The organism is Microbacterium sp. LMX7-1.2 (genome assembly GCF_040675935.1).
Taxonomy (GTDB): domain Bacteria; phylum Actinomycetota; class Actinomycetes; order Actinomycetales; family Microbacteriaceae; genus Microbacterium.
In genome coordinates this window covers 3,405,094-3,629,538 of the sequence record NZ_JBEGIL010000001.1, presented here as the reverse complement: position 1 = coordinate 3,629,538, position 224,445 = coordinate 3,405,094, and the positions used below count along the sequence as shown (strand labels likewise).

The following is a 224,445-nucleotide window of genomic DNA, read 5'->3' as shown; positions in this document are numbered from 1 at the left end:
TGCTCCCCGCGGAGGCCGTGCTCGCCGGCGGTCGCGCCGGGCGCGAGCCGCACTCCGTCGACGTCGCCCCGTGGGTGAGCGCCGAAGACGGCGCGGGCCTGCGCGATCTGCTCGGCGAAGCCGGCATCCTCGACTGACATGTCTCTCACGCGGTCCGAGTGGCGGGAGCGGGAGCAGGCGCATCAGGAACGCGCTGACTCCCTCACCGCTGCGCACCGCGACCGCGCGAGCCGCGGCGAGAAGCATCCGGTGTGGGATTTCCTCTTCACTTACTACTCCTACAAGCCGTCCCAGTTACGGCGCTGGCACCCCGGTGCCGGCGTCGAGCTGGAGGATGCGGTCGAGCGGCGCGGCTGGCGCTGGTACTCCCCCGGAGCGACCGAGGGTGGGGTCGTTCCCGACGCACGGGCCTTCGCCGAGGAGAAGCCGGACCTCGCGGCCCTCGTCGAGCGGATGCTGCGACGCACCGCCTCCCGCCCCGGACAGTTCGGCTGCTTCGGCCTGCACGAGTGGGCCATGGTGTACCGAGCCGACGAGCTCCGGCATCCCGTCCCCCTGCGTCTCGGGCAGGACGGCACGGATCGCGTGGTGGAGAGTCACGAGCTCCGGTGCACGCATTTCGACGCGTTCCGTTTCTTCACACCCGAGGCGGTGCCCCGCAATCGCATGGCGCTGAGCCGCGACGACCAGCCGCTCCTCGAGCAGCCCGGGTGCCTGCACGCCGGCATGGACCTGTACAAGTGGGCGCTCAAACTCGGTCCGCTCGTGCCCGGGGAACTGTTGCTCGATGCGTTCGAGTTCGCGCGCGACATCCGCCTGCTCGACATGCAGGCCGCGCCCTACGATCTTGCTGCCTGGGGCGTCGAGCCCGTCGCGATCGAGTCGGTCGAGGGCAAAGCCGAGTACGTGCGGCGTCAGCGCGCTTTCGCCGATCGAGGTGCGGCACTGCGGGGACGTCTGCTCGACTCCTGGCTCGGGGCCGCGGCACCCGTGAGCTGACCCGGAGTCAGGTTGCGGGTTCGCACTCCGCGCACAGCGCCCACTGCGCGGGGGCCGCGGCCTGCTGCAGCCGCAGGGCCAGGACACGGGTCGCGGCGTCGGCGAGCCGGTCGGCGGGGATCGTGCCCGCGTCGACCGCTGCGGTGATCCCGGCGACCATGTCGCCCGCGGTGTCGGCGGTCGAGCCGGCGACCATCAGCAGCAGGTCGCTGCCGGCCGCGAGTGCATTCACAGCGTTCGCCACGGGATCGGCGTACTCCGGGATGCCGGAGGACTGGAGCATCCCGAGATCGTCGGTCACGATCACGCCGTCGAAGCCCAGCTCGTCGCGCGCGATCGCGTGCCACGCCGGCGAGAGCGAGGCGGGCGCGGTGTCGACCGCGGTGTAGGCGAGGTGCCCGAACATGAGCAGTGAGGCCCCGGCGTCGATACCGGCGGCGAACGGCACCGCATCGCTCACGCGCCACTCGTCGAGCGTCTCGTCGGTCGTGGGGATCGCGTGGTGCGAGTCGCCCGGCGCCGCACCGTGCCCCGGGAAGTGCTTCAGAGTCGACGCGAGGACCGGCTCCTGCGCCGTCGTCGCCGCGGCAATCCTCTCCGCCGCAGCGGAGGGATCGGTGCCGAGCGCTCGGCCGTAGATGAACGATGACGCATCGGCGGTCACGTCGGCCACCGTGCCGAAGTTCACGTCGATCCCGGAGCGCACGACGAGCGCTGCCCGCGCCGAGAACGCCGCGGAGGTCGCCTCGACCGGCAGGGACTTCAGAGTGGTGGATGCCGGATACCCGTCGCTCGGGAGACGCGACACGATCCCGCCTTCCTGGTCTATCGCGATGAGGGGCGGCAGCGCGGGGTCGACCTTCAGTGCGGTCGTGAGCGCCGTGAGGCCCGACTCCTCGTCGGGGATGTTGGCTCCCATGAGCAGGAAGCCCCCGAGGCCCTGCTGCATGTAGGCGCTGAGAGCCGCGGCATCCGTCGTCGGGATGTGTCCCATGACCACGGAGGCGGCCTGCTCATGCGTCGTCATGTCGGCGACGAGATCCGCGGCGTGGGCGCGCACGGCATCGTCACCAGTGGTGTGCGCGCGGGTCATGTTCGCCGTGGTGGCTCCGGAGTCGGCGATCGCCGACCCGGATGCCAGCATGCCCACGCCGAGCACAGCCGCGGCGAGGAGCGCGCCGACACGGTGTACGCGCATCGCCTCAGGCGTCGAGTGCGTCCGCGATCGGCGTGGACGTCTCGACAGTGCCGTTCCCGAAGCGGATGGTGCGCCCGAACGTCGACGGGTTGCCGACGGTCTCGGCGATCACCGCTGCGACATCCGCTCGCGCCACCTCGCCGCGACCCTCGGGGTCGAGGAGGATGCGTCCGGTGGGATCGTCGAACGTGAGAGTGCCCGGGCCGAGGATCGTGCCGTCGAGGTCGACCCCGCGCAGGTGCTCGTCGGCAGCCCACTTCGCGTCGGCGTAGGGGAAGAAAGAGTCGTCCTCAGGGACTCCGTGATCGGCGGTCGACCCGATCCAGGACACTATGACGTAGCGGCGCACGCCGGCATCCACAGCGGCGTCCATGCTGCGGATCGCCGCATCGCGATCGACCGCGTACGTCCGTTCGGGCGAGCCCCCGCCGGCACCGGCGGACCACACGACCGCGTCGTGACCGGAGATGATCTCCGCCAGGCCCGCGGTGTCGAGCTGCTCGATGTCGGCGACCAGCGCACGGGCGCCGGTCTGCTCGACCTCGGTGACGTGATCGGGATTGCGGATCACCGCGGTGACCTCGTCGCCGCGGGCGACGAGAAGCGGGGCGAGCAGCAGGGCGATGCGGCCGTGGCCGCCGAAGACGATGATGCGCGACATGTCCTTCACCCTACGCGCGTTCACCGACACGGGCTCCGGGGTGGTCAGCGCGGGCCCTGCGTGCTATCGATCACGAAAGCCTGCGGGTGCCCGGGCAGGTAGCGCACGACGACCTGCTCCCCCGAGAGGTACGCGTCGCGGTCGGGGTAGACCGCCGGAGTGAAGAAGTTGCTCTCGATCGTGTACTCGACGCCGCTCGAGGTCGTGAACGTGACCCAGTCGCCGTCCTTCGTGCCCGTCGTCGGCACGCCGTTCTCGTAGATGTAGGCGCGGGTGAGCGGCACGCCGGTCAGGCTGAGGATGCCGATCACGAGGTTCGCGAGCATGAGGAACGCCAGCACCCGGAACACGATGCGGAGGATGCTCCCCCCGACCTCTCCGCGCGGCCGTGCCTCCGCGACGGCGAGACCCTCGCGTTCACGGACGCTCCGCAGCGACGCCGTCCTGCGCACCACGCCCCCGGCCGTCGACATCGCGAAGAGGCCGAGGATCGAGAAGCCCGCGATGAACATCATCGCATAGCCGTGTGCCGCCGGGAAGTTGAGCAGCCAGAAGAACGTGTCGAGGGGGTTCATCGGCCCGGCTCCTTCTCGATCGTCACGGCCACGGTCTGCGGATCCTCGCGCCGGTAGAACGCCCAGAGCGGCGATCCGACCTGGAAGCGCGAGATCGCATCGGGATACGCGAACACCGCAGTATCGGCCTCCCAGGTCGCCTCGCCGTCCGGCGCCATGAGCACCTTGAGCGTCAGCTCGCTCTGCCCCTCCCGTCGGCGGCCCGTCGGCCGGACCTCGAGCACCGATGCCGGGACCTGGATGCCGGTCGTGCGTGCGCGCACGAGTCGGGGGTCGATCAGTCCTTTCTCGATGCGCCACTGCAGCATGGCCTCGCGCACCTCGGGCTGTGCGATGTCGGCGAGTTCGACCGTGTCCGGGTCGGCGGGACTGTAACGCACCGGGACCGGGCTGCCGACCTGCACCGTCGCGAGATCGGTCGGCGGGATGAGGCTCCGCAGTTGCCCGACGAAGTCGCCGCCGGCGCGCGGCGTGACGCGGATGAACAGGTCGTACTGCGGGACGTCGTTGATGGAGAGGCCGGTGGGCGCGAGCTCGACGATGCGCCCGACGCCGATCTGCGTCTCGCCCCGCAGCCTCCTCCCGCGCACGCCGAGTCCGGTGAACGTCATGCCGAAAGTGAGGATCACGCCCCAGGCGACGCCGATGAGGATCGGGGCGAGGAGGGTGTCCTCTCCCGAGAACGGGAGGATCGACGTGCGCTGGTCGACTCCGAAGAGCCCCTCGCCCGTCCAGATCACGAGCCAGGCGGTGAGGAGCAGCCAGATCACCCAGAGCACGATGCGGACCATGCGCTCAGCGTAGCGAGGTCGGGCGGCCCCGGCGGAGAACGGACCTCGAGATGACCCTCAGGCGCCGGGGACGTTCGCCGCCGAGAGCGCGCGTCGCACCCCTGTCGCGGCGGAGCGGCCGGCCCGGTTCGCCCCGATCGTGCTGGCCGAGGGACCGTAGCCCACGAGCTGGATGCGGGGATCGGCTACAGCCGTCGTGCCGCGACCGTTCCGGTCCAGCTGGATGCCGCCCGCGGCGCTGCGGAGATGCAGCGGGGCCAGGTGGCTGATGGCGGGTCGGAAGCCCGTGGCCCAGAGGATCGCGTCGACGCGTTCGAAGGAGCCGTCGGCCCAGCGCACGCCGTCGGGTTCGATGCGCGCGAACATCGGGCGCCGGTCGGCGTAGGCGCCGAGGCGTTCGGCCTCCCTCTCCTGCTCGCGGAGCATGAGTCCCGTCACGCTCACGACGCTCTGCGGGGGCAGGCCGCGGGCGACCCGCTGCTCGACGAGCGCGACCGCCGCGGCGCCCGCCTCCGGGGTGAAGTCGTCCGTGCGCCACACGGGCTCCCTGCGCGTGACCCACAGCGTGTCGGCGATCGGGGCGAGAGCACCGAGGAACTGCACCGCCGACGCCCCGCCACCGACCACGAGCACGCGCATGCCCCGGAAGTGCTCCGGCCCGGGGTACTCGACCGTGTGGAACTGCTCGCCGAGGAATGTCTCCATGCCCGGATAGTGCGGCAGGAAGGGGTGCGTCCAGGTGCCCGTCGCGTTGACGAGCGTGCGCGTGCGCCACTCCCGGTCACCGGCGCGCACCACGAGGACGCCGTCCTCGTCGTCGACGCGGTCGACATGTACCGGGCGGACCACCGGCAGATCGTGCGCGGCCTCGTAGGCGGCGAAGGTGCGCGGCACCGCGACGTTCGCGCGCTCGTCGTCGCGCGCGGGTGGTGCGTCGTCGGGCAGTTCGGCGACGCCGTGCACGTCGTGCATCGTCAGCGCATCCCAGCGGTGCTGCCACGCGCCGCCCGGTGCCGCATCCGCATCGAGCACGACGTGTCGGATGCCGAGACGACTCAGATGGTACGAGGCCGAGAGACCGGCCTGCCCCGCGCCGATCACGACACTGTCGAGGATGCTCACGCTGTTCTCAACGCCGCCCGTGCGCGCGTTGTTCCGGCGCGCACGACGCGCCCGGACGGCAGGCCCGGATTGGTGCTGCGTGCGATCCGTGTAGTACGCTGTTCGAGTTGCTCCGAGCGATCGGAAGCAGTTCTGGGCCTGTGGCGCAGCTGGTAGCGCACCTGCATGGCATGCAGGGGGTCAGGGGTTCGAGTCCCCTCAGGTCCACCGATGAAATCCCGCGAGAGATCGCGGGATTTCTTGTTTCCGGGACGGAGTCGCCGCGCCTCAGTGCACCGCGCTCTCCCACGACGGGAACGGATCCGCATACGCCAGCCACGCGGCCGGGCCCGCGAGCAGCTCTTCGTCGGTGAGCGCCGCGGCGTCCAGCGCGCGACTCAGCGCCACCGCATCCATGTCGATGCCCGTGAACGCGATGTCCTGCCCGAGCGCGAGGGGCTCGTCGTGGTGTCCGTCGAGGGCGAGCGGGTCGATCGAGATCATCTGCCCCACGTGCTCCCAGGAGCCGGAGAGCCCTGGTCGGGTGGCGATGCGGCACATCCCCGCCGAGCGCAGCACCGCGCCGAAAGCTCCGGAGCCGATCTGCTCGTCGAGCACGCGGTGGAGGCGATCGGGGTGGAAAGGGCGCAGCTGCTGGTAGCGGAAGGTCTGCACACGGAGGTCGCGCATGAACGGGTCGTGCTCGTCGTTGAGCACGTGCACCCACCCCGGCTGGTGCACGTGATCGTCGAACCGGGACTGCGGCCCGACCCGCTCCGCGCGTGTGAGACCGATCTGCGCGGCGGGCGCGAGGTGACTCAGGAGCGCGAGCAGCACGGCGAGGTCTCGCGTGGGCACGTCCTCCCACCCCGTCACGATCAGCGCGCTCGCGAGTTCGATCTGCTGCACCATACGCAAGGCCCGCGCGACGTAGCGGCACGGCCGGGTGCCGGGCACGGTGTAGTACTCGTCATCGAGGAGGTCGTCGAAGAATCGCGCGGCGTCGACCACGCAGACGACCTCGCGCACCGTGGTGTGGTCGTCATCGAGGAAGGAGCCCAGCGTCTCGACGAGGGACGCTTCTGCCGGGATCTCCGCGATGAGCCGCTCGGGTCTGCCGTGACGCACGACGTGCAGCGCGTCGGACGAGAAGTCGTGCGCGGCGTCCGTCCGGAGCGCGTGCGAGACGACGCAGCCGCGTTCGACGGCCAGCCGTCGTACGATATGCGCTCGGGGTCCTTGGCGGTGTCCGCAGACGATGACGGCCTCTGTGTTCACGGTGCTCCGTTTCGATCGTGGTCATGCTCTACTCTGTAGATGATAACCATTCTCATTAAGGAGTCACGCATGAAGGTCCGCGCTTCGCTCAAGTCGCTCAAGAACCAGCCCGGTGCGCAGGTCGTGCGCCGTCGTGGCCGCGTCTTCGTCATCAACAAGCTCAACCCGCGCTTCAAGGGCCGCCAGGGCTGAAACGCGAGTCGCCGATAGATGGAGATCGCCGCTTACGGATGCTCTCCGGCGGCGTTTTCCGTCTATCGAGTCGGGCGCCTGACGCGCGAGGAGAGGCTCAGGCGTCCACGATGCGGAACGCGACACCTGCGCGTGCGAACGCGCGCAGCGTCCGCCGCGACGGGCGCACCAGCACGGTCTCGACGCTCATGCGCGCGAGCGGCAGGTCGCTCGCGGAGTCGGTATGCAGCACGGCGATCTTCTCGCCGGGGAACGCCGCCCGGAACGCGGCGGCCTTGTTCTCGCCGACGTTGTGAGCCGCGAACCGTGCGCCGTCCGCCAGGAACCGGAGCTGCGAGGCGTGGACCTGCACTTCCGTGACGCCGATCTCGGCGAGATAGCGGTGCGCGAGCCAGCGCTCGGTGGCGGTGCTCACCACGACGACGCCCTCGCTCGCCGACCGCCTCAGCGCCGCGAGAACCTCCTCGGGCGCGTTGCCGTCGCGTGCGGCGAGACGCCGGGCGACAGCATCCGCGAGCTGCAGGTACTCCTCCTCCGTCACTCCCGCGAGCGCGAGGTGCACGATGGCACGGTTGCACCGCGGGCGCAGCCGCCCGCCCGGGCCGGCGAGGGCTGCGGCGAGCGCGAGGAGGGCCACGGATCCCGCGAGCCAGGGTCGGCGCCGCAGACGCGCGAAGACGAGGGCGGCCATGGTGTCGGAGCGGCTGAGGACGCCGTCGAGGTCGTAGACGGAGATCACTCGCCGTCGACCTCTCGTTCGATGATCAGCGACACCCGATCAGCGCGGTACACGTCGACCGCGAACTCGACACACTCGCCCGTCGCGAGGTAGGTCCTCCGCGTCAGCTGCAGACCCCCCGACTCCGGGCGTCCCCCGAGGTGGGTGCCGGCCTCCCCGTCGAGGACCACGACCTCCAGGGCCGCGGTCGTGCGCGCCAGCGTCAGACCGAAGCGTCGCCGCACCTCCTCCCACAGCGATCCCGAGAGATCGCCCTCGAGGAGACCCGGAACAAGGTCGGCGCGGTAGTACGTGGTCTCGAGAGCGAGCGGCTCCTCGTCGGAGCGGCGGAGGCGCTGGAGGGCGTAGACGAGCGTCCCGACCGGCACACCGAGCCCGTCGGCGACCTGGTCGTCCGCAGTGCGCTCCTCGGCCCAGAACAGCTCGGCACCGGGATGCCGGCCAGCCCGCGAGACCTCCTGCGAGAACGACCCCAGGCGGAGTTCCACACGAGGTTCAGAGACGAAGGTCCCGCGGGTCGCCTCGCGGTGGACCGTCCCCTCGCGTTCGAGCACCCCGAGCGCGCGGCGCACGGTCATCCGGCTCACGCCGAACTCCACGCACAGCTCACGCTCGGGTGGGAGCGGATCCCCGGCGGCGAGCGCGCCCTCTCGGATGCGGGTGCGCAGCGCTCCGGCGATGCGGACGTAGGCCGGTTCTCCCCCGGTGACTGAGGGGTTCTCCTCGGGCGCTTCGATGCTCACCCTTGACACGCTACCGGTCACGTCCCTATCGTACGTTGGTATATACCAAAGCTGGTCTATACCAACACCCGACGACGGAAGTCGAGCCATGGACACCACACCTGCCTCCCCGGCATCCTCCGCCCCCGCCGGCGTGCGCATGAAGCGCGAGCTCGGCCTGTACGCCTCCTTCGCCGTCGCCTTCGGCTTCGTGTCGATCGCCACCGGCATCTTCACGACCTACGGGGCCGTGTTGAACAGCAGCGGTCCCCGCGGCATCTGGGCCTGGCCCATCGCTGTCGTCGGCCAGACCATGGTCGCGCTGATCTTCGGAGCGCTCGCCGCCCGCATCCCCATCAGCGGCTACGCCTACCAGTGGGTGTCGCGCCTCGCGAACCCCGTGCTCGGGTGGCTCACGGGGTGGGTGTCGTTCGCCTTCCTCGTGATCGTGGTGGTCGCCGTCGACTACACGATCGCCGCCACGATCCTTCCCGAGCTGTTCGGCTACGCCCCCACCCCCGCGAACTGCTGGGTCATCACCGCCCTCGTCATGCTGCTGCAGGCCATCCTCGTGGCCCTGAGCACCAAGCTCACGAACCGCGTGAACGAGGTCGCCGTCACGGTGCAGATCATCGGCATGATCGGCATCACCCTGCTGCTCTTCGTGGTCGGCGCCGCTCTCGGCCGTCTCGACTTCTCCACGCTCTTCGCGACCGCCCCGGTCACCGAGGCCGGCTACTGGGACTTCGGCGGCCTGACCGACGCCGGCCCGTTCCCTCTCGCCTTCCTGCTGGGCGCGTTCACGATCGTCGGCTTCGAGTCGGCGGCCAACCTCGCCGAGGAGACCAAGAACCCCGAGCGGGTCATCCCCCGGGCGATGGTGCAGGCCGTCATCGCGCTCGGCGCACTCGGGATGCTGTTCCTCATCGCCGTCACCGCTCTCGCCGGTGACCCGCAGCTCTCGCGCAGTCCGCGACCCCCGTCGCCACCGTGATCACCTCGGTCCTCGGTCCCGTGATCGGCAAGATCCTCCTGGTGCTCGTCGTGATCTCGATCTTCTCGTGCGGTCTGGTCATCACCCTCAGCGGGACGCGCCTCATGTGGGCGATGTCGCGCGACGAACGGTTCCCGGCCTGGCAGGTGCTGCGCCGCGTGAGTCGCACGCGGCACACCCCCGTCGCCGCCACCGTGGGCTACCTCGTCATCACGCAGGCGATCCTTGCGATCTTCAGCGGCACCAGCGATGCTCTGTTCATCCTGTTCTCGGCAGCCACGCTGCTGCCGGCCATCATCTACGCGGGGACGGTGCTCCTGTACATCGTGAAGCGGAAGTCGCTCCCGGCGAGCACCGGGTTCTCCCTCGGACGCTGGGAGGTGCCGGTGCTGGTGCTCGCGAGCGTGTGGCTGGTGTACGAACTGCTCATCTTCCGCGACGCCTCGTTCGAGCAGCCGCGTCTGTACGTCGGCATCATGCTCGTGATCGGGATCGCGTACCTCGTGTACCTCCTCGTCACCCGCGGACGCCGGGGCCTCACGATGCCCGACATGGCCGACGTCGACCGCACGTTCGACGACGACGCCGTCCCCGCCTCCTGACTCCCGACCGCCCGTTCCCCTGAAGGAAGATCCACCCGTGAACGTCTCCACCCCTCCCCCCGTCGTCGCCGTCATCGGCGGAGGCGTCGTGGGATCGGCCCTCCTCCACACCCTCGCCCACCGCGGCGTCGACGCCGTGCTCCTGGAAGCCGAGAGCGACCTCGCTCTCGCGGCGAGCGGCACGAACTCCGGAGTCCTGCACACCGGGTTCGACTCGACGCCGGGGCAGCTCGAGACCGCGCTGATCCTCCGGGCGGCGCAGCTCCGCCCCACGATCCTCGCCGCGCTCGGCATCCCCGTGCTCGCTTCCGGGGCAGAGCTGGTGCCCCGCAGCGACGAGGATCACGAGACCGTTCGAGCGCTCGCCGCGAACGCCGCCGCGAACGGGGTCGAGGTGAGCATCCGTCCCACCGACGGCGCTTTGCTCGTCCCCGGCGAGTCCGTGACCGACCCCGTCGCCTTCACGCAGGCTCTCGCGGCCTCCGCGGTCGCTGCGGGCGCGCGGGTGCAGACGGACGCCCGGGTCACGGCGATCACTCCCACCCCCGAGGGTCTCGTGCTCGAGACTGCTGCCGGGGGTCGCCACGTGGTCGCCGCCGCGATCAACGCGGCCGGCCTTCACGCCGACGAGGTCGCCCGCCTGATCGGCGACGACTCGTTCGAGATCTACCCCCGCAAGGGCGAGTTCTTCGTGTTCGAGCTCCCCGACGGCAAGACACTCGACCGGATCATCCTCCCGGTGCCGACGAAGCGCACCAAGGGCGTATTGGTCTTCCCGACCCTCGACGGCCGGGTCGTGGCCGGCCCCACCGCGATCGATCTCGACGATAAGGACGACTGGAGCGTGCGACCGGAAGCCGAGGAGGAGATCCTCGCGAAGGCGGTGGCGCAGTTCCCGCCGCTGGCAGGCCTCACCCCCGTCTTCCGCTATGCGGGCCTGCGTCCGGCGGGACGCGACAGCAACTACGTGATCGGTCGGTCCGCGAGCGACGATCGTCTGATCAACGTCGCGGCGATCCGCTCGACCGGGCTCACCGCCTCGCTGGGCATCGCAGACCACGTCATCGGGATGCTGCCTGCCCTCGGCATCCCGGTCGGCGACCTGCGTCCCCCGACGCCCGCCGCGCCGCGCGCCGCCGACGACCCGTGGTGGCGGCGCACCGCCGCCCACCACGGGATCGAGGCGTCGTGACGACCGTCCTCGCGATCGACCAGGGCACCTCGGGCACCAAGGCCGTCGTCGTGGGCTCCGACGGGGAGATCCTCTCCCTCAGCGAAGTGTCGGTCCGCCCGACCTACCTTCCCGGCGGAGGGGTGGAGCACGACCCCGAGGCGCTGCTCGACTCGGTGCTCCGCGCCGGGCGGGTCGCCGTGAACACGGCGAACGTCGACGTCGACGTCGTGACGCTCGCCAACCAGGGCGAGACCGTGCTCGCCTGGGACCCGGACTCCGGGCGTCCACTCTCGAACATGATCGTGTGGCAGGACCGTCGTTCCGAGTCGATCTGCGCCGAGCTGCGCGAGCACGCCGACGAGATCACCGCCCGCACCGGACTCGTGCTCGATCCGTACTTCTCCGCCCCGAAGCAGGCCTGGCTGCGCCGCGAGGTCACCACGGAGGGTGTCGTGACGACCTCCGACAGCTGGTTGCTGCACCGGCTCACCGGAGAGTTCGTCACGGATGCATCGACAGCGAGCCGCTCGCTCGTGGTCGACCTCGACGACGTCGCCTGGGCCCCCCGACCTCCTCGACCTGTTCGGGCTCGCCGACGAGCGGATGCCCAGCATCCTCGCGTGCGACGACGTGGCCGGATCCACGACAGCATTCGGCGGCTCGGCCGCGGTCGGCGGGCTCGTGGTCGATCAGCAGGCCGCACTCGTCGCACAGGCGTGTCTGCGGCCGGGTGAGGCCAAGTGCACCTTCGGCACCGGAGCCTTCCTGCTCGCCAACACAGGCCACGAGGCCGTGCGCTCCTCCGCCGGGCTCTCCTCCTCGGTGGCCTGGCAGCAGGGCGGCAGCACGACCTACTGCCTGGACGGGCAGGTGTACACGGCCGCCTCCGCCGTACAGTGGCTCGAACGGCTCACGTTCATCGACACCGCCGCCGACCTCGACCGGGTCGCGGCAGTCGACGCCGGCGGAGTGCTCTGCGTCCCCGCGCTCGCGGGTCTCGCAGCTCCCTGGTGGCGCCCCGACGCGACGGCCACCTTCACCGGCATGACCCTGTCGACCGGGAGCGAGCACCTCGTGCGCGCCGTGCTCGAAGGCATCGCCGCTCAGGTGGCCGAGCTCGCCACGGCCATGAACGCGGATCTCGAGCGACCGTTGCAGCGCCTGCGGGTGGACGGCGGTCTCACGCAGAGCCGCGTGCTCATGCAGGCGGTGGCCGACCTCATGCGCATCCCCGTCGACGTGTACCCCTCATCGCACGCCACTCCGCTGGGTGCTGCGGCCCTCGCCCGCTGCGCCGTGACGCCCGGGCTCGCACTCGAGGACGCGATCATCCCCTGGACGCCGGTGCAGACCTATGAACCGCAGTGGTCCGACGAGCGGGCCGAGGAGTTCTCCGCGCGCTGGCGTGCCGTCGCCGAGGCGCAGGCCTGACCCCGCGAACGATTCCCGGCCCCGCGGCGCGCGGCGGATCACCAGGGTCTTGCCGTCCGGTGATGGTCTGATAGACGCAAGGACGCGCCGATCGGCGCCTGGCGGGAGGCACACGTGATGGGATTGTTCCGACGACCCGAGCCGATGAGCGACGAGGCGGCCGCACGCGTGACGGGCGAGACCGGCCGCCTGTGGTCGCGCGGATGGGGGCTCGCCGCCACCCGCAGCCTTCAGACCCTCGCGGTCCTCGCGCTGGTCGCCGTGGGCGTCCTCGTCATCACGCAACTGTCGCTGGTGTTCATCCCCGTCACGATCGCGCTGATCCTCGCGTGTGCCATCCACCCGCTCGTCGCTCTGATGCGCCGCAAGGGAGTGCCCTCGATCCTCGCCACGTGGATCGCCCTCATCGGCATCCTCGCGGTCCTCGGCGGCATCGTGTGGGTCATCGTGCTCACGGTCCGCTCCCAATGGGACGACCTCGTCGACTCGGCGACCGACGGCATCTCCCAGGTCACCGCCTGGCTCGACACTCTGCCGTTCGACTTCGCCTCGATCGACCTCGACGACGTGTGGGCGAGCGCGGGCGACTTCCTCACGAGCGCCTCCTTCGGCCAGGGCGCGCTCGCCGGAGTGTCGGCGACGGCGAGCTTCTTCACGGGCCTCGCGCTCATGATCGTGGTGCTGTTCTTCTTCCTCAAGGACGGCCCGCGCATCTGGGAGTTCCTGCTCCGACCCTTCACCGGCGCGAGCTACGAACGCGCTCGCCGCATCGGCGACAAGACGGTCGACGTCTTCGGCGGCTACATCCGCGGCACGTCGATCGTCGCGGCGGTCGACGCCGTCGGCATCGGCATCGGTCTCGCGATCCTGCAGATCCCGCTGGCCGTGCCGCTCGCCGTGATCGTGTTCCTCACGGCCTTCATCCCTCTCGTCGGCGCCACGGCCGCCGGCATCCTCGCGGCTCTCGTCGCGCTCGTGACGCACGGGCCGATCGCGGCGCTGATCGTCGTGGGCATCGTGGTGCTCGTCAACCAGCTGGAGGGCAACTTCCTGCAGCCGGTCGTGATGGCGCGCTCGCTCAAGCTGCACGCGCTCGTCATCCTGCTCGCCCTGACCGCGGGCACGATCCTCGGCGGCATCGTCGGAGCGGTGCTGTCGGTGCCGCTCGCCGCGGTCGCCTGGGGCATCATCACCGTCTGGGACGGACCGCACACCCCCGCCCGGCCCTTCCGCAAGAAGCGCCAGGAGACGGTCTGAGCCCTACTCCCCGACCGCGAGCGCGTCAACGGACTCCTCGGCGCCCCGCTCATGACCTAGCGTGATCGGACCATCACGAGAGGAGCACGACATGAGCAATCCCCTGATCCCTCCGGTCCCGCCGCTGGACGGAGACGACGAGGACGTCGAGTCGGCGACCCGCGAGGTCGACGGAGAGCGCGAGCTCGACCCTGACGCGAACCCGGAGCGCATCGACAGCGCCGAGGCGGACCGTCTGGCGGCCGAGGGCGATTGATCAGCTCCCGCCCGCGGACGCGACCTGCGCGCGCCACCACGGAGTCTCGATGAAGCCGCGCTTCATGAACACGAGCTCCATGGCGGCGTTCCATCCCTTGACGCCCTTGAGCTGGGCGATCGTCCCGGTGAGGAAGTCGTGCAGGGTCTCGGTGCTCGGCAGGATGATCTCGCAGTAGAGCGAGTTCTCCTCCAGCGCCGCCGCGAGGAACCGCACGGACACGTGCTGCGACAGCGTCTGGGCGACCGACGCGAGCCGTGAAGGCTCGACGCGCAGCATGAGGAGGGTCTCCGCGCTCATTCCGAGAGCGGATGCCGGCACCATCGTCACGGTCGTGAGGCACCCCGCCGACCGCATCCGCTCGTATCGCCGTCGCACGCTGCTCTCGTTCATGTCGAGCTTCGCCGCGATCGACAAGAACGAGGCACGCCCGTTGTCGCTCAGTTCGCGGACGATCGCGCGATCCGCGTCGTCGAAGTGCGAGGGGTCGCAGGTGTTGGGAGCGGGCATGTACGACGTGGGGTCGCTCGCCGCCTCGGCATGCGAGTCGTACAGCTGCCGCCCCCAGTCGAAGCTCACCTTGTAGGTGTGCACCACCAGGTCGCTGCGCCACCGCTCGACGCCCGGGATCGCCTGCAGGTCCGTGAGCACGTGCGCGTAGTTCGCGGAGTCACCGGGGATCACGACCTCGGCGAACACGTCGAACTTGCCCGTCACGAGCGTCACGAACCGCACGTACGGCGAGCCGATCAGCGCTTCCGCCACGGTCAGCTGCGAGCCGGGTGTGCAGTTGATGCGTACGAAGAACGTCTCGACGTGCCCCTCGCTGCCGAGGGTCGGGACGATGCCGACGCGCACGATCCCCTCCGTGAGGAGCTGCTGTCCCCGTCGCGTCACGGTCGACACCGACGCTCCGGCGAACTCGGCGATCGAGGTCCAGCTCGCTCGGCCGTCCTGCTGCAGGGCGACGACGATGCGTCGATCGAGGTCGCTGACGTCCCTCACCAGTGGTACGGAGCTCATGCCGTCGGCGGCTGCACCCGGTGCAGGAACGTGCGCACGGTGTCGGTCCACGCCTCTGCCTCCTCGATCTGCGGGGAGTGCCCCGACTTCTCGAACACCACCATCTCGGAGTCCGGGATGAGATCGGCGATCGTCTGGCTACACGATACTGGCGTGATCCAGTCGGTCCGTCCCACCGTGATGAGTGTCGGCACCACGATCTCGTGCAGCCGCGGCTTGAGGTCGTAGTTCGGGAGGTTCACCGAGAACGCGTAGTTGTGCGCGCGGTAGCGGTAGGGCGTAGCCTCGACCTTGCGCTCGACGGCTTCCGGGTCGTACACGAAGTCATAGAGGGGCAGGATCTCGCGCCAGCAGTCCTTGAGGTCCTCGTCGTCGCGCACCTGACCGATGTCGATGCGGTCGAACTTCTCCATGTCGATCGTGACGCGGTCGGAGGCGAGGGCGTTCTCCCTGGCGAGGTGCGCGTTCGAGTTGTCGGGCGAGGTGTCCCGGAGCACGATCGCGGACACGCGGTCGGGGTACCGCAGCGCATACTCCATCGCCATGAATCCGCCGTAGGAGCCGCCGGCCATGACGATGCGCTCGGCGCCGATCCACTCCCGCAGGCCGTCGATGTCGGCCGCCCACTGCTCGTGGCTGTAGGTGCCCTCGCCCTCGCTCTGCCCGCTGCCGCGCGCATCGAACACGACCACGCGGTACTCGTCGGCCAGGCGGCCGAAGCTCGCGCGCGGCTCGGCTCTCGACCCCAGTCCGGGCGCGCCATGGTGCGTGATGATGACGGGTGCGCCCTCCGGTCCGAGCACCTCGACCGCGAGATGGTTGCCGTTGATCTCGACCCACTGGTGATCGCTGGTCGCCGCGGCGAACTCCGGGGAGACCTCCGGTGTGCTGCTCATCTTCTTCCTCTTCCTGTCCAGATCTCTGTGGTGTGCCCCGCGCTCAGAGCGGGATGATGCAGTCATCGAGCGCCCGAGGGAAGGTCGTGAGCGCCTCCGCGCCGTCCGCCGTCACGAGCATGCTGTCGCTGATGCGGTAGCCGGCGTGGCCGGGCACGTAGATGCCCGGCTCGTTCGACACGACCATGCCGGCGACGAGCACCGTGTCGTCGCCGTCCTCGAGCCACGGCGCCTCGTGCATCCCCAGGCCGATGCCGTGCCCCTGCCGGTGGCGGATGAACTCACCCAGCCCCGCCTCGCGGATCACGTCGAGGCACAGCCGGTTGGCCTCACGGCATTCCAGCCCTTCGCGGATCGTCTCGCGTCCGAGCTGCTGAGCGGCGTGGATCGTGTCGTGGTAGCGACGCTGCTCGGCCGTGGGCTCACCGAGCACGAAGGTCCTCTCCCCCTCGATGAAGCGTCCGCCGACCGCGCATCCCAGCGACAGCATGAACGTGTCGCCGGCGCGCAGCCTGTTCACCGAGGGCAGACCGTGCGGGAAGGCGGAGTTCGCCCCCGAGTACACCAGCCCCCCGGCCAGCAGCGACGCCACCACCACGTTGCGGTGCTCGCCGTACATGATGCCGGCACCCGTGGCCGTGACGTGGCGCTCGAGCTCGGCTTCGGTGGGCAGGTCTCCGCCGGCGACCACGGCGTCGGTCACCAGGCGGACTCCGGCCTCGAGCATCCGATCGGTGATCCTGGCCGCCTCACGGTGCAGCGCGACCTCCTCGGGGAGCTTCACATAGCGGGCGCGGGCGAGGAGATCGGTGCCGACCAGCTCGGCCTCGGGCATCGCGGACCGCGCTGAGGCGAGCCGGGCGTAGGGCATGGTCGAGGCGAAGCCGACTCGGCCGCGCGGTCGCACGGCAGCCGCGAGCACCGAGAACGGTGCGACGATCCCGGGGAACTCGAAGAACGCCACGAGTTCGGCGCGCGCCGACTGCGACTGCGCGTACTCCCGTTCGAGTTCCGGCAGCAGCATCACGACGCGGCCGGACGCCTCGAGCCACACCGCGACCGGACGCTCCGAGGGGTGGTGGAAGAAGCCCGTGAGGTACGCGATGTCCTCGGGGTGCTCGGTGAGGATCGCGTCGAATCCCTCCTCCGCCATCATCGCGCGTACCCGCTCCTGGGCACGGTCGAAGAACTCCGGTGCCAGTCGCTGGTCGAACGGTTCCATTTCGGTGGTTCCCTTCATCGCTTGAGGTGCCGCGGGTTGCGGGCGTCGTTGTAGGCGATCGAGAGCAGTGTGGCCGACAGCACGAGGACGAGGATCGCGATCGACGGGAAGAGCGTGAGCCACCAGGCGCTCACCATCGCCCCCGCCTGCTGGGCCTCGTACAGGATGCGGCCCCACGACCAGGTGGTCGGGTCGCCGAGTCCGAGGAACGCGAGGCCCGCGGCCGACAGCACCGCGCGCGAGGCCGTGACCACGACCGAGACCACGACGACCGGCGTGACCGCGGGCAGTACGTGGCGCGTGATGATCCAGAACGGCGAGGTCGTCATGAGGCGCGAGGCGTCGACGTACGGCAGACCGACCACGGTGAGAGCCTGCGACCGCACGAGCCTGGTGACCTCGGGCCACGAGAACGCCGCGACCACGAAGATGATGGTGCTCGTGCTCGGCCCCACGAGCGCCGCGATGAGGATCATCAGCGGCAGCACGGGCAGCGACAGCGTCATGTCGACGATCACGCTGATGATGCTGTCGAGCCGGCGGAAGTAGGCGCCGATCACCGCGATGATCGTGCCGAACACGATGGCGATGACGGATGCCGCGACGGCGACCAGCACGCTCTGCTGCGTGCCCCAGATCACCTCGGAGAACACGTCGCGGCCGAGTGCGTCGGTGCCGAACCAGTGCTCGCCCCCGGGCGGACGCAGGACGTCAGGGCCGTAGCTCGCGGGGTACGGGGCGATGAGCGGCGCCGCGAGCGCGATCACCACGAGCAGGATGAGCAGACCCAGGGAGATCATGCCGAGCGGGTCGCGGCGGAACGCCCGCCACGTGTGCGCGCTCGCGCGCTCGCTGCCGACGGCGGCGGGTTCTGTGAGGGGTGCTCCCTCGGCGGAGGGCAGGAGAGGTGCGGTCATGACGTCTTCACTCTCGGGTCGAGGTAGCCGTAGACGATGTCGGTGAGGGTGTTCGCGACCACGACCGTGAGGGCGAGCATCAGGAACGCGCCCTGCAGGACGGGGAAGTCGAGCTGAGTCACGGCTTCGTAGATGCCGCGTCCGATTCCGGGATAGGCGAACACGGTCTCGGTGAGCACCGCGCCGCCGACCAGGAAGCCCAGCTGCAGGCCGATCAGGGTCGTGGTGGGGAGGAGGGCGTTGCGCAGCGCATGCTTCCAGAGGATGCGCCGGCCGCGGAGCCCGTTGGCCTTGGCGAGCAGGATGTAGTCCTCGCTGAGCGTCTCGATGAGGGTCGAGCGCATCGTGAGAACGTACGAGCCCACCTGGATGAGCATGAGCGACACGGCCGGCAGCACGAGATGCTGCGCGACGCTGAGGTACCACTCCATGCCGTAGGTGTTGTTCGTGTACGCCCCGCCGATCGGGAACCAGCCCAGGTTGAGGCCGAACACGAACAGCAGCAGGATCGCGACGCTCGGCACGAACAGCGACTGACCGGTGACGCCCAGGATCTGCACGGCGCGGTCGATGAACCGTCCCTTGTGCGAGGCCGCGGCCACACCGAGGGGGATGCCGATCAGGATCGTCAGCACGAGTGCCGTGACCGTGAGCAGCAGCGTCCACGGGAGCCGCTGCAGCAGCACGTCCATCACGGGGATCGACTGCGTGAACGAGATGCCGAGGTTGCCCTGCACGAGCTGCCACATGTACAGCCCGTACTGGACGATCAGGGGCTGATCCAGCCCGTACTGCTCGAGGATGGTCGCCCGGATGGCGTCGGTCATGTTCGGACTCGCCAACGCGAGAGCGGGGTCTCCGGGGAGCAGGCGGAGGAGCAGGAACGTCACGGTCACGGCGAACCAGATCGTGAGCAGGCCTCGCCCTGCGCGACGGAGAATGAACGATGCTCGGGACACCCGGGCGACCTTCCTCGAGATTTCCTACGGCGGGTTTACTCGACCGGGTGCGCGCTCGCGAGCGAGAGCGGGTTCACGATCGAGAGCAGCTCGCTCGGCTTCGAGATGAAGCCGGCCCATTCGTCGCTGGCGGCGAAGAACAGGTTCTGCGTGTACATGATGTTGTCGTAGACCTGCTCGTGCACGATCTTGTTCGCCTCGCGCATGATCGAGATCTTGTCGTCCTCGTCGAACGTGACCATGCCCTCCTCGATCAGGGCGTTCAGCTCGGGGTCGTCGACGTGGGTGTAGTTGATCGCTCCCCCGGGCAGGTACGACAGGGCGAAGTTCGTCACGGGGTCGTCCATGATCGCGAAGTTGCCGGCGTAGATGTCGTAGTCGCCCGCGTTGGTCATCGACAGGTACGTGTTGCGCTCGGTGCCCTGCAGCTCGATCGTGATGCCCGCCTCGGCGGCGCTGTCCTTGACGAGCTGTGCCCATTGGCTGGTCACGCTGTCCTGCAGCGAGTAGATCAGTCGGAAGGAGATCGGGAACATCCCGTCGGCGCCTGCCGTGTACCCGGCTTCCTCCATGAGCTCGCGGGCCTTGTCGGTGTCGAACTCGTACTCCGTGACCGAGTCGTCGTAGTACTTGGCCAGCACCGGCATGAGAGCGCTCGAACCGGTCGAGACGGCCTGTCCCTGCAGCACGACCGTGCGGATCGCCTCATAGTCGACCGCGTGGGCGAGCGCCTGCCGCACCTCGGTCTTCGCGAGGTCGGGCTTCTCCATGTTGTAGACGAGGTGCGCGTAGCCGAGACCGGCGGCCTCGATGACCTGCAGGCCGGAGGCGTTGCTGAGCTGGTCGACCTGCGCGGGCGGCAGGGCGTTCGCGATCACGTCGATCTCGCCGCTCTGCAGCGCGAGGATCTCGGTGTTCACGTCGGGGTACACGCGGTAGACGACCTCGGCGGGACCGGGGACGCCTCCCTCGACGAGCGGGTAGTCCTCCACGCGCTTCAGCGTGTAGTGCTGCCCGACCTGGAAGTCCTCGAGGATGAACGGGCCCATCCCGACCCATCCGCCCGCGCTCCCGTCGTTCGCGAACTCGGCGATGGAGCCCTGCGGCTCGAAGACGTGCTGCGGGACCACGACTCCCCAGAAGCCGATCTCGTCGATGATCGACGAGTCCGGCTGCGTCAGCGTGAGCTCGACGCGGGTGTCCGAAACCGCGGTCGCGGTCTCGAGGTTGCCGAGCTGCCCGTAGAAGGTGCCGGGCGCCTGGTCGCGCTTGACCGCGTTGAGCGTCCAGGCCACGTCCTCGGCGGTGAGCGGCTCGCCGTCGCTCCAGGTCAGGTCGTCGCGGATCTCGTAGAACCCCGTGGTGTCGTCCACGTAGCCCCAGTCGGTGGCGACGTGCTCCTCCTTGGTGCCGTCGTCGCTGATGCTCAGCAGGTGGGGGTACATGAGGTTCGTGATCCAGGAGTCCGTGCGGCTGTTGCCGAGCACCGGGTTGAAGTTCACGACGTCGGTCGTCGTGCCGATGCTGAGAGTCTCGTCGCTCGGACCGGTCGTCCCGGAGGACTCTCCCGGTTCCGGCGCCGTCGGTGCGCACGCGGCGAGACCGACGGCGAGAGCCGCGGCCGCGCCGAGCGCGAGGAACTTGCTGTGCTTCATCAGACCCAAACCTCCTCGAGGACGCGCATGGTGTTGCCGCCGACGACCGCGCGGATCTCGTCGTCGGAGTAGTCGTGCTTCACGAGCCAGCCGATGATGTTGTAGAACGCCTCGGCGGGGTTCTCGATCCCATCGACGTACGGCTGCTTCTCGTACTCCACGTTGGCGTGCGCCTGCCCGAGCGACAGGTTCGACGAGAACGCGTCGTGCAGGCCCACGTGGTCGCCGAACAGGGTGTCCGGGCCGAAGCTGACGTGCTCGAGTCCGACGAGGTCGACGCAGTACTGGAAGTGGTCCATGACCGATTCCAGCGAGTGCTTGGGATGCTGGGGCGAGATGGTCGTGTGCGGTGCAGCCTCGATGCCGATGACGCCGCCGCGCTTCGCGCACTGGATGATCGTCTCGTCCGTCTTCATGCGGTTCGTGGGCCACAGGCCCCGAGCGCCGGCGTGCGTGATGAACACGGGCACCTTCGAGTGCGCGATGACGTCGAGGCACGTCTGGTCGCCGGAGTGCGAGATGTCGATCGCGATACCCAGCTTGTTCATGCGCTCGACCGCGCGCTCGCCGAAGTAGGTGAGGCCGCCGTCGCCGCGCTCCTTGAGCCCGCCGCCGAGCATGTTGGCCTCGGAGTAGGCGATGCCCATCTGGCGGACCCCGAACCCGTAGAGCACGTCGAGCCGGTCGACCTCGTTCTCGATCATGGTCGATGCCTCGAGCGCGAAGATGTGGGCGACGCGGCCCGTCTCGGCGGCGTGCCGGATGTCCTTGATGGACTCCGCCTTGATCACGAAGTCCTGGTGGGCGAGGTCGGCCATGCGGACGCCGAGGTCGAAGAGCACATCCTGATACTTCCAGCCCGCGTCGCTCGAGATGCAGCAGGTGCCGTCCATGCCGTTGTCGAACACCGCGGTGAGGCCCGAGCGCGCGAGGCCCTGGTAGCCGGTGGGTTCGCGGCCCTGGCGGATGTGGTCGCGCAGCTCGCCCATGTCCTCGGGGAAGACCTGGACGTGCTCGTGCAGGGAGATCACGGTCTCCTCACGCAGCAGGCGTTCGGTGCGCTCCTTCTGCGTGTCGCTGAGATCGAGCCCTTCGTAGGCGGGGACGCGGCCGATCTGCGCCGCGTAGCGGAACTCCCGGTAGTCCTTGCCCGCCTCGAGGTAGTCGTAGGCGGTGTAGCCGGTGTAGCGGTCTGCTGGTTCGAGCACGGATGCGCTCCTTCGGTTCGGTGTGCGGGTGCCTCTCCCATCCATCCAGGGGAGATTTCTCGAATCTCGACGATTTCGGCGCCCATGTCAACTCTTTTGCGAAAATTCGGCAGAGATGTTTCCTGTTCGAAACATTTCAGAGCCAAAGTGCTGGCATGATGGCTCCATGGAGAACACGACCGGATCAGAAAGCGGCCCCGTCCTCGACGTCCGTGGCCTCACCGTCACCCTGAACGGCGACGCCGGCTCGACGCGCGTCGTCGACGACATCGACCTCTCGGTGCGCCGCGGCGAGGTCTTCGCGCTGCTCGGCGAGTCGGGCTCGGGCAAGTCCATGACCGCACGGGCGATCATGGGCCTCATCGAGGACGGAGAGGTCGCGGCGACGACACTGCGTCTCGGAGCCGCAGACCTGCTGTCGATCTCCCCCGAACAGCACCGACGGCTGCGAGGGGTCACCGTGAGCCTCGTGATGCAGGATGCGCTCTCGGCACTCAACCCCGTGCTCAGCATCGGCGACCAGATCATCGACCTGCTGCGCGCGCATCGCCGCATCACCCGGCGCGATGCGCGGGCGCGCGCCGTGGAGCTGCTGACGCTCGTGGGCATCCCGTCCCCCGAGAAGCGCGTGCACGATTACCCGCACCAGTTCTCGGGTGGCCAGCGGCAGCGCATCCTCATCGCCATGGCGATCGCGCTCGACCCCGACCTCATCATCGCCGACGAGCCCACCACGGCGCTCGACGTCACCGTGCAGGCGCAGATCCTCGACCTGCTGCTCTCCCTCCGCGACCGGCTGGGCATGGGGATCCTCCTCATCACCCACGACCTCGGCGTCGTGATGGAGGTCGCCGACCGCGTCGCCGTGATGCGCACGGGGCGCATCGTGGAATCCGGCAGCGCCGACGAGGTGCTGACCGCGCCGCAGCATCCGTACACGCAGCAGCTCCTGCATTCCATGCCGAAGGACGTGAGCGCGGCCGTCACCGACGACGGCGCCGCGCCGATCCTGCAGGCCGCGGACGTCGAGCGCACGTTCCGCTCCGGCAGCGGACGTCGTGCGCATCGCGTGGCCGCGGTGGCCGGCGTCGACCTCAGCCTCCGCCCGGGCGAGATCCTCGCGATCGTCGGAGAATCCGGCAGCGGCAAGTCGACTCTCGCGCGGATGCTGGTGGGGCTGGACTCCCCCGATGCCGGAACGCTCACGTATCGCGACCAGGACGTGACACGCGGACGCCTCGCAGACCGCAAGGTCCTGCGTCGCGGAGTGCAGATGGTCTTCCAAGACCCCTACATGTCACTCAACCCGCGCATGACCGTCCAGCAGATCATCTCGGAGCCTCTCGCCGCGACGCGTTCCGGATCGCCCTCGAGCCGACGCGATCGCGTCGCCGAGCTGCTGGAGCTCGTCGGGCTCTCCCCCGACATGGCCTCCCGGTTCCCCCACCAGTTCTCCGGGGGTCAGCGGCAGCGCATCGGGATCGCCCGTGCCCTCGCGCTCGACCCTGACGTCCTGGTGTGCGACGAGCCGGTCTCGGCGCTCGACGTGTCGATCCGCGCACAGATCATCGACCTGCTCTGCGATCTGCGCGAGCGGCTCGGCATGTCCATCGTCTTCATCGCGCACGATCTGTCGCTCGTCCGGCACATCGCGGACCGCGTGGCGGTCATGTACCTCGGCGACATGGTCGAGGTCGGCGACACCGAAGCCGTGTACCGCACGCCCGAGCATCCGTACACGAAGTCGCTGCTGTCGGCGATCCCTCCGCAGACGCGCGCCGACCGGGGCATGCTGGCTCGGCGCACGCGTCTCAGCGCCTGAGCGAGGGCGCGCTCAGGTCGCGAGCAGCGGCGGAAGGTGCGGGATCGCGATCGGACGCGTCGCACGACTCGAGTCCTGCATGCGCGAGACGTCCTCCAGCACCTGGTACGCGTCGGAGTAGCGGATGGCGAGCGGGAGGTCCCGCAGCCACACCACCTCGACCTCGGTCTCCGCGTACTCGTACACGCACGCGACGAGATGCCGTGGGTCGTTCTCGGGGTACCGCTGGTCGTTGATCACCCACTCGGTCGGAGTGATGCGGTTGAGTACGTATCGTGGCTCCGGATCTCCGGGCATGTGACGGTCCTCCAAGACTCTCTCCCCTGGGAGAGATCATCTCGGGATCGTGGGCCTCGGCATAGCCCCTTGACACCCCGGTCGTCCTGTGCGGCCTCGACTCAGCGCGCGGGACGGATCGTGAGATCGGTCAGCGCGGCGTCGTCCGGAAGGTCGAGCGCGGTGAGGATGGTCGTCGCAACGGACTCCGGCGCGATGAAGCGGGACGGGTCGTAGTCGCGTCCCTCCTGTTGGTGCACGCGCTCCTGCATGGGGGTCGCGGTGCGTCCCGGGTACACCGAGGTGACGCGCACGCCATACTCCGCCTCCTCGGCCCGCAGCGAGTCGGCCAGGGCGCGCAGCCCGTGCTTCGACGCCGCATAGGCCGACCAGCCGGCGTGCGCGTGCAGGCCGGCGCCCGAGTTCACGAACACGATGCGGCCGCGAGCGACGCGCAGCAGCGGCAGCAGGAGTCGAGTCAGCTCGGCGGGACCCACGAGGTTGACTGCGAGCTGCTGCTCCCAGAGGGTCGCAGGCAGGTCCGCGACGGCCCCGAGGTCGACGACACCGGCCACGTGCACGATCGAGTCGATGCGCTCAGGAAGAGCCTGCTTCGACAGTGCCCACGACAGGCGACCGGGCTGGGCGAGGTCGCCCACCAGGGTCGTCGCGCCGGGATGCTGGGCCGCGATCTCGCGAGCCCGCCCGGCGTCGCGCGCGAGCAGTACGACGCTGTCGCCGCGCTCCTGGAGACGGCGTGCGACGACGGCGCCGATCCCGGATCCTGCGCCCGTGATCAGGTGCGTGCGCATGTCAGGCGCGGTCGGCGGTGGGCTCGGCGAGCTCGAACGGAACGACCGGGCAGTCCTTCCAGAGGCGCTCCAGGCCGTAGTAGACCCGCTCCTCCTGGTGGAACACGTGCACGATCAGGTCGCCGAAGTCCAGGAGCACCCAGCGCGCCTCCGCGCGGCCCTCGCGACGCACGCGCTTGTGTCCGGCCTCGATCAGCCGGTCCTCGACCTCGTCGGCGATAGCGGCGACGTTGCGCTCGCTGTTCCCGGTGACGAGGAGGAAGATGTCGACGAGCGGCAGCGGCTCGGAGACGTTCAGGGCGACGAGATCCTCGCCGCCCTTCGAGACGGCGGCGTCGGCTGCGAGCTGCAGCATCTGGACGGCGGTTTCAGGTGACTGCATCAGAAGACATTCGTGGTGATGGCGATCACGACGGCGACCCCGACCGCGAGGGCGAGACCACCCGCCACGATCGCGAGGATGATCATGAGCCGGTTGCCCTTCTCAGGGGCAGGAGGACGGATGACCTCGCCGGCGGGCTTGATGGTGCTGATCGCCGAGCTGGCGGCGATCGGCGTGGGAGACGATGCCGGGGGCAGTTCGCCGTCGATGAGCACGGCGTCCACCTCCTTGCCGTCGGTCGTGCCGTCGGCGTGGCCGCGCGAGCCCAGCCCCTTCGGCAGTTCGTACGAGCCGGTGACGAGGATCTCACCGGTCGAGGCCACGGGGCCCGACAGGGATCCCTCGCCGGGACCCGGCGTGAAGATCAGGGTGTTGCCCGCACGGTGCGAGCCCGTCGAGTCGCCGACGGTGAGCAGCTCGTCGAACGACGGGGCGAACGGCTTCTGCGGCTCGGGTGCGGCGTCGGCGAGCACGCCCTGTCCGAAGGCGGAGTTCACGGTCGGGCGCTCACCCTCGCTGAGGTCGACGTCCTCGGCGTCCGCGACGTCGGCGAGCACGTCGTCCGCGTCGTCGGGTTCCGGGTCGGCCGGAGTCTCGACCTCGATGCCCAGAGCGGCGACCGCCGCGACGGGATCCTCGTCGTCGTCCGCCTGGGCCTGGTCCGCCGGAGCCTCGCCGGGTTCCTGAGCTTCGCGGGATTCGTCCACGAACGGTGCGATCGGCACCTCGCCGACCGAGTCGACGCTCGACGCAGCGCTCACCGGGGCGAGCACGATCTCCTGGTCCGCCTCGGAGTCGTCGTCCGCCGCAGGCCGCTGCGCGTCGACGACAGGGGCATCGGGCGTGCTGTCCTCTGCGGGCGCCGGCTGCGAGACCGGGGGCGCGAACGCCGGAATGCCTGTGACGAGCGCCGAGCCCTGGGCGGGAGTCTGCTCCTCGGCGGGAGTCTGCCCGGACGCCTCCTCCTCGGGAGCCTGGTCCTCAGCGGACGCGTCCTCCCCGACGACAGGGACGGATGCCGTGGCGGCACGGTCGCGTTCACGCATCTGTCGACGCGTGAGTCGCCCGTCGTTGGCAGTGATCTCGACGGGAGCGGGAGGGATATCCGCGGGCGCGGCAGGACGCGGTGCGGGCGGGGCGGGTGTGGTCGTCGAAGAGGCTGCGGCCTCGGCGGCCTCGTCGGGTGTGATGACCGGCGTCGATCCGGTCAGCCGGATCTCCCGCAGCTGCTTGCGTGTCAGCGGACCCTGCTCGTTCTGATCCGATGTACTCATGCCTTGCTCCGATACAGATGATGCTTCGCGATGTATTGAACGACTCCGTCGGGGACGAGGTACCACACCGGTTGATCGTCGTGAACCCGCTCACGGCAGGCCGTCGACGAGATCGACAGCGCAGGAACCTCCAGCTGACTGACGTCGTCACTCGGGAGGCCGTCCGTGCTCAGGACGTGTCCTGGACGTGAGACCGCGACGAAGTGGGCCAACTCCCACAACTCATCATGGTCCCTCCAACTGAGAATTTGCGCCACGGCATCGGCACCCGTGATGAAGAAGAGCTCCGCGTCGGGCCGCGCTCGCTTCAGATCGCGGAGCGTGTCGATCGTGTAGGTCGGGCCTTCACGGTCGATGTCGACCCGGCTGACCGTGAACTGCGGGTTGGATGCCGTCGCGATCACCGTCATGAGGTAGCGGTGCTCGCTGGGGGTGACGTCGGACTTCTGCCACGGGTGTCCGGTGGGGACGAAGACGACCTCGTCGAGATCGAAGGAGTGCGCGACCTCGCTCGCGGCGACCAGGTGGCCGTGGTGGATGGGGTCGAACGTGCCGCCCATCACACCGATGCGCGCGGGGCGCGAGGTCGTGTCGTTCATACGGGCCTAGTGGCCGTGTCCCGCCTCGTGTCCGTGCTTGCCGTGCTTCTCGGCCCAGGCCTCGGCCTTGGCCGAGTGACGGTTCGCGACGTTCTTGTACGACAGGGTCACGAGCGCGAGGAAGGCGAACACGATCGCGGCGACGGCACCGAAGATCAGCGTCTCGAGCTGCACGTTGCCGTGGTGCTCGGTCTCTGCGGCGGCCATCGCGATCTGTGCGACGAGATTCATCCTTGCTCCGTTTCGTGGCTGGCGGGCGTGGCGCTCGGGCGCCTCAGCGCCCCCTAGTCTAGCCCTCAGCCGCGGGTCTGCCCCGCTCCACGCGCGAGCCACTTCGTGCTGGTCAGCTCGGAAAGCCCCATCGGGCCCCGGGTGTGGAGCTTCTGGGTCGAGATGCCGACCTCCGCACCGAACCCGAACTCGCCGCCGTCGGTGAACCGCGTCGACGCGTTCGCCATGACGACGGCGGAGTCGACCTCGGCCAGGAACCGCTCGGCGTTGCGAGAGTCGGTCGTCACGATCGACTCGGTGTGTCCCGTGCTGTAGCGACGGATGTGGTCGAGGGCGTCGTCGAGCGTGTCGACGACCTTCATCGCGATGTCGAGGCTCAGGTACTCGGTGGCCCAGTCCTCTTCGGTGGCCGGGATCACGTTCGAGACCAGCCCGGCGGTGATGTCGTCGCCGTGGATTGCCACGCCCTCGCTCTGCAGGGCGCTGGCCACGAGCGGGATGAGGCGCGGTGCCGCCTGGCGCAGCACGAGCACGGTCTCGACCGCGTTGCAGACGCTGGGGCGCTGCACCTTCGCGTTCACGACGATGTCGCGAGCCCAGTCGTCGGGCGCGCTCTCGTCGAGCACGATGTGCACGTTGCCGGCGCCGGTCTCGATGACGGGCACGGTCGATTCCGTCACGACCGTCTCGATCAGTCCGGCGCTGCCGCGCGGCACGAGCACGTCGATCAGACCACGTCCGTGCATGAGCGCCTTGGCGCCGTCGCGTCCGAAGTCGTCCACCGTCTGGATCGCCTCGGGCGTGATGCCGGCTCCGGCGAGGGCGTCGCGCATGACCTCGACGAGCACGGTGTTCGAGTCGCGCGCCGCACTCCCGCCGCGCAGAACGACGGCGTTGCCGGAGCGCAGGGCCAGAGCCGCGATGTCGACCGTGACGTTCGGACGGGCCTCGTAGATCGCACCCACCACCCCGAACGGGACACGCACCTGCTCGAGAGCGACGCCGTTCGGCATCCGATGCCCGCCGACCACGCGACCCACCGGGTCGGCCAGCGCCGCGACCTCCCGCACCGCGGCGGCCAGAGCGGCGACGCGCTTCTCGTCGAGGCGCAGACGGTCGATGAGCGAGTCGCCGATGCCGTCGGCGCGTCCGCGCTCGATGTCGAGGGCGTTCGCCTCGATGATCCGGGCTGCACTCTGCTCGAGGGCCGCGGCGATGGCCTCGAGTGCGCGCTCCTTGTCATCGCTGGTGAGCGCGGCGGTGGCACGCGAGGCCTCCTTGGCGCGCTCCAGGCGCACCTGCGGGGTCTGGTCGGTCATCCGCCCAGTCTAGGAGTGCGCGGGAGCGAACCAGGTCCCTATTTCCTCGCCCGCGAGGGCCCGTCCGACGAGATCGGCGCTCGTGACGAGCACGCCGATGCCGGATGCGGCGGCGAGACGCGCGGCCGAGACCTTGGTGGCCGCTCCCCCGGTGCCGACGCTGTTCACGACGGTCGAGCCGAACTCGAGCCCGGAGAGATCGGCATCGGGCTCGATCACGTCGAGGGGCTCGGCGGCGGGGTCGGACGGAGGCCGCGTGTAGAGCGACTCGATGTCGCTGAGCAGCACCAGGGCGTCCGCGTTCGTGAGCTGTGCGACGAGCGCGCCGAGTCGGTCGTTGTCGCCGAACCGGATCTCCTGCGTGGCGACCGTGTCGTTCTCGTTGACGATGGGCAGCACGCGCAGACCGAGCAGGCGCTCCATGGCACGCCGCGCGTTGCTGCGCGACGTCGGGTTCTCGAGGTCCCCGGTCGTGAGCAGCACCTGACCCGCCACGATCCCGAACGGGCGGAGCGCCTCCTGGTAGCGGAAGACGAGGATGTTCTGGCCGACGGCCGCCGCCGCCTGCTGCGTCGCGAGATCCGTGGGGCGCGCGTCGAGCTGAAGGAACGGGATGCCGGTCGCGATCGCGCCGGAGGACACCAGGATCACCTCGGTGCCGCGGCCGTGAGCCGTCGCGAGGGCGTGCACGATCATGGGGATCCGCCACGAGGACTCTCCGCTGATCGACGACGACCCCACCTTGACGACGATGCGCGAGGCGGTCGCGAGGTCCGCGCGCGTGCGGGCGGTCACTCCCCGTCCTCGCCGCGGGTGGCCAGGCGGCGCTCCTCTGCTGCGGCGCGCGCCTCGGCCTTGGCGTCCATGCGCTCGTAGTACTGCTCGCGACGCTCCGAGGTGGTGCGGCGCGAGTTCGGGGCGAGGCGGGGGTCGGTGCCGCGCGGCGCCGTCATGAGCTCGGCGGCCGACGACATGGTGGGCTCCCAGTCGAAGACGATGCTGTCGCCCTCGCCGATCACGACGGTCGATCCCTGCACCGCACCGAGGCGGAATAGCTCGTCCTCGACGCCGAGCTTCTCGAGGCGGTCGGCGAGGAACCCGACGGCCTCCTCGTTCTGGAAGTCGGTCTGCTGCACCCACCGCACCGGCTTCTCGCCGATGATGCGGTAGACGTTGCCGTAGGTGCCGCCCTCGACGCGGATCGTGAAGTCCTTCTTCGACCCCTTCGGACGGATGACGACGCGCTCGCGCACCGGCTCAGCCGCGGCCTGCTCCGCACGGTGCCTCTCGACGATCTCGCCCAGCGCGAAGGTCAGCGGACGGAGGCCCTCGTGCGACACCGTGGAGATGTCGAAGACGCGGAATCCGCGGGCTTCCAGATCGGGCCGCACGAGATCTGCGAGGTCGCGTGCCTCCGGCACGTCGATCTTGTTGAGCGCGACGAGCTGCGGACGCTCCAGGAGCGGTGTCTGCCCCTCGGGCACCTCGTAGGCGGCGAGCTCCGCGAGGATCACATCGAGGTCGGAGATCGGGTCCCGTCCCGGTTCGAGCGTCGCGCAGTCGAGCACGTGCAGCAGCGCGGAGCAGCGCTCGACGTGGCGAAGGAACTCGAGTCCGAGCCCTCGACCCTCGCTCGCACCCTCGATGAGGCCGGGAACGTCAGCGACGGTGTAGCGGAAGTCACCCTGCTGCACGACCCCGAGGTTGGGGTGGAGCGTCGTGAACGGGTAGTCGGCGATCTTGGGCCGAGCGGCCGAGATCGCACCGATCAGGCTCGACTTCCCGGCGGAGGGGTACCCGACGAGGGCGACGTCGGCGACCGTCTTGAGCTCGAGCACGACGTCGCCCTCGGCGCCGGGCGTGCCGAGAAGGGCGAAGCCGGGGGCCTTGCGCTTCGGCGTCGCGAGCGCGGCGTTGCCGAGACCGCCCTGACCGCCCTGAGCGACGACGAAGCGCTCACCGGGCTCGATCATGTCGATCAGCACCTCGCCCGCGGGGTTCTTCACCACGGTGCCTACCGGGACGGGGAGCACGAGGTCCTCGCCCATGAAGCCGGCGCGGTGGTCGCCCATGCCCGGTCCGCCGTTGCCGGAGTTGCGGTGGGGCGAGTGGTGGTACGACAGGAGCGTGCCGGTCTGGGAGTCGGCGACCAGGACGATGTCGCCGCCGTCGCCGCCGTTGCCGCCGTCAGGACCGCCGAGGGGCTTGAACTTCTCGCGGTGGACCGAGACACAGCCGTTGCCGCCCTTGCCCGCCCGCAGATGCAGCGTCACGGTGTCGACGAAGGTGACCATGTCTCTCTCCTTGCAAAGAGAATCGGGGCGGGCCGAAGCCCGCCCCGATTCGGATGTCTAGCGTCGCGCTGTGATCACTCGGCAGCGGCGACGATGTTGACGACCTTGCGGCCGCCCTTCGCGCCGAACTCGACCGCACCGGCGGCCAGAGCGAACAGCGTGTCGTCGCCACCGCGGCCGACGTTCACGCCGGGGTGGAAGTGCGTGCCGCGCTGACGGACGATGATCTCGCCGGCGAGGACCTGCTGACCGCCGAAGCGCTTGACGCCCAGTCGCTGTGCGTTGGAGTCACGACCGTTGCGGGTGGAGCTTGCGCCCTTTTTGTGTGCCATGTCCTGGTCTCCTCGGTCTTACTTGATGCCGGTGATCTTGACGCGCGTGAGCTCCTGACGGTGGCCCTGGCGCTTCTTGTAGCCGGTCTTGTTCTTGTACTTCTGGATGACGATCTTCGGGCCGCGGAGGTTGCCGAGCACCTCTGCCGTGACCTTGACCTTCGCGAGCTTGTCAGCGTCGGTGGTCACCGTGGCGCCGTCGACGAGCAGCACCGCGGCCAGCTCGATCTTCTCGCCCTGAGCAGCCTGAACACGGTCGAGCTGAACGATCGTGCCGACCTCGACCTTCTCCTGCCGCCCACCGGCGCGCACTACTGCGTAAACCACTTCATACCTGTTTCGTTGGGGAGCGCGGAGCTCCGAGAATCTCACGGGAAGACTGTTGCTTGCATGCGTCGCAGGGCGACGGGTGCGAACGCAAGACTCTCCGCACCGACCGTCGGGGCCGACGCGGCATGCGCACCAAGGGACTACTTTACCGGATGCCGAGCGGTGTCGCAAAACGCGCCAGGGGGTGTGTCCGGTCGTAGGCTGACGGGATGACCGTTCTCGTCGACGACCCCCTCTGGCCCGCGCACGGACGGCTGTGGGCGCACCTGGTCAGCGACGAGAGCCTGGACGAGCTGCACGCCTTCGCCCGCGCACAGGACCTGCCGGCGCGCGCCTTCGACCTCGACCACTACGACGTCCCGGAGGACGCCGTACCGCGGCTCATCGCCGCCGGCGCACGGCACGTCGAGGGCAAGGAGCTGGTGCGGAGGCTGATCGCCTCAGGACTCCGTGTCCGCGGCCGCGACCGGCGCCGCTGACGGACCGTCCGAGTTCACGGACACCGGGGTACCGGTGAGCGCCGCAGTCGTCACGCGACGACGTCCTCGCCCCTGCCCCGGCGCCTTCGGCTCCGGGAGGGCGTCGAGCACCGAGTCGAGCAGCTGCTCGGCCGGAGACTTCGGACCCTTGCGGTCGGATCCGCGCTTCTTGCGCGGCTTCTTCGCGCGCTCCTGGGCTGCCGGAGCCTCGGACTCGTCGACGGCCGTCGCCGCGGCATCCGCAGTTCGCTGCGCCGCCGCTGACGGCCGCGAGGACGCCGCGATCTGCGCGAGAGCCGACTTGGCCCCCTCGGGGATGCTGTGCGTCGTGCCGGTGGCGGGCGCCGCGTTCTGGTTCTGACCGTTTCCGTTGCCGCCGCGCTGACGGCGGTTCGAGGACGAGCCTCCGTTGCCGTTGCCGCCGCCGTTCGAGCGGTGCTTGACCACGGGATCGTGATGCACGATGACGCCGCGACCCGCGCACACCTCGCACGCCTCGCTGAACGTCTCGAGCAGGCCGAGACCGAGCTTCTTGCGGGTCATCTGCACGAGACCGAGCGAGGTGACCTCGGCGACCTGGTGCTTCGTGCGATCGCGACTCAAGCACTCGATGAGGCGCCGCAGCACGAGGTCGCGGTTCGACTCGAGCACCATGTCGATGAAGTCGACGACGATGATGCCGCCGATGTCGCGCAGGCGCAGCTGACGGACGATCTCCTCAGCGGCTTCGAGGTTGTTCTTGGTGACGGTCTCCTCGAGGTTTCCGCCGGATCCGACGAACTTCCCGGTGTTGACGTCGACGACCGTCATGGCCTCGGTCCGGTCGATCACGAGAGAGCCGCCGGAGGGCAGCCACACCTTGCGGTCGAGGGCCTTCTCGATCTGCTCCGTGATGCGGAACGCGTCGAACGGGTCGACCTCGTCCTCGTAGGACTCGACGCGCTCGAGAAGGTCGGGGGCGACGCTCTCGAGGTAGGCGCGGATCGTGCGCTGCGCATCCTCGCCCTGGATGAGCATCTTCGTGAAGTCCTCGTTGAAGACGTCGCGGACGATCTTCACCAGGAGGTCGGGTTCGGCGTGCAGGAGCGCGGGCGCCTGCTGCTTCTCGACCTGCGTGCGGATGTGCTCCCACTGCGTGGTGAGGCGCTGCACGTCGCGGGTGAGCTGCTCCTCCGTGGCTCCCTCGGCCGCGGTGCGGACGATCACACCGGAGGACTCGGGCAGGACCTCCTTGAGGATGCGCTTGAGACGGGCGCGCTCGTTGTCCGGCAGCTTCCGGCTGATGCCGTTCATGGATCCGCCGGGCACGTACACGAGGTAGCGGCCGGGGAGCGAGATCTGACTGGTCAGACGGGCGCCCTTGTGACCGACCGGGTCCTTGGTGACCTGCACGAGCACACGGTCACCGGCCTTGAGCGCCAGTTCGATGCGACGCGGCTGGTTGCCGATCTCGACGCCGTCCCAGTCGACCTCGCCGGAGTACAGTACGGCGTTCCGCCCACGGCCGATGTCGACGAACGCGGCCTCCATGCTCGGAAGCACGTTCTGCACCCGGCCGAGGTAGACGTTGCCGATGAGCGACGCGTCCTGGTTGCGGGCGACGTAGTGCTCGACCAGCACGCCGTCCTCGAGAACGCCGATCTGCGTGCGGCCGTTCTTCGCACGCACGACCATCTTGCGGTCCACGGACTCGCGGCGCGCGAGGAACTCGGCCTCGGTCACGACGGGACGACGACGCCCCGCATCCCGTCCGTCGCGACGACGCTGCTTTTTGGCCTCGAGGCGGGTCGACCCCTTGATCGCCTTGGGCTCGGTGATGTACTCGACGACGCGCTGACGCGGCTGGCGCGGCTCGTCGCGCTGATCGCCGTCGTCGGATCCGCCACGACGACGACGCCCGCGGCGACCGCTGCTCGGCTCGTCGGAGTCGCGGTCGAGGTCGCGCTCGTCGCGACGGTCACGACCGGGGCGGGCCGGGAGCGGCACGATCTCGGGCGCGTAGAACGCGAGACGGGTCGACACCTGCGAGACGAAGACCTCGGGCAGCAGGCCGAGCGACACCGCGGTCACGGGCTCGGGCTTCGCCGGCGCGTCGGGCTTCGTCTCCGCCTCGGGTGCCTCGGCCTGCGTCTCCGCCGACTCCGCCTTCTCGGAGGGGTCTGCCTTCTCGGCGGGCTCCGCCTGCTCGGCAGGTGCCTCAGACTCAGCATCGGAGGGTGCCTCAGACTCAGCTTCAGCCTTCTCGGCAGCAGCCTCAGGCGCGGCCTCGGCCTCGGCCTCGGCCTCGACGGTCGCTTCGGCGTCAGCGGCGGCAGAAGGCTCCTCGCCCGGGCCCGCGTCGATCGCGACCACGGTGTCCTCGGCGGGGGTCTCCTCGGCGGCGGGCTCCTCGGGAGCCTCCGCGATCACGGGCGCCGGGGCGTCCGCGTCCGCGTCGATGTCGAGGGTAGGGGCGTCGTAGTCATTGTTCTCATCGGCCATCTCTGGCGTACTCCTCGCGCGGTGCACCTGGTGCTCCGCGAATTCTCATGCAGCTCCCGAAGGTGCCGCGAACTCATTCGGCGTGCGACCGGCCCACGGCTCTGGTCGCGAGGGGCATACGGCCCCGAAGTCTTCGTCGATGCGCGCTGCGACGGGGTCGAGCTGTGCATCACAGGCCATTATCGCACCAAGTGCACGAGTTCGCGGCATCCGCTGCCTCTCGCGAGCCGCGGAGCCGATATACACGGCTCGCCTCACGCCCGATCCATAGTGATCGCTGTGATAATCCACATATGAGCGAGCAGCGCACCCGCCCCACCGTCTACGCCGTCTGGTTGATCGTCGCGGGGGTCGTCGGCCTGATCGCGGCCTTCGCGCTCACCGTCGAGAAGTTCGTGCTGCTGCAGAACCCGCAGGATGCGCTGTCGTGCGACATCAGCCCGTTCATCCAGTGCAGCAAGAACCTGAACTCGCCCCAGGGCGAGGTCTTCGGATTCCCGAACCCGCTGCTCGGTCTCATGGGCTGGATGGCGCCGCTCATCGTCGGCGTCGCGATCCTCGCCGGTGCGCGCTTCCCGCGGTGGTTCTGGGCTGTCTTCGGCGCCGGCATCACGTTCGCGTTCGGCTTCGTGTGCTGGCTGATCGGCCAGAGCCTCTACGACCTGTTCGTGCTGTGCCCCTGGTGCATGATCACCTGGGCCGTGACGATCCCGACGTTCTTCGCCACCATGCTGCATCTCACGCGCAACGGCACCTTCACGAGAAGCGAGAAGGTCCAGGAGCGTGCGAACAGCCTGATGGCGTGGGTGCCGCTCGCGACGGTCCTCGCCTACGCCGTCATCATCATGATGGCCCAGCTGCAGGGCCTCGACTTCCTCGGCGAGATGGCCCGCATCATCTTCTGAGCCACGCCCCGCCGCCTCGACACGACGAAGCCCGCCGCACAGCACGTGCGGCGGGCTTCGTCGTGAAAAGGATCAGTCGAACCAGATACCGAGCTCCCGGGCGGCGGACTCGGGGCTGTCGGAGCCGTGCACGAGGTTCTGCTGCACCTTGAGGCCCCAGTCGCGGCCGAAGTCGCCGCGGATCGTGCCGGGCGCGGCGGTCGTCGGGTCGGTCGTGCCGGCGAGCGAGCGGAAGCCCTCGATCACGCGGTTGCCCGCGAGGCGGATCGCCACGGACGGGCCGGAGAGCATGAACTCGAGCAGCGGCTCGTAGAACGGCTTGCCCTCGTGCTCGGCGTAGTGGGCGGCGAGGCGGTCGCGATCGGGCTCGACGAGGCGGATGTCGACGAGGGCGTAGCCCTTCGCCTCGATCCGGGCGAGGATCGCGCCGGTGAGGCCGCGCGCGACGCCGTCGGGCTTGACGAGGACGAGGGTTTCTTCGGTGGCCATGTCATTCACTCTCTGTCTGAGTCGTGGTCTCTGTCTGAGCCTCGGTCACGGGCGCATCCGGACGTCGTGCGTCCAGACGAGCCCCCATGATCGTCGCATACGCCCACATGCCCCCGAAAATCACGACCACGAGGAGGATCGCCGGGACGAGGATCGCCGACAGCGCGATGACCACCTGGATCACCCAGCCCGCCGTGATCGCCCAGGGCTTCGTGATCATGCCCGCGACGACGATGCACGCGAGGCCGACGACGCCGCCGGCGACGATGCCCCACCACTGCGGGATGCCGGCGGGCAGCGTCTTCAGGCCGAAGATCGTGAGCCCGGCGAGGAACACCACGATCGATTCGAAGCCCAGCACGATGGGCGCGAGCTTCTGCACGAGGGTCCGCGGCGGCCGGGGGCGGCGTGCGGGCGTGGGGTCGGCGCTCATGCGCGCCACCCCGACTTCCAGTCCTCCTCCTCGGAGAGCGTGATGGCCTCGCCCGCGAGCACGACCGAGCCCGCGATGACGACGGCGCGACGGTCGGACGACGCGGCCCACTCGCGGGCGGCGTCGGCGGCCTCCGCCAGGGTCGGATGCACGGTCGCACGGTGGCCGGTCGCCTCGACGAGGTCAGCGATCGCGTCCGCGTCGCTCGCCCGGTCGGAGTCCGGCGCCGTCGCGAACACATGTGCGGCGGCCGGCGCGAGACGGGCGACGATGCCCGCGGCATCCTTGTCGGCGAGGATGCCGAGCACCACACCCCACTCGTCGAAATCGAAGCTGTCGTCCATGGCCTGCACGAGTGCGGCAGCGCCGTGCGGGTTGTGCGCGGCGTCCACGATCACCGTCGGTGCGACGCCGAGCAGCTGCAGACGCCCCGGAGAGGTCGCGCCCTGCAGTCCCTCCGACACGATGTCGTCGGCGATGCGCTGCTGCGCGCCTCCGATCAGCGACTCCACGGCCGCGATCGCGAGGGCGGCGTTGTGTCCCTGGTGGGCGCCGTACTGCGGCAGGTACTCCTCGACGTACTCCCCCGCGAGCCCGCGGACCGTGAGCAGCTGTCCTCCCACCGCGAGCTTCTGGTCGGCGAGACCGAAGTCCGTGCCCTCGAACGCGATGGTCGCGTTCCGCTCGGCAGCGACGCGACGCAGAACCTCGGCGGCGGCCTCGGGCTGCTGCGCCGAGACGACGGCGGCACCGTCCTTGATGATGCCTGCCTTGACCTGGGAGATCTCCGCGATCGTGTTCCCGAGACGGTCGGCGTGGTCGATGTCGATCGGCGCGAACACCGCGACGTCGCCGTCGGCCGTGTTCGTCGAGTCCCACTCGCCGCCCATGCCGACCTCGAGCACCAGGACGTCGACCGGCGCGTCGGCCACCGCGACGAACGCGAGCACGGTGAGCAGCTCGAAGAACGTCAGCGGCTCCTCGCCCTTCGATTCGAGCTCGGCGTCGACGATGCCGACGAAGGGCTCGATCTCGTCCCAGGCATCCGCCACCGCGTCGTCGTCGATCGGCTCGCCGTCGACCATGATCCGCTCGGTGAAACGCTCGAGATGCGGACTGGTGAACAGTCCGGTCCGCAGGCCGTGTGCCCGTAGCAGGCTCTCGATCATGCGCGCGGTCGAGGTCTTGCCGTTCGTCCCGGTGATGTGCACGACGCGGTACGTGCGCTGCGGGTCGTCGAGCAGCTCGAGGATGCGCGCCGTGCGCTCCTTCCGCGGCTGCACCCAGCGCTCGCCGGCCCGTCCCAGGAGGGTCTCGTAGACGGCATCCGCCCTGTCGCGCGCGCTCATGCGGAAGCTCCGATCCTGCTGACGCCGATCGTGAAGTCGTCAGTGTTGGCGTACGTGCCCTTGTCGATCACGGCCGTGAACTCCGCATCGAGAGCGACGTCGGCGCGGTGCAGACCATGCTCGACAGCCAGGGTCTCCCCCGCGATGTCCGCGACGTGGAACGCCGCTTCGACGGCATCCGCGTCGGCGCCACCCGCGAAGACGAGATCCAGACGGATCCGGTCGCTCACGTCGAAGCCGGCGTTCTTGCGGGTCTCCTGGACGGCGCGGATCACGTCGCGCGCGAGCCCCTCCGCCTCGAGCTCCGGCGTGGTCGCCGTGTCGAGCAGCATGAAGCCGCCGCCGGGCACGAGCGCGAGCGCCTCACCCTCGGGACGGCCGGAGGTCTCCAACGCCAGTTCGTACTCGGAAGGCTCCAGGGCGATGCCGCCCGCCGTCACGACGCCGTCGGTCTCGGACCAGTCCCCCGCCTTCGCGGCCCTGATCACGGTCTGGACGTTCTTGCCCAGGCGCGGTCCTGCCGCCCGGGCGTTGACGCTCAGGCGGTGGCTGATGCCGTAGTCGACCGCGGTCGTCTCCGACTGTGCGACGAGCTCCACGGCCTTGACGTTGAGCTCCTCGCGGAGGATGTCCTCGAACTGGCCGAGCGTGTCGGCGAGCGGCGACACGACGGTGAGACGCGCGAGCGGCAGGCGCACGCGCAGCTTCTCCTTCTTGCGCAACGCGTTCCCGACGCTGGACAGCTCGCGCACGGCATCCATCGCATCGCGGATGTCGTCCGCGGCGGGGAAGGCGTCCGCATCCGGCCAGTCCTGCAGGTGCACGCTCCGGCCGCCGGTGAGCCCCTGCCACACGCGCTCGCTCACGAGCGGAACGAGGGGCGCGGCCACGCGGCACAGGGTCTCGAGCACGGTGTAGAGCGTGTCGAACGCCTCCGTGGACGTGCCCTCCCAGAAGCGGTCGCGGGAGCGGCGGATGTACCAGTTCGTGAGCACCTCGGCGAAGTCGCGCAGACGCGAGGATGCCGTCGTGGAATCGAGACCCTCGAGGTCGGCGCGCACCTCGCGCACGAGGTCGCCGAGCCTCGCGAGGATGTAGCGGTCGAGCACGTCGGTGGAGTCCGTGCCGCGTGTCGTCTCGCTCCGCTCGCTCAACGACCGCTCGACGTCCGGGTTCGCCGCGTTCGCGTACGTCGCGAAGAAGTACCAGGAGTTCCACAGCGGCAGCAGGAACTCGCGCACGCCGGAGCGGATGCCCTCCTCGGTCACCGCGAGGTTGCCGCCGCGCAGCACCGAGCTCGACATGAGGAACCAGCGCATCGCATCGGACCCGTCGCGGTCGAGCACCTCGGAGACGTCGGGGTAGTTGCGCAGCGACTTCGACATCTTGTAGCCGTCGCTGCCCAGCACGATGCCGTGGCAGCTCACGCCCGTGAACGCCGGACGGTCGAACAGCGCGGTCGACAGCACGTGCATGACGTAGAACCAGCCGCGGGTCTGACCGATGTACTCCACGATGAAGTCGGCCGGTGCGTGCGAGTCGAACCACTCCTGGTTCTCGAACGGATAGTGCACCTGCGCGTACGGCATCGAGCCGGAGTCGAACCACACGTCGAAGACGTCCTCGATGCGTCGCATCGTGCTCTTCCCGGTGGGGTCGTCCGGGTTCGGACGCGTGAGGTCGTCGATGTACGGACGGTGCAGGTCGACCTCGCCCTCGGGATTGCGCGGCAACGCGCCGAAGTCGCGCTCCAGCTCCTCCAGCGAGCCGTAGGTGTCGACGCGGGGATATTCGGGGTCGTCGCTCTTCCAGACCGGGATCGGCGAGCCCCAGTAGCGGTTGCGGCTGATCGACCAGTCGCGCGCGCCCTCGAGCCACTTGCCGAACTGGCCGTGCTTCACGTTCTCGGGCACCCAGGTGATCTGCTCGTTGTTCGCGAGCATGTCGTCCTTGATGTCGGTGACGCGGATGAACCAGCTCGACACGGCCTTGTAGATCAGGGGGTTCCGGCAGCGCCAGCAGTGCGGGTAGGAGTGCACGTAGCTCTGCTCGCGCAGCAGCCGGCCCTCGCCGCGCAGCAGGCGGATGAGCGGCGTGTTCGCATCCATCCACAGCATCCCCGCGACGTCGGTGACGTTCGGGAGGAACTTCCCTCCGTCGTCGAGCGACAGGATCGTCGGGATGCCCGCCGCACCCGCGACGCGCTGGTCGTCCTCACCGTAGGCGGGCGCCTGGTGCACGATGCCGGTGCCGTCGCTCACCGTGACGTAGTCGTCGACGAGGATGCGCCAGGCGTTCTCCGTGCCGTAGGTGTCGGCGTCCGCGTAGTAGTCGAACAGCCGGTCGTAGGTGACGTCCTGCAGCTCTGCGCCCCGCACGGTCTGGTCGACGGCGGCGAGCGCGTCCTCCGCGCTCTCGTAGCCGAGGTCCTTGGCGTAGCCGGCGAGAAGCTCGCGGGCGAGGAGGTAGCGGTGCGCCGAGGCCTCGACCACCGCATCCGTGGTGCCGGCGGCGGCGTGCACGTCGGCGGCGCCGTTCGGACCCGCGGGCAGGACGACGTACTCGATGTCGGGGCCGACGGCGAGCGCGAGGTTGGTCGGGAGCGTCCAGGGCGTGGTCGTCCACGCGAGGGCGCGCACGGCAGTGAGCCCCAACGCCTCGGCCTTCGCCCCGGTGAGCGGGAAGGTCACCGTCACCGACGGATCCTGACGGTTCTGGTACACGTCGTCGTCCATGCGCAGCTCGTGCGCGGACAGCGGAGTCTCGTCGCGCCAGCAGTACGGCAGCACGCGGTAGCCCTCGTAGGCGAGACCCTTGTCGTACAGGGTCTTGAACGCCCAGAGCACGCTCTCCATGTAGCCCAGATCGAGCGTCTTGTAGCCGCGCTCGAAGTCGACCCAGCGGGCCTGGCGGGTGACGTAGTCCTGCCACTCGTGCGTGTACTTCAGCACCGAGGAGCGCGCCTTCTCGTTGAAGACGTCGATGCCCATCGACTCGATCTCGCTCTTCTCGGTGATGCCGAGCTGCTTCATGGCCTCGAGCTCGGCGGGGAGACCGTGCGTGTCCCAGCCGAACACACGGTCGACCTTCTTCCCCAGCATTGTCTGGAAGCGTGGGAACACGTCCTTGGCGTAGCCGGTCAGCAGATGCCCGTAGTGCGGGAGTCCGTTGGCGAACGGGGGGCCGTCGTAGAAGACCCACTCGTCCGCGCCGTCGCGCTGCGCGATCGAGGCGCGGAACGTGTCGTCCTGCTTCCAGAACTCGAGCACGTCCTGCTCGATCTCGGGGAAGCGCGGGCTCGGGGCGACGGAAGCAGCCTGGTCGGCGGCGGGGCCGAAGGAGGAACGCGGGTAGGTCATGTCGTCTCGCAGGAGTCGTGGCGGATGCTGCTGCGAGGACGATCCGTCCGGCTTGTCGTTCCGGGGACCGCGGTACCACCTCGCGTGCCGCGCCTCACGGCGGGGCCACTCTCACTGCGGCTGTGACGGGCCTGCCCCGCTCGGTTCTACTTGCCCCCGCCTGCACCGGGCCGGCTGGAGCGTTCTTCCGAGAGCTCCCCGGTGATGGCCGGATCGATGCTCGTGCCTCCATTGTACGCATCGGGCGCCACCGCCGGCGCGCGGGCCCCGACGTCTGCGCGACGGCGGCACGGGTGCGGACCCGCGCCACGGCGTCGGACCCCGCCCCTACGCTCGAGTCATGGCTCGTGCATCCGACTCCCTCGTCGCTCCCCGCGTCTCCCCTCCCGATCTGCCGCCGCGGCTCGAGGACGCACGGCCGTCACGCGGGGCCGACCTGCTGGCGTCGCAGCTCGACCTCCACGGCACGGTCGATCTGGCGCATTCCTCCCTCGAGCAGTGCGCGATCGCGGCGGATGCCGACGCGGTAGACCTCGTAGGGGCGACGCTGATCGACGTCGAGGTCGCGGATGCGCGGATCGCCTCGCTGCGGGTGCGCGACGCGAACCTCCGCCGCGTCCGCGTCACGGGAGGCCGGCTCGGCACTCTCGACCTCAGCGGAGCGCGCATCGACGAACTCGAGCTGCGGGGCGTGCGCATCGACTACCTGAACCTCGGCGGCGCGAAGGCGACGGACGTCGAGATCGTCGACTGCGCCATCCGCACGCTCGACATGCCCCAGGCCGAGCTGACCCGGGTGCGATTCGCGGACACGCGCACCGACGAGGTCGATCCGCGCGGACTGCGAGCCGCGCACGTCGACCTGCGCGGACTCGACGCCGGCGCGTTCCTCGATGCGAACAGCCTGCGCGGCACCACGCTCTCCTCGTTCCAGGTCCAGCTGCTGGCCCCCGTGCTTGCCGCAGGCATCGGCATCCACGTGCTCGACTGAGAACGCGCACTCAGCGTGCGATGGGGCCGTTCGCCTCCAGGAGCTCGCGCGTGAACGGATGCTGCGGTGCGGCGAACACGGCACCCACCGCGCCCTTCTCGACGATCACGCCGTCCTGCATCACGATGACCTCGTCGGCGACCGCGCCGACCACGTCGAGGTCGTGCGACACGAACACCATCGTGAGGCGGCGCTCACGCTGCAGGCGGAGAAGCAGTCGGAGCACCCTCTCACGCACCGAGGGGTCGAGCGCCGACACAGGCTCGTCGAGCACGAGGATCTCGGGTTCGGCGGCGAGCGCGCGGGCGATCGCCGCGCGCTGACGCTGACCGCCGGAGAGCGCGATCGGTCGGCGTGCGGCGAGCGCGGGGTCGAGGTCGACCTCCCGCAGCAGCTCCGCGACGCGTGCGGCGCGATGCGCACGCGGCACCCCTCCCGCGGCGAGGCCCTCGCGCAGAGAGCGGCCGATGGTCCACCGCGGGTCGAAGGCTCCGAGCGGGTTCTGGTGCACGAGCTGCACCCGCCGCCGCCCGCCCGTCCAGCGCAGGGCACCCTCGTCGGGCGCTTCCACGCCGACGATCATGCGCGCGAGGGTGGTCTTCCCCGATCCGGACTCCCCCACCACACCCACGGTCCTGCCCTGTGGCACGGTGAACGACGCGTCCGACAACGCGACCAGATCTCCGTAGCGTCGGGTCGCTCCCGCGACGACGAGCACCGGCTCCGCAGTCGCGGTCTGCGGCGCGCGCGGCTCGTGGATCGTGGCGGCGATGAGCTGTCGCGTGTAGTCGTGCTGGGGCGCCCCGAGCACGACCTCGACCGGGCCGGACTCGACGACGACGCCGTCGCGCATCACGATCACGCGGTCGGCGATGCGACGCACCGCGGCGAAGTCATGGCTGATGAAGACGACAGCCGTGCCGGCGTCCGCGATGTCCCGCAGCAGCGCGAGGATGCGCGCCTGCACCGTGGCGTCGAGCGCGGTCGTCGGCTCATCGGCCACGAGCACCGCGGGTTGGCCGGCGAGCGCCGAGGCGATGAGGGCCCGCTGGCGGAGCCCGCCGGACAGCTCGTGCGGGTACTGCCGCTCGCGACGATCGGGGTCGGGCATCCACACCCGCCGCAGCAGTTCGCGCACCCGTTCCTGCACGGCCGGCCGACCGGTCACGGTGCCGTGCAGGTGCAACGGCTCGGCGACAGCCGCCCCCACGCGCTGCAGCGGGTCGAGGGAGACGAGCGCGTCCTGCGCCACCAGGGCGATCCGACGACCCCGCAGCGCACGCCATTTTCGCTCGCCGAGCCCTCGGGCGTCAGCGCCGTCGACGAGGAGGCGCGCGAGCCGCACGCGCGCATCCGACGGTGTGAGTCCCAGAAGCGCACGAGCGGTGAGGGTCTTGCCTGCGCCCGACTCCCCCACGATCGCGACGCACTCCCCACGGTCGACGTGCAGCGAGACGCCGTCGATGACCGGTTCGCCTCCGAAGTCGATGCGGAGGTCGTCGAGCTCGAGCGCGGCGGTCATGCGTGTCGTCCTTCCGCACGAGCGCGCAGCACGCGCCCGACGATCGTCGCGGCGATGACCGTCACGGTGATCGCGATACCAGGGAAGACGGCGATCCACCACGCCTGACCGAGCACGTTGCGCCCGCCCGCGAGCATCAGCCCCCACTCGGGAGTGGGCTCCGAGGGACCGAGACCGAGGAAGCTCAGACCTGCGGCCGCGAGGATGCTGGAGCCGATGCCGATCGTCGCGAGCACGCTGAGCGATCCCAGCACGCCGGGCACCACGTGCCGGACGAACGCCTGCGAGGGAGGGACGCCGAGGATCCGCGCGGCCTCGACGTGCTCGGCGACGCGCAGGGTGCGCGTCTGCACCCGGGCGAGCCGCACGTACACGGGCGCCGCGGCGAGGGTGACGGCGATCGCGATGTTCACGGGGCCGGGGCCGAGCACGGCGACGACCACGAGCGCGACGAGGAACTCGGGGAACGCCATGAGCACATCGTTCACCCGCATGAGGGCGGTGTCGACCGGACGCGGTGCGAGACCGGCCAGTGCACCGACGATCAGACCGGCGATGAGCGCGATCCCGGTCGCGAGCAGGCCGATGCCGATCGACCTCCCCGCGCCGAACACGACCCGCGAGTACACGTCCCGGCCGCTCTGATCCGTGCCGAACAGGTGCTCCCCGCTGGGCGGCAGCAGCGCCGAGCGCACATCGGTCTGCAGCGGGTCGTGCGTCGCGAGCATCCCGGGGAACACGGCGACCACGGCGAGGACCGCGAGCACCCCCACGGCGATCCACAGCAGCACGCTCTGCCCGCGCCTCACCGGACACCTCCGCGCGTACCGCGCAGGCGTGGATCCAGCAGCGGATGCACGAGCTCGACGACGAGGTTCACGATCACGAACACGACCGCGCTGAGCAGGATGATGCCCGTGATGACCGGGAGGTCACGGTTGCTGATCGCCGCGAGGGTCACGCGGCCGAGGCCGGCCCGCGCGAAGACGGTCTCCACGAGCACGGCACCGCCGAGCACGGACCCCGTGAGGTAGGCGGCGAGGGTGAGCGCGCCGGAGGCGCCGTGACGCAGACCGTGGCGCAGCGTGAACCACGACGGACTCGCGCCCCGGGCGCGGACGGTATCGGCGAACGGCATCCGCTCCGCCTGGGCCAGTCCGTCGCGGAGCACCTGGCTGAGCAGGGCGGCGACCGGCAGCGCGAGTGTGATCGCGGGGAGCACGATCGTCGCCGGGTTGCGGGCCCCCGACACCGGGAACCATCCGAGACCGAACGCGAACACGCTCAGGAGGATCAGCCCGATCCAGAACACCGGCGACGACAGGATCACGAGCTCGATGCCCGCCGCGACCGTGCGCGCGGCCTGACCGCGCACGAGCAGCGCCACCGCGAGGGCGAGCACCACCGCGAGCAGTAGCGCGAGTGCGGCGAGCTGCAGCGTGGGGCCGAGCTGGCGTCCGATGACCTCCGTGACCGGCATCCGCAGCTGGTACGACTCGCCGAGATCGCCGCGCGCGAGCTGCCCGATGAACGTCAGGTACTGCTCGAGCGGCGGCCGGTCGAGCCCGAGCTCGGCGCGGATGCCGTCCTTCACGGCCTCGCTGACCTGGGCCTGCGGGCCGAGCATGACCGACACCGGATCGCCCGGGATCACACGGAACGCGAGGAACGCCAGAGTCGCCGCTCCCCAGAGCACCACCACGACGGATGCCGCGAGACCGGCGATGCGGATGAGCGCAGCCTTCACGTCTCGCTCCGCTCGCTCAACGACCGGGGGTGATCAGTCGATGCTCACATCGTAGAACAGGGGTCGGCCGTACAGGTCGTACTCCAGGCCGCTGACCCGGTCGCCGACCGCGGTGATCGCGGAGGGCACGTAGAGCGGCACGATCGCCTGGTGCGTCGCGTTCCATTCCTGCAGCTGCGTGTACAGCTCGTCGCGCTGGGCCTGGTCGCTCGTCGCGACGGCCTGCTCGAGCAGCGTGTCGACGGCGGGGTCCGACACCTGGGAGGCGTTCTGGAAGCCGTCGGTGTGCAGGTGGTTGCGCAGCAGATCGGGGTCGACGCCCGAGAAGCCCCAGTCGGTCAGGTCGAACGTCTTGGGCCCGTACTGCTCGTTGTAGGCGCCGGGCTCGAGGACCTCGCGCACGACGTCGATGCCGATCGCCTTCAGGTCGGACTGGATCGCGTTGGCGAGGGCTGCGCGGTCGTCGGGGACAGGCGTATAGGCGATCCAGCGCACCGAGAGGGGCTGGCCGTCCTTCATGCGGATGCCGTCGGCGTCGCGCTCGGTCCACCCGGCCTCATCCAGCAGGGCGTTCGCCGCCGCCGGATCGAACGGCCAGCTGTCCTCGAGCGCGGCATCGTAGCCGGGCGTGGTCGGGCCGAGGATCGACCACGCGCGCGGGAACTGGTCGAAGAAGATCTCCTCCACCGCGGCGTCGACGTCGATGCCGCGTGCGAACGCCTGTCGCACCCTCTCATCGGCGAACACGCCGTACTTCTCGTTCAGGTACAGCGAGTACGGGAGCCCCGGGTACTCGACGGAGTCGACCGTCACGTCGTCGCCCAGGTCGCCCGCGAGGTTCGGCGGGATGTTGCTGGCGATGTCGGCCTCGCTGCTCTGGACCACTCCGGCGCGCACGGACGCCTCGGGCTGGATCTCGACGCGGAGAGTCTCGACCTTCGGCGCCGTCTCGCCGTGCGGGCCCCACGCGTAGTCGTCGTTGCGCGTGTAGACGATCTCCTGGTCGGGCGTGTACTCGGTGAGCTCGTACGGCCCGGTGCCGACCGTGATGCCGGGGCCGCCGGCCTTCAGCTGATCCGCCGACTCAGCGAGCACCGCCGGGGAGTAGAAGCCGAGCTGCGGGGTGCTCGCCGCCTGCAGGAACGGGGCGTACGGCTGCGTGAACGACACCTTCACGGTGTGGTCGTCGATGACCTCGGTGCCCTCGTAGAAGTCCGCGCCGAGCATGCTCGCGGCCTGCGCCGACTCGGTCTCGGGGTCGACGATCCGGTCGAAGTTCGCCTTCACGGCGGCGGCGTCGAAGGGCTCCCCGTCCGTGAACGTCACGTCGTCCCGCAGCGTGAACGTGTACTCCGTGCTGTCCGGCGACACCTCCCAGTCCGTCGCGAGCCACGGGGTGAAGGAGCCGTCCTCCTCCTGGAAGACGAGGGAGTCGAGCACCGCGCGCTGCACCATGCCCGACACGTCGAGCTGGCTCACCTGGGGGTCCATGTGCCCGGCTGCGAGGTTCGCGCCCTCGATCGACCACACGAGCTCTCCGCCCTCGGCGTCGGAGGAGGATGCGGTGCAGGCGCTGAGCGCGAGCGCCGAGACGGCGGCGAGCGCCACGAGCGGGAGGACGCGGCGTGCGGAGTGTGCGGGCATGACTATTCCTCGGAAGAACGGGTCGGGATGAGGCCAGTCTAGAGCGGATTCTTGGACCGGGTCGATCTGCGACGGGATCGGTTCCCGGGCGTCCGCCGCGCGGCTCTCGGTACACTGGAGGCACAACCCACACTCAGGCACGCTCACACAGTGCCGCATACATCGCTCGAGGAGACCTCATGGCCGCGTCCGCACACTCTCAGATCCCTGACAAGCCCGCGCTGGAAGGCCTCGAAGCGAAGTGGGGCGAGTCCTGGTCCGAGCGGGGCACGTACCTGTTCGACCGCATCCGCGCCGCGCAGTCCGGCCGCGACGGCGTCTACTCGATCGATACGCCTCCGCCTACGGCATCCGGCAGCCTGCACATCGGCCATGTGTTCTCCTACACCCACACCGATGTCAAGGCGCGCTACGAGCGCATGCGCGGCAAGACCGTGTTCTACCCGATGGGCTGGGACGACAACGGCCTGCCGACCGAGCGTCGCGTGCAGAACTATTACGGTGTGCGCTGCGACCCGTCGCTCCCCTATGAGGCGGACTTCGCTCCCCCGTTCGAGGGCGGTGACAACAAGTCGAGCCGTGCCGCGGACCAGAAGCCCATCAGTCGCCGCAACTTCATCGAGCTGTGCGAGCGACTGACCGTCGAGGACGAGAAGCAGTTCGAGGCGCTGTTCCGCCAGCTGGGCCTCTCGGTCGACTGGACGCAGACCTACCGCACGATCTTCGACGACACGATCCGTCAGAGCCAGCTCGCGTTCCTCCGCAATCTCGAGCGCGGGGAGGCCTACCAGTCGCTCGCACCCACCCTGTGGGACATCGACTTCCGTTCTGCGATCGCCCAGGCGGAGCTCGAGGATCGCGACCAGCAGGCCGCGTACCACACGATCGACTTCCCGTTCGCGGACGGGTCAGGCGCGATCACGATCGAGACCACCCGCCCGGAGCTGCTCCCTGCCTGCATCGCGATCGTGACGCACCCCGAGGGTCCGCACAAGCACCTGATCGGCACCAAGGTGAAGACGCCCTTCTTCGGCGCCGAGATCGAGATCCACGGGCACCACCTCGCCCAGCCCGACAAGGGCACGGGAGCGGCCATGGTCTGCACCTTCGGCGACGTGACCGACATCATCTGGTGGCGCGAGCTGCGCACGGCCGACGGCCGCGACCTTCCCAACATGACGACCATCGGTCTCGACGGACGCTTCCTCCCGACCGCGCCGTCGATCGTGACGGACTCTGCGGCGATCGACTGGTACCAGACCGAGCTCGCCGGCAAGACCGTGTTCTCGGCGCGCAAGGCCATCGTCGAGAAGCTGCAGGAGACCGGCGACATGACGGCCGTCGGCAAGCCGTTCAACCACGCCGTGAAGTTCTTCGAGAAGGGCGACCGCCCGCTCGAGATCGTGTCGACGCGTCAGTGGTACATCCGCAACGGCGCCCGCGACGGCGAGCTGCGCGACCAGCTGCTCGCGCACGGCTCCGAGCTCTCCTGGCACCCCGACTTCATGCGCGTGCGCTACGAGAACTGGGTGGGTGGCCTGACCGGTGACTGGCTGGTGTCCCGCCAGCGCTTCTTCGGCGTGCCGATCCCCCTCTGGTACGGCCTCGACGAGAACGGCGAGCGCGACTACGACCGCGTGCTCGCGCCCGACCACGCCGCCCTGCCGATCGACCCCACGACCGACGTGCCCGCGGGGTACACCGAGGACCAGCGCGGCGTGCCCGGCGGGTTCGACGCCGAGGCCGACATCCTCGACACCTGGGCCACGTCGTCCCTCACCCCGCAGCTCGCGGGCGGATGGCAGCGCGACGAGGAGCTGTGGTCCCTCACCGCCCCGTTCGACCTGCGTCCGCAGGGCCAGGACATCATCCGCACCTGGCTGTTCTCGACCATGCTGCGCTCGACGCTGGAAGACGGTCGGACTCCGTGGCGCAACGCCGCGATCTCCGGCTTCATCGTCGACCCCGACCGCAAGAAGATGTCGAAGTCCAAGGGCAACGTCGTGACTCCGGCCGACATCCTCGACGCCCATGGATCGGATGCCGTTCGCTACTGGGCGGCCTCGAGCCGTCTCGGCATGGATGCGGCCTTCGACCCGCAGAACCCCACGCAGGTGAAGATCGGCCGCCGTCTGGCCATCAAGGTCCTGAACGCGGCGAAGTTCGTGCTGTCGTTCCCCGTGCCCGAGGGCGCGCAGGTCACGCACGCGCTCGACGCGTCGATGCTCACTGCCCTCGACGCCGTCGTGGTGGAGGCGACGAAGGCGTTCGAGAGCTACGACCAGGCAAAGGCGCTCGAGGTCACCGAGGCGTTCTTCTGGACGTTCTGCGACGACTATCTCGAACTCGTCAAGGAGCGCGCCTACGACCAGACGAACGTGGGCCAGGCCTCGGCCGCACTCGCCCTGCGCCTGGCGCTCTCGACGCTGCTGCGTCTGCTCGCCCCGGTGATCTCCTTCGCGACCGAAGAGGTGTGGTCGTGGTTCGAGGAGGGCTCCGTGCACACCGCGTCGTGGCCCGAGCCGCTGTCGATCGCTGGCGACACCGCGGTCCTCGCCGTCGCCAGCGAGGCCCTGATCGGCATCCGTCGCGCCAAGACCGAGGCCAAGGCCTCGCAGAAGACGCCGGTCTCGCACGCCACGATCTCCGCACCCGCCGGAAAGCTCGAGGCACTGCGCGCCGCAGCAGACGACCTGCGTGCCGTGGGAAGGATCGCCGAACTCGAGTTCGTCGAGGCGGAGGACTTCGCCGTGACGGAGATCCTGCTCGCTCCGGTCGAGGGGGCATGATGCAGCTGGGTACGCGCTGGGCGACGGGTTCGGCCGCACCGGCATCCGTCCCGGCGGCGCTGCGACCGGCGATCGCCGAGGTCGAGGGCCAGGGACTGGTCGGCCATTGGACGCTGACCTGGCTCGAAGGCCGGGCGATCGCCGAGCTCGACGCCGGCTGGGAGGTCGTGCAGACCGCGTCCGGCGAGGTCGTCGTGCGGCCCTTCGAGGACTAGCGGCGCGGAACGCCCATCTGCGCGAGCAGGTGCTCGACGGCACGCGGATCCTGCCTGCGCGCCTGCTGCTCGCGGAGCAGATCGTTGGCGACCTCACGCCGCTCGGCGCGAGCCGCGATCCGGCGCTCCACGAAGGCCGTCAGATGCGTCGCGACGTTCAGCAGTCGGCGCTCGACGAGGGTCGGGGCCGTGAGGTGGAGCGCTGCACTGGTCATGATTCCTCCGTACGTACGTCGGTGGGCAGATCGAAGAGCTCGGCGCGCAGGGATACGCGCCGCACATCGGGACCGGACTGTCCCTGGTACCGCTCGACCACGCGGTCCACGACCTCGGTGAGTTCGGCCTTGAGCTCGGCCATCTGCTCGACCGTGAGGTCGAGGTAGGTCGTCATGACGATGCCCGCGTCGCGCCATTCCTCCGGGATCTCCGACTCGGCGCGATTGAGGTAGGCCATCAGGGTCTCGTGCCGCAGACGGAAGAACTCGGCGGTGACGATCTGCGCCGACGCCCTGTTCGAGGGCGTCATGCTGTCGTCGGGTCCTGGCAGATCGATCCGCCCCTTGGGGCGCTCCCACCAGCGCTCGCGCGCCGTCCCCCTCCCCTCGACCTCGTGGATGAGGTCGTGCGCCGCGAGGGCGCGCAGGTGGTAGCTCATCGACCCGGAGGTCTCGCCGACCAGTGCAGCGAGCGTGCTCGCGGTCTGCGGGCCTCGCTCGCTGAGCAGGTCGAAGATGCGCACGCGCAGCGGATGCGCGAGCGCCTTGAGCGCTCCGGCATCCAGGCTGCGGGACTCCCGTGTGTTCGTCATGCATGCAAAGATACTCTTGCAAATCTTTCTTTGCAAGTTTTTCTTTGCAAAGACTTCTCTGTACTCCCGGGGTCTTCAGGAGACAGCAGCGCGCGCGGCCACGAACGCCGCCACGCAGCGCTCCACCTGCTCGGGCGTATGAGCCGCCGAGAGCTGCACCCGGATGCGCGCGAGGCCGCGGGGCACGACGGGAAAGCTGAACGCCGTGACATAGACGCCGTGCTTCTGCATCTCGCTCGCGATCCTGGCCGTCACCGCGGCGTCTCCGAACATCACCGGCACGATCGGGTGCTCTCCCGGAAGCAGCTCGAAGCCCTCGGCCGTCATGCGCTCGCGGAACAGCGCCGCGTTCTCGCGCAGCCGCGCCCGCAGGTCGGCCGAGCCCTCCACGAGATCGAGAGCGGTGAGGGTCCCCGCGACGATCGATGGCGCCAGCGTGTTGGAGAACAGGTACGGGCGCGAACGCTGACGCAGCAGGGCGACGATGGCGGCATGCGAGGCGACGTATCCGCCGGACGCCCCGCCGAGGGCCTTCCCGAACGTCCCCGTGTAGATGTCCACGCGGTCGGCGACCCCGCACAGCTCGGGCGTCCCCCGTCCGTGCTCCCCCACGAAGCCCACGGCGTGCGAGTCGTCGACGAACACCAGGGCGTCGTAGCGCTCCGCCAGATCGCAGATCTCCGCGAGCGGCGCGATGTAGCCATCCATCGAGAAGACACCGTCCGTCACCACCACGCGGAAGCGCGCATCGGATGCCGCCTTCAGCTGCTCCTCCAGGTCGGCCATGTCCCGGTTGCGGTACCGCAGGCGTCGCGCCTTGGAGAGTCGGATGCCGTCGATGATCGACGCGTGGTTCAGCTCGTCCGAGATGATGGCGTCCTCCGCGCCGAACAGCGTCTCGAAGACCCCGCCGTTGGCATCGAAGCACGAGGAGTAGAGGATCGCGTCATCCGTGCCGAGGAAGCCGGCGAGCCGACGCTCCAGCTCGAGGTGCTGCTCCTGGGTGCCGCAGATGAACCGCACGCTCGCGAGACCGTAGCCCCACTCGTCCAGCGCGCTCTTCGCGGCGTCCCTGATGCGCACGTCGTCCGCGAGGCCGAGGTAGTTGTTGGCGCAGAAATTCAGCACCTCGGCGCCGTCGGCGGTGATCTCGGCGCTCTGCGGACCGCGGATGCCGCGCTCACGTTTCGTCAGTCCCGCCTCCTCGATCCCGGCGAGTTCCGCGGCCACATGCGTCTGAAAAGTCCCGTACATCACAGCTCCGTCCAATCGAGGATGATCTTTCCCGTGCCGGCGGACTCCGCCGCCGCGAATCCGCGCTCCCACTCCCTCGCCGGGAGCACCTCCGCGATCACGCGGCCGATCGACGCGCGCAGCGTCGCGCTCGTCTGCAGCATCGCGCCCATCGCATTCCAGGTCTCGAACATCTCGCGCCCGTAGATCCCCTTGATGGTCAGCATGTGCGTCACGAGTTTGCCCCAGTCGATCTCGAATCCCGACGTCGGGAGTCCGAGCATCGCGATGCGTCCGCCGTGGTTCATGTTCTCGATCATGGCGGGGAGCGCCGACGGAGCACCGCTCATCTCGAAGCCGATGTCGAAGCCCTCTCGCATCCCGAGCACCCGCTGCGCTTCGCGCACTTCCCGTTTCGACACGTCGACGACCTGGTCGGCGCCCATGAGCGTCGCCATCTCGAGCCGCGGCGCACTGACGTCGGTCGCCGTGATGAACCGCGCCCCGGCGTGACGGGCCACCGCGATCGCCATGAGGCCGATCGGACCGCATCCCGTCACGAGCACGTCCTCCCCCACGAGCGGGTACGTGAGCGCAGTGTGCACGGCGTTGCCGAGGGGGTCGAAGATCGCACCGAGCTCGGGACTGACGTCGGCGTGGTGCACCCAGACGTTCGTCGCCGGGAGGGCAAGGAACTCGGCGAACGCGCCGTCACGCTGCAGCCCGAGTCCGATCGTGCGGATGCACATCTGCCGCCGGCCGGCGCGGCAGTTTCGACAGGTCCCGCACACGATGTGGCCCTCACCCGAGACCCTGTCACCCACGGAGATGTCGTGCACGAGGGGGCCGACCTCGACGACCTCGCCGTAGAACTCGTGGCCGGGGATCAGGGGCGCGTCGATCGCGGACGCGGCCCACTCGTCCCACCGGCGGATGTGCAGGTCGGTGCCGCAGATGCCGGTGCGGAGCACGCGGATCACGACCTCGTCGGCGGCGGCGACCGGATCCGGCCGCTCGACCATTTCGAGTCCGGCTGCGCGTTCGGCTTTGAACAGTGCCCTCATGCCTCGATCCCACCGCACATGACCATGTAGAACAAGGCCACCCTTCTGCACAGATGATGTAGACAAGGCTAATGTGTGGGAATGGAGATCCATCAGTTGCAGATCCTGCGCGAACTCGGCGCGCTGGGCAGTGTGGCCGCCGTCGCTGACACCCTCGGCGTGACCCCTTCGGCCGTATCGCAGCAACTGTCCGCACTGCAGCGCGGGTTCCGCACCCCGCTCACCCGCAAGGACGGTCGCCGCCTCGCTCTCACCGCCGCCGGCGAAGTGCTCGCCGCCGCCGGCGCCGAGGCGATCGACGCGGTCGCCGCCGCGCGGAGCGCGATCGACGACTTCGAGGGAACCGCATCGGCCGTGGTCACCATCAGCGGCTTCCACAGCGTCGGCCAGGCGCTGTTCGGCGAGCTGATCCGCGAGCTGTCCGTCTCGGAGGAGGCCCCGACCGTCCAGCTCACCGACGAGGATGTCGCCCAGAGCGAGTTCCCCGGCCTCACCGCGCGGTACGACCTCGTGCTGGCGCATCGCATGGAGCACTCGACGCCCTGGCCGACGCAAGGAGTGCGCAGCCTCACGCTCGCGAAGGAACCGCTCGACGTCGCCGTCGCCTGCACGCATCCGCTCGCGTCGAGGTCGCGGGTGACCCCGGCCGACGTCGTCGACGGGCCGTGGGTCACGAGCCGGGCCGGATACTCCCCCGACGACGTGCTCGGCGCGGTCGCGGCGGTCGCCGGGAGACCGGTGGAGATCCGGCACCGCATCAACGACTACGGCGCGGTCGCCGCGATCGTGGCCGGCGGGGACGTCATCGGGATGCTGCCGCGCTACACCTCGCGCACGGTCGACGACGACGAGATCGTGCGGCTGCCGCTGCGCGGCGTGTCGACGCACCGCCTCATCGACGTGCTCGCCCGACCCGAGAACCTGCGCCGCCGCTCCGTGCGCCTCGTCATCGACGCTCTCGGACGCGTCATGGCTAGGCTCAGGGGATGACCGACGACACCAATCCGCTGCTCCAGCCGTCGACGCTCCCCTACGGACTCCCCGACTACTCCCGCATCCGTCCCGAGCACTACCTGCCCGCGTTCCGGACCGCGTTCGAGGAGCACCGCTCGGAGATCTCGCGCATCACGATGGTGCGGTCGATGCCGACGTTCGAGAACACGATCGAGGCGCTCGAGCGCTCCGCCGAGCTGCTGGACCGAGTGTCTCACGCGTTCTACACCGTGAGCTCCGCGGATGCGACGGCCGAGATCCAGGCGATCGACGAGGAGCTGGCGCCGCTCATGGCCGCTCATCAGGATGCGGTGACGCTCGACGGCGCGCTGTACTGGCGGGTGCAGCAGGTGCACGCTCAGCTCGCCGATCTCGACCTCGACGCCGAGCAGCGATACCTCGTCGAACGGCACCATCGCGAGATGACCCACGCGGGGGCGGCCCTCGACGACGAGGCCAAGGCCCACCTCACGCTCCTGAACCAGCAGCTGTCGACGCTGAGCACCACGTTCGAACGGAACCTGCTGAACGACACGAACGACCTCGCGGTGGTGTTCGACTCAGCCGAGGAGCTCGCGGGGCTGGGCAGTGGCGAGCTGTCGGCCGCCGCCCGCGCCGCGCAGGAGCGCGGACTCGACGGGCGCTACCTCGTCACCCTCCCGCTGTTCACGGGACACCCTTACCTCGCGCAGTTGAGCGACCGCGAATCACGGCGACGCATCATGCAGGCATCGCGCAGCCGCGCCTCCCGCGGAAACGCGAACGACAACCGCGCCGTCCTCGCCGACATCGTTCGGCTCCGCGCCGAGCGCGCCGCGCTGCTCGGCTACCCCTCGCACGCCGCGTATGTGACGGCCGACGAGACGGCGGGAACTCCCGAAGCGGTGGAGCGGATGCTGCGCCGACTGGCCGCGCCGGCCGCCCGGAACACGGCGGCGGAGAAAGCCGCCCTGCAGGAGATCGTCGACGAGCTCGAGGCGGAGCCGTTCACGGTCGAGGCCCACGACTGGGCGTTCTACACCGAGAAGGTCCGCGCGGCGCGCTATGACATCGACACCGCGGCCCTGCGCCCCTGGTTCGAGGCGGAGCGGGTGCTGCAGGACGGCGTCTTCTCGGCGGCCACGCGGCTGTACGGCATCACGTTCTCGGAACGCCACGACCTCGTCGCCTATCATCCGGGCGCGCGGGTGTTCGAGGTGAGCAACGCCGACGGCTCGGCGCTCGGACTATACGTGCTCGACCTCTACACGCGCGACTCCAAGCGCGGCGGCGCGTGGATGAACCCGATCGTCAGCCAGTCGAGGCTCCGCGGCACAGCGCCCGTGGTCGTGAACAACCTCAACGTGGCACTGCCCGGCGACGGGGAGCCGACCCTGCTCACCCTCGACGAGGTGACGACGCTGTTCCACGAGTTCGGGCACGCCCTGCACGGCCTGTTCGCCGTCGTGACCTACCCGCACTTCTCGGGCACGAACGTGTTCCGTGACTTCGTGGAGTTCCCGAGCCAGGTCAACGAGATGTGGATCCTGTGGCCCGAGGTGCTCGACGACTACGCGCGGCACCATGTGACGGGCGAGCCGCTCGACCCCGCGATCATCGAGAGACTCCGCGCCACCGAGACCTTCGACCAGGGACACGCGACGAGCGAGTACCTCGCCGCCGCGTGGCTCGACCAGGCCTGGCATCGGGTCGGCGTCGATGCGGAACCCGGCGACGTGGCAGCGTTCGAGGCTGCTGCCCTCGCCGACATCGGCCTCGACGAGCCGGCCGTGCCGACCCGCTATTCCTCGGCGTACTTCGCCCACGTGTTCTCGGGCGGCTACAGCGCGGGCTACTACTCGTACATCTGGAGCGAGGTGCTCGACGCCGACACGGTCGAGTGGTTCCGCGAGAACGGCGGGCTCACCCGCGAGAACGGCGACCGCTTCCGCGAGAGACTGCTGGGCGTGGGCGGTTCGAAGGATCCGCTCGAGGCCTACCGTGACTTCCGCGGCCGGGATGCCGAGATCGAGCCGCTCCTGAAACGGCGGGGACTCACGAGCTGAGCCATTCCCTGGCCTTGTACCAGGTGAGCTGGTGGTAGCTCTGGCGCAGCTGCTCCCCGAGCGACTCGAAGGGCAGGATCTGCACGGCGATCGTCTCGTTCTCGTCCGGTGACGGGTCGCTGACGCGACGGCATCCCCGCGCGAGGAAGTGGTGCACGCGATTGGTGTGCGAGCCGAAGTTCGCCCAGGTCGCGCCGAGGTCGATGAGTTCCTCCGGCGCGTATCCGGTCTCCTCGCGCAGCTCTCGCGCAGCGGCGTCGTGCGGGTCCTCCCCTGCGGCGACACCGCCGCCGATGGTCCCGAGCGCGATGACGCCGGCTCCATGCCGGTACTCGTCGACGAGGATCGCGCGGCCGCCGGTATCGAGAGCAAGCACCGACACCCAGTCGCCGTACTCGAGCACGTAGTACGGGGCGATCGACCGGCCGTCGATCGTGCGGCAGTCGTCGGCACGGAGCCGCAACCAGCGATCGTCCACGAGGATCCGCCGGGAGACGACCTCCCACGGCTCGGGTCGCATGATCAGGCGCTCTTGCGCTTGCGCTCCATCACGATGGTCGGCGGCGCGCCCTCGTCGACGGCCGCACGGGTCACGATGACCTTCGCGACGTCCTCGGCGGAGGGGATCTCGAACATGATCGGTCCGAGCACGTCCTCGAGGATCGCGCGGAGACCGCGGGCGCCGGTCTTGCGCTCGACGGCGAGGTCGGCGATGGATCGGAGCGCCTCGTCTTCGAACTCGAGCTCCACACCGTCGAGCTCGAACATCCGCTGATATTGCTTCACGAGCGCGTTGCGCGGACCGGTGAGGATGTCGATGAGTGCGTCCTGGTCGAGCGGCGAGACGTTCGTCACGACGGGGAGACGGCCGATGAACTCGGGGATCAGGCCGAACTTGTGCAGGTCCTCCGGCAGCACCTCGCTGAAGAGGTCGAGGTCCTTGCCCTTGTCGTGCAAGGGCGCGCCGAAGCCGATGCCGTGCTTGCCGACGCGGGCCGACACGATGTCCTCGAGACCGGCGAAGGCGCCGGCGACGATGAACAGGACGTTCGAGGTGTCGATCTGCAGGAACTCCTGGTGCGGGTGCTTGCGTCCGCCCTGCGGCGGCACGGAGGCGACCGTGCCCTCGATGATCTTCAGCAGGGCCTGCTGCACGCCTTCGCCCGACACGTCGCGCGTGATCGAGGGGTTCTCGGCCTTGCGGGCGATCTTGTCGACCTCGTCGATGTAGATGATGCCCTGCTCGGCGCGCTTGACGTCGTAGTCCGCCGCCTGGATGAGCTTGAGGAGGATGTTCTCGACATCCTCGCCGACATAGCCCGCCTCTGTGAGCGCTGTGGCGTCGGCGACCGCGAACGGGACGTTGAGTCGCTTGGCGAGCGTCTGCGCCAGGTAGGTCTTGCCGCAGCCGGTGGGACCGATCAGCAGGATGTTGCTCTTGGCGATCTCGACGCTCTCGGCCTTCTGCTCTGCGGGCTGCAGGGTGCCATGCGCGCGGATGCGCTTGTAGTGGTTGTAGACCGCGACGGCCAGCGCGCGCTTGGCGGGCTCCTGTCCGACGACGTACTCCTCGAGGAACGTGAAGATCTCGCGGGGCTTCGGCAGCTCGAAGTCCGCGGTGCCCTCAGCGGACGATTCGGCCATGCGCTCTTCGATGATCTCGTTGCACAGCTCGACGCACTCGTCGCAGATGTACACACCGGGGCCAGCGATGAGCTGCTGCACCTGCTTCTGGCTCTTTCCGCAGAACGAGCACTTGAACAGGTCAGCGCTTTCACCGATACGGGCCATGCGCGTCCTCCTCGAGGGATCCAGAGATCGTCTACTGAGCCTAACCGGTGCGTCGGACAGCAGGGCGCATTGGCGCGGAAGCGTCCTGGACTCGCTCCCACCAGCATCCGCTCCGCGACGCCCCTGATGATCGACGAAGCCCCTGCTCAGTCACGTGAATGAGCAGGGGCTCCGCAGCCCGGCAGGGGCGTCAGCGGCGCGAGCCTGCGTCAGACCATGCTCTTGGTGTGCCAGACGGTCTTGACCTCCGTGAAGGCCGCGATGCGCTCGGGCGAGGCCACGACCGCGCCGGGCGCGAGCACGCGCTTCAGCGTCTCGGCCGCGGCGATCTGCATGTCGATCCACTCCAGGTCACCGGCACCTGCGAGGTCGAGTGCGTTGACGTCCTGGTGGGAGGCCAGCCACGGGGCGATCTCCGCGGGCGAGCCGGTCAGCACGTTCACGACTCCCCCGGGCACGTCGCTCGTCGCGAGGACCTCGGCGAGGCTGATGGCGGAGAGCGGATGCCGCTCGCTGGCGACCACCACGACCGTGTTGCCCGCGACGAGCGCCGGCGCGACGACCGACACGAGGCCGAGCAGCGCGGAGTCCTGCGGCGCGACGATCGCGACGACTCCGGTGGGCTCGGGCACCGAGATGTTGAAGTACGGACCCGACACCGGGTTCGCGTTGCCCGCGACCTGCGCGTACTTGTCGCACCATCCGGCGTACCAGACCCACAGATCGATCGCCTCGTCGACCTGAGCGGCGGCGGCAGAGGCCGACACGCCCTCCTGCGCCGAGATCTCGTCGATGAACTGCGCGCGGCGACCCTCGAGCACCTCGGCGACACGGTAGAGCACCTGGCCGCGGTTGTACGCGGTCGCCCCCGACCAGCCCTTGACGGCGGAGCGCGCCGCGACGACGGCATCCCTCGCGTCCTTGCGCGACCCCTGGGCCGCGTTCGCGAGGAACGCTCCCTTCGCCGACAGCACCTCGTAGGTGCGCCCGGACTCGCTGCGCGGGAAGGCGCCGCCGATCGCGAGCTTGTACGTCTTCGGAACGCTGAGTCGCTTGCTCATGCTGCGGCTCCCTTCAGGTACGCGGTGAGACCCTGACGTCCGCCCTCGCGGCCGTATCCGGACTCCTTGTAGCCGCCGAACGGGCTCGACGGGTCGAAACGGTTGAACGTGTTCGCCCACACCACTCCCGCGCGCAGCCGGTCGGCGACCGCGAGGATGCGCGAGCCCTTGTCCGACCAGATGCCGGCCGACAGGCCGTACGGGGTGTTGTTGGCCTTGGCGATCGCCTCGGCCGGTGTGCGGAACGTGAGCACCGACAGCACGGGGCCGAACACCTCGTCGCGGGCGATCCGGTGCGAGGCCTCGACGCCGGTGAAGATCGTCGGAGCGAACCAGAAACCCTTCTCGGGGATCGCGCAGTCCGCCGTCCAGCGCTCCGCGCCCTCGGCCTCGCCGATGTCGCTGAGCTCGCGGATGCGGGCGAGCTGGGCGGCCGAGTTGATCGCGCCGATGTCGGTGTTCTTGTCGAGCGGGTCGCCCAGGCGCAGCGTCGAGAGGCGGTTCTTGAGCCGGTCGATGACCTCGTCGTGGATCGACTCCTGCACGAGCAGGCGGCTGCCGGCGCAGCACACGTGCCCCTGGTTGAAGAAGATGCCGTTCACGATACCCTCGACGGCCTGGTCGATGGGGGCGTCGTCGAACACGATGTTCGCGGCCTTGCCGCCGAGCTCCAGCGTGAGCTTCTTGTTCGTTCCGGCGACCGCGCGGGCGATGTCGCGGCCCACGCCGGTCGAGCCGGTGAACGCGACCTTGTCGACGTCGGGGTGGCGCACGAGCGCCGCGCCCGTCGGGCCGGCGCCGGTGACGATGTTGACGACGCCGGCGGGGAGGTCTGCCTGCTGCAGGATCTCCGCGAAGATCAGCGCCGTGAGAGGCGTGGTCTCGGCGGGCTTGAGCACGACCGTGTTGCCGGCGGCGAGGGCCGGGGCGAGCTTCCACGCGAGCATGAGCAGCGGGAAGTTCCACGGGATGACCTGCCCGGCCACGCCGAGCGCACGCGGGTTCGCGCCGAGTCCGGCGTAGTCGAGCTTGTCGGCCCAGCCCGCGTAGTAGAAGAACCAGGAGGCGACGAGCGGCACGTCGACGTCGCGGCTCTCCTTGATCGGCTTGCCGTTGTCGAGGCTCTCGGCCACGGCGAGCTCGCGGGCGCGCTCCTGCACGAGACGGGCGATGCGGAAGAGGTACTTGGCGCGGTCGCGGCCGCTCATCTTCGACCAGGTCTTGTCGTAGGCGCGGCGTGCGGCGGCGACGGCGCGGTCGACGTCCTCGTCGCTCGCCGAGGCGATCTCGGCGATGCGGCTCTCGTCCGCGGGCGAGATGGTGACGAAGCTCGAGCCCGAGCCGTCGACGAACTCCCCGTCGATGAACAGGCCGTAACTGTCCTTGAGGTTCAGGACCGCTTTGGACTCAGGGGCCGGAGCGTATTCCAGGAATGACATGTGCGGGCTCCTAGTCGATCGTGACGTAGTCGGGGCCGGAGTAGTGGCCGGTGGTGAGCTTCTGGCGCTGCAGGAGCACATCGTTGAGCAGGCTCGACGCGCCGAAGCGGAAGAGGTGCGGCTGCAGCCACTCCTCTCCCACGGTCTCGGCGACCGTGACGAGGTACTTGACGGCGTCCTTGGATGCGCGGATGCCGCCTGCGGGCTTCACACCGATGCGCTGCCCGGTGCCGCGATACCAGTCGCGGACCGTCTCGAGCATGAGCAGCGTGGTCGGCAGCGTGGCCGCCGGCTGCACCTTGCCCGTCGAGGTCTTGATGAAGTCGCCACCGGCCAGGATTCCGAGCCAGGAGGCGCGCTTGATGTTGTCGTAGGTGTTGAGCTCGCCGGTCTCGAGGATCACCTTGAGCGAGGCGTACGTGCCGTCCTCGCGGCGGCAGGCCTCCTTGACCTGAGCGATCTGGTCGAAGACGAGGCCGTAGCGTCCGGAGAGGAACGCCCCGCGATCGATCACCATGTCGATCTCGTCGGCGCCTGCTGCGACCGCCTCGGCCGTGTCGGCGAGCTTGATCGCGAGCGAGGAGCGTCCGCTGGGGAACGCCGTCGCGACCGCGGCGACGGAGATCAGGCCGTCGTCGGGGTCGCCGTGCATCGCACCGAGCGCCTCGGTCGCGAACGGGACCATGTCGCCGTACACGCAGACGGCCGCGACCTTCGGGGTCGTCGGGTCGGCGGCATCCGGGTTCTTGGCCTTGGCGACGAGCGAGCGCACCTTGCCGGGCGTGTCGGCTCCCTCGAGCGTCGTGAGGTCGATCAGACGGATGATCGTGTCGAGGGCCCAGGCCTTCGAGGTGGTCTTGATCGAGCGCGTGCCGAGGCCGGCCGCGCGCTGCTCCAGCCCCACGGCGTCGACGCCGGGCAGGCCGTGCAGGAAGCGGCGCAGTGTGGCGTCGTCCGGCTCACCGCCGAGGACGTCCACCGCCGTCCTGCGACTGAGTTCTTGGGTCGTCATCGTTCCTCCAACAATGCTCGTGCTGTGGTCTCATCGGTCACCAGGACGCTGCACAGGCCGCTCGTCACGACCGTGCGGGCAATGTCGTGCTTGGCGTCGCCCGCGGTCACGAAGATCGCCCGCTCCGCCGAGCGCAGGCGCGCGAGGTCGACGCCGACCGTGCGCGAGTCCAGCTGCGGGTCGACGATGTTGCCGTCGGCGTCGATGTACCGGCCGAGCACGTCGCCGACCGCGCCGCGGCGCGCGAGCTCCTCGACGTCGGATGCCGACAGGTAGCCGTTCTCGACGTGCGCGGAGCTGGCGTCGCACGGACCGGCCGTGAACAGGAAGGCCTGCGCCTGCGCGGCCTCTTCGAGCACGGCCGCGACGGTGCGGTCGGATTCGATGGCCTGCTTGGTCTCGACGCGCTCGAGGATCGCCGGGCTGGGCAACAGCGACACGTGCCCGGAGGCGCGCTGCGCGATCGTGACGGCGAGACCCGCGGCTCCGCCGGAACGGCGGTTCAGGCTCACTCCCCCGTTGAGCTGCACGACCGTGACTCCGGTCGCCCAGCCGTCGGGCAGGGCTTCGGCGACGGCGCGGAGCGTGCGGCCCCAGCTGACGCCGAGCGTACGCGGCACGGGGCGCATGGCGCTCAGGTAGTCGGCGGCCGCCTGGGCGACCCGTTCGAGCGTGCCGTCGTCGCCTTCCGGTGAGGGGACGACCACGGCGGCGGTGAGGCCGTGGCGTTCCACCAGATCACGCTCGAGTCCGAGCCGTCGCGCGCGGGGGTGGATGATCTCGATGCGGACGATGCCGCGCTCGCGGGCCTGGGTCAGCAGGCGGCCGACCTTCCAGCGGGAGAGCTTGAGGAGGGCGCCGATCTCGTCCTGCGTCTTGTCCTCGTCGTAGTAGAGCTCGGCGACGCGGACCATCGTGAGTTCGTCTTCCACGGCATCCTCCTTCCTCATCAAGGGTACGACGGAATCACCGTTCGCGCACGCATCTGCTCATATGAGCAATCAGATGCCGTGGCGTCGCACATCCGACGGAGGGTGCGTCGGGACGCAGAAGAGGACGCCGGCCCGAAGGCCGACGTCCTCTTCTGCAGCGACGAGGTCAGGCGCGCTTGCGCGAGCTCAGCACCTGGTCGACGATCCCGTACTCGTGCGCCTCGGACGCCGAGAGGATCTTGTCGCGGTCGATGTCACGGTTGACCTGCTCCACCGGCTTGCCGGTGTGGCGGGCCATGGTCTCCTCGAGCCAGGTGCGCATGCGGAGGATCTCCGCCGCCTGGATCTCGATGTCCGACGCCTGACCGTGACCGGCCTCACCCATCGCCGGCTGGTGCATGAGCACGCGGGCGTTGGGCAGCGCGAGGCGCTTGCCGGGGTGACCGGCGGCCAGCAGGACGGATGCCGCGGACGCGGCCTGTCCGAGCACGACGGTCTGGATCTGCGGCGCGACGTACTGCATCGTGTCGTAGATCGCCGTCATCGCCGTGAACGAGCCACCGGGCGAGTTGATGTACATCGTGATGTCGCGCTCGGAGTCCTGGCTCTCCAGGACGAGGAGCTGCGCCATCACGTCGTCGGCCGACGCGTCGTCGACCTGCACGCCGAGGAAGATCACGCGGTCTTCGAACAGCTTGTTGTAGGGGTCCTGGCGCTTGAAACCGTAGGCCGTGCGCTCCTCGAACTGCGGGAGCACATAGCGGCTGGAGGGCAGGTCACCGGCGGAGCGGAAGGTGGGTGTGTACATGAAGGGTCCTCTCGCTCTCAGTTGGCGTCCGTGCCGCCGCCGCCGATGACGTCGGTGGCGGACTCGCGGATGTGGTCGACGAAGCCGTACTCGAGGGCCTCTTCGGCGGTGAACCAGCGGTCGCGGTCGCCGTCCTCGTTGATCTGCTCGACGGGCTTGCCGGTCTGCGCCGCGGTGATCTCGGCGAGACGGTTCTTCATCGAGACGATCAGCTGAGCCTGGGTCTGGATGTCGCTGGAGGTGCCGCCGAAGCCGCCGTGCGGCTGGTGCAGCAGCACGCGGGCGTTCGGCGTGATGTAGCGCTTGCCCTTGGTGCCGGCGGTCAGCAGGAGCTGACCCATCGACGCGGCCATGCCGATGCCCACCGTCACGATGTCGTTCGGCACGAACTGCATCGTGTCGTAGATCGCCATGCCGGCCGTGATCGACCCGCCGGGCGAGTTGATGTACAGGTAGATGTCCTTCTCCGAGTCCTCTGCGGCGAGAAGAAGGATCTTCGCGCAGATCTCGTTGGCGTTCTCGTCACGCACCTCTGATCCCAGCCAGATGATGCGGTCCTTCAACAGCCTGTCGAAGACGCTCGTCGCGAGGAGGGGTTCTGCAGCCATGTCAGCTCCTGATTCCGTGTTTCAGTGATTCGAATCTACCGGCGACAACGCAGCCCCCAGGCCGTGTTCGCCGTCGGCATATCAGGTGTCGAGTTCCGCGATCTCGTGCGCGTACGCCGTCATCGACCGGTGGTATCTCGGCAGGTGCGGGACGAGGGCGAGCAGTGCCACCGACAGCCCGGTCGCCGGACGCCCCGCGCTCGCGAGGATCAGGGCGTGCACGGTCGCGACCGCGTCGCGATAGGGGCCGTCGGCGGAGAGCCTCTCCTCCGCTGTGATGACCGCGAGCGCCTCATCGTACGCGCCGAGGTTGCGCAGGGAGCTCGCGAGCTGGATCACGCACTGGGGGCGGTGCTCCTCGTCGAGCCCGAGCGCGAGCGCTCGACGGTAGAGCTCGACCGCCTCGGCCGGGCGTCCGGCGGAATCCCTGGCGCCCGCACGCTCGAATTCCGCACGGCCGTCGTCGTTCCCCCGCTCCGCCGCCAACGCGTCGATCCGTGCGATCGTGTCGTCGCCGACCTCCTCCCCCGAGGCATCGGCCCAGACCTCGTCGATCCGCTCATCCCAGCTCTTCATGTCTTCTCCTCACGAGGTCGACTGCCATGAGAAAGGGGCGGATGCCGCAGCATCCGCCCCTTCGCACGTGATCGGATTCGATCACTCGGCCTTGTCGGCCGCCTTCTTGGCCGGAGCCTTCTTGGCGGCGGGCTTCTTGGCGGCAGGCTTCTCGTCGCCCTCGGCAGCGTCCGCCTTCTTGGCGGCGGCCTTCTTCGCGGGAGCCTTCTTGGCGGGCTTCTCCTCGGCCGGAGCCTCGGCGACCTCGTCGGCGGCCTCGTCATCGGTCACGACGAAGTCCGAGAGATCGACGGCCTTGCCGTTGCTGTCGACGACCTTGACCTTGCCGAGAGCGATCGCGAGCGCCTTGTTGCGGGCGACCTCGCCGACCAGGGCAGGGAGCTGGTTCGAGGACTGCAGCGCCTCGACGAACTCCTGCGGGGCCATGCCGTACTGCGCGGCGGACTGGATGAGGTACTGCGAGAGCTCCTCCTGCGAGACCTGCACGTCGGCCTGCTCGGCGATCGTGTCGAGCAGCACCTGCGTGCGGAACTGCTTCTCGCTCGCCTCGGTGACCTCGGCGCGGTGCACCTCGTCCTCCAGGCGACCCTCGCCTTCGAGGTGGTTGTGGACCTCGTCCTCGATGAGCTGCGGCGGGACGGGGATCTCGATCTTCTCGAGCAGCGTCTCGACGAGCTTGTCGCGTGCGGCGGAACCCTGCGTGAAGACGCCCTGCTGCGCGACGCGCTCGGCGAGGCTCGCGCGGAGCTCGGCGATCGTGTCGAACTCGCTCGCGATCTGCGCGAAGTCGTCGTCGGCCTCGGGGAGCTCGCGCTCCTTGACGGCCTTGACCGTGACGGACACCTCGGCCTCGGAGCCGGCGTGGTCGCCGCCCACGAGGGAGGAGCGGAACGTCGTGTCCTCGCCTGCGGTCAGCGATTCGATCGCGTCGTCGATGCCCTCGAGCAGCTCGCCCGAGCCGACCTCGTAGGACACGCCCTCGGCGCGGTCGATCTCGGCGCCGTCGATCGTGGCGACGAGGTCGAGCTCGACGAAGTCGCCCTTGGCCGCGGGGCGGTCGACGGGGACGAGCGTGCCGAAGCGCGCGCGCATGTTGTCGAGCTCGGCGTCGAGTGCGGCGTCATCGGCCTCGACGGCGTCGACGGTCAGCGTGATGCCGTCGTAGTCGGGCAGCTCGATGTCGGGACGCACGTCAACCTCGACGTCCACGAGCAGGTCGCCCGAGAAGTCCTTCTCGTTCGGCCACTGCGTGATGTCGGCCGAGGGACGGCCGACCACGCGGAGCTTGTGCTCCGTGGTCGCCTCGCGGAAGAACTTGTCGAGGCCCTCGTTGACGGCGTGCTCGATGACGGCGCCGCGGCCGATGCGCTGGTCGATGATCGGCGCCGGGACCTTGCCCTTGCGGAAGCCGGGGATCTGGACGTCCTGCGCGATGTGCTCATACGCGTGCGCGATGCTGGGCTTGAGGTCGTCCGGGGTGACCGTGATGGTGAGCTTGACCCGGGTCGGGGTCAGCTTCTCGACGGTGCTGTTCGCCATGCTGGTGTGTTCTCCTTGTGGTTTCCGCGCTGAATCGCGGCTGTCAGGCTTTGTCGAGCCGTGTCGGGGCGACAGGAGTTGAACCTGCGACCTCCCGCTCCCAAAGCGGGCGCTCTACCAAGCTGAGCTACGCCCCGGGGAATCCGCGCGCAGATTCAGCCCCAGCGAGTCTAACGGACGAGAGCACCCTCGTCTGTCCGCTATGATCGAACGGTCGGTGCGATGCTCCTCGGAGTCGCCGCTCCGGGGGTGTAGCTCAATGGTAGAGTCTCAGTCTTCCAAACTGATTGCGCGGGTTCGATTCCCGTCACCCCCTCCACGTCTCGAAGGCCCCCGCAGCTCCTGCGGGGGCCTTCGAAGTTTTCTACGGTCGATGGACGTTCTTCTGGCAGAGTCGTCTTGAGCAGGTTCTCATCGGAGGTTCCCGTATGTCCGTGCCCGCAGCCATCACCGCTCCGCCGCGCGGCGGCCATGCGCTCCCCGCGCACATCGTCGGCGCGTCCGCCGGGCGCTCCCCCGCTCCGCGCTCGCGCCGACGGCCGCGCCGCGGGTTCGTGCTCGGCGTCGCGGGGGCTGTGGTGATCGCGGGGGCGATCGGCGCCGTCCAGGTCACGGCGAACCTCGGCTACGACGACGCGGCATCCGGGTTCGACGACGCGTACGAGTCGACGCAGAGCTCCTTCTCCGCGCTCGACGGCGCGACCGCGCAGCTGGCGGCGACCACGGAGGTCGCGAACCAGCTCGTCGCGGCAGACGCGGGCACCCTCACCGACCCCACCGCGAAGGAGACGCTGAACGCGGCGGTCGCCGCCGCCGGAGAGACGCAGTCCACGGCGCACGGGCTCCTCGCCGCCGAACTGCCGGATGCCGGGAAGAAGCCGGCCTTCTTCTGGGAGCTCTTCGGCGCGACCGAGCAGCTGCACGCGCAGACCACCCACCTCGAGGGTCTCGCCGAGGACGCGGACACCGAGTCCCCCGCCGTGGGCGATGCCGACGCCGCGATCGACGGCGCCGGAGTGGCCTACCTCGGCACCGCGGCGACCGCGGCATCCGCCTTCGAGGCGGCTCATCTGTCGGCGCGCAACGACGATGTGATCGCCCTGCGCGAGGCAGCCGGCACGCTGTCGCTGTCCACGACTCTCGACACCACCAGCATCGACTCCTTCCTCGCGCTCCAGGACGCCGCGAACCAGGTCGTCGCCTCCGAGCAGGCCGAGCTCGCGGAGAAGGGCGGACCGCTGCTGAACGCCCGTCTGGAGGTGGAGGCGTTCGCGCGCTCGCTCGCCCCTGGCGTGCTGCTGGAGTTCGACTGGAACCCCATCGTCAACAACGCGGGATTCAACGGCAGCATGGGCGGTCTCACCACCTGGTGGTGGGATGAACCCGACCGCGCCGTGATCGAGCTGTCGAACTCCGTGGCGGAGCAGTGGCCCGCCGAGCGCAGCAGGGCACTGGTGGCCCACGAGGTCGGTCATGCAATCAGCGTCAAGTGCGAGGACATGTACGACTCGTCCACGCAGGACAGCATCGAGAAGTGGGCGACCGCCTGGGCGATCAGCATGGGCTTCACGGACGATGCCAACGGGGTCTGGGCCTACGGCTATCCCCCGCAGTCGTACATCGACGCGGCCTACGGCTGCCGCTGATCACCCGCATCCGCAGAGACGGGAGAGGCCGTGGCGATCAGATCGCGACGGCCTCTCCCGTGATGTCAGGTCGAGGTCACTGACCCCGGCGCTCGCGCAGCTGCGTCAGCGCGTCCTCGAGGAGCTGGACGGCCTCCTCGTCGGTGCGACGCTCCTTCACGTAGGCGAGGTGCGTCTTGTACGGCTCGGTCTTCGCGAGCGCCGGCGGATTCGCCTTGTCGCGGCCGGCCGGGAGCCCGCTCTGCGGGTGATCGATCGTCTCCGGGATCTCCTCTTCGGGGAGGCCGGCGGCGAAGTAGCGGATGGTCTCGTTGCCGAGGCCGTCCCAGTACGACACGGCGATGCGGTCGGCGTGATAGCCGTGGTCCTGCTCGCCCATGGGTCCGGAACCGACACGGGTCCCGCGGATCGCGTTTCCACCGGTAGCCATCAGATCACCTCGAACTTCGTGATGAGACCGAGCGCGACGATCGCCACGAACCACGCCAGGGCGAGGATCACCGTGAAGCGGTTGAGGTTGCGCTCTGCGAGGCCGGAGGATCCGACCGCCGTCGACATGCCGCCGCCGAACATGTCGGACAGCCCGCCGCCGCGCCCCTTGTGGAGCAGGATGAGGAGGGTCAGCAGGACGCTGGTGATACCCAGCACCACCTGCAGGACGAACTCGAGAATTTCCACGAGGAAGAGCCTTTCGCTGGGGCACGACTGCCCCCGTAACGGTCAAGTATACGGTGCGGCGGGGCCGGAGCCCCGCCGCACTCGCTCACACCCCGACGTGCTTCTCGAAGCGGATGATCGCCGCGAACTCGTCGACCACGAGGCTCGCACCGCCGACGAGAGCGCCGTCGACGTCGGGTTCGCGCATGAAGCTCGCGATGTTCGCGGCCTTCACCGATCCTCCGTAGAGGATGCGCGTGCGCGCTGCGGCCTCGTCACCGAGCTTCGCCGCGATGACGGCGCGAAGTGCGGAGCACACCTCCTGCGCCTGGTCCGGCGAGGCGACCTGACCGGTTCCGATCGCCCAGACCGGCTCGTACGCCACCACGATGTCATCCGAGGCGGAGACCGCGCCGAGCGCGATCTCGAGCTGAGCGACCGAGACCGCGGTGGGCCCGGACTCCTCGCGCTGAGCCAGCGTCTCGCCGACGCAGATCACCGGAGTCAGACCGTGCGTGAGCGCTGCCTTCGTCTTCGCCGCCACGATCTCATCGCTCTCCGCGTGGTACTCGCGGCGCTCCGAGTGACCGATGATGACGTACTTCGCGTCGAGCTTCGCGAGGAACGCGCCGGACACCTCGCCGGTGTAGGCGCCCGAGTCGTGCGCCGAGACGTCCTGAGCGCCCAGGGCGAACGGGATCTTGTCGGCGTCGATCAGCGTCTGCACGCTGCGGATGTCGGTGAAGGGCGGGAACACCGCGACCTCGACCGACCCGTCCTCGTGCTTGGCGTCCTTCAACGTCCAGTGCAGCTTCTGCACGAAGGCGACCGCCTGCAGGTGGTCGAGGTTCATCTTCCAGTTTCCCGCAATCAGCGGGGTGCGGGTGTTCACTGCCATCCGAGGACCTCCAGGCCGGGTAGTTTCTTGCCCTCGAGGAACTCGAGGCTGGCGCCGCCGCCGGTCGAGATGTGACCGAAGCGCTCGTCCGCGAATCCGAGCTGACGCACGGCCGCAGCGGAGTCGCCGCCGCCGACGACGCTGAGGCCGTCGACCTCGGTGAGCGCCTGGGCGACGGTCTTCGTACCGCTCGCGAAGGCCGGGAACTCGAACACGCCCATGGGGCCGTTCCAGAACACGGTCTTCGAGCTGCGGATGACCTCCGCGAACCGCGCAGCGGTCTCGGGGCCGATGTCGAGTCCGATTCCGGAGGCGCCGAACGCGGTGTCCTCGATCGCATCCGCGGCCGCGACCTCATGCTCGGCGTCGGCCGAGAACGAGGACGCCACGACGACATCGGTCGGGAGCACGAGCTCCACGCCGCGCTCCTTCGCCTCGGCGATGTAGCCGCGGACGGTGTCGAGCTGGTCCTCTTCGAGGAGGCTCGACGCGACCGCATGACCCTGCGCCTTGAGGAACGTGAACAGCATCCCTCCGCCCACGAGGATGCGATCCACGCGCGGCAGGAGGTGCGAGATCACACCGAGCTTGTCGCTGACCTTCGAACCGCCGAGGACGACCGCGTACGGCCGCTCCGGGTTCTCGGTCAGACGGTCGAGCACGTCGAGCTCGGTCGCGATCAGCAGGCCGGCGGCGGAAGGCACCAGCTCTGCGAGGTCGTAGACGCTCGCCTGCTTGCGGTGCACCACACCGAACCCGTCGGAGACGAGCACGTCTCCCAGCTCCGCGAGCTGAGCCGCGAAGGCGCCGCGCTCGGCGTCGTCCTTCGAGGTCTCCCCCGGGTTGAACCGCAGGTTCTCGATGACGACGACGCCGCCGTCCTCGAGCGAGTCCACGGCCTCGTGAGCCGACTCGCCCACCGTGTCGCGCGCGAACGCGACGGGCTTGCCGAGCAGCTCGGACAGCCGCTGAGCGACCGGCGCGAGGCTGTACTGCGGGTCGGGCGCCCCATCGGGGCGACCGAGGTGCGAGCAGACGACGACGCGGGCTCCCGCGTTGATCAGGGCGTTCAGGGTCGGCAACGAGGCGCGGACACGGCCATCGTCCGTGATGATCCCGTCCCGGAGCGGGACGTTGAGATCACAACGGACGATGACGCGCTTGCCCTCGAGCGAACCCAGCGAATCCAGGGTGCGCAGAGTCATGAGGCGTGTCTCAGAGACGCTCTGCCACGTACTCGGTCAGGTCGACGAGACGGTTGGAGTAGCCCCACTCGTTGTCGTACCAGCTGGAGACCTTGACCAGGTTGCCGCTCACGTTGGTGAGGGTCGAGTCGAAGATCGACGAGTGCGGGTTGTGCACGATGTCGCTCGACACGATCTGGTCGGCGTTGTACTGCAGGTAGCCGGCGAGACGACCGTCGGCCGCTGCCTTCTTGTACGCCTCGTTGACCTCCTCGACCGTGAGGTTCTCGCGGTCGGTGACCAGCGTGAGGTCCACGATCGAGCCGGTGGGAACCGGGACGCGGTACGACGAGCCGCTGAGCTTGCCGTTGAGCTCCGGGAGGACCTCGCCGATCGCCTTGGCTGCACCCGTGGAGGCCGGGGTGATGTTGATCGCGGCGGCGCGCGCACGACGCAGGTCGCTGTGCGGACCGTCCTGCAGGTTCTGGTCGGCCGTGTACGCGTGCGCAGTCATCATGAAACCGCGGTCGATGCCGAACTCGTCGTTGAAGACCTTGGCGAGCGGCGCGAGGCAGTTCGTGGTGCACGAGGCGTTGGAGATGATGTTGTGCGCGGCGGGGTCGTAGGTGTCCTCGTTCACGCCCATCACGAAGGTCGCGTCGACGCCCGTGCCGGGAGCCGAGATGAGGACCTTCTTCGCGCCGGCCTCGATGTGCTTCTTGGCAAGCTCCGCCTTCGTGAAGAAGCCGGTGGACTCGATCACGATGTCGACGCCCAGCTCACCCCAGGGGAGGTTCGCGGGGTCGCGCTCGGCGAACGCCTTGATGGCCTTGCCGTTGACCGTGATGCTGTCGTCGTCGTAGCTGATCTCGGCGTCGAGCACGCCGCCGACCGAGTCGTACTTCAGCAGGTGCGCCAGGGTCTTGTTGTCGGTGAGGTCGTTGACCGCGACGATCTCGAGGTCAGCGCCCTGCGCGAGAGCCGCGCGGAAGTAGTTGCGTCCGATGCGGCCGAAGCCGTTGATACCGATCTTGACAGACACTCAGGTCTCCCTGTTTCTCGTGCGCGGTGCGCAGCAATCGTGCAGCGCGATGCGCGGGGGTTTTTGGCTGAGATGGCGTCCCGACGAGACCAGGCCCGTCGGGACGCGACCCGATTACGACAGTACCAGCAGGCCGTTCGTCTTCTCGCGGGCGACCTCGAGGCGCTGGGCGACGTTCTCCCAGTTCGTGATGTTCCAGGCTGCCTTGACGTAGTCGGCCTTCACGTTGAGGTAGTCGAGGTAGAAGGCGTGCTCCCACATGTCGAGCTGGAACAGAGGAATCGTCCCCTGCGCGGTGTTCGCCTGCTGGTCGAACAGCTGCTGGATGATGAGGCGCTGACCGATCGAGTCCCAGCTCAGCACGGCCCAGCCGGAGCCCTGGATGCCGGTGGCGGCGGCGGTGAAGTGGGCCTGGAACTTGTCGAAGGATCCGAAGTACTCGTCGATCGCGGCCTTGAGCTCGCCTTCGGGCTGGCCGCCGCCGTTCGGCGAGAGGTTCGTCCAGAAGATCGAGTGGTTGACGTGGCCGCCGAGGTTGAAGGCGAGGTCCTTCTCGAGCTTGTTGACGTTCGCGAGATTGCCGCTCTCACGGGCCTCGGCGAGCTGCTCGAGTGCGGTGTTCGCGCCGGCGACGTACGTGGCGTGGTGCTTGTCGTGGTGCAGCTCCATGATCTTGCCGCTGATGTGCGGCTCGAGGGCTGCGAAGTCGTAGGGAAGGTCGGGGAGCGTGTAGGTCGCCATGTCGCTTTTCATCCAATCCGCGCCGCGCCGCGGCGCTTGTCGGTCCTCCGCGACGCCGAAGTGCGGTGCGGAGCGGACGTAACACATCCTAGTGACGACAACGCGTCGCCGTCCTCGATCCTTCCGCCGTATGACGAAGAGAGGCGGACCCTTGACAGGGGCCGCCTCTCTTGCGTATCGCGTCGCGTCAGACGTCGAGGCCGGCCGGCACTGCGGCTTCGGTCCCGGGGATGCCCTCCTGCTGGGCGCGCTTGTCGGCCATCGCGAGCAGACGACGGATGCGGCCGGCGACGGCATCCTTGGTCATGGGCGGGTCGGCGTGGTGGCCGAGCTCGTCGAGGCTCGCGTCACGATGTGCGAGCCGCAGTTCTCCTGCGACCTTGAGGTGGTCGGGCACCTCGTCGGCGAGGATCTCGAGAGCGCGCTCGACGCGCGCGCACGCGGCGACAGCGGCCTGCGCCGAGCGGCGCAGGTTCGCGTCGTCGAAGTTCACGAGCCGATTGACGCCCGCGCGCACCTCGCGACGCTGGCGCATCTCCTCCCAGGCGACGGCGGTCTTCTGAGCGCCCATCTCGGCGAGGATCGTGCGGATCGCCTCGCCTTCGCGCACGACGACGCGCGGCATTCCGCGCACTTCCCGCGCCTTGGCGGCCACGCCCAGTCGGTGGGCGGCGCCGACGAGCGCCATGGCGGCCTCCGAGGTCGGGCAGGCCACCTCGAGCATGGCGGAGCGGCCGGGCTCGCTGAGCGTCCCCGCGGCGAGGAAGGCACCGCGCCACAGACCTGCGACCTCGGCGCGAGAGCCGGTCGTCAGGCGGTTCGGGAGTCCCCGGACGGGGCGGCGTCGCTGGTCGAGCAGACCGGTCTGACGCGCCAGGGTCTCCCCCGCGGCGATCACCCGGACGGCCCAGCGGGCGCCGTCGCTGGAGGCGCTCGACTGCACCTGGGCGATCTCCGGGCGGACCCCGTAGATCTCGGCGAGGTCGCGGGCCACGCGTTGCGCGAGCACCTCCGCGTCCACCTCCGCTTCGACGGCGACACGGCCGGCGATGGAGTGCAGCCCGCCGGCGAATCGCAGGATCGAGGTGACCTCCGCGACGCGCACCGTCGGGGGTGCGTTGCGGATGCTGACGAGCTCAGCCTTGACGTCGGTGGTTAGTGCCACGGGACTCCTTCACGATGACGCGTCGGGTCGCGACGCAAACCTCCAGCCTAGTCGGCCGAGGACCCCTGCTATTCCCTGCCGAGGTCGCGGTGCCGCACGTTCACGGCGACGCCGGGGACCGCTGCGAGGCGGCGAGCGAGTTCCTCGACCATCGCGACGGAACGGTGCTTGCCCCCGGTGCAGCCGATGGCGACCGTGGAGTGGCTCTTGTTCTCGCGCTGATACCCCTCGAGCACGGGAGTGAGCGCGGCGGTGTACGCGTCGAGGAACTCGGAAGCCCCCTGCCGCGACAGGACGTACTCCTTGACCTCCTCGTCCTGGCCGGTGAGCCCACGGAGCTCCTCGTTCCAGAACGGGTTGGGGAGGAACCGCATGTCGGCGACGAGGTCGACGTCGGTGGGGAGTCCGTACTTGAAGCCGAAGCTCAGGAGCGTGACGCGGTGACGCGGTGCCCCCTCCTCGGCGAACAGCTCGGACACCTGCGTCGCGAGCTGGTGGATGTTGAGCGCCGAGGTGTCGATCACGATGTCGGCGGCCTCGCGGATCGGCGCGAGGCGAGAGCGCTCGCTGCGGATGCCGTCGAGGAGCGTCCCGTCCTCCTGGAGCGGGTGCGGGCGACGTACCGACTCGAAGCGGCGGACGAGCACATCGTCGGACGCATCGAGGAAGAGCACTCGCACGGAACCGCGTGATCGGAGGGCGCGGGCCACTCCGGGGAAGTCGTCGAAGAGGTTGCGGCCCCGGACGTCGACCACCGCGGCGACCTTGGGGAGCGCTGTGCCGCCCATGTCGGTGAGGTCGAGCAGGGGGCGCAGGATCTGCGGGGGCAGATTGTCGACCACGTACCAGCTGAGGTCCTCCAGCGCATTGGCCACGGTCGTGCGCCCGGCGCCCGACATGCCCGTGACGATGAGGAACTCGCCCTTGTCCCCGTCAGTCATCGTTACTCCTTCTCCCCCCGCCGCGACCAGCCTAGCGAGTAGCGGCCTGCCGGGTGGCGAGATGGGAGTGGATGTTCTGCGCGAGGACGGGCCCGATGCCCTGGACCTCCTCGATCTGCCCGGGCTCGGCCGCCCGCAGTGCCGTGACCGAGCCGAAGTGCTTGAGCAGGACCTTGATGCGCGATGCTCCGAGACCGGGGACCTCCGCGAGCACGCTCGTGATGTCGTTCCGCCGCCTCTTGCGCTGGTGGGTGATCGCGAAGCGATGGGCTTCGTCGCGCAGCCGCTGCAACAGGTAGAGCGCCTCGCTGGTGCGCGGGAGGATCACGGGGAAGTCGTCGCCGGGCAGCCAGATCTCCTCGAGTCGCTTCGCGATGCCGCACACCGCGATCTCGGTGTGTCCCGCGTCGCGGAGCGCGCGGGCGGCGGCCTCGACCTGCGGTCGGCCACCATCGACGAGGAGCAGCTGCGGCGGATAGGCGAACCGCGGCTTGCGCTTGACGGTCGCCTCCCCGACGTCTTCGCCGACGATCTCGTCGGTCGTGGGGTCGATGACCTCGATCTCCTCCGGGCGGTCGAGGTAGGCGAGGCGTCGACGCAGCACCTGGTACATCGAGTCGGTGTCGTCGGTCGTCTCCGCGATGTTGAACGAGCGGTACTGGTCTTTGCGGGGAAGGCCGTCTTCGAAGACGACCATCGAGGCGACGACGTTCGTGCCACCGAGGTGCGAGATGTCGAAGCACTCGATGCGCAGCGGGGCCTCGCTCATGCCGAGCGCCTCCTGCAGGTCGGTGAGCGCCTGGGTGCGCGCGACGTAGTCACTGGTGCGCCTGGTCTTGTGCCGGATGAGCGCCTGCTGGGCGTTGATCGTCGCGGTGCGCATGAGGTCGGCGCGTTGCCCTCGCTGCGCGACGGCGATCTCGACCTTGCGCCCGCGGCGCTCGCGCAGCCACTCCTCGAGCTCCGCCGCGTCGTCGGGAAGCGTGGGCACGAGGATGCGCCGCGGCACGTCCTGTGCGTCGCCGTACGCCCGCTGCAGCACCTGATCGACGAGGTCGGCGGAGGAGATGTCGATCTCCTTCTCGATCGTCATGGCCCGTACACCGCGCACGCGCCCGCCGCGGATCGTGAAGTGCTGCACGGCGGCGGCCAGCTCATCCTCGGCGATGCCGAACAGGTCGGCGTCCTCGTCGGCCGCGAGCACGAGCGCGCTCTTGCCGAGCACCGCTTCGATCGCCGAGAGCTTGTCGCGGTACTTCGCGGCGGCCTCGTAGTCCATGGCGGCCGAGGCGGCCAGCATCCGCTTCCTCAGGTCGCGGGTGAATCGCTCGTCACCGCCGGCCATGAACGCGACGAAGTCGTCGACCATGGCACGGTGCTCCTCGATCGTGACGGTCATGGAGCAGGGTCCGCCGCACTTGCCGATCTGGCCGGGGAAGCACGGCCGGCCGGTCTGCATCGCCCTCTTGTAGCTGGCGTCGCTGCACGTGCGGATCGGGAACGCCTTGACCATGAGGTCGATCGTCTCGTGCACGGCCCACACCTTGGGGTACGGGCCGAAGTAGCGTGCGCCGGGGATCTTCCTGTTCCGGGTGACGATCACCCTCGGTGCCTCATCGCCGAGCGTGACCGCCATGAACGGATAGGACTTGTCGTCCTTATAGCGGACGTTGAACGGCGGATCGAACTCCTTGATCCACATGTACTCCAACTGCAGGGAGTCGACGTCGGTCGGGACGACCGTCCATTCCACCGAGGCCGCGGTCGTGACCATGCGTCGCGTGCGCTCGTGCAGGGTCCGCAGAGGCGCGAAGTAGTTCGACAGGCGCTGACGCAGGTTCTTCGCCTTGCCGACGTAGAGCACTCGTCCTGCCGCGTCACGGAACCTGTACACGCCAGGGTCGGTCGGGATCTCGCCCGCCCTCGGCTTGTACGGCAGCACGTCGGCCATCAGCTGGCCTTCCGCGCGGAGCGCCCCTCACCCAGGATCTCCGCGAGGAACTGACCCGTGTGGCTCTCCTCGACTCGGGCGATCTGCTCGGGGGTCCCGGTCGCGAGGATCTCTCCACCGCCGGAGCCGCCCTCGGGTCCGAGGTCGATCACCCAGTCGGCCGACTTGATGACATCGAGGTTGTGCTCGATCACGATCACGGTGTTGCCCTTGTCGACGAGTCCGTTCAGCACCTCGAGCAGCTTGCGGACGTCTTCGAAGTGCAGACCCGTCGTGGGCTCGTCGAGCACGTAGATGCTGCGTCCGTTGCTGCGACGCTGGAGTTCGGTCGCGAGCTTGACTCGCTGCGCCTCACCACCGGACAGCGTCGTCGCCGACTGCCCGAGACGCACGTAGCCGAGGCCCACGTCGACGAGCGTCTTCATGTAGCGGTGAATCGCCTGGATGGGCTCGAAGAACTCCGCCGCCTCGGCGATCGGCATCTCGAGCACCTCGGCGATGTTCTTGCCCTTGTAGTGCACGGCCAGGGTGTCGCGGTTGTAGCGCTTGCCGTGGCACACCTCGCAGTCGACGTACACGTCGGGCAGGAAGTTCATCTCGATCTTGATCGTGCCGTCGCCCGAGCACGCCTCACAGCGCCCGCCCTTGACGTTGAAGCTGAAGCGCCCGGGCTGGTAGCCGCGCACCTTCGCCTCGGGGGTCTCGCTGAACAGCGTGCGGATGCGGTCGAACACGCCCGTGTAGGTCGCCGGGTTCGATCGCGGGGTGCGTCCGATCGGCGCCTGATCGACGTGCACGACCTTGTCGAGGTTGTCGAGCCCCGACACGCGGGTGTGCTTGCCGGGAACCGTGCGCGCCCCGTTCAGCCGCGAGGCGAGCACCTGATAGAGGATGTCGTTCACGAGCGAGGACTTGCCCGATCCGCTCACGCCGGTGACGGCAGTGAGGATGCCGAGCGGGAAGTCGACGCTCACGTTCTTGAGGTTGTTCTCGCGAGCGCCGACGACGCTCACCTTGCGCTTCTTGTCGATCTTGCGTCGCTTCGTCGGGGTCGGGATCTCCCGCGCGCCCGACAGGTACTCCCCCGTCATCGATCCGGACTCGCTGAGCAGTGCCGAGTACGGCCCGGAGTGCACGACCTCGCCGCCGTTGACGCCGGCACCGGGGCCGATGTCGACGACCCAATCGGCCGCCTCGATCGTCTCCTCGTCGTGCTCGACCACGATCAGGGTGTTCCCGAGGTCGCGAAGTTTGATGAGCGTGTTGATGAGTCGACGGTTGTCGCGCTGGTGCAGACCGATCGACGGCTCGTCGAGCACGTAGAGCACGCCGGTGAGCCCGGAGCCGATCTGCGTGGCGAGACGGATGCGCTGCGCCTCACCGCCCGACAGCGATCCGGCGGAGCGGCTGAGGTTCAGATATGACAGACCGACCTGCAGCAGGAAGTCGAGGCGGAGACGGATCTCGCGGAGCACCTGCGCCGCGATCTTCGCCTCGCGCTCGCTCAGGGTCAGGGTCTCCATGAACTCACGCGCGTCGGCGAGGCTGAGGTGGGAGACCTCCGCGATCGAGTGGCCGTGCACCTGCACCGCGAGCACCTCGGGCTTGAGGCGGTCACCGTCGCACACGGGGCACGGGACCTCGCGGAGGTACTCCCCCCACCGGGCACGCTGCGTATCGGACTCTGCCTGCGCGTACTGGCGCTCGATATACGGCACGACGCCCTCAAAACCCGAGGCGTAGCGCATTTCGCGACCGTAGCGGTTCTTCCACTTGACGGTCACCTTGTAGTTGTCGCCGCGCAGGATCGCGTCCTGCACGTCGACCCGGAGGTCCTGCCAGGGGGTGTCGAGCGAGAAGTTCAGGTCGGCGGCCAGGCCCTCGAGCAGGCGCTCGTAGTACTGGAAGAGCCCCTTGCCCTGCGTGGTCCACGGGATGATGGCGCCCTCGCGGATCGAGAGCTCCTCGTCGCCGAGCATCAGGTCGACGTCGACGGACATGCGCGTACCGAGACCCGAGCAGGCCGGGCATGCGCCGAAGGGAGCGTTGAACGAGAACGTGCGCGGCTCGATCTCGGTGAGGCTCAGGGGATGCCCGTTCGGGCACGCGAGCTTCTCGGAGAACGACTGCCACGCGGCATCCCCCTCCTCGTCGACGTAGTTGACCTGCACCACGCCGCCGGCGAGCCCCAGCGCGGTCTCCACGGAGTCCGTGACGCGGCCGAGGATGTCGTCGGAGGCCACGAGGCGGTCGACGACGACGGCGATGTCGTGCTTGTAGCTCTTCTTGAGCGTGGGCGGCTCGGCGAGCTGGATGAGGTCGCCGTCGACGATCGCGCGCGAGTACCCCTTGGCACCGAGCTCGCGGAACAGGTCGACGAACTCGCCCTTCTTCTGCGAGACGATCGGCGCGACGATCTGATAGCGGGTCCGCTCGGGCAGGCCCATGAGCTGGTCGGCGATCTGCTGCACCGTCTGGCGCTGGATTCGCTCACCGCACTCGGGGCAGTGCGGGATGCCGATGCGCGCCCAGAGGAGTCGCATGTAGTCGTAGATCTCGGTGATCGTGCCCACGGTCGATCGCGGGTTGCGGTTGGTCGACTTCTGGTCGATCGACACCGCCGGGCTCAGACCCTCGATGAAGTCGACGTCGGGTCGGTCGACCTGACCGAGGAACTGACGCGCGTACGCGCTCAGCGACTCGACGTAGCGGCGCTGTCCTTCCGCGAAGATCGTGTCGAACGCGAGGCTCGACTTTCCCGACCCCGACAGGCCGGTGAACACGACGAGCGAGTCACGCGGGATGTCGATGTCGACGTTCTTCAGATTGTGGACGCGGGCACCGCGAACGCTGAGTTTTCCTGGGGTTGCAACCGGGACGATAGGCACCGGACAAGTCTACGAGGGGCCACGGACATTGGCTCCGCTGCGGCTGGGAGCCGCCTCCGAGAACGACGCCACTGCAGCGACATCCGCGCGTCGCAGAGCGCGCAGCGCGAACACGATGCCGAGCACGAGCAGGGCCGCCGCGACCGGTGCGACCCACCCGATCTCCGAGGGGAGCCCGCGCCCCGCCAGGAGCGCGGTGCCGAAGGCGAGGGGCTGGGCGATCAGCTGGATCACCACGAGACGGCGCAGCGAGACACCGAGCACGCGCAGCGACAGTCGCGATCGGACCGGGACCACGAGGGAGAGGCCCGCGCACACGTGGATCGCGTGCACGAGCAGCACCGCCAGGGCGGTGCGGGCGATGCTCGGCTCCCCGAGGAGAACCCCGAACGGCAGACAGGCCGCCGCTCCCCACGCCGCCATCGAGACGGGGAGGACGACCGACACGGCCGCCAGGACGATAGCGATGCCCTGCCAGAGCGGGAACGGCATGAGCACGAGAGCACCGACCGCGACGAAGGCGACCACGAGGAGCCGCGGCACGATGCCGGGGATCGCCGCAGGGACGCGGAACGACTGTGCTCGGGGCTTCATCGGCGCACCGCCCGCGCCCGCTGCTGCCGGAGAGCCGCGAGGCGCATCCCGGTGTCCCGTTCGGTCGCCCATCGCACGACCTCGATACCGGCGTGCCGCAGCTCGGCGAGGACCTCGGTCCGCTCCGCGAGCAGCGTGCGCATCGCGATGGTCTGCTCCGGGGTCAGGCGCGCGGCCTCGAGCTCCGGGAGGATGTCCACCGCGACCACGGCGTGGCCGGATGCCCGCCAGCGGGCCGCGAGCTGCGCCGCGATGCCGTCGAAGAACGTCGACAGCACGAACACGATCGACCCCACGGGGACGACCGGAGATCGACGGTAACGGGTTCCGTCCGCACCGGACCCGGTCGCCGAGATCGCCCCGCTCAGTCGGGCCAGATGCCGGGGACCGCTGCCCGACCGGAGTCCCTGCCCTCCGCTCGCGAGCGCGTGATAGGCGACCCGGTCCCCGGCGGCGATCGCAGTCGCGGCGATCGACAGCGCGGCCTCGCGTCCGAGGTCGAGCGAGGTGACGCCGCTGCGCTCGGGGTCGCCCGACCCCCAGGCTGCGACAGCGGACCCGAGGTCGTCGACGGTGTCGAGCGCCACCACGACCGATGAGTCGCTCAACGAGTCGGTGCGACGCACGAGCAGATCTCCGGGGCGGCGCGCGGCGCGGGCGGTCGCGCGCCAGTCGATGCGACGCAGCTCATCACCGGGCACGAAGGGGCGGATGTCGCGGAAGTCGCCTCCCTCGCCCGGACGAGAGCCGTCATGTGCCCCGTGGAGGCCCAGGAGCCGTGGCGCGAGCGGGAGCCGTCCCAGGTCGTTCCGTGCCGGCGGGACGCGCCAGTCGAGAGCGAGCCGCGCGCCCACGTCCGAGGCCCAGGCCCCGTCGACCGAGATCGCACGCGCCGTCACGGCGAGCAGCTCGACCGGACCCGAGTGCAGCGGACGAGTCGAGGTGCGGAGGACACCGCGGCCCGGCATCACGTCGGCGAGCCCTGCCCGGCGTCCACCCTGATCCACCGCGAGCTGGATCCAGTCGAGGTCGGCGGAGGCGTGCACGTCGACCGCGCCCTTCACCTCCGCGCCGGCGTCGCCGACCGCGGTGCCGGCCCGCAACACTACGCTCACGGAGGCGCTCGTCGGGCGCCGCAGCAGCGCCCACGTCGATGCGAGGGCGAGCGGGAGTCCTATCGCGACCAGGTCGGCGCGGGATAGCGCGAGCCCCACCACCGCGAGCAGCGCAGCGCCGATGACGCCGACGGCCACCACCGGACTCCGGTGCCATCGCACCGGCATCCGCGACTCGGACCGGACCTCCTCCGTCATCGTGCGACGGATGCGGTGGGTGGGACGGGTGTCTGCGCGAGTGCGGCCTCGACGACCGAGGCGGGATCCGTGCCCTGCGCCCAGGCCTGCGGAGTGAGCGTGAGTCGATGTGCGAGCACCGGGACCGCGATGCGCTTGACGTCGTCGGGGCGCACGTAGTCACGGCCGTCGAGAGCCGCCAGCGCCCGACCGAGCAGCACGAGCGCCTGCGAACCGCGGGGCGAAGCCCCCACCGAGACCGTCGCGGCCGTCCGGGTCGCGCGAGCCAGATCGACGCAGTACGCGATCACATCCGCATCGACGTGAATGCGCTCGACGGCATCCTGGATGCCGCGGAGCTGCGCGCTGTCGACGACGGGCTCCACGGGCGCATCGGCACTGCGCCTCCTGATCCGCTCCGAGACGATCCGCGACTCGTCGTCGCTCGTGGGGTAGCCGACCGACAGCCTGACCATGAAGCGGTCGAGTTGCGCCTCGGGCAGCGCGTACGTCCCCTCGTACTCGATCGGGTTCGACGTGGCGATCACATGGAAGGGATCGGGGAGCGCGTGTCGGACGCCGTCGACGGTGACCTGGCGCTCCGCCATCGCCTCGAGCATCGCCGACTGGGTCTTGGGGGTCGTGCGGTTGATCTCGTCCGCGAGCAGCAGTCCCGTGAAGATGGGCCCGGGTCGGAACTCGAACGATCCCGTGGCGGGGACGTACACCGACGAGCCGGTGACGTCGCCCGGCAGCATGTCGGGCGTGCACTGCAGACGCCGGAAGTCGAGCCCGAGCGCTGCAGCGAGGCTTCGGGCGGCGAGCGTCTTGCCGAGTCCGGGGACGTCCTCGAACAGCACATGGCCGCCGGCGAGGATGCTCGCGAGCGCGAGCGTGAGGGGTTCGTCCATGCCCACGACGGCGGTGCGCACCCCTTCCAGGATGCGGCGTCCCGCGGCGGCGATGTCGACGGTCTCAGCGGTCATGCGTTCTCTCCTGGGCGGTGGGGTCGGTCAGTGTGCGGGCCTCGCCGGGTGGCGGGCCCTGTTCGGGGAGGCGGTCGAGCGCGTCGAGGACTCTCTCGACGTCCGCGCGGCGCACCTCTCTCGCGCGGATCAGATCGAGGACGCCGGCGCCGAGGAGCTCATCGATGCGCAGCCGGTCCCCCGGTTCATCGGGGTCGAGGCTGTGGCGGGCGAGCCGACGTCGCAGCACGCGGTCGACCCGACGGATCACCGCGTGGCCAGCGACGCCCGTGCGGCTGTTGATCGACCACGCGAGCCGGGACACGTCCGAGCCCTGCGCGGAGCTCGACGGCGCGGGCGGAGGCCAGGCACCGCTCTCGTCGACGAGCGACGGGCGGGTGAGGAGCACGAGCGCGACCGCCAGCAGCGCCCAAGAAAGGGCGAAGTCGTAGGGCGCGCCGACGGCGGTCAGCAGCAGAGGTACGGCGACGACGAGCACTGCGCCGACCGCGAGCAAAAGGATCCTCCGCGTCATCGCCATCCGTCCTCTATCGCCTGCAGGCACTGCGCCGCCGCCTGTCGATCGTGCTCCGTCGCGACGAGTCCCCCGAAGCGCACGTCCTCGTACAGTCGCAGCAGTCGTGCGACCTCGCGGGTGATCGACGCGCGTCGCGCGAGGATGCGCACCGTGAACTCCGCGGCCGTCTCCGACGCGCCACGGATGACCCCGGCATCCGCGGCGGACTCCTCGAGCCCGATCCAGGCGGCGACGATCGCGTCCGTCGGGATGTCGTCCCGCTCGATCGCTACGCGCGCTCTGGCGATCCCCCGACGGACCTCGACCGCATCCGGAGCATCCGTCGGCGCGGGCTCTGCGGCGACGGCACCCACGGCGACGTCCGCGCCGCCGCGACGACGCAGACGGCGCCCGTGCCACAGGCTCATCAGGGTGCGTACCAGGAGGCGGAGTCCGAAGAACAGGACGAGGAGGATCACCGCGCCGATGACGATGACCACGACGGCCGTGAGGATCGTCAGGACGATCGAATCCTGCGGAGGTTCGAACTCGGGCAGCCCCGATGTCGTCGGAGCAGGCTCGGGCACCGGAGTCGTGGTCGGGAGCGATTCGGCGTCGTCTGCCGTACGGAAGATCGGATGTCCTTGGACCGCGGCAGCGAGCATGAGGACCGCGAAGAAGCCGGCGACGGCGAGAAGCGGAAGCGCGAGGCCCGTTCGTCGCGCGACATCGGTTGTCCGCGAGTTCTCGGGCGGGACGGTGCGCGACATGCCTCCACCCTAGGTGGATGCTCGGCGACAGCTCGGACCCTGTGGACGGTGTCGGCGGAGCGGTCAGGCGTCCTGTCGTCGCCCCGCGAACCTCGACAGCCCGTCGCGCAGCGCGGAGATCTGGTCGATGTCCATCCCCACGGCCGCCATGACCTGATGGGGCACGTCGAGTGCCCGCTCGCGCAACGCCCGTCCGGCGTCCGTGAGCGCGATGTCGAGGCGGCGCTCGTCCTGCGCGCTGCGCTGCCGGCTCACGAGTCCGTCGGATTCGAGACGCTTCACGAGCGGAGAGGCGGTGGCCGGGTCGAGCGCGAGGTCGGCCGCGAGGTCGTTCAACGGACGCGGCGCCTTCTCCCACAGGGCCAGCATGACCAGATACTGCGGATGCGTGAGCCCGAGCGGCTCGAGGATGGGCCGGTAGATCGCGACGACGTTGCGTGCCGCCGTCACCACGGCGAAGCACAGCTGGTTGTCCAGCTTCAGCAGGTCGTCTCGGGTCGACATGCGATCGACTATACATGCCCCCTAATAGTTAGTACACTAAGCATCATGACGAGTCCCGATGAGCGCCCTCCCCTCCGCGACAGGATCCGCGAGGCGGGCGGGCTGTACTCGTGGATCAACACGAACCTCATCCGCTTCGCCGGCCCGGCGTCGGTCGGACCGTACGAGAAGACGCCTCCGCCGAGCGCCGCGGAGCGCGCGGAACGCGGATGCCCGCTGTGCGGCGCTCCTATGACACAGCATGAGATCGACCGCTCGGGACCCAAACCTCTCGTGCACTGCCCCTGAGCCCGGGGCTCAGTAAGGGGTCAGTGCAGACCTGAGGCGTCCTCTCGAGTGACGTCGAGCCAGAAGGCGAGCGCCTCGTCATCGGAGGTCGCGCTCGGCGAGACGTCGAGCCACCCCGTGCCCATGGTCCGCGGTCCCATGACCGCAGTCGCCACACCGGGTCGTGTGACCAGCGCCGCGCCGTTCTCCTCCTGCACCCGCACGAGCAGCACGCCTCCCGAGCGAGCGCCGACGAGGATGTGCCCGTCGACGAGGAAGGCACGGGTGCCGAACATGCGCTTCTCCTCGACGTCACCACCGAGCGTCAGCAGCGCGCGTACCCGATCGGCGAGTTCCTCTCCGGCGGCATCCATCGCGGTCCCTTCGATCAGGCGTGCCCGGCGCGCTCCATGGCGCGCAGCTCCTTCTTGAGATCCTGCACCTCGTCACGCAGCCGTCCAGCGAGCTCGAACTTCAGCTCGGAGGCGGCGGCAAGCATCTGGTCCGACAGATCCTGGATCGTCGCCTCGAGCTGCTGCGCTCCCTCCGCCGCGATGCCCGTGCGACGCAGGTTCGGCGTCGGGGACTTGCCCTTGCCCGTGGCCCGGCCGCGACCCGCCATCATGTCGGCGGTGTCCTGCCCCTCGCGCGCGAGGACCTCGGTGATGTCGGCGATCCGCTTGCGCAGCGGTTGCGGATCGATGCCGTTCTCCTTGTTGTACGCGATCTGCTTGTCGCGGCGACGGTCGGTCTCCTCGATGGCCTTGGCCATCGAGTCGGTCATGTTGTCAGCGTACATGTGCACCTCGCCCGAGACGTTTCGCGCGGCGCGGCCGATCGTCTGGATGAGTGAGGTGCCGGAGCGGAGGAAGCCCTCCTTGTCGGCGTCGAGGATCGCCACGAGCGACACCTCGGGGAGGTCGAGTCCCTCTCGGAGCAGGTTGATGCCCACGAGCACGTCGTAGACGCCGGCACGGAGCTCGCTCAGCAGTTCGACGCGGCGCAGCGTGTCGACGTCGGAGTGAAGATAGCGGACTCGCACGCCGTGCTCGCCGAGGAAGTCCGTGAGCTCCTCGGCCATCTTCTTGGTGAGGGTCGTGACCAGGACGCGCTCGTCGCGCTCGACACGCAGGCGGATCTGCTCGAGCAGGTCGTCGATCTGCCCTTTCGACGGCTTCACGATGATGTGCGGGTCGACGAGTCCGGTCGGACGGATGATCTGCTCGACCACGCCGTCCGCGATGCCCATCTCATACTTGCCCGGCGTCGCCGAGAGGTACACGGTCTGGCCGATGCGGTTCTTGAACTCGTCCCAGCGGAGAGGACGGTTGTCCATCGCGCTCGGCAGCCGGAAGCCGTGGTCGACCAGGGTGCGCTTGCGCGAGGCGTCGCCCTCGTACATCGCGCCGATCTGCGGCACCGTCACGTGCGACTCGTCGATCACGAGCAGGAAGTCGTCGGGGAAGAAGTCCAGCAGCGTGTGCGGCGGCTCCCCCGCCTGTCGGCCGTCCATGTGTCGCGAGTAGTTCTCGATGCCGGAGCAGAAGCCGAGCTGCTGCAGCATCTCGAGGTCGAACGTCGTGCGCATGCGCAGACGCTGGGCCTCGAGCAGCTTGCCCTGACGCTCGAACTCGGCGAGGCGCTCCTCCAGCTCGTGCTCGATCGTCCCGATCGAGCGCTGGATCACGTCGGTGCCGGCCACGTAGTGCGAGGCCGGGAAGATCGGCACGGAGTCGAGCTTCTCGATGACCTCGCCCGTGAGAGGGTGCAGCGAGTAGAGCGCCTCGATCTCGTCGCCGAACAGCTCGATGCGGATCGCGTGCTCCTCATACACCGGGATGATCTCGATCGTGTCGCCGCGTACCCGGAAGTTGCCGCGCGAGAAGTCGACGTCGTTGCGGTTGTACTGCATCGCGATGAACTGCCTGATGAGGGCGTCGCGGTCGTACCGCTCCCCCACCTGCAGCGCGACCATGGCCCGCAGGTACTCCTCGGGCGCGCCGAGGCCGTAGATGCACGACACGGTCGATACCACGACGACGTCGCGGCGGCTGAGCAGCGAGTTCGTCGTGGAGTGCCGCAGCCGCTCGACCTCGGCGTTGATCGAGGAGTCCTTCTCGATGAACGTATCGGTCTGCGGCACGTACGCCTCGGGCTGGTAGTAGTCGTAGTACGACACGAAGTACTCGACCGCGTTGTTCGGCATGAGCTCACGGAACTCGTTCGCGAGCTGAGCCGCCAGGGTCTTGTTGTGGGCGAGCACGAGGGTCGGACGCTGCACCTGCTCGATGAGCCAGGCCGTCGTCGCCGACTTTCCCGTTCCGGTCGCGCCGAGCAGCACGATGTCGGTCTCGCCCGCGTTGATGCGCGCGGCGAGGTCGGCGATCGCCTGAGGCTGGTCGCCTGCGGGGGCGTATTCGCTGACGACCTCGAAGGGACGGACGCTGCGGGTGGTCTGCATACCTCCAGCGTAGGCGGGACCACCGACATCCGGGCCGTGTCCGTCGCTGCGCCTAGAGTGGGGCCGTGATCGAGTTCGTGATCGGCACCAGCCTCGCGGCATCGGCGGGCCTCAACGCCTGGATGCCGCTCTTCCTGCTGGGACTCGCCGACCGGCTCCTCCCACCGGTCGAGCTGCCCTCAGCCTGGGCCTGGCTGTCGAGCGATCTCGCACTGTGGATCGTCGGCGCGCTCCTCGTGCTCGAGATCGTCGCCGACAAGATCCCCGCGCTCGACTCGATCAACGACGTGATCCAGAGCATCCTCCGCCCGGCTTCGGGCGGAATCGCCTTCGGTGCAGGGGCCGGTGCGCAGACGGTCGCCGTCGGCGACCCCGCCTCCTTCTTCGCCGACAGCGCGTGGGTGCCCGTCGCCGTCGGCATCGTGATCGCGCTCGCCGTGCACGTCATCAAGGCGACGGCGCGGCTGGCCGCGAACGCGACGACCGGCGGGTTGGCGGCCCCCGTTCTCAGCACTGCCGAGGACGGCGCCTCGTTCGCCCTCGCTGCCGCGGCCATCCTGGGCCCGATCCTCGCCGCCGTTCTCCTGCTCGCCCTGATCGTGCTCGTGATCGTGCTGCTGCGACGGCGCGCGCGGCGACGTCGCGAGCGCGCATCCGTCCCGGTGCCGTGAACCCACCGCGCTCTGACGTCTCCGCCGAAGCCTGAGAGCTCAGGATCCGCCGTCGTCGAGTGCGTGCGAGCCGGATGCCCGACGCAGCGCACCGCCCGCCAGCGCCGCCGCGACCCCGCACAACACGACGACCGCGACGACGAACCAGGTCCAGTCGACGCCTCCGAACACGATGCCCAGCGCCCAGCCGAAGAGGCTCGACCCCGCGTAGTACCCGAAGTAGTACAGCGACGACGCCTGCGCGCGGGTCGCGGGGTCGGCGGCGACCGGTGTCCACCCCGAGGCGACGGCATGGGCTGCGAAGAACCCCGCAGTGAACAGCACGAGTCCGAGCAGCACCAGCGCCGTGGCGCCCGCGAGCAGCAGCAGGGCGCCCGCGACCATGACGGCGATCGCTCCGAGCAGGACGGGGTATCGACCGAACCGCGACGCGAGCGAGCCCGCCCACGGCGAGGAGAACGTGCCGGAGAGGTAGGCGAGGAACAGCAGCGTGACGAGCCAGCTCGGCAACGCGAACGGTTCGGCGGAGAGATGGAACCCGAGATAGTTGTAGACCGCGACGAACGCGCCCATCAGCAGGAAGCCCTGCGCGTAGAGGGCGAGCTGAGACGCCGACCTCAGGGGCGTGACGAGCCGCGCGAGCGCCCCGACGGCGTCGCCCGGAGGACGCAGGCGTCCCGGCACGAACCCCTCCGCCCGCGGTACGAGCCACAGGAAGAGCACTGCGGCGACCGCGCAGACCGCGGCGACCGTCCACATCCCGACCCGCCACCCGGCTGGCTCCCCGACGATGCCTGACAGGATGCGGCCGAGGAGGCCTCCGACGGTCGTGCCGGCGATGTAGCTCCCGGCTGCCGCCGCAGCGCTGCGCGCCCGGACCTCCTCGCTCAGATACGCGAGCGCCACGGCCGGGACGGCGCCGAGCGCCACGCCCTCCAGCAGACGGAGCAGGAGCAGCATCTCCAGAGTCGTGCTCAACGGCGCCAGGAGCCCGAGCACGGTCGCGGCGAGCACCCCGATGCCCATCGCCGGGATGCGCCCGATACGATCCGCTACGAGCGACCACGGGATCACGGCTGCGGCGAGTCCGAGCGTCGCGGCCGACACCGTGAGCGCCGCCGTCGCCGGCGCGACCCCGAGATCGGCCGACAGCCGAGGCAGGACCGCCTGCGGCGAGTACAACTGCGCGAAGGTCGCGATGCCCGCGAAGAACAGGCCGGCGATCAGACGGCGGTACGCAGTCGATCCCGGCGCGTGCCCGGAGAAGGTCACCGCGCGCGGAGGCGCTGCCAGAGCGCGTCGGTCTGAGCGAGCGTCTGGTCGAGCGTCCCCGAGGTGTCGATCACCTCGTCCGCGATCGCGAGGCGCCGTTCGTCGGACACCTGCGCGTCGATGCGCCCCTGCGCAGACGCTGCGTCCATGCCGCGAAGCTCGACGAGGCGTCGGAGGCGCACCTCGGCCGGTGCGTGCGCGACGACGACGAGATCCCAGGGGTCGTCCACCCGCGCCTCGACGAGCAGGGGCACGTCGTACACCACGACCGCGTCGGGAGCCCCGGCGGCAGCCTCCTCGAATCGACGCTGTGACTCGGCCCGGACGGCGGGGTGCACGATCGCGTTGAGCCGCTGCAGCCGCTCCTGGTCGCCGAACACGATGGCTCCGAGAGCCGCGCGATCGAGCGATCCGTCCGCCGCGATCACCCCCTCGCCGAAGGTCTCGGCGATCGCTGCGAGGACGGGCGTCCCGGGAGCCTGCACGTCGCGGACGATCCGGTCGGCGTCCACGATGATCGCGCCGTGCTCCGCGAGCCGCCGGGCGATGGTCGACTTCCCCGACGCGATGCCGCCGGTGAGAGCGATGAGAGGCATGACGTCAGTCTAGGCTCGCACCGACAGTGACGCTCAGCGGGCGAGGAGCTGACGCCGCGAGCTCAGCACGCCCGTGTCGAAGCCTGCGAGGTGCAGCCCACCGTGGAAGCGGGCGTGCTCGATCTTGATGCATCGGTCCATGACGACCGAGAGCCCCGCGGACTCGGCGAGAGCTGCGGCATCCTCGTTCCACGAGCCGAGCTGCAGCCACAGCGTGCTCGCGCCCGCATCGATCGCCTCCTGCGCGACACCCGGGAGGTCGTCGTGGCGACGGAACACGTCGACCACGTCCGGCACGACCGGGAGGTCGGCGAGCGAGGCGTACACGGGCTGTCCGAGGATCTCGGTCTCGCGCGGGTTCACCAGGTACACGTCGTAGCCGCTGCTCGACAGAAGGTAGGTGGTCACGAAGTACGAGGCCCGCGCCGGGTTGTTCGAGGCGCCGACGATCGCGACGCTCTTCGTGCGTCGCAGGATCTCGAAGCGCCCCTGTGCACCCGGGCCGACCCACGTGCGCCCCTCCACGGTCGGCGCCGCGCCGGGCAGCGCGCAGGCGACGGCATCCGGGGTGGGGATGGTGCAGGCGTCGCCGGCGTTCACGGTGTCGCTCATCGGTTCGCTCCCGTCGCGAGGGTCAGGGCCTGGTCGAGGTCCCAGATGATGTCGGCGGCGTCTTCCAGGCCGACCGAGATGCGGATCAGATCGGGGCGCACACCCGCCGCGACGAGCTGCTCCTCGGTGAGCTGACGGTGCGTCGTGGACGCGGGGTGGATCACGAGCGTGCGCGCGTCGCCGATGTTCGCGAGGTGCGACGCGAGTTGCAGGCTCTCGATGAGCTTCTCCCCCGCCGCACGTCCGTCCTCTGCCTTCACACCGAACGCGAAGACGGAGCCCGGCCCCAGCGGCAGGTACTTCGCAGCGCGCTCATGGTGCGGGTGCCCTTCGAGCCCCGCCCACGTCACGTACTCGACTCGCGGGTCAGCGGCGAGCCAGTCGGCGACCACGCGCGCGTTCGCGACGTGGGCGTCGATCCGCTGCGGCAGGGTCTCGATGCCCTGCAGGAGGTTGAATGCGGACTGCGGGCTGAGTGCGGGACCGATGTCGCGCAGCTGCTCGGTGCGGAGCTTGGTGAGGAACCCGTACTCGCCGAAGTTGTCCCACCACTTGATCCCGCCGTAGGAGGCGACCGGCTCGGTCATCTGCGGGAAGCGTCCGTTGCCCCAATCGAACGTGCCCTTCTCGATCACCACGCCGCCGAGCGTGGTGCCGTGTCCGCCGAGGAACTTGGTGACCGAGTGGATGACGATGTCGGCGCCGTGCTCCAGGGGTCGCGCGAGGTACGGCGTCGCGAGCGTGGCATCCACCACGAGCGGCACGCCGGCCGCGTGCGCGACCTCGGCGAGCCCCTCGATGTCGGCGATCTCGCCCGAGGGGTTGCCGATCATCTCGACGTAGACGACCTTGGTCTCGGGGCGGATCGCGGCGGCGAAGTCAGCCGGGTCGGTGGAGGCGACGAACGTCGTCTCCACACCGAAGCGACGCAGAGTCACGTCGAGCTGCGTCACCGTTCCCCCGTACAGTTGCGCGGCGGCCACGACATGGTCGCCCGCGCCGACGAGGGCGGCGAACGTGATGAACTCCGCGCTCATGCCGGACGCGGTCGCCACGGCGCCGATCCCGCCCTCGAGCGAGGCGAGGCGCTCCTCTAGGGCCGCGACGGTCGGGTTGCCGATGCGCGAGTAGATGTTGCCGTACTTCTGCAGCGCGAAGAGGTTGCCGGCGTCCGCCGCGTCGTCGAACACGAACGACGTCGTCTGGTAGATCGGCACGGCTCGCGCGCCCGTCGCGGCGTCCGGCGTGCCGCCTGCGTGAAGCGCTCGGGTGCGGAATCCGAAGCGGTGTTCTTCCGTCATGGTGTCCTCAGTTCGACGTTCTCGAGCACGGCGGCGATGTCGTCGACGGCCCACGGGTTCTGCAGGGAGGTGGTATCCCCCAACGGTGCGACCGGCCGACCGGCACGACGGTCGTGCTCGGCCTCCCACAGCTGCGCGAGCAGCCGGCGCATGATCTTGCCCGATCGGGTCTTGGGCAGGTCCTCCACCACCACGATATGACGCGGCTTGGCCACGGGGCCGATCGCGCGGGCCACCTCGTCGCGGAGTGCGGCGCTCGAGACCTCGGCGCGACCGGAACCGGTCACGAAGGCCACGACCGCCTGACCGGTCACGGGATCCGCGACACCCGCGGTCCCCGCCTCGCCCACGGTGTCGTGTGCCACCAGCGCCGACTCGATCTCGATGGTCGACAGACGGTGTCCCGACACGTTCACGACGTCGTCGAGCCGGCCGAGGATGCGGATGCTGCCGTCGGCGTCGCGCGTCGCGCCGTCGCCCGCCACGTAGTAGCCGCCCCACTCGCCGTGTCCGGCGTAGGTCGCCCAGTAGGCGTCGCGGTAGCGCTGCGGATCGCCCCACACCGTGCGGGCCATGCCGGGCCAGGGTCGCCGGACCACGAGAGTGCCCGAGCGTCCGGGAACGACCTCCCCGCCGTTCTCGTCGACCACGGCGGCATCGATGCCGGGAAGAGGCACGGAGGCGGAGCCGGGAGTGATCGTGGTGACGCCAGGGAGGGGCGCGATCATCGCCGCGCCCGTCTCGGACTGCCACCACGTGTCGATCACGGGGACCTCGTCGCGCCCGAAGTTCCTGCGGAACCACACCCACGCCTCAGGGTTTATCGCCTCGCCCACGGTGCCGAGAAGACGCAGCGTCGACAGGTCGTGACCTGCGGGGAGGTCGGCTCCGAACCAGGTCATGAAGGTCCGGATGAGCGTGGGTGCGGTGTAGTAGACCGTCACCCCGTAGCGCTCGATGATCTCGAGGTGCCGTTCCCGCGAGGGGGTGTCGGGCGTTCCCTCGTAGATGACCTGCGTCAGACCGTTCGACAGGGGGCCGTAGATCTCGTAGGTGTGCGCGGTGACCCAGGCCAGGTCGGCGGTGCACCAGTGCACGTCATCCGGCTTGGCGTCGAAGTGCGCCCAGTGCGCCCAGCTCGCGTGCGCGAGATAGCCACCGGAGGTGTGCACGAGGCCCTTGGGCTTCCCGGTCGTGCCGGACGTGTAGATGATGAAGAGCGGATGCTCCGCGTCGAAGGCCTGGGCCTCGTGATCGGGCGCGGCCGTGTCGACGACGTCGTGCCACCACACGTCGCGACCGTCGGTCCACGGCACGTCCTGCCCGGTGCGGCGGAGCACGAGCACGTGTTCGAGGTCGGAAAGGCCCGCGGCGGCGGTGTCGGCGGTCGACTTCACCTCGGTGGCGGTGCCGCGACGGAACTGACCGTCGGTGGTGACGAGGAGCTTCGCTCCGGTGTCGGCGAGGCGGAAGCGCAGCGCCTCGGCCGAGAAGCCGCCGAAGACGAGCGAGTGCACGGCGCCGATGCGGGCGCAGGCGAGCGTGATCACCACGGTCTCGACGAGCACGGGGAGGTAGATCACGACGCGATCGCCGGGGCGGATGCCGAGGGCCAGCAGTCCGTTCGCCGCCTGGGACACCCGACGCTGCAGATCGGCGTACGTGACCGTCGTGCGGTCGCCGGGCTCGCCCTCGAAGTGCAGGGCGACCTTGTCTCCGCGACCGGCCTCGACGTGCCGGTCGACGCAGTTGTACGCGACGTTGAGTCGTCCGCCGAGGAACCATCGCGCGGCGGGTACGGCGCCGTCGACAGGCGGCTCCCACTCGTGCGCGGTGTGCCAGGACTCCGCCCAATCCAGACGCCTGCCGGCGTCCTCCCAGAACGCGATCGGGTCGGCGGCGGCCCGTGCGTAGGCCTCGGCCTGCACGTTCGCGCTGGCGGCGAGGTCGGCGGGCGGCGGGTAGCGGCGCGACTCGTGCAGTCGCGCTTCCGATCCGCTCACGTCCACCGACGCAGCAGGTACTTCTCCACGAGCGCCAGGACGCCGTTCGTGATCGTGCCGAGTAGCGCGAGGAGCACGATAGACAGGATGATGCGGTCGACGCGTCCGCTGCTCTGCGAATCGGTCAGCAGGAATCCCAGACCCATGGACGACGCGATGAGCTCGGCGGCGACGAGGAACAGCCAGGCCTGCGCGAGCGCCAGTCGGAGGCCCGCGACGACCGACGGCACCACGGCGGGGAGCTGGACGGTGCGGAACAGCGACCACCCGCGCAGGCTGAACGAACGGCCCGCCTCCACGAGGTGCGGGTCGACGTGGCGCAATGCCGTCGCGACGGTGGTGTACACGGGGAAGAACGCGCCGATCGCGATGAGCGTGACCTTGGAGGACTCGCCGATCTGCATCCACAGGATCAGCAGCGGGACCCACGCGAGCGAGGGGACGGCGCGGATCGCGGCGAGCGTCGGGCTCAGCAGGATGTCTCCGAGCCGCGAGAGGCCGACGATGCCCGCGGCGGCGAGACCGATGACCGAGCCGATCGCGAAGCCGAGCAGCACGCGCTGCACCGAGATCGCGATGTGCGTCCACAGGGCACCGCGCTCGGCGAGCTCGACGCCCGCGGCCCACACGGACGCCGGACTCGGGAGGCGGTATGCCTCCACCATCCCGGTGGTGGTCGTGATCTGCCAGGCGGCGATGATGAGCACGGGAAGGACGAATCCTCCCACGATCCGCACGGCAGGACGGTCCCAGCCGCGGCGCGAACGTGCATCCGCGGGACGATACGTGCCCTTCGCGGCGTCGAGCGCGTCGCGCGCGTCCGCGAGGACGACCACGCGCCGGTCCGTGCCCGTCACTCTCCTCCGACCGCCTTCTTGGCGAACGTGTCGTTCACGATCGAGTCCAGGGCCTTGTCGACCGACTCCTTGCCGCCCTGCACGTCACCCGAGTCGACGAGCACCGGCGCGATCTTCTCGAGCACGGCGATCTGGTCGTCTCCGGGGACGCCGCTCACGTCGAGGTTCGAACGCTCCTCGATCACCGTCGTGGCGACCGCGGGGTCGATGCCGGCGACCTCGGCGAGCAGCGCCGCGGTCTCCTCCGGGTTCTCGAGCGCCCATTCGCGGGCCTGCTCGTACGCGTCGACGACGGCCTGTGCGAGGTCGGCGTGGTTGTCGATGAAGTCCTCGGTGGCGTTGAGGAATCCGTAGGAGTTGAAGTCGACGTTGCGATAGACGAGCTTGTCGCCGGACTCCACCTCGGCGGCGGCCATGATCGGGTCCAGACCCGACCAGGCGTCGACCGAGCCGCCGTCGAGCGCTGCACGGCCATCCGCGTGCTGGAGGTTCTGCACCTCGACGTCGTCGACCGAGAGACCGGCCTCTTCGAGGGCCTGGAGCAGGAAGAAGTAGGGATCGGTGCCCTTGGTCGCGGCAACCGACTTGCCCGCGAGGTCCTCGACAGAGGTGATGTCGCTGTCGGGGCCGACGACGATCGCCGACCACTCGGGCTGCGAGTAGATGTCGATGACCTTGATGGGCGAACCGTTCGCCCGAGCGAGCAGCGCCGCCGATCCTGCGGTCGAGCCGACGTCGATCGATCCCGAGCGCAGCAGCTCGTTGGCCTTGTTCGAGCCGGCGGACTGCACCCACTCGACGGTGACGTCGTCGCCGAGGATGTCCTCGAGCAGACCCTGGTCCTTGACGACGAGGCTCAGCGGGTTGTAGGTCGCGAAGTCGATCGACAGCGTGTCGGCCGACCATTCGCCCGCTGCCGCGGCGTCGTCCTTCGCGGCGTCGGCGGCCGGAGCATCCTCGCCTGCGACACAGCCGGTCGCGAGGAGCATCATCGTGCCGGCGATCGCGATCGCAGGGACGATTCGGCGGGTGATGGTGCTCATCGGGTCTCCTCGGTGGGGATGCGGTGGTGGGTGTCGACGCCGAGGCCTTCGAGGAGCTCGGCGCGGAGGTCGGCGAGGGCGCGGTCCGCCCTGTCGCGGGGTCGGGTGCCCGGGACGGTGATCGTGCGTGCGATGGACGGCTCGGCGGTCTCACCGGCCAGCGTGCGAAGCAGCAGCACGCGGTCGGCCAGGTACAGGGCCTCCTCGACGTCGTGCGTCACGAGAAGGATCGTCGTGGGCTCCGCGGCGTGGATCTCGAGAAGCAGGTCGTGCATGCGGAGGCGCGTGAGCGCGTCGAGCGCCCCGAAGGGCTCGTCGAGCAGCAGCACACCGGGGTTTCGCGCGAGCGCTCGCGCCAGCGACGCGCGCTGCGCCATTCCCCCGGAGACCTCGCGGGGGCGCTGCCCCGCGGCATGCTCGAGGCCGACCAGTCGCAGCAGCTCGGCGACGCGCTCGCGGCCCTCACGGCGGGGAGTCCGCCGAGGCAGGCCGAGTTCGACATTCTGCGCGATGGTGCGCCAGGGCAGCAGACGCGGCTCCTGGAAAGCGACGGCGGTCCGCTCGTCGGCGTCCGCGACGGGGTCGCCTGCGAGCGCGATACGACCTCCGCTCGGCGAATCGAGTCCGCCGACCAGTCGCAGCAGCGTGGACTTGCCGCAGCCCGAGGGCCCGACGACCGCGACGATCTCGCCGGCCGCGATCTCGACGTCGACGCCACGCAGCACCGCGCGTGTTCCCCGTCCGAGGGGGAAGGAGCGCTCCACCGCGTCCAGACGCACCGGGACCGCGGCGCCGGGCGCTCCGAAGGCGTCGGTGCCCGAGGGCGCGCTGAGCAGGGAGGTCATGTCCCCATGGTGTCCGAGTGCGGCCGAATGTGACGAACCGCCTCGTAATGTTCGGTCACGAAGCTCCGAGGCCCGCGCATCCCGTTGCCCGGAGACACGGAACGGGCCGCCACCCCGAGGGGTGACGGCCCGTTCTGTCAGAGAGTCTCAGACGTGCTGAGCTGCTTAGGAGTTGCCGCCCGAGAGCTTCTCGCGCAGAGCCGCGAGAGCCTCGTCGTCTGCGAGCGTGCCCGCACCGGCGGCCTCGCTCGTGAAGGACTGGCCGCCGAAGTCGTCGCCGGCCGCAGCCTCTGCCTCGGCCGCCTTGGTGACCTGGGCCTTGTGCGCCTCCCAGCGAGCCTGGGCCGCAGCGTACTCCTGCTCCCATGCCTCGCGCTGGGCGTCGAAGCCTTCCTTCCACGCACCGGTCTCGGCGTCGAAGCCCTCCGGGTACTTGTACTCGCCGTTCTCGTCGTACTCCGCGACCATGCCGTACAGGGCCGGGTCGAACTCGGTGCCGTTGGGGTCGACCGACTCGTTGGCCTGCTTGAGCGACAGCGAGATGCGGCGACGCTCGAGGTCGATGTCGATGACCTTGACGAAGACCTCTTCGCCGACGGAGACGACCTGCTCGGCCAGCTCGACGTGCTTGCTGGAGAGCTCGGAGATGTGGACGAGGCCCTCGATGCCGTCTGCGACGCGCACGAACGCACCGAAGGGGACGAGCTTCGTGACCTTACCCGGCGTGACCTGACCGATCGCGTGGGTCCGGGCGAAGACCTGCCACGGGTCCTCCTGCGTCGCCTTCAGCGACAGGGAGACGCGCTCGCGGTCGAGGTCGACCTCGAGGATCTCGACGGTGACCTCCTGGCCCACCTCGACGACCTCGGAGGCGTGCTCGATGTGCTTCCAGGACAGCTCGGAGACGTGCACGAGGCCGTCCACGCCGCCGAGGTCGACGAACGCACCGAAGTTGACGATCGACGAGACGACGCCCTTGCGGACCTGGCCCTTGTGCAGGTTGTTGAGGAACGTGGTGCGCGACTCGGACTGCGTCTGCTCGAGCAGGGCGCGGCGCGAGAGGACCACGTTGTTGCGGTTCTTGTCGAGCTCGAGGATCTTGGCCTCGATCTCCTGGCCGAGGTACGGCGTGAGGTCGCGGACGCGGCGCAGCTCGATGAGCGAGGCCGGCAGGAAGCCGCGGAGGCCGATGTCGACGATGAGTCCACCCTTGACGACCTCAATGACCGTACCGGTGACGACGCCGTCGTTCTCCTTGATCTTCTCAACGTCTCCCCAGGCGCGCTCGTACTGCGCACGCTTCTTGGAGAGGATCAGGCGGCCTTCCTTGTCCTCCTTCTGGAGGACAAGGGCCTCGACCTCGTCGCCGACCTTGACGACCTCGTTGGGGTCGACGTCGTGCTTGATGGAGAGCTCGCGCGAGGGGATGACGCCCTCGGTCTTGTAGCCGACGTCGAGCAGAACCTCATCGCGGTCGATCTTGACGATCGTGCCCTCGATGATGTCGCCGTCGTTGAAGAACTTCAGGGTCTTCTCGACCGCGGCCAGGAAGTCCTCAGCAGATCCGATGTCGTTGATGGCGACCTGCTTGGTGGCCGGGGCGGTCGTTGCGGTAGTCATGTAGTGGGTTGTCCTTGTGAATGGATACTCGGGCTGGGACGGCGTCGACCGCGCACGGTCTAGTGGATGCCTCTCAGCGGTGGGATTGTGATGTTCCGTCACGCGGGCATGCATAGGCACGCCACGAGTGACGCTTCAGGCTATCAGATCGGAGGCGTCCATGACGATGCGGATGCTGACGCGGAGCACGCGCGCTGACAGACTGTGCTCATGCCCCGCCCCGAGAAGCTCCTCCTGCTCGACACCGCCAGTCTGTACTTCCGCGCGTTCTACGGCGTGCCCGACAAGGTGACGGCGCCGGACGGCTCCCCCATCAACGCCGCCCGCGGGCTGCTCGACATCGTCGCGAAGCTCGTGACGCTGTACGAGCCCACGCACGTCGTGGCCTGCTGGGACGACGACTGGCGCCCGCAGTGGCGGGTCGACCTGATCCCGAGCTACAAGGCGCACCGCGTCGTCGAGGTCGTACCGGCGGGACCCGACGTCGAGGAGGTCCCCGATCCGCTCGAGGCGCAGATCCCGCTGATCCGGCAGACGCTCGGAGCCCTCGGCATCCCGATCATCGGCGTCGCCGAGCACGAGGCGGACGACGTGATCGGCACGCTCGCGACCGTGGCGACGATGCCGGTCGACATCGTGACGGGCGACCGCGACCTCTTCCAGCTGGTCGACGACGAGCGCGAGGTCCGCGTGGTCTACACGGCGAAGGGCATGAGCAATCTCGAGGTCGTGACGGATGCCGTGGTCGTGGCCAAGTACGGCGTGCTCCCCTCTCAGTACGCGGACTTCGCGACGATGCGCGGCGATGCCTCCGACGGCCTGCCCGGCGTGGCCGGGGTGGGAGACAAGACCGCGGCGACGCTTCTCAAGGAGCACGGCGATCTCGCCGGCATCCGTGCGGCAGCCGCGGCGGGCGAGGGCATGAGCACCGGCGTGCGCACCAAGATCCTGGCGTCGACCGCCTACCTCGACGTCGCGCCCACCGTGGTGGAGGTCGCGAAGAGCCTCGACGTCACCGCCCCCACCGAGCCCCTCCTACCGCTCCGCCCCGAGCAGGTCGACGCCGCCCTGGCGCTGGCCGAGAAGTGGAACCTCGGAGGTTCGATGGCCCGCGCGATCGCGGCGGTGGGCACCACCGCGGACTGAACGGCGGTCGTCAGCCCGCCCAGGCGAGCAGCCGCTCGAGCCCCCAGGTCGTCACGATGCGGGCTGCCGGGACACCGGCCCTCTCCGCACGCTGCGCGCCGTGATCGAGCAGCGACAGCTGTCCGGGGGCGTGCGCATCGGAGTCGATGGAGAACAGGCATCCTGCCTCGAGGGCGATCGCGATGAGCTCGTCAGGGGGATCCTGGCGTTCGGGCCGGGAGTTGATCTCGACCGCGACTCCGTTCTCGGCGCACGCGGCGAACACCGCTCGCGCGTCGAACTGCGACTCCGGTCGCGTGCCGCGCTCCCCCTGTACGAGACGGCCCGTGCAATGACCGAGCACGTTCACCCGGGGATGCGCGATGGCCGCCAGCATACGCGCCGTCATGGGTCGCGCCTCCATGCGGAGCTTCGAGTGCACCGAGGCCACGACGATGTCGAGCTCGCCCAGGAGGTCGTCGTCCTGATCGAGCGCGCCGTCTTCGAGGATGTCGACCTCGATCCCGGCGAGCAGAGTGAAGCCGTCGCCGGACTCGGCTCGCACGAGCGGGATCTGCTCGCGCAGCCTCTCCGCCGACAGCCCGCGTGCCACGCGCAGGCGCGGCGAGTGGTCGGTGACGGCCTGGTACTCGTGGCCCAGCGCGCGTGCGGCGGCCGCCATGACCGCGATCGGCGTCGTCCCGTCCGACCAGTCCGTGTGCGCGTGCAGATCGCCACGGAGCTTCCCGCGGAGCTCGGATGCGATCTCCGGTTCGACCTCGCCGCGGAGCTCGACGAGGTAGTCGGGCACCTCCCCCGCCTGGGCCTGGCGGATCACTCCGAAGGTCGACTCGCCGATGCCCTTTGCAGCGCGCAGCCGCGTGGGGTCGTCCCGCACGTCCTCCGGCAGCTGCTGCAGGGTCGCCGCCGCCTGGCGGAACGCCTTCGCCCGGTAGCGCGACGCCCGCTCGCGCTCCAGCAGCGAGGCGATCTCGAGCAGCGCGGCGACCGGATCCATGGCGTCTCCTAGGCCGAGGCCAGTTCTCGGCTCACGCCGATCCACTGCTCGAGCTTGGCCGCGGCCCGTCCGTCGTCGACCGCCTCGGCCGCGCGGGCGTATCCCTCCCGCAGCCGCTCGACGATCGGCCGCTGCGCCTGCGCGGCATCCTGCGAGAGCTCGAAGGCGACGATGCCTGCCGCCGCGTTGAGCAGCACGATGTCGCGCACCGCGCCCTTCTCGCCCTCGAGCGTGCGACGCAGCACTCCGGCGTTGTGCTCGGGAGAGCCGCCGATGAGGTCGGCGAGGTCGGCGATCGGGATGCCCAGGTCGCGAGGGTCGAGATCGTGCTCGTGGATGTCGCCGCGGGTGACCTCCCAGATGCGGCTGTGCCCCGTGGTCGTGAGCTCGTCGAGGCCGTCGTCGCCCCGGAAGACCAGCGCGGTCGCCCCCCGCGTGCGGAACACGCCGGTGATGAGCGGCACGCGCTCGATCTGGGCGACGCCCACGGCGTTGGCCTCGGCGCGCGCCGGGTTGCACAGAGGTCCGAGCATGTTGAAGACAGTGGGGACTCCGAGTTCGGCGCGCACGGCGCCCGCGTGCTTGAACCCCGGGTGGAAGGCGCCCGCCCACGCGAAGGTGATGCCCGTGCGGTCGAGGATCGACGACACGGCGGCGGGGTCGAGCGTGAGCTCCAGACCCAGTGCGCTCAGGACGTCGGAGGAGCCGGATGCAGAGCTCGCGGCCCGGTTCCCGTGCTTCACGACGGGGATCCCGGAGGCACCGATGATGATGGCGGCGGTGGTGGAGACGTTCACGGTGCCGACGCGATCGCCGCCGGTGCCGACGATGTCGAGCACGTTCGGCGAGACGGGGAGCGGGACCGCGGCCTCGAGGATCGCGTCGCGGAAGCCCACGATCTCGTCGATGGTCTCGCCCTTGGCTCGGAGGGCGATCAGGAAACCGGCGAGCTGAGCCTCGGTGACGTCTCCGCGCATGATCTGGCGCATGGCCCAGGTGGACTCCCAGACGCTGAGGTCGCGACGCTCCAGGAGAGTGGTGAGGACGTCGGACCAGGTCAGCGATTCAGCCATGTGTGCGATCCTATCGGCGCGACACCTCGGGCCAGATTCTTCGTGACGGACGGTCGCCTGGCGAGCATCCCCCGTTTCCCGCGGATTCACCGTGGATTCGCAGTGTTTTCTTAGGGTCCCCTAAGTCGAAAGCGGGCGAATCGGGTGCCCGGAGTGCAAGAATCACCCCCGAGGATCGGCCATAATGGAGGGGTGACGACCTCAGCGACGTATGCCCCGGCGGCGAGAACCATCAAGCGGCCCAACCCGGTAGCTGTCGGCACCATTGTGTGGCTCGGCAGCGAGGTGATGTTCTTCGCGGGACTCTTCGCGATCTACTTCACCCTCCGCAGCACCTCTCCCGAGCTCTGGGCCGACCGCACCGAGCTCCTGAACGTGCCCTTCGCGTTCGTCAACACGGCGATCCTGGTGCTCTCCTCGTTCACCTGCCAGATGGGCGTCTTCGCCGCTGAAGACCTGCAGCCCTACCGCATCGCCAAGGGCCAGAAGAACGGCGCCGGACGTCGTCGCCTGTTCGGCTGGGGCATGGTCGAGTGGTTCTTCCTCACCTTCGCCCTGGGCGCGATCTTCGTCTCCGGTCAGGTGTGGGAGTACGCCACCCTGGTCGCTGAAGGTATGCCGATCAGCGCCGACTCGTACGCCTCGGCGTTCTACCTGACCACCGGCTTCCACGCCCTCCACGTCACCGGAGGCCTCGTCGCGTTCCTCCTGGTGATCGGCCGCGCGTACGCCGTGAAGAACTTCCGGCACAAGGAGGCGACCTCCTCGATCGTGGTGTCCTACTACTGGCACTTCGTCGACGTCGTCTGGATCGTGCTGTTCGTCGTTATCTACTTCCTGAAATAAGAGCGGAGCTGATCCCCGAGATGGCACGAGAGAAGAAGCGCCGTTCGAACGGCCGTCGCAGTCCCCTGGCTGCGGCCGCCCTCATCGGCGCAGGCCTCATGATCACCGGCGCCGTGTACGCCGGCGCATCTGCCGCGTTCGCCGCGACGGACACGCAGACCGCGGCGTCGAGCACGCTCACGGTCGAGGACGGCGAGAAGCTGTTCCAGGCGAACTGCGCGACCTGTCACGGCCTCGACATGCAGGGCACCGCGAACGGCCCGAGCCTCTACGGCGTCGGCGAGCTGGCCGTCGAGTTCCAGATGTCGACCGGACGCATGCCGCTGCAGATGCAGGGGCCCCAGGCCCCGCAGAAGCACCCGCAGTTCACCGAGGACCAGATCCTCGCGGTCTCGTCGTACGTGCAGTCCGTGGCCCCCGGCCCGACCTTCCCGTCGGACGAGACGCTCGACGGCAAGGGAGACGTCGCCCACGGCGCCGAGCTCTTCCGCGTCAACTGCGCGATGTGCCACAACGTGGCCGCCGCCGGTGGTGCGCTCACCGAGGGCAAGTACGCCCCCGCCCTGACCGAGACCAGCGCGCTGCACATCTACGCGGCCATGGTCACCGGCCCCCAGAACATGCCCGTCTTCGGTGACATGAACCTGTCCGACGAGGACAAGCGCGACATCATCTCGGCTCTGCTGTTCCAGCAGCAGTCGGTGCAGATCGGCGGCTTCTCGCTCGGCTCGCTCGGACCCGTGTCCGAGGGCCTGTTCGTCTGGATCTTCGGAATCGGCGCCCTGGTCGCCATCACCGTGTGGATCACGGCGAAGTCCAACTGACGCTTATTCATCGAAGAGGAACGTACGAGGAGCACCATGGCACACGACGACGACTCGCAGGCTCTCGAAAGGGCCTACCAGCCCTCTCCGGGGCTGGGTGTCGCAGTCAGCGACCCCGTGCAGAACCCGGGGCTGCCGCCGCACCGTGAGCGGATGACCGACAAGGACCCGCGCGCCGAGAAGACGGCGGAGCGCACGGTCTACACCCTGTTCTACCTCTCGCTCGCGGGCAGCATCTGGGCGGTCGCCGCCTACATGCTGTTCCCGATCGAGAGCGGCGCGCTCATCGACATCCGCCAGAACAACCTCTTCATCGGTCTCGGCATCGCCCTCGCGCTGCTCGCGATCGGCATCGGCGCGATCCACTGGTCCAAGGCGCTGATGAGCGACAAGGAGCACATCGAGCACCGTCACCCCACCCGGGGCAAGGACTCGACGCGTGAGGCCGCCGTGGCCGCTTTCGCCGCCGCGAACGAGGAGTCCGGCTTCGGCCGTCGCACCATGATCCGCAACTCGCTGTTCGCGGCGATCGTGGCGTCGATCATCCCCGGTGTCACGCTGTTCCGCGGCCTGGCGCCGCACAGCACCCCCGAGGACCCCACGGCGGGCGACCCGGTCGCGCTGCTCAAGCACACCATGTGGGAAGAGGGCGCGCGTCTCGTCCGCGACCCCGACGGCACCCCGATCCGCGCCGCGGACGTGACCCTCGGATCCGCCTTCCACGTGATCCCGGAGGAGCTCGCGACCCTCAGCCACCACGACGGCTACCTCGAGGAGAAGGCCAAGGCCATCGTGCTGATGATGCGCCTGCGTCCCGAGCAGCTGATCGAGTCGGAGGAGCGCAAGGACTGGTCGTACGACGGCATCGTCGCGTACTCCAAGGTCTGCACGCACGTGGGCTGCCCCGTCGCCCTGTACGAGCAGCAGACGCACCACCTCCTCTGCCCCTGCCACCAGTCGCAGTTCGACGTCACGGACCACGCCAAGGTCATCTTCGGCCCGGCCGCCCGTCCGCTGCCTCAGCTGCCCATCACCGTCGACGACGAGGGCTACCTCGTCGCACGCAGTGACTTCACCGAGCCCGTCGGCCCGAGCTTCTGGGAGCGCCATTGAGCACCGCAACGCTGTCCAAAGAGGACAAGGACACCAAGGCGCCTCTCGGCGGCCGCTTCGTCGGCGCCGCGTCGAACTACATCGATGAGCGCACCAGCCTCTCCGGCTTCGTCAAGGAGCTCGGCCGCAAGATCTTCCCCGACCACTGGTCGTTCATGCTGGGCGAGATCGCGCTGTGGAGCTTCGTCGTCGTGTTCCTCTCCGGAACCTTCCTGACGTTCTTCTTCCAGGCCTCCATGGTCGAGACGCACTACACGGGCGCCTACGCCCCGATGCGCGGCATCGAGATGTCGGCGGCCCTCGAGTCGTCACTGCACATCTCGTTCGATCTGCGCGGTGGTCTCCTGGTTCGCCAGATCCACCACTGGGCCGCTCTGGTCTTCGTCGCCGGCATCGGCGTGCACATGCTGCGCGTCTTCTTCACCGGTGCGTTCCGCAAGCCGCGCGAGCTCAACTGGGTGATCGGCTTCGTGCTGTTCATCCTCGCCATGGCAGAGGGCTTCACGGGCTACTCGCTTCCCGACGACCTGCTCTCGGGCAACGGCCTCCGCATCATCGACGGCATGATCAAGGGCTTCCCGCTCGTCGGCACCTGGATCTCGTTCCTGCTGTTCGGCGGCGAGTTCCCCGGCACCGACATCGTCGGTCGCCTGTACACGCTGCACATCCTGCTGCTGCCGATGCTCGTGATCGCGCTGATCGTCGTGCACCTGATGCTGATGATCGTCAACAAGCACACGCAGTTCGCCGGCCCGGGCCGCACGAACGACAACGTCGTGGGCTACCCGATGATGCCGGTCTACATGTCGAAGATGGGCGGCTACCTGTTCATCGTCTTCGGCACGATCGTGCTGATCGCGACGTTCTTCCAGATCAACCCGATCTGGAACTACGGACCGTACGACCCCTCCCCCGTGTCCGCCGGTACTCAGCCCGACTGGTACATCGGCTTCGCGGACGGTGCGCTGCGTCTCGCTCCGTCGAACTGGGACGTCGTGTTCCTGAACCACACGTGGTCGTTCGGCATCCTCGCGCCTGTCGCGGTGCTCGGTGTCTTCATCGTGATCGTCATGTTCTACCCCTTCATCGAGGCGTGGGTCACGGGCGACAAGCGCGAGCACCACATCGCTCAGCGTCCGCGCAACGCGGCGACCCGCACCGCCATCGGCGCGGCCGGCGTCATCTTCTACGCGGTCCTGTGGGCGGCGGCATCGTCCGACCTCATCGCGACCCACTTCATGCTCACGATGGAGGGCGTGATCCACACGCTCCAGGCTCTGCTGTTCCTGGGTCCGATCCTCGGCTACTTCGTCACGAAGCGCATCGCGCTGGCCCTGCAGAAGAAGGACCGCGAGATCGTCCTGCACGGCTTCGAGTCCGGTCGCATCGTCCGCCTTCCCGGCGGCGAGTTCATCGAGGTGCACGAGCCGGTCGACAAGTACGACCGCTGGAAGCTCATCGATGTCGACGGCTACGAGCCCCTCGTGGTGCGCCCGAACGACAAGGGCCGCATCCCGTGGAGCGAGAACCTGCGGTCGTCGATCTCGCGGTGGTTCTTCGAGGACCGTCTCGCCCCGCTCACGCAGGCCGAGATCGACGAGGCAGACGCCCACCAGCACCATGTCACGGCTCACAACGACGAGGCCGAGGTCGCGGAGATCCAGGGCGCTCATGAGCGCGCCGGCTTCCCCGACGCCCCCATCGCCGTGGACGAGACCCACGTCGACGAGACGCCGAACACCCCCAGCACGGTCATCGCGACCGAGCCGGTGAAGAAGCCTCGGAAGAAGAAGTCGGAGGACGGCGAGTAGAACTCCCGCTCCCCCACTCAGGGCCCTGTCCGTTCGCGGACAGGGCCCTTTCATGTCGGCATGAAAGGATCGGAGCATGGCCTCCGTCGTCCGACTCCTCCGATCCGACTCCCTCGCCGCGGCCCCCTACGCGCACGCCGCCACCGCTCCGGCGGGTGCGCGCCTGATCTTCCTCGCCGGTGCCTGTCCTCTCGAAGACGACGGGTCGACCGCCGCGCCGGGTGACTACGCGGCACAGGCCGCACGCTGCGTGCAGACCCTGACGACGGCCCTCGAAGCCAGCGGAGCAGCGCTCGGCGACGTGATCAGCACCCGCGTCCTCGTGGCGTCCAGCCGCCAGCAGGATCTCGTGACGGCCTGGGATGTCATCCACGCCGCGTTCGGCGACCACGACGTCCCCAGTACTCTCCTGGGAGTCACGGTGCTCGGCTACGACGACCAGCTCGTCGAGATCGAAGCGATCGCCGCAGTGGAAGGGGCGGCATCATGAGCACGACCATCCGCGAGGCCGCAGCCGAGGACGCCGAGGTGATCCAGGCGATCGAAGCCTCGGCCGACGCGCTCCTCATCGATGTGCTCGGCGCGCCGGAGTGGCCCCCTCCAGGCGACCCGGTCCAGCGCCTGGGACAACCGGGGTTCGTTCTCGTGCTCGAGGAGTCAGCCGGCGCCTCACCGCTCGGCTTCGTGCACGTGCTCGACATCGACGGCCACGCACATCTCGAACAGCTATCGGTCCTACCGGAATCGGGCCGTCGGGGACACGGACGCCGTCTTGTCGACGCAGCACTCGTGGAGGCGCGTGAGCGGGGCTACTCACGCGTGACACTCCGCACATACGCAGAGGTGCCGTGGAACGCCCCGTTCTATGCCTCCTGCGGGTTCCTGGAGAGTATCCCGGAGTCCGGATTCCAGCTCGCCCTCGTCGAGACCGAGGCCTCCCTCGGCCTCGACCGCTACGGTCGGCGCATCCAGATGACCGTCGAGCTCTGACCCCTCGACCACGAGTTTGGCGGGATCCGGCGCCTTGTCGGCCGGATCAGGGCGGTGCCCCGCCGGCGCCACTCCCTACGCTGAGAGGATGATGGATCGCGCCGACTACTACGCCACCAAACTCGCCGCCGAGACAGACGCGAGCGACGTCTACGCCGCTCAGAAGGCTGGAGAGCCTCTCATGATCGTCGACGTGCGCTCCGACGAGGCCTGGGCCCAGGGACGCGTCGCCGGTGCCGTGCACATGCACTACAGCGAGATCGCCGCCCGCGCCGCGGTGGAGATCCCCCAGGACGCCTCGGTCGTCGTGTACTGCTGGAGTCCCGGGTGCAACGCCGGAGCCAAGGGCGCGCTCGAGTTCGCGAGACTCGGTTACGACGTCAGAGAGATGATCGGCGGCTTCGAGTACTGGGTGCGCGAAGGCTATCCCGTCGAGGATGCCGATGGCGTGCACCGCCGCCCCGTGGATCCGCTCACCGGCGTCGCCCGCATCCGCACGCGCTCTTAGAGGCGCAGAACATGCAGAAGGCCCCTGGGACACGTCCCAGGGGCCTTCTGCATGTCGATCAGCGGGCGAAGTTGCCGCGGTAGTACTCGTAGACCCAGCCGACGATCGCGACCACGAAGATCGCGAGACCGATCGGGAGCAGGAAGTGGCCGACGGCCAGTCCCACCACGAACACGGCAGCGGAGCCCGCCAGCACGAGCGGCCACCAGGACCAAGGGCTGAACTCGCCGAGCTCGGGGTCGCCGTCGTCGATGTCGCTGGTCAGGATGTCCTCGGGAAGTTCACCCTGCTGAGCCTTGTGGGTCCGGTCGAGGTAGAACGCGATCATCGCGCCCATGAACGCGGCGAAGAACAGCGCCACGGTGCCGACCCACTCGATCCGCATCGCGAAGTTGTCGTTCGGGGTGGCCAGGATGTGCCAGCCGGTGTAGACGACGCCGACCAGCGCGAAGAACGCGGTCAGGATCCACCAGAGGATGACGTTGTCGCGCATGGGTCAGTGGCCCTCTCGCTCGCCGGGTGCCGTGGTAGCGAACTCCGCGGCCTCCGGGTGGTTCAGATCGAATGCCGGACGCTCACTGCGGATGCGCGGGATCGAGGTGAAGTTGTGACGCGGCGGCGGGCACGACGTCGCCCACTCGAGCGAGGCGCCATAGCCCCACGGATCGTTGACCGTGACCTTCGGAGCCTTGCGCGCCGTGATCCACACGTTCAGGAAGAACGGCAGCATCGAGGCGCCGAGGATGATCGCACCGATCGTCGAGACCTGGTTCTGCCACGTCCAGCCGTCGGCCGCCGAGTAGTCCGCGTAGCGACGCACCATGCCGTCGACGCCCAGCCAGTGCTGGATGAGGAACGTCATGTGGAAGCCGATGAACAGCATCCAGAAGTGCACGTAGCCGAGGCGCTCGTTCAGCATGCGGCCGGTCCACTTGGGCCACCAGAAGTAGAAGCCGGAGAACATCGCGAACACGACGGTTCCGAACACCACGTAGTGGAAGTGGGCGACGACGAAGTACGAGTCGGACAGGGCGAAGTCCAGCGGCGGGGCCGCCAGGATGACACCGGTCAGACCGCCGAAGACGAAGGACACGAGGAAGCCGAGGGCGAAGACCATCGGGGTCTCGAACGTCACGGAGCCTCGCCATAGGGTTCCGATCCAGTTGAAGATCTTCACGCCTGTCGGCACCGCGATGAGCATCGTCATGAGGGCGAAGAACGGCAGCAGCACAGAACCGGTGACGTACATGTGGTGCGCCCACACCGCGACCGAGAGCGCCGCGATGGCGATGGTCGCGTAGACGAGCGTCTTGTACCCGAAGATCGGCTTGCGACTGAAGACCGGGAAGACCTCCGACACGATGCCGAAGAACGGCAGCGCGATGATGTACACCTCGGGGTGGCCGAAGAACCAGAACAGGTGCTGCCACAGGAGGACGCCGCCGTTGGCCGGGTCGTAGATGTGTGCGCCGAGCACGCGGTCGGCGCCGGCAGCGAAGATCGCGGCAGCGAGCACGGGGAACGCCATCAGGATCAGGAGGCTCGTGATGAGCGTGTTCCAGGAGAAGATCGGCATGCGCCACATCGTCATTCCCGGCGCGCGCATCGTGATGATGGTCGTGATGAAGTTCACGGCACCCAGGATGGTGCCGAAACCGGAGATGCCGAGACCGAGCATCCAGAGGTTTCCGCCCGCTCCAGGAGAGAACGAGGCGCTCGCGAGCGGCTGATAGGCGAACCAGCCGAACGAGGCCGCACCCTGCGGGGTGAGGAAGCCGGCGACCGCGATGGTCGAGCCGAACAGGAAGAGCCAGAACGCGAAGGCGTTCAGACGCGGGAAGGCGACGTCCGGCGCACCGATCTGCAGCGGCAGGATCGCGTTCGCGAAGCCCGCGAAGAGCGGCGTCGCGAACATCAGCAGCATGATCGTGCCGTGCATCGTGAACAGCTGGTTGTACTGCTCCTTCGTCGGGATGATCTGCATTCCCGGCGCGAAGAGCTCGGCGCGGATGACGAGGGCCATCACGCCGCCGAGGAGGAAGAACAGCACCGAGGCGATGAGGTACATGTACCCGATCGTCTTGTGGTCGGTGGAGGTGATCCACTTGACGACGATGTTGCCCTTCTGCTCGACGCGTGAGGAGCTCATGAGAGCGGCCTGGCGTGCCGGAAGGGTCGTGGGGCGCGAACGGGGCGCCTCGTCGGTGCGGGGGGCTTCAGTGGTCGACATGGCTTACTCCTCCCCTTCCTCGGTGCCGGCGGGGGCGGTGGTACCCGGGTAGTTGCCCAGACGGTCGTAAGCGTCCGTGATGTCTCCCGTGTTCCCCTCCTCCTTCAGCGACTCGAGGTAGGCGTCGTATTCGTCCTGCTCAACGACCTTGACGTTGAAGAGCATCATCGAGTGGTACTCGCCGCAGAGCTCGGCGCACTTGCCGGCGTACTCCCCGACGCGGGTGGGGATGAACGACCAGGAGTTGTCCTTCCCGATGTACATGTCCTTCTTGTAGAGGAAGTCGATGATCCAGAAGGAGTGGATGACGTCGCGGGACTGAAGGTCGATCGTGACCTTCTTGTCGACCGGCAGCACCAGCGTGGGGAGCTGCTCCTGGTCGATGTTGCCCTCGGCGTCCGGCTGGGCCTGGATGCCCATGGTCCACACGGCGTCGGAGTTGTCGTCCTCATCGCCGTCGTACTGGAAGTCCCACGCCCACTGCTTGGCGATCGCGGTGATCTCGACGTCGGGGTCGTCCCACTTCGCCTCGATCGCAGCCTGGTCGCGGGCCGTGAAGAAGAACATGCCCAGCACGAGGATGAGCGGCACGATCGTGTAGAAGATCTCGATCGGCATGTTGTAGCGCATCTGCACCGGCAGACCGGTCTGTCCCTTGCGGCGACGGTAGGCGATCGCGGCCCAGGCCATCAGGCCCCAGGTGATCACGCCGACGGCGAGGAGGACGATCCACGAATTGACCCAGAGCGAGGACACCCGCTCGGTCTGGTTCGTGGCTGCTGGTCCGTCGTCCACGAAGCCCGGGAGGTACCCGTTCAGCTCGGTGGTGGTACATCCAGCCAGGGCCACGGCGGTCACTACTCCCAGGGGAAGAGCGACCCAACGAAGGCGGCGTTTCGAGGGCACGATGCACCTTTCAGATTGCGGACAGGGCACACCCAAGTCTAGGGCAACCTCACACCCGATTCATGCCAACCACGCAGGTTGGCGGAGTCGATCCGGATCAGTGGAAGCTGTCGCCGCAGGCGCAGCTGCCCGCAGCATTCGGGTTGTCGATCGTGAAGCCCTGCTCGGAGATCGTGTCCTTGAAGTCGATCGATGCGCCGTCCAGGTACGGGACGCTCATGTTGTCGACGATGACCTCGACGCCGTCGAAGTCGACCGTCTCGTCGCCCTCGAGGAAGCGCTCGTCGAAGTAGAGCTGGTAGATGAGTCCCGAGCATCCGCCGGGCTGCACGGCGACGCGCAGACGCAGGTCGTCGCGGCCCTCCTGCTCGAGCAGGTTCTTGACCTTGGTGGCGGCCGCGTCGGTCAGCTTCACGCCGTGCGCCTGGGTGGTCTCTGCCGGGGTGAGTGTGGTGTCGCTCATGTCGCTCCTTCTGATCGGCCGTGCTCGCACACGGCTGGTAGCTCGATTTTACCCTTCGCCCTGCCGGGCGGGGTCAGATCACGACGTCGTTCATGCGTGCCAGCAGCAGCGCCTCGGTCGCGACGGCATGCCGGAACGTGTCGAGGTGCAGGGATTCGTTCGGGCTGTGCGCACGCGAATGAGGATCCTCCACGCCGGTGACGAGGATCTGCGCCTCGGGGAACTCGCGGACGAGGTCCGCGATGAACGGGATCGATCCGCCGACTCCGAGGTCGATCGGGGCGACGCCGTAGCCGTCGTGCATCGCCGAGCGCGTGAGGGACACGGCCCAGCCGCTCGTGTCCACGAGGAAGCCGTTGCCGAGGTCGACGTCGGAGAACGTCAGCTCGGCGCCGAACGGTGCGTGGGCGCGCAGATGGGCCTCGAGTGCCGCGTACGCCTCCTCCCCCGACTGCCCCGGTGCGACGCGGGCGCTGATCACGACCGAGACCTCCGGCAGGAGGGTGTTGGATGCCGCGGCGACACTCGTGGCGTCGATGCCGATGATCGTCACCGAGGGCTTGTTCCAGATACGGCTGAGGATCGTGCCATCGCCGATCGGCGTGGTCCCGGGCAGCAGACCCGCCTCGTCGCGGAGGGTCTCCTCGGTGTAGTCGGGCGTGGGTGCGTCGCGCTCGGTCATACCCTCGACGGCGACCGAGCCGTCGGCGTTCCACAGCGTGGACAGCATGGTGACCGTCGCCATCATGGCGTCGGGCACCGCTCCCCCGAACATGCCGGAGTGCGAGGCGTGATCGAGCGTGCGCACGCGCACCGTGAAGCGCGCGTTGCCCCGCAGCGAGACCGTGAGGCCCGGGGTCTCCGAGTCCCAGTTGCCGGAGTCGGCGACGACGATCGCATCCGCGCGCAGCGCCTCCTTGTTGTCGGACAGGAACTGCGCGAACGAGCGGGAGCCGTACTCCTCCTCCCCCTCGATGAACATCGCGATGCCGAGTTCGAGGTCATCGCCGAGCACCTCGGCGACGGCGCGGATCGAGGCGATGTGCGCCATGATCCCGGCCTTGTCGTCGGCGGCTCCGCGTCCGTAGAGGCGCCCGTCGCGCACCGTCGGTTCGAAGGGCGGGGTCTCCCACAGCGCGTCGTCACCCGGAGGCTGCACGTCGTGGTGCGCGTAGAGCAGGATGGTCGGCTTGCCGTTCTTCGCCGCGCGCGTCGCGAGCACGGCCGGCTGCCCGACCTCGTCGGTGCCCGGGATCGCCGCACGAAGGATCCGGACGCTGTCGAACACGCCCGTGTCCTCGGCCAGCGCCGCGACGGCCTCGGAGCTGCGCTCGAGTTGCGTCTGGTCGAACGCGGGCCAGGCCATCCCGGGGATGCGCACGAGGCGCCCCAGGTCGCTGAGAGCAGCCGGCATCCCGGTTGCGGCCGACTCCAGGACGGCGGGTTCGCGGTCGCTGGTCGGAATCTGGTCGCCGGGCTGAACAGGAGAAGTCATGCGAGTAATCTTAAGGTGATCCGCTCTCATCGAACCGAGGAACCTCGTGGCCACTTCCCCCGCATCTCCGCCGACGAACGACGACGCCCCCGAGACGAACGCCGTGGGCAAGGGGCGCGCCACGCCGACCCGAGCAGAGCAGGAGGCGGCTCGCCGACGCCCGCTCGTCGCGAACACCAAGGAGGCCAAGGCCGCGGCGCGCGCCGAGCTCAACGAGCGCCGCTCGCGCGCCCAGGCGGGCCTCGCAGCGGGTGAGGAGAAGTACCTGCCTGCCCGTGACAAGGGTCCACAGCGCCGCTGGGTCCGAGACTATGTGGATGCCGGATGGCACCCCGCCGAGTTCGTGATGGGCGTCATGGTGCTCGTGATCCTCATCTCGCTGCTCCCGCCGAACCTCGCGATCGGCGGCTTCGCGGTCGCCGGCTGGGCGTACCTCGTGATGATGGCCTACCTCGTGATCGCGATCGGCGGAATGATCCTGCTCGGCTACCGCGTGAAGAGGAAGATCGCGGCGAAGTTCGGCAAGGAGCGGATGGAGCGCGGCCTGGGCTGGTACGCCGCCATGCGGTCGCTGCAGATGCGGTTCATGCGCCTTCCGAAGGCTCAGGTCAAGCGCGGCCAGTACCCGGGCTGACCCACGTATGTGAAAGGCGCCTCCCGCTCTGTGCGAGCCGGAGGCGCCTTTTCGCTGCCGCTCATGTCAGCGACGGCGGAGCCGGAGGAGACCCCGGTTGATCTCCCGACCCCAGAGCGGACCGCGGTAGAGGAAGGCCGTGTAGCCCTGCACGAGCGTCGCACCGGCATCCAGGCGCTCCTGCACGTCGGCGGGCGTCTCGACGCCGCCGACCGCGATCACGCAGAAGTCCTCGGGGACGGCCCCGCGCACCAGGCGCAGCACCTGCAGGGAACGCTCCTTGAGCGGGGCTCCGGACAGACCTCCGGCCCCTGCGGCCTCCACGGTCGCGTCGTCGGTCAGGAGACCGTCGCGACTGATCGTGGTGTTGTGCGCGATGATTCCCGCAACGCCCTCCGCGACGGCGAGCTGCGCGATCGCGGTGATCTCCTCGTCGGGGAGGTCGGGCGCGATCTTGACGAGAAGCGGCGTGTCGCCGGACGCCGCCTTCACGGCGCGCAGCAGCGGCGCGAGCGTCTCGACGGCCTGCAGCCCGCGCAATCCCGGGGTGTTCGGCGAGGAGACGTTGACCGCGAGGTAGTCCGCGAGCGGGGCGAGGCGCGTCGCGGAGGCGACGTAGTCCGCGGTCGCGTCCTCCACCTCGACCACGCGGCTCTTGCCGATGTTGACGCCGATCACCGTGTCGGGCGCGCCACGGCGGAGCTTCGCGAGGCGCCGAGCCGCGGCATCCGCTCCCTGGTTGTTGAACCCCATGCGGTTGATGACCGCACGGTCGGCGATGAGTCGGAACAGCCGGGGCTTCGGGTTGCCGTCCTGCGGGATCGCCGTGAGCGTGCCGACCTCGACGTGTCCGAACCCGAGCGCGGCGAGCCCCTTCACGCCGACGGCGTTCTTGTCGAAGCCTGCCGCGATCCCGAACGGCGAGGGGAACGTGAGCCCCAGCGCCTCGACGCGGAGCGACGGGTCGGGCTTCGTCAGCGCGCGGGTCACGCCGGCGAACGGCGGCGCGCCGAGCACCCTGATCACCGCCATGCCGGCGTGATGGGCGAACTCGGGGTCGAAGCGCGCCAGGACGGCGCGGAAGAGCAGCGGATACATCCCTGCCAGGTTACCGGTCGGCGGGCTCGCGCTCGGCGTGATCGGCCCGGAGGTCGGTGATCGCGCTCTCGAAGTCCTCGAGGGAGTCGAAGGCCTGGTAGACGCTCGCGAAACGCAGGTAGGCGACCTCGTCGAGATCACGGAGCGGGCCGAGGATGGCCAGGCCGATCTCGTTCGTGTCGAGCTGCGAGACGCCCGTCTGGCGCACGGCCTCCTCCACCCGCTGGGCGAGGATCGCGAGGTCGGCCTCGGTGACGGGACGCCCCTGGCAGGCCTTGCGCACGCCCGAGATCACCTTCTCCCGACTGAACGGCTCCATGACGCCGGAGCGCTTGATCACGTTGAGGCTCGCGGTCTCGGTCGTCGTGAAGCGACCGCCGCACTCGGGACACTGGCGACGTCGGCGGATCGAGAGGCCGTCGTCGCTGGTGCGCGAGTCGATGACGCGGGAGTCCGGATGACGGCAGAACGGGCAGTGCATCTGACCGATCCTACGCGGTGAAGCGCGCCTCGACGGCCTCGCCGTGCGCGGGCAGGATCTCGGTGTTCGCGAGCGCCACGACGCCTGCGCGCACCGCGGAGAGGGCGGCGTGGTCGTACCGGATGACCTGCTGCGGGCGCAGGAACGTGTAGGCACCGAGCCCGGGTGCGTATCGCGCCTGCCCGCCGGTCGGCAGCACGTGGTTGCTTCCGGCCATGTAGTCCCCGAGGCTCACGGGCGTCTGGTCCCCGACGAAGACGGCTCCCGCGCTGGTGAAGGACGCGGCGGCCTCCTCGGCATCCGCGAGGTGCAGCTCGAGGTGCTCGGGGGCGTAGGCGTTGCTGAAAGCGGTGGCCATGCCGCGGCCGTCCACGAGGACGATCGCCGACTGGGGGCCGTCGAGTGCGACCGCGACGCGCGCGGCGTGGCGGGTCCGCTCGGCCTGGCGTGACACCTCCGCTGCGACTTGCTCCGCAAGTTCGACGGAATCCGTCACGAGCACGACGGACGCCTCCTCGTCGTGCTCGGCCTGACTCACGAGGTCGGCGGCGACGAGTCGCGCATCCGCGGCGGAGTCGGCGACCACGAGGATCTCCGTCGCGCCCGCCTCCGAATCTGTGCCCACCACTCCCGCGACGGCACGCTTGGCGGAGGCGACGTAGTTGTTGCCAGGGCCCGACACGACATCGACCGGGTCGAGGCCGACTGACGCGACGCCGTGGGCGAACGCGCCGATCGCGCCGGCTCCCCCCATGGCGTACACCTCCGTGATGCCGAGCAGACCCGCAGCGGCGAGGATCGTCGGGTGGATGCGGCCGCCCTGGTCGGCCTGAGGCGGCGAGGCCAGAGCGATCTGCGTCACGCCTGCGACCTGCGCCGGTACGACGTTCATGATGACGCTCGACGGGTACACGGCCTTGCCGCCGGGGATGTAGACGCCGACGCGCTGCACCGGCTGCCAGCGCTGGGTGATCGTGGCGCCGTCGCCGATCTGCGTGACCTGCGGTGCGGGCACCTGCGCAGTGGAGGCGAGACGCACGCGGCGGATCGCTTCCTCCAGTGCATCGCGCACCGCGGCGTCCAGGGCGTCCAGCGCCTCCTGGATGTGCGCGGCGGGCACGCGTACGTCGTGTCCCGTCACCTGGTCGAACCGCTCGGCCTGCTCGCGCAGAGCGACCTCGCCGCGGTCGCGGACGTCGTCGACGATGCGCGCGGCGGTGTCGAGGGCCTCGGCCCTGGCCTGGGTGGCGCGCGGCACGGCCGCGAGCATGTCGGCGGGCGAGAGCTCGCGCCCTCGCAGATCGATCGTGCGCACAGATCAGCCCTTCGTGATGTCCGCGATGTCGTGCAGATAGCCGATGCGCCCGTCGTCATGACGCACCACGTAGGCGCCGCCGCGATCCTCGATCACGAGCGCCCAGGCGGTCGGCCCGATCCGGAAGATCGCGTCGCCGCGCTCGTCGTGCACGTCGCGCTCGGTGGGCGCGAGGATCCAGAACGGCTGGGGCGCTGGTGCGGATTCACGCGGATTCGTGGCATCGAGGTCGACGTCTCCCACGGTTGCGAACGCCTCGGTCCGGGGTGCGCCGACCTCCTGTGCGGGAGCACCCAGGATCGACTCGATGCTGCCGGTGTCGGAGACGATGTCCGGTTCCTCGTTCCAGGTGCGACGCGAGTAGGCCGGCGTGTACTCCTCATCGGAGGTCGCCTGCTCGGTCCCCGTCCCGCCACCGGAGGCGTGGGAGGACAGCGGCACCTGCGACGCGAGATCGAGGCGGGCGACCTCGTCGGTCGCCTGCTGACCCGAGAGCTCGACGTCGAGGCCGTCGGCGGGGAGCGTCACGTAGCTGTCGGGTGCGAGCGTCGGGTTCGGCTGGCCTTCCGGGAACCCGGCGCCCTCGGCGGCGGGGTCGGCGACAGTCGGCTCAGGGCGCTCGGGGCGCTCCGGGCGCGGACGCGCGATCACGGGGCGCGCCGGGTTGGCGTTGCGGTGCGCGAGCGTGACGAGGCGACCGTGGAAGTCCTCGCGGAGGCCGGGGATGAGAGGCGCGAAGACCGTGACGGCGACGAGGGCGAGGGCGACGGCGAACTGCACCCAGGGCACCCAGACGACCGCGGAGACGCCCGTCGCGATCACGACAGACACGTACTCCCAGAGGAGCTGAGCCCACCAGACGGCCGCGACGGAGAAGGCCACGGACGCGAACTGGTCGATTCCCAGCGATCCGACGCGACGGATGCCCTCGGGTGAGAACCGGCGGAGCACGAGCAGGAACACCGCGACGGTCGGAACGCCGATCGGCAGCACCCAGGAGATCCCCTGGGCCCACAGCGACGGCGACCAGCCGAGGGGCACGAACGACAGGACGAAGAGGACGAGCCATGCGCCCACGATCACGAGTTCGCGCAGGGTGAGACCGAGGATGCCGTACTCCGGCGTCACCTCGTCGTCGTAGAGGACGCCGTCGTCGTCGGAGAAGGTCTCGTCGGCGGCGGAAACGGCGGACACGGAGGCCGTGGTGTCGGCATCCGCGGGATCACTGTTCAGGAAGGGGGATTCCGTGCTCATGGGTGGTCCTTTCGTCACGGTACGGGTTCGGACGCCTCGTACCCAACGGGTCAAGATCCTACCGGCTGCTCCGGAGAGTGCACCCGGTAGGTCGCCCCGCGCAACCTCGGATGACGGTGGAGACGGGGTTCGATGACGTCGGAGGCGGATTCAGCCGAGGCAGGAGGGGCCGAGCAGCGACTTCAGGTCGCCGAACAGGTCCGCCGAGACCTTGACGGGCATCGGCACCTCGAACACCTTGGCTCTGCCGCCGCGATGCACACGCAGCATGACCTCGGTCTCGCCGCTGTGTCGCCGCAGGATGTCCGCAAGGTCCTGCATGACCCGTTCGGTCGCACGCTGCTCCGCGAGCACGAGCGCGAGCGGACCGGCGGCGTCGAACGACCCGACGTCGGGGGCGAACGCCGACTGTGCGTGCAGATTGAGGCCGTCGTCGCGTCGCGAGACCCGTCCGCGCACCGCGAGGATCGAGTCCTGCTGCAGCGTGTGCTGGAACTCCGTGTAGGTCTTTCCCATGAACATGACAGTGACCTCGCCGTTGAAGTCCTCGACCGTGATCATGCCGTACGGGTTTCCACTGGCTTTCGCGACGCGGTGCTGCACGCTCGTGACGAGCCCGGCGACGGTCACCTGGTCGCCGTCCTGGAGGTCTTCCGAGTTGTTGAGGTCGTGGATCGAGATCGACGCGTGCTTCGCGAGGGGGACCTCGAGTCCGGCGAGCGGATGGTCGGACACGTACAGCCCGAGCATCTCCCTCTCGAACGCGAGCTTGTCCTTCTTGATCCATTCCGGGCGGGCGGGGACCTTGGCCGGTGCCGTCTCCTCCATGCCGTCGTAGAGGCTGTCGAAATCGAAGCCGATCGCGCCCTGGGCCTCGTTGCGCTTGCGGTCCACCGCCGCTTCGACCGCATCCTCGTGGATCTCCATGAGCGCGCGGCGGGTGTCGCCCATGGAGTCGAACGCTCCGGCCTTGATCAGCGACTCGACCGTGCGCTTGTTCGAGACGTGCAGCGGCACGGTGTCGAGGAAGTGATGGAACGACGTGAACCGTTCGTCCTTGCGCGAGGTGACGATGCCGTCGACCACGTTGCCGCCGACGTTGCGCACGGCGCCGAGGCCGAAGCGGATGTCGTCGCCGACGGCCGCGAAGTAGTTGATCGACTCGGAGACGTCGGGCGGGAGTACCTTGATCCCCATGCGGCGGCACTCGTTGAGGTAGAGCGCCATCTTGTCCTTGGAGTCGCCGACGCTGGTCAGCAGCGCGGCCATGTACTCGGCCGGGTAGTGCGCCTTGAGGTAGGCGGTCCAGTAGGACACCACGCCGTAGGCGGCGGAGTGGGCTTTGTTGAACGCGTAGTCGGAGAAGGGCAGCAGGATCTCCCACAGCGCGTTGACCGCGGCGTCGGAGTAGCCGTTGGCGTGCATGCCCGCCTGGAAGCCTTCGAACTGCTTGTCGAGTTCGGACTTCTTCTTCTTGCCCATCGCGCGCCGGAGGATGTCGGCCTGTCCGAGGGAGAACCCGGCCACGCGCTGGGCGATGGCCATGACCTGCTCCTGGTAGATGATCAGACCGTAGGACTCCTCGAGGATGTCGGCCAGTGACTCCGTGAACTCCGGATGGATCGGAGTGATCGGCTGCGCGCCGTTCTTGCGCAGCGCGTAGTTGGTGTGCGAGTTGGCTCCCATGGGGCCGGGGCGGTACAGCGCGATGAGGGCCGAGATGTCGCCGAAGTTGTCGGGCTTCATCAGGCGCATGAGCGAGCGCATCGGCCCGCCGTCGAGCTGGAACACGCCGAGCGAGTCACCGCGCGCGAGGAGGTCGTACGCGCCGCGGTCATCGAGCGCGAGGTGCTCGAGGTCGAGCTCCTCTCCCCTGTTCATGCGGATGTTGTCGAGAGCGTCGGAGATGATGGTGAGGTTGCGGAGCCCCAGGAAGTCCATCTTGATGAGTCCGAGGGACTCGCACGACGGGTAGTCGAACTGCGTGACGATCTGGCCGTCCTGCTCACGGCGCATGATCGGGATGATGTCGAGCAGCGGCTCGGACGACATGATCACACCGGCGGCGTGCACGCCCCACTGGCGCTTGAGCCCCTCGAGACCGAGTGCGCGATCGAACACCGTCTTCGCCTCGGGATCGGTCTCGATCAGCGCGCGGAACTCGCTCGCCTCCTTGTACCGCTTGTGAGCGGAGTCGAACATGCCGCCGAGCTCCATGTCCTTGCCCATGACGGGCGGCGGCATGGCTTTCGTGAGGCGCTCGCCCATGCTGAACGGGAAGCCGAGCACGCGGCCGGCATCCTTGAGGGCCTGCTTGGACTTGATGGTTCCGTAGGTCACGATCTGCGCGACGCGCTCGGAGCCGTACTTCTTCGTCACGTACTCGATGACCTCGCCGCGGCGACGGTCGTCGAAATCGACGTCGAAGTCGGGCATGGAGACGCGGTCGGGGTTGAGGAACCGCTCGAAGATCAGTCCGTGCTCGAGTGGGTCGAGGTCGGTGATCTTCATGGCGTAGGCGACCATGGAGCCGGCGCCCGAGCCACGCCCCGGTCCGACGCGGATGCCGTTGTCCTTGGCCCAGTTGATGAAGTCGGCGACGACGAGGAAGTACCCGGGGAAGCCCATCTGCAGGATGATGCCGGTCTCGTACTCCGCCTGCTTGCGGACCTTGTCGGGGATGCCGTTCGGGTACCGGTAGTGGAGGCCGGCCTCCACCTCCTTGATGAGCCAGCTGTCCTCGGTCTCACCGTCCGGAACGGGGAAGCGCGGCATGTAGTTGGCGGCTGTGTTGAACTCCACCTCGCAGCGCTCGGCGATCAGGAGCGTGTTATCGCACGCCTCCGGGTGATCGCGGAAGAGCTGACGCATCTCGGCGGCGGTCTTGATGTAGTAGCCGTCGCCGTCGAACTTGAACCGGTTCGGGTCGTCGAGCGTCGAGCCGGACTGCACGCACAGCAGCGCCTCGTGCGCGTCGGCCTCGTGCTGGTGGGTGTAGTGCGAGTCGTTGGTGCCGACGAGCGGGATGTTCAGGTCCTTCGCGAGCCGGATGAGGTCCGACATCACGCGCCGCTCGATCGAGAGGCCGTGGTCCATGATCTCGGCGAAGTAGTTCTCCTTGCCGAAGAGGTCCTGGAACTCCGCCGCCGCCGCACGCGCCGCGTCGTACTGCCCGAGTCGCAGGCGGGTCTGGATCTCCCCCGAGGGGCAGCCGGTGGTGGCGATCAGGCCCTTCCCGTAGGTCTGCAGGAGTTCCCGGTCCATGCGGGGCTTGAAGTAGTAGCCCTCCATGCTCGACAGCGAGCTGAGCCGGAACAGGTTGTGCATGCCCTGCGTGGTCTCGCTCCACATGGTCATGTGGGTGTACGCACCGGATCCCGAGACGTCGTCGCTCTTCTGGTCGGGCGACCCCCACTGCACGCGGGTCTTGTCGCTGCGGTGGGTGCCGGGCGTCACATACGCTTCGAGGCCCACGATGGGCTTGACGCCCGCGGCGTTGGCCGCCTTGTAGAACTCGAAGGCCGCGAAGGTGTTGCCGTGGTCGGTCACGGCGATCGCCGGCATCCCGTAATCGGCGGCGGCCTGGGTCATCGACGCGATCTTCGCCGCACCGTCGAGCATCGAGTACTCGCTGTGCACGTGCAGGTGGACGAAGGAGTCGGATGCCATGGTCCGAGTCTACTTTCGGCGTCCGACATCGCGGCCGCGGAGCCCGGCATCGTGAACAGATGCCGGGGCGGAGAGGACCGCTGTTTCGGTCCTCTCAAGGGAGCGTGCTGACAACGGTCTCCGAATACGTCGTGCGGAAGTCGGGGACGTCGACTCGAACGACGTCACCCTCCCCGAGCTCCGAGGTGAAGGTGGTGCCGGTCACCATACCCGTCGCCATGTCGACGGTCACCGTGGACCTCCTGATCGACTCGCCCGTCCCCCACTCCGGCGCGGAATCGAAGGTGATCGTCCGCCGACCATCCTGCAGGTCGCTGACCGAGGAACCCGGGAGCGTGCCCAGCGCGCGATAGATCGCTGCCCGGACATGGGACGGCCCGACGTTCTGCGCCAGCAGCTCGATCATCACCCATCCCACCTTGGCGTCCACCCACGCCGGCGTGTCTCCGCCGAGGTAGGACCGCAACCACTCGACCATCGCCCCGGACTCGAGCGGCATGGCGGAGTAGAACTGCGCGAGGTCGGAGGCCCCCTCGACGTCGAGCGGCGGCCTGAGCACAGTCCATGACGACCTCGGCGCACCGAGCCCGGACCGGTCGAGCTGCTGGCGCCCCTGCAGTTCGGCGACGCTCGTGTCGCCGAAGAGGTCTCCGAGCTCCGCTGGTCCGGTCTCGAAATACGCGCTCTGGGTGAGGTCTCCCGGCACGTAGGACGTTCCCGACATCCGCAGCGTCCATGCGCTGGTGGCTGTGGTGCGGAGGACACCCATACCCGGTTCGCTCGTGCCCACGCTGTCGTTGAACAGACTCAGCTCCTCCCGCGTCCATTCCTGACGCAGGTACTGACCGGGGGCGAGATCAGGCGCGCGATAGGACTCGGCGGCGACCGCCGCCCCCTGCAGAACCTGCGCAGCAGTCTCCGGGACCGGCGCGGCCGTGGGAGTAGACGTCGGCGCGGGCGACGGTGTGGTGCCCGACTCCCTGGTCGGGACCGCCTCCACCCGTGGAGCCGGCGCCGTGAGCTGACCGACCACCATGACCGTCGCGGTCGCCGCGGCGACTCCAGCGACGGCGCCGGCGATGAGAAACATCGGCCGGCGGCTCACACGCTTGCGCGCCGATGCCATCCCGCTGTCGATGCCCTCGAGCAGCCGGGCGCGCGCCCCGGCGATCCGCTCGTCGGTAAGGCTCTCCCCCGTGCCCACTTCACGCACGCGCTCGAAACCGTCCATCGACCTCTCCTTCCTTCTTCTTCACCGTTCGGATGGGGCCAGCGCCGCGGTGCGGATCCAGCCGGGTGCGCACGCGATTGATGCGCGAGCGCACCGTGCCCACCGGAACCCCGAGGGCTTCGGCGACCTCCTCGTACGTCAGGTCCCCCCAGGCGTACAGCAGGAGCGTCTCTCGGTCCTTCGCCGACAGCGACGCGATCCGCGGGGCGAGCTCGCGGGTCGAGATCTCAGCATCCAGCCGCGCGATGGTCGTCTCGAGGTCGCCGTGCGAGATGTGCTCCTCGCGGTGGGCGGACTCGATGCTCGACCTGAGGTGCTTGGCCTCCGTCGCCCGATGCTTCCTGATCAGTCGGGAGGCGATCCCGAACAACCACGGCAGGGCACTGTCCCTCGTCGTGTCGAACGCCTTCCGGCGTGCGAACGCGACGAGGAACGTCTCGCTGAGGATGTCCTCTCCGGCATCCGCGCCGAGGCGTCGGGCGGCGTACCGTCCCACCACTCCTGCGTGTCTGTCGAAGATTTCGGCGAACGCTCGGGGCTGCCCGAGCGACCGCCGAATGATCTCGCTGTCTGTGTTCACACTATGTATTGCCTCTGCGATCCCCAACGGTTCGCGATTTTCTCGAATTCTTCGAGAATCCCCGCGTCACCGCAGATCCAGCCGCATCAGCACTCGGGGGAAGCCGTTCAGGACCGACCCGGTGTCGGCGGCCTTGACGAAGCCCGCATCCTCGAAGATCTTGCGCGTGCCGACGTAGGCCATGGTCAGGTCGACCTTCTGACCCTTGTTGTCGACCGGATACGCCTCGACCATGGGCGCCCCGCGCTCCCGCGCGTAGGAGACCGCGCCGTCGACCAGCGCATGGGTGATGCCCTGCTTGCGATGGCCGGGTCGCACTCGCAGGCACCAGAGCGACCATACATCGAGGTCGTCGACGTGCGGGATGAGGCGGTTCGTCGCGAAGCTCGTATCGCTGCGCGGGTGCAGTGCCGCCCACCCCACGGGCTCGTCATCGAGATAGGCGATCACCCCGGGAGGTGGATCCTGATGGCAGAGCTCGCGCACCCTCTCGGCTCGGGCGGGGCCCTTCAACGCCTGGTTCTCTTTGCTGCCGATGCGGTAGCTCAGGCAGAAGCACACGTTCGACGTCGGCTTCTTCGGACCGACGAGGGTCGCGACGTCATCGAACGCGGTGGCCGGCCTCACCTCGATCCGCTCGCTCCCGGTGCCCATGGGCCCAGTCTGGACCACGGCTCCGACATGCGCACCTAGTCGAGCTCGACGATCCGCTGATCCGTGTTCGAGTACGTGATCGAGTCCGCCGTGCTGCCGACGAGACCCATGGTCACGTCCAGCAGACCCGGCTCGAGGTCGGTGAGCGGCGGCGGCGTGTCGAGTCCGATCGTGAGCGGTTCCCCGCCCAGCGCGGAGGCGCTCACCGATCCGAGGTAGACGCTCACATGCCCCTGCAAGGACATCGTGTCGGCGGTGGTGACGAGCCCCGGGCCGTCGGGCGGACGGACCGTGAGCGAGAATCCGTCGATCGTGATCGAGTCGGCGCTGATCTTGAGCACTCGCACTCCGCCACCGTCCACGGTCGGCACGGTGACGATCGAGATCCCGGAGAGTCCCGTGAAGGACAACGACTTCGACCCTAGAGCCGTCGGCGTACCGGTGAAGACGGGCGCGGCATCGTCGACGGGTGCGGGCACGGGGTCGACCGGTGCGGGCTGCACGGGCGGAGCCGGAACCGTCGGCAGAGGAGCCGCGGGCAGCGACGGATCCGCGGGATCGGTCGGGGACGGGCTCTCGGACGGCGTCACGGGATCGGTCTCCGGATCCGGACAGTAGATCAGCGGGATGCAGAAGCCCGCCTGAGGGTGCGGGGCGGCCGCTCCGAGCGTCATCGGTGTCACCGCGGCGGCGACGACGAGCGCAGCGGCGGCGAGGGCGGGGCGACGGATCACGTCGCTGTCGCCCCGACGTCCGGCGCCTCGACGGAGATCGTCTCACGCGGGGCCATCCACGCCACGACGAGGACGCCCCCGATGACGGACAGGAGCATGCCGATGAGGAACCCGCCCAAATTGACGCCGATCAGCGAGTACAGGGCGACCGCGAGCGCGATCACTCCGTAGAACACATGGTGCGCGGGCATGGTGATCGCCAGGATGCCGAGGAGCAGCAGCACGACGGGGATGATCGTGGCCTGGAGTCCTTCGATGCCGAGCTGCACATGCAGGTGTCCGATGTCGAGCTGCCCCGAGAAGAGCATCTCGATGCCGCCGAGCGCGACGAGGATGCCGCCGATGAAGGGACGCTGGCGACACCACGCGCGGAAGCGCCCGGGCACGGCGACGGCGGTCTCCGGCGAGTTGTCGGTCACGGCATCCGTCCCGTTCAGAAGCATCCCTGCGAACCGTCCGTGAGCTCGAGCGACATCCCCTTCAGCGTGAACACGGACGCCTGGGTGCTCCATGCGGTCTGCTGGAGGTTCGTGATCGAGATCGTGTCGGAGTCCTGGGCGAAGTCGCCCGGTGTGCCCTTGGCGTCGGTGTTCACGGTCGAGGCGTCGACGCCGATGCGGATCCCGCCGAACGTCGCGTCGCCCTTGAGACCGGTCATCCCGATCTGCAGGTCGCTCGCGGTCGCCGGTTCCCCGCCCCCGCCGGCCTTGATGAGAACCCCGACGGTGCCGAGCGGCGTCTCGGTGATGACCGACTGGCAGAGGTCGCTGAGCGTCGCGCTCTTGATGTTGGCGATCGCGACGGTGTGCTCTCCGCCCTCGGTGTCGGTCGCTACGCCCGCGTACTGCGAGAACCCCGTGCCCTCGAGCTGGCTCGCGCCGATCTGGAACTGACTGCCCGAGACGGCGAACGATACGGGCACGGAGCCCTGCGCCACTCCTCCGAGCAGGACTGCGGCGACGATCCCCGCCGGGACGGCGGCGAGAGTGATGCGTCCGGCGTGCGACGAGGTCGCGGCGGACAGGACTCTGGACGGCTTCGGGAACTTCATCGATCCTCCTCCTTCGCGCGGACGGCTCCGTCAGCGCGATGGTCCGATCCTATGCCTTATTGATTCAGAGTCAATACCTGTACTCGTTAGGCTTCAGGCATGTCGTCGGAGCGCCGTTCTCGCCTCAGCCCCGACGAGCGCCGCGCCCAGCTGATCGCGATCGGGGTGCACTTCCTGACGGAGCACCCGCTCGACGACCTCACGATCGAGGATCTCGCGCTCCGCGCCGGCGTCTCGAAAGCCCTGGTCTTCCACTACTTCGAAAGTCGCCAGGGGCTCGAGCGGGCGATCGTCACGACCGCCAGGGACAGCCTCCTCCTCGCGACCGAGCCGCGCCTCGACCTCCCCCCGCGCGAACGGATCAGAGACACCCTGCTGCGGATCTCCGGGTTCGTGCGGGACCACAGCGGCACCTTCTCCTCCCTCGTCCGCGGCGTCGCGAGCGGCGACCCGGCCGTGCGCGCGATCGTCGACGAGTCCCGCGAACTCAACGCGCTGCGCCTCCGAGAGGCCTTCGTCGAGCTGGGTGTGCGCGACGACGTGGCGCTGCGCGTGGCGCTGCGCGCCTGGGTGTCGTTCACCGAGGAGGCGCTTCTCGAACTGGTCGTGGATCGGCGAGTCGGCGATGATGCTGTCGTCGACTTCCTCGGGAGGACGCTCGACGGCGTCGTCGACGCCGCGCGGGACGCACGCTTCTGAGTCACTCCCCGCGCAGCACCTCGAGCGCGTGCTGGAAATCGGCAGGATACGGCGACTCGAACTGCACCCACTCCCCCGTCGCCGGGTGCGTGAATGCGAGCTGATGGGCATGCAGCCACTGCCGGGTCAGCCCGAGACGCGCCGACAGCGTCGGGTCCGCCCCGTAGAGGGGATCGCCCACGCACGGATGCCGGTGCGCGGCCATGTGTACGCGGATCTGGTGCGTGCGTCCGGTCTCGAGATGGATCTCGAGCAGGGATGCCCCGGGGAACGCCTCGAGAGTCTCGTAGTGCGTGACAGAGGGCTTGCCGTCGGGGACGACCGCGAACTTCCACGAGTGCCCGGGATGCCGACCGATCGGAGCGTCGATCGTTCCCGCGAGCGGGTCGGGATGCCCCTGGACGACCGCGTGGTAGATCTTCTCGACCGTGCGCTCCTTGAAGGCGTGCTTGAGGGCGGTGTAGGCCGAATCGGTCTTGGCGACGACCATGAGCCCGCTCGTGCCGACGTCGAGGCGATGCACGACGCCTTGCCGCTCGGGAGCACCGCTGGTCGCGATGCGGAACCCCGCCGCAGCCAACGCGCCGACCACCGTCGGGCCGTCCCACCCGAGGGAGGGATGCGCGGCGACGCCCGTGGGCTTGTCGACCACCACGATGTCATCGTCGTCGTACACGATGCCGAGTTCCGGAACCGCGATCGGGATGATCCGCGGCTCCTCCTTCGGCTGCCATTCGACCTCGAGCCAGCCCCCGCCGCGCAGGCGGTCGGACTTGTCGAGGACGGTCCCGTCGACGCGGACACCACCGGCGGCGGCGACGTCTGCCGCGAACGTCCGGGAGAAGCCCAGCATCTTCGCGAGCGCAGCATCGACGCGCACGCCGTCCAACCCGTCCGGGACGGGAAGAGATCGGAACTCCACGATCAGCGACCGTCCGCGGTCGACGCTCCGGCGGAGGCCTCCGGCGTGTCCGGACGGGCCGCGGAATCGTCGTCGTTCGCGGCATCGGCCTCGTGATCCGCGGCCACCGCCGCGGCCTCGGCATCCTCGTCGTTCTCGACGACCGCATGCTCGTGGTCACGCTCGCGCGTTCCGTCGAAGCGCAGGCCGAACACCACCAGGAGGGCGACCGAGATCATGCCCGTGACGATGAACACGTCGGCGACGTTGAAGATCGCCGGGAGCATCCACGGCATCGAGATCATGTCGACGACATGCCCCACACCGAAGCCCGGCTCACGGAACAGACGATCGCCGAGGTTTCCGAGCACGCCTCCGAGCAGACCGCCCAGCACGACGGCCCAGAGCCGCGAGCGCAGCCCTGTGGCCTTCCACACGATCACGACCGCCACGACCGCGAGCGCGATCGTGAAGATCCACGTCACGTCGGAGCCGAGCGAGAACGCCGCGCCGGGATTCCGGACGTAGTACCACTGGAGGAACTCGCCGAGAACCGGCACCGGCTCCTGCAGGGGCAGGTACGTGATCGTGAGGTACTTCACACACTGATCGGCGGCCAGCACGAGCGCTGCGATGATCGCAACGATCGCGCCGGCCGCCGACCGACGAAGGGGAGGGCGTCCTGGCAAAAGGACGACCTACAGACCGATCGCGGAGACCGGGGTCGAGTCCGTCGACGCCGACTTCTCGTCGAGGTCGCGGAGCTGGCCCTCGATGTAACCGCGCAGCTGCGAACGGTAGTCGCGCTCGAAGTTACGGAGCTCGGTGATGCGGGCCTCGAGCGTGTTGCGCTCGCGCTCCAGACGCGCCGACTCCTCGCGCTGCTTGGCCTCGGCCTCGGTGCGGATGCGCGTGACCTCGCCCTCCGCGTCCGCGATGAGCTGGGCGCGCTTGGCCTCACCCTCGGCGACGTGCTCGTCGTGCAGACGCTGCGCGAGCTCGATGATGCCGGCGGTGGCGGTCGCGGAACCCGACGGGGCGGGCTCGGCAGCAGGGGTCTCGACGACGGGGGCGGGCGCCTCGGCGACGGGAGCAGCCGGAGCGGCGGCCTCGGGGGCCTCGCCGGACTCGAAAGCGGCCAGCTTGGCCTTGAGCTCGACATTCTCCTCGAGGGCCTTGCGCCACTCGATGACGATCTCGTCGAGGAAGTCGTCGACCTCGTCCGGGTCGAATCCGTCCTTGAAGCGGACGTGCTGGAACTGCTTGGTGACGACGTCATCCGGGGTAAGTGCCATGGTGGCTCCTTCGATGAGTTCGGTTGCCAGTTTCGAGAATGGCGTGGTCGTGATGTGGCGCGAACCCGGGGCGCGCACCTGGGAGCCAAGCATAGTCCCCGAGCCTGGTCGTCGCGATGCCGCGACACCCGGTCACCCGGAACTCGCGGCGTGTCAGCGGAAGATCCCCACGATGTTCATGAGGATCAGCACGATCAGGATCGTGAGGGAGAACCCGAAGTCGAGCGACAGCGATCCGATCCGCAACGGCGGTATGAGCCGCCGGAAGAACCGGACCGGCGGATCGGTGATGGTGTAGACGACTTCGGCGGCCACGAGACCGGCGCCCTTGGGTCGCCACTCGCGGTTGAACAGCGGGATGTAGTCGAGGATCAACCGCGCGAAGAGGACGAGCAGGTACAGCAGCAGCGCCGTGTGGACGATGCTCGCGAGGACGGAGACGAGCCCCACGGGTTACGACTGGTCGAAGCCCGCGGACTCGGCGTCCGCGTGCGCGATGCCCCCGTGACCGGAGACGTTGATGTTCTCCGGCGAGAGGAGGAACACCTTCGAGGTCACGCGCTCGATGCGGCCGTACAGGCCCAGTGAGAGGCCGGAGGCGAAGTCGATCAGACGGCGCGCGTCCGCGTCGCTCATCTGCGAGAGGTTGATGATGACCGGCACGCCCTCGCGGAAGCTCTCGGCGATGAGCTGGGCATCGCGGTACTGCTTGGGGTGCACGGTGAGGATCTCGTTCACTGCCCCTCCTGCGGGCTGACGCACGGCGACGGGACGACGCAGCGGGGTGATCGGCGCGGGGGCCGGCTCTTCACGGTCACGGTCGCGATCACGCTCGCGGTGGGCGCGGGCCGGAGCCTGCTGCTCCTCCTCGTAGACCTCTTCCTCGTCGGCGAGGCCGAGATACACCATGGTCTTCTTCAGCGGGTTACCCATCGTGTCCTCCGGTTCGAACGTGTCGGGCTGGTCTGGTTAGAGGTTAACCCCGGTCGGGGCGGGGTCCCGTGATTGCGGAGCCGATCCGAAGGTGTGTCGCGCCGGCCGCGATCGCCTCGACGAAGTCGCCGGTCATACCCGCCGAGATCCAGTCGGCGTCGGGCGCGACCTCTCTGAGCTCCTCGGAGAGGTCGCGCAGACGGGCGAACGCCGGAGCCGGGTCCTGATCGAGCGGGGCGACGGCCATCACGCCCCGCAGGCGGAGCGACGGCAGCGTGAGGATGTGCTCCGCGAGCGATCGCACGTCCGCGGGATCGACGCCCCCACGACCCGGGTCGTCGGTCAGATTGACCTGCACGGTCACATCGAGGACGTCGTCTCCCTCGGCGGCGCGGTGCAGCGCGTCGGCCAGCCGGTCACGATCGACCGAGTGCACGGCATCCGCGCTCCGTCGGATCGCGGCGGCCTTGTTGGTCTGCGCCTGGCCGATGAAGTGCCAGCGCACATCCACGTCGCCGAGCTCGGCGGTCTTGCCGGAGAGCTCCTGCTGCCGGTTCTCCCCCACGTCGCGCACTCCCAGCTCCGCGAGCTCGCGCACGAGCGAGGCGGGGTGGAACTTCGTGACGACGATCCGGGAGATCTCCGCGGGATCGCGTCCAGCGAGACGCGCGGCGTCGGCGATGCGATCATCGATCGCCGACAGCCGCGCGGCCAGCTCGGTCACTTGAGGAATTCGGGGATGTCGATGTCGTCGTCGGCGAAGGCCGGCTCGATGCTCGTCGCGGTCACGCGCTGCGGCGTCTGCTCGGGCTTCTCGGCGGGCTCGGATGCCGCGGGAGCGGCGTCCTCGTCGCTGGGGAGCGACACCTCCGGCAGCGTGCTCGCGGCGGCGGGGCGGGTGACGACCATCGGGTCGAGGCGCAGCGACGGTTCGCCGCCGTCGAAGCCCGCGGCGATCACCGTGACGCGCACCTCGTCGCCGAGGGTGTCGTCGATGACCGTTCCGAAGATGATGTTCGCCTCCGGGTGCGCGGCCTCCTTGACGAGATCGGCGGCGTCGTGGATCTCGAAGATGCCGAGGTTCGATCCACCCTGGATCGAGAGGAGCACACCGTGTGCGCCTTCGATCGACGCTTCGAGCAGCGGCGATTCGACCGCGAGCTCGGCGGCCTTGATCGCTCGGTCAGCGCCGCGCGCCGAGCCGATGCCCATGAGCGCGGAGCCTGCCCCCTGCATGACCGACTTCACGTCGGCGAAGTCCAGGTTGATGAGACCCGGCGTCGTGATGAGGTCGGTGATGCCCTGCACACCGGCCAGGAGCACCTGGTCGGCCGTGGCGAACGCCTCGATCATCGAGATGCCGCGGTCGCTGATCTCGAGGAGCCGGTCGTTCGGGACGACGATGAGGGTGTCGACCTCTTCCTTGAGCTTGGAGACGCCTGCCTCGGCCTGGCTCTGTCGACGGCGGCCCTCGAACGAGAACGGCTTCGTGACGACGCCGATGGTCAGCGCGCCGATCGACTTCGCGATGCGCGCGACCACGGGGGCGCCGCCGGTGCCGGTGCCGCCGCCCTCTCCCGCGGTGACGAAGACCATGTCGGCGCCGGTCAGGGCCTGCTCGATCTCCTCCGCGTGATCCTCGGCGGCGCGGCGTCCGACCTCGGGGTCGGCCCCAGCTCCGAGTCCGCGGGTGAGCTCACGCCCCACGTCGAGCTTGACGTCTGCGTCGCTCATGAGGAGCGCCTGCGCGTCGGTGTTGACGGCGATGAACTCGACTCCGCGGAGGCCGAGCTCGATCATGCGGTTGACGGCGTTGACGCCGCCACCGCCGACGCCGACGACCTTGATCACGGCGAGGTAGTTCTGGTTCTGGCTCATGGCCGGCCTCCGAAAGATTCGAGCCTGTCTTGTGGTGTCCGCCGGCCGGGTCAAACCTTAAACCTCAACTAGAGGTGTAAAGTGTTTCCCGGTATCGGTTTCTCTTGTTCGAAGGTAAGCGCCGCGCGCACGCGTGGTCGCAGCGACACGGGCGTGTCGCCCGTTTGCCGTCGGAACCTCGTCCCGACTCGCGCCCGGAGGCCTCAGCCGACCACGACCGCCCGCGGCGAGGTCACGTCGATCGTCGACGCCCCGGGGCTCGAGAGGAGCGTCTTCGTGAGGACCTCGCTCTTCAACGGCGATTCGTCCGCGCTCCCCCACACAATCGTGAGACCGGAGTTCAACGTCAGCGTCACGTCGTCCTGCGTCGACGCGCTCACGTTCGTCAATGCGGCCCGCACGTCCGCGGGCACCGAGCGCACGACGAGTCCCGCGCTCTCGAACGCCGCCGATCCGGTCCCGCCCGCGACGTCGAGCAGCGGCTGTCCGGCGGGCTGGTCGGAGGTGGTCGAGAGCGCGACGCCCGCGGCATCCACGAGGGTGTACCCGGCATCGGAGCGGATCACGCCGACCGGCGTGCGCTCCACGATCCGCACAGTGAGATCGTGCGGGGGCCTGGCCTCCAGCGCATAGGTCTCGATGAGCGGGAACGCGAGCAGCGCGGCCTTGACCTCACTCGCATCGACCAGAGCGAGCGGGGTCCCCAACTGGTCCGACAGCGCCGACTCGACGGTCGACGCATCGAGCGTCGAGGCCCCGACCACCGTGATGCGCTCGACAGCGAACAGCGGGCTGTAGGCCGCGGCGATGCTCCCGCCGATCAGGAGCACCGACGCGCCCACGGCGCTGAGCCAGACGATGCGACGACGACGAGACCGCTGCGTGAAGCGACGGATCTCCGCGCGCAGCGCCTTCCGACGTGCACGCGCCGCCCGCCACACGTCCCGAGCCGACATGGGGCCCGGGTCATCGTGCCCCGCGCGGGGCGCCCCCGCAGACCCGTCGTACGCTGTCGCCGAATCGGCCGCGCGTCCGGCATCCGTCTCGCTCGCGCGCGACCCGCTCCGCGGACGTCGGGTCGTCGCGTCGTCCGTCGCGCCGCCGGGCGACGTCGGGAGCGGGGGCGGGCGGCGCACCGACTACGCCCCGGTCGACCGCAGCGACTCGAGCACCTGCGGGATGATCTGGTACACGTTGCCGCAGCCGAGCGTCACGACGAAGTCGCCGTCGCGGGCGACGGAGGCGGTGTAGTCGGCGGCCTGCTGCCAGTCCGCCACGAAGTGCACGTGGGACTGATCGTCGAAGGCACCGCTCACGAGCTCGCCCGTGACACCGGGCACGGGATCCTCCCGCGCGCCGTACACGTCGAGCATGACCGTGTGATCCGCGTACGTCTCGAGCACCTCGGCGAACTCGCGGTACATATGCTGCGTGCGCGAATAGGTGTGCGGCTGCTGGATCGCGATGATCCGCCCGGAGCCGGCGATCGAGCGCAGGGCCTCGAGCGCCGCGCGCACCTCCGTCGGATGGTGCGAGTAGTCGTCGTAGACGGTCACGCCGCGCTCGACCCCGTGCTGCTCGAGACGGCGCACGGTGCCGGCGAAGCCCTCGACGGCCGTGACCGACTCCCCGAGCCCGAAACCGAGCGACAGCAGCACCGCGACGGCGCCGGTCGCGTTGACCGCGTTGTGCACACCGGGCACCGCGAGCTGAAGGCGGACGCTCTCGCCTGCGAACGTGACGGTCGCCGACACGGGACCCGAGGCGACGATGTCGGTGAGGCGGACGTCCGCGTCCTCGGCCTGACCGAAGGTGATCACCCGGGGATGCGAGAGCCCGGCCCCGACCCGGAGGGCTCCCGGATCGTCGCTGGAGATCACGACGGCCTCGGTCGCGGCGTCGGCGAAGCGCACGAAGGCATCGTGGAACGCCTCCTCGGAGCCGTAGTGGTCGAGATGGTCGGGGTCGACGTTCGTGATCAGCGCGACAGCCGTGTCGTACAGCAGGAACGTGCCGTCGGACTCATCGGCCTCGATCACGAACAGATCGCCCGAGCCGGTGGCGCTCGAGACACCGAGCTGCTCGATCACGCCTCCGTTGACGAAGTGCGGATCGGCGCCGAGCGCCTGCAGCGCCGTGACGATCATGCCCGTCGAGGTGGTCTTGCCGTGCGCGCCGGCCACCGAGACCAACCGTCGCGACCCGATCAGCCAGTGCAGAGCCTGCGAACGGTGGATCACGTGCAGACCGCGCTCCTTGGCCGTCACGAACTCGGGGTTCTCGGGCCAGATCGCCCCGGTGTGCACGACCGTGTCGGCATCGCCGAGGTGCGCGGCGTCATGCCCCACGTGCACGGTCGCGCCGGCGGCCGCGAGGGCGCGCAGGTTGTCGCTGTCGGCACGGTCGCTGCCGGACACCCGGATGCCGGCGTCGAGGAACATGCGGGCGAGGCCGCTCATGCCGGAACCGCCGATGCCGATGAAGTGCGCGGAGGAGATCGATTCGGGGATCGGGAGCGAGAGGTCGGGTCTGATCATGTCGTGTTCAGTCTACTTTTCGGTGGGGCGTACTCGGGTGGGCCGCGGCGGGCGATCGCGGGTCAGGCGACGCCGAGCGCCCGGTCCACGAGGGCGATCACGTTCTCGGTGCCGCTGCGCGTGCCGACGCGACCGGCGGCCTCAGCCATCGCGGTCAGTCGCGCCGGATCGTTCAGCACGGGGATCACGATGCGGCGCACGGCGTCGCCGTCGAATGTGGCGTCGTCGAGGAGTCGGGCTGCCCCTGCGGCGACCGCGGATGCCGCGTTCAGGCGCTGTTCGCCGTTTCCGACCGAGTACGGCACGTAGAGGGCGGGGATGCCGAGGGCGCTGATCTCGCTGACCGTGGCCGCGCCCGAGCGCGACACGATCAGGTCGGCGAGCGCGAACGCGAGGTCCATGCGGTCGACATAGCGCTGCAGCGAGTAGCCGGGCACCTCGGGGTCGGTGAGCTCGCTGCGCTCCCCCGTGACGTGCAGGAGCTGCCATCCGGCGGCGAGCACGTCGCCCCAGGAGTCCGCGAGTGCCTCGTTGAGACGCTGGGCGCCGAGGGATCCGCCGAACACGAGAAGCACCGGGCGGTCGGCGTCGAGGCCGAAGTGCTCGGCGGCCTCGGCGCGTGCCGCGGCGCGATCGAGCTCGATGACCTCGCGACGCAACGGCATCCCCACGACCTCGCCGCCCCGCAGAGGGGTGCCGTCGAAGGCGACGCCGGTGGCCGCGGCACCGCGGGCGCCCAGGACGTTGGCGAGCCCCGGTTTGGCGTTGGCCTCGTGCACCACGAAGGGCACGCCCTCGCGGCGGGCGGCGACGTAGGCGGGTGCGGAGGCGTAGCCGCCGAATCCGACGACGACGTCGACCGCGTGCGCGCGGATGTGGTCGCGAACCTGGGCGACGGCCCGGCGGAAGCGTGAGGGGAAGCGCACGGCCTGCGCGTTCGGGCGCCGCGGGAACGGAACCTTGTCGACGATCAACAGCTCGTAGCCGCGCGCCGGCACGAGGCGCGACTCCAGCCCTTCGGCCGTACCGAGCACGAGGATCTCCGCCGCCGTGTCGCGGGCACGGAGACCGTCGGCGACGGCGAGCAGGGGGTTCACATGGCCGGCGGTGCCTCCGCCGGCGAGAAGGTACGTGGTCACCGTGCGACCCTACCCCGACCCGCCGTGCGTCCCGCGCCGCGCGCGACGGCGGCCGATCGTGCGGCCGCCTTCTCCTCGGCCCCCGGAAGCGTGCGCGCGAAGGAGAGCAGCACGCCGCACGCGATGAGCACGGCGAGCAGGGCGGTGCCACCCTGCGACATGAACGGCAGCGGCACGCCCATCACGGGGAAGACCCCGATCACGACGCCGATGTTGAGCACGGCCTGACCCGTGATCCACACCGTGATGCCGCCCGCCGCCACGCGGATGAAGGGGTCGTCGGTCTTGCGGATCACGTGGAACGCACCGACCGTGAAGATCGTGAAGAGCGCGAGCACGACGATGCAGCCGATGAGTCCGAGCTCCTCGCCCACGATCGCGAAGATGAAGTCGTTGCCCGCGGCGGGCAGCCAGCCGTACTTCTCCTGCGAGTTCCCCAGGCCGACGCCGAAGATGCCGCCGGACGCCATGCCCCAGATGCCATGGATCGACTGGTAGCAGTCGCCGGTGTACGCCGACATGTCGGAGCACGTCGCGGTGATCCGACGCATCCGGTCGGGGCTCGTGATCGCCAGCGCGATGACCGAGATCACACCGAGGATCACCGGGAGGATGAACAGTCGGAGTTTGACGCCGGAGAAGAACAGGCACCCGAGCAGCACGAGCACCATCACCATCGCGGTGCCGAGATCCTTGCCCGCGAGCACCGTGCCGATGGCCAGGGCGCCCACGGGGACGACAGGGATGAAGACCTGGTGCCACGTGCCGAGCATCGTGTGCTTGCGCATCAGCACGTAGCCGATCCAGACAGCGAGCGACAGCTTGAGGAACTCGGACGGCTGCAACGTGAAGCCCGCGATGTTGATCCAGTTCCGGTTTCCGCCGTCCTCGATGCCGAGAGGCGTGAACACGAGCAGCTGCAGGGCGATCGCGGCGAACAGCGCGGGCCAGGCCATCCGCTTGAGGAACTTCATGGGCATGCGCGAGAGCAGGAACATGAGCGGGATCCCGAGCAGGGCGAACACTCCCTGGCGCAGTGCGCCGCCCATGGGGTTCTGGCCGCTCGCCACCGCCGTCGCGCTCGTCGCCGAGAGCACCATGACGATCCCGAAGATCGTGAGGAGCAACGCCGCCGAGGCGATCATGAGGAACTCGGTCGATAGAGGCGTGAACCGGCGTCCGAGCGAGACGTGGGCCGCGAGCCCTGCGCCGCGTCCGGCGTCAGAGCGCGGGGGGCGTTCGACCTGTGTCATCGCTCCCCCGGTCTATCCAGTCCCGCACCGCCTCGGCGAAGCGGTGTCCGCGATCCGCGTAGCTCGTGAACTGATCGAAGGATGCGGCGGCGGGGGCCAGCAGCACCGTTCCCTCGCCGTCGACGATCCCCGCAGCGATCTCCACGACGCGGTTCATGACGTGTCCAGTCTCGCCAGCATCCACCTCGAAGACCGGCACCGCGGGCGCGTGTCGCTCGAATGCCGCGATCACCCCGGCCCGCTCTACCCCGATCACGACCGCGGCACGCGCGGTCGTGCCGGCCGTGGCCACCAGCTCGGCGATGTCGACGCCCTTCAGGTCGCCGCCGACGACCCAGACCGCGCCCGGGTAGGCGCGCAGCGAGGACGCGGCGGCGTGCGGGTTCGTGGCCTTGGAGTCGTCGACCCAGGTGATGCCGGCGTGGCGGGCGACGACCTGGATGCGGTGGGCATCGAGGCGGAAGCCCTGCAGCGCCGCGTGGATCGCCTCGGGCTCGGTGCCGAGCGAGCGGGCGAGTGCGCTCGCGGCGAGGATGTTCTGCACGATATGGGGCGCGGCGAGGCCCGCGTCCTCCAGGTCGGCGAGCGTCGTGAGTTCGAGTGCGCTGCGGGCGCGATCGTCCAGGAACGCCCGGTCTACCAGCAGGCCCTCGACGACTCCGAGATCGCTCGGCCCCGGCACGCCGAGGTCGAAGCCTATGGCGCGCGCGCCCTCGACGACCTCGGCCTCCTCGACCATGATCCGGGTCGCCTCATCGGCCTTGTTGTACACGCACGCGACTCGGGTGTTGCGGTAGACGAGCGCCTTGGCGTCCCGGTACGCCTGAGCCGTGCCGTGCCACACGAGATGATCGTCCGCGAGGTTGAGGCAGACGGCGGAGTGCGGGACCGGCTGGCCCTCCGGTGCCGAGAGTCCGAGATACCAGAGCTGGTGGCTGGACAGCTCGACAACGAGCACGTCGAATCCGGCGGGGTCGCGCACCGCGTCGAGCACGGGCACGCCGATGTTGCCGCACGGCGCCGCACGAAGACCGCCCTCGACGAGCAGCGTCGCGGTGAGCTGCGTCGTCGTGGTCTTGCCGTTCGTGCCGGTGATCAGCACCCAGTCGGCAGGAGTGCCGTCCGGCCTCGTCACCTTGTCGCGCACCCGCCAGGCGAGTTCGATGTCGCCCCAGAGCGCGATCCCCGACTCCTGCACCCAGCGGATCACAGGATGCGACGGAGAGAAGCCGGGCGAGGCGATCACGACTTCGGGGTCGAAGTCGACGAGAGCCTGCGGCACGTCCGACAGCGCCCCGATCTCGAGCCGGGCACCGACCACCGGCACGAGCCTCGCGTATTCCTCGTCGGCGGACTCGCTGAGCACGAGCACATCCGCCCCGAGCTCGGCGAGCGTGTCCGCGACAGAGAACCCGGTCATCGACAGACCGAGCACCGCGACGCGCAGGCCCGACCAGTCGGCGTTCCAGCTCGTGAGGGTCGCGAGCCGCGCCTCAGCCGACACGGGTCAGCCACTCGACGTAGAACAGACCGACCGCCGAGACCGCGAGAAGACCCGCGATGATCCACATGCGCACCACGATCGTGACCTCGGACCAGCCCCGCATCTCGAGGTGATGGTGGAACGGGCTCATGAGGAAGAGCCGTTTGCCGCGCGTGACCTTGAAGTAGGCGCGCTGCAGGATGACCGAGCCGGAGGCCATGACGAACACGCCGGCGATCACGAGCAGCAGCAGCTCGGTGCGGGTCAGGATCGCCATCGCCGTGATGACGCCGCCGATCGCCATGGAACCCACGTCGCCCATGAACACCTTGGCCTTGGGTGCGTTCCACCACAGGAACCCGATGAGGCTCGCGGCGAAGGACGCGGCGATGATGGCCAGGCTGAACGGATCGCGCACTTCGTAGCATCCGCCGATCGCGGCCTTCTCGACGCCTTCGCCGACGCAGGACTGCTTGAACTGCCAGAAGGCGATGAGGCTGTAGGCGCCCACCACGATCACGCCCGCTCCCGCAGCGAGTCCGTCCAGGCCGTCCGTGAGGTTCACGCTGTTGGAGGTCGCGACGCCGATCACCGAGATCCAGAGCAGGTACAGCGCCCACCCGAGGACGACCGTGAACGCGAACAGGTTGAGCCAGGGGATGTCACGGAACAGGGAGATCGACCCGGATGCCGGGGTCTGGTCGAACTTGTTGGGGAAGTTCAGGGCCACGATGCCGAAGGGGATGATCACCAGCAGCTGCCCGATGATCTTGCGCCAACCGGAGAGCCCGAGGCTGCGCTGGCTGCGCACCTTCATGTAGTCGTCGATGAATCCGACGGCGCCGAAGCCGATCATGAGCCAGATCACCAGCAGCGCGGAGAGCGCGGGAGTGCCGCCGCCGACGTACACGCCGGTGAAGTAGCCGACCATGGTGCCGAGGATGAAGATCACCCCGCCCATCGTGGGCGTGCCGCGCTTGGCCTCGTGGCTCGGATTCTCGATCGCTTCGGGGGTGCGGATGACCTGACCCCATCCCCATTTGCGGAACAGCCGGAGGAAGACGGGAGTCAGGAAGAGCGTGAAGGCGAGCGATATGGCCGCCGCCATGATGAGTGACCTCACGAGAACGATTCTCCCAGACGATCGCCGAGATGCCGGAGGCCCACGGAGTTGGATGACTTGACGAGCACGCGGTCGCCGTCGCGCAGCTCGGTGAGGAGGTACTCGAACGCGGAGTCCTGATCCGCGAAGAACACGGCCTCGCTGTCCCAGGAGCCCTCGCCGATCGCGGAGATGTACAGCCGCCTCGCCTCCTGTCCGACCACGACGATGCGCTGGATGTTGAGGCGCACCGCGAGCAGCCCGATGCGGTCGTGCTCCTCCCCCGCGGTCTCGCCCAGCTCGCTCATGGCACCGAGCACCGCGACGGTGCGCTCCCCGGGGCCGGTGATCTGCGCGAGCGTGCGCAGCGCGGCCGCCATCGAGTCGGGGCTCGCGTTGTACGCGTCGTTGATGATCCGCACCCGATCGCTGCCTAGGGGCTGCATCCGCCAGCGCTCGGCGATCTCGACGGTCTCGAGGCGAGCGATCGCGTCCGCGGCCGCGACGCCGAGCACACCGGCCGCTGCGATCGCAGCGAGGGCGTTGTTGACGTGGTGGGCGCCGAGGACGCGGAGGTGCAGCGGGATCCGCTCCCCCGCGGATTCGATCACGCACGTCGTCCCGGAGGCCGTGACCTCGAGATCGTGCGCGCGGACGTCGGCGGCGCTGCTCTGGCCGAACCCGACGACCGTCAGCCCCCGGGAGTCGGCCAGGTCCCGCATCCCGGCGACACGCGGGTCGTCGACGTTGAGCACGGCCGTGCCGCCGACCGCAGCGGCCGCCACGAGCTCGGACTTGGCGCGCGCGGTGGCCTCGATGCCGCCGAACCCGCCCGCATGCGCGAGACCGACCATGAGGACGACCGCGACGTCGGGCTCGACGAGTCCCGCGAGCCTCGCGATGCTGCCGGGTCCGTCGGCGCCGAACTCGCTCACGAGGAACCGTGTGCCATGCGTGACGCGCAGCATCGTGACCGGGGCGCCGACCTCGTTGTTGTAGGAGTTGATCGGGGCGATCGTCTCGCCCTCATCCGACAGGATCCGCGCGAGGAAGTTCTTGGTGGTGGTCTTGCCGTTGGAGCCGGTGATGCCGACGATCTTCAGGCCGCCACCGGCACGGACGCGCGCCACGACCTCGCGGGCGAGATCGGCGAGGGCGAGCACCGCGTCGGGCACGACGATCTGCGTGATCTCCTCGTCCACGGGACGCTCGACGATCGCGAGCACGGCGCCGGCGGCCAGAGCGGCGCCGACGAAACGGTGTCCGTCGGTCTCCGCACCCGGCTTGGCGACGAAGATCGCTCCCGGGCCCATGTTCCGCGAGTCGGTGTCGACCACCCCCTCGACGATCGTCTCGGGCGTGGCGGTACCGGCGAGCCGCAGATCACCTCCCAGGACGGCGGCGATCTCGGCAAGCGACAGGGCGATCATGACATCTCCAGGCGCAGCAGGCGCCGATTCATTCGAACTTGGGAAGCAGTGCGTCCATCGGGGAGGAGGACGGCATCACGCGGTACGTCTTCATGGTCTGGGTCATCGCCTTCTGGAAGGCCGACGCCGTCGCCGCGGATGATGTGATTCTAGTCGGCTGGTCGAGCGTGACCACGACGACGTACTGGGGATCGTCCACCGGAGCGAAGCCCACCATGCTGGTGTAGTAGACGCCCTGCTTGTAGCCGCCGTTGCCGTCTTCGATCTGCGCGGTACCGGTCTTGCTCGTCACGCGGTAGCCCGGTACCTGGATGCGCTCGGCGTTGCCGCCCTGCACCGCGACGTTCTCCAGCATCCGGGTGAGGTCGGCCGCCGTCTGCGGCTGGATGATCTGCTCGGTGGTCGGCGCGTCCGGCGTGATCACGGTGCCGTCGGTCGCGGTGCACGACTCGATGAGCGACAGCCCGATCTTCTCGCCGCCGTTCGCGATCGCCTGGTAGGCGCCGGCGAGCTGGGGAGCGGTGACCGTGAAGTACTGGCCGAAGGTCGTCGTGTAGAGCGACTGGTTGTCCCAGTCGCTGGTCGGGTGCAGCATGCCGCTCGCCTCACTGGGGAAGCCGATCGTCGACTCGCCGACGCCGAAGCGCTGCAGGTAGTCGTAACGGACATCCGGGCTGACCATTGTGCCGAACTTCGACAGGGCGACGTTGGACGAGTCGATCAGGGCCCCGGCGAGCGTGTACTGGTAGGTGGGGTGCACGAACGCGTCGTTGATCACGGCCCCGTTGTCGAACTTCTCCTTCGAGGACGCCGACACGGTCGGGCTCGTCATCGTGACGCCTGCGTTCTCCATCACCGCCGCCGCGGTCACGGCCTTGAACGTGGAGCCGGGCTCGAACGGGTAGGAGAACAGCTTGCTGACGAGGGTGCCGTTCTGCGAGGCGGCGTTCAGGTCGTTGGGGTCCATGGTGGGCCACTCGGCGGCCGCGCGGATCTTGCCGGTCGCGACCTCCACGACCGTGACGGTGCCGCCCTGGGCGCCCTGCGCCTGCGCCTCCTCCGCGATCATCTGCTGCATGTACCACTGCAGATCCGCGTTGATCGTGAGCTGCACGGTGCCGCCGTCGACGGCATCCGTCCGGCTCTCGCTGCCGGGGATGACCACCCCGTCCTTGCCGGTGCGGTAGCTCTCCTCGCCGTTCGTGGGCGCGAGGCAGCGGTCGTCCATCTTCTCGATGCCGGCCTGCGCGGTGCCGGTGCCGTCGAGGAAGCCGACCACGTTGCCCGCGACCGCGCCGTTGGGGTAGACCCGCACCTCGCGCGCCTTCAGGGACAGATAGGACGATACCTTCAAGTCTCGCAGCTCGATGTACTGCTCGGCGGTGACCCCGTTCATCAACGGGAGGTACTGCGAGTCGGGGTTCGCTTCGAGCGCGGCGGCCACATCTGCGCGGAGCTTCTCGGCGTCGAGCCCGAGGATCTCCGCGATCCGCGTGGAGGCCTCCGCCCACGGTGTCTTCGGCGGGTTCTTCTCGTCCTCCTCGAGCAACCGGATGACCTGCGGGCTGAGCTGGGCGTCGTACACCGTGACGCTCTCGGCGAGCACGCTGCCGGTGGAGTCCACGATCGAGCCGCGGTCGCCGTAGATGGGCGTACCCCGGGAGATGTACTCGAGGGACTGCGTGACGTGCTCGTCGGCGCGCACGATCTGGATGTCGACGAGGCGCACGATGAACGCGGCGAGGACCGACAGGATGACGGCCAGCGCGACGACCGTGCGTCGCCGTGGCGTCCGGGTGGCTCGTGTCGTCATGGACTGTCTCCGTCAGATCGTGATGCGGGTCTCGTGTCGGCTATCGCGTCGTGGGACTCGGGAGTCCGTCGGTGATCGCGGGGGGCAGCTCCTGCTGCGTCTGCCCTGCTGTCGTCTCGTCGGCGGCCTCGTCCGTCGCGGCAGGCGGTGCCTGCAGCAGCGAGTTCGCCACGGCTCCGGCGCCGTTCGGGTCGATCGTGGACGTCCCCGCAGCTCCGGTGCCCTGTCCGAACACCGCTCCGTCGCTGAGTCGGATGTAGGCGGGCGAACCGGCGACGACCATGCCGAGCGAGGCCGCGCTGCTCGCGAGCGCCTGCGGTGAGCTGAGCCCGGTGAGATCGTCCTGCAGGGCGTCGGTCCGCAGATCGAGATCGTGCTGCTGGGACGTGAGGCTCGCGAGCAGGAACGAGTCCTGCGTGATCGCGAGCGACAGACCGATCTGCGCGGCCCCGATCGCCATGGCGCCGGCCAGCGCGATGATCGCGTAGGCGAGCTTGGGCTTGCGGCGTGCCGGGGTGCCGGTGACGGGTTCGAGTCGCCGGCGCGGTGCGCGGGTGGGAGCCTCGGTCTCGAGGGAGCGGGGCTTCCGGGCGATCGCGGACATGCTCATGATTCACGCACCTTCTCCGCCGCCCGCAGACGGACCGGGATCGCTCGGGGGTTGCGAACGCGCTCCTCGTCGCTCGCGAGTTCGGCACCGCGCGTGACCACGCGGAAGCGCGGAGCATGCTCGGGCAGCTCGACCGGGAGTCCCCGGGGTGCGGTCGACGCGGCACCTGCCGCGAAGGCCTGCTTGACCAAGCGGTCTTCGAGCGACTGGTAGGACATCACGACGATGCGTCCGCCCACCCGGAGCGAGTCCATCGCGGCGGGGATCGCATCCGCGAGGACGCTGAGCTCGGTGTTGACCTCGATGCGAAGCGCCTGGAACACGCGCTTCGCGGGGTGTCCGGCACGTTGTGCGGCGGCCGGCGTCGCGGCCACGAGGATGTCGACCAGGTCCCCGGAGCGGAGGATCGGCTGCGCCTGCCGCGCCTCGACGATGAAACGCGCATAGCGCCCTGCGAGCTTCTCCTCGCCGTAGCGTTCGAAGATGCGTCGCAGGTTGCCTTCGCTGTACGTCGCGATGACCTCGGCGGCGGTGACGCCCTTGGTCTGGTCCATCCGCATGTCCAGCGGCGCGTCCTTCGAGTAGGCGAAGCCGCGCTCGGCCTCGTCGAGCTGGAGGGAGGAGACTCCGAGGTCGAACAGGATGCCCGAGGCTCCCTGTGCGTGCAGGCCGATCTCGTCGTAGACCGTGTGCACGAGCGTGATGCGGTCGCGGAAGCGTGCGAGCCTCTCCCCCGCGATGCGCAGGGCGTCGGTGTCGCGGTCGAGTCCGACGAGGCGGATGTTCGGGAAGCGCTCGAGCAGGGCCTCGGAGTGACCGCCCATGCCGAGCGTGGCGTCGACGAGGACGGCCCCGTCGGCCTGGAGGGCGGGGGCGAGCAGCTCGATGCAGCGCTCGAGCAGGACGGGGGTGTGGATGTCGCGGAGGTTCATGATCTTTCTCGGGTGACCTCTGTGTGTGAGTGACCAGGGCCCTGATCCCCCTCCGCTTCGCGACCCGGCACCGGGGAAGTGTGTCGGGGCGGGAGCGGCGGGGCATCACAGCCGTGGTCAGAACAGTCCCGGGATCACCTCCTGCTCCAGGTCGGCGTAGGACTCCTCGCCGGCGGCGAGGTAGGCGTTCCAGCTCTCGGCATCCCAGATCTCGGCGTGGGCGCCGACTCCGGTGACGATGAGCTCCTTCTGCAGACCCGCGTACTGACGGAGGTGCGCGGGGATGGTGATGCGGTTCTGGCTGTCGGGCATCTCCGCACTGGCACCGGAGAGGAAGAGGCGCATGAAGTCACGCGCCTGCTTGTTCGCGAGCGGGGCCTGGCGGATCCGCTCGTGCATCGCCTCGAACTCGGCCGTGCTGAAGACGTAGAGGCAGCGCTCCTGTCCACGCGTGACGACGATGCCGCCACCGAGGTCTTCGCGGAACTTCGCGGGCAGGATGACCCGCCCTTTGTCGTCCAGCTTCGGAGAGTGCGTCCCCAGCAGCATCGGCCATCACCCCCTCTGCGTCCGGCCAAACTCGAGGTGCGCCCCACTTTACTCCACTTTCCTCCACAAACATATGAGCAATTGGCAGTATTCCTGTTCCATCGAGAGAGCGCACGAAAAAGACCCGCGTGATTACGCGGGTCTTCAGGCGAAGCGGGGGTGGAGGATGAGTGGAGGATGTGTGGAGGACCGCCCCGGGAGAGGCGCGCGGATCACCTCCTCACACGACGAAGGCCCGGATGCTGAGCGCATCCGGGCCTTCGTGGAGGATCGTGGTGGGTCAGCGACCGTCCTGTCGGCGGTCCCATCGGTCGTTCATGCGGTCCATGAATGAGGCGGAGCCCTGCGGCTGCTTCTTCGGACCGCGTTCGCGGGGTGCGGCGGAGAGCGGTCGGCGCACGGGGGTGACGGCGAGCATGACGCCGCCGAGCATCGCTGCGAATCCGATCACGCCGACGACGACGCCCCAGACGTCCCCGAGGATCACACCGACGATCAGCCCGCCCACTCCTGCGAGGAGCAGGAGCGCCCCGTACACCAGGTTGCGGTAGCTGAGTGCTCGGTCGCCTGACGGCGCACTCACGACATCGGCGTCATTGTGCAGGAGATGGCGCTCCATCTCATCGAGCAGACGCTGCTCCTGTTCGGAGAGTGGCATTTCGTCCCCCTCGGGTATGGTCTGTCCATTCTACGCGCGGTATGAGCCTCCGGGCTAGCCGTTCGGCCCCAGTTCCCTTTACGTATGCTGGGAGTCGTGCCGTCCCCCTCCCTCGTCCCCGACGCCGTCGCCGCCCGCCTGGACCTCTTCCTCGACCGGATGCGCACCGAGTCGCGCGAGTACGGTCCGGATGCCGCTGCACTCCAGGAATCCGCGGCAGACACGCTCGTCGGAGGCAAGCGCCTCCGCGCCCGTTTCTGCCACGCGGGCTGGCGCGCGGTCGCCCGTCAGCGCGATCGCGCCGCAGCGGAGACGGAGAGCCTGTGGGACGTGTGCGCCGCGCTGGAGATCTTCCAATCAGCCGCCCTCGTCCACGACGACCTGATCGACAACTCCGACACCCGTCGAGGACGCCCGGCCGCGCACCGCGCGCTCGAGGCGTCGCATCGTCGCGCCGGCTGGACGGGCGACGCCGAGTCGTTCGGCCGCTCGTCCGCGATCCTCCTCGGCGACCTCCTCGTCGCCTGGAGCGACGACCTGCTCGAGGACGCCGTCAGCTCTCTCCCCCACGCGCGCCGAGTGCGACGCGAGTACGCACGGATGCGTCGCGACGTCACGGTCGGACAGTTCCTCGACATCGCGGAGGAATCCGCCTGGAGCGTGAACGCGACGGACTCGCACGTCGAGCGCGCCCTGCGCGTGGTCTCCCTCAAGTCGGCCAGGTACAGCATCGAGCAGCCGCTCGTGCTCGGCGCCTCCCTGGCCGAGGCCGACGAGGAGCAGTTGCGGGCGCTGCGCCGGTTCGGACATCCGGTGGGGATGGCCTTCCAGCTCCGGGACGACATCCTGGGCGTCTTCGGCGACGCCGCCGTGACGGGCAAGCCTGCGGGCGACGACCTGCGCGAAGGCAAGCGCACCGTGCTCGTGGCGCTCACGAGGCAGTCGCTCGACTCCTCAGCGCGCACGCTGTTCGACGAACTCCTGGGCGACCCCGACCTCACCGCGGAGCAGGTGTCCTTCCTGCAGGCGACCATCGCCGGGTCGGGCGCGCTCGAGTCCGTCGAGGAGATGATCGCGGGCTACGCGAAGGACGCGGACCGTGCGCTCTCCGGCGCGCGACTCGACAACGCGGCCGTCGGGGAGCTGCGCGACCTCGCCCGAGCCGCGACGGTGCGCTCGGCCTGATCCCTGCGCCCGGACACTGACCGGGCAGGACTCTCAGGCGAGGGTCCGTGCGATGCGGCGCACCTCGCTCTTGTGTCCGGCGAGCAGCGCGGCGATCGGCGAGCGACCCAGGGTGTCCTCGTCGGCAAGGAGCCAGTCGACCACCTCGTCATCGCTGAAGCCGGCATCCTGCAGGGCGATCACGGTGCCGCGCAGCGACGGCAGCGGGTGCCCGTCGACGATGAAGACGGAGGGCACCGCGAACACGCCGGTCCGGCGCGATCCGACGAGGTAGTGCTCGTCGATCAGACGGCGGACGCGGCCGAGCGGCTCGCCCAGCGCCTCGACGAGGTCCGGCATGGCCAGCCAGTCGGTGGGGGTGGCCCCGGCGTTCTCGGGATTGCTGTTCTCAGACTGCTCAGACACGTTGCCACTATCTCATCTCCGCGGTCCGGGCGCATTTCCGGGACCGATATGTCACATGCGTCACATGCACCACTCCTGTTGACTTCCGTATACATACGTGTCAGCGTGAGCAGACGCCGAACAAGGGGGAAGCCTTGAGACAGCACGCTGTGCGACAGCCCGACTCGCGATCGCGCGCCGCCGCGCGACGGACGACCTACCTGCAGCTGGGGGTGCCCGCCGCCGTGCTCGGGACCCTCACGGGCCCCCTCGCCGTGGCCCCGGCCCACGCCGACTCCCCGGTCGCTCCGATCGAGCGGGCGCACGCGGCCGCACGGGTCGTGCCGCTCCAGACCACGCCGCCCACGTACGTCGTCCAGCCCGGAGACACGGTCTCGTCGATCGCGACCGGGTTCGGACTCCGCACGGTCGACGTGCTCACCTGGAACGGCCTCAGCTGGCGGTCGGTCATCTACCCGGGCCAGACGCTCGCGCTGACCGGGGCGGCCGCTCCGGCGGCTGCTCCGGCACCGGTCCCCACGGCCTCCCACGTCGTCGTCGCCGGCGACACCGTATTCGGGATAGCGAAGAAGTACGGTCTCACGGTCGACGCGGTCCTCGCCGCGAACGGCCTGACCCGAGCCTCGGTCATCTACCCCGGCCAGACGATCGCGCTGAGCGGGACCACTCCCGCGGCGGCGCCCGCTGCCACTCCCGCCGCGCCGGCACCGGTCGCGTCAGGCGCGCAGACGCACACGGTCGTCGCGGGCGACACGCTCTTCGGGATCGCGCAGAAGTACGGCACCACGACCGCCTCGCTGTTCGCGCTCAACGGCCTCTCCTCCGGCGCGATCATCTACCCGGGTCAGAGCATCGCTGTCACCGGCGCGCCCGCGCCCGCGCCCGCCGCGGTGCCGGTCGCTCCTGCGCAGTCGTTCGCCGCGCTCGATGCCGAACAGGCGGGCAACGCGGCTCTGATCATCGGCGTCGGCCGTCAGCTCGGCGTCTCCGACCGCGCGATCGCGCTCGCGCTCGCGACCGCGATGGTCGAATCGAGCATGCGCAACCTCGCGTGGGGGGACCGTGATTCACTCGGCCTCTTCCAGCAGCGCCCCAGCACCGGCTGGGGCCTGCCCGAGCAGATCCTGGACGCCGACCGCAGCACCCGCGTGTTCTTCGGCGGCTCCGCGGACCCCAACGGTCAGGCCACACGGGGACTGCTCGACATCCCGGGGTGGGAGTCGATGCGGTTCACGGACGCGGCTCAGGCCGTGCAGATCTCCGCCTACCCCGAGCGCTACGGCCTGTGGGAGACACAGGCCTACCAGTGGCTCGCACACTACGGATGACCGTGTTCCGGGCAAACCCGCAGGCTCGAGGGGCGAGCCGCTCCCGAGGCTTTCAGGGAGTCCTCAATAGAATCTTGACGTGACGACCAATCAGCAGGCCGACCCCCTCATCGGGCGGCTTGTCGACGGCCGGTACCGGGTGAGGGCCCGCATCGCCCGAGGCGGAATGGCCACGGTCTACGTCGCGACCGACCTCAGGCTCGAACGACGCATCGCCCTCAAGGTGATGCACGCGCATCTGAGCGACGACTCCGCGTTCCAGAGCCGATTCATTCAGGAGGCCCGTTCGGCCGCCCGTCTGGCCGACCCGCACGTCGTGAACGTGTTCGACCAGGGGCAGGACGGCGAGCTCGCCTACCTGGTCATGGAGTATCTGCCCGGCATCACTCTGCGCGAGCTCCTCCGCGAGCAGAAGCGACTGACGGTGCCGCAGACGATCACGATCATGGATGCCGTGCTCGCGGGTCTCTCCGCAGCGCACCGCGCCGGCATCGTGCACCGCGACGTCAAGCCCGAGAACGTCCTGCTGGCCGAGGACGGGCGCATCAAGATCGGCGACTTCGGACTGGCTCGCGCGACGACCGCGAACACAGCCACGGGACAGCAGCTCCTCGGGACGATCGCGTACCTGGCTCCCGAGCTCGTGACCCGAGGGACCGCCGACGCCCGCAGCGACATCTACGCGCTCGGCATCATGCTGTACGAGATGCTCGTCGGCGAGCAGCCGTACAAGGGCGAGCAGCCCATGCAGATCGCCTTCCAGCACGCCACGGAGTCCGTGCCGCGCCCGAGCGCGCGCAACCCCGGCGTCCCGGAACCGCTCGACGAACTCGTCCTGTGGGCCACCGAGAAGTCGCCCGACGAGCGACCAGACGACGCGCAGCAGATGCTCGACCGTCTTCGGGAGATCGAGCGGGACCTGGGCATCGCCCCTGCCGTCGCGGCCGCCACGACTCCGCAGCGCGCTCAGGCCGATTCGGCCGATCTCACGAAGGTCATGCCGAGCACCATGGTGCTCCCGAACCCGACAGCGCCGACGCCGGCGGCAGTGGACAACGCGACCCTGCTCCGACGACGCTCGTCACGCCGTCGGGCGCGTGGAGCCCTCCTGCTCACCCTCGTGCTCCTGCTGGCGACGGTCGCAGGAGGCGTGGGCTGGTGGTTCGGCTCCGGGCCCGGGTCCCTCGTGGCCGTGCCGAGCGTGGCGGGTCTCTCCTACGAGGATGCGGCCGCGCAGCTGACCGCCGAGGGCTTCGCGCCGGTGCGCGGTGAGGAGAACTCGATAGACGTCGCCCGCGATCTCACCATCCGCACGGATCCGGATGAGGGGCAGCGCCTCGACAAGGGCGCCACGGTGACCGTCTACATCTCGATCGGCCCCGCCGGCCACACCGTCGAGGCGCTCAACGGCAAGGCCGAGCAGGAGGCGCGGGACTACCTCGCCGACATCAAGGTCCGCGTGACCGAGCAGCCGCTCGTGCTGTTCTCGGACGCCGCCGAAGGCCAGGTCATCAACGCCTACGTCACTCCGCGCGACGGCGGCGAGGTCTACGCGTGCGGCGACGGGTGCGAGATCCTCGAGGACGACACGGTCGAGCTCTACGTCTCCGCCGGCGCGTTCCCCGACGTCTCGGGGATGTCCGTCGATCAGGCCACCACGACGCTGACGGACAAGCAGCTGCTGGTCAACCCGGAGATCGCGTATGCCTTCAGCGAGAACCTGGCGAAGGATCTCGTGATCGGCGTCGCCGACCGCGCCGAGGAAGGCAACTGGCGCCCCGGGGACACTGTGCAGCTCATCGTGTCGAAGGGACCGGAGCTGTTCCCCGTGCCGGACGTCACCGACAAGACGCTGGTCGAAGCGAAGAAGATCATCGAGGATGCCGGCTTCACGGCGACGTACGCGGCGTGGGGCGATCTTCCCGGCTTCGCCGAGATGGCGCGTGTGACGTCGCAGGACCCGGGAGCCGACAAGACGCTGCCGCGCGGCGGTACCGTCAAGCTTTCGATCCAGCTCAGCGGCTGAGCCGAGCGTCCGCTCTGCGCCGGGACGACACGGCAGTATGAGGAAGGCCCTCCCCGCTCGGCGGGGAGGGCCTTCATCCGTCGTGTCGACGGGTCAGCGCTTCTCGAGCTCCTCGGCAACGAGGAATGCCAGCTCAAGCGACTGCATGTGGTTCAGACGCGGGTCGCACAGGCTCTCGTAGCGCGTCGCGAGAGCGGCCTCGTCGATCCGCTCGGAACCGCCCAGGCACTCCGTGACGTCGTCGCCCGTGAGCTCCACGTGGATGCCGCCGGGGAACGTGCCCACGGCGCGGTGCGCCTCGAAGAAGCCGCGGACCTCGTCGACCACGTCGTCGAAGCGACGCGTCTTGTACCCGGTCGGCGTGGTGATGCCGTTGCCGTGCATCGGGTCGGTGACCCACAGCGGCTGCGCACCCGAGTCGCGGACGGCCTCGAGGAGCGGCGGCAGAGCGTCGCGGATCTTGCCGGCGCCCATACGCGTGATGAACGTGAGACGTCCGGGCTCGCGGTTCGGGTCGAGCTTGTCGATCAGCGCGAGCGCCGTCTCGGGAGTCGTCGTCGGACCGAGCTTCACACCGATCGGGTTGCGGATCTTCGAGAAGTAGTCGACGTGCGCGCCGTCGAGCTCGCGCGTGCGCTCCCCGATCCACAGGAAGTGCGCCGAGGTGTTGAACGGCGTGTCCGTGCGGGAGTCGATGCGGGTCATCGGGCGCTCGTAGTCCATGAGCAGACCCTCGTGGCCCGTGAAGAACTCGACGCGCTTGAGCTCGTCGAAGTCGGCGCCGGCCGCCTCCATGAACTTGATGGCACGGTCGATCTCCGCAGCCATGCGCTCGTAGCGCTGGTTGGCCGGGTTCTGAGCGAAACCCTTGTTCCAGGAGTGCACCTCGCGGAGGTCCGCGAAACCGCCCTGCGTGAAGGCGCGGATGAGGTTCAGCGTCGACGCCGCCGTGTGGTAGCCCTGGAGCAGACGACCGGGGTCGGCCTGACGGGATCCCTCGGTGAAGTCGTAGCCGTTGACGATGTCGCCGCGGTAGGCGGGCAGCGTGACGTCTCCGCGGGTCTCCGTGTCGCTGGAGCGCGGCTTGGCGAACTGCCCGGCCATGCGCCCCATCTTCACGATGGGCATCGAGGCGCCATAGGTCAGCACCACGGCCATCTGCAGGACGGTCTTGATCCGATTGCGGATCTGATCGGCGGTGGCGCCGGCGAACGTCTCGGCGCAGTCGCCGCCCTGGAGCAGGAAGGCCTGCCCGGACGCGGCGCGCGCGAGTCGGTCACGGAGGTTGTCGACCTCGCCGGCGAACACCAGGGGCGGGAGCGCTGCGATCTGCGCGGAGACCTCGGCGACGCGCTCGGCGTCGCCCCACTGAGGCTGCTGCTTGATCGGGAGCGCGCGCCACGCGTCAAGCGCGTCGATGTGGTGCTGGAGCATGCCCTCCAGCCTAGTGCGCGCGGCGAGTCGCGGACGCCTCAGGAGCGCCGTGTGACGCGCACCGGGAGCCGGTCCTTCACGGTGGACGCGTAGACGTCGTCGTACTCCTGCTCCCCCAGGCGCTGGAGCGCCACCATGATCTCGTCCGTGACGGACCGGAGGATGTAGCGGTCGTTCTCCATGCCCTGGTAGCGGGAGAAATCGAGAGGCTCGCCGATCACGATGCCGACCCGCACGATGCGCGGCACCTTCTGCCCGATCGGCATCGCGGTGTCGGTGTCGACCATGATCACGGGGATGACAGGGACCCGAGCCTCCAGCGCCATGCGCGCGAGTCCCGTGCGGCCACGGTAGAGCTTGCCGTCAGGGCTGCGCGTCCCCTCGGGGTAGATGCCGAGCAGGTCCCCCCGCCCGAGCACCTGGAGACCGGTGTTGAGGGAAGCCTCCGATGCCTTGCCGCCGGAGCGGTCGATCGGGATCTGGCCTGTGGCCTTCATGAAGAACTTGGTGGCCCAGCCCTTGATGCCGCGACCCGTGAAGTAATCGCTCTTCGCGAGGAAGGACATCGGGCGGTCGATCATGAGGGGCAGGAAGATCGAGTCCGCGAAGGACAGATGGTTGCTGGCGAGGATCGCCGCACCGGTGCGGGGCAGGTTCGCGCGCCCCACGATCCAGGGGCGGAAGACCGCCTTGACCACGGGGCCGATAGCGACGTACTTCATCAGCCAGTAGAACATCGATGTGAAGTCTAGCGCCGCCCTCGCTCCGCGCCAGCGTTCGCGCGAACTCCTGCACCCGCACCGCCGGTGAGGCGACCCAGTTCCATCCTTCATGCGACCCGGTCCCATGCCCTAGACTCGGGAGGGACACCGTGCCCGACCGGTACCGAAGGAGCTGCCGTGGTCCAGTTTGAAGTCCCCGCCGTCGTCCCCGCCGACCCCGACGCGAACATCACCGACCTGCTGGTGAAGCGTGTCGAGGCCACTCCGGATCGCCCCCTGTTCGCCGTCCCCGACGGCGAGAACTGGCGCGACATCTCCTCCGCCGACTTCCAGACCGCGGTCATCGCGCTCGCGAAGGGCTTCGTCGCCTCCGGCATCCAGCCCGGCGAGAAGGTCGGATTCCTCGCACGCACGACCTACGAGTGGTCGCTCGTCGACTTCGCGCTCTTCTACGCCGGCGCCGTGATGGTCCCGATCTACGAGACGAGCTCCCCCGCGCAGATCCAGTGGATCCTCGAGGACTCGGGCGCGATCGCGTTGATCGTCGAATCGCCCGAGCACTTCGCGCGCGTCGACGAGGTGCGCGGAGACCTCCCCCTCCTCCGCGAGGTCTGGCAGATGCACCTCGGTGCGATCGACACGCTCACGGCGAAGGGCGCATCGGTGACGGACGCCGAGATCGAGCGACTGCGCAGCATCGCGGTCGGCTCCGACATCGCGACGCTGATCTACACGTCCGGATCCACCGGACGCCCGAAGGGCTGCGTCCTGACGCACAGCAACTTCGTGGAGCTCGCCCGCAACTCGGCCAAGGCGCTCGACGAGGTCGTGCAGACGCCGGGATCCTCCACCCTCCTGTTCATCACGACCGCGCACGTGTTCGCGCGCTTCATCTCGATCCTCAACGTGCACGCGGGCGTCCGCACGGGCCACCAGCCCGACACGCGTCAGCTCCTTCCCGCGCTCGGCTCCTTCAAGCCGACGTTCCTGCTCGCCGTGCCCCGCGTGTTCGAGAAGGTCTACAACTCCGCCGAGCAGAAGGCCGAGGCCGGCGGCAAGGGCAAGATCTTCCGTGCAGCCGCCGACGTCGCGATCGAGCACTCCAAGCTCCTCGAAGAGGGCAAGAGTATCCCGTTCGGCATGCGCCTGAAGTTCGCGCTCTTCAACAAGCTCGTCTACGGCAAGCTGCGCGACGCCATGGGCGGCCGCGTCGTGTACGCCGTCTCCGGATCCGCGCCTCTCGGCTCCCGTCTCGGACACTTCTTCCACAGCCTCGGCGTCGTGATCCTCGAGGGCTACGGGCTCACCGAGACCACGGCGCCTGCGACCGTGAACCTCGCCGACAAGTCGAAGATCGGCACGGTCGGACCGGCGCTCCCGGGCGTCGGCGTCCGCCTCGCGGAGGACGGCGAGATCGAGGTGCGCGGCATCAACGTGTTCCGCGAGTACTGGAACAACCCGGAGGCCACGGCCGAGGCGTTCAGCGAGGGGGGCTGGTTCCGCACGGGCGACATCGGCAGCTTCGACCCCGAGGGCTTCCTCACGATCACCGGCCGCAAGAAGGAGATCATCGTCACGGCCGGCGGCAAGAACGTCGCCCCCGCCGCACTCGAGGACCCGATCCGTGCGAACCCGATCATCGGTCAGGTCGTGGTGGTCGGCGACCAGAAGCCGTTCATCTCGGCGCTCGTGACCCTCGACCCGGAGATGCTCCCCACCTGGCTGGCGAACAACGGCCTCGACAAGGACATGTCGCTCGCCGATGCCTCGAAGAACGAGGCGGTCCGCGCCGAGGTGCAGAAGGCGGTGGATGCTGCGAACACCCGTGTCTCCCGGGCCGAGTCGATCCGCAAGTTCACGATCCTCGACAGCGAGTGGACCGAGGGCTCGGGCCACCTGACGCCGAAGATGTCCATCAAGCGCAACGTCATCATGAGCGACTTCGCCGACGAGATCTCCGCGATCTACGACGAGCCCGTCTCGACGACGAACGTCGCGATCGGCGGCTGATCCCCGCGGATCATGACGAAGGCCCCCCCCCGCCGACCGGCGGGGGGCCTTCCTCGTCGAGGACGTCAGAACCAGGCGCTCTCGCGCACCTCGCGCATCGCCCGCTTGCGGGTCTCGGCGTCGAGGCGCGAGAGGTACAGCTTGCCGTCGAGATGATCGGTCTCATGCTGCAGCGCCTGGGCGAGCAACCCCTCGCCTTCCAGCACGACCGCCTCGCCGTCGAGGTCGATGCCCTCGACCCGCGCCCACGGGTAGCGGAGCGCATCGTGCCACAGACCGGGAACCGACAGGCATCCCTCCCCCGTCGGCACGGGTTCACCGCGCACCTCGGCGAGGACGGGGTTGATGACGTAGCCGATGTCGCCGTCGATGTTGTAGCTGAAGGCGCGCAACGCCACCCCGATCTGCGGCGCGGCGACGCCCGCGCGGCCGGGCAGCTCCACGGTGTCGATCAGGTCGGTCACGAGCGCGCGCACGCCGTCGTCGAGCGCGTCGATCGGCGAGCACATCGTGCGCAGCACCGGGTCGCCGAACACGCGGATCTCACGCACTGCCATCAGGAGCCCTTCGTCCGGAGGCCCTCGACGAGCAGAGCGGCGAGCTGGCGCGCCGCGACCCTGGTCTCGGGCTGGAGGTTGGCGAAGACGATCGCGCCACCTCCCGCGATCTGGGGGTCGTACGGCATCCGGACGACGTGCCGTGCTCGCGTGCGGAAGTGCGTCTCGAGCTCGGTCAGACGCACGAGAGGCGCTCCGGGTGTCGACTGATTGAGCACCACGACGGCATCCCGCGCCTGCTCGGCGTAGCCGTTCGTCTCCAGCCACGTGAGCGTCTCGGAGGCGAGGCGCGCCTCGTCGACGCTGAGGCCCGACACGATCACCAACTGGTCGGCGAGGTCCAGAGTCGCCGACATCACCGAATGCACGATCCCCGTACCGGTGTCGGTGAGCACGAGCGAGTAGTAGTGAGCGGCGACCTCGGCCACGTCGCGGTAGTCGCTGTCGCTGAACGCCTCCGCGATGCGCGGGTCCGAGTCGGAGGCCAGCACGTCGAGACGGGTGGCGTCCCGGCTCACGATCGCGGAGATGTCGTGGTAGCCCTTGACCTCGTCGTGGATGCGCACGAGGTCGCGCACAGAGCGGCTGTGGTTCGGGCGGACCACACGGTCGGCGAGAGTGCCGCGGTCGGGGTTCGCGTCGACCGCGATCACGCGGTCCTCGCGGGCATCCGCCAGGGCCATCCCGAGCAGACTGGTGATCGTCGTCTTGCCCACACCGCCCTTGCGAGACAGCACGGGGATGAAGCGAGCGCCACCCGAGATCGGGGCGGCGATGCGCGCGGTTAGCGCCTTGCGCTCGCGGGCGCGGCGCCCGTCGCCGATGTTGATGCGCCGACCGGAGATCGCGTACAGGAAGTGGCTCCACGCACCCTCCGGTTCGGGCTTGGCCACGCGGTGGGGGTCAAGCAGGCGATCGGCGGTGAGCAGATCGCTGCTCTCCCGGGAGGAGTTGCCGAGCTGGTCGAGGCGCTTGGAGGACAGCTGCGCATCCGCGCGCGATGCGCGTCGTGCCGGTGCGGCCGCCGGAGCGCTCTTCGGGGTGTCCACGGTTGCCCTCTCCTTCTCGACACGTGGCTGTCGTTCGACGTTCGTCCGGGTGCGGGAGCGGGTCTCCAGGTCGGCCTTCGCCTGCGCGATGAATGCGGCGGCGGCGTCCGCCTCGGCAGCGGCGGCGGACGCGGGGGTGACAGCTGCGGCCGGGGTCTCCGCGAGAGCGGCGGTCGTCGGGATCGGCCGGGCAGCAGGCGCCGCCTCGGGTTCGGGCTCCGGCTCCGGCTCCGGCTCCAGCTCCAGCTCAGGCTCCCGCTCCGGCTCAGGCTCCGGCTCAGGCTCCGGCTCCGGCTCCGGCTCCGGCTCCAGCTCAGGCTCCCGCTCCGGTTCAGGCTCAGCCTCAGCCTCAGGCTCCGGCTCCGGCTCCGGCTCCGGCTCCGGCTCCGGCTCCGGCTCCGGCTCCGGCTCCACGATCGCATCCGCCTCGACCGCACGCCGCGGTTCGGGCGGCAGCTCGATCACCATCGGCGCCCCGAGAACCGCATCCGAGATCTCCGCCGCGGCCTTGGCCGCGGCGACGGGCTCGTCGATGATGAGGTCCGCGACGACCTCACCATCGACGACACCGTCGTCTTCGAGCGCGTCATCCTCGTCCTGAGGGATCTCGACATCGACCTGGGCGGTCTTCCCGAGGATGCCGATTCCCGTCGTATCGATCGACGCGGTGTCGTCGAGCACACCGCGGGACTCGTCGTCCGGCGGCTCAGCCACGTTCTTCGGGGTCACGTCGTCACTCCAAGCTCATGCGGGCCTCGGGTGCGCTGCGTCGAGCGCGGCCCTGCCGCACAAGATTAGTGCGCCGGACGGATCACGACCAAAAGGTCGCCCGCGTCGACCTGCTGCGTCGCCCCGATCGCAAGGCGTTCGACGACACCCGCGACCGGCGCCGTGATCGCCGCCTCCATCTTCATGGCCTCGATCGACGCGACCGGCTCTCCGGCGCTCACGGACGCGCCGACCTCGACCTTGAGCGTCACGACACCCGAGAACGGCGCGGCGACCTGACCGGGCACCGAGGTATCGGCCTTCTCGACCTCGTGGGCATCGACCGCGATCGACCGATCACGCACGAACACGGGCCTCAGCTGGCCGTTGAGCGTGGTCATGACGGTGCGCATGCCGCGCTCGTCCGCATCGCCCACCGCTTCCAGGCCGACGTACAGCTGCACCCCGCGATCGATCTCGACCAGGTGCTCCTGACCCTGCACGAGCCCGTACAGGTAGTCGTTCGTGTCGAGCACGGAGAGGTCGCCGAACTGTTCACGGACCTGCGCGAACTCGCGCGTCGGAGCCGGGAACAGCAGCGTGTTGAGGCGCGCGCGACGCTCCGCGCCGCCCGCGGCGAGGGCTGCCTGGTCTTCGGCTGAGATCTCGGTGAGGCCCGTGCGCACCGAGCGGCCCGCGAGGACCTTCGACCGGAACGGCTCGGGCCATCCTCCGGGGAGATCGCCGAGCTCACCGGCCATGAAGCCGACGACCGAATCCGGCACGTCGTACTTCTCGGGTTTCGCCTCGAAATCGGCCGGGTCGGCCTTGACAGCGGCGAGGTGCAGGGCGAGATCGCCGACGACCTTCGACGAGGGCGTCACCTTGGGCACTCGCCCGAGGATGCGGTCCGCGGCCGCGTACATGTCCTCGATGAGTTCGAAGTCCTCGGCGAGGCCGAGCGCCTTCGCTTGCTGGCGCAGGTTCGAGAGCTGTCCGCCCGGGATCTCATGGTGGTACACGCGCCCCGTGGGCCCGGGCAGTCCCGACTCGAACGGCGCGTACATGCGCCGCACGGCCTCCCAGTACGGCTCGAGGTCGGAGACCCCGGCGAGGTCGATTCCGCTGTCGCGCTCGGTGTGCGCGAGCGCCGCCACGAGCGACGACAGCGACGGCTGGCTCGTCGTGCCGGAGAGCGGTGCGGATGCCGCATCCACCGCATCCACGCCTGCGGCGCTGGCCGCGAGCAGCGTCGCGAGCTGACCGCCGGGGGTGTCGTGGGTGTGCAGGTGCACGGGCAGGTCGAAGCGCTCGCGCAGCGCCGTGACGAGCCTCGCCGCGGCCGCGGGACGCAGCAGACCCGCCATGTCCTTGATCGCGATGATGTGGGCGCCCGCCTCGACGATCCGCTCGGCGAGGTCGAGGTAGTAGTCGAGCGTGTAGAGGTCCTCGGCCGGATTCAGCAGATCACCCGTGTAGCACAGCGCCACCTCGGCGACGGCGGTTCCCGTCGCCCGGACCGCCTCGATGGCGGGTCGCATCTGCTCGACGTCGTTCAGGGCGTCGAAGATGCGGAAGATGTCGACCCCGCTCGCCGCGGCCTCCTGGACGAAGGCCTCGGTCACCTCGGTCGGGTACGGCGTGTAGCCGACCGTGTTGCGCCCGCGGAGGAGCATCTGGATCGCGACGTTCGGAAGGGCCGCGCGGAGTTTGTCGAGACGCTCCCACGGGTCCTCGCCGAGGAAGCGGAGGGCGACGTCGTACGTGGCCCCGCCCCAGGCCTCGACCGACAGCAGTCCGGGGGTGAGACGGGCGATGTAGGGCGCCGCCGCCGCGAGGTCGCGCGTGCGCACGCGTGTCGCGAGCAGCGACTGATGCGCATCGCGGAACGTCGTGTCGGTGATAGCCAGGGCGCTCTGCTCGCGCAGGCTCCGCGCGAACCCCTCGGGACCGAGCTCGAGCAGCCGCTGACGCGAACCCGCCACGGGCTCGGTCGTCAGGTCGATCTCCGGGAGCTTGCTGCGCGGATCCACCACACCGGTATGCGCGCCGTGCGGCTTGTTGACCGTCACGTCGACCAGCCAGTTGAGGATCTTCGTGCCGCGGTCCTTGGACGCACGACCGCGCAACAGATCGGGACGCTCGTCGATGAAGGAGGTGCTCACGTCGCCCGCGATGAAGGCGTCGTCCTCGAGCAGCGCCTGCAGGAACGGGATGTTGGTCGAGACTCCGCGGATGCGGAACTCGGCGAGGGCGCGTCGGGCTCGGGCCACGGCGGCGGGGAAGTCACGCCCGCGGCACGTCAGCTTCGCGAGCATGGAGTCGAAGTGGGGGCTGATCTGCGCGCCCTGGTGCACGGTCCCGCCGTCGAGTCGGATGCCGGCGCCGCCGGGCGACCGGTACGTCGTGATCTTGCCGGTGTCGGGCCGGAACCCCTGGGTCGGGTCTTCGGTCGTGATGCGGCACTGCAGCGCCGCTCCGCGTACGTGCAGGTTCTCCTGCTGCAGCCCGAGCTCGGCGAGGGTCTGTCCGGAGGCGATGCGCATCTGGCTCTGCACGAGGTCGACGTCCGTGACCTCCTCGGTCACGGTGTGCTCAACCTGAATGCGCGGGTTCATCTCGATGAACACGACCTCGCCGGTGCGCTCCCCCGCGGTCTCGAGCAGGAACTCCACCGTCCCGGCGTTCTCGTAGCCGATCGACCGCGCGAAGGCGACCGCGTAGCCGTGCAGCGCCGTGCGGATGTCGTCGTCGAGGTTCGGCGCCGGGGCGATCTCCACGACCTTCTGATGGCGGCGCTGCACCGAGCAGTCGCGCTCGAACAGGTGCACGGTCTCGCCCGACTTGTCGGCGAGGATCTGCACTTCGATGTGCCGCGGCCGTACGACCGCCTGCTCGAGGAACATGCGCGGGTCGCCGAAGGCGCTGGCCGCCTCGCGCATGGCCTCGGCGAGGGCGGGAGCGAGCTCGGCGGCGGTCTCGACGCGCCGCATCCCTCGTCCGCCGCCGCCCGCGACGGCCTTCGCGAAGAGCGGGAAGCCGATCTCCTCGGCCTGCGCGACGAGCGCGTCCACGTCGTCGGATGCCTCGGTCGATCGGAGCACCGGGACCCCGGCCTCGATCGCGTGCCGCTTGGCCTCGACCTTGTTCCCCGCCATCTCGAGCACCTTCGCGGGCGGCCCGATGAAGACGATGCCGTTGGCGGCCGCCTTCTCGGCGAGCTCGGGGTTCTCGGAGAGGAAGCCGTAGCCCGGGTAGATCGCATCAGCGCCGGCTTCCTTGGCCACGCGGATGATCTCGTCGACGTCGAGGTACGCACGCACGGGATGCCCGCGCTCCCCGATCTCGTAGGCCTCGTCGGCCTTGAGACGGTGGACCGAGCCCCTGTCCTCGTGGGGGAAGACCGCCACGGTCCTCGCTCCCACCTCGAATGCCGCACGGAAGGCTCGGATCGCGATCTCGCCGCGGTTGGCCACCAGGATCTTCTGGAACATGCACACCTCTGAAAGCTCGATGCGCGACGTTTTCGGCACGCATGGGGCGGGGCTGAGTGTGCACCCAGCCTAGGGGAAGGTAACGTGGTGTCCGTGCACGTACTCAGCGTCAGCTCTCTCAAGGGTGGCGTCGGCAAGACGACCGTGACTCTCGGACTGGCCTCCGCGGCCTTCGCCCGTGGTGTTCGCACGCTCGTCGTCGACCTCGACCCGCAGTCGGATGTGTCCACCGGAATGGACATCCAGGTAGCCGGACGGCTCAACATCGCCGATGTCCTGGCGAACCCGAAGGAGAAGGTCGTCCGTCAGGCGATCACCTCCAGCGGATGGGCCAAGGTCCACCCGGGAACGATCGACGTCCTCATCGGCAGCCCGTCGGCCATCAACTTCGACGGCCCGCACCCGAGCGTCCGCGACGTGTGGAAGCTCGAGGAGGCTCTCGCCTCCGTCGAGGCCGACTACGACCTCGTGCTGATCGACTGCGCACCATCCCTCAACGCGCTCACCCGCACCGCATGGGCCGCGAGCGACCGCGTCATGGTCGTCACCGAACCCGGACTGTTCTCCGTCGCCGCAGCCGACCGCGCGCTGCGCGCGATCGAAGAGATCCGCCGTGGTCTCTCGCCGCGTCTGCAGCCGCTCGGCATCGTCGTGAACCGCGTGCGTCCCCAGTCGATCGAGCACCAGTTCCGCATCAAGGAGCTCCGCGACATGTTCGGCCCGCTGGTGCTCTCGCCGCAGCTGCCGGAGCGCACCTCGCTGCAGCAGGCGCAGGGCGCGGCGAAGCCTCTGCACATCTGGCCTGGCGACTCCGCGCAGGAACTCGCCGCGGACTTCGACCAGCTGCTCGACCGGATCATCCGCACCGGGCGCATCCAGGTCCCGGAGACCGGCCCGCAGGCCTGATCACCCGGACCGTCGACACACAGCAGAACGGCCATCCTCTCGCGAGGGTGGCCGTTTCTCGTTGTCCGCCGAGCGGCGCGGATGCCGTCAGGCGGAGCGCTTGGCGCGTCGGGCGCTGAGCTCGTCGACGGGATCGGGAGCGGTCGGGTCGAACTCGACGAGAGTCGACTCGACCTCGCGCAGCACCTTGCCGACCGCGATGCCGAAGACGCCCTGGCCCCGACTCACGAGGTCGATGACCTCGTCGTTCGACGTGCAGAGGTACACGGAGGCACCGTCGCTCATGAGCGTGGTGCCGGCCAGATCGCGGATGCCGGCGCGACGCAGCTCCTCGACAGCGGTGCGGATCTGCTGCAGCGAGATACCGGTGTCGAGAAGGCTCTTCACGAGCTTGAGCACGAGGATGTCACGGAAGCCGTAGAGGCGCTGCGACCCGGAGCCGCTCGCGCCGCGCACGGTCGGCTCGACGAGTTCGGTGCGCGCCCAGTAGTCGAGCTGACGGTAGGTGATGCCCGCCGCGCGTGCGGCGACCGCACCGCGGTAGCCGACCTCGTCGTCCATGGCCGGTAAGCCGTCGGTGAAGAGGAGTTCGGTCACGAACCGCGGGTCGCCTGCGCGCTCATCCGCATCCATCTGAATCCTCCTCGGGGCTGTTACCTCCACGCTAGAGCAGGCCCTCGGCAGCGGCAATGACATCCGTGCGAGCGTGAAGGTGTGTCGCAATCAGTTCGTTACGAAAGCAGTCTGTTCAGCGCGTCCTTGACGAACAGCGCACGCACTTCGTCGATCTTCGCCGCCAGCGTGGGCGCCATCTCGTTCGCCTTGGCGCGGGAGGCTGCATCCGTGCGGCGCAGCAGCGCGGACATGGCCGACTCGATGAGCGCGACCTCGCGATCGGCGCCCTGACGCAGCGAGCGGAGGTGTCGCGGCTCGATGCCGTGGCGGTCGAGGGCGACCAGGCCGCGCAGCAACGTGACCGTGCCCTCGGCGTACGACTCCTGGGCCGTGATGACCCCGGTGCTGATGGCGTCGTTGAGGAGCTGCGGTCCGGCGCCGGCCGCCGACAGCAACTCGTCGCGGCGGTAGCGGCGAGGGGTCGGCGTGATCGAGGGCGGCGGCACGATGGCGGCGGACTCGCCGCTCGCCTCAGCCTCGTCGAGCTGCTCCCTGATCACGCTGAGCGGCAGGTAGTGGTCCCGCTGCAGGGTGAGTCCGAGGCGGAGTCGCTCGATGTCGGAGCCCGAGAACTTGCGGTACCCGGATTCGGTGCGTGAGGGCGTCACGATGCCCTGGACCTCGAGGAAGCGCAACTTGCTGGAGGTGAGATCGGGGAACTCGGGCGTGAGCCTCGCGAGCACCTGGCCGATGCTCAGAAGGCCCGCGGACGCTGAGCGTTCACGGGCGGGTGCGGCCGCCATCAGCCGTTCGCCGAGACTCGATCGACCGGGGATACGAAGAAGTTCAGACGGAACTTGCCCACGCGGAGCTCGGAGCCGTCGACCAGCACGCTGCGGTCCACGCGCTCGCCGTTCACGTACGTGCCGTTGAGGGAACGCTGGTCGATGATCTCGAACGACGATCCGGTGCGGGTGATCTCGGCGTGACGACGCGACACGGTCACGTCGTCGAAGAAGATGTCGGCCTCGGGGTGGCGCCCCACGGTCGTCACGTCGGTGTCGAGGAGGTACCGGGCCCCCGCCAGTGCGCCGGAGCGCACGAGCAGCAGGGCGGAACCGGCGGGCAGTGCGGCGATCGCGCTCTGCTCGACGTCCGTGAGCTCCACGCCGAACGGCACGAAGGAAAGATCCGAATCGTGCCCGAACGTCTGGGTCACGTCGTGCCTCTGCTCGCCGGAACGGTGGATCGCGGCGTCTTCCGCCGGTCGGCTCTCGCTGTCTGTCACTGTGCCCTCCTGACAACCCAGACTAACGGATGCGGACGCCCGCGCGGGAGGCCGGATCGCACTCAGGTGCTGCATACCGGAACTCCATAGGCTGGGCACGTGAAAACCACAGCCCGTCGCCGTTCCACCACCCCGGTCGCCCTCGCCGCAGCCCTTCTCTCGGCGTTCCTGATCCTGGTCGCACCCCTCTCGGCATCCGCGCACGACTCCCTCCTGGCCTCCTCTCCCGAGGCCGATGGGACGGTCGACACGCTGCCCTCCGCCCTCACTCTCACTTTCAGCGCCAAGCTGATCGACGGCGAGGGCGCGACCGAGGTCGTCGTGACAGATGCCTCCGGCGTCTCCGTGACCGACGGACCCGCCACCGTGGACGGCGCGATCGTGACGCAGCCGCTCGTGGCAGAGGCCGCGGCCGGCGCCTACCGCGTGGTCTGGAAGATCGTCTCGAGCGACGGTCACCCCACCTCGGGCGAATTCTCCTTCACGGTCGCGAACAGCTCCGTCACCGAGCCGCCCGTCGAGACCCCGGCGACGACCCCGAGCGCCGCGCAGACGGTCTCCCCCACCGCGGAGACGCCCACCCCCTCCCCGGTCGCCACGCCGGACGAGGGGTCGTCGGCGTCGAACTGGATCTGGCTGCTCGCGATCCTCGGCATCCTGGTGATCGTGGTCGCCGTGGTCATCGCGTTCGCCCTTCGGGGGCGGCGCACCGGTACGGAGGACGCCGCGGACGAGGGCCCGGACTCTGATTCCGACGCCCCGACGGAGCGCTAGGCTTAAGGCATGCCACACTACGACGTCGTCATCCTTGGTGCAGGTCCTGGCGGATACGTCGCTGCGGTTCGCAGCGCGCAGCTCGGCCTGTCCACCGCGATCATCGAGGAGAAGTACTGGGGCGGTGTGTGCCTCAACGTCGGCTGCATCCCCTCCAAGGCGCTCCTGAAGAACGCGGAGATCGCGCACACGCTGAACCACAAGGCCGACTTCTTCGGCATCTCGGGTGAGTTCACGATCGACTACGGCAAGGCGTTCGACCGCAGCCGCGTCGTCGCCGACGGCCGCGTCAAGGGCATCCACTTCCTGATGAAGAAGAACAAGGTGACCGAGTACGACGGCCGCGGCACCTTCACGGGCCCCAAGGCCATCTCGGTCGCCAAGTCCGACGGCACGACCGAAGAGGTCACCTTCGACAATGCGATCATCGCGACCGGCTCGAAGGTCCGCCTGCTCCCCGGGGTGCAGCTCAGCGACAACGTCGTGACGTACGAAGAGCAGATCATGAGCCGTGAGCTGCCGAAGTCGATCGTCATCGTCGGCGCCGGCGCCATCGGCATGGAGTTCGCCTACGTCATGACGAACTACGGCGTGAAGGTCACGATCATCGAGTTCCTCGACCGCGCCCTCCCCAACGAGGACGCAGACGTGTCGAAGGAGATCACGAAGCAGTACAAGAACTACGGCGTCGACATCCTCACCTCCACCAAGGTCGAGAGCGTCGTCGACAACGGCTCGTCGGTCACCGTCTCCTACACCGGCAAGGACGGCCAGCAGTCGTCGATCGAGGCCGACAAGGTGCTCATGTCGGTCGGCTTCGCCCCGAACGTCGAGGGCTTCGGTCTCGACAAGACCGGCGTGAAGCTCACCGAGCGCGGCGCGATCGACATCGACGACCACATGCGCACGAACGTCGAGGGCATCTACGCGATCGGCGATGTGACGATGAAGCTGCAGCTCGCGCACGTCGCCGAGGCGCAGGCCGTCGTCGCCGCCGAGACCATCGGCAAGGCCGAGACGCAGACGCTCGGCGACTACCGCATGATGCCGCGCGCGACGTTCTGCTCGCCGCAGGTCGCGTCGTTCGGACTCACCGAGCAGCAGGCCAAGGACGAGGGGCGCGAGATCAAGGTCGCGACGTTCCCGTTCATGGCGAACGGCAAGGCGCACGGCCTCGGCGAGCCCGTCGGCTTCGTGAAGCTCATCGCCGACGCCGAGCACCTCGAGCTCATCGGCGCGCACATGATCGGCCCCGACGTATCGGAGCTGCTTCCCGAGCTCACGCTCGCGCAGAAGTGGGACCTCACGGCGCTGGAGCTCGCGCGCAACGTGCACACGCACCCGACGCTGTCGGAGGCCCTGCAGGAGGGCTTCCACGGTCTCGCCGGTCACATGATCAACTTCTGATGCGGTACGAAGGGCTCGGATGCGTCGGCATCCGAGCCCTTCGTCATCCCTGCCGTTCGTCGGCGATCAGCCCGCGGGTTCCTCCCAGCGCAGCTCCAGGCGGGCGGGCAGGGCTCCACGCACCGTCCAACCCGGCGGTGCGACGGCACGGAGCTCGCGCGGCGTGTACGAGCGGCGGATGCTGAGAAGGCCGTCGACCCGGATGAACGAGCCGCGCAGGAACGACCTCGAGAGCAGCGCGGTGCCGAGGTCGAACAGCGCGTACGCGGCGGTGCTCCGCGCGATGTCGCGGTGCACGACGACGCCGCCCGGATTCACGAGACGGCGCGTGTCCTCGAGCACCTCCTGGCGCTCGGCATCCGCGAGGTGATGCAGGACGTGGTTGGAGAACACCACGTCGTATCGTTCCTCCTCGGCCACGAGGTCTGCGGCCAGCGCGCGCCGATAGCGCACTCCCGCTCCCCCGTCGTTCGCCTTCGCCCAGCGGACAGCCCTCTCGTCGGCGTCCAGCGCCGTGACCTCGGCCGCGAGTCCGTCTCGGCGGAGCCTGCGTGCGATCATCCGACTCACGTCGCCGCCCCCCGCTCCGACGTCCAGGATGCGGACGGGGCCGCGCCGGGCGCGCGGCAGGATGTCGCGCCGAAGCAGCAGTCCGGGCCGCGCGACCGCGGCGTTCACGAGCCGGAATCGGTCGTACGTGCGCTCGAGCATCGCGAGATCGGCGTCGGGGTCGTCCATGAGCTCGACGAGCTCGGGCGCCCGCGCCGACAGGTCGACCTTCATCCGCCGGCTACGACCGTCAGGAGAGCGCTCTCGGCCGTGAGGCCGGGGCCGAAGGCCATGGCCGCCACACGCGAGCCGTCCGCGGCCCCGCTCGCGAGGATGTCGCGGATCACGAACAGCACGGTCGCACTCGACATGTTCCCGTACTCGCGCAGCACCGTCCGCGCGGGAGCGAGCTGACCGTCGCTCAGGTGCAGCCGGTCCTGCACGCGATCGAGGATGCCGCGTCCGCCTGGGTGCACGGCCCAGTGCGCGACTTCGTCGCCGATCCGTCCGCCGTCGAACGCGCCGAGCAGTTCCTCGTCGGCGTCGAACAGCGGACGGATCGCGTCGAGGATCGTCTCGCCGATGATGTGCGGGACCGCGGTCGACAGGACCATCTCGAAACCCGTGTCGCCGATCGTCCAGGCCATGTCCTTCTCGCCCTCGGGAGCGATGGCGGTGTGGAAGCGGTCGAGAGCGACCGCTTGGACCCGGGTGCTCAGGTCGCGCGCGGTGACGATGCCGGCGGCTGCCCCGTCGGCGAACAGCGAGGAGGCGACGATCACATCCGGATCGTCCGACGAGCGCAGGTGCAGGGTGCACAGTTCGACACTGGCGACGAGCACCACGGCGTCGGGATCGGCGAGGCAGAACTGGCGGGCGGCGCGCAGCGCGGGCATCGCGGCGTAGCAACCCATGAACCCCAGGTGGTAGCGCTGCACGGAGTCCGGGAGGCCCAGGGCGCGCACGATCTCGTAGTCGGGTCCTGGTGCGTGGAATCCGGTGCACGATGCCGTGATGACGTGCGTGATGTCGGACACGTCGAGGTCGGGGTCCGCCGCGATCGTCCGCCGTGCGGCCTCGACGACGAGCCGGGTGGACTCCCGCGTGTAGAGGTCGTTGCGCGCCTTGGTTCCGGGTGCGAGCAGCAGACCCGACGCCCGATCGTAGAACATCGGCTCGTCGACCTGCGCGGACGACGCGAGCTCGTCGACCACGGTATGCCGCGTGGCGATGCCCGACTCGTTGAAGGATGCGCCGATCAGACGCTGCGCGAGTCGACCGATGCCGGGCTGCGACGCGAAGATGTCCCGCACCGCGTCCTGTGCGATCACGGTCTCGGGGACCACCGTCTCGAGGGAGCGGAGGAGGACGGAACGGCTCATGGTGTCACTCAAGCATGCCGTGGAGAGCCGAGGAAGGGGCTTGCGCCCCGCTCAGAATCCCAGCGCTCTGGCGAGCTTCGAGCCGGATGACGCCTCGCGGCCCCCCGCAGCGGACACGGCCCGCTCGACGGCGGCGAACAGCGCCTCGCGACCCGCAGCATCCGCGGGTGCGGCCGGTCCGAGCTCGAACTCCCACTCCCGCCACTCGCGTACGACGTCGGCGCGGAGATCCGTGGCGCGGACGTGGTCGTCGACGAACTCGGCGATCACACCGTCCGGACCCGTGAGGTGGAAGGCAGTGCGGCTGTTCTCGATGCGGGCGAGGGGCAGCAGTTCCCCCGTCGTCCATCGAGCGAGAGTCTCGGTGACCGCGGAGGGCACGACGTCGGCGTCGCCCAGCGGCCAGCCGATCTCGAGTCGGCCGTCCCCCTCGCGCGGCCCCTTGATGTGCCAGCCCTCATCCGGTCCGCCGGTGCGTCGCCGCAGAGCGACCCCGGCGCGGGAGAGCTCGGCGTCGCCCGTGTCGAGGTAGCGCGCGTCGAGCTCGCGCAGCTCTCCCGCCGAGACCTCGTCGACCCCGGGCAGGCCGGTCCAGTCAGGCAGCGGGGTGTCGGCATCGACGTCGTACTTGCGCTCGACTTCGACGACCCGCGAGGGCTCCACCGAGGACCGTGCCGCGTCGTGCGACTCAGTCATCCGCCGGATTGATGTCCTCGAGGGACTCGTCGTACCAGTAGTCCACCTCGGTGGGGCCGTCGGAGTCGCCCGTGTTCTGCGCGTCGCCGCGACGGTTGTAGACGATCTGCGTCTCGCTGTACGGGACGATCAGCTTGTCGTCTGCATCGGCGTCGAGGGGGATGATCTGCCCGTCCAGCGGGCCTCCGTGGAGTCGTGCGAGTGCCATCCCCTCACCATAGCCCGGTCTCGATCGATCCTCGTCACGCCACGAGGATGCCGAGCACGGCGCCGGCGATCATCCACGGCCCGAAGGCGATGCGCGTGCGCCGATCCGCCCGTCGGAGCAGCAGGAGGATGCCCGCGTGCACGGCCCCGAGCACGAAGGCCGCCGCAGCGCCGATCGCGAGCGCCTGCCAGCCGTGCCATCCGAGGAGCAGGCCGATGACCGCCGCGAGCTTGACGTCTCCCCCGCCCATGCCGTTCCGGCTGAGCAGACGCAGCACGGCGTAGAACCCACCGAGCATCAGGAGTCCACCGCTCGCGCGGAGCAGCGGGGCCGTGTCGTGCGCCGCGAGGGCGTCGATCGCGATCAGGGCGAGGAGCGCGGCCAGGGTCGGCAGGACGATCCGATCGGGTAGGCGGTGCGTGCGCACGTCGATCACGACGAGACGCGCGGCGACGACGAGCAGCGCGAGGTGAACGAGGACGATGAGCCCGGTGCGCGGTTCCATGAGGGAAGGCTAGGAGGTCTGCGCCACCGTCGATCGGACGGTGTGGATAACCTCGGGCCGGGCGGGACGGTCAGAGGTCGAGCACGTCGAGATCGACGAGCACGATGTCACCCTCGGAGATGTCCTGCGCGGTGCGGATGGCCTTCTTGAGCGGGAGCACGAAGGCGGCGCCGTCGAAGAAGATCGAGGTGTTCCAGATCGAGGCTCCGATCCGCGCCTGCACCCGCAGCGAGCCGAAGCCGCGCGGAGGCGCCGGCAGTTCGCGCAGCTCGACGGAGATCTCCCCGGGCATCGTGGCGAAGAACCAGTCGTCGACGCGCTTCTCCCACCGGGTGACGACGCTCTCGAACTCGATCCTCATGCGCTCAGCGTACCGACGGCATCCGACATCGCTGTGCCGATGCGGATGTCGGAGGTTCGAACTATCGTTGTTCCTCCAGTTGAATTATTAGAATATCCGTTCGAAGATGGAGGCATGGCGATGGATGCGATGGCAGCGATCTCTCCGGCGGGCGACTCCCGCGCCGGAGAGGTGCTGCGACTGCGCCGCGAGATCAGCCGTATGCAACGGCGGCGCAGCGAGCATCCGCTGCTCCCCCTCGACCCGGCGTTCTCCTCCCTGCTGCCCGAACAGGGCCTGCAGACCGGCGCCGCCTACACCGTCTCCTCCTCGCCCAGCCTGGTCCTCGCACTCCTCAGCGCCGCCTCGGGCAAAGGACTCTGGTGCGCGGTCGTCGGGATGCCGACACTCGGCGTCGAAGCGGCGGCCGCGTTCGGCATCGCGTTGCCCCGCCTGATTCTCGTCCCCGATCCGGGCGACCGCTGGCTCGCCGTGACCTCCGCCCTCGCCGAGGTCGTCCCCCTGATCGCCCTGCAGCCAGGAGGGAGGGTCCGCGATGCCGAGGCGTCGCGGCTGAGCGCCCGGCTCCGCGATCGCGGCGCCACCCTGCTCGTCGCCGAGTCCGAGGCCGCGGGGCCCTGGCCGCAGAGCGAGGGCTCGATCCGCCTGCACGACCAGCAGTGGCAGGGCATCGGCGAGGGGTGGGGACTGATCGAGGGATCCACAGCGACCGTGACCGCGCGGACGCGGAACAGCCCGCTGGCGTCGAGCGTGCACGTGCGCCTACCCGGCAGCACCGGAGCCGTCGAAGCCGTGCCGGAGCAGACCCCCACCGAGCTGGTCACGCTGCCCGGTCTGCGGGTCGCGGATGCCGCCCCGGCGGAGTACCCCTCCCTGGCGGTGGCCGGATGACTGGCGGTGGCCGGATGAACGCTCCTCACCGGGTCCTCGTGCTGTGGTTCCCCGACTGGCCGCTGCGGGCGGCGCTGGGGGGTGCTCCCCCGCATCCGCCGACCGCTCTCGTGCACGCGAACACCGTCATCGCCTGCACGGCCTCGGCGCGCGAGCACGGCGTGCGGGCGGGACAGCGCCGCCGTGAGGCGCAGGGCTGCATCTCGTCGCTGCGGGTGCTCCCGCACGACCCCGCCACGGACGAGAGGGCGTTCCTCCCCGTGCTGCAGCTCATCGAGCGGCACGCCCCCGGCGTCGCGCTGCTGCGCCCAGGACTCGCCGCGCTCCGCGCCCGCGGCATCGCCCGCTACCACGAGGGCGAGGCCGAGGCGGGGGCGGCTCTGATCCGCGTCCTCGCCGAGGCCGGCTACCCCGAGGTGCGCGTGGGCGTCGCCGACGGCCCGTTCACGGCCGAGCTCGCCGCTCGCGGGCCCGCGCCCTGCACGGTGATCCCGGCCGGGCGCGCCGAGGAGTTCCTGCATCCGCTTCCCGTGCGGGTGCTGCGCGACGAGCAGCTCACCGGCCTGCTCGAGCGCCTCGGGGTGCGCACCCTCGGCGACTTCGCGGCCCTCGACGAGATCGAGGTGCGGGATCGCTTCGGCGAGCGCGGCGCCCGGCTGCACGCGCTCGCGGCCGGCGCCGACTCCCGGGCGGTCGTCGCGCGCCCTCCCGACCCGGAGCTCGTGCGTGCGATCGAGTTCGACTCCCCGCTCGCCGGAGCCGACCAGGTGGCGTTCGCGGTTCGGCAGACGGCGGATGCGGTGCTCCTCGCTCTCGCCGACGCCTCGGTCGTCTGCACCGAGGTGCGCATCGACCTGACCGACGACGACGGGCGGGTGCATTCGCGCACCTGGCTGCACCCGACCTGCTTCGACGCCGCCGACCTCGTCGACCGCGTGCGCTGGCAGCTCGAGGCCCTCGCCGCCGAATCCGCGAAGGAACCCGTCGACGAAGCACGGGCCTTCGGCGGCATCGCGATGGTGCGCGTCGTGCCCGTGGCCGTCGACGACGCCGCCCATCACCAACCAGGCCTGTTCGGTTCCGGCACCGACGAGCGCCTGCACCACGCCGTCTCCCGCGTGCAGACCATGCTGGGACATCAGGGCGTCGTGACCGCGGCGCTCTCGGGCGGGCGCTGGCTCGCCGACCGCCAGGTGCTCACGCCCTGGGGTGAACGGAGCGTCGCGCCGCGCGACCCCGACCGCCCCTGGCCCGGCAGCCTGCCCGACCCGCTGCCGGCCGAGGTGTTCCGTCCCCCGCGGCCGATCGGCGTGCAGACGGCGAGCGGCGAGGCCGTGGCCGTCGACGAGCGGGGCGCACTGTCGGCCGTCCCCGCACGGATCGACGGCGACGAGGTGCGCGCCTGGGCAGGACCATGGCCGATCCACGAGCGCCGCTGGGAGAGCACGGGCGGCAAGCGGGGGCATCGCCTGCAGATCGTCGACGGCCACGACCGGGCCTGGCTGGTGTTCTCGGCCGGCGACCGGTGGTGGGCCGAGGGGCGGTACCGCTGATGGGCTGGCACAACCCTCCGCAGACCTGGCGCGAACTCGAGCGCACGCTGAGCGGCGAGGAGTCGCCGTATCCGATCGGCGGCTCCGAGCCCCGGCTCGACCGCCCGGACCCGGGGCCGGTGAGCACACGGAAGAAGCGCACCCCACCGAGGACGGTCACCCGGCCCGAGGATGCCGTGCCCTATGCCGAGCTGCACGCGCACTCCTCGTACTCCTTCCTCGACGGGGCCTCGTCGCCCGAGGATCTGCTGGCCGAGGCGGAACGCCTCGGCCTCTCCGCCCTGGCCCTCACGGATCACGACGGCTTCTACGGCGCCGCCCGCTTCGCCGAGGTCGCCGAGCTCATGGACGTGCACGTGCAGACCGTGTACGGAGCCGAGCTGTCGATCGGCCTCGACGCGCCGCAGCGGGGAGCCGCCGACCCGATGGGAGACCACCTGCTCGTGCTCGCCGACGGCCTCGAGGGCTACCACCGGCTCTCCGCCGCGATGACGGCCGCCCATCTGCGCGGCGGAGAGAAGGGCCGCCCGGTCTACGACCTCGAGGAGCTCGCGGCCACCGCCGAGGGGCACTGGACGATCCTCACCGGATGCCGCAAGGGCGGTGTCCGCCGCGGGCTCGAGGCCGGCGACGCCGCGACCCCCCTGCGCCGCCTGGTCGACCTGTTCGGGCGGGACCGCGTCGCGGTCGAGCTGTTCGACCACGGCGACCCCCTGGACACCCGGCGCAACGACGCCCTCGCCGACCTCGCTCGCCGGCAGCGTCTGCCCGTGGTGGCGACCAACAACGTGCACTACGCGACCCCCGATCGCGCCGCCCTGGCCGAGGCGGTCGCGGCGGTGCGCGCGGTGCGGAGCATGGACGATCTCGACGGCTGGCTCCCCGCGCACGGCGGGGCGCATCTGCGCAGCGGCGCCGAGATGGCAGCGCGGTTCCGGCGGTACCCCGGGGCGATCTCGTACGGACTGGAGCTGGCCGGGGCCTCCGCCTTCCCGCTGCGCCGCGCACGCCCGGCTCTGCCCCGTCAGGAGGTGCCGGAAGGCCACACGCCCATGACGTGGCTGCGGCATCTGGTGTGGGAGGCCGTGCCGTCCAAGTACCCGCGACTGGACGACGATGGCCGCCGCCGCATCCACCGCGAGCTCGACGTGATCGAGGAGAAGGACTTCCCCGGCTACTTCCTCATCGTGCACGGCATCGTGTCGGAGGCGCGACGCCTCGGCATCCTGTGCCAGGGTCGCGGATCCGCTGCGGCGAGCGCGGTGTGCTATCTGCTGGGCATCACCGCGGTCGATCCGATCCTCTACCGGCTCCCGTTCGAGCGCTTCCTCGCGACCACGCGCTCGGAGGAGCCGGACATCGACGTGGACTTCGACTCCGACCGCCGCGAGGAGATCATCCAGTGGGTGTACCGGGAGTACGGGCGGGAGCGGGCGGCGCAGGTCGCGAACGTGATCCAGTACCGTCCCAAGAACGCCATCCGCGACATGGCCAGGGCGCTCGGGCATTCGCCCGGACAGCAGGACGCGTGGTCGCGGCAGGTCGATGGGTGGAGCCACGGCCTGGAGATGGCCGAGGGGCACGACATCCCGGCGACTGTGATCGAGTACGCAGGAGAGCTGCTGAAGGCGCCACGGCACCTCGGCATCCATTCCGGCGGCATGGTGCTCACGGCCCGTCCCGTCGGCGAGGTCGTGCCGGTCGAGCACGCCCGCATGGAGAACCGCTCGGTCATCCAGTGGGACAAGGACGACGCGGCCTGGATGGGACTCGTGAAGTTCGACCTGCTGGGCCTGGGGATGCTCGCCGCACTGCAGCACTGCTTCGACCTGATCCGCGAGGCGACCGGTGAGGAGTGGACGCTGGAGACCCTCCCGAAGGAGGAGCCCGGCGTCTACGACATGCTGTGCCGTGCCGACTCGATCGGCGTGTTCCAGGTGGAGTCCCGCGCACAGATCGGTCTGCTCCCCCGGTTGCAGCCCCGGTGCTTCTACGACCTCGCGATCCAGATCGCCCTCATCCGCCCCGGGCCCATCCAGGGCGGGGCCGTGCATCCCTTCGTCCGCCGCAAGATGGCGAAGGATGCCCTCGACGAGGAGAACCGCGCCAGGGCGGCACGGGGCGAGGAGCCGGTGCGGCTCGACATCCCCTATCCGCACAGCGACCTGCAGCCGATCCTGGAGCGCACGCTCGGCATCCCGATCTTCCAGGAGCAGCTGATCCAGATGGCGACGGCGATCGGCGACTGCACGGCCGATGAGGCCGATCTGCTGCGGCGGGCGATGGGCTCCAAGCGCGGGCTGGAGAAGATCGAGAAGGTTCGCGACAAGCTCTACGCGGGGATGACCCGACGCGGCCTCTCGAAGGATCAGTCCGACCGCATCTACGCGCAGATCCAGGCGTTCTCGAACTTCGGGTTCGCGGAGTCGCACTCGTTGTCGTTCGCCCTCCTCGTCTACGCGAGCTCCTGGCTCAAGCTGCACTACCCGGCGGCCTTCCTCGCCGGGCTCCTGCGGTCGCAGCCCATGGGGTTCTACTCGCCCTCCACTCTCACCTCGGACGCGCGCCGGCACGGGGTGGAGGTGCGGCGCCCTGACCTGCATGCCTCGGGCGCCACCGACCTGCTCGAGCCGCTCGACGACTCGACCGAGCGGATGCCGACGGGTGTGGCCTCGTGCGCCGAGCACGATCAGCCGGAGGTGCCGCGCTTCGACCGCTCCCTCCCCGACGAGTCGGCCGCGCACCGTCGCGACGGCGGATACGCGGTGCGTCTGGGCCTGAGCGGCGTGCGGGGCATCGGCCTCCCCCTGGCGCAGCGGATCGTCGCGGAGCGCGAGAAGCACGGCCCGTATCGCGACCTGCACGACCTGGTGCGGCGCACGGACGCCACGGCCGCACAGCTGGAGTCCCTCGCCACGGCCGGCGCGTTCGAGTGCCTCGGGCTGCAGCGGCGGGAGGCGATGTGGCTCGCGGGGGCTGCGGCCGACGACCGCTCCCGGTACCTGCCGGGCACGACGGTCGCGGTGCAGCCGCCCCTGTTCGCCGACCAGTCCAGCTACGAGCGCCTCTCCGCCGATCTCTGGGCGACGGGCGTCTCGACCGATGACCATCCGATGGCGCACTTCCGTGCGGCGCTGAGCGACCGGGGCGTGCTCTCGTCCCGCGACCTGCAGGGGCACGAGACAGGACGGCGGGTCGAGGTCGCCGGGCTCGTGACGCATCGGCAGCGCCCGGCCACGGCGGCGGGCGTGACGTTCCTCAACCTCGAGGACGAGAGCGGACTGGTCAACGTGATCTGCTCGACCGGGGTGTGGGGGCGCTATCGCCGGGTGGCGCGAGACTCTCCGGCGCTGATCATCCGCGGCATCCTGGAGCGCTCCCCCGAGGGCGTCATCAACATCCTCGCCGATGCGTTCGAGGATCTCCGCACGGGGGTCGCGCATCGCTCGCGCGACTTCCGGTGACGGGTCCGCGCCACGGGGAGCATCCGGTCACCAGAAGCGTTCGGGTTCCGGTTCGGGGAGACGGTCGCCGCCGCCCCACCGGTCGGCTTCGGCTTTCGCGGCGTCGACCGCGGCATCGGCACCGTGCAGCGCTGTGCGCGCTCCGGTCGCGCCGGAAGCGCCGGCTTCGACGTCGGCGTCCACGCGCAGAACGGTGTGCGCTCCCGGACCGCCGAACGTGACGGTGCAGTCGAGGACCCGGCCGGTCCAGCGCACGATCTCGCCGTGGAGCTCCTCGACGCGGCGGTAGCGGATCCCGGTGTCGAGGTCGACGATCGACAGCACCGACGTCTCTCCGGTCGTCTCGTCGATCTGCTCCGTCACGTCGAGACGATGGCCGCTCGGGATGGCGAGCGGGGAGTGCAGCGCGAGCCTTCTGTCCATGGATCCACTCTAGGAGCGCGTGCCCGGAGGGCAAGGGTGAATGCGAACTCTCAGAAGCCGCGGAAAACTCGGTAGAAACATTCGTAGATTTCTTTGTCCCCCAAATGGCGGACAAGCGGGAATAGCGATATTCTGCTACGAGTAGCGGGGGCTACCGGCAGTCATCTGGGGAGAGACAGCCGATGGAAGCAGCGAGATCTTCGCCGCCTCCCCTACCGTCCGGGAAGGACGGTGCGCCCTCTCGAGAGATCCATCTGGGGTGGATGACTCGAGAGGGCTACCGGCCCGCATCCTCAGGGGGAGGATGCGGGACGGACACCCGATAGGGCACGCAGCGAGTCGATCAGCAGCTCGACTCCCAGGTCGAACGTCCGGTCGGCTCGCGCGTCGCCCCGCTCGGAATCCTCCAGGATGCGCCCGAGCGTGCGCGTGCTCTCGCCCGGATCCCACACATCGTCGGGTGAGGCCAGGTCGAGCCCGAAGCCGATCGCGAACGCGTCGATGATCGCGATGACCGTGAGCACCTGCGACTCGGCGAAACCGCCGTCGACGAGCACGGTCGCGAGATCGTCGTAGGCCGCGATCACGGCCGGATGCGTGATGGTCTTGCCGATCAGCAGCGGCACGAGCTGAGGGTGGTCGGCGTACATGCGTCGCTGCGCCCGGAGCAGGTCCACCACGAAGCGGTCCCAGCTCCCCCCATCGGGAACGACCCGGTAGTCCTCCACGAGGCGCCCGCGCATCAGCTCGACGATCCCGTCCATGCCCTCGACGTGGTTGTACAGCGAGGACGGACGGACGCCCAGCCGACGGGCGATCGCGTTGACGCCGAACGGCTGGCCGTCGCGCACCAGCGCGAGCCCGGCGGAGCCGATGATGTCGGGCGACAGCAGGGGGGCCGATGGGCGGGGCATGGATCTCTCGCTTCCGTTCACGCGGATGCCGCGAAAGCCACGCTTCCCTCCGGCATCCCTCCTGTGCATAATAGTGAACACCATTCGTCGACGAACATCATTCGTTTTAATGGACGACGCTCACCCCGCGCCTCCCGCCCCACCCTCCGCACAGTGACGTGCCCTCTCCCTCTGGAGCTCCATGACCGCCGTCGACCTCAGCACCCGCGTCCCCCTCCGGTTCCCGACCGCGTCCGCCACGTTCGCGATCGGCATCGCCGGCTATCTCGGCGTCAACCTCTCGCCGTACATGATCACGGCCGCGCAGACCGGCCTCGGCATCGACGTCCTCGGTGCGAGCTGGCTCGTCACCGCGACGCTCCTGCTCACCGCCGTCACGGGGCTCGCGATCGCTCCCCTGTGCGCAGGAGCGCATCGTCGCACCGTGGCCCGCGCCGGCCTCGGTCTCGCCGCACTGGGCTTCGCGACCGCCGCCCTGGTGCCGGCCCTGCTCCTGCCCGGACTGCTGCTGGGCGGCGCCGGGGCCGGAGGCGCGGTCGCCGCGTCGGGCGCCGCCCTGGCGGCCTTCCGCAACCCCGACCGCGTCGCCGGGTTCAACGGACTCGCGAATCGCGGCATCATCACGATCGTGCTCGCCGTGATCCCGCTCATCGGCCTCGCCCCGATCGACGTGTTCGGCGCTCTCGCACTCTTCGCGGTGCTCGGTCTCGCCGTCTCCGCCTGGCTCCCCGCCGCCCCCGTCGTCGATCCGCAGGCGGCGGCCGCGGTCGGTGACGCCATGCCGATCGAGATCCCCCCGACCGGCACGGTGCGGACGGCGCCGGCACGATCCCGCACAGTCACGATCGCGGGCTTCGGGCTGCTCGTGGTGTTCGCCCTGTGGGCCGCGAGCGAGGACTCGCTGTGGGCCATGGCCGGGGTGATGGGCGCCGCACAGGCGGACCTGAGTCCCGAGGGCCTGGGCATCGCGCTGAGCGGAGCGACCGCCGGAGGGCTCCTCGGTTCCCTGTTGCTCATGATCGTCGGCTCCCGTCTCGGCCGGGCGCTGCCGCTCGTGATCCTCCTCGCCGCCGGCGGCATCCTCAAGATCGTGGAAGGCTTCACGACCGATGCGACCGCCTTCATCGTCGTCTTCATCGCCTGGAACACCGTGTACGCGATCGCCTTCATGTACTTCGTCTCGACCTCGGCTGCCCTGGATGCGGATGGCCGATGGTCCGGCCCGCTCCTCGCCGTCTACCTCGTCGGCTCGGCCCTCACCCCGGTGATCGGCGCCGCCCTCGTGGGTGTGCTCGGATTCCAGGGGTTCGCGATCGCCCTCGGCGTGGCGAGCTTCGTGCTGGCCGTGCCCGCCGGGGCGATCGCTCTGCTGTCCACGCGCCTCGAGTGCGCCGTCGCCCCGGAGGCTCTGTCATGACCCGCACCCTGTACCGCAACGCCCGCATCCTCACCGCCGACGCACCCGGATGGGTCGACGCCATGGTCGTCGACGACGACCGGTTCGTGTTCGCCGGGGCCGACGCGGACGCACCGGATGCCGACCGCGAGGTCGACCTGGACGGGCGGCTCGTGCTGCCCGGATTCACCGACGCGCACACCCACCTTCTGATGATGGGCGAGGCGCTCGGGCAGGTCGGCCTCACCGACGCACGCTCGCTGGAGGAGATCCAGGACCGGCTGCGGGCGGCACGGGCCTCGGCGGACGGAGTGCTGCGCGGTCGAGGGTGGCTGTTCGACGCCGTCCCGGGCGGGGCCCCCACCGCCGCGATGATCGACGCCGTCGTGGCGGACGTGCCGGTGTACCTCGACGCGAACGACTACCACTCCTGCTGGGTGAACTCCGCGGCCCTCGCCGAGCTGGGGATCGACCGCGACACCCCCGACCCGATCGGCGGCCGCATCGAGCGCGATGCCGACGGCGAGGCGACAGGGATGCTGTACGAGACCGCGGCACAGCAGTACGCGTGGGCGCATCGTGACGCGACGACCACCGATGCGCAGCGCGATGCGGCCGTCGACCGCGTGGTGGAGGCGTACCTCGCGGCCGGGGTCGTCGGAGCCGTCGACATGGCGTTCGACAGGCTCGGTCTCGCCGCTCTGGAGAGGGCCGCCGAGCGCGGGGCGCAGCCGCTCCGCATCGCGGCGCACTGGTTCGTCGCGAACACGGGAGACGACGAGGCGAACCTCGCCCAGGTCGCCGAAGCCGCATCGCGGGCTGCGCAGGAGACGGCGGGCGTGCGGGTCGTCGGCATCAAGCTTGTGCTCGACGGAACGATCGACGCCTGCACAGCCGCGATGCGCGATCCCTACGCGAACGGCACGAACGCGGGGCCGATCTGGCCCGCCGAGCGTCTGCTGCCGGTCGTCGCCGCTGCCGACGCGGCCGGCCTGCAGGTGGCGTTGCACGCGATCGGCGACGCCGCGAGCACTCTCGCCCTGGATGCGCTCGAGCACGCGATCACGGTGAACGGAGACCTGCCCCGACGCCATCGCATCGAGCATCTGGAGTACGCGGCGCCGGGGACGGCGGAGCGCATGGCGCGGCTCGGCGTGACGGCGTCGATGCAGCCCGTGCACGCGGATCCCGCGATCTTCGCCAACTGGGCGGCGCAGCTGGGCGACGAGCGCGTCGAGCGTGCGTTCGCGTGGCCGGAGTACGAGGATGCGGGTGCGCTGCTCGCCTTCTCGACCGACGCCCCGACCGCCCCGCACGAGGCGCTCGCGAACATGTTCGTCGCGGCGACCAGGGCGTCGGCTCTCGACCGGGACGTCGCGTCCGTGCATCCGCAGTCCGCTCTTCCGCTCGACCGGGCGATCGCCCACGCGACGAGAGACGCCGCCGCCTCTGTCGGCGACGGCGACTGGCGCGGGCGCATCGCCCCAGGGCAGGCGGCGGACTTCGTGGTGCTCGCCGACGACCCCTTCGTGCACGGCGAGGAGAAACTGCTGTCGACGCGGGTCGTTCGGACGGTGATCGGAGGCCGCACGGTCTTCGAGGCCTGACGGCGCCTTGCTTTCGGGTGGTGCGCCGGGATCATGGGCACATGGGATTCGACATCGAGGACGGTCCGCGCATCGAGGCACGGGCGGATCGGCCGACGGTCGGCATCCGTCTCGTCACACCTTTCCGGGGGATGCTGGCGGTGCGCGACGACCTGATCGCCGAGCTCGCCCTCTGGCTCGCTGATCGGGAGATCGAGCCCGGTGGGCCCTTCTTCCTCAGACTGCACCGGGTCGACATGGCCGGCGACATGGACATCGAGGTGGGCGTTCTCGACACGTCCGCTGCGGATGCCGGGGACGAGCGCGTGCGTTCCGGGACGGCCCCCGCCGGCGACTACGCCCTGCTCGCGTACCGCGGAAGCTCGATGACGGCGAACAAGACGCTGCTCGCGTGGGCACCGGGTCAGGGACGGACGTTCGACAGCGATCCCGAGTCGGGCGTCTGGGCGGGGCGGTTCGAGATCCTCCGCACGGATCCGCGCGTCGAGAAGCGCAAGACCGCGTGGACGGTCGAGCTCGCCTTTCTCCTGCGGCCCGCGGGCTGAGGTTCCTGTCGGAGGCCGACGGCTGAGGTTCTTCCCCTGCGGTCGCGGCTGAGGTTCCTCTCCCACGGCCGCGGCTGACGGTCAGCGGGAGGCGGGAATCGTGCCGGTATCCGCCGTCGAAGCCCCCGCTGTCGTCGTCGCCTCCCGGTGCGCCGCCGGCAGGGCACGGCGGAACGGCGCCGCGAGCGTCGGCAGGATGTCCCGCCGGTGCAGGATCAGCAGCCCCACGGCGATCGCGACCTGGAGGATCGACAGCACGTAGCGCCCCGTCGTGTCGGTCACGAAGAACTGCACCGCGAAGATCGCGGCGAGAGCGACGGCGGACCGCCAGTGGAAGCGCAGCGCCATGATGATCGCCACGCCCATGACGGTCTGCGTGCCCGTGAGCACGAACTCCTCGATCTGCCGGGCGTCGAGCGGCAGATCGTCGCCGCCGCCGCCGCCGAAGAAGTGCGCGACAGGCAGCGACCCGACGAGCAGGCTCCACTGGTTGACCTTGGAAGCGATCAGGGTGCCGATCGCGGCGGCGCCCATGCCGCGCAGCGCGAAGAGCACCGCGATGATGAACTCGGGCGCTTCGGACGCGAGCGGGGCGAGCCACTGCACGAGGAAGTAGCTGTCGATGCCGAGCGAGGTGCCCGAGTCGACAAGGGCCGTGGCGAACGGCTCGGCGCAGGCGAGGATGATCGCGGCCGAGACGACGAACATCGTGACGACCGTGATGCGGCGGGTGCGCGTCGGCATCCCGGCGATGTCGGCGGCGGCGCCGACGAACTCCTCCTCGCCGTGGTCCTCGACCCGGCTCGCGCGCCACAGGTACAGCACGAAGCCGGCGATCAGCACGAGGCCGAACCAGATCGGGATGCTCCCGAGGAGCGGGATGGCGAAGGCCAGCACGGCGAGGATCGCGAGAAAGCCCACGTCGAGACGGGCGGTGACGGGAAGGCCGAGGCTCGAGACGCGGCGCGTGTCGCCGCGAGCGAGTCCGCGATTGGCGACGATCAGCGCGACGATCACGACGAGCGGCCAGCCGAAGCCGAGCAGCAGCCGGTTGGAGCCGGTCATGTTCGCGGCGGCGTACTGCGCGTAGTCGGGGTCGGAGCCCGAGCGGAACGCGTAGTAGAGGTCGACCGCGTACTCGGGGAGGACGGCGATCAGTGCCAGGATCGCGATGGCGAGGGCGCCGGAGATGTCCTTCTGCGCCGCTTCGGCCGCCCAGGCGAGTAGGAAGCTCGCCGCGACGACCGCGGCGCCGAACACGAGCAGGTCGATGACGGGGTGCGGGTGGAATCCGAGGATCCGGAAGACGACGGCCGGGGCGGCGATCGTGAGACACAGCACGATGCGGCTGATGAGGGCGCGAGGCATCGCGCTCTCCTTTCGGTCTGGGCGCGACCGAAGAGACGACACAGCGGAGCTCCGGCCACACAGAGGGGCCGAAGGTCTCGCTCATCCTGGATCGGGACGGGGCACCGGACGATCTCCGTGAACGTCAGTATGTCGATGCACCCTCGGGCCGACGGCCCGGAGCTACTCCCCTTCGTTGCCGCCAGTCTTCCGGGATTCTGGGCCGCGATCCAAGCCACGAGAAGGGATTCGGAGGGTTTCGGGGAGCCTGAAGCGGAATCGCGTGGGCGGGGTTCGGGCGGTTCTTAAGGTTTCGGGCAGGCGAAACGCGGGATGCCGGGCGCGCCGGGTGTCATGTCGTCGTGTCGTGCCGCGCGGGCGATGTCAGAGCGGGAATCCCGGCGACCACGCGACCACGGCGTACGCGACGAACGGGGCGACTGCGAGGAGGACGACACCGGCGGCCATCGGCACTCGTCGTGTTCCGGGGAGCACGGCGGCGAGAAGCGTCACGGCGTAAAGGACGCCGACGACGAGGGTCATGATCAGCGCGCTGCCCTCGCGATTGCCTTCGAAACAGTTCGGCGGGGCCGGGTACACCGCGGGGCAGACGAGCGGGCCGAACGGGACGGCCGCGAGCCAGATGAGCGCGACCGTCCCGATGGCGAACACCGACGCGAGAGAGAGACGGAGCCACGGCGCCGTGCGGGCGGAGCGTCGCGTCAGGAGTGGGGCGTCCGTCGTCTCCGTCATGGCGATCAGCCGCGTGCGGCGTTCTCCTGCGCGACGATGGCCCGCGCGAAGAACGCGATGCTGTCCTCGTCGCCGTTCTCGACGCGCTTGAAGGCCTTGTTCACAATGTTGTACGTCCCCGAGCCATGGGGGCTGACGACCGCGTAGTTGAGGACCTCGGGCACGTTGAGCTCGGGGAAGTCGTTCGCAAGCACCCAGTGGAGCCCTAGCGTGCGCACGAGAACCTCGCCGGCGTAGAACCCGGAGGCTGCCGTGACCTCGGCCGTGCGCTCACTGCCGCGCTCCTCGAAATGGGTGAGGATGCTGTCGACGTCGGCGAGACTCCGGAGCGAAAAGTCGAGATCCACGTCGGAGTCCTCCGCGAAGATGCCGACGAACCACTCGGCGATCACGGGGGCGGACTCGACCGCGAGCGGCGCGGGGAGACCGAGCTCTCGTCCGCCGTACTGCGTGCCCCACGGGATCTCCTCCTTCCACGGCTGGGGCTCTGCGGCGGGCGGAGTGGGCTCCGGCGACTTCTTGCGGCGGTTGAACAGTCCCATGGCGATCCTTTCGATGGGCGTGATGCCTATCTTGACGGGTCGCTGCGACATCGCCCGCGATCCGCCGTGGCCGGAGTGTCCCCCGGACATGCAGAAGGCCCGGAGACTCTCGCGAGTTCCGGGCCTTTCTTCGGTCGGGCTGACAGGATTTGAACCTGCGACCCCTTGACCCCCAGTCAAGTGCGCTACCAAGCTGCGCCACAGCCCGTTGTTCTGCACTCTCGCGCAGGCAACTCACCCATCTTAGCCTGACTCGCGGCACGTCCGCGAACCGACGGTCCGCCGGGCGTTGCACGGTGTCGGTGGCCAGGCGTAGCGTCGCGGTCATGGCGACGATCACGACAGAGGTAGCGACGACCGCCCGATGGGATGACGTCCAGCATGCGCTCACGGGCGGCGGCGATGGCGCCAGCTGTCAGTGCATCTGGCCCATGCTGCGCAACAAGGATTGGAACGAGACCACCACGCCGCAGCGCACCGAGATGCTGCGCGAGGAGATCGCTGCGGGTCCACCGCCGGGCATCATCGCGTACTCCGACGGCGAGGCCGCCGGGTGGATTCGCATCGGCCCACGCCCACGGCAGGCGCGCCTCGCGTACACGCGGGCGATCGCCGCCGTGACGAGCGAGCCCTTCGACGACGAGAGCGTCTGGGCGGTGACGTGCTTCGTGGTGCGTCGGGAGCATCGCGGAGCGGGACTCAACCGGAAGCTCCTCGCCGCGGCAGTCGACTTCGCCCGCGACTCGGGCGCACGGATCATCGAGGGGTATCCGGTCGACACCCGCGGCGCGAAGCAGCACAGCAACGAGCTGTTTCACGGCACGCTCAGCACGTTCCTCGGGAGCGGCTTCTCCGAGCACGGCCAACTCAAACCCGGGCGCCCGCTCGTGACGCTCGACCTCGCCTCATGAGGTCCCGATCGCTCTCCCCTGAGCCGGCGCTAGCGTAGGACTATGACCGACCAGCATCCGATCATCGACGACCCCGACCTCGGCACCCTCGTCCGCGCGACGACGGAGCTCAGCGACGGCACCGTCCTCACCCACGACTGGTACGCCGGCACGGTCACGGTCGACGACACGGAGCTCGAGTTGATGCTCGAAGGCACGACTGCCGACGAGGCACGCTCCCTGATCCCTCGAGTCCGCGAGACGATCGCCGCTCTCGGCGGGCTGCGCCGCCTCGCATCGGATGCCGTCGTCACGGCCTTCAGCCAGGGAACGCCCGAGCCGGCGGAACTCGACGCCGCAGCATCCGATCTCGCGCTCGAGACCGTCGAGGCCTCCGCCGACGGCACGATCGTGCTGCACCTGATCGATACCTGCGGCGAGCACTTCCCCGAGGGCTACTGGCCCGCAGTCCACCTCGGCGCGGACGGGCAGATCACCCAGGTCACCGTCGAGTCCTGAGCCGCAGCATCCCGGCATCCGACCATACGATGGAGGGATGCAGCGCCGCTCCGTCCTCCCGACGCTGGCGTGGGCGTTCCTCCCCTTTGCCGCGATCTCGATCGCGCATGTGCTGCTGCTCGCGCTCGACAGTCCCGCCGCGGGACCCACGAAGCTCATGCTCCTCGCCCTGCTGGCCCTGCCGGTCCTGATCTCGATCGGCCGCATCGACAATCGTGGTGCGCTCGTGCTGTTGTTCACCGCTCTGCTGTTCTCCTGGTTGGGCGACGGCGCCGGCGCGTTGTTCCCCGCTGTGCCGGAGCTGCCGCTCATGCTCCTATTCTTCGGCATCGCGCATCTGGCATACATCGCACTGTTCGCGCGTCATCTGAGCCTGCGACGGATGCCATGGTGGGCGCTCGTCTACGCGGCATGGTGGATCGCGATGATGGTCGGACTCGGTCCGCATGTCGGCGGGCTGCTCGTCGCGGTCGCGATCTATGGGCTGGTGCTCGGGTCCACGGCGGCGTCCTCGACGCGGTGCCATCCGCTCGTCGCTGTCGGCGGGGCATTCTTCCTGGCGAGTGACACGATCCTCGCGCTGCGTCTCTTTCTGCCGGAATCCCTCCCCGCCTGGAGCAGCCCCGCGATCATGCTCACGTATACGCTCGGGCAGGGGCTGATCGTCGCCGGAGCGCTGATGTCCCTGCGTACCCGCTTTCCTGCTCTCGTCACGCCACGGAAGGATGCCTGATGGTGGATGCTGCGCGGATCGACAGCTGGCTCTGGGCTGTGCGCGTGTACAAGACGCGGTCTGCGGCGACGACCGCATGCCGCGCGGGGCATGTACGCCTGAACGGCGATAAGGTCAAGGCAGCTCAGCAGGTGCGGGTCGGTGATGAACTTCGTGTGCGGATCGCGGGATTCGATCGGATCATGGTGGTGCGGCAGATCCTGGTCAAGCGCGTCGGCGCTCCGCTCGCGGCTCTCGCGTTCGAGGACCGGACTCCCCCGCGCGAGCCCCAGGCGATGATAGGCGTGCGCGACCGAGGTGCCGGTCGGCCCACGAAACGCGAGCGACGTGACATCGATCGACTTCGTGGACGCGGCGACGAGGATGCCGGTATGTTCCGTGACTGACCCTCGGTCAGTTTCGAACATTTGTTCTAGACTAGGGGTATGACCCGGCGCACCGATCTCGACCTCGACATGGAGGAACGGTGCCGCCTGCTCGACGACTGGGTCGACACCCGACGGCGGATCGCGGCGCTCGAAGCGCATGCGTCGGATCTGCTGATCGGCAGGATCGCGGTGCACGACGCCGACGTGGCCGAGAGTCCGTTTCACCGGGACGCGATCTACCGGTCGATGATCGCCGAGTACGCCGCCGCCGGACACATACCGCGTGCGACGGTGGAGCACGCGTTCACCGACGCCCGCACCCTCTCCCGCGACCTGCCCGCGGTGCGCGCCGCGTTCCAGGCCGGGACGATCACAGTCGGACACGTCCGCGAGATCGTCCAGGCGAGCACGGTCGTCTCCGAGGCGGTGCTCAACAACGTCGTGGATGCCGAGACGTTGGGCCTGTACGAGCAGTCGGTGCTCGTCGTCGCCGAACAGGACACCGCCGCCCGCACCCGCGCCCACGCCCGCAAAGTCGCCGCCGCTCTCGCGAAGCAGACCGTCGTCGAACGCCACCGCCGCGCCACCGACGAACGCTGCGTGAACGTCCGCTCCGTCGACGACGGCCTCGCCCTGCTCACCGCCGTGCTCCCCGAATGGCTCGCCGTCGCGATCGCCGACCGCCTCACCCGCATGGCCCGCGAGATCGTCCGCAGCCGCACCCACCACGACACGCACCACGCCGACACCGACACCGACACCGACACCGACACAGGCATCGACACCGGCACAGGCTCGGGCACGGGCTCTGGCGCGGATGCGGGCACCGCCACGGGCACGGGCATCGAGACAGCAGTCGGGCACGCTCACCGCGACCCGGGGGTGATCTTCGGCCAGCACGACACCTTCACCACCGACCCGCACACCACCACCGACGACCCCGCCCTCGAATACGCACTCGCCCTGACCGACATCCCTCCCCCGTCCGACGGGTCTGGCCCGACCGATCAGCACGCCATCACCGACGAGCGCACCATCGACCAGATCCGCGCCGACCTGCTCACCGACCTCCTCCTCGCCGCCGACCCCAGCGAAGTGCTCGGCACCGGACTGGACACCATCCAGGCCCGCATCCAGGTCACCGTCGCCGCGACCACCCTCACCGGCAGCGACGACCGGCCCGCGGAACTCGACGGCCACGGCCCGCTCCACCCCGACATCGCACGGGGCCTCGCCGGCCGCAACACCGGATGGTCCCGCCTCTTCCTCGATCCCACCGGACTCGTCACCGAGACCGACACCTACACCCCCACCGAACCCATGCGCAGGTTCCTCCGCGCCCGCGACCAACACTGCCGCTTCCCCGGATGCCGAATGCCGACCCACCGCTGCGACATCGACCACACCCACGACCACGCCCTCGGCGGACCCACCCACACCGACAACCTCAGCCACCTCTGCCGCACCCACCACACCCTCAAACACCCCGACATCGACGACCCCTACCGATGGACCGCACACCAGCACCCCGCAGGCGACCTCACCTGGACCAGCCCCCTCGGACGCACCTACACCGACCCACCACGACGACGAGTGATGTTCGTCTAGCGACCGTCCGTTTCGGCGCGTGCGGACGTCAACGATCACGTCAAGCGATCACGTCAAGCGACCGCGTCAAGCGATCGCGCCGAAAACGCGGGTTCGCGGGTCAGGAGCCGCTCTCGCCGACGCTCACGGCACGGAGCACGATGTGGACGGCGGCGATGAGAGCGGCGGCGATCAGGAAGATGACAGCGAACATCGGGATGACGGCTATGGGGAACACGATCATGAAAAGAGCGTTGAGCACAGCGACCATCGCGGCAGTGCGCAACCCGCGACGCGTGACGGCCCCGGGGACAGCGAACGCGGGGAGCGGCTTCTCCCCCGGCTGCGCCACGAACTCAATGCGCTTCAGGCCGTCCGCACCCGCCGCGCCCTCCGCCACCGCAGCATCCGGCATACCCGTCGCACCCGATGCGCCGGCAGAGCTGTAATCCGCCACATCCGTGTGCGCTTCCGCGGTCGTCCGCGCGAGCACACTCCACGCGCCGGCACGCGACGCCCGAACGAGCGCCACGACCAGCAAAGCAAGCGTCAACACGAACGCCGCGAAGGAGATCGGATTCTCGACCGGTGATAACAGGAAACGCAACGAGAAGTACCGATCGCCCCCGAACAGGAACAGGTGCAGAGCGATCGTGCCGACCGCGGCCGCGCCCACACCGAACACGTCACCGATCCGGTCGGTGGCGCGTGATCGCGGACGAACCGTCATCGCCTCTCGCCGTCGAGCAGTCCGAGCAGCCACCCCGACGAGCGGACCTGTGCGGCGCCCGCCGACGCCACGCGCTCCTGCAGCTCCCGATCGCTCGTCACCACCACGACGTATCGACCGGCCTCGACCTGTCGCGCGACCTCCGCGACGATCGCATCATCACCAGAACCCTCCGCATCGACGACCGCGACATCGCCGCCGAGACGCAGATCCGCGAAATCCTCGATGTCGGCCTCCGGAGCGTCGATCCCACGCGCCGCACCCTCCACCACGAGCGCGATCGACGGGAACCACGCATCGCCGCCGAGCCCGAGCTCCGCCCCGGACACCGACAATCCCGTGAGCCGACCCGCGAGACGACGTGCAGCCCCCGGCCGGTCCTTCCACCATCCGTCGGGCACCGATCCCACGACGTTCGCGGCATCCACGACCAGAACCGGGCGCGCGCGCACCAGCTCGCGCAGCGCGGGCCACGCCCGCGCGAAGCCCGGGTGCAACGGCCGCTCATCGACCTCGTCGAAGGGCACCCACTCCAGGGCGACGCTCTCGGGGTCACTGATCACGGGTTCGAAGGGCTCGACCACATCGGCGATCACGGTCGTGTACGACCAGATGCCGAGGTCCAGGACGCTCGTGAACCGGGGCCGCACCGATCCGTCCGGAACACCGGCCTCCTCCTGCGCCTCGCGCACAGCGCCGACGATCGCCCCCTCGCCCTCATGCAATGCCCCACCGGGCAGACCCCACGTGCCGCCGAAGTGGCTCCACGCGACGCGGTGCTGCAGCAGGACGCCACGGTCGGCATCCACCGCCAGGAGCCCTGCGGCGCCGAAGCGCCCCCAGTACTTCTCCCCCGACGGCGCGACGACCCACGCATCGCCGGGATTTCGCGGCCCGTCGGGACGACGGGGCTCACCGGCAGCAGGGGGTACGACAGTCACCCCTTCAGCCTTTCACAGCATCCGGGAATCGGCACCGTCCGCGGTCACACGCGGGAACAGCGCGTCAGCGTGTCACGACCGCGAAAAGCCCAGCAGGCCTCAGCGCTGGCGCTTCTCGCGCACCCGCATGTTGACCACGATGGGCGTCCCCTCGAACGAGTACAGCTCACGCAGACGACGCTGGATAAAGCGGCGGTAGCCGGGGTCCAGGAAGCCGGTCGTGAAGAGCACGAACGTCGGCGGACGCGTCGACGCCTGCGTGCCGAACAGGATGCGCGGCTGCTTGCCTCCGCGGAGCGGGTGCGGGTGCTCCGCCACGAGCTCCGCGAGGAAGGCGTTGAACTTGCCGGTCGGGATGCGGCGATCCCAGTTCTCCAGCGCCGTCTCCAGAGCGGGAACGAGCTTGTCGAGGTGACGTCCGGTCTTCGCCGAGATGTTCACGCGCGGCGCCCACGCCACATGCGCCAGATCCTGCTCGATCTCGCGCTCCAGGTATCGCCGACGATCGGCGTTCTCGAGGTCGTCGTCGTTCAGACGGTCCCACTTGTTGAATGCGAGCACGAGAGCGCGGCCCGACTCGAGAACAAGGTCGATGATCCGCACGTCCTGCTCGCTGATCGTCTCCGACACGTCGAGCACGACCACCGCGACCTCGGCCTTCTCGAGCGCCGCAGACGTGCGCAGGGAGGCGTAGAAGTCGGCACCCTGCGCCATGTGCACGCGACGACGGATGCCCGCGGTGTCGACCAGGGTCCACAGCTTTCCGCCCAGCTCGACGATCTCGTCCACCGGATCGCGAGTCGTGCCGGCGAGGTCGTTCACGACCACGCGCTCCTCACCTGCGGCCTTGTTCAGCAGCGACGACTTGCCCACGTTCGGGCGACCGAGGATCGCGACCCGACGAGGTCCGCCGATCTCCGCCTTCGCCACGGCCGACACGTCGGGGAGCTTCTTCAGCACCTCGTCGAGCAGATCGGCGACGCCACGACCGTGGATCGCGGACACCGGGTGCGGCTCGCCGAGGCCGAGGTTCCAGAGGGCTGCGGCCTCGGGCTCCTGGCGCGCGTCGTCGATCTTGTTCGCGACGAGGAACACGGGCTTGCCGCTCTTGCGCAGCAGACGCACGACGTGCTCGTCGGTCGACGTCGCGCCGACCATGGCGTCCACCACGAACAGCACGACGTCGGAGAGGTCGATCGCGACCTCCGCCTGCGCGGCGACCGAGCGGTCGATGCCGCGGGCGTCGGGCTCCCAGCCACCCGTGTCGACGAGGGTGAAGCGGCGGTCGCCCCACTCCGCCTTGTACGTGACGCGGTCGCGGGTGACCCCGGGGGTGTCCTCCACGACGGCCTCGCGGCGGCCGAGGATGCGGTTCACGAGCGCGGACTTGCCGACGTTCGGTCGTCCGACGATCGCCACGACGGGCAGGGCAGGCAGGAACTGGATGCCGTCCTCGCCCATCGTGATACCGGCGAGGAGGGCAGCGTCCTCATCGTCGAGCTCGTAGTCGGCGAGACCCTGACGCAGCGTCTCCGCCCGCGCCTCGGCGAGCTGCTCGTCGAGCGCGTCCATCTTCTCGGCGAGCTGATCGGGGCCGCCTTCGTATTCGTCGTCAGCCATGCTGTGCTCCTCGGAGTCGTTCGATCACCGTGAGGACGGCGTCGATGGTCTGGGGGAAATCGAGCGCGGTCGAGTCGACGACCTCGACGCCGTCCGCGGCGTTCAGGAAGTCGACGACCGCGCTGTCGGAGGCGTCGCGCTTGTGCAGCGCCTCCGCGACCGCCTGGGCGTTCTCACCCGCGAGCTCGCCTGCGCGGCGAGCGGCGCGCACCTCGGGGGCGGCGGTGAGGAGGATGCGGACAGGGGCGTCAGGGGCGACGACGGTCGTGATGTCACGCCCCTCGACGACGACGGCGGGGTACGGCGCCTCCGCCACGAGCGTGCGGAACAGACGATTGACCTGCTCGCGTACGGCGGGAACACGCGCGACGCCGCTCACGGCGCCGGAGACCCGAGGCTCGCGGATCGCCTCGGTCACATCGACGTCACCCACGCGCACGGTGCGGTCGTCGGGGTCGAGTCCCAACTGCACGGGGAAATCGGATGCTGCGGCGAGCACGGCATCCGGCTCGGAAGTGTCCGCTCCGCGATCCAGCACGTGCCAGGCAAGCGCCCGGTAGGCCGATCCGGTGTCGAGGTAGCCGAAGCCGAGGGTGCGGGCCACGGCCTTCGACACACTGGACTTGCCCGACCCTGCCGGCCCGTCGATCGCGATGAAGTCGACGCGCGACGCGTCGGAGGAGGTAATCGTGTCAGTCATTCGTGTTCCCTGCGATCCGCCAGCCGCGGTCCTGGAGTCCGGTGATCGCGCCGTGCAGCGCGGCGGGGTCGACGCTGATCTCGGCGAGGCCGAACTGCGCGCCCGGCGAATGCTCAAGCCGAAGATCCTCGACGTTGACCGACAGCTCGCCGAGCTCGCCGAAGAGCCGACCCAACTGGCCGGGGGTGTCGTCCACCATCACCACAAGCGTCTCGAAACGCCGGTTCTGTCCGTGCTTGCCGGGCAGCCGCTCGACGCCGTCGTTGCCGTGCTTGATCGTCTCGGCGACCACGCGACGCGAGCCCGGCGCCTCGGGTGCGCGCAGCGCCTCCGACACCTCGCGGAGATCGGCGGCCAACGCGTCGAGGATCTCGACCACGGGCTCGGCGTTCGCACCGAGGATCTGCACCCAGAGTTCGGGAGCGGATGCCGCGATGCGGGTCGTGTCGCGCACACCCTGGCCCGACAGGCGCAAGGCGCCCTCATCGGCCACCGCGAGTCGCGCGGCCAGGAGGCTCGCGACGACCTGGGGCACGTGCGAGGTGAGCGCGACCGAGCGGTCGTGCTCTTCGGGGGTCATCTCGAGAGGCATGGCGCCCACGTCGAGGGCCAGTGCCTCGACGAGGGCGAGGTCGGCCGCACTGGTCTCACCGTCGCGGCACACGACCCAGGGCCGTCCGATGAAGAGGTCCGCCCGCGCGGAGATCGCCCCGCCGCGCTCACGGCCGGCGAGGGGGTGCGAGCCGATGTAGCGGCTGAGGTCGACGCCCCGGCTGCGCAGCTCGCGGAACGGTTCGAGCTTCACGCTCGCGACGTCCGTCACGACGGCATCCGGGAATCGGGTGAGCTCTGCCTCGATCACGTCCGCCGTCACATCCGGCGGCACCGCGACCACGACCAGCGACGGGGAGTCCCCGTCGGCGGAAGCGCGTCCCGCGCCGTAATCGATCGCGAGACGCAGCTGGGCCGGTGAGGTGTCATCGAGAACGACGTCGACGCCCTTCGCCCGCAGAGCGTGGCCGATGCTGGCGCCGAGCAGCCCCGCGCCGACCACGCGGACGGTGCCGGACAGGCGCGTGGCCACGCGCATGGGCGCGACGGAGCCGGCGGGCGCCGCGCTGGGCGCACTCGTCGTATCGGTCACTGGGTCTCCTGCTCGCCTGGCGCCTCGGCGACACCGGAATCACGGCGCGCGAGGGTCAAGAGCGCACCGAGTTCGATTTTAGTCAGTTCCCGGGTGCGCCCAGCCGGGAGGGTTCCCAGGTGCAGCGGGCCGAACTGGCGGCGTACGAGCTCCGTCACGGGATGCCCCACCGCGGCCATCATGCGGCGGACGATACGGTTGCGGCCGGAGTGCAGCGTCAGCTCGACGAGACTCGACCCGCGCGACGTGTCGAGAAGGCGCGCCTTGTCCGCGGCGATCGGGCCGTCCTCGAGCTCGATGCCCTTCGTGAGCTTCGTGATCGTCTGCGCCGTGACAGCGCCCTCGACCTTGGCGATGTACACCTTGGTCACCCCGAACGAGGGATGCGCGAGCACATGCGCGAGCTCGCCGTCGTTCGTGAGGACGAGCAGACCGCTGGTCTCGGCGTCGAGGCGACCGACGTTGTAGAGGCGCTCCTCGAAGTCCTTCGTGAAGCGCCGCAGGTCGGGGCGACCGTTCTCGTCTCGCATGCTGCTGACCACACCCGTGGGCTTGTTGAGCATGACGTAGCGCTTCGAGACGTCGAGCTGCACCGCGGTGCCGTCGACGTCGACGAGGTCGGTCTCGGGGTCGATGCGGGTGCCGAGCTCGGTGACGGTCTGCCCGTTCACGCGGATGCGCCCCTCGACGATGTACTGCTCGACGACGCGACGGGAGGCGACTCCGGCCGCAGCGAGCACCTTCTGCAGGCGGACGCCCTCGGGCGCGCCCTCAGCGGGGAAACCGGTCATCGGACCACTCCTTCATCGAAACCGACCCGAAGACCACCGCGCACATCCTCAACCATTCGGCGCGAGATCATCGGACCACTCCTTCATCGAAACCGTCGGCGCCGTCGTCGAGCAGCGGAGAGATCGGCGGCAGCTCGTCGAGCGCGTTGATGCCGAGGTGCTGCAGGAGGGCGTCGGTCGTGCCGTAGTTGATCGCCCCGGTCTCCGAGTCGGCGAACAGTTCGGTGATGAGACCGCGGGCGAGAAGCGTGCGCACCACCGAGTCGACGTTGACCGCACGGATCGACGCGACCTGGCTGCGGGTGACAGGCTGCTTGTAGGCGATCACCGCGAGGGTCTCGAGCGCCGCCTGCGACAGCCGCGCGGGCGCCTGTCCCCCGACGAACTCCGCCACGAGGGCATCGTGGTCCTCTCGCACGTAGAGTCGCCACCCTCCGCCGACCTCGCGCAGCTCGAAGCCGCGCCGCGGCCCGGCGCCTCGTCCGTCATAGTCCTCCACGAGCGACTCGATCGTCTGCCGCACCGCAGGCACCGGCGAACCGACCGCAGCAGCGAGGGCCACGAGCCCGATCGGCTCGTCGATCACGAGCAGGATGGCCTCGATCCGCTCGGCCAGCGGCGACTCGAGAGACGAGGTCTCGGCGGTGTCGTTCTCGACGGTCAGATCATCGGTCATAGTCGGCTCCCAGCGTCGCCAGCATCTCATCCGACCAGGAGTCGGCTGCCCAGCGCAGCGTGAGCTCGCCGAGCGGTTCCAGTTGTTCGAAGGACAGTGCCGCGTGCCGATACAGCTCGAGCACCGAGATGAAGCGCGCGACGACGATACCCGGCTCCCGGATGCCGGCGACCAGCTCACGGAAGTTCAGCGATTCCGCGCCCCGGAGAAGGGTCACGACGATCGCGGCCTGTTCGCGGATGCTGACGAGCGGCGCGTGCAGGTGGTCGAGGCCGACGTGGGGGATCTCCTTCGGTGCGAAGGCGAGCAACGCGATCGCGGCGAAGTCGTCGACGCTGAGCGTCCAGACGAGCTCCGGGGTCTGCGCCCGGTGCTTCTCGTCGAGACGTACCGCGCGCACGTGGCGCCGATCCTCACGCTGCAGGCAGCGCGAGAACCACGCGGACACCTCTTTGAAGGCCCGGTACTGCAGCAGGCGGGCGAACAGCAGGTCGCGTGCTTCGAGGAGCGCCACGGCCTCAGCATCCACGAGCTCGCCCTGTGGCAGGAGGCCGGCCACCTTCATGTCCAGCAGCGTCGCGGCCACCACCAGGAACTCGGATGCCTGATCGAGTTCCTGCTCGTCTTCGAGGTCGCCCAGATAGGCGATGAACTCGTTCGTGACCGCGCTGAGCGACACCTCCGTGATGTCCATCTCGTGCTTCGAGATGAGGTTCAGGAGCAGATCGAAAGGGCCGTCGAAGTTGGACAGCGACACCCGGAAGCCGGCCTCGGCAGGCTCGGAGTGCTCGGCGGGCTCGGTCGGGTCGGCGGGCTCGTCGGACTCCGGCGGCGCATCGGCCGACACGACGGTCGACGACACAGACGTCGAACCGACCGCATCCGACTCCTCGACCGCGACGGCGGGCGCGACCGTGTCGGTGTTCTCGGAGATCTCGTCAGGCGACGGCGCCACGGGCGACCAGCTCCCGCGCCAGCCGCAGGTAGGCCTGGGCGGCGGCGTGCTCCGGAGCGAACTCGGTGATGGGCACGCCCGAGACCGACGCATCGGGGAACTTGACGGTGCGGCCGATCACGGTCTCGAGAACGTCGTCGCCGAAAGCCTCGACCACGCGTTCGAGCACCTCGCGCGAGTGCAGCGTGCGGGGGTCGTACATGGTCGCGAGGAGACCGTCCATCGTGATCGACGGGTTCAGTCGATCACGGACCTTGTCGATGGTCTCGATCAGCAGGGCGACGCCGCGCAGCGCGAAGAACTCGCACTCGAGCGGGATGATGACGCCGTGTGCGGCGGTCAGCGCGTTCACAGTGAGGAGCCCCAGCGACGGCTGGCAGTCGATGAGGATGACGTCGTACTCCCCCGCGACCTGACGCAGTACCCGGGCGAGGATGGTCTCACGCGCGACCTCGTTCACGAGGTGCACCTCGGCCGCCGACAGGTCGATGTTCGCGGGCATGACGTCGAGGCCCTCGACACCCGAGTGCACGATCGCGTCGTGCGCGTCGCGCTTGGTGTCGAGCAGGAGGTCGTAGATGGTGGGGACGTCGTGCGTCTGGATGCCCAGCCCCGCGGAGAGGGCGCCCTGAGGGTCGAAGTCGACCGCGAGCACCTTGCGCCCGTACTCGGCGAGTGCCGCGGCGAGGTTGATGGAGGTCGTCGTCTTGCCGACCCCGCCCTTCTGGTTGCACAGGGCGATGATGCGCGCCGGTCCGTGGGACGCGAGCGGCTCGGGGGTCGGGAACCCGTGGTACGGCCGTCCGGTCGGTCCGAGGGGTGTCTCGTCGGCCTTCCGTGCCTTCGCCCTGGACTTCGCCGCTTTCTCCGCCACCGCTTCTCCTGCTCCCTCGTGCTTGGTCGATTGTAGCGGGCGGGGCGCGGCGGAGAGTCCCCGGCGCGCGGCACCGGGGACTCTCCGTGGTCCGATGACCGGCACACGGCCGTCAGCGAGCGCCCGAGCCACCGCCGCGCCGCGCGCCCGAGTCAGCCGCCGCGCAGCATCCGAGTCTGCCGCCGCGCCCGAGTCATCCGCCGCGCAACGCCGCCACGGGTTCGATGCGTGCGGCGCGGCGAGCCGGATACCATCCCGAGCCCCACCCCACCACGGCGCCGAGTACGGCGCCGGCCGCCGCGACGAGCGGGTCCGTCATGGGCGTCCACCCCTGGACCGCGGCCACCACGATGACCGCCACGACGCCGAGTGCCGAGCCGATCAGTCCGCCGATGAAGCCGATCACGATCGACTCGACCATGAACTGCGCGCCGATCTGTCGTCGCGTCGCACCGAGCGCGCGCCGCAGACCGATCTCGCCGATTCGCTCCATGACCGACAGCAGGGTCACGTTCGCGATGCCGAGTCCGCCGGCCAGGAGCGCGATGACACCGAGGATCAGGAACACGACGTTCACATCGGACTGCACGCTTTCGCTGAGATCGGATGATCCCGACGGGGCCCGCGCCTCGAGGCTCTCAGGATCGTCCGGCTGGAGCGCCAGCACCGCCTGCTTCGCAACCTGGGGCCCTGCTCCGACCGCGATCCGGATGTCGAGCTCCGACGGGGCCTCCAGACCGAAGTCCGCGCGCGCCGACCCGGTGGGGATGATCACGGCGTCCAGCAGTTCACTGCGACGATCCATCCCGTCCACGATCCCGACGACCGCGTACGCCACACCGCCGATGAACACCGACGGCTGCGAGTCCACGCGGTTGATGCCCATCCGCTCGGCGATGCGTTCGCCGAGCACCGCCACGCGGTCCGCGCGCGCATCGTGCCCGCGGTCGAAGAACCGCCCCGTGACGAGCCCTCCCTCCGCAGTGTCGAGCAGCTCCGGCGACGCCGAGAAGAGACGGGGCGAGGCGACAGCGGCCGCCGCCGGATCGTTGACCGGCACCGCCGTGATCGTCTCCCCTTCGGCGAGCTCGACCTCGCCGAGGAGCGTCGCGCTCTCCACGCCGGCGAGGAGCTCGACCCGCTCGGGCGAGTCCCAGGGAAGGCGACCGGCAGCTACGCTCTTGTTCTGGGAGCCGGACTGTGCCTGCGCCGCCGACACGACGACCCGCGTCGCCGCCGCACCATCGAACTGGCTGGCGATCTGCGCCGCTGCGGTCTGCGCGAATCCGATCGTCGCGACGAGCGACGCGATACCGAGCACGGTGCCGAGGATCGTCATGATCAGCCGCGCCGGTCGCGACCCGATGTCCGCGGTCGCCTCAGCGACGAGATCCTGGAAGGTGAAGCGATCGGCATGCGCGATCGCGGGGACGAGGGGCACGGCACCACCGGGCGCCTCACCCGACGGTGCGGCTGCCGACGCATCGGCGTTCCCCGAGTCCACGCCCTCCTTGGGCGCGCGACGCCTGCGCCAGGGCAGCCGGATCACAGTTCGCTCAATCGACCGTCGGCGATGCGGATGCAGCGTCGTGCGCGACGAGCCACCGCGTCGTCGTGCGTGATGACCACGAGGGTCAGACCGTCCTCGTTGAGCTCCTCGAACAACGACATCACCTCTCCGGAGGTGCGCTGATCGAGGTTTCCGGTCGGCTCGTCGGCGAGCAGCAGACGGGGTCCGCTCACGACGGCACGCGCCACCGCGACGCGCTGCCGTTCTCCACCGGAGAGCGAGCTCGGGAAGAAGTCCATTCGGTGCCCGAGACCGACCCTCTGCAGGGACTCGCGGGCGCGGGACTCGCGCTCCCGTCGTGGGACGCCGCTGTAGAGCATCGGCATGAGCACGTTGTCGAGCACGCTGCGCCGCGGCAGCAGATGGAACGACTGGAACACGAAGCCGATGAAGCGTGCGCGCACGGCCGCGCGCTCGTCATCCGAGAGGTCGCCCGTGAGCGACCCCGCCAGGCGGTACTCCCCCACGCTCGGTCGATCGAGCAGGCCCAGGATGTTGAGCATGGTCGACTTGCCGGACCCGCTGGGTCCCACGATCGAGAGGTAGTCGCCCGGAGCGATCGACAGCGTCGCGCCTTTCAGCGCCTGCACCTCCGGCGGGCCGGGAAAGGATCGCGTCACGTCACGCAGCTCGACCAGCGGTGCGACCACCCCATCCTCGGCTCCCGCGCCCAGCGCCGCCGGGTCCCGGTCGATCTCCGCGTTCAGCGTGCTCACTCGCCCACCACCACGAGGTCGCCCTCCTCGAGGTCGCCGTCGACCGGAGTCACCTCCACGGCGCCCTTCGCGGCGAGCCCGGTCTCCACGAGCACGAGGCGGGTCTTCGCATCCTTGCCCTCCCGGGGGTCGGACTCGACGACCTCGACCCGTGACTCACCACCCGGACCTGCCGTGAGGGCGGCGAGCGGCACGGAGAGCACATCGCCCTCGGTCGCGCCGACGGCGATCCGCACCCGGACGTTACTGCCCTGCATCTGAGTAATCTGCTCGGCGGTCAGCGGATCCGGTTCGAACAGCACTTCCCAGCGCGCCTTCGCGTCCTTGCCGGGCTTCAGCTCGGAGATCACCGCCCGGTGCTCCGTGCCGTCGGGGAGTTCGAACACCCCCGCGGCACCCGCTTCGAGCAGGCGTGCATCGGCCTCCGCGGCGGCGCCCGTCAGGCGCACGGTCGCGCCCGACACCGTCATGACAGCTCCGGAGATGGTCGAACCGCGCTTGACGTTCACGGCGTCGACGCGCCGCGGGAGCTCGGTGAGGAACAGCACCTCGCTGGCGGGGAGGAACGGGAGCACGTTCTGCCGCGCGATCTCGAGCGCCTGGTTGGCCGAGTCCACCTGCGCGCGCGCCGCGTCGAGAGCGGCCTTCTCGGCGCCGGTGTTCTTGGCGGCCCACAGCTGATCCCGCTCGAGGCGGGCCGTCTGGAGATCCCATTCCGCCTGCTGCGGTGTCGGCGCACCCTCGACGCCGTTGCGTGCGTCCGCGAGAGCCTGTTCCGCCTTGGCCACCGCGACGTCCGCCTGAAAGCTCTCGACCTTCGACGGCCCGGCGCCGGCGGCCGTGAGCGCCTGCTGCGCCTGCGCCACCCCGCTCTTGGCCGACTGCACGGCCTCTTCCGCGGAACGCACGGCCTCGTCGGCACCCTCCTCCGGGGTGGGCAGCGGGTACCCCGCCTGCGCGTAGAGCTGTCCGACCCCGTTCGCGGTCGCCTGGTCGAACAGGTTCGACGAGACATCGCCCGCATCGATGCCGAGACTCACGAGGGCCTGCTTGAGCTGGAGCACATCCGGGCCGGACACTCCGATCCGCAGGGTGCGGTAGGCGGGGAGCTCGCCCGGCAGCGTGATCACCGGCCGACCCTCGATCTCGAGTGCGATCGACAGCGGCGTCAGCGTGGCGCCGATCTCGGGCACCGAACCCGTCACGACGTTGCCGCCGCCCGTCGTGTCGATCGTCACCTCGACGGCATCCGCGTAGCCCACGTCCGCACGCAGCGTCACGTCGTTGCTCAGCGAGCCGAACTCGACGGGAACCGTCACGAGGCCAGGGTCCGGGGTATCACTCGCCTGCGCCGGGGAGATCAGGAACCGTCCCACCAGCAGTCCGGCCACCAGGCTCACCACCGCGCACAGCGCGACGATCCACAGCGTGCGGTTGCCCCGCAGGATGCGCCTCCAGCCGCTGACGCGCGACGTGTCGACGCTGTCGTCGGGGTCGCTGCCCTCCGGACCGTCCGCCTCGGCGTCGACCGGGAGCAGGTCTGCGGGAAGTTCTGTCGTCGGGGTCTCGTCGCCCTTCATGTCAGCTGTTCTGCTCGGCGGCGGCCTTGAACGCCTCGAGGTCGGCCTTGTTCTCGGCGATGAACTTCTCCTCCAGCGCGAACTGGATCTTGAGAGACTCCTCCATGTAGGACGTCTTCGTGCGGCACTCCAGGTCGACCAGCGCCAGCTCGATCTCCCGCTCGCCGAGCGCCTTCATCTCGGGGCTCTTCGACGGATCCATGGCGTCGGGGTCGGCGTCGGGGTCGGCCTCGGCGTCGGCCTCGGGATCCAGTTCGCCCGAGGCTCCTCCGGACGCGTCCTCGTAGAGCGCGCTCTGCTCGTCGGAGATCGACTGCTGCGCATCGCCCTGCAGTGTGAAGCCGGGCTCGCCGCCGTCATCCATGCACGACGCCCAGGCGGCGTTGAGCTCCTTCAGCTCGGGTGCGTCCGCCGACGACGTCCAGAGCTCTTCCATCTTCGTGCGCAGATCGGCGAACTCGTCGGACTGCCACGGGTCCTCCCCCTGGAGCTCGTTCTGGGCCCAGCCCTGGCAGCCGGCATCCTCCCAGTTGTACTCGAAGCTGCCGTCCTCACCCAGCTCGTCCTCCTCGGGAGGAACACCGTAGGCGGTCTCGTAGTATGCGGTCTGCTCCGACTCCGACAGCGACTCCACGTACTCCTGGTTCGGGTCGACGTACTCCTCGGCCGTCGATTCCTCGCCCATCTCGTTGTACGGGTTGTTCACGATCCCGTAGCCGTACTTCTCGACCCAGTCCTTCTTCTCGGGCTCCCATTCGACGTCGTCGCCCGAGACGATGAACGAACCGTCCTGCACATTGGGCTCGTACTCGAAGCCCTGCTCGGCCATGCACTCGGCCATCAGCTCTTCCTGCTTGCGCTGCTGCTCCTCGAACTGCTTCTGCTGCTCCTCCGGCGAGAGATCGCCGCCGTAGGCCGCGGAGAGGTACTGGCCGAGCGGGGAATCCTCATACGTCAGTTCGCCTCCCGCAGCGCCCCCGCACCCGGTCAATGTGAGCGCCAGAGCGGCCGCGGCGATGCCCGCGAGAGGTCCAGTGGTACGCATGTCTTGCTCCTTCGTAGGCCGACCGCAGTCGGAGGTCTCGAGCAAGCATAGGGAAGCGGCGACATCCTTCGCGTCCCCCAAATGGCCGGTGTGGATAATCCTCCAGGATGACGACACCGGCGATCCCGATCGACTAGCGCGCCCGCGGATGCGAGGTCGCGTAGACGTCCCGAAGCGTGTCGACGGACACGTGCGTGTAGATCTGCGTCGTCGCGACCGAGGCGTGCCCCAGCAGCTCCTGCACGACCCGCACGTCGGCCCCGCCCTGCAGAAGGTGTGTCGCGAAGGAGTGCCGCAGCGTGTGCGGCGAGACCTCGCTCGTGATCTGTGCGCGCTCGGCAGCGGAGCGGATCACGAGCCAGGCGCTCTGCCGCGACAGGGGCGCTCCCCGGGCCCCCAGGAACAGACGCGCCGACGCGCGTCCCTTCGAGGCGAGAGCCGGGCGCACCCGTGTGAGATAGGCGTCGACCGCGGCGCGCGCGAACGAGCCGACCGGGACGATGCGCTCCTTCGACCCCTTGCCGCGCAACCGCAGCACATCGCCGTGGGAGAGGTCGTCGACGTCGAGCCCCACCGCCTCCGACACGCGCGCGCCCGTCGCATACAGCAGCTCGAGCAGCGCACGATCGCGGACGCCGAGAGGCTCCTCCGCGGACGGCGCGGAGAGCAGCCGCTCGACCTGATCGATCGTGAGAGCCTTGGGCAGGCGCCGCGGAGCCTTCGGCGGTCGCAGGCGCCCACTCGGATCGTCCTCCTCGATACCCTCGCGCGCGAGGAAGCGGTGCCAGCCCCGCACCGACGACTGCAGTCGGGCGAGGCTCGTCGCGGCAGGCGGAGGATCGGCGGCTGCGCGATCCGCGACGAACCGCCCGATCACGGTCGGCGTGATCTCCGCCGTGTCGGCGATGCCCTCTCCTGCCAGCCACGTCAGATAGCCGTAGAGGTCGCGACGGTAGGCCGCGATCGTGTGCTCGCTCAGTCCGCGCTCGATCGTGACGTGGCGCAGGTACGAGTCCGCGGCGCGATCGAGCTGCATGCTCAGCCCCGGAAGCCCTGCCTCTGCGCGGCCGCGAGCACGCCGATGCCGAGGATGCCGTTGCGCATCCGCCCGTTCAGCACCGCGTCCACGGCATCCTGCAACGGCACCCACTCGACGCGGATGTCCGCTTCCTCGTCCTCGCGCGCATGCGCCGACGGCGCAGACGAGAGCCCGGTGGCGAGGAAGATGTGGATCATCTCGTCGTTGCCGCCGGGCGTCGTCCACGACGAGACGAGCGGCTCCCAGTGCGCGGCGACGAGATCGGCCTCCTCCGCGAGCTCCCGGCGGGCTGCCTCGAGCGGCTCCTCGCCGGCGACATCGAGCAGACCCGCGGGGAGCTCCCAGTCACGGTGACGGATCGGATGCCGGTACTGCTGGATCAGCAGCACCCGGCCGTCGTCGTCGAGCGCGAGGATCGCGACGGCACCGGTGTGCGCGACGTACTGGCGGCGGATCTCGCCGTCGCCGTACCGCACTCGGTCGTCACGGACGTCCCACACCGCGCCCTCGAACGCGAGGATGCTGCTCAGCACCTCGGGCTCGAACGGCTCGTCGCGAAGCTCGGACGTCGCGGCACGGGACTCCGACTCAGGCATCTGCTTCGACATCGAACAGCTCGCTCGCCCGGTGGCGGTCGATCGCCGCTCCCACGAGCCCACGGAACAGCGGGTGCGGGTCGGTGGGGCGCGAGCGCAGCTCGGGGTGCGCCTGGGTCGCGATGTAGTACGGGTGCACGTCGCGCGGCAGCTCCACGAACTCGACGAGGTCGAGATCGGGGTTCAGCCCCGAGAACACGAGACCGGCATCGGCGAGGCGCGCGCGGTATGCGTTATTGACCTCGTAGCGGTGACGGTGACGCTCGGAGGCCTCCGGCGAACCGTACAGCTCACGCGCCAGGGATCCCTCCGCGAGCGCGGCCTGGTACAGGCCGAGCCGCATGGTGCCGCCGAGGTCGCCGCCGTCGAGGATCTCGATCTGCTCGGCCATCGTCGCGATCACGGGCTCGGTCGTCTCGGGGTCGAACTCGCTCGACGAGGCGCCGACGATGCCGGCGACGTCCCTCGCGTACTCGATGACCATGCACTGCAGGCCGAGGCACAGGCCAAGAGTAGGGATGCCCTGCTCGCGGGCGAACTTCAGTGCGCCGAGCTTGCCCTCGATGCCGCGGATGCCGAAACCGCCGGGCACGCAGATGCCGTCGAGCGATCCGAGCTGCTCCTTGGCGCCCTCCGGGGTCTCGCACAGGTCCGAGGGGATCCAGCGGATGTTGACCTTGGTCTCCTGGGCGAATCCGCCGGCCTTGAGCGCCTCGGTCACGGAGAGGTAGGCGTCGGGCAGGTCGATGTACTTGCCGACCAGGCCGATCGTGACCTCGTGCTTGGGGTTGTGCACGGCGTGCAGCACCTTGTTCCAGCGGGTCCAGTCGACGTCCGCCGCCTTCGTGTCGAGGCCGAGTCGGCGCACGATGTAGGAGTCGAGGCCCTGCTCGTTGAGCGTCGAGGGGATGTCGTAGATGCTCGGAAGGTCGACCGTGTTGATGACGCCCTCGGCATCCACGTCGCACATCAGGGCGATCTTGTTGCGGTTGCTCTCGCTCACCGGACGGTCGCTGCGGAGCACGAGCGCGTCGGGCTGGATGCCGACCTGGCGGAGCGCCGCGACGGAGTGCTGGGTGGGCTTGGTCTTCTGCTCGCCCGAGGCGCCCATGAAAGGAACGAGCGACACGTGCACGAAGAACACGCTGTCGCGTCCGAGCTCGTGACGGAGCTGGCGCGCCGACTCGAGGAAGGGCTGCGACTCGATGTCACCGACCGTGCCGCCGACCTCGGTGATGATGACGTCGGGACGCGGGTCCTCGCTGGCCTGGAGACGCATGCGGCGCTTGATCTCGTCGGTGATGTGCGGGATCACCTGCACGGTGTCGCCGAGGTACTCACCGCGCCGCTCGCGCGCGATGACCTGCGAGTAGATCTGGCCGGTCGTGACGTTCGCCGCCTCGGACAGGTTGATGTCGAGGAAGCGCTCGTAGTGGCCGATGTCGAGGTCGGTCTCGGCGCCGTCGTCGGTCACGAAGACCTCGCCGTGCTGGAACGGGTTCATCGTCCCCGGATCGACGTTCAGGTACGGGTCGAGCTTCTGCATCACGACGCGGAGTCCGCGGGCGGTCAGGAGGTTGCCCAGGCTGGCCGCGGTGAGGCCCTTGCCCAAAGACGAAACGACACCACCAGTCACGAAGATGTGCTTGGTCGTGTCGTTCTTGGGCCCCGCAGAAGAAGAGTTCATCACGGGCTTCGATCCTATCAGGAGGTGGGGGCTCCGAGGCTGAGAAGCTCTCGGGCGTGGGTGAGTGCGGCGTCCGAATCCGTCAGCCCGGAGAGCAGGCGAGCCATCTCGGCCTCGCGCTCCTCCCCGTCGAGCCGACGGACGCTCGACGCCGTGACGGCTCCGTCGTTCGACTTCACGACGGAGAGATGGTTGTTCGCGAAGGCCGCGACCTGGGCCAGATGCGTGACCGCGATGACCTGCGACTTCTCGGCGAGTCGGGCGAGTCGCCGTCCGACCTCGATCGCGGCGGCACCGCCGATTCCGGCGTCGACCTCGTCGAACACGAACGTGGGGACGGGGTCGGTCCCGGCGATCACGACCTCGATCGCGAGCATCACCCGCGACAGCTCACCCCCGGACGCTCCCTTCGCCACCGAGCGCGGTTCGGCGCCGGGGTGCGGAGCGAGGAGGATGCCGACGTCGTCGCGTCCGTGCGTGCTCTCGGCGCCGCGGGTGACCGCGACCTCGAGGCGCGCATCGGGCATCGCGAGGGCATGCAGCTCCTCCGTCACGGCGGCGCCCAGGCGTGCCGCGGCAGCAGCGCGCTCGGCGGTCAGGGCGTCCGCATGCTCGTCGAGCGTCGTGCGCGCGGCATCGCGCTCGGCCTCGAGGCGTTCGATGCGGTCGCCGTCGTCGTCGAGCTCCGCGAGGCGCGCGGATCCGGTCTGCCAGAGCGCGAGAGCCTCCTCGAGGGAGCCGTGAGCCCGGATGAGCGTGCCGAGCGCGGCGCGCCTCTCCTCGACTGCTGCGAGCTCGTGCGGACCGGACTCGTCGAGGTCTGCGAGATAGGCCGACAGCTGTCCGGCGAGGTCGGACACCCGATAGCCGATGTCGGCGAGACCGTCGGCGATCTCGGTCAGCGTCGGATCGGAGGCGCGTTCGAGTGCGCGACGCGCCTCGGCGACCAGGGCCGTGACGTCCGGCTCTCCGTCTTCGTTCGACAGCGTGCCGTGCGCGAGGGATGCGGCGACGCGCAGCTCCTCGGCGTTGGTCAGGCGCTCCGAACGCGCCGTCAGCTCGGCATCCTCTCCCGGTTCGGGGGCGGTCGCCTCGATGAGCGCGAGCGCCTCCCGCAGCCGAGCAGCCTCCTCCGCGCGTCGATCGCGATTCTCGGTGATGTCGGCGATCTCGGCGTCCAGCGCGCGCCAGCGTGCGAAGGCCGAGGCATACGCCTCGAGTGCGGTGGCGACCGGCGCGCCGCCGAAGCGATCGAGCGCATCGCGCTGCGCTGCCGCCGACCGCAGGCGCAGCTGCTCGGACTGTCCGTGCACGACGACGAGCTCCTCCGCGAGGGCCGAGAGCACACCGGCGGGAGCCGCACGTCCGCCCACACTCGCACGGCTGCGACCCTCGGCGCTGAGCGTGCGGGAGACGTAGAGCTCTGCAGCACCGGCTCCGGCCGGCTCCAGGTCTCCCCCGGCATCCGCGACGATGTCGGCGACCTCACCCTGCTCCGGCACGATCCACACGCCGGCGACGGATGCCTGGCCGGACCCTGCTCGCACGGCACCCGAGTCGGCGCGCTGTCCGAGCAGCAGACCGAGCCCCGTCACGACCATGGTCTTTCCCGCACCGGTCTCGCCCGTGATCGCGGTGAAGCCCGTACCGAGGGGCAGCACGGCATCGGCGATCACGCCGAGGCCCTGCATCCGCATCTCCTCGATCATGCGCCGGCCCCCTGTCCACGCCATCCGGCGACAGGAAGCTGGAACTTGCGCACCAGTCGGTTGGTGAATTCGGCCGGATGCAGTCGCGCGAGTCGCACGGGTCGCGAAGAACGGCGCACGACCACACGCGCACCGGGCGGGAGATCATGAGAGCGACGACCGTCGCACCACAGGATGCCGGAGCCGGAGGCGCTCTCGAGCATCTCGATGGCGACCGCGGCATCAGGGCTCACGACGAGCGGCTTGGCGAACAGCGCATGCGCCGAGAGCGGGATCACGGCGATCGCCTCGACGCTCGGCCAGATGACGGGACCACCCGCCGAGAAGTTGTACGCGGTCGAACCGGTCGGGGTGGAGACCACCATCCCGTCGCAGCCGAAGCTCGACAGCGGGAGTCCGTCGATCTCGAGCACGACCTCGATCATGCGCTCGCGACTGGCCTTCTCGACAGTGGCCTCGTTGAGCGCGAACGTCTCGTAGACGACCGCTCCGTCCGCGTCCTTGACTCGGACGGACAGCGCGAGACGCTCCTCGACCTCGTAGTCCCGCGCGATCACCCGGCGGACCGCATCGTCCATGTCGTCGCGATCGATCTCGGCCAGGAATCCGACGTGGCCCATGTTGATGCCGAGCACAGGCGCCGAGCAGCCGCGCACGAGCTCGGCCGCGCGCAGGATCGTGCCATCGCCGCCGAGCACGATCGCGAGCTCGAGCTCGTCCTGACCGACCGTCGCGCCCAGCACGTCGACATCCGCGAAACTCGGATCGACCGCACTCAGGTCGAGGCTCTCGTCGGGGGCCAGCACGGGCCGTGCCCCGGCGTCGCGAAGGGCCTCGATCACGCGCCGCGCCGCGGCGACGGTGTCGTCGCGGCGCGCGTGGGCGACGACCAGGATGCTGCGCTCTTTCATCGTCCCCCTGCCAGTTCGTCGATGCGTTGCGACCATTCTGACGGATCCGTCCCCCGCCCCGGCGCGAGATGCACCAGATACTCGGTGTTGCCGTGCGTTCCGAGAATCGGGGAGGAGAGGATGCCGAGCATCCCGAGACCGACGTCCCATGCGCTCCACACCGTGCGCGCGACGGCATCCGCTCGCGTGGCCGGATCCGTCACCAGTCCACCGCGCACGGCGGTGCGACCGACCTCGAACTGAGGCTTCACCAGGAGCACGATGTCGGCGGATGGCGCGGCGACCTCGGCGATCGCGGGGAGCACGAGCTCGAGCGAGATGAACGAGAGATCGCCGACCAGGAGGTCGGGCGCTTCCGGCTCGCCCGTCGTCTCGGAGAGGTTTCCGGGCGTCATATGCCGGACGTTGTACCCCTCGACGAGCACGACGCCGGGGTCCGCGGCGATGGACGGCGCGAGCTGGTCGTGTCCCACGTCGACTGCGAGGACCCTGCGGGCGCCGCGCTCGCGCAGCACCTGGGTGAACCCGCCCGTCGATGCACCCATGTCGAGCGCGAGCCGCCCTTCGACCGGAACAGAGAATCCGTCGAGCGCGGCGATCAGCTTGTGCGCGGCGCGTCCGACGTAGTGGTCGGCGCCGGCCACGCTGATGTCGGAGCCGTCGACGACCGGCGTCGACGCCTTGACGACCGGGCGGCCGTCGACGCTCACGAGCCCCTCGCTGATCAGCGTGGCGGCGTGCGTGCGGGAACGGGCGAGTCCCCGCGCGGCGAGTGCGGCGTCGAGTCGGGTCATCGGGTGCCCGGCGCGTCGCGCTGATCGAGCTTCGCGCCACTGTCGAGGCGGCGCGAGAGCTCGTCGTGCAGGCCGGAGTACGCGTCTGCCCTGGCAGCGAGAGGCTGCCCTTCGATCAGACGCAGGCGACTCCACAGACCGTCGGTCGGCGCGTTCGTCGTCTCTTCGCTCACGTCCTCTACTGTACGCGGCGCGGCCGACAGTGCTGCCGAGCCACGGCGCGAAGACGCCCGTCACACCCTCCGCGCGAAGCCGAAGCCGGGACGTGAGAGGTCAGGGACGTGAGAGGTCAGGGATGTGAGAAGTCAGGGACGATGGAACGGGTCGTCGTACAGCTGCTCGGGAACCCGCAGCACGAAGACCGGGGTCCCGGATGCCCAGATCGCTGCAGCACCGGCGCGCAGCAGATCGATCTGCCGCGTCCCCTCCGCGATGATCTCGACGTCGGCTCCGCGCACACGGACCGACGCGTCGTTCACGGTGTGCACACCGTCCTTGACCTGCACCTCAGGGTACGGTTCGTGCAACTCCCGCAAATCGCTGAGGATGTACGTCGGCCGCGACCCTTCGGGAGCGGCGAGCACGTGCTTCGGACGGTCGATGCCGGTGAGCACGAGCGCGGAGTCGATGCCGGCACGCACGGCTCCGAGGATGTCGGTGTCCAGCCGGTCCCCGATGAAGAGGGGCTTCGCCGCCCCGAAGCGCGCCATCGCCTCCTCGAAGATGGGCACCTCCGGCTTGCCGGCGACCGTCGCGAGGCGGCCGATCGCGGTGTGCACGGCGGAGACGAGCGTTCCGTTGCCCGGTGCGACGCCGCGTTCGCGTGGGATCGTCCAGTCGGTGTTCGTGGCGATCCACGGAATGCCGCCCTCGTCCTCCGGCACCTTGAGCGCGAACGCCGCCTCGGCGAGATCCGTCCACGCGACCTCGGGCGCGAAGCCCTGCACGACCGCCGCGGGCGAGTCCTCCGCCGAGCGCGTCACCGTGTAGCCGGCCTTCTCCGCCTCGTCGACCAGCCCATCGCCTCCGATGATCAGCAGTGTCGCCGGCGGAGGCACGAGGCCTGCCAGCAGACGCATCGCCGCCTGGGGGCTCGTGATGACATCAGCGGGTGCGACGGTCAGGCCCAGGCTGCTCAGATGCGCGGCGACCGACGCGTCGGTCCGCGAGGCGTTGTTCGTGATGTAGCCCAGACGGACGGTCGTGGCCGCCCGGTTGAGGCTCTCCACGGCGTGAGGGATCGCGCCGGGCCCGGCGTACACCACGCCGTCGAGGTCGGCGAGAACCGCGTCCACTCCGTCGAGCGGGGTACGGCCTGCAGCCTTCTTGGAGAAGAAGCCCATTCACGCGTCCTTGTCGGAAGGCTCGGATGCGTCTGGCGGGGTGGATGCGCCGTCCTCGCCGAGGAGCTCGCGGACCTCGTCCTCGATCGACGGCTCAGCTGGTTCACCACCTGAGACGTCTGCGTCTGCGTCGGCATCAACAGATGCGTCGGCGTCAACAGAGGCGTCGTCGGTGTCGGGCTCGTCGACCGCCGCGGCCCCGTCGACTGCGTCGAGATCACCGCTCGCGAGCTCGTCCTCGTCATCGTCGACCCAGTCCTCGATCAGGCCGTCTTCGACGAACATCTCCTCGTCGCCGGCCTCATCGACGCCGAGCGCCTCTGCCGCGACCTCGGCCCGACGGGACCAGAATTCGGCCTCCTCGGCGCGCCCGAGGTCTTCGAGAACCGCCGCGCGTGCGGAGAAGAGCGCCGGGCTCCACTCGAAAGCGCGATCGGGGTCGAGCTCGGGGATCTCGAGCTCACCGAGGGCCAGCTCGAGGTCGCCCTGGTCGAGACGTGCGCCGGACATCGCGATCGCGAGCGCGACGCGTACAGGTGTGTCGAGAGTCGTCCGGTCGACGGCACGACCTGTCTCGAGTGCGCGGTCGGGCCGGCCGATGCCACGCTCGCTGTCGACCATGAGCGCGATCTGGTCGTCCTTCCCGGAGATCCGGCGGTAGGTGCGCAGTTCGCGCAGCGCAAGGGCGAAGTCCTCGGTCGCATAGGCGGTGATTCCGAGCGTCTCCCGGACGATGGCGATGCGCCCGGCGCGACGGGATGCGGCGAGAGCGTGCTTGTGCGCGAGCTCCGGATCATCGTCGATCAGGCGGGATGCCATCGCAAGGTGACGCGCGACGTGCTCTGCGTTCTCCTTGCTCAGCGTCTTGAGTTCATTGCGGGCGGACGGGTGAAGGTCGCGCGCGGTGACCTCGTCCGGGACGATCGGGTCGTTGTGGCGCGGACGCTCATCGGATGCCTGGACCGGACGCTCGCGGCCCGCTCCCCCGCGCTGCGGGAATGACCGGCTGCGGTCGTCGCGATCACGACGCGGGGCACCGCCACCGTCACGGTTGTATCCGCCTTCGCGACGCGGAGCACCACCATCACGGTTGTGCCCGCCTTCGCGACGCTGACCGCCACCCTCCCGGTTGTACCCGCCTTCGCGGCGCTGACCGCCATCGCGGGAGAACCCGCCTTCACGACGCGGAGCGCCACCCTCACGGTTGTACCCGCCTTCACGGCGCTGACCACCCTCCCGGTTGTACCCGCCTTCGCGACGCGGGGAGCCGCCGTCACGGGAGTACCCACCTTCACGACGCTGACCACCCTCCCGGTTGTACCCGCCTTCGCGACGCGGGGAACCGCCGTCACGGGAGTAACCCCCCTCGCGGCGCTGGCCGCCACCATCACGGTTGTAGCTACCCTCACGACGCTGACCGCCACCATCACGGTTGTAGCCACCCTCACGACGCTGACCGCCACCATCACGGGAGTACCCACCCTCACGACGCGGAGCACCACCAGCACGGGAATAGCCGCCGTCACGACGCTGACCGCCGTCGCGGCGCGGAGCACCACCATCACGGGAATAGCCGCCCTCACGGCGCTGACCGCCATCACGGGAGTACCCACCCTCACGACGCTGACCACCATCGCGGTTGTACCCACCCTCACGACGCGGTGTGCCACCGTCACGACGGGGCTGTGAGGAGCGATCTCCGGAAGGCCGTTCGCGGCGCGGTCCCTGATCGTCGTTACGACGCGGGCGGCGCTCTTCGTCTTCCGGCATGATGCTCCTCTGTTGATGTGTGTGTTAACGCAAAATGGCCACCCAACGATGGGTGGCCATTTTGCTTAAAAAGAGTCCGGCGGTGTCCTACTCTCCCACAGGGTCCCCCCTGCAGTACCATCGGCGCTGTGAGGCTTAGCTTCCGGGTTCGGAATGTAACCGGGCGTTTCCCTCACGCTATGGCCGCCGAAACACTATTGATGTTTCAATCGTTGCATAACGACAAAGTCAAAGTTATGCGGTTCTCGACCGTACATCGAGAACCACTCAGTGGACGCAAGCACCAACAAACGGTGTGTTATCAAGTCATCGGCTTATTAGTACCAGTCAGCTGCACACGTTACCGTGCTTCCACATCTGGCCTATCAACCCAGTAGTCTGGCTGGGAGCCTCTCACCCGAAGGTATGGAAGTCTCATCTTGAGGCCGGCTTCCCGCTTAGATGCTTTCAGCGGTTATCCATCCCGAACGTAGCTAATCAGCGGTGCTCCTGGCGGAACAACTGACACACCAGAGGTTCGTCCAACCCGGTCCTCTCGTACTAGGGTCAGATCCTCTCAAACTTCCTACGCGCGCAGCGGATAGGGACCGAACTGTCTCACGACGTTCTAAACCCAGCTCGCGTACCGCTTTAATGGGCGAACAGCCCAACCCTTGGGACCTACTCCAGCCCCAGGATGCGACGAGCCGACATCGAGGTGCCAAACCATGCCGTCGATATGGACTCTTGGGCAAGATCAGCCTGTTATCCCCGAGGTACCTTTTATCCGTTGAGCGACAGCGCTTCCACAAGCCACTGCCGGATCACTAGTCCCGACTTTCGTCCCTGCTCGACCTGTCAGTCTCACAGTCAAGCTCCCTTGTGCACTTACACTCGACACCTGATTGCCAACCAGGTTGAGGGAACCTTTGGGCGCCTCCGTTACTTTTTGGGAGGCAACCGCCCCAGTTAAACTACCCACCAGGCACTGTCCCTGAACCGGATTACGGTTCGAAGTTAGATATCCAGAGTGACCAGAGTGGTATTTCAACAATGACTCCACATGAACTGGCGTCCATGCTTCACAGTCTCCCACCTATCCTACACAAGCCACACCGAACACCAATACCAAGCTGTAGTAAAGGTCACGGGGTCTTTCCGTCCTGCTGCGCGTAACGAGCATCTTTACTCGTAATGCAATTTCGCCGAGTTCGCGGTTGAGACAGTTGGGAAGTCGTTACGCCATTCGTGCAGGTCGGAACTTACCCGACAAGGAATTTCGCTACCTTAGGATGGTTATAGTTACCACCGCCGTTTACTGGGGCTTAAATTCTCAGCTTCGCCTTGCGGCTAACCGGTCCTCTTAACCTTCCAGCACCGGGCAGGCGTCAGTCCGTATACATCGTCTTGCGACTTGGCACGGACCTGTGTTTTTAGTAAACAGTCGCTACCCACTAGTCTCTGCGGCCACCACACCCTTTTCGGAGCAAGTCCGTATAAGTGGATGGCCCCCCTTCTCCCGAAGTTACGGGGGCATTTTGCCGAGTTCCTTAACCACGATTCTCTCGATCTCCTTGGTATTCTCTACCTGACCACCTGAGTCGGTTTGGGGTACGGGCAGCTAGAACCTCGCGTCGATGCTTTTCTCGGCAGCATAGGATCATCCACTTTTTATCCGCATCGTGTCTCAGCCTGTATGAGTCACGGATTTGCCTATGACTCGGCCTACGCACTTGCACCAGGACAACCATCGCCTGGCTTGGACTACCTTCCTGCGTCACACCTGTTAATACGCTAACCGCACCAGCATGGGGTCACGTGCTCCACCACCCGATGGATCCCGAAGGACCCGGTGAGCGGCTTCGGACGTTTAGCACCACTGGATTAGCTTGGGCGGTTCTTCGCCGGTACGGGAATATCAACCCGTTGTCCATCGACTACGCCTGTCGGCCTCGCCTTAGGTCCCGACTTACCCAGGGAAGATTAGCTTGACCCTGGAACCCTTGGTCTTTCGGAGGACGTGTTTCTCACACGTCTTTCGCTACTCATGCCTGCATTCTCACTCGTGTAGCCTCCACGGCTGGTTTCCACCGCCGCTTCGCTGGCCACACGACGCTCTCCTACCCATCAACACGGCTGGACCACGAAGGCCTACCAATAATGTCAATGCCACAACTTCGGTGGCGTGCTTGAGCCCCGTTACATTGTCGGCGCGGAATCACTTGACCAGTGAGCTATTACGCACTCTTTCAAGGGTGGCTGCTTCTAAGCCAACCTCCTGGTTGTCACAGCAACTCCACATCCTTTCCCACTTAGCACGCGCTTTGGGACCTTAGTTGGTGGTCTGGGTTGTTTCCCTCTCGACTATGAAGCTTATCCCCCACAGTCTCACTGCTGCGCTCTCACTTACCGGCATTCGGAGTTTGGCTGACGTCAGTAACCTTGTAGGGCCCATCGGCCATCCAGTAGCTCTACCTCCGGCAAGAAACACGCAACGCTGCACCTAAATGCATTTCGGAGAGAACCAGCTATCACGAAGTTTGATTGGCCTTTCACCCCTATCCACAGCTCATCCCCTCAGTTTTCAACCTAAGTGGGTTCGGTCCTCCACGACGTCTTACCGTCGCTTCAACCTGGCCATGGATAGATCACTTCGCTTCGGGTCTAGGACATGCGACTGAATCGCCCTATTCAGACTCGCTTTCGCTACGGCTACCCCACACGGGTTAACCTCGCCACATATCGCTAACTCGCAGGCTCATTCTTCAAAAGGCACGCTGTCACACCTACCAGGGGTGCTCCAACGGTTTGTAAGCAAACGGTTTCAGGTACTATTTCACTCCCCTCCCGGGGTACTTTTCACCTTTCCCTCACGGTACTTGTCCGCTATCGGTCATCTGGGAGTATTTAGGCTTATCAGGTGGTCCTGACAGATTCACACGGGATTTCACGGGCCCCGTGCTACTTGGGATACTCTTCGCGCCAAGCAAGGCATTTCGACTACGGGGTTGGCACCCTCTATGACCGGCCTTTCAAGACCGTTCGTCTATACCTTCTTGTAACGCCGCCATCTCGGCAGAAATGACTGAAAAGTCCCACAACCCCGAACGTGCAACGCCTGCCGGCTATCACACACGCTCGGTTTAGCCTGATCCGGTTTCGCTCGCCACTACTAACGGAATCGCGGTTGCTTTCTCTTCCTGTGGGTACTGAGATGTTTCACTTCCCCACGTTCCCTCTACCCGCCCTATATATTCAGGCGGGAGTCACTAGGTCGGCACGCCGCCCAGCGGGGTTTCCCCATTCGGACACCCTCGGATCAAAACTTGCTTATCAGTTCCCCGAGGCTTATCGCAGATTGCTACGTCCTTCTTCGGCTCCAGATGCCAAGGCATCCACCGTTTGCTCTTAAAGACTTGAAATCACATGAGTTTGAATCAGAATCGATTCCAGACCCCAAAAGGCCTGGAATGAAATTGACTAATGATCTTTAAGATCATCTTGTGCAGCCGATCGATGATCAGTTGCAAGATGCTCGCGTCCACTGTGTAGTTCTCAAAGTACGGGCGGTACCCCTCACCGCTTGCCCCACAGGACAAACAACGAAGGGCCCAGAGGTACAGACCCGCAACCCGAAGGCCGCGACGTCCGGTCCCTCAGGACCCAACAGCGTGCAGACACCCCGCTCACCAACCCCCACGTTCCTGCCGCCGAAGCGACGTACTAGCAGAAATCAGCTGCGCTGATGCCATGTCAAATGTTCCACCCATGAGCTCCGGTCGAGAACGTACGTCCCGAATCCGGCTCTGTCACCCCGAAGGGTGCAGTGCTCCTTAGAAAGGAGGTGATCCAGCCGCACCTTCCGGTACGGCTACCTTGTTACGACTTAGTCCTAATTACCGATCCCACCTTCGACGGCTCCCTCCACAAGGGTTAGGCCACCGGCTTCAGGTGTTACCGACTTTCATGACTTGACGGGCGGTGTGTACAAGACCCGGGAACGTATTCACCGCAGCGTTGCTGATCTGCGATTACTAGCGACTCCGACTTCATGAGGTCGAGTTGCAGACCTCAATCCGAACTGGGACCGGCTTTTTGGGATTCGCTCCACCTCGCGGTATTGCAGCCCTTTGTACCGGCCATTGTAGCATGCGTGAAGCCCAAGACATAAGGGGCATGATGATTTGACGTCATCCCCACCTTCCTCCGAGTTGACCCCGGCAGTATCCCATGAGTTCCCACCATTACGTGCTGGCAACATAGAACGAGGGTTGCGCTCGTTGCGGGACTTAACCCAACATCTCACGACACGAGCTGACGACAACCATGCACCACCTGTTTACGAGTGTCCAAAGAGTTGACCATTTCTGGCCCGTTCTCGTATATGTCAAGCCTTGGTAAGGTTCTTCGCGTTGCATCGAATTAATCCGCATGCTCCGCCGCTTGTGCGGGTCCCCGTCAATTCCTTTGAGTTTTAGCCTTGCGGCCGTACTCCCCAGGCGGGGAACTTAATGCGTTAGCTGCGTCACGGAATCCGTGGAATGGACCCCACAACTAGTTCCCAACGTTTACGGGGTGGACTACCAGGGTATCTAAGCCTGTTTGCTCCCCACCCTTTCGCTCCTCAGCGTCAGTTACGGCCCAGAGATCTGCCTTCGCCATCGGTGTTCCTCCTGATATCTGCGCATTCCACCGCTACACCAGGAATTCCAATCTCCCCTACCGCACTCTAGTCTGCCCGTACCCACTGCAGGCCCGAGGTTGAGCCTCGGGATTTCACAGCAGACGCGACAAACCGCCTACGAGCTCTTTACGCCCAATAATTCCGGATAACGCTTGCGCCCTACGTATTACCGCGGCTGCTGGCACGTAGTTAGCCGGCGCTTTTTCTGCAGGTACCGTCACTTTCGCTTCTTCCCTGCTAAAAGAGGTTTACAACCCGAAGGCCGTCATCCCTCACGCGGCGTTGCTGCATCAGGCTTGCGCCCATTGTGCAATATTCCCCACTGCTGCCTCCCGTAGGAGTCTGGGCCGTGTCTCAGTCCCAGTGTGGCCGGTCACCCTCTCAGGCCGGCTACCCGTCGACGCCTTGGTGAGCCATTACCTCACCAACAAGCTGATAGGCCGCGAGCCCATCCCCAACCGAAATTCTTTCCAACCACTGAAGATGCCTTCGTGGTTCGTATCCAGTATTAGACGCCGTTTCCAGCGCTTATCCCAGAGTCAGGGGCAGGTTGCTCACGTGTTACTCACCCGTTCGCCACTGATCCCACAGAGCAAGCTCCGTGTTCACCGTTCGACTTGCATGTGTTAAGCACGCCGCCAGCGTTCATCCTGAGCCAGGATCAAACTCTCCGTAAAAAAGAAATGCATACGAACACCCGGAATAGGATGACGCAGCGAGTTTGATGCTGACCAAAGAGATAAATCATTGCTGACTATCCATCGCCACTCCCCAAAGGAAGTGGTCTTTGATCCAAAGGAATCTCACCCTGCCGAAGCAGGAACGAGGTTATTTGGCATTTGACAAGTGCACGCTGTTGAGTTCTCAAGGATCGGACGCTCCCCCGACCCAACCATCACAGTCAGGCCCGAAGGGCAACTTCTCAATCTTACCCACCCTGACTCGCTTGTCAAACCAGCGGGCCGCACGGATCTGAGATCCGTCGCGCAGCCGATGACAGCCGCAGAAGGGGTGGATCTCCCATCCTAGACGCAGGCGTCTGATCTCACAAGTGAGAGGATCGGGAGTGGTTCTCCGCTTGAGGGGGGTGAAGCTCTGGGCTTCTCCGCTTCCCTGTGGGGCGAACAGGTAATAAGTTACGTGGGTTCCGGTGTTCTGGCAAATCGACACCATCACCCCGGGCGTGTCGCCGCTCCCAGCCATCAGGATCGCCCCGGATCAGCGCCGGTTTTCGACCCCAGACCGTTCGCAGGGATACGATCGCGCCATGAGTGTCGCCGCGTTCGGGGTGCTCTCCCGGGTGGCCGGAGAGCTCGGCATCCCCGCGTCGTCGCTTCCCTCCCCGGACGACCTCGCTGCCGTCCCTCTGCCTTCCCGTCTGGCCACCGGCGACCTCGCGTCCGCCAGCGTCTCGGCCGTCGTGCTCGCTTCCGGAGTCGACCCGACCCTGATCGACGGCACTCGGGTCGCCGCGGCCTACCGTAGCGACCGCCTCCTGACTCTGGACGGATCGGCCCCCTCGGTCTGGTCGCCGTACTCCGGGTTCTGGCGCACAGGCGACGGATGGATCCGCACGCACGGAAACTACCCGCATCACGCCGCGGCGCTGGTTCGCGGTCTCGGCCTCCCCGAGGGCACGGATGCCGATGCTCTCGCCGCCGTCGTCTCACGCCTATCCACCTCTGTCGCCCTCACCCGCATCACGGCGGCTGGTGGCCTCGCCGTCTCCGTCGACCCGGAAGACCACATCGCCGACACGATCCTTCGCGCGCACCCCCTGCTGGACGTCGAGCGTGTCGACGGCGCGGCCCTGGCCCGAGGAGGCTCCCCCGCCGGCGGCGACGGTCTCCCGCTCGCCGGCATCCGCGTTCTCGATCTCACGCGGGTGATCGCAGGACCCGTGGCGACCCGCACGCTCGCACTGCTCGGCGCCGATGTGCTCCGCATCGACCCGCCGCTGCTCCCTGAACCGGAATGGCAGCACCTCGACACGGGACACGGCAAGAGGACCGCGCTGCTCGACGCCCGCTCGCCGCGCATGCCGGAGCTGGTCGAGGCCGCCGACGTCGTCGTGCTCGGCTATCGACCCGCGTCCATCGCCCGCCTCGGCCTCTCACCCGCGGACCTCCTCGCGCGGAACCCCCGTCTCATCGTCGGCCAGCTCAGCGCGTGGGGCGAGGATCGGCCCGACGCCGCGGGGTTCGACAGCCTGGTCCAGGCCTCCTCGGGGATCTCGTGGGTCGAGTCCTCCGACGGCATCCACCCTGGTGCCCTCCCCGCGCAGGCTCTCGACCACAGCGCCGGCTACCTCCTCGCCGCCGCCATCACAGCTCTGCTCCGCAAGGGCGGCCACGAGGGACGATCGTCGGTCGTCCGCACGTCACTCCGCAGGGTCGCCGCAGAACTGCTCGGCATGCCTCGCCGCGCGGAGCCCGTTCCCGACTCCGGGAGCCGATCCGCGACGGGATCCACCGCGGAGCCGACCGCACGATTCCTCGTCGACGGACGCCGGGTCGTCACCGCGCGCTCAGCACTGCCGGGCTTCGAGTTCGAGCCTCCCCACGCGTGGGGATCCGATCACGCCCGCTGGTGAGCGCGTCGGAACAACGGCATCGCAAGGCAGAGCAGCAGAGTGAGCACGCCCCACAGCGCGCACGCGGGCGGGAGCATCCGGTAAGCCAGATGCTGCACCGTGAACTCCGACGTGAGCGGGCCGTACGCGAGGTAGCCGATCACACAGGCCGTCACGAGGATCGCCGGCAGGGAGATCCACCAGGCCAGACGCACCGCCGATGGAACAGACTGGACGGCATCGGCGCGGGGTTCGGCCCGGCGCAGTCGGAGGACAGCCCAGAGGCCGATCACGACCAGACCCACCAGGCTCGATCCGTGCTGGAGCCATTTGAAACCGGTGAGCGGACCCCACATCGCATCGAGCACCGGGAACGTCTCCACGCCCCACCGCCCCTCGTGAGTGAACTGGTCCCAGAGGATGTGCGACAGGACACCCAGGATCAACGACACCGCGAGCATCAGCGGGTACAGCCGGCTCTCCCCCGCACCTACCGCTCTCGAAGCGGCGGCCCGGCCGGTATCGGACCACTCGGCCGGAAGGCGGCGCACGATCCACGACGGCATCAGCTCCGGCACGGCGGGGCGGAGCAGCACGCGCCACAGCACGAACAACGCCAACGCCAGCGCCGCCGTCCACACGACGTTCGTCGCCGTATGCGTGAAGCCGTAGTCGAGGCCGACACCTCGCACGAACAGCGGCAGATCCGGCGTCATCGCGCCGATCGCGATCGCCGCGCGCACCAGCGGTGTGCGGATGAACGGCAGGGCGACCACGGCATGGCTCGGTGTGAAGGGCATCGCTGATCTCCTGTCGGACGACGATCGCAGGAAGCCTAACGGCGGCGACCTGGAGAGAACCCGGTCGCCGCCGTCAGACGTCGAGAATGCGGATGCCGGTCAGGACACGAACACACCGGCGAGGGTCTTCTTGCCGCGCCGGAGCACGGACGCCCCTCCCGGCAGCGCGCCCTGAATGGTCGCCGTGTCGTCCTCCACCCGGATGCCGTCGATCGACACGCCGCCCTGGGCGATGGCCCGCCGCGCCTCCGAGAGGCTCGCCACGAGTCCGGTGTCGACGAGCGCGTCGATCACGGGGTATCCCCGCGCGACCGTGGTGTTCGGCAGCTCCTCGAGGGCCGTGCGCAAAGTCGCGGCGTCGAGCGCGGTCAGGTCGCCCTGGCCGAACAGCGCATCCGAGGCGGCGATCACGGCGGCGGCAGCAGCGGAGCCGTGCACCGTCGTGACGACCTCGAGCGCGAGGCGCTTCTGCGCCGCCCGGCGGAACGGCTCTGCCTCGACCAGCGCCGCGTACTCCTCGATCTCCGCCCGCGTCAGGAACGTGAACACCTTGAGGCGGTCGACCACGTCGGCATCCGCCGTACTCAGCCAGAACTGGTACATCCGGTACGGACTGCACATCTCGGCATCCAGCCAGATCGCGTTGCCCTCGCTCTTGCCGAACTTGGTGCCGTCGCTGTTCGTGATCAGCGGCGTGCCGATCGCGTGCACCGAGGTGCCTTCGACGCGGTGGATGAGGTCCGTGCCGCTTGTGAGGTTGCCCCACTGGTCGGAGCCCCCCGTCTGCAGCACGCAGTCGTACTGACGGTACAGCTCGAGGAAGTCCATGCCCTGCAGGATCTGGTAGCTGAACTCGGTGTAGCTGATGCCCGCATCCGAGTTCAGACGTGCGGCGACCGCGTCCTTCTTCAGCATCGTGCCGACACGGTAGTGCTTGCCGATCTCGCGGAGGAAGTCGATCGCCGACATCGGCGCCGTCCAGTCGAGGTTGTTCACCATGCGGGCGGCGTTCTCGCCCTCGAAGCTCAGGTAGCGCTCGACCTGCGACCGCAGTCGACCCACCCAGTCCTCGACCGTCTCGCGAGTGTTCAGCGTGCGCTCGGCCGTGGGTCGTGGATCGCCGATCAGGCCCGTCGAACCGCCGACGAGACCGAGGGGCTTGTGTCCGGCGAGCTGGATGCGGCGGAGCGTGAGCAGCTGAACGAGGTTGCCCAGGTGCAGGCTCGGCGCCGTCGGGTCGAAGCCGCAGTAATACGTGATCGGGTCCCCGGCGAGAAGGGCGCGCAGCGCCTCCTGGTCAGTGGACACGTGGACGAGGCCGCGCCACACGAGTTCGTCCCACACGTTCTCGAACGTGGGGTCGATCGCAGGGCTCGCGGTCGTCAGAGCGGAATCAGACACGCGCTCCAGGCTATCAGCGGCCGGCCTCGTCAAACTCCTAGGCGGGCTGGTCGAGACGGAACCTCTCCGCGGCGCTCAATTCGAGCGTCGCGGCATCCATGGCCGCATCGAGCTGAGCGACCTTGCTGCCTCCGAGGATGGGGCGGATGCCGTGGGCCAGCTGCCACGCGAGGACGATCTGTCCGCGACCGAGCCCCCGCTCCGCGGCGATCTCCGACAGCGCCTCGAGGCGCGCCTGCGTCCCCGGGTGCTCGTAGACCTCGGGGATCCTCTTCGCAGGGTTGTCGTAGGCGCCCGAAAGCAACGGGGTGTACGCCCAGGTCTCGATGCCGTTCGCGGTGGCGAAGTCATGCTGTTCGTCGCTCAGCACACCGAAGGGGTGGACCACCCCCGGGGGCAGGGTCCCCGGGCGTGTGCGCAGGTAGGTGCTGTTCAGCTGGAACGCGTCGATCGGGAGGCTTCCGATCGCCCGCGCATGAGCGCGTGCTCTTTCGATGCGCCACGCCGGGTGGTTCGACGCGCCGACCCGACGGACGGTCCCGTCCCCCGTGAGAGCCGCCAGGCCATCAACGGTCTCCTCGATCTCGACGGCGCGATCCTCCTGGTGGAGCCATAGCAGATCGACGCTCTCGACGCCCAGACGCTTGAGGCTTGCCCGCAGTGCATCCTGGATCGCGCGGGTCGACAGACCGGCACGACGCTCCGGCCACGACCCGGGCCACAGCGGCTCGGCGCCGACCTTCGTCGAGATGCGCATCCGTCCGCGCGTGCCGGGACGCGCCGCGAGCCAGCGGCCGATCACCGCTTCGGAGGCACCGCCGTGTCCTGTCTCACTCGCCCAGAAGCTGTAGCAGTCGGCGGTGTCGATCCAGATGCCGCCGCGTTCGGCGAAGCGATCGAGGAGAGCGAAGGCGGTGTCCTCGTCCACGGTCGTCCCGAAGGACATGGCGCCGAGGACGAGGGGGGAGACGGGGGTGTCGGTGGTGGTCATGTCCTCACTGTGCAACCTGGAGCGCGCTCCAGGTCAAGCTCTAGGCTCGACCGCATGACGACGTACACCCCGGCGGAGACGGCGACCCGCTCCGGTTTCAGCATCGATACGCTCCGCTACTACGAGCGAGAGGGAATTCTTCCCGCAGTCCGCCGCACGGCGGGCGGGCATCGCGCGTACACGGACGCCGATCTCGGCCTGCTCGAGTTCCTCAGATGCCTGCGCGAGACCGGGATGCCGGTGGAGCGCCTGCGCCGGTACGGGCGACTCTGTCAGAGCGATGACACGGTGCCTGAGCGCATCGCGCTGCTCGAAGAGCACGCCGCGACGGTGGAGCGTCAGCTCGCCGAGGTACTCGCCCAGCAGCGACGCCTGGCGGAGAAGCTCGACTGGTACCGCTCGCAGATGGGCTGAGGATCGACGGCGTCAGCACCCGCTCTCAGCTGTGCGCGGCCCACCAGACCAGGAAGGCGGCGCCGAGGGCGATGACCCAGCTCACGAGACTGCCGACGAGGAAGTACTCCGCTCGCGCCCCGGTCTCCCCGTCGCGGGAGATCTCCGGGAACCGGACGATGCCCTTCGCCGCCAGCATCGCGGCGAGGATCGGGTAGGCCGCCGCGAGCGTGAGGATGAGGACCAGGATGCGCTCGAGCGGACCGATCAGTCGGCCGCCCTTGAAACCGGCTCGCGGATCCCGAGGCGCGCGGGACCCGGCGGCGAGGTACAGCGGATCGTCTGCGGGATCACCCGCCCCGGAGAGGGACGCGGCGTCCGCTGCGGCGGCGGTGGCCGGGGCAGTGCCTGAATCCGGAGCAGTGCCTGAATCCGGAGCAGCGCCTGAATCCGGCGTGGTCTCGGCTTCGGGCGACGCCGCTCTGTCCGCCCCGGGGGTCACTCGCGTGATGTCCGTCGGACGCCAGGTGTGTTCGCCGTCGAGCGCCGCCCGGACGACGAGGTTCGAGGACTCGAGCAGGAACACGCCTGCCCCGAGGGCGAGTATGGCGAGGTCGAACGGTACCTCGCCGAACGGCGAGCGCAGCTCCCACACCGATCCGATCAGTCCGGTGTCGGCGCGCGGTGCGATCCACACGACGCTGCCGATGCTCAGCAGTCCCAGGAGAGCCGCGGGCCAGAATCCGAGCGGCGCCGGTCGCTCCGAGGGCATGCACCACACCCAGAGTGCGCCGACGACGAGTGCGGCGAGCATGGGCAGCAGGGCATCGCCCACGCTCCCGAGGAGCAGCAGGATCACCGTGACGGTCAGGTAGCCGATCCACCGCCGGGGAGCGAACTGCCTCACGAGATCGGCGGCGCCGACCGCGAGCAGCACGAATCCCGCGACGATCATGCGGAGTCTCCCCTCAGCGCGGCGACGCCGTCGAGGAGCGCCGCGCTTCCGGCGCTCCGCAGGGACTTCGACACACTGGGCTGCGAGATGCCCTCGTCGGCCGCGAGCTCCCGCTGCGACCTGCCGATCAGGCGGCCGTAGGTGAGGCGACGTTCGCGCTCGGACATCGCTCCGACCAGCTCGTCGCGGACGAGGAGGTAGGCGTTGGACGCGGCGATCGTGCTCGGCATGACCTCATCCTGCCCCGGGGCACCGACAATCCACGTCCGCGCTCCCGGCACGGCGCGACCCTCCTTCGCGTGCACGGTGTCGATCGCGGCGCGCGCCGCATACCAGCCGGGCCCGTCCGCGAGCTCGCCGTGCACGGACTCCACCGCGCTCACGGCGCCGATCCCGATCCCGAAACGAAAGGCGATGCCGTCGGGAAGCCGCAGCTGGATCATCAGGAGCGAAACGAGGGCGTCGTCGAGCGCGCGGTAGACACCCTGCTGCTCGTCACCGACCGTGGGGGTGAGGGGGTGCTGCGCGAGCGGCATGTCCGTCTCGACCCGCGCGATCGTCTCGTCGAGTATGCGCTGCGCCGACGTGCGATCGTCGAGCTTGCGCGACCCCACGATGTCGGCGACCACAGCGATGACCATGGGATAACCATATCATGCATATTCTGGTTTTATGCCTCAATGGGTTATAAACTCGGATTATGCCTGAAGCCGAGAACATCCTCTGGTCCCGCGGAACCTGGACGCACTCCCCCGCAGCCGTGTCCGCACTGGACGCCGATCACCTCGATGTGACCGCCGTGGAGGGCAGCGACGCCTGGCGACACACCGCCTACGGATTCGTGCACGACACCGAGCACGCACTGCTGGCGCCCCTTGCCATGGGCGACGCCGTCGAGGTCTCGTTCCGCGCCCCGTGGAGCGGACAGTTCGACCAGGCCGGGGTCTTCCTGCACGCCGACGACGAGCACTGGATCAAGGCGGGCGTCGAGTACGCCGACGGCCACCTCGGGCTCGGCGCCGTCGTGACCGACATCCGCTCCGACTGGTCGGTGGGACACGTCGACGACTGGCGCGACTCCGAGATCACGGTGCGCGTGAGTCGATGGGCGGATGCCGTCGTGGTGCGCGCCCGTGCGGGCGATGGCCCGTGGCGCCTGGTGCGCGTCGCGCCGTTCGACGGTGAGCGCGCGGCATCCGCCGGCCCCTTCCTCGCCGCGCCGACACGTGCCGGGCTCACCGTGACCTTCACCGGCTGGACGCGGACTCCCGCCGACGACTCCCTGCACTGAGTCGGGCGCGAGCCCGTCAGAGCCCGAGGGCGTGCGCCCGTCAGAGCCCGAGTGCGTGCGCCGCGGCCTGCGCCCGAGCGACGAGCTCGGACCGCTGCTCGGACACGCGCTCGGGAGCGGTACCGCCGACTCCGGTGCGCGAGGCCACCGACCCCTCGATCGTGAGCACCTCGCGAACCTCCGGGATGAGGTGCGGCGACACCGAGAGCAGCACCTCCTCGGACGCATCCTCCAGGCCGATCCCCTGCTCCTCGCAGGCGCGGACGAGCGCACCGGAGATCTCGTGCGCGTCACGGAAGGGCACTCGGCGCTTCACGAGCCACTCGGCCACGTCTGTCGCGAGCGAGAACCCCTCGGGGGCGAGCGCCGCCATGCGGTCGGTGTCGAAGCGCAGCGTCGCGATCATGCCCGCGAACGCCGGCAGCACGACCTCGAGCGTCTGCACCGAATCGAACACCGGCTCCTTGTCCTCCTGCAGATCGCGGTTGTACGCGAGCGGGAGACCCTTGAGCGTCGCGAGGAGGCCCGACAGGTTGCCGATCAGGCGACCCGACTTGCCGCGCGCGAGCTCGGCGATGTCGGGGTTCTTCTTCTGCGGCATGATGCTCGACCCGGTCGAGTAGCTGTCGTGCAGCGTGACGAACCCGAACTCGCGGGTGTTCCAGAGGATGATCTCCTCGCTCAGGCGCGACAGGTCGACGCCCGTCATGGCCGCGATGAACGCGAACTCCGCGACCACGTCGCGCGCGGCCGTGCCGTCGAGGGAGTTCTCCGCCGGTCGGTCCAGCCCCAGCTCGGTCGCGACGAGCGCAGGGTCGAGACCGAGCGTCGATCCCGCCAGTGCTCCCCCGCCGTACGGTGAGACACCGGCGCGGCGACGCCAGTCGACGAGGCGCTCGAGCTCGCGGACCAGCGGCCAGCCGTGCGCCTGCAGGTGGTGCGCCAGCAGCACGGGCTGCGCATGCTGCAGGTGCGTCCGGCCCGGCAGGATCGCGTCTGGGTGCGACTCCGCCTGGGCGACGAGAGCGTCGATCACGCGGAGCAGGTCCCGCGCGATCACCCGCGCGTGGTCGATCAGGTACATCCGCACGAGCGTCGCGATCTGGTCGTTGCGGCTGCGACCCGCGCGCAGACGTCCGCCCAGCTCGGGGCCGAGCTCGGCGATCAGCGCCTGCTCGAGCGCGCCGTGCACATCCTCATCGGAGGGCACGGGCCGGATGCTGCCGTCGGCGACCTTGCGCGCCACGGCATCCAGTCCCGCGTGCATCCGCGCCGCCTCATCGGCCTCGAGATACCCGGCCGCCTCCAGAGCCGTCGCGTGCGCGTGCGAGCCCGCGATGTCGTACGGCGCGAGGATCCAGTCGAAATGCGTCGAGCGGCTGAGCTCGACCAGCTCGGGCGAGGGACCGCTCGCGAACCGGGCGCCCCAGAGCGCTCCCTCGTTGGTGCCGTCGTTCTTCGTGCCGGTCATCACGCGTCCTTCTTGCCGAGCAGCCACACGAGCAGCGCCTTCTGCGCGTGCAGACGGTTCTCCGCCTCGTCCCACACCACGCTCTGCGGCCCGTCGATGACCTCGGAGTCGACCTCGTAGCCACGGTCGGCGGGCAGACAGTGGATGAAGATCGCCTCGGGATCGGCGATCGTCATGGTCTCGGGTGTGACCTTGTAGCCGCCGAGATCGCGGATGCGCGCGAGCTTCTCCTCCTCCTTGCCCATCGACACCCAGGTGTCGGTGACCACGACGTCGGCGCCGGCGGCTGCTTCCACGGGATCCGTGAGGAGGGTGATCGATCCGCCGGTCTCGGCGGCACGGCGATCGGCGGCCTCGACGACGTCCGCCCGCGGTGCGTAGTCGGCGGGCGAGGCGATGCGCACATGCATCCCGGCCGTCACGCCGGCGAGCGCGTACGAGTGGGCCATGTTGCTCTGCCCGTCGCCGAAGAACGTCAGGGTCAGGCCTTTCAGGTCGCCCTTGTGCTCGCGGATGGTGAGCAGGTCGGCGAGCAGCTGGCACGGGTGGAAATCGTCGGAGAGCGCGTTCACGACCGGCACGCGCGTGCCGGCGGCCATCTCCTCGAGTCCCGACTGGGCGTAGGTGCGCCACACGATCGCGGCGACCTGGCGCTCCAGCACCCGGGCCGTATCGGAGGGCGTCTCCTTGCCGCCGAGCTGGCTGTTCGCGGTCGAGATGATCAGGGGCGAGCCGCCGAGGTCGGCGATCCCCACCGCGAACGAGACACGGGTGCGGGTCGACGACTTGTCGAAGATCACGGCGACCGTCTGCGGGCCGGCCAGGGCTTTGTTCGCCCAGCGGTCCTTCTTGAGCTCGAGCGCGAGATCGAGGATCTCGGCCTGCTCGGCGGGCGTCAGGTCGTCGTCGCGCAGGAGATGGCGGGTCACAGGTCGGCCTTTCCGGAGGAGGTGAGGGATGCCGAGACGTCGGCGAGCGCGGCGGTGAACAGCGCTCGGAACTCGGCGAGCTCGGCGTCGCCGATGGTAAGGGCTGGTGCGATGCGCACGGTCTCGGGGTTCGCGGCGTTCACGATCAGTCCGCGCTCCTGGGCGGCCGCGACGACCTCGTTCGCGACAGGGGCGGAGAGCCCCACGCCGATCAGCAGGCCACGACCGCGGACTCCGCTCACGAGGGGTGAGTCGATGCCCAGGACGATGTCGCGCAGTTCTTCGCCCCGGCGTGCGGCGTTCTCGACCAGACCCGCGCGCTCGATCTCGGCGAGCACGGCATCGGCCACGGCGGTCGCCAGCGGGTTGCCGCCGAACGTCGATCCGTGAGAGCCGGGCGTGAACAGCGCACTGGCCGCCCCGTAGGTGACGAGGGCGCCGATCGGGAAGCCGCCGCCGATGCCCTTCGCGAGCGTGATGGCGTCGGGCGTGATGCCCTCGTGGCTGAACCCGAACCAGGCGCCGGTGCGTCCGGCGCCGGTCTGGATCTCGTCGACGATGAGCAGCGCGCCGTGCGCCAGCGTGAGTGAGCGCGCGGCGGCCAGGTACCCCTCGGGGAGTTCGACCACGCCGGCCTCACCCTGGATGGGCTCCACGATCACGGCGGCGACGCGGTCGTCGATCGCCGTCTCCAATGCCTCGATCGTCGCGGGGATGTGCTCGACGCCGCCGGGCATCGGCTCGAACGGCGCGCGCATGGCCTCCTTCGCCGTGAGCGCGAGCGACCCCATCGTGCGACCGTGGAAGCCGTTCTCGAGAGCGAGGATGCGCGGCTTCTCGGCTCCTCCGTGCAGACGGGCCAGCTTGAACGCGGCTTCGTTCGCCTCCGCACCCGAGTTGGAGAAGAACACCCGGCCGTCGGAGCCCGCCCCGGCGAGGCGCTTGAGACGCGCGGCGAGCGCGAGCTGCGAGGGCGTCGCGAAGTAGTTGGAGACATGCGCGAGGGTGGCGGCCTGCGTCGACACGGCCTCCACGAACACCGGATGCGCGTGGCCGAGCGACGTCACGGCGATGCCGGCAAGGAAGTCGAGGTGGCGTCGCCCCTCCGAGTCCCACAGGTACGAGCCCTCACCGCGCGTGAGCATCGCGAGGCGCGGCCCCGCATTGAGGACCAGATCGGTCGCCGCGTCATCCTG

Annotated in this window: 216 protein-coding genes, 4 tRNA genes and 3 rRNA genes (2 of these 223 cut by a window edge); 55 read left to right on the top strand and 168 right to left on the bottom strand. The window is 69.1% G+C overall.

Features of this window, described 5'->3' with window-relative positions; genetic code table 11:
* Positions 1-137 carry the final stretch of an App1 family protein gene (locus MRBLMX7_RS17830; RefSeq protein ID WP_050723857.1) on the top strand. The gene continues 889 nt to the left of window position 1, outside the view, so the window shows 137 of its 1,026 coding nt (coding positions 890-1,026); the start codon falls outside the window, past its left edge; the stop codon is at positions 135-137.
* Between the two features lies 1 nt (position 138).
* Positions 139-999: a 3-methyladenine DNA glycosylase gene (locus MRBLMX7_RS17825; protein ID WP_363370523.1), complete on the top strand. Its 861-nt coding sequence runs from the start codon at positions 139-141 to the stop codon at positions 997-999.
* 7 nt (positions 1,000-1,006) lie between these two features.
* Here the strand turns inward: MRBLMX7_RS17825 and MRBLMX7_RS17820 are convergent, their stop codons facing one another.
* Genes MRBLMX7_RS17820 through MRBLMX7_RS17800 form a run of 5 tightly spaced genes read right to left on the bottom strand, consistent with a single transcriptional unit; the run spans position 1,007 to position 5,346 of the window.
* Entirely contained in the window at positions 1,007-2,197 is a 1,191-nt protein-coding gene (locus tag MRBLMX7_RS17820) for a glycoside hydrolase family 3 N-terminal domain-containing protein (RefSeq protein ID WP_363370521.1), read from the bottom strand.
* Between the two features lie 4 nt (positions 2,198-2,201).
* On the bottom strand, positions 2,202-2,858 hold the full coding sequence (locus MRBLMX7_RS17815; protein ID WP_363370519.1) for an SDR family oxidoreductase: 657 nt from the start codon (positions 2,856-2,858) through the stop codon (positions 2,202-2,204).
* Between the two features lie 44 nt (positions 2,859-2,902).
* Positions 2,903-3,433 (bottom strand): hypothetical protein, encoded by a 531-nt coding sequence (locus MRBLMX7_RS17810; protein WP_363370517.1) that lies wholly within the window; start codon positions 3,431-3,433, stop codon positions 2,903-2,905.
* Positions 3,430-4,224, bottom strand: coding sequence for a hypothetical protein (locus tag MRBLMX7_RS17805; protein ID WP_363370515.1), 795 nt, complete (start codon positions 4,222-4,224; stop codon positions 3,430-3,432). The genes MRBLMX7_RS17810 and MRBLMX7_RS17805 overlap by 4 nt, the downstream gene beginning before the upstream one ends.
* Before the next feature lie 57 nt (positions 4,225-4,281).
* Positions 4,282-5,346: a flavin-containing monooxygenase gene (locus MRBLMX7_RS17800; protein ID WP_363370513.1), complete on the bottom strand. Its 1,065-nt coding sequence runs from the start codon at positions 5,344-5,346 to the stop codon at positions 4,282-4,284.
* Between the two features lie 134 nt (positions 5,347-5,480).
* Here MRBLMX7_RS17800 and MRBLMX7_RS17795 point away from each other — a divergent pair.
* Positions 5,481-5,553, top strand: a tRNA-Ala gene (locus tag MRBLMX7_RS17795).
* Positions 5,554-5,613: 60 nt separating this feature from the next.
* On the opposite strand, the gene MRBLMX7_RS17790 is transcribed toward MRBLMX7_RS17795, so the two are convergent.
* Positions 5,614-6,603 carry a GTP-binding protein gene (locus MRBLMX7_RS17790; RefSeq protein WP_363370511.1) on the bottom strand — a complete coding sequence of 330 codons (990 nt, stop codon included), beginning with the start codon at positions 6,601-6,603 and terminating at the stop codon, positions 5,614-5,616.
* A gap of 69 nt (positions 6,604-6,672) precedes the next feature.
* Between MRBLMX7_RS17790 and ykgO the strand changes: the two genes are divergently transcribed.
* On the top strand, positions 6,673-6,795 hold the full coding sequence (gene ykgO / locus MRBLMX7_RS17785) for a type B 50S ribosomal protein L36 (protein ID WP_036311902.1): 123 nt from the start codon (positions 6,673-6,675) through the stop codon (positions 6,793-6,795).
* Between the two features lie 97 nt (positions 6,796-6,892).
* Here the strand turns inward: ykgO and MRBLMX7_RS17780 are convergent, their stop codons facing one another.
* Both MRBLMX7_RS17780 and MRBLMX7_RS17775 read right to left on the bottom strand, forming a co-directional pair.
* Positions 6,893-7,534: an HAD family hydrolase gene (locus tag MRBLMX7_RS17780; RefSeq protein ID WP_363370509.1), complete on the bottom strand. Its 642-nt coding sequence runs from the start codon at positions 7,532-7,534 to the stop codon at positions 6,893-6,895.
* Positions 7,531-8,277 carry a GntR family transcriptional regulator gene (locus MRBLMX7_RS17775; protein ID WP_363370508.1) on the bottom strand — a complete coding sequence of 249 codons (747 nt, stop codon included), beginning with the start codon at positions 8,275-8,277 and terminating at the stop codon, positions 7,531-7,533. Before MRBLMX7_RS17775 ends, MRBLMX7_RS17780 begins: the two co-directional genes overlap by 4 nt.
* A gap of 88 nt (positions 8,278-8,365) precedes the next feature.
* On the opposite strand from MRBLMX7_RS17775, the gene MRBLMX7_RS17770 reads away from it, so the two are divergent.
* From MRBLMX7_RS17770 to MRBLMX7_RS17740, 7 genes are all read left to right on the top strand, one after another.
* Positions 8,366-9,250, top strand: coding sequence for an amino acid permease (locus MRBLMX7_RS17770; RefSeq protein ID WP_363370506.1), 885 nt, complete (start codon positions 8,366-8,368; stop codon positions 9,248-9,250).
* Positions 9,247-9,852 (top strand): amino acid permease, encoded by a 606-nt coding sequence (locus MRBLMX7_RS17765; protein WP_363370504.1) that lies wholly within the window; start codon positions 9,247-9,249, stop codon positions 9,850-9,852. Before MRBLMX7_RS17770 ends, MRBLMX7_RS17765 begins: the two co-directional genes overlap by 4 nt.
* Positions 9,853-9,889: 37 nt before the next feature.
* On the top strand, positions 9,890-11,044 hold the full coding sequence (locus tag MRBLMX7_RS17760) for an NAD(P)/FAD-dependent oxidoreductase (protein ID WP_363370502.1): 1,155 nt from the start codon (positions 9,890-9,892) through the stop codon (positions 11,042-11,044).
* Positions 11,041-11,760 carry an FGGY family carbohydrate kinase gene (locus MRBLMX7_RS17755; protein WP_363370500.1) on the top strand — a complete coding sequence of 240 codons (720 nt, stop codon included), beginning with the start codon at positions 11,041-11,043 and terminating at the stop codon, positions 11,758-11,760. The genes MRBLMX7_RS17760 and MRBLMX7_RS17755 overlap by 4 nt, the downstream gene beginning before the upstream one ends.
* Entirely contained in the window at positions 11,657-12,457 is an 801-nt protein-coding gene (locus tag MRBLMX7_RS17750; protein WP_363370498.1) for an FGGY-family carbohydrate kinase, read from the top strand. The genes MRBLMX7_RS17755 and MRBLMX7_RS17750 overlap by 104 nt, the downstream gene beginning before the upstream one ends.
* Before the next feature lie 117 nt (positions 12,458-12,574).
* Positions 12,575-13,714 carry an AI-2E family transporter gene (locus MRBLMX7_RS17745; protein WP_363370496.1) on the top strand — a complete coding sequence of 380 codons (1,140 nt, stop codon included), beginning with the start codon at positions 12,575-12,577 and terminating at the stop codon, positions 13,712-13,714.
* Between the two features lie 91 nt (positions 13,715-13,805).
* On the top strand, positions 13,806-13,970 hold the full coding sequence (locus tag MRBLMX7_RS17740) for a hypothetical protein (protein WP_363370494.1): 165 nt from the start codon (positions 13,806-13,808) through the stop codon (positions 13,968-13,970).
* Here MRBLMX7_RS17740 and MRBLMX7_RS17735 read toward each other — a convergent pair whose 3' ends face one another.
* The 7 genes from MRBLMX7_RS17735 to MRBLMX7_RS17705 are packed head-to-tail and all read right to left on the bottom strand — an operon-like array spanning position 13,971 to position 21,850.
* The gene (locus MRBLMX7_RS17735; RefSeq protein ID WP_050723874.1) at positions 13,971-14,993 is read right to left on the bottom strand and encodes an Lrp/AsnC family transcriptional regulator; all 1,023 of its coding nucleotides are present in this window, start codon (positions 14,991-14,993) and stop codon (positions 13,971-13,973) included.
* Positions 14,990-15,889 (bottom strand): alpha/beta fold hydrolase, encoded by a 900-nt coding sequence (locus tag MRBLMX7_RS17730; RefSeq protein ID WP_363370493.1) that lies wholly within the window; start codon positions 15,887-15,889, stop codon positions 14,990-14,992. The genes MRBLMX7_RS17735 and MRBLMX7_RS17730 overlap by 4 nt, the downstream gene beginning before the upstream one ends.
* Positions 15,890-15,932: 43 nt before the next feature.
* The gene (locus MRBLMX7_RS17725) at positions 15,933-17,111 is read right to left on the bottom strand and encodes a M24 family metallopeptidase (RefSeq protein WP_363370491.1); all 1,179 of its coding nucleotides are present in this window, start codon (positions 17,109-17,111) and stop codon (positions 15,933-15,935) included.
* A gap of 14 nt (positions 17,112-17,125) precedes the next feature.
* A complete protein-coding gene (locus MRBLMX7_RS17720; protein ID WP_363370490.1) occupies positions 17,126-18,028 on the bottom strand; it encodes an ABC transporter permease in 903 nt (300 codons plus the stop codon).
* Positions 18,025-18,987: an ABC transporter permease gene (locus tag MRBLMX7_RS17715; RefSeq protein WP_363370488.1), complete on the bottom strand. Its 963-nt coding sequence runs from the start codon at positions 18,985-18,987 to the stop codon at positions 18,025-18,027. The genes MRBLMX7_RS17720 and MRBLMX7_RS17715 overlap by 4 nt, the downstream gene beginning before the upstream one ends.
* Positions 18,988-19,022: 35 nt before the next feature.
* Complete coding sequence (locus MRBLMX7_RS17710) at positions 19,023-20,642, bottom strand: ABC transporter substrate-binding protein (RefSeq protein ID WP_363370486.1); 1,620 nt, start codon at positions 20,640-20,642, stop codon at positions 19,023-19,025.
* Positions 20,642-21,850: a dipeptidase gene (locus MRBLMX7_RS17705; protein ID WP_050723837.1), complete on the bottom strand. Its 1,209-nt coding sequence runs from the start codon at positions 21,848-21,850 to the stop codon at positions 20,642-20,644. Before MRBLMX7_RS17705 ends, MRBLMX7_RS17710 begins: the two co-directional genes overlap by 1 nt.
* Before the next feature lie 166 nt (positions 21,851-22,016).
* Between MRBLMX7_RS17705 and MRBLMX7_RS17700 the strand changes: the two genes are divergently transcribed.
* The gene (locus tag MRBLMX7_RS17700) at positions 22,017-23,672 is read left to right on the top strand and encodes an ABC transporter ATP-binding protein (protein WP_363370484.1); all 1,656 of its coding nucleotides are present in this window, start codon (positions 22,017-22,019) and stop codon (positions 23,670-23,672) included.
* Positions 23,673-23,684: 12 nt separating this feature from the next.
* Here the strand turns inward: MRBLMX7_RS17700 and MRBLMX7_RS17695 are convergent, their stop codons facing one another.
* The 11 genes from MRBLMX7_RS17695 to rplU all read right to left on the bottom strand — a co-directional run bounded on the left by MRBLMX7_RS17695 (position 23,685) and on the right by rplU (position 31,518).
* Positions 23,685-23,969 carry a hypothetical protein gene (locus tag MRBLMX7_RS17695; RefSeq protein WP_363370482.1) on the bottom strand — a complete coding sequence of 95 codons (285 nt, stop codon included), beginning with the start codon at positions 23,967-23,969 and terminating at the stop codon, positions 23,685-23,687.
* Between the two features lie 101 nt (positions 23,970-24,070).
* A complete protein-coding gene (locus tag MRBLMX7_RS17690) occupies positions 24,071-24,760 on the bottom strand; it encodes an SDR family oxidoreductase (protein WP_363370481.1) in 690 nt (229 codons plus the stop codon).
* Between the two features lies 1 nt (position 24,761).
* Positions 24,762-25,142, bottom strand: coding sequence for a ribosome silencing factor (gene rsfS, locus MRBLMX7_RS17685; protein ID WP_363370479.1), 381 nt, complete (start codon positions 25,140-25,142; stop codon positions 24,762-24,764).
* Positions 25,142-26,416, bottom strand: coding sequence for a hypothetical protein (locus MRBLMX7_RS17680; protein WP_363370477.1), 1,275 nt, complete (start codon positions 26,414-26,416; stop codon positions 25,142-25,144). Before MRBLMX7_RS17680 ends, rsfS begins: the two co-directional genes overlap by 1 nt.
* Positions 26,413-27,015: a nicotinate-nucleotide adenylyltransferase gene (gene nadD / locus MRBLMX7_RS17675; RefSeq protein WP_363370475.1), complete on the bottom strand. Its 603-nt coding sequence runs from the start codon at positions 27,013-27,015 to the stop codon at positions 26,413-26,415. Before nadD ends, MRBLMX7_RS17680 begins: the two co-directional genes overlap by 4 nt.
* Positions 27,016-27,021: 6 nt before the next feature.
* The gene (locus MRBLMX7_RS17670; RefSeq protein ID WP_050723830.1) at positions 27,022-27,246 is read right to left on the bottom strand and encodes a hypothetical protein; all 225 of its coding nucleotides are present in this window, start codon (positions 27,244-27,246) and stop codon (positions 27,022-27,024) included.
* Between the two features lie 65 nt (positions 27,247-27,311).
* Complete coding sequence (locus tag MRBLMX7_RS17665; RefSeq protein ID WP_363370473.1) at positions 27,312-28,565, bottom strand: glutamate-5-semialdehyde dehydrogenase; 1,254 nt, start codon at positions 28,563-28,565, stop codon at positions 27,312-27,314.
* A gap of 9 nt (positions 28,566-28,574) precedes the next feature.
* Complete coding sequence (gene proB, locus MRBLMX7_RS17660) at positions 28,575-29,360, bottom strand: glutamate 5-kinase (RefSeq protein WP_363370471.1); 786 nt, start codon at positions 29,358-29,360, stop codon at positions 28,575-28,577.
* A complete protein-coding gene (gene obgE / locus MRBLMX7_RS17655; RefSeq protein WP_363370469.1) occupies positions 29,357-30,859 on the bottom strand; it encodes a GTPase ObgE in 1,503 nt (500 codons plus the stop codon). Before obgE ends, proB begins: the two co-directional genes overlap by 4 nt.
* 74 nt (positions 30,860-30,933) lie before the next feature.
* Positions 30,934-31,191: a 50S ribosomal protein L27 gene (rpmA, locus tag MRBLMX7_RS17650; protein WP_017202370.1), complete on the bottom strand. Its 258-nt coding sequence runs from the start codon at positions 31,189-31,191 to the stop codon at positions 30,934-30,936.
* A gap of 18 nt (positions 31,192-31,209) precedes the next feature.
* Complete coding sequence (rplU, locus tag MRBLMX7_RS17645) at positions 31,210-31,518, bottom strand: 50S ribosomal protein L21 (RefSeq protein ID WP_050723826.1); 309 nt, start codon at positions 31,516-31,518, stop codon at positions 31,210-31,212.
* 212 nt (positions 31,519-31,730) lie between these two features.
* Between rplU and MRBLMX7_RS17640 the strand changes: the two genes are divergently transcribed.
* Positions 31,731-32,000, top strand: a complete 270-nt coding sequence (locus MRBLMX7_RS17640) for a DUF4031 domain-containing protein (RefSeq protein WP_363370467.1) — start codon at positions 31,731-31,733, stop codon at positions 31,998-32,000.
* On the opposite strand, the gene MRBLMX7_RS17635 is transcribed toward MRBLMX7_RS17640, so the two are convergent.
* On the bottom strand, positions 31,962-34,481 hold the full coding sequence (locus MRBLMX7_RS17635; protein ID WP_363370466.1) for an Rne/Rng family ribonuclease: 2,520 nt from the start codon (positions 34,479-34,481) through the stop codon (positions 31,962-31,964). The genes MRBLMX7_RS17640 and MRBLMX7_RS17635 overlap by 39 nt on opposite strands.
* Before the next feature lie 293 nt (positions 34,482-34,774).
* Here MRBLMX7_RS17635 and MRBLMX7_RS17630 point away from each other — a divergent pair, with 293 nt between their 5' ends.
* Positions 34,775-35,386, top strand: coding sequence for a vitamin K epoxide reductase family protein (locus MRBLMX7_RS17630; RefSeq protein ID WP_363370464.1), 612 nt, complete (start codon positions 34,775-34,777; stop codon positions 35,384-35,386).
* Between the two features lie 72 nt (positions 35,387-35,458).
* Here MRBLMX7_RS17630 and ndk read toward each other — a convergent pair whose 3' ends face one another.
* From ndk to ileS, 4 genes are read right to left on the bottom strand one after another with little or no spacing between them, the layout of a single operon-like run.
* Positions 35,459-35,875, bottom strand: a complete 417-nt coding sequence (gene ndk / locus MRBLMX7_RS17625; protein WP_050723822.1) for a nucleoside-diphosphate kinase — start codon at positions 35,873-35,875, stop codon at positions 35,459-35,461.
* A 1-nt stretch (position 35,876) separates the two neighbouring features.
* Entirely contained in the window at positions 35,877-36,308 is a 432-nt protein-coding gene (locus MRBLMX7_RS17620) for a DUF4233 domain-containing protein (RefSeq protein WP_363370462.1), read from the bottom strand.
* A complete protein-coding gene (locus tag MRBLMX7_RS17615) occupies positions 36,305-37,657 on the bottom strand; it encodes a bifunctional folylpolyglutamate synthase/dihydrofolate synthase (protein WP_363370460.1) in 1,353 nt (450 codons plus the stop codon). Before MRBLMX7_RS17615 ends, MRBLMX7_RS17620 begins: the two co-directional genes overlap by 4 nt.
* Positions 37,654-41,016, bottom strand: coding sequence for an isoleucine--tRNA ligase (gene ileS, locus MRBLMX7_RS17610; protein WP_363370458.1), 3,363 nt, complete (start codon positions 41,014-41,016; stop codon positions 37,654-37,656). Before ileS ends, MRBLMX7_RS17615 begins: the two co-directional genes overlap by 4 nt.
* A gap of 340 nt (positions 41,017-41,356) precedes the next feature.
* Between ileS and MRBLMX7_RS17605 the strand changes: the two genes are divergently transcribed.
* The gene (locus tag MRBLMX7_RS17605) at positions 41,357-42,007 is read left to right on the top strand and encodes a pentapeptide repeat-containing protein (protein ID WP_363370456.1); all 651 of its coding nucleotides are present in this window, start codon (positions 41,357-41,359) and stop codon (positions 42,005-42,007) included.
* Positions 42,008-42,017: 10 nt separating this feature from the next.
* On the opposite strand, the gene MRBLMX7_RS17600 is transcribed toward MRBLMX7_RS17605, so the two are convergent.
* From MRBLMX7_RS17600 to MRBLMX7_RS17585, 4 genes are read right to left on the bottom strand one after another with little or no spacing between them, the layout of a single operon-like run.
* Entirely contained in the window at positions 42,018-43,529 is a 1,512-nt protein-coding gene (locus MRBLMX7_RS17600) for an ABC transporter ATP-binding protein (RefSeq protein ID WP_363370454.1), read from the bottom strand.
* Positions 43,526-44,338 carry an ABC transporter permease gene (locus tag MRBLMX7_RS17595; RefSeq protein WP_363370453.1) on the bottom strand — a complete coding sequence of 271 codons (813 nt, stop codon included), beginning with the start codon at positions 44,336-44,338 and terminating at the stop codon, positions 43,526-43,528. The genes MRBLMX7_RS17600 and MRBLMX7_RS17595 overlap by 4 nt, the downstream gene beginning before the upstream one ends.
* Positions 44,335-45,276, bottom strand: coding sequence for an ABC transporter permease (locus MRBLMX7_RS17590; RefSeq protein WP_363370451.1), 942 nt, complete (start codon positions 45,274-45,276; stop codon positions 44,335-44,337). The genes MRBLMX7_RS17595 and MRBLMX7_RS17590 overlap by 4 nt, the downstream gene beginning before the upstream one ends.
* Positions 45,277-45,309: 33 nt before the next feature.
* Positions 45,310-46,920, bottom strand: coding sequence for an ABC transporter substrate-binding protein (locus MRBLMX7_RS17585; protein ID WP_363370449.1), 1,611 nt, complete (start codon positions 46,918-46,920; stop codon positions 45,310-45,312).
* 179 nt (positions 46,921-47,099) lie between these two features.
* On the opposite strand from MRBLMX7_RS17585, the gene valS reads away from it, so the two are divergent.
* Entirely contained in the window at positions 47,100-49,709 is a 2,610-nt protein-coding gene (gene valS / locus MRBLMX7_RS17580; protein ID WP_363370447.1) for a valine--tRNA ligase, read from the top strand.
* The gene (locus tag MRBLMX7_RS17575; RefSeq protein WP_363370445.1) at positions 49,709-49,924 is read left to right on the top strand and encodes a hypothetical protein; all 216 of its coding nucleotides are present in this window, start codon (positions 49,709-49,711) and stop codon (positions 49,922-49,924) included. Before valS ends, MRBLMX7_RS17575 begins: the two co-directional genes overlap by 1 nt.
* On the opposite strand, the gene MRBLMX7_RS17570 is transcribed toward MRBLMX7_RS17575, so the two are convergent.
* From MRBLMX7_RS17570 to tdh, 4 genes are all read right to left on the bottom strand, one after another.
* Positions 49,921-50,139, bottom strand: coding sequence for a hypothetical protein (locus tag MRBLMX7_RS17570; RefSeq protein WP_363370443.1), 219 nt, complete (start codon positions 50,137-50,139; stop codon positions 49,921-49,923). The genes MRBLMX7_RS17575 and MRBLMX7_RS17570 overlap by 4 nt on opposite strands.
* On the bottom strand, positions 50,136-50,732 hold the full coding sequence (locus tag MRBLMX7_RS17565; protein WP_363370441.1) for an ArsR/SmtB family transcription factor: 597 nt from the start codon (positions 50,730-50,732) through the stop codon (positions 50,136-50,138). The genes MRBLMX7_RS17570 and MRBLMX7_RS17565 overlap by 4 nt, the downstream gene beginning before the upstream one ends.
* 75 nt (positions 50,733-50,807) lie before the next feature.
* Positions 50,808-51,986, bottom strand: a complete 1,179-nt coding sequence (locus MRBLMX7_RS17560; protein WP_363370439.1) for a glycine C-acetyltransferase — start codon at positions 51,984-51,986, stop codon at positions 50,808-50,810.
* Complete coding sequence (gene tdh / locus MRBLMX7_RS17555) at positions 51,986-53,029, bottom strand: L-threonine 3-dehydrogenase (RefSeq protein ID WP_363370437.1); 1,044 nt, start codon at positions 53,027-53,029, stop codon at positions 51,986-51,988. Before tdh ends, MRBLMX7_RS17560 begins: the two co-directional genes overlap by 1 nt.
* 81 nt (positions 53,030-53,110) lie before the next feature.
* Between tdh and MRBLMX7_RS17550 the strand changes: the two genes are divergently transcribed.
* Together MRBLMX7_RS17550 and MRBLMX7_RS17545 are read left to right on the top strand one after the other, a co-directional pair.
* Positions 53,111-54,019, top strand: coding sequence for a LysR family transcriptional regulator (locus MRBLMX7_RS17550; protein WP_363370435.1), 909 nt, complete (start codon positions 53,111-53,113; stop codon positions 54,017-54,019).
* Positions 54,016-56,067, top strand: coding sequence for a M3 family metallopeptidase (locus MRBLMX7_RS17545; RefSeq protein ID WP_363370434.1), 2,052 nt, complete (start codon positions 54,016-54,018; stop codon positions 56,065-56,067). The genes MRBLMX7_RS17550 and MRBLMX7_RS17545 overlap by 4 nt, the downstream gene beginning before the upstream one ends.
* Here MRBLMX7_RS17545 and MRBLMX7_RS17540 read toward each other — a convergent pair.
* The 11 genes from MRBLMX7_RS17540 to MRBLMX7_RS17490 all read right to left on the bottom strand — a co-directional run bounded on the left by MRBLMX7_RS17540 (position 56,057) and on the right by MRBLMX7_RS17490 (position 65,970).
* Positions 56,057-56,587: an NUDIX hydrolase gene (locus tag MRBLMX7_RS17540; RefSeq protein ID WP_363370432.1), complete on the bottom strand. Its 531-nt coding sequence runs from the start codon at positions 56,585-56,587 to the stop codon at positions 56,057-56,059. The genes MRBLMX7_RS17545 and MRBLMX7_RS17540 overlap by 11 nt on opposite strands.
* A gap of 2 nt (positions 56,588-56,589) precedes the next feature.
* Entirely contained in the window at positions 56,590-57,858 is a 1,269-nt protein-coding gene (gene clpX / locus MRBLMX7_RS17535; RefSeq protein ID WP_050723803.1) for an ATP-dependent Clp protease ATP-binding subunit ClpX, read from the bottom strand.
* A 209-nt stretch (positions 57,859-58,067) separates the two neighbouring features.
* Positions 58,068-58,919, bottom strand: coding sequence for an aldehyde dehydrogenase family protein (locus MRBLMX7_RS17530; RefSeq protein ID WP_363370430.1), 852 nt, complete (start codon positions 58,917-58,919; stop codon positions 58,068-58,070).
* Positions 58,916-60,358 carry an aldehyde dehydrogenase family protein gene (locus MRBLMX7_RS17525; protein ID WP_363370429.1) on the bottom strand — a complete coding sequence of 481 codons (1,443 nt, stop codon included), beginning with the start codon at positions 60,356-60,358 and terminating at the stop codon, positions 58,916-58,918. Before MRBLMX7_RS17525 ends, MRBLMX7_RS17530 begins: the two co-directional genes overlap by 4 nt.
* Before the next feature lie 10 nt (positions 60,359-60,368).
* The gene (gene deoC / locus MRBLMX7_RS17520; RefSeq protein WP_363370427.1) at positions 60,369-61,370 is read right to left on the bottom strand and encodes a deoxyribose-phosphate aldolase; all 1,002 of its coding nucleotides are present in this window, start codon (positions 61,368-61,370) and stop codon (positions 60,369-60,371) included.
* The gene (locus tag MRBLMX7_RS17515) at positions 61,367-62,302 is read right to left on the bottom strand and encodes a sugar-binding transcriptional regulator (RefSeq protein ID WP_363370425.1); all 936 of its coding nucleotides are present in this window, start codon (positions 62,300-62,302) and stop codon (positions 61,367-61,369) included. The genes deoC and MRBLMX7_RS17515 overlap by 4 nt, the downstream gene beginning before the upstream one ends.
* A 166-nt stretch (positions 62,303-62,468) precedes the next feature.
* Positions 62,469-63,110 carry an ATP-dependent Clp protease proteolytic subunit gene (locus tag MRBLMX7_RS17510; RefSeq protein ID WP_363370424.1) on the bottom strand — a complete coding sequence of 214 codons (642 nt, stop codon included), beginning with the start codon at positions 63,108-63,110 and terminating at the stop codon, positions 62,469-62,471.
* Positions 63,111-63,127: 17 nt separating this feature from the next.
* Positions 63,128-63,718 (bottom strand): ATP-dependent Clp protease proteolytic subunit, encoded by a 591-nt coding sequence (locus MRBLMX7_RS17505; protein WP_050723797.1) that lies wholly within the window; start codon positions 63,716-63,718, stop codon positions 63,128-63,130.
* A gap of 81 nt (positions 63,719-63,799) precedes the next feature.
* Positions 63,800-64,294, bottom strand: a complete 495-nt coding sequence (locus MRBLMX7_RS17500; protein WP_363370422.1) for a tetratricopeptide repeat protein — start codon at positions 64,292-64,294, stop codon at positions 63,800-63,802.
* 81 nt (positions 64,295-64,375) lie between these two features.
* Complete coding sequence (tig, locus tag MRBLMX7_RS17495) at positions 64,376-65,833, bottom strand: trigger factor (RefSeq protein WP_363370420.1); 1,458 nt, start codon at positions 65,831-65,833, stop codon at positions 64,376-64,378.
* A gap of 63 nt (positions 65,834-65,896) precedes the next feature.
* Positions 65,897-65,970, bottom strand: a tRNA-Pro gene (locus MRBLMX7_RS17490).
* A gap of 108 nt (positions 65,971-66,078) precedes the next feature.
* Between MRBLMX7_RS17490 and MRBLMX7_RS17485 the strand changes: the two genes are divergently transcribed.
* Both MRBLMX7_RS17485 and MRBLMX7_RS17480 read left to right on the top strand, forming a co-directional pair.
* Positions 66,079-66,152, top strand: a tRNA-Gly gene (locus tag MRBLMX7_RS17485).
* Between the two features lie 115 nt (positions 66,153-66,267).
* Positions 66,268-67,479 carry a hypothetical protein gene (locus tag MRBLMX7_RS17480; protein WP_363370418.1) on the top strand — a complete coding sequence of 404 codons (1,212 nt, stop codon included), beginning with the start codon at positions 66,268-66,270 and terminating at the stop codon, positions 67,477-67,479.
* Positions 67,480-67,555: 76 nt separating this feature from the next.
* Here the strand turns inward: MRBLMX7_RS17480 and MRBLMX7_RS17475 are convergent, their stop codons facing one another.
* The 16 genes from MRBLMX7_RS17475 to MRBLMX7_RS17400 form a co-directional block, all read right to left on the bottom strand.
* Positions 67,556-67,909: an RNA polymerase-binding protein RbpA gene (locus MRBLMX7_RS17475; RefSeq protein WP_363370416.1), complete on the bottom strand. Its 354-nt coding sequence runs from the start codon at positions 67,907-67,909 to the stop codon at positions 67,556-67,558.
* A complete protein-coding gene (gene secG / locus MRBLMX7_RS17470; protein ID WP_050723792.1) occupies positions 67,909-68,157 on the bottom strand; it encodes a preprotein translocase subunit SecG in 249 nt (82 codons plus the stop codon). Before secG ends, MRBLMX7_RS17475 begins: the two co-directional genes overlap by 1 nt.
* 85 nt (positions 68,158-68,242) lie before the next feature.
* The gene (gene tpiA, locus MRBLMX7_RS17465) at positions 68,243-69,034 is read right to left on the bottom strand and encodes a triose-phosphate isomerase (RefSeq protein ID WP_363370414.1); all 792 of its coding nucleotides are present in this window, start codon (positions 69,032-69,034) and stop codon (positions 68,243-68,245) included.
* Positions 69,025-70,239 carry a phosphoglycerate kinase gene (locus tag MRBLMX7_RS17460; RefSeq protein ID WP_050723790.1) on the bottom strand — a complete coding sequence of 405 codons (1,215 nt, stop codon included), beginning with the start codon at positions 70,237-70,239 and terminating at the stop codon, positions 69,025-69,027. The genes tpiA and MRBLMX7_RS17460 overlap by 10 nt, the downstream gene beginning before the upstream one ends.
* Positions 70,240-70,249: 10 nt before the next feature.
* Positions 70,250-71,260, bottom strand: coding sequence for a type I glyceraldehyde-3-phosphate dehydrogenase (gene gap / locus MRBLMX7_RS17455; RefSeq protein WP_050723789.1), 1,011 nt, complete (start codon positions 71,258-71,260; stop codon positions 70,250-70,252).
* Between the two features lie 114 nt (positions 71,261-71,374).
* A complete protein-coding gene (locus MRBLMX7_RS17450) occupies positions 71,375-72,001 on the bottom strand; it encodes a superoxide dismutase (protein WP_363370412.1) in 627 nt (208 codons plus the stop codon).
* Between the two features lie 187 nt (positions 72,002-72,188).
* The gene (gene whiA, locus MRBLMX7_RS17445; protein WP_050723787.1) at positions 72,189-73,166 is read right to left on the bottom strand and encodes a DNA-binding protein WhiA; all 978 of its coding nucleotides are present in this window, start codon (positions 73,164-73,166) and stop codon (positions 72,189-72,191) included.
* A gap of 68 nt (positions 73,167-73,234) precedes the next feature.
* The gene (gene rapZ / locus MRBLMX7_RS17440) at positions 73,235-74,107 is read right to left on the bottom strand and encodes an RNase adapter RapZ (protein WP_363370410.1); all 873 of its coding nucleotides are present in this window, start codon (positions 74,105-74,107) and stop codon (positions 73,235-73,237) included.
* A 31-nt stretch (positions 74,108-74,138) separates the two neighbouring features.
* Entirely contained in the window at positions 74,139-76,058 is a 1,920-nt protein-coding gene (gene uvrC / locus MRBLMX7_RS17435) for an excinuclease ABC subunit UvrC (protein ID WP_363370408.1), read from the bottom strand.
* Positions 76,058-78,946: an excinuclease ABC subunit UvrA gene (gene uvrA / locus MRBLMX7_RS17430; protein ID WP_363370406.1), complete on the bottom strand. Its 2,889-nt coding sequence runs from the start codon at positions 78,944-78,946 to the stop codon at positions 76,058-76,060. The genes uvrC and uvrA overlap by 1 nt, the downstream gene beginning before the upstream one ends.
* A gap of 9 nt (positions 78,947-78,955) precedes the next feature.
* Positions 78,956-79,540 (bottom strand): hypothetical protein, encoded by a 585-nt coding sequence (locus MRBLMX7_RS17425; RefSeq protein ID WP_363370404.1) that lies wholly within the window; start codon positions 79,538-79,540, stop codon positions 78,956-78,958.
* Positions 79,537-80,853, bottom strand: a complete 1,317-nt coding sequence (locus MRBLMX7_RS17420) for a DUF58 domain-containing protein (RefSeq protein ID WP_363370403.1) — start codon at positions 80,851-80,853, stop codon at positions 79,537-79,539. The genes MRBLMX7_RS17425 and MRBLMX7_RS17420 overlap by 4 nt, the downstream gene beginning before the upstream one ends.
* Positions 80,850-81,818 carry an AAA family ATPase gene (locus tag MRBLMX7_RS17415; RefSeq protein WP_363370401.1) on the bottom strand — a complete coding sequence of 323 codons (969 nt, stop codon included), beginning with the start codon at positions 81,816-81,818 and terminating at the stop codon, positions 80,850-80,852. Before MRBLMX7_RS17415 ends, MRBLMX7_RS17420 begins: the two co-directional genes overlap by 4 nt.
* A complete protein-coding gene (locus MRBLMX7_RS17410) occupies positions 81,808-82,332 on the bottom strand; it encodes a hypothetical protein (RefSeq protein WP_363370400.1) in 525 nt (174 codons plus the stop codon). Before MRBLMX7_RS17410 ends, MRBLMX7_RS17415 begins: the two co-directional genes overlap by 11 nt.
* Positions 82,329-83,084 carry a DUF4129 domain-containing protein gene (locus MRBLMX7_RS17405; RefSeq protein ID WP_363370398.1) on the bottom strand — a complete coding sequence of 252 codons (756 nt, stop codon included), beginning with the start codon at positions 83,082-83,084 and terminating at the stop codon, positions 82,329-82,331. The genes MRBLMX7_RS17410 and MRBLMX7_RS17405 overlap by 4 nt, the downstream gene beginning before the upstream one ends.
* Before the next feature lie 63 nt (positions 83,085-83,147).
* On the bottom strand, positions 83,148-83,588 hold the full coding sequence (locus MRBLMX7_RS17400) for a MarR family winged helix-turn-helix transcriptional regulator (RefSeq protein WP_363370396.1): 441 nt from the start codon (positions 83,586-83,588) through the stop codon (positions 83,148-83,150).
* A 45-nt stretch (positions 83,589-83,633) separates the two neighbouring features.
* On the opposite strand from MRBLMX7_RS17400, the gene MRBLMX7_RS17395 reads away from it, so the two are divergent.
* Positions 83,634-83,876 (top strand): hypothetical protein, encoded by a 243-nt coding sequence (locus MRBLMX7_RS17395; protein ID WP_050723778.1) that lies wholly within the window; start codon positions 83,634-83,636, stop codon positions 83,874-83,876.
* Between the two features lie 20 nt (positions 83,877-83,896).
* Here the strand turns inward: MRBLMX7_RS17395 and MRBLMX7_RS17390 are convergent, their stop codons facing one another.
* Together MRBLMX7_RS17390 and uvrB are read right to left on the bottom strand one after the other, a co-directional pair.
* Positions 83,897-84,229 (bottom strand): TfoX/Sxy family protein, encoded by a 333-nt coding sequence (locus MRBLMX7_RS17390; RefSeq protein ID WP_363370394.1) that lies wholly within the window; start codon positions 84,227-84,229, stop codon positions 83,897-83,899.
* Between the two features lie 14 nt (positions 84,230-84,243).
* The gene (gene uvrB, locus MRBLMX7_RS17385; protein WP_363370393.1) at positions 84,244-86,316 is read right to left on the bottom strand and encodes an excinuclease ABC subunit UvrB; all 2,073 of its coding nucleotides are present in this window, start codon (positions 86,314-86,316) and stop codon (positions 84,244-84,246) included.
* A gap of 65 nt (positions 86,317-86,381) precedes the next feature.
* Between uvrB and MRBLMX7_RS17380 the strand changes: the two genes are divergently transcribed.
* Complete coding sequence (locus MRBLMX7_RS17380; RefSeq protein WP_363370391.1) at positions 86,382-86,987, top strand: DUF4126 domain-containing protein; 606 nt, start codon at positions 86,382-86,384, stop codon at positions 86,985-86,987.
* 39 nt (positions 86,988-87,026) lie between these two features.
* Here MRBLMX7_RS17380 and MRBLMX7_RS17375 read toward each other — a convergent pair whose 3' ends face one another.
* From MRBLMX7_RS17375 to rpsA, 9 genes are all read right to left on the bottom strand, one after another.
* A complete protein-coding gene (locus MRBLMX7_RS17375) occupies positions 87,027-88,259 on the bottom strand; it encodes an MFS transporter (protein WP_363370390.1) in 1,233 nt (410 codons plus the stop codon).
* Positions 88,256-88,855: a dephospho-CoA kinase gene (gene coaE, locus MRBLMX7_RS17370; RefSeq protein WP_363370388.1), complete on the bottom strand. Its 600-nt coding sequence runs from the start codon at positions 88,853-88,855 to the stop codon at positions 88,256-88,258. Before coaE ends, MRBLMX7_RS17375 begins: the two co-directional genes overlap by 4 nt.
* A 33-nt stretch (positions 88,856-88,888) precedes the next feature.
* Positions 88,889-89,467, bottom strand: coding sequence for a CoA-binding protein (locus MRBLMX7_RS17365; protein WP_082297689.1), 579 nt, complete (start codon positions 89,465-89,467; stop codon positions 88,889-88,891).
* On the bottom strand, positions 89,464-90,768 hold the full coding sequence (locus tag MRBLMX7_RS17360) for an O-acetylhomoserine aminocarboxypropyltransferase/cysteine synthase family protein (protein ID WP_363370386.1): 1,305 nt from the start codon (positions 90,766-90,768) through the stop codon (positions 89,464-89,466). Before MRBLMX7_RS17360 ends, MRBLMX7_RS17365 begins: the two co-directional genes overlap by 4 nt.
* The gene (acs, locus tag MRBLMX7_RS17355; protein ID WP_363370384.1) at positions 90,765-92,777 is read right to left on the bottom strand and encodes an acetate--CoA ligase; all 2,013 of its coding nucleotides are present in this window, start codon (positions 92,775-92,777) and stop codon (positions 90,765-90,767) included. Before acs ends, MRBLMX7_RS17360 begins: the two co-directional genes overlap by 4 nt.
* On the bottom strand, positions 92,768-93,628 hold the full coding sequence (locus MRBLMX7_RS17350) for an ABC transporter permease (protein ID WP_363370382.1): 861 nt from the start codon (positions 93,626-93,628) through the stop codon (positions 92,768-92,770). The genes acs and MRBLMX7_RS17350 overlap by 10 nt, the downstream gene beginning before the upstream one ends.
* A complete protein-coding gene (locus tag MRBLMX7_RS17345) occupies positions 93,625-94,671 on the bottom strand; it encodes an aliphatic sulfonate ABC transporter substrate-binding protein (protein ID WP_363370380.1) in 1,047 nt (348 codons plus the stop codon). The genes MRBLMX7_RS17350 and MRBLMX7_RS17345 overlap by 4 nt, the downstream gene beginning before the upstream one ends.
* On the bottom strand, positions 94,668-95,516 hold the full coding sequence (locus MRBLMX7_RS17340; protein ID WP_363370378.1) for an ABC transporter ATP-binding protein: 849 nt from the start codon (positions 95,514-95,516) through the stop codon (positions 94,668-94,670). The genes MRBLMX7_RS17345 and MRBLMX7_RS17340 overlap by 4 nt, the downstream gene beginning before the upstream one ends.
* Before the next feature lie 165 nt (positions 95,517-95,681).
* Positions 95,682-97,136, bottom strand: a complete 1,455-nt coding sequence (rpsA, locus tag MRBLMX7_RS17335; RefSeq protein WP_050723767.1) for a 30S ribosomal protein S1 — start codon at positions 97,134-97,136, stop codon at positions 95,682-95,684.
* Positions 97,137-97,346: 210 nt separating this feature from the next.
* On the opposite strand from rpsA, the gene MRBLMX7_RS17330 reads away from it, so the two are divergent.
* Positions 97,347-98,282 (top strand): 5'-3' exonuclease, encoded by a 936-nt coding sequence (locus tag MRBLMX7_RS17330; protein WP_363370376.1) that lies wholly within the window; start codon positions 97,347-97,349, stop codon positions 98,280-98,282.
* Between the two features lie 10 nt (positions 98,283-98,292).
* On the opposite strand, the gene MRBLMX7_RS17325 is transcribed toward MRBLMX7_RS17330, so the two are convergent.
* Positions 98,293-99,279 carry a PHP domain-containing protein gene (locus MRBLMX7_RS17325; protein WP_363370374.1) on the bottom strand — a complete coding sequence of 329 codons (987 nt, stop codon included), beginning with the start codon at positions 99,277-99,279 and terminating at the stop codon, positions 98,293-98,295.
* An 8-nt stretch (positions 99,280-99,287) separates the two neighbouring features.
* Positions 99,288-100,352, bottom strand: coding sequence for an anthranilate phosphoribosyltransferase (trpD, locus tag MRBLMX7_RS17320; protein ID WP_050723765.1), 1,065 nt, complete (start codon positions 100,350-100,352; stop codon positions 99,288-99,290).
* Between the two features lie 192 nt (positions 100,353-100,544).
* On the opposite strand from trpD, the gene MRBLMX7_RS17315 reads away from it, so the two are divergent.
* The 7 genes from MRBLMX7_RS17315 (at position 100,545) to MRBLMX7_RS17285 (ending at position 106,444) form a co-directional block, all read left to right on the top strand.
* Complete coding sequence (locus MRBLMX7_RS17315) at positions 100,545-101,198, top strand: cytochrome c oxidase subunit 3 (RefSeq protein WP_050723764.1); 654 nt, start codon at positions 100,545-100,547, stop codon at positions 101,196-101,198.
* A 20-nt stretch (positions 101,199-101,218) separates the two neighbouring features.
* Positions 101,219-102,022: a c-type cytochrome gene (locus MRBLMX7_RS17310; RefSeq protein WP_050723763.1), complete on the top strand. Its 804-nt coding sequence runs from the start codon at positions 101,219-101,221 to the stop codon at positions 102,020-102,022.
* Between the two features lie 36 nt (positions 102,023-102,058).
* Positions 102,059-103,135 carry a ubiquinol-cytochrome c reductase iron-sulfur subunit gene (locus MRBLMX7_RS17305; protein ID WP_050723762.1) on the top strand — a complete coding sequence of 359 codons (1,077 nt, stop codon included), beginning with the start codon at positions 102,059-102,061 and terminating at the stop codon, positions 103,133-103,135.
* Positions 103,132-104,946, top strand: a complete 1,815-nt coding sequence (locus MRBLMX7_RS17300; RefSeq protein WP_363370371.1) for a cytochrome b — start codon at positions 103,132-103,134, stop codon at positions 104,944-104,946. Before MRBLMX7_RS17305 ends, MRBLMX7_RS17300 begins: the two co-directional genes overlap by 4 nt.
* 76 nt (positions 104,947-105,022) lie before the next feature.
* Entirely contained in the window at positions 105,023-105,436 is a 414-nt protein-coding gene (locus tag MRBLMX7_RS17295) for a RidA family protein (RefSeq protein ID WP_363370369.1), read from the top strand.
* On the top strand, positions 105,433-105,936 hold the full coding sequence (locus MRBLMX7_RS17290) for a GNAT family N-acetyltransferase (RefSeq protein ID WP_363370367.1): 504 nt from the start codon (positions 105,433-105,435) through the stop codon (positions 105,934-105,936). The genes MRBLMX7_RS17295 and MRBLMX7_RS17290 overlap by 4 nt, the downstream gene beginning before the upstream one ends.
* An 88-nt stretch (positions 105,937-106,024) precedes the next feature.
* Positions 106,025-106,444: a rhodanese-like domain-containing protein gene (locus MRBLMX7_RS17285; RefSeq protein WP_363370365.1), complete on the top strand. Its 420-nt coding sequence runs from the start codon at positions 106,025-106,027 to the stop codon at positions 106,442-106,444.
* A 58-nt stretch (positions 106,445-106,502) separates the two neighbouring features.
* Here MRBLMX7_RS17285 and MRBLMX7_RS17280 read toward each other — a convergent pair whose 3' ends face one another.
* From MRBLMX7_RS17280 to MRBLMX7_RS17260, 5 genes are all read right to left on the bottom strand, one after another.
* On the bottom strand, positions 106,503-106,937 hold the full coding sequence (locus MRBLMX7_RS17280) for a cytochrome c oxidase subunit 4 (protein ID WP_050723757.1): 435 nt from the start codon (positions 106,935-106,937) through the stop codon (positions 106,503-106,505).
* A gap of 3 nt (positions 106,938-106,940) precedes the next feature.
* A complete protein-coding gene (ctaD, locus tag MRBLMX7_RS17275; protein WP_050723756.1) occupies positions 106,941-108,674 on the bottom strand; it encodes a cytochrome c oxidase subunit I in 1,734 nt (577 codons plus the stop codon).
* 3 nt (positions 108,675-108,677) lie between these two features.
* Positions 108,678-109,580, bottom strand: a complete 903-nt coding sequence (gene coxB, locus MRBLMX7_RS17270) for a cytochrome c oxidase subunit II (RefSeq protein WP_050723755.1) — start codon at positions 109,578-109,580, stop codon at positions 108,678-108,680.
* A 97-nt stretch (positions 109,581-109,677) separates the two neighbouring features.
* Positions 109,678-110,043, bottom strand: coding sequence for an iron-sulfur cluster insertion protein ErpA (gene erpA, locus MRBLMX7_RS17265; protein ID WP_050723754.1), 366 nt, complete (start codon positions 110,041-110,043; stop codon positions 109,678-109,680).
* A 73-nt stretch (positions 110,044-110,116) separates the two neighbouring features.
* On the bottom strand, positions 110,117-111,538 hold the full coding sequence (locus tag MRBLMX7_RS17260) for a dipeptidase (protein WP_363370361.1): 1,422 nt from the start codon (positions 111,536-111,538) through the stop codon (positions 110,117-110,119).
* Between the two features lie 46 nt (positions 111,539-111,584).
* Here MRBLMX7_RS17260 and MRBLMX7_RS17255 point away from each other — a divergent pair, with 46 nt between their 5' ends.
* Entirely contained in the window at positions 111,585-112,172 is a 588-nt protein-coding gene (locus MRBLMX7_RS17255) for a DUF3043 domain-containing protein (protein WP_363370359.1), read from the top strand.
* Positions 112,173-112,238: 66 nt separating this feature from the next.
* Here MRBLMX7_RS17255 and MRBLMX7_RS17250 read toward each other — a convergent pair whose 3' ends face one another.
* The 11 genes from MRBLMX7_RS17250 to MRBLMX7_RS17200 all read right to left on the bottom strand — a co-directional run bounded on the left by MRBLMX7_RS17250 (position 112,239) and on the right by MRBLMX7_RS17200 (position 124,239).
* Positions 112,239-113,270, bottom strand: a complete 1,032-nt coding sequence (locus tag MRBLMX7_RS17250) for a quinone-dependent dihydroorotate dehydrogenase (RefSeq protein WP_363370358.1) — start codon at positions 113,268-113,270, stop codon at positions 112,239-112,241.
* 10 nt (positions 113,271-113,280) lie between these two features.
* Positions 113,281-113,751, bottom strand: a complete 471-nt coding sequence (gene nrdR, locus MRBLMX7_RS17245; RefSeq protein WP_050723750.1) for a transcriptional regulator NrdR — start codon at positions 113,749-113,751, stop codon at positions 113,281-113,283.
* A gap of 10 nt (positions 113,752-113,761) precedes the next feature.
* Positions 113,762-115,066, bottom strand: a complete 1,305-nt coding sequence (gene hisD / locus MRBLMX7_RS17240) for a histidinol dehydrogenase (RefSeq protein ID WP_363370356.1) — start codon at positions 115,064-115,066, stop codon at positions 113,762-113,764.
* 3 nt (positions 115,067-115,069) lie between these two features.
* On the bottom strand, positions 115,070-116,320 hold the full coding sequence (locus MRBLMX7_RS17235; RefSeq protein ID WP_363370354.1) for a hypothetical protein: 1,251 nt from the start codon (positions 116,318-116,320) through the stop codon (positions 115,070-115,072).
* A gap of 150 nt (positions 116,321-116,470) precedes the next feature.
* A complete protein-coding gene (gene dnaE / locus MRBLMX7_RS17230) occupies positions 116,471-119,989 on the bottom strand; it encodes a DNA polymerase III subunit alpha (protein WP_363370352.1) in 3,519 nt (1,172 codons plus the stop codon).
* Positions 119,990-120,083: 94 nt separating this feature from the next.
* On the bottom strand, positions 120,084-121,220 hold the full coding sequence (locus MRBLMX7_RS17225; RefSeq protein ID WP_363370350.1) for a hypothetical protein: 1,137 nt from the start codon (positions 121,218-121,220) through the stop codon (positions 120,084-120,086).
* On the bottom strand, positions 121,195-121,800 hold the full coding sequence (locus MRBLMX7_RS17220) for an RNA polymerase sigma factor (protein WP_363370348.1): 606 nt from the start codon (positions 121,798-121,800) through the stop codon (positions 121,195-121,197). Before MRBLMX7_RS17220 ends, MRBLMX7_RS17225 begins: the two co-directional genes overlap by 26 nt.
* A gap of 66 nt (positions 121,801-121,866) precedes the next feature.
* Entirely contained in the window at positions 121,867-122,454 is a 588-nt protein-coding gene (locus MRBLMX7_RS17215; protein WP_363370346.1) for a GNAT family N-acetyltransferase, read from the bottom strand.
* A 35-nt stretch (positions 122,455-122,489) separates the two neighbouring features.
* A complete protein-coding gene (locus MRBLMX7_RS17210) occupies positions 122,490-123,188 on the bottom strand; it encodes a hypothetical protein (protein WP_363370344.1) in 699 nt (232 codons plus the stop codon).
* Positions 123,185-123,631 carry a DUF6114 domain-containing protein gene (locus MRBLMX7_RS17205; RefSeq protein ID WP_363370342.1) on the bottom strand — a complete coding sequence of 149 codons (447 nt, stop codon included), beginning with the start codon at positions 123,629-123,631 and terminating at the stop codon, positions 123,185-123,187. The genes MRBLMX7_RS17210 and MRBLMX7_RS17205 overlap by 4 nt, the downstream gene beginning before the upstream one ends.
* Positions 123,622-124,239 (bottom strand): DUF6230 family protein, encoded by a 618-nt coding sequence (locus MRBLMX7_RS17200; RefSeq protein ID WP_050723745.1) that lies wholly within the window; start codon positions 124,237-124,239, stop codon positions 123,622-123,624. Before MRBLMX7_RS17200 ends, MRBLMX7_RS17205 begins: the two co-directional genes overlap by 10 nt.
* A gap of 99 nt (positions 124,240-124,338) precedes the next feature.
* Between MRBLMX7_RS17200 and MRBLMX7_RS17195 the strand changes: the two genes are divergently transcribed.
* Positions 124,339-124,938, top strand: a complete 600-nt coding sequence (locus MRBLMX7_RS17195) for a TetR/AcrR family transcriptional regulator (protein ID WP_363370340.1) — start codon at positions 124,339-124,341, stop codon at positions 124,936-124,938.
* Position 124,939: 1 nt separating this feature from the next.
* Here the strand turns inward: MRBLMX7_RS17195 and MRBLMX7_RS17190 are convergent, their stop codons facing one another.
* From MRBLMX7_RS17190 to MRBLMX7_RS17100, 19 genes are all read right to left on the bottom strand, one after another.
* Positions 124,940-125,860 (bottom strand): RluA family pseudouridine synthase, encoded by a 921-nt coding sequence (locus MRBLMX7_RS17190; RefSeq protein WP_363370338.1) that lies wholly within the window; start codon positions 125,858-125,860, stop codon positions 124,940-124,942.
* A gap of 2 nt (positions 125,861-125,862) precedes the next feature.
* On the bottom strand, positions 125,863-126,474 hold the full coding sequence (gene lspA / locus MRBLMX7_RS17185) for a signal peptidase II (protein ID WP_414685153.1): 612 nt from the start codon (positions 126,472-126,474) through the stop codon (positions 125,863-125,865).
* A gap of 63 nt (positions 126,475-126,537) precedes the next feature.
* Positions 126,538-127,134 (bottom strand): DivIVA domain-containing protein, encoded by a 597-nt coding sequence (locus MRBLMX7_RS17180; protein ID WP_363370336.1) that lies wholly within the window; start codon positions 127,132-127,134, stop codon positions 126,538-126,540.
* A 153-nt stretch (positions 127,135-127,287) separates the two neighbouring features.
* A complete protein-coding gene (locus MRBLMX7_RS17175) occupies positions 127,288-127,584 on the bottom strand; it encodes a YggT family protein (protein WP_050723741.1) in 297 nt (98 codons plus the stop codon).
* Positions 127,585-127,587: 3 nt separating this feature from the next.
* On the bottom strand, positions 127,588-128,067 hold the full coding sequence (locus MRBLMX7_RS17170) for a cell division protein SepF (RefSeq protein WP_363370335.1): 480 nt from the start codon (positions 128,065-128,067) through the stop codon (positions 127,588-127,590).
* A 43-nt stretch (positions 128,068-128,110) separates the two neighbouring features.
* The gene (locus MRBLMX7_RS17165; protein ID WP_363370333.1) at positions 128,111-128,791 is read right to left on the bottom strand and encodes a YggS family pyridoxal phosphate-dependent enzyme; all 681 of its coding nucleotides are present in this window, start codon (positions 128,789-128,791) and stop codon (positions 128,111-128,113) included.
* Complete coding sequence (gene ftsZ, locus MRBLMX7_RS17160) at positions 128,788-129,945, bottom strand: cell division protein FtsZ (RefSeq protein WP_363370331.1); 1,158 nt, start codon at positions 129,943-129,945, stop codon at positions 128,788-128,790. The genes MRBLMX7_RS17165 and ftsZ overlap by 4 nt, the downstream gene beginning before the upstream one ends.
* A gap of 203 nt (positions 129,946-130,148) precedes the next feature.
* Positions 130,149-130,901: an FtsQ-type POTRA domain-containing protein gene (locus MRBLMX7_RS17155; protein WP_152926229.1), complete on the bottom strand. Its 753-nt coding sequence runs from the start codon at positions 130,899-130,901 to the stop codon at positions 130,149-130,151.
* Between the two features lie 183 nt (positions 130,902-131,084).
* Positions 131,085-132,482 carry a UDP-N-acetylmuramate--L-alanine ligase gene (murC, locus tag MRBLMX7_RS17150; protein ID WP_363370329.1) on the bottom strand — a complete coding sequence of 466 codons (1,398 nt, stop codon included), beginning with the start codon at positions 132,480-132,482 and terminating at the stop codon, positions 131,085-131,087.
* Positions 132,483-132,544: 62 nt separating this feature from the next.
* Positions 132,545-133,621 carry a UDP-N-acetylglucosamine--N-acetylmuramyl-(pentapeptide) pyrophosphoryl-undecaprenol N-acetylglucosamine transferase gene (locus MRBLMX7_RS17145; protein ID WP_363370327.1) on the bottom strand — a complete coding sequence of 359 codons (1,077 nt, stop codon included), beginning with the start codon at positions 133,619-133,621 and terminating at the stop codon, positions 132,545-132,547.
* Positions 133,618-134,874, bottom strand: coding sequence for a putative lipid II flippase FtsW (ftsW, locus tag MRBLMX7_RS17140; protein WP_363370325.1), 1,257 nt, complete (start codon positions 134,872-134,874; stop codon positions 133,618-133,620). The genes MRBLMX7_RS17145 and ftsW overlap by 4 nt, the downstream gene beginning before the upstream one ends.
* The gene (gene murD / locus MRBLMX7_RS17135) at positions 134,843-136,378 is read right to left on the bottom strand and encodes a UDP-N-acetylmuramoyl-L-alanine--D-glutamate ligase (protein ID WP_363370324.1); all 1,536 of its coding nucleotides are present in this window, start codon (positions 136,376-136,378) and stop codon (positions 134,843-134,845) included. The genes ftsW and murD overlap by 32 nt, the downstream gene beginning before the upstream one ends.
* A complete protein-coding gene (mraY, locus tag MRBLMX7_RS17130; RefSeq protein WP_050723733.1) occupies positions 136,368-137,480 on the bottom strand; it encodes a phospho-N-acetylmuramoyl-pentapeptide-transferase in 1,113 nt (370 codons plus the stop codon). The genes murD and mraY overlap by 11 nt, the downstream gene beginning before the upstream one ends.
* On the bottom strand, positions 137,477-138,889 hold the full coding sequence (locus MRBLMX7_RS17125; RefSeq protein ID WP_363370321.1) for a UDP-N-acetylmuramoyl-tripeptide--D-alanyl-D-alanine ligase: 1,413 nt from the start codon (positions 138,887-138,889) through the stop codon (positions 137,477-137,479). The genes mraY and MRBLMX7_RS17125 overlap by 4 nt, the downstream gene beginning before the upstream one ends.
* Before the next feature lie 28 nt (positions 138,890-138,917).
* Positions 138,918-140,702, bottom strand: coding sequence for a peptidoglycan D,D-transpeptidase FtsI family protein (locus MRBLMX7_RS17120; RefSeq protein WP_363370320.1), 1,785 nt, complete (start codon positions 140,700-140,702; stop codon positions 138,918-138,920).
* Between the two features lie 40 nt (positions 140,703-140,742).
* A complete protein-coding gene (locus tag MRBLMX7_RS17115) occupies positions 140,743-141,312 on the bottom strand; it encodes a hypothetical protein (protein ID WP_050723730.1) in 570 nt (189 codons plus the stop codon).
* Positions 141,309-142,244: a 16S rRNA (cytosine(1402)-N(4))-methyltransferase RsmH gene (gene rsmH / locus MRBLMX7_RS17110; protein WP_363370317.1), complete on the bottom strand. Its 936-nt coding sequence runs from the start codon at positions 142,242-142,244 to the stop codon at positions 141,309-141,311. Before rsmH ends, MRBLMX7_RS17115 begins: the two co-directional genes overlap by 4 nt.
* Before the next feature lie 117 nt (positions 142,245-142,361).
* On the bottom strand, positions 142,362-142,793 hold the full coding sequence (gene mraZ / locus MRBLMX7_RS17105) for a division/cell wall cluster transcriptional repressor MraZ (protein ID WP_067120554.1): 432 nt from the start codon (positions 142,791-142,793) through the stop codon (positions 142,362-142,364).
* 280 nt (positions 142,794-143,073) lie between these two features.
* A complete protein-coding gene (locus MRBLMX7_RS17100; RefSeq protein WP_363370315.1) occupies positions 143,074-143,451 on the bottom strand; it encodes a DUF3040 domain-containing protein in 378 nt (125 codons plus the stop codon).
* 84 nt (positions 143,452-143,535) lie between these two features.
* Between MRBLMX7_RS17100 and MRBLMX7_RS17095 the strand changes: the two genes are divergently transcribed.
* Positions 143,536-144,636: a polyprenyl synthetase family protein gene (locus MRBLMX7_RS17095; protein ID WP_414685119.1), complete on the top strand. Its 1,101-nt coding sequence runs from the start codon at positions 143,536-143,538 to the stop codon at positions 144,634-144,636.
* 33 nt (positions 144,637-144,669) lie between these two features.
* Here the strand turns inward: MRBLMX7_RS17095 and MRBLMX7_RS17090 are convergent, their stop codons facing one another.
* Positions 144,670-144,975, bottom strand: coding sequence for an Rv2175c family DNA-binding protein (locus tag MRBLMX7_RS17090; protein ID WP_363370986.1), 306 nt, complete (start codon positions 144,973-144,975; stop codon positions 144,670-144,672).
* A gap of 200 nt (positions 144,976-145,175) precedes the next feature.
* On the opposite strand from MRBLMX7_RS17090, the gene MRBLMX7_RS17085 reads away from it, so the two are divergent.
* Together MRBLMX7_RS17085 and pknB are read left to right on the top strand one after the other, a co-directional pair.
* Positions 145,176-146,369, top strand: a complete 1,194-nt coding sequence (locus MRBLMX7_RS17085) for a LysM peptidoglycan-binding domain-containing protein (RefSeq protein ID WP_363370313.1) — start codon at positions 145,176-145,178, stop codon at positions 146,367-146,369.
* Positions 146,370-146,448: 79 nt separating this feature from the next.
* On the top strand, positions 146,449-148,395 hold the full coding sequence (gene pknB, locus MRBLMX7_RS17080) for a Stk1 family PASTA domain-containing Ser/Thr kinase (protein ID WP_363370311.1): 1,947 nt from the start codon (positions 146,449-146,451) through the stop codon (positions 148,393-148,395).
* Positions 148,396-148,488: 93 nt separating this feature from the next.
* Here pknB and MRBLMX7_RS17075 read toward each other — a convergent pair whose 3' ends face one another.
* Both MRBLMX7_RS17075 and MRBLMX7_RS17070 read right to left on the bottom strand, forming a co-directional pair.
* Positions 148,489-149,829 carry a class II 3-deoxy-7-phosphoheptulonate synthase gene (locus tag MRBLMX7_RS17075; protein ID WP_050723723.1) on the bottom strand — a complete coding sequence of 447 codons (1,341 nt, stop codon included), beginning with the start codon at positions 149,827-149,829 and terminating at the stop codon, positions 148,489-148,491.
* A gap of 38 nt (positions 149,830-149,867) precedes the next feature.
* Entirely contained in the window at positions 149,868-150,566 is a 699-nt protein-coding gene (locus MRBLMX7_RS17070) for a lysophospholipid acyltransferase family protein (RefSeq protein ID WP_363370309.1), read from the bottom strand.
* 162 nt (positions 150,567-150,728) lie between these two features.
* On the opposite strand from MRBLMX7_RS17070, the gene MRBLMX7_RS17065 reads away from it, so the two are divergent.
* Positions 150,729-152,561: an AMP-dependent synthetase/ligase gene (locus MRBLMX7_RS17065; RefSeq protein ID WP_363370308.1), complete on the top strand. Its 1,833-nt coding sequence runs from the start codon at positions 150,729-150,731 to the stop codon at positions 152,559-152,561.
* 65 nt (positions 152,562-152,626) lie between these two features.
* Here MRBLMX7_RS17065 and def read toward each other — a convergent pair whose 3' ends face one another.
* The 3 genes from def to MRBLMX7_RS17050 form a co-directional block, all read right to left on the bottom strand.
* Positions 152,627-153,118, bottom strand: coding sequence for a peptide deformylase (def, locus tag MRBLMX7_RS17060; RefSeq protein WP_363370306.1), 492 nt, complete (start codon positions 153,116-153,118; stop codon positions 152,627-152,629).
* Positions 153,118-154,896, bottom strand: coding sequence for a MinD/ParA family ATP-binding protein (locus MRBLMX7_RS17055; protein WP_363370304.1), 1,779 nt, complete (start codon positions 154,894-154,896; stop codon positions 153,118-153,120). Before MRBLMX7_RS17055 ends, def begins: the two co-directional genes overlap by 1 nt.
* 65 nt (positions 154,897-154,961) lie before the next feature.
* Positions 154,962-158,369: a pyruvate carboxylase gene (locus MRBLMX7_RS17050; RefSeq protein WP_363370302.1), complete on the bottom strand. Its 3,408-nt coding sequence runs from the start codon at positions 158,367-158,369 to the stop codon at positions 154,962-154,964.
* Positions 158,370-158,462: 93 nt separating this feature from the next.
* On the opposite strand from MRBLMX7_RS17050, the gene MRBLMX7_RS17045 reads away from it, so the two are divergent.
* A complete protein-coding gene (locus MRBLMX7_RS17045) occupies positions 158,463-159,275 on the top strand; it encodes a ParA family protein (protein WP_050723866.1) in 813 nt (270 codons plus the stop codon).
* An 87-nt stretch (positions 159,276-159,362) separates the two neighbouring features.
* Here MRBLMX7_RS17045 and MRBLMX7_RS17040 read toward each other — a convergent pair whose 3' ends face one another.
* From MRBLMX7_RS17040 to MRBLMX7_RS17030, 3 genes are all read right to left on the bottom strand, one after another.
* On the bottom strand, positions 159,363-159,908 hold the full coding sequence (locus MRBLMX7_RS17040; RefSeq protein ID WP_050723717.1) for a MerR family transcriptional regulator: 546 nt from the start codon (positions 159,906-159,908) through the stop codon (positions 159,363-159,365).
* 98 nt (positions 159,909-160,006) lie between these two features.
* Positions 160,007-160,693, bottom strand: a complete 687-nt coding sequence (locus MRBLMX7_RS17035) for a MerR family transcriptional regulator (protein WP_050723716.1) — start codon at positions 160,691-160,693, stop codon at positions 160,007-160,009.
* The gene (locus tag MRBLMX7_RS17030) at positions 160,693-161,178 is read right to left on the bottom strand and encodes an FHA domain-containing protein (protein ID WP_152926228.1); all 486 of its coding nucleotides are present in this window, start codon (positions 161,176-161,178) and stop codon (positions 160,693-160,695) included. Before MRBLMX7_RS17030 ends, MRBLMX7_RS17035 begins: the two co-directional genes overlap by 1 nt.
* A gap of 99 nt (positions 161,179-161,277) precedes the next feature.
* Between MRBLMX7_RS17030 and MRBLMX7_RS17025 the strand changes: the two genes are divergently transcribed.
* Positions 161,278-161,952, top strand: coding sequence for a copper resistance CopC family protein (locus tag MRBLMX7_RS17025; protein WP_363370298.1), 675 nt, complete (start codon positions 161,278-161,280; stop codon positions 161,950-161,952).
* A 9-nt stretch (positions 161,953-161,961) separates the two neighbouring features.
* Positions 161,962-163,359 (top strand): dihydrolipoyl dehydrogenase, encoded by a 1,398-nt coding sequence (gene lpdA / locus MRBLMX7_RS17020; protein WP_050723714.1) that lies wholly within the window; start codon positions 161,962-161,964, stop codon positions 163,357-163,359.
* A 66-nt stretch (positions 163,360-163,425) separates the two neighbouring features.
* Here the strand turns inward: lpdA and MRBLMX7_RS17015 are convergent, their stop codons facing one another.
* The 6 genes from MRBLMX7_RS17015 to MRBLMX7_RS16990 form a co-directional block, all read right to left on the bottom strand.
* Entirely contained in the window at positions 163,426-164,142 is a 717-nt protein-coding gene (locus MRBLMX7_RS17015; protein ID WP_363370296.1) for a methyltransferase domain-containing protein, read from the bottom strand.
* The gene (locus MRBLMX7_RS17010; RefSeq protein ID WP_363370294.1) at positions 164,139-165,290 is read right to left on the bottom strand and encodes a type III polyketide synthase; all 1,152 of its coding nucleotides are present in this window, start codon (positions 165,288-165,290) and stop codon (positions 164,139-164,141) included. Before MRBLMX7_RS17010 ends, MRBLMX7_RS17015 begins: the two co-directional genes overlap by 4 nt.
* 51 nt (positions 165,291-165,341) lie before the next feature.
* Complete coding sequence (locus MRBLMX7_RS17005; RefSeq protein ID WP_363370292.1) at positions 165,342-165,986, bottom strand: CYTH domain-containing protein; 645 nt, start codon at positions 165,984-165,986, stop codon at positions 165,342-165,344.
* Positions 165,979-166,194 (bottom strand): hypothetical protein, encoded by a 216-nt coding sequence (locus MRBLMX7_RS17000; RefSeq protein ID WP_050723710.1) that lies wholly within the window; start codon positions 166,192-166,194, stop codon positions 165,979-165,981. The genes MRBLMX7_RS17005 and MRBLMX7_RS17000 overlap by 8 nt, the downstream gene beginning before the upstream one ends.
* Before the next feature lie 34 nt (positions 166,195-166,228).
* Positions 166,229-166,699, bottom strand: coding sequence for an A24 family peptidase (locus tag MRBLMX7_RS16995; protein ID WP_363370289.1), 471 nt, complete (start codon positions 166,697-166,699; stop codon positions 166,229-166,231).
* A gap of 70 nt (positions 166,700-166,769) precedes the next feature.
* Positions 166,770-167,060, bottom strand: coding sequence for a DUF1905 domain-containing protein (locus tag MRBLMX7_RS16990; RefSeq protein ID WP_050723708.1), 291 nt, complete (start codon positions 167,058-167,060; stop codon positions 166,770-166,772).
* A 114-nt stretch (positions 167,061-167,174) separates the two neighbouring features.
* Here MRBLMX7_RS16990 and MRBLMX7_RS16985 point away from each other — a divergent pair, with 114 nt between their 5' ends.
* The 3 genes from MRBLMX7_RS16985 to MRBLMX7_RS16975 are packed head-to-tail and all read left to right on the top strand — an operon-like array spanning position 167,175 to position 172,968.
* Positions 167,175-167,951, top strand: coding sequence for a hypothetical protein (locus MRBLMX7_RS16985; protein ID WP_363370287.1), 777 nt, complete (start codon positions 167,175-167,177; stop codon positions 167,949-167,951).
* Positions 167,952-167,965: 14 nt separating this feature from the next.
* Positions 167,966-169,504, top strand: coding sequence for a DNA polymerase Y family protein (locus MRBLMX7_RS16980; protein WP_363370285.1), 1,539 nt, complete (start codon positions 167,966-167,968; stop codon positions 169,502-169,504).
* Positions 169,504-172,968 carry an error-prone DNA polymerase gene (locus MRBLMX7_RS16975; RefSeq protein ID WP_363370283.1) on the top strand — a complete coding sequence of 1,155 codons (3,465 nt, stop codon included), beginning with the start codon at positions 169,504-169,506 and terminating at the stop codon, positions 172,966-172,968. The genes MRBLMX7_RS16980 and MRBLMX7_RS16975 overlap by 1 nt, the downstream gene beginning before the upstream one ends.
* Positions 172,969-172,995: 27 nt before the next feature.
* Here MRBLMX7_RS16975 and MRBLMX7_RS16970 read toward each other — a convergent pair whose 3' ends face one another.
* Together MRBLMX7_RS16970 and MRBLMX7_RS16965 are read right to left on the bottom strand one after the other, a co-directional pair.
* Positions 172,996-173,391: a hypothetical protein gene (locus MRBLMX7_RS16970; RefSeq protein WP_363370281.1), complete on the bottom strand. Its 396-nt coding sequence runs from the start codon at positions 173,389-173,391 to the stop codon at positions 172,996-172,998.
* A gap of 293 nt (positions 173,392-173,684) precedes the next feature.
* Positions 173,685-174,305, bottom strand: coding sequence for a TetR/AcrR family transcriptional regulator (locus tag MRBLMX7_RS16965; RefSeq protein WP_363370279.1), 621 nt, complete (start codon positions 174,303-174,305; stop codon positions 173,685-173,687).
* A 181-nt stretch (positions 174,306-174,486) separates the two neighbouring features.
* Here MRBLMX7_RS16965 and MRBLMX7_RS16960 point away from each other — a divergent pair, with 181 nt between their 5' ends.
* Genes MRBLMX7_RS16960 through MRBLMX7_RS16950 form a run of 3 tightly spaced genes read left to right on the top strand, consistent with a single transcriptional unit; the run spans position 174,487 to position 177,853 of the window.
* Complete coding sequence (locus tag MRBLMX7_RS16960; protein ID WP_363370277.1) at positions 174,487-175,722, top strand: MFS transporter; 1,236 nt, start codon at positions 174,487-174,489, stop codon at positions 175,720-175,722.
* Positions 175,719-177,308 (top strand): amidohydrolase, encoded by a 1,590-nt coding sequence (locus MRBLMX7_RS16955; protein WP_363370275.1) that lies wholly within the window; start codon positions 175,719-175,721, stop codon positions 177,306-177,308. The genes MRBLMX7_RS16960 and MRBLMX7_RS16955 overlap by 4 nt, the downstream gene beginning before the upstream one ends.
* Positions 177,309-177,349: 41 nt before the next feature.
* Positions 177,350-177,853, top strand: a complete 504-nt coding sequence (locus MRBLMX7_RS16950) for a GyrI-like domain-containing protein (RefSeq protein ID WP_363370273.1) — start codon at positions 177,350-177,352, stop codon at positions 177,851-177,853.
* Between the two features lie 81 nt (positions 177,854-177,934).
* On the opposite strand, the gene MRBLMX7_RS16945 is transcribed toward MRBLMX7_RS16950, so the two are convergent.
* The 4 genes from MRBLMX7_RS16945 to MRBLMX7_RS16930 form a co-directional block, all read right to left on the bottom strand.
* Positions 177,935-179,221, bottom strand: a complete 1,287-nt coding sequence (locus MRBLMX7_RS16945) for a sodium:proton exchanger (protein WP_363370272.1) — start codon at positions 179,219-179,221, stop codon at positions 177,935-177,937.
* A gap of 363 nt (positions 179,222-179,584) precedes the next feature.
* Positions 179,585-179,953: a hypothetical protein gene (locus MRBLMX7_RS16940; protein ID WP_363370270.1), complete on the bottom strand. Its 369-nt coding sequence runs from the start codon at positions 179,951-179,953 to the stop codon at positions 179,585-179,587.
* Positions 179,954-179,958: 5 nt separating this feature from the next.
* Entirely contained in the window at positions 179,959-180,495 is a 537-nt protein-coding gene (locus tag MRBLMX7_RS16935) for a hypothetical protein (RefSeq protein ID WP_050723697.1), read from the bottom strand.
* A gap of 134 nt (positions 180,496-180,629) precedes the next feature.
* Positions 180,630-180,703 (bottom strand) — tRNA-Pro (locus tag MRBLMX7_RS16930).
* Between the two features lie 118 nt (positions 180,704-180,821).
* On the opposite strand from MRBLMX7_RS16930, the gene MRBLMX7_RS16925 reads away from it, so the two are divergent.
* The 5 genes from MRBLMX7_RS16925 to MRBLMX7_RS16905 are packed head-to-tail and all read left to right on the top strand — an operon-like array spanning position 180,822 to position 184,613.
* The gene (locus tag MRBLMX7_RS16925; protein ID WP_363370268.1) at positions 180,822-181,406 is read left to right on the top strand and encodes a GNAT family N-acetyltransferase; all 585 of its coding nucleotides are present in this window, start codon (positions 180,822-180,824) and stop codon (positions 181,404-181,406) included.
* 42 nt (positions 181,407-181,448) lie between these two features.
* Positions 181,449-181,904: a hypothetical protein gene (locus MRBLMX7_RS16920; protein ID WP_363370266.1), complete on the top strand. Its 456-nt coding sequence runs from the start codon at positions 181,449-181,451 to the stop codon at positions 181,902-181,904.
* Positions 181,905-181,941: 37 nt separating this feature from the next.
* Positions 181,942-182,637, top strand: a complete 696-nt coding sequence (locus MRBLMX7_RS16915) for a lysoplasmalogenase (protein ID WP_363370264.1) — start codon at positions 181,942-181,944, stop codon at positions 182,635-182,637.
* Complete coding sequence (locus MRBLMX7_RS16910) at positions 182,637-183,023, top strand: RNA-binding S4 domain-containing protein (RefSeq protein WP_363370263.1); 387 nt, start codon at positions 182,637-182,639, stop codon at positions 183,021-183,023. Before MRBLMX7_RS16915 ends, MRBLMX7_RS16910 begins: the two co-directional genes overlap by 1 nt.
* A gap of 39 nt (positions 183,024-183,062) precedes the next feature.
* Positions 183,063-184,613: an HNH endonuclease signature motif containing protein gene (locus MRBLMX7_RS16905; RefSeq protein ID WP_363370262.1), complete on the top strand. Its 1,551-nt coding sequence runs from the start codon at positions 183,063-183,065 to the stop codon at positions 184,611-184,613.
* Positions 184,614-184,713: 100 nt separating this feature from the next.
* On the opposite strand, the gene MRBLMX7_RS16900 is transcribed toward MRBLMX7_RS16905, so the two are convergent.
* The 22 genes from MRBLMX7_RS16900 to MRBLMX7_RS16795 form a co-directional block, all read right to left on the bottom strand.
* Positions 184,714-185,322 (bottom strand): hypothetical protein, encoded by a 609-nt coding sequence (locus MRBLMX7_RS16900; protein WP_363370260.1) that lies wholly within the window; start codon positions 185,320-185,322, stop codon positions 184,714-184,716.
* On the bottom strand, positions 185,319-186,263 hold the full coding sequence (locus MRBLMX7_RS16895) for an NUDIX domain-containing protein (RefSeq protein ID WP_363370258.1): 945 nt from the start codon (positions 186,261-186,263) through the stop codon (positions 185,319-185,321). The genes MRBLMX7_RS16900 and MRBLMX7_RS16895 overlap by 4 nt, the downstream gene beginning before the upstream one ends.
* 99 nt (positions 186,264-186,362) lie before the next feature.
* Positions 186,363-187,883, bottom strand: coding sequence for a ribosome biogenesis GTPase Der (der, locus tag MRBLMX7_RS16890; protein ID WP_363370256.1), 1,521 nt, complete (start codon positions 187,881-187,883; stop codon positions 186,363-186,365).
* The gene (gene cmk, locus MRBLMX7_RS16885; RefSeq protein WP_363370254.1) at positions 187,876-188,583 is read right to left on the bottom strand and encodes a (d)CMP kinase; all 708 of its coding nucleotides are present in this window, start codon (positions 188,581-188,583) and stop codon (positions 187,876-187,878) included. Before cmk ends, der begins: the two co-directional genes overlap by 8 nt.
* Positions 188,576-189,673, bottom strand: a complete 1,098-nt coding sequence (locus tag MRBLMX7_RS16880; protein WP_363370984.1) for a prephenate dehydrogenase — start codon at positions 189,671-189,673, stop codon at positions 188,576-188,578. The genes cmk and MRBLMX7_RS16880 overlap by 8 nt, the downstream gene beginning before the upstream one ends.
* A gap of 50 nt (positions 189,674-189,723) precedes the next feature.
* The gene (locus MRBLMX7_RS16875; protein WP_363370253.1) at positions 189,724-190,518 is read right to left on the bottom strand and encodes a pseudouridine synthase; all 795 of its coding nucleotides are present in this window, start codon (positions 190,516-190,518) and stop codon (positions 189,724-189,726) included.
* 67 nt (positions 190,519-190,585) lie between these two features.
* Complete coding sequence (gene scpB / locus MRBLMX7_RS16870) at positions 190,586-191,194, bottom strand: SMC-Scp complex subunit ScpB (RefSeq protein WP_363370251.1); 609 nt, start codon at positions 191,192-191,194, stop codon at positions 190,586-190,588.
* A complete protein-coding gene (locus MRBLMX7_RS16865) occupies positions 191,184-192,056 on the bottom strand; it encodes a segregation and condensation protein A (RefSeq protein WP_414685151.1) in 873 nt (290 codons plus the stop codon). Before MRBLMX7_RS16865 ends, scpB begins: the two co-directional genes overlap by 11 nt.
* Positions 192,057-192,132: 76 nt before the next feature.
* Positions 192,133-193,023 (bottom strand): ParA family protein, encoded by an 891-nt coding sequence (locus tag MRBLMX7_RS16860; protein WP_050723684.1) that lies wholly within the window; start codon positions 193,021-193,023, stop codon positions 192,133-192,135.
* Between the two features lie 193 nt (positions 193,024-193,216).
* The gene (locus tag MRBLMX7_RS16855) at positions 193,217-194,527 is read right to left on the bottom strand and encodes an ABC transporter permease (RefSeq protein WP_414685116.1); all 1,311 of its coding nucleotides are present in this window, start codon (positions 194,525-194,527) and stop codon (positions 193,217-193,219) included.
* Positions 194,528-194,568: 41 nt separating this feature from the next.
* Positions 194,569-195,243: an ABC transporter ATP-binding protein gene (locus MRBLMX7_RS16850; protein WP_050723861.1), complete on the bottom strand. Its 675-nt coding sequence runs from the start codon at positions 195,241-195,243 to the stop codon at positions 194,569-194,571.
* A gap of 62 nt (positions 195,244-195,305) precedes the next feature.
* Positions 195,306-196,889, bottom strand: a complete 1,584-nt coding sequence (locus MRBLMX7_RS16845; RefSeq protein ID WP_363370249.1) for a hypothetical protein — start codon at positions 196,887-196,889, stop codon at positions 195,306-195,308.
* Between the two features lies 1 nt (position 196,890).
* Positions 196,891-197,934 (bottom strand): hypothetical protein, encoded by a 1,044-nt coding sequence (locus MRBLMX7_RS16840; RefSeq protein WP_363370247.1) that lies wholly within the window; start codon positions 197,932-197,934, stop codon positions 196,891-196,893.
* A 133-nt stretch (positions 197,935-198,067) separates the two neighbouring features.
* The gene (gene xerD, locus MRBLMX7_RS16835; protein WP_363370245.1) at positions 198,068-198,970 is read right to left on the bottom strand and encodes a site-specific tyrosine recombinase XerD; all 903 of its coding nucleotides are present in this window, start codon (positions 198,968-198,970) and stop codon (positions 198,068-198,070) included.
* 2 nt (positions 198,971-198,972) lie between these two features.
* Positions 198,973-199,581 carry an NUDIX hydrolase gene (locus MRBLMX7_RS16830; RefSeq protein WP_363370243.1) on the bottom strand — a complete coding sequence of 203 codons (609 nt, stop codon included), beginning with the start codon at positions 199,579-199,581 and terminating at the stop codon, positions 198,973-198,975.
* Complete coding sequence (locus MRBLMX7_RS16825) at positions 199,562-201,256, bottom strand: CTP synthase (RefSeq protein WP_363370241.1); 1,695 nt, start codon at positions 201,254-201,256, stop codon at positions 199,562-199,564. Before MRBLMX7_RS16825 ends, MRBLMX7_RS16830 begins: the two co-directional genes overlap by 20 nt.
* Positions 201,257-201,273: 17 nt before the next feature.
* On the bottom strand, positions 201,274-202,965 hold the full coding sequence (gene recN / locus MRBLMX7_RS16820; protein WP_363370239.1) for a DNA repair protein RecN: 1,692 nt from the start codon (positions 202,963-202,965) through the stop codon (positions 201,274-201,276).
* The gene (locus tag MRBLMX7_RS16815) at positions 202,962-203,876 is read right to left on the bottom strand and encodes an NAD kinase (protein ID WP_363370237.1); all 915 of its coding nucleotides are present in this window, start codon (positions 203,874-203,876) and stop codon (positions 202,962-202,964) included. Before MRBLMX7_RS16815 ends, recN begins: the two co-directional genes overlap by 4 nt.
* Positions 203,873-204,670: a TlyA family RNA methyltransferase gene (locus MRBLMX7_RS16810; protein WP_363370235.1), complete on the bottom strand. Its 798-nt coding sequence runs from the start codon at positions 204,668-204,670 to the stop codon at positions 203,873-203,875. Before MRBLMX7_RS16810 ends, MRBLMX7_RS16815 begins: the two co-directional genes overlap by 4 nt.
* Positions 204,667-204,843, bottom strand: a complete 177-nt coding sequence (locus MRBLMX7_RS16805) for a hypothetical protein (RefSeq protein ID WP_200903880.1) — start codon at positions 204,841-204,843, stop codon at positions 204,667-204,669. The genes MRBLMX7_RS16810 and MRBLMX7_RS16805 overlap by 4 nt, the downstream gene beginning before the upstream one ends.
* Positions 204,844-204,975: 132 nt before the next feature.
* Positions 204,976-206,013, bottom strand: a complete 1,038-nt coding sequence (locus tag MRBLMX7_RS16800; protein ID WP_363370233.1) for an HAD-IIA family hydrolase — start codon at positions 206,011-206,013, stop codon at positions 204,976-204,978.
* Positions 206,014-206,832 carry a hypothetical protein gene (locus MRBLMX7_RS16795; RefSeq protein WP_363370231.1) on the bottom strand — a complete coding sequence of 273 codons (819 nt, stop codon included), beginning with the start codon at positions 206,830-206,832 and terminating at the stop codon, positions 206,014-206,016.
* A gap of 273 nt (positions 206,833-207,105) precedes the next feature.
* On the opposite strand from MRBLMX7_RS16795, the gene MRBLMX7_RS16790 reads away from it, so the two are divergent.
* Entirely contained in the window at positions 207,106-207,702 is a 597-nt protein-coding gene (locus MRBLMX7_RS16790) for a hypothetical protein (RefSeq protein ID WP_363370229.1), read from the top strand.
* Positions 207,703-207,857: 155 nt separating this feature from the next.
* Here MRBLMX7_RS16790 and rrf read toward each other — a convergent pair.
* From rrf to MRBLMX7_RS16775, 3 genes are all read right to left on the bottom strand, one after another.
* A 5S ribosomal RNA gene (rrf, locus tag MRBLMX7_RS16785) occupies positions 207,858-207,974 on the bottom strand.
* Positions 207,975-208,080: 106 nt separating this feature from the next.
* Positions 208,081-211,184: ribosomal RNA gene (locus MRBLMX7_RS16780) — 23S ribosomal RNA — on the bottom strand.
* A 415-nt stretch (positions 211,185-211,599) separates the two neighbouring features.
* A 16S ribosomal RNA gene (locus MRBLMX7_RS16775) occupies positions 211,600-213,123 on the bottom strand.
* Together the 16S, 23S and 5S rRNA genes form the textbook arrangement of a ribosomal RNA operon.
* Positions 213,124-213,713: 590 nt before the next feature.
* Between MRBLMX7_RS16775 and MRBLMX7_RS16770 the strand changes: the two genes are divergently transcribed.
* Positions 213,714-215,039 (top strand): CoA transferase, encoded by a 1,326-nt coding sequence (locus MRBLMX7_RS16770; protein WP_363370227.1) that lies wholly within the window; start codon positions 213,714-213,716, stop codon positions 215,037-215,039.
* Here the strand turns inward: MRBLMX7_RS16770 and MRBLMX7_RS16765 are convergent.
* The 3 genes from MRBLMX7_RS16765 to MRBLMX7_RS16755 form a co-directional block, all read right to left on the bottom strand.
* Positions 215,024-215,818, bottom strand: a complete 795-nt coding sequence (locus MRBLMX7_RS16765) for a DUF4184 family protein (protein ID WP_363370225.1) — start codon at positions 215,816-215,818, stop codon at positions 215,024-215,026. The genes MRBLMX7_RS16770 and MRBLMX7_RS16765 overlap by 16 nt on opposite strands.
* A gap of 99 nt (positions 215,819-215,917) precedes the next feature.
* The gene (gene tyrS, locus MRBLMX7_RS16760) at positions 215,918-217,219 is read right to left on the bottom strand and encodes a tyrosine--tRNA ligase (RefSeq protein WP_363370223.1); all 1,302 of its coding nucleotides are present in this window, start codon (positions 217,217-217,219) and stop codon (positions 215,918-215,920) included.
* 37 nt (positions 217,220-217,256) lie between these two features.
* Positions 217,257-218,210 carry an aldo/keto reductase gene (locus MRBLMX7_RS16755; RefSeq protein ID WP_363370221.1) on the bottom strand — a complete coding sequence of 318 codons (954 nt, stop codon included), beginning with the start codon at positions 218,208-218,210 and terminating at the stop codon, positions 217,257-217,259.
* A 54-nt stretch (positions 218,211-218,264) separates the two neighbouring features.
* On the opposite strand from MRBLMX7_RS16755, the gene MRBLMX7_RS16750 reads away from it, so the two are divergent.
* Positions 218,265-218,624: a MerR family transcriptional regulator gene (locus MRBLMX7_RS16750; RefSeq protein WP_363370219.1), complete on the top strand. Its 360-nt coding sequence runs from the start codon at positions 218,265-218,267 to the stop codon at positions 218,622-218,624.
* Positions 218,625-218,649: 25 nt separating this feature from the next.
* Here MRBLMX7_RS16750 and MRBLMX7_RS16745 read toward each other — a convergent pair whose 3' ends face one another.
* The gene (locus tag MRBLMX7_RS16745) at positions 218,650-219,558 is read right to left on the bottom strand and encodes a hypothetical protein (RefSeq protein ID WP_363370217.1); all 909 of its coding nucleotides are present in this window, start codon (positions 219,556-219,558) and stop codon (positions 218,650-218,652) included.
* Complete coding sequence (locus MRBLMX7_RS16740) at positions 219,555-220,199, bottom strand: SatD family protein (RefSeq protein WP_363370215.1); 645 nt, start codon at positions 220,197-220,199, stop codon at positions 219,555-219,557. Before MRBLMX7_RS16740 ends, MRBLMX7_RS16745 begins: the two co-directional genes overlap by 4 nt.
* Before the next feature lie 59 nt (positions 220,200-220,258).
* Between MRBLMX7_RS16740 and MRBLMX7_RS16735 the strand changes: the two genes are divergently transcribed.
* Positions 220,259-220,849 (top strand): DUF1349 domain-containing protein, encoded by a 591-nt coding sequence (locus tag MRBLMX7_RS16735; protein ID WP_363370213.1) that lies wholly within the window; start codon positions 220,259-220,261, stop codon positions 220,847-220,849.
* Positions 220,850-220,889: 40 nt separating this feature from the next.
* Here MRBLMX7_RS16735 and argH read toward each other — a convergent pair whose 3' ends face one another.
* The 3 genes in view from argH to MRBLMX7_RS16720 are tightly spaced (each overlapping or abutting the next) and all read right to left on the bottom strand, a layout consistent with a single transcriptional unit that may run on beyond the window.
* Positions 220,890-222,320 (bottom strand): argininosuccinate lyase, encoded by a 1,431-nt coding sequence (argH, locus tag MRBLMX7_RS16730; RefSeq protein ID WP_363370211.1) that lies wholly within the window; start codon positions 222,318-222,320, stop codon positions 220,890-220,892.
* Entirely contained in the window at positions 222,320-223,249 is a 930-nt protein-coding gene (gene argF / locus MRBLMX7_RS16725) for an ornithine carbamoyltransferase (RefSeq protein WP_363370209.1), read from the bottom strand. Before argF ends, argH begins: the two co-directional genes overlap by 1 nt.
* A protein-coding gene (locus MRBLMX7_RS16720; protein ID WP_363370207.1) for an acetylornithine transaminase crosses the window boundary here: on the bottom strand, positions 223,246-224,445 show its 3' portion. Its footprint extends 12 nt past the window's final position; 1,200 of the gene's 1,212 nt are visible here — the last part of the coding sequence; the start codon falls outside the window, past its right edge; its stop codon occupies positions 223,246-223,248. The genes argF and MRBLMX7_RS16720 overlap by 4 nt, the downstream gene beginning before the upstream one ends.

Excerpts from the sequence above, each read along its gene's own strand:
- MRBLMX7_RS17770 (WP_363370506.1), top strand. The coding sequence starts at position 8,366 with ATGGACACCACACCTGCCTCCCCGGCATCCTCCGCCCCCGCCGGCGTG.
- der (WP_363370256.1), bottom strand. The coding sequence starts at position 187,883 with ATGGCTGACGACGAATACGAAGGCGGCCCCGATCAGCTCGCCGAGAAG.
- ileS (WP_363370458.1), bottom strand. The coding sequence starts at position 41,016 with ATGACCTACCCGCGTTCCTCCTTCGGCCCCGCCGCCGACCAGGCTGCT.
- MRBLMX7_RS16940 (WP_363370270.1), bottom strand. The coding sequence starts at position 179,953 with ATGACGGAGACGACGGACGCCCCACTCCTGACGCGACGCTCCGCCCGC.
- MRBLMX7_RS17670 (WP_050723830.1), bottom strand. The coding sequence starts at position 27,246 with ATGAATCTCGTCGCACAGATCGCGATGGCCGCCGCAGAGACCGAGCAC.
- MRBLMX7_RS17640 (WP_363370467.1), top strand. The coding sequence starts at position 31,731 with ATGACCGTTCTCGTCGACGACCCCCTCTGGCCCGCGCACGGACGGCTG.
- MRBLMX7_RS17525 (WP_363370429.1), bottom strand. The coding sequence starts at position 60,358 with ATGTCATTCCTGGAATACGCTCCGGCCCCTGAGTCCAAAGCGGTCCTG.
- MRBLMX7_RS16965 (WP_363370279.1), bottom strand. The coding sequence starts at position 174,305 with ATGCCCCGCCCATCGGCCCCCCTGCTGTCGCCCGACATCATCGGCTCC.
- tdh (WP_363370437.1), bottom strand. The coding sequence starts at position 53,029 with ATGAGGGCACTGTTCAAAGCCGAACGCGCAGCCGGACTCGAAATGGTC.
- MRBLMX7_RS17155 (WP_152926229.1), bottom strand. The coding sequence starts at position 130,901 with ATGTCGGCTCGGGACGTGTGGCGGGCGGCGCGTGCACGTCGGAAGGCG.
- MRBLMX7_RS16745 (WP_363370217.1), bottom strand. The coding sequence starts at position 219,558 with ATGATCGTCGCGGGATTCGTGCTGCTCGCGGTCGGCGCCGCCGATCTC.
- MRBLMX7_RS17810 (WP_363370517.1), bottom strand. The coding sequence starts at position 3,433 with ATGAACCCCCTCGACACGTTCTTCTGGCTGCTCAACTTCCCGGCGGCA.
- MRBLMX7_RS17730 (WP_363370493.1), bottom strand. The coding sequence starts at position 15,889 with ATGAGCAGCACACCGGAGGTCTCCCCGGAGTTCGCCGCGGCGACCAGC.
- MRBLMX7_RS16925 (WP_363370268.1), top strand. The coding sequence starts at position 180,822 with ATGGCGACGATCACGACAGAGGTAGCGACGACCGCCCGATGGGATGAC.
- MRBLMX7_RS17330 (WP_363370376.1), top strand. The coding sequence starts at position 97,347 with ATGCCCCGCCCCGAGAAGCTCCTCCTGCTCGACACCGCCAGTCTGTAC.
- MRBLMX7_RS17205 (WP_363370342.1), bottom strand. The coding sequence starts at position 123,631 with ATGCTTCTGAACGGGACGGATGCCGTGACCGACAACTCGCCGGAGACC.
- valS (WP_363370447.1), top strand. The coding sequence starts at position 47,100 with ATGGCCGCGTCCGCACACTCTCAGATCCCTGACAAGCCCGCGCTGGAA.
- MRBLMX7_RS17550 (WP_363370435.1), top strand. The coding sequence starts at position 53,111 with ATGGAGATCCATCAGTTGCAGATCCTGCGCGAACTCGGCGCGCTGGGC.
- MRBLMX7_RS17540 (WP_363370432.1), bottom strand. The coding sequence starts at position 56,587 with ATGCGACCCGAGCCGTGGGAGGTCGTCTCCCGGCGGATCCTCGTGGAC.
- MRBLMX7_RS16750 (WP_363370219.1), top strand. The coding sequence starts at position 218,265 with ATGACGACGTACACCCCGGCGGAGACGGCGACCCGCTCCGGTTTCAGC.
- MRBLMX7_RS16755 (WP_363370221.1), bottom strand. The coding sequence starts at position 218,210 with ATGACCACCACCGACACCCCCGTCTCCCCCCTCGTCCTCGGCGCCATG.
- MRBLMX7_RS17090 (WP_363370986.1), bottom strand. The coding sequence starts at position 144,975 with ATGCCGGACCTCGTCGAGGCGCTGGGCGAGCCGCTCGGCCGCGTCCGC.
- MRBLMX7_RS16975 (WP_363370283.1), top strand. The coding sequence starts at position 169,504 with ATGGGCTGGCACAACCCTCCGCAGACCTGGCGCGAACTCGAGCGCACG.
- MRBLMX7_RS17825 (WP_363370523.1), top strand. The coding sequence starts at position 139 with ATGTCTCTCACGCGGTCCGAGTGGCGGGAGCGGGAGCAGGCGCATCAG.
- MRBLMX7_RS17015 (WP_363370296.1), bottom strand. The coding sequence starts at position 164,142 with ATGAAGGTCGACCTGTCGGCGCGGGCGCCCGAGCTCGTCGAGCTCATG.
- MRBLMX7_RS16845 (WP_363370249.1), bottom strand. The coding sequence starts at position 196,889 with ATGAAGGGCGACGAGACCCCGACGACAGAACTTCCCGCAGACCTGCTC.
- MRBLMX7_RS17340 (WP_363370378.1), bottom strand. The coding sequence starts at position 95,516 with ATGACCTCCCTGCTCAGCGCGCCCTCGGGCACCGACGCCTTCGGAGCG.
- rapZ (WP_363370410.1), bottom strand. The coding sequence starts at position 74,107 with ATGACTGACGGGGACAAGGGCGAGTTCCTCATCGTCACGGGCATGTCG.
- MRBLMX7_RS17415 (WP_363370401.1), bottom strand. The coding sequence starts at position 81,818 with ATGACCGCTGAGACCGTCGACATCGCCGCCGCGGGACGCCGCATCCTG.
- MRBLMX7_RS17180 (WP_363370336.1), bottom strand. The coding sequence starts at position 127,134 with ATGGCACTTACCCCGGATGACGTCGTCACCAAGCAGTTCCAGCACGTC.
- deoC (WP_363370427.1), bottom strand. The coding sequence starts at position 61,370 with ATGACGACCCAAGAACTCAGTCGCAGGACGGCGGTGGACGTCCTCGGC.
- uvrB (WP_363370393.1), bottom strand. The coding sequence starts at position 86,316 with ATGCAGACCACCCGCAGCGTCCGTCCCTTCGAGGTCGTCAGCGAATAC.
- MRBLMX7_RS17005 (WP_363370292.1), bottom strand. The coding sequence starts at position 165,986 with ATGACTGAGTCGCACGACGCGGCACGGTCCTCGGTGGAGCCCTCGCGG.
- uvrC (WP_363370408.1), bottom strand. The coding sequence starts at position 76,058 with ATGGCCGACGTGCTGCCGTACAAGCCGAGGGCGGGCGAGATCCCGACC.
- MRBLMX7_RS16875 (WP_363370253.1), bottom strand. The coding sequence starts at position 190,518 with ATGACCGGTTTCCCCGCTGAGGGCGCGCCCGAGGGCGTCCGCCTGCAG.
- MRBLMX7_RS17630 (WP_363370464.1), top strand. The coding sequence starts at position 34,775 with ATGAGCGAGCAGCGCACCCGCCCCACCGTCTACGCCGTCTGGTTGATC.
- MRBLMX7_RS17010 (WP_363370294.1), bottom strand. The coding sequence starts at position 165,290 with ATGAGCCGTTCCGTCCTCCTCCGCTCCCTCGAGACGGTGGTCCCCGAG.
- MRBLMX7_RS17665 (WP_363370473.1), bottom strand. The coding sequence starts at position 28,565 with ATGACCGACCAGACCCCGCAGGTGCGCCTGGAGCGCGCCAAGGAGGCC.
- MRBLMX7_RS17805 (WP_363370515.1), bottom strand. The coding sequence starts at position 4,224 with ATGGTCCGCATCGTGCTCTGGGTGATCTGGCTGCTCCTCACCGCCTGG.
- scpB (WP_363370251.1), bottom strand. The coding sequence starts at position 191,194 with ATGACCGATGATCTGACCGTCGAGAACGACACCGCCGAGACCTCGTCT.
- MRBLMX7_RS17570 (WP_363370443.1), bottom strand. The coding sequence starts at position 50,139 with ATGACCAGTGCAGCGCTCCACCTCACGGCCCCGACCCTCGTCGAGCGC.
- MRBLMX7_RS16980 (WP_363370285.1), top strand. The coding sequence starts at position 167,966 with ATGAACGCTCCTCACCGGGTCCTCGTGCTGTGGTTCCCCGACTGGCCG.
- MRBLMX7_RS16920 (WP_363370266.1), top strand. The coding sequence starts at position 181,449 with ATGACCGACCAGCATCCGATCATCGACGACCCCGACCTCGGCACCCTC.
- def (WP_363370306.1), bottom strand. The coding sequence starts at position 153,118 with ATGGCAGTGCGTGAGATCCGCGTGTTCGGCGACCCGGTGCTGCGCACG.
- lpdA (WP_050723714.1), top strand. The coding sequence starts at position 161,962 with ATGCCACACTACGACGTCGTCATCCTTGGTGCAGGTCCTGGCGGATAC.
- MRBLMX7_RS17400 (WP_363370396.1), bottom strand. The coding sequence starts at position 83,588 with ATGTCGACCCGAGACGACCTGCTGAAGCTGGACAACCAGCTGTGCTTC.
- MRBLMX7_RS16910 (WP_363370263.1), top strand. The coding sequence starts at position 182,637 with ATGGTGGATGCTGCGCGGATCGACAGCTGGCTCTGGGCTGTGCGCGTG.
- MRBLMX7_RS16735 (WP_363370213.1), top strand. The coding sequence starts at position 220,259 with ATGCCTGAAGCCGAGAACATCCTCTGGTCCCGCGGAACCTGGACGCAC.
- ndk (WP_050723822.1), bottom strand. The coding sequence starts at position 35,875 with ATGGCCACCGAAGAAACCCTCGTCCTCGTCAAGCCCGACGGCGTCGCG.
- obgE (WP_363370469.1), bottom strand. The coding sequence starts at position 30,859 with ATGGTCACCTTCGTCGACACCGTGACGCTGCATCTGCGGGCGGGCAAG.
- MRBLMX7_RS16945 (WP_363370272.1), bottom strand. The coding sequence starts at position 179,221 with ATGCCTCGCGCCCTCATCAGCCGCATCGTGCTGTGTCTCACGATCGCC.
- MRBLMX7_RS17365 (WP_082297689.1), bottom strand. The coding sequence starts at position 89,467 with ATGAGCGACACCGTGAACGCCGGCGACGCCTGCACCATCCCCACCCCG.
- MRBLMX7_RS17460 (WP_050723790.1), bottom strand. The coding sequence starts at position 70,239 with ATGACTCTGCGCACCCTGGATTCGCTGGGTTCGCTCGAGGGCAAGCGC.
- xerD (WP_363370245.1), bottom strand. The coding sequence starts at position 198,970 with ATGCAGCTCGATCGCGCCGCGGACTCGTACCTGCGCCACGTCACGATC.
- MRBLMX7_RS17565 (WP_363370441.1), bottom strand. The coding sequence starts at position 50,732 with ATGACGAACACACGGGAGTCCCGCAGCCTGGATGCCGGAGCGCTCAAG.
- trpD (WP_050723765.1), bottom strand. The coding sequence starts at position 100,352 with ATGGCTGAATCGCTGACCTGGTCCGACGTCCTCACCACTCTCCTGGAG.
- MRBLMX7_RS17360 (WP_363370386.1), bottom strand. The coding sequence starts at position 90,768 with ATGACGGAAGAACACCGCTTCGGATTCCGCACCCGAGCGCTTCACGCA.
- coaE (WP_363370388.1), bottom strand. The coding sequence starts at position 88,855 with ATGCCTCTCATCGCTCTCACCGGCGGCATCGCGTCGGGGAAGTCGACC.
- MRBLMX7_RS17170 (WP_363370335.1), bottom strand. The coding sequence starts at position 128,067 with ATGGGTAACCCGCTGAAGAAGACCATGGTGTATCTCGGCCTCGCCGAC.
- MRBLMX7_RS16795 (WP_363370231.1), bottom strand. The coding sequence starts at position 206,832 with ATGGCATCCCGCCTGATCGACGATGATCCGGAGCTCGCGCACAAGCAC.
- MRBLMX7_RS17700 (WP_363370484.1), top strand. The coding sequence starts at position 22,017 with ATGGAGAACACGACCGGATCAGAAAGCGGCCCCGTCCTCGACGTCCGT.
- MRBLMX7_RS17075 (WP_050723723.1), bottom strand. The coding sequence starts at position 149,829 with ATGCTCCAGCACCACATCGACGCGCTTGACGCGTGGCGCGCGCTCCCG.
- MRBLMX7_RS16770 (WP_363370227.1), top strand. The coding sequence starts at position 213,714 with ATGAGTGTCGCCGCGTTCGGGGTGCTCTCCCGGGTGGCCGGAGAGCTC.
- MRBLMX7_RS17115 (WP_050723730.1), bottom strand. The coding sequence starts at position 141,312 with ATGAGCATGTCCGCGATCGCCCGGAAGCCCCGCTCCCTCGAGACCGAG.
- dnaE (WP_363370352.1), bottom strand. The coding sequence starts at position 119,989 with ATGGCATCCGACTCCTTCGTCCACCTGCACGTGCACAGCGAGTACTCG.
- MRBLMX7_RS17325 (WP_363370374.1), bottom strand. The coding sequence starts at position 99,279 with ATGGATCCGGTCGCCGCGCTGCTCGAGATCGCCTCGCTGCTGGAGCGC.
- MRBLMX7_RS17390 (WP_363370394.1), bottom strand. The coding sequence starts at position 84,229 with ATGGATGCCGCCGGAGAGGAACTCGCCGATCGGGTACGCGCGCTGCTG.
- MRBLMX7_RS16880 (WP_363370984.1), bottom strand. The coding sequence starts at position 189,673 with ATGCGCGTGGCCACGCGCCTGTCCGGCACCGTCCGCGTGGTCGGCGCG.
- MRBLMX7_RS17035 (WP_050723716.1), bottom strand. The coding sequence starts at position 160,693 with ATGGCGGCCGCACCCGCCCGTGAACGCTCAGCGTCCGCGGGCCTTCTG.
- rsmH (WP_363370317.1), bottom strand. The coding sequence starts at position 142,244 with ATGAACCTCCGCGACATCCACACCCCCGTCCTGCTCGAGCGCTGCATC.
- MRBLMX7_RS17720 (WP_363370490.1), bottom strand. The coding sequence starts at position 18,028 with ATGACCGCACCTCTCCTGCCCTCCGCCGAGGGAGCACCCCTCACAGAA.
- MRBLMX7_RS16990 (WP_050723708.1), bottom strand. The coding sequence starts at position 167,060 with ATGAGGATCGAGTTCGAGAGCGTCGTCACCCGGTGGGAGAAGCGCGTC.
- MRBLMX7_RS17405 (WP_363370398.1), bottom strand. The coding sequence starts at position 83,084 with ATGTCGCGCACCGTCCCGCCCGAGAACTCGCGGACAACCGATGTCGCG.
- MRBLMX7_RS16900 (WP_363370260.1), bottom strand. The coding sequence starts at position 185,322 with ATGACGGTTCGTCCGCGATCACGCGCCACCGACCGGATCGGTGACGTG.
- MRBLMX7_RS17425 (WP_363370404.1), bottom strand. The coding sequence starts at position 79,540 with ATGAAGCCCCGAGCACAGTCGTTCCGCGTCCCTGCGGCGATCCCCGGC.
- MRBLMX7_RS17225 (WP_363370350.1), bottom strand. The coding sequence starts at position 121,220 with ATGGACGGTTTCGAGCGCGTGCGTGAAGTGGGCACGGGGGAGAGCCTT.
- MRBLMX7_RS17615 (WP_363370460.1), bottom strand. The coding sequence starts at position 37,657 with ATGAGCGCGCGCGACAGGGCGGATGCCGTCTACGAGACCCTCCTGGGA.
- MRBLMX7_RS17450 (WP_363370412.1), bottom strand. The coding sequence starts at position 72,001 with ATGGCGACCTACACGCTCCCCGACCTTCCCTACGACTTCGCAGCCCTC.
- MRBLMX7_RS16915 (WP_363370264.1), top strand. The coding sequence starts at position 181,942 with ATGCAGCGCCGCTCCGTCCTCCCGACGCTGGCGTGGGCGTTCCTCCCC.
- MRBLMX7_RS17125 (WP_363370321.1), bottom strand. The coding sequence starts at position 138,889 with ATGATCGCCCTGTCGCTTGCCGAGATCGCCGCCGTCCTGGGAGGTGAT.
- rpmA (WP_017202370.1), bottom strand. The coding sequence starts at position 31,191 with ATGGCACACAAAAAGGGCGCAAGCTCCACCCGCAACGGTCGTGACTCC.
- MRBLMX7_RS17510 (WP_363370424.1), bottom strand. The coding sequence starts at position 63,110 with ATGTACACACCCACCTTCCGCTCCGCCGGTGACCTGCCCTCCAGCCGC.
- MRBLMX7_RS17285 (WP_363370365.1), top strand. The coding sequence starts at position 106,025 with ATGATGGATCGCGCCGACTACTACGCCACCAAACTCGCCGCCGAGACA.
- MRBLMX7_RS17585 (WP_363370449.1), bottom strand. The coding sequence starts at position 46,920 with ATGCCCGCACACTCCGCACGCCGCGTCCTCCCGCTCGTGGCGCTCGCC.
- MRBLMX7_RS16905 (WP_363370262.1), top strand. The coding sequence starts at position 183,063 with ATGACCCGGCGCACCGATCTCGACCTCGACATGGAGGAACGGTGCCGC.
- MRBLMX7_RS17290 (WP_363370367.1), top strand. The coding sequence starts at position 105,433 with ATGAGCACGACCATCCGCGAGGCCGCAGCCGAGGACGCCGAGGTGATC.
- MRBLMX7_RS17235 (WP_363370354.1), bottom strand. The coding sequence starts at position 116,320 with ATGAGCACGGAATCCCCCTTCCTGAACAGTGATCCCGCGGATGCCGAC.
- MRBLMX7_RS16800 (WP_363370233.1), bottom strand. The coding sequence starts at position 206,013 with ATGGGCTTCTTCTCCAAGAAGGCTGCAGGCCGTACCCCGCTCGACGGA.
- MRBLMX7_RS17305 (WP_050723762.1), top strand. The coding sequence starts at position 102,059 with ATGGCACACGACGACGACTCGCAGGCTCTCGAAAGGGCCTACCAGCCC.
- cmk (WP_363370254.1), bottom strand. The coding sequence starts at position 188,583 with ATGACTGACACGATTACCTCCTCCGACGCGTCGCGCGTCGACTTCATC.
- MRBLMX7_RS17710 (WP_363370486.1), bottom strand. The coding sequence starts at position 20,642 with ATGAAGCACAGCAAGTTCCTCGCGCTCGGCGCGGCCGCGGCTCTCGCC.
- MRBLMX7_RS17575 (WP_363370445.1), top strand. The coding sequence starts at position 49,709 with ATGCAGCTGGGTACGCGCTGGGCGACGGGTTCGGCCGCACCGGCATCC.
- MRBLMX7_RS17070 (WP_363370309.1), bottom strand. The coding sequence starts at position 150,566 with ATGTTCTACTGGCTGATGAAGTACGTCGCTATCGGCCCCGTGGTCAAG.
- erpA (WP_050723754.1), bottom strand. The coding sequence starts at position 110,043 with ATGAGCGACACCACACTCACCCCGGCAGAGACCACCCAGGCGCACGGC.
- MRBLMX7_RS17420 (WP_363370403.1), bottom strand. The coding sequence starts at position 80,853 with ATGACGGAGGAGGTCCGGTCCGAGTCGCGGATGCCGGTGCGATGGCAC.
- MRBLMX7_RS16825 (WP_363370241.1), bottom strand. The coding sequence starts at position 201,256 with ATGAACTCTTCTTCTGCGGGGCCCAAGAACGACACGACCAAGCACATC.
- MRBLMX7_RS17050 (WP_363370302.1), bottom strand. The coding sequence starts at position 158,369 with ATGTTCCAGAAGATCCTGGTGGCCAACCGCGGCGAGATCGCGATCCGA.
- MRBLMX7_RS17725 (WP_363370491.1), bottom strand. The coding sequence starts at position 17,111 with ATGGAACCGTTCGACCAGCGACTGGCACCGGAGTTCTTCGACCGTGCC.
- MRBLMX7_RS17410 (WP_363370400.1), bottom strand. The coding sequence starts at position 82,332 with ATGACGCGGAGGATCCTTTTGCTCGCGGTCGGCGCAGTGCTCGTCGTC.
- rpsA (WP_050723767.1), bottom strand. The coding sequence starts at position 97,136 with ATGACTACCGCAACGACCGCCCCGGCCACCAAGCAGGTCGCCATCAAC.
- MRBLMX7_RS17695 (WP_363370482.1), bottom strand. The coding sequence starts at position 23,969 with ATGCCCGGAGATCCGGAGCCACGATACGTACTCAACCGCATCACTCCG.
- MRBLMX7_RS16955 (WP_363370275.1), top strand. The coding sequence starts at position 175,719 with ATGACCCGCACCCTGTACCGCAACGCCCGCATCCTCACCGCCGACGCA.
- MRBLMX7_RS17395 (WP_050723778.1), top strand. The coding sequence starts at position 83,634 with ATGACGAGTCCCGATGAGCGCCCTCCCCTCCGCGACAGGATCCGCGAG.
- MRBLMX7_RS17690 (WP_363370481.1), bottom strand. The coding sequence starts at position 24,760 with ATGCGCACGCACCTGATCACGGGCGCAGGATCCGGGATCGGCGCCGTC.
- MRBLMX7_RS16815 (WP_363370237.1), bottom strand. The coding sequence starts at position 203,876 with ATGAAAGAGCGCAGCATCCTGGTCGTCGCCCACGCGCGCCGCGACGAC.
- MRBLMX7_RS17280 (WP_050723757.1), bottom strand. The coding sequence starts at position 106,937 with ATGCGCGACAACGTCATCCTCTGGTGGATCCTGACCGCGTTCTTCGCG.
- MRBLMX7_RS17345 (WP_363370380.1), bottom strand. The coding sequence starts at position 94,671 with ATGAGCACCATCACCCGCCGAATCGTCCCTGCGATCGCGATCGCCGGC.
- nrdR (WP_050723750.1), bottom strand. The coding sequence starts at position 113,751 with ATGCACTGCCCGTTCTGCCGTCATCCGGACTCCCGCGTCATCGACTCG.
- MRBLMX7_RS16935 (WP_050723697.1), bottom strand. The coding sequence starts at position 180,495 with ATGGGACTGTTCAACCGCCGCAAGAAGTCGCCGGAGCCCACTCCGCCC.
- MRBLMX7_RS17500 (WP_363370422.1), bottom strand. The coding sequence starts at position 64,294 with ATGAAGAGCTGGGATGAGCGGATCGACGAGGTCTGGGCCGATGCCTCG.
- mraZ (WP_067120554.1), bottom strand. The coding sequence starts at position 142,793 with ATGCTGCTGGGGACGCACTCTCCGAAGCTGGACGACAAAGGGCGGGTC.
- MRBLMX7_RS17000 (WP_050723710.1), bottom strand. The coding sequence starts at position 166,194 with ATGGCACTCGCACGACTCCACGGAGGCCCGCTGGACGGGCAGATCATC.
- MRBLMX7_RS17215 (WP_363370346.1), bottom strand. The coding sequence starts at position 122,454 with ATGGGCACCGGGAGCGAGCGGATCGAGGTGAGGCCGGCCACCGCGTTC.
- MRBLMX7_RS17040 (WP_050723717.1), bottom strand. The coding sequence starts at position 159,908 with ATGGATGCGGATGAGCGCGCAGGCGACCCGCGGTTCGTGACCGAACTC.
- MRBLMX7_RS17505 (WP_050723797.1), bottom strand. The coding sequence starts at position 63,718 with ATGGCTGCAGAACCCCTCCTCGCGACGAGCGTCTTCGACAGGCTGTTG.
- MRBLMX7_RS17815 (WP_363370519.1), bottom strand. The coding sequence starts at position 2,858 with ATGTCGCGCATCATCGTCTTCGGCGGCCACGGCCGCATCGCCCTGCTG.
- MRBLMX7_RS17635 (WP_363370466.1), bottom strand. The coding sequence starts at position 34,481 with ATGGCCGATGAGAACAATGACTACGACGCCCCTACCCTCGACATCGAC.
- MRBLMX7_RS17260 (WP_363370361.1), bottom strand. The coding sequence starts at position 111,538 with ATGACTTCTCCTGTTCAGCCCGGCGACCAGATTCCGACCAGCGACCGC.
- rsfS (WP_363370479.1), bottom strand. The coding sequence starts at position 25,142 with ATGCAGTCACCTGAAACCGCCGTCCAGATGCTGCAGCTCGCAGCCGAC.
- MRBLMX7_RS17620 (WP_363370462.1), bottom strand. The coding sequence starts at position 36,308 with ATGAGCGCCGACCCCACGCCCGCACGCCGCCCCCGGCCGCCGCGGACC.
- recN (WP_363370239.1), bottom strand. The coding sequence starts at position 202,965 with ATGATCGAGGAGATGCGGATGCAGGGCCTCGGCGTGATCGCCGATGCC.
- MRBLMX7_RS17680 (WP_363370477.1), bottom strand. The coding sequence starts at position 26,416 with ATGAGTACATCGGATCAGAACGAGCAGGGTCCGCTGACACGCAAGCAG.
- MRBLMX7_RS17195 (WP_363370340.1), top strand. The coding sequence starts at position 124,339 with ATGTCGTCGGAGCGCCGTTCTCGCCTCAGCCCCGACGAGCGCCGCGCC.
- tig (WP_363370420.1), bottom strand. The coding sequence starts at position 65,833 with ATGGCGAACAGCACCGTCGAGAAGCTGACCCCGACCCGGGTCAAGCTC.
- MRBLMX7_RS17740 (WP_363370494.1), top strand. The coding sequence starts at position 13,806 with ATGAGCAATCCCCTGATCCCTCCGGTCCCGCCGCTGGACGGAGACGAC.
- nadD (WP_363370475.1), bottom strand. The coding sequence starts at position 27,015 with ATGAACGACACGACCTCGCGCCCCGCGCGCATCGGTGTGATGGGCGGC.
- MRBLMX7_RS16985 (WP_363370287.1), top strand. The coding sequence starts at position 167,175 with ATGGCGATGGATGCGATGGCAGCGATCTCTCCGGCGGGCGACTCCCGC.
- tpiA (WP_363370414.1), bottom strand. The coding sequence starts at position 69,034 with ATGGCAGTGAACACCCGCACCCCGCTGATTGCGGGAAACTGGAAGATG.
- MRBLMX7_RS16830 (WP_363370243.1), bottom strand. The coding sequence starts at position 199,581 with ATGTCGAAGCAGATGCCTGAGTCGGAGTCCCGTGCCGCGACGTCCGAG.
- MRBLMX7_RS17605 (WP_363370456.1), top strand. The coding sequence starts at position 41,357 with ATGGCTCGTGCATCCGACTCCCTCGTCGCTCCCCGCGTCTCCCCTCCC.
- ftsZ (WP_363370331.1), bottom strand. The coding sequence starts at position 129,945 with ATGAGCCAGAACCAGAACTACCTCGCCGTGATCAAGGTCGTCGGCGTC.
- MRBLMX7_RS17120 (WP_363370320.1), bottom strand. The coding sequence starts at position 140,702 with ATGACGACACGAGCCACCCGGACGCCACGGCGACGCACGGTCGTCGCG.
- MRBLMX7_RS17560 (WP_363370439.1), bottom strand. The coding sequence starts at position 51,986 with ATGTACGGGACTTTTCAGACGCATGTGGCCGCGGAACTCGCCGGGATC.
- MRBLMX7_RS16960 (WP_363370277.1), top strand. The coding sequence starts at position 174,487 with ATGACCGCCGTCGACCTCAGCACCCGCGTCCCCCTCCGGTTCCCGACC.
- MRBLMX7_RS17475 (WP_363370416.1), bottom strand. The coding sequence starts at position 67,909 with ATGGCTACCGGTGGAAACGCGATCCGCGGGACCCGTGTCGGTTCCGGA.
- MRBLMX7_RS17310 (WP_050723763.1), top strand. The coding sequence starts at position 101,219 with ATGGCACGAGAGAAGAAGCGCCGTTCGAACGGCCGTCGCAGTCCCCTG.
- ftsW (WP_363370325.1), bottom strand. The coding sequence starts at position 134,874 with ATGACACAGGTCGAACGCCCCCCGCGCTCTGACGCCGGACGCGGCGCA.
- MRBLMX7_RS17820 (WP_363370521.1), bottom strand. The coding sequence starts at position 2,197 with ATGCGCGTACACCGTGTCGGCGCGCTCCTCGCCGCGGCTGTGCTCGGC.
- MRBLMX7_RS17295 (WP_363370369.1), top strand. The coding sequence starts at position 105,023 with ATGGCCTCCGTCGTCCGACTCCTCCGATCCGACTCCCTCGCCGCGGCC.
- murC (WP_363370329.1), bottom strand. The coding sequence starts at position 132,482 with ATGATCAGACCCGACCTCTCGCTCCCGATCCCCGAATCGATCTCCTCC.
- MRBLMX7_RS16840 (WP_363370247.1), bottom strand. The coding sequence starts at position 197,934 with ATGCGTACCACTGGACCTCTCGCGGGCATCGCCGCGGCCGCTCTGGCG.
- MRBLMX7_RS16765 (WP_363370225.1), bottom strand. The coding sequence starts at position 215,818 with ATGCCCTTCACACCGAGCCATGCCGTGGTCGCCCTGCCGTTCATCCGC.
- ctaD (WP_050723756.1), bottom strand. The coding sequence starts at position 108,674 with ATGTCGACCACTGAAGCCCCCCGCACCGACGAGGCGCCCCGTTCGCGC.
- MRBLMX7_RS16995 (WP_363370289.1), bottom strand. The coding sequence starts at position 166,699 with ATGGAACCGCGCACCGGGCTCATCGTCCTCGTTCACCTCGCGCTGCTC.
- MRBLMX7_RS17530 (WP_363370430.1), bottom strand. The coding sequence starts at position 58,919 with ATGAGCAAGCGACTCAGCGTTCCGAAGACGTACAAGCTCGCGATCGGC.
- MRBLMX7_RS17735 (WP_050723874.1), bottom strand. The coding sequence starts at position 14,993 with ATGAGCTCCGTACCACTGGTGAGGGACGTCAGCGACCTCGATCGACGC.
- clpX (WP_050723803.1), bottom strand. The coding sequence starts at position 57,858 with ATGGCCCGTATCGGTGAAAGCGCTGACCTGTTCAAGTGCTCGTTCTGC.
- argH (WP_363370211.1), bottom strand. The coding sequence starts at position 222,320 with ATGACCGGCACGAAGAACGACGGCACCAACGAGGGAGCGCTCTGGGGC.
- MRBLMX7_RS17100 (WP_363370315.1), bottom strand. The coding sequence starts at position 143,451 with ATGCCACTCTCCGAACAGGAGCAGCGTCTGCTCGATGAGATGGAGCGC.
- MRBLMX7_RS17745 (WP_363370496.1), top strand. The coding sequence starts at position 12,575 with ATGGGATTGTTCCGACGACCCGAGCCGATGAGCGACGAGGCGGCCGCA.
- MRBLMX7_RS17095 (WP_414685119.1), top strand. The coding sequence starts at position 143,536 with ATGCTGGGAGTCGTGCCGTCCCCCTCCCTCGTCCCCGACGCCGTCGCC.
- MRBLMX7_RS17545 (WP_363370434.1), top strand. The coding sequence starts at position 54,016 with ATGACCGACGACACCAATCCGCTGCTCCAGCCGTCGACGCTCCCCTAC.
- MRBLMX7_RS16810 (WP_363370235.1), bottom strand. The coding sequence starts at position 204,670 with ATGACCCGACTCGACGCCGCACTCGCCGCGCGGGGACTCGCCCGTTCC.
- MRBLMX7_RS17200 (WP_050723745.1), bottom strand. The coding sequence starts at position 124,239 with ATGAAGTTCCCGAAGCCGTCCAGAGTCCTGTCCGCCGCGACCTCGTCG.
- MRBLMX7_RS16970 (WP_363370281.1), bottom strand. The coding sequence starts at position 173,391 with ATGGACAGAAGGCTCGCGCTGCACTCCCCGCTCGCCATCCCGAGCGGC.
- MRBLMX7_RS17250 (WP_363370358.1), bottom strand. The coding sequence starts at position 113,270 with ATGTATCCGCTGCTCTTCCGCGCCGTCCTGGCGCGCTTCGACCCCGAG.
- MRBLMX7_RS17600 (WP_363370454.1), bottom strand. The coding sequence starts at position 43,529 with ATGACCGCCGCGCTCGAGCTCGACGACCTCCGCATCGACTTCGGAGGC.
- MRBLMX7_RS16740 (WP_363370215.1), bottom strand. The coding sequence starts at position 220,199 with ATGGTCATCGCTGTGGTCGCCGACATCGTGGGGTCGCGCAAGCTCGAC.
- ykgO (WP_036311902.1), top strand. The coding sequence starts at position 6,673 with ATGAAGGTCCGCGCTTCGCTCAAGTCGCTCAAGAACCAGCCCGGTGCG.
- MRBLMX7_RS16950 (WP_363370273.1), top strand. The coding sequence starts at position 177,350 with ATGGGATTCGACATCGAGGACGGTCCGCGCATCGAGGCACGGGCGGAT.